The organism is Pseudomonas sp. WS 5079 (genome assembly GCF_012985465.1).
In the GTDB taxonomy this organism is placed as follows: domain Bacteria; phylum Pseudomonadota; class Gammaproteobacteria; order Pseudomonadales; family Pseudomonadaceae; genus Aquipseudomonas.
Window position 1 is genome coordinate 172,012 of sequence record NZ_JAAQWN010000008.1, and the last position, 178,439, is coordinate 350,450.

At 58.5% G+C, this 178,439-nt stretch carries 169 protein-coding genes, 1 tRNA gene and 4 pseudogenes (1 of these 174 running past the window's edge); 113 read left to right on the plus strand and 61 right to left on the minus strand.

Going from position 1 to position 178,439, the window contains the following annotated elements; all coding sequences use genetic code 11:
* The 3 genes from mupP to HBO05_RS21540 form a co-directional block, all read left to right on the plus strand.
* Window positions 1–651, plus strand: the 3' portion of a protein-coding gene (gene mupP, locus HBO05_RS21530) for an N-acetylmuramic acid 6-phosphate phosphatase MupP (protein WP_169952756.1). 21 nt of this gene lie to the left of the window's left edge; only the last 651 of its 672 coding nucleotides appear in the window; its start codon lies off the left edge, out of view; the stop codon is at window positions 649–651.
* Window positions 652–788: 137 nt separating this feature from the next.
* Complete coding sequence (locus HBO05_RS21535; RefSeq protein ID WP_032863166.1) at window positions 789–1,529, plus strand: YciK family oxidoreductase; 741 nt, start codon at window positions 789–791, stop codon at window positions 1,527–1,529.
* A gap of 358 nt (window positions 1,530–1,887) precedes the next feature.
* Window positions 1,888–2,814, plus strand: coding sequence for a GGDEF domain-containing protein (locus tag HBO05_RS21540; protein WP_169952758.1), 927 nt, complete (start codon window positions 1,888–1,890; stop codon window positions 2,812–2,814).
* A 22-nt stretch (window positions 2,815–2,836) separates the two neighbouring features.
* Here the strand turns inward: HBO05_RS21540 and HBO05_RS21545 are convergent, their stop codons facing one another.
* From HBO05_RS21545 to HBO05_RS21575, 7 genes are all read right to left on the minus strand, one after another.
* Entirely contained in the window at window positions 2,837–3,628 is a 792-nt protein-coding gene (locus tag HBO05_RS21545; protein ID WP_169952760.1) for an iron-containing redox enzyme family protein, read from the minus strand.
* 46 nt (window positions 3,629–3,674) lie between these two features.
* Complete coding sequence (locus HBO05_RS21550; protein WP_172314001.1) at window positions 3,675–6,137, minus strand: EAL domain-containing protein; 2,463 nt, start codon at window positions 6,135–6,137, stop codon at window positions 3,675–3,677.
* A gap of 95 nt (window positions 6,138–6,232) precedes the next feature.
* Window positions 6,233–8,038, minus strand: a complete 1,806-nt coding sequence (locus tag HBO05_RS21555; protein WP_169952763.1) for an ABC transporter ATP-binding protein — start codon at window positions 8,036–8,038, stop codon at window positions 6,233–6,235.
* Complete coding sequence (locus HBO05_RS21560; protein WP_169952869.1) at window positions 8,031–8,633, minus strand: DsbA family protein; 603 nt, start codon at window positions 8,631–8,633, stop codon at window positions 8,031–8,033. Before HBO05_RS21560 ends, HBO05_RS21555 begins: the two co-directional genes overlap by 8 nt.
* Window positions 8,634–8,669: 36 nt before the next feature.
* Window positions 8,670–9,611 carry a rhodanese-related sulfurtransferase gene (locus tag HBO05_RS21565; RefSeq protein WP_170057031.1) on the minus strand — a complete coding sequence of 314 codons (942 nt, stop codon included), beginning with the start codon at window positions 9,609–9,611 and terminating at the stop codon, window positions 8,670–8,672.
* A 119-nt stretch (window positions 9,612–9,730) separates the two neighbouring features.
* Window positions 9,731–10,030: a BolA family protein gene (locus HBO05_RS21570; protein WP_115127821.1), complete on the minus strand. Its 300-nt coding sequence runs from the start codon at window positions 10,028–10,030 to the stop codon at window positions 9,731–9,733.
* 3 nt (window positions 10,031–10,033) lie between these two features.
* On the minus strand, window positions 10,034–10,549 hold the full coding sequence (locus HBO05_RS21575) for a DUF2059 domain-containing protein (RefSeq protein WP_115127820.1): 516 nt from the start codon (window positions 10,547–10,549) through the stop codon (window positions 10,034–10,036).
* A 194-nt stretch (window positions 10,550–10,743) separates the two neighbouring features.
* Between HBO05_RS21575 and HBO05_RS21580 the strand changes: the two genes are divergently transcribed.
* Complete coding sequence (locus HBO05_RS21580; protein ID WP_169952765.1) at window positions 10,744–12,132, plus strand: class II fumarate hydratase; 1,389 nt, start codon at window positions 10,744–10,746, stop codon at window positions 12,130–12,132.
* A 105-nt stretch (window positions 12,133–12,237) separates the two neighbouring features.
* Here HBO05_RS21580 and HBO05_RS21585 read toward each other — a convergent pair whose 3' ends face one another.
* From HBO05_RS21585 to HBO05_RS21600, 4 genes are all read right to left on the minus strand, one after another.
* Complete coding sequence (locus HBO05_RS21585; RefSeq protein WP_172314003.1) at window positions 12,238–13,200, minus strand: DMT family transporter; 963 nt, start codon at window positions 13,198–13,200, stop codon at window positions 12,238–12,240.
* A 268-nt stretch (window positions 13,201–13,468) separates the two neighbouring features.
* Window positions 13,469–14,653 carry a thiolase family protein gene (locus HBO05_RS21590; protein ID WP_172314005.1) on the minus strand — a complete coding sequence of 395 codons (1,185 nt, stop codon included), beginning with the start codon at window positions 14,651–14,653 and terminating at the stop codon, window positions 13,469–13,471.
* A gap of 101 nt (window positions 14,654–14,754) precedes the next feature.
* Window positions 14,755–16,272 carry a polyphosphate:AMP phosphotransferase gene (gene pap / locus HBO05_RS21595; protein ID WP_172314007.1) on the minus strand — a complete coding sequence of 506 codons (1,518 nt, stop codon included), beginning with the start codon at window positions 16,270–16,272 and terminating at the stop codon, window positions 14,755–14,757.
* Between the two features lie 90 nt (window positions 16,273–16,362).
* The gene (locus HBO05_RS21600) at window positions 16,363–21,153 is read right to left on the minus strand and encodes an NEL-type E3 ubiquitin ligase domain-containing protein (protein WP_172314009.1); all 4,791 of its coding nucleotides are present in this window, start codon (window positions 21,151–21,153) and stop codon (window positions 16,363–16,365) included.
* A gap of 194 nt (window positions 21,154–21,347) precedes the next feature.
* On the opposite strand from HBO05_RS21600, the gene mnmC reads away from it, so the two are divergent.
* From mnmC to HBO05_RS21625, 5 genes are all read left to right on the plus strand, one after another.
* A complete protein-coding gene (gene mnmC / locus HBO05_RS21605) occupies window positions 21,348–23,345 on the plus strand; it encodes a bifunctional tRNA (5-methylaminomethyl-2-thiouridine)(34)-methyltransferase MnmD/FAD-dependent 5-carboxymethylaminomethyl-2-thiouridine(34) oxidoreductase MnmC (protein WP_172314012.1) in 1,998 nt (665 codons plus the stop codon).
* Between the two features lie 510 nt (window positions 23,346–23,855).
* Complete coding sequence (locus HBO05_RS21610) at window positions 23,856–25,628, plus strand: N-acetylglutaminylglutamine amidotransferase (protein ID WP_172314014.1); 1,773 nt, start codon at window positions 23,856–23,858, stop codon at window positions 25,626–25,628.
* A gap of 3 nt (window positions 25,629–25,631) precedes the next feature.
* Entirely contained in the window at window positions 25,632–27,377 is a 1,746-nt protein-coding gene (gene ngg, locus HBO05_RS21615) for an N-acetylglutaminylglutamine synthetase (protein ID WP_172314016.1), read from the plus strand.
* 170 nt (window positions 27,378–27,547) lie between these two features.
* Window positions 27,548–28,732: an osmoprotectant NAGGN system M42 family peptidase gene (locus HBO05_RS21620; protein ID WP_115127811.1), complete on the plus strand. Its 1,185-nt coding sequence runs from the start codon at window positions 27,548–27,550 to the stop codon at window positions 28,730–28,732.
* A gap of 59 nt (window positions 28,733–28,791) precedes the next feature.
* Window positions 28,792–29,019: a YheU family protein gene (locus HBO05_RS21625; protein ID WP_172314019.1), complete on the plus strand. Its 228-nt coding sequence runs from the start codon at window positions 28,792–28,794 to the stop codon at window positions 29,017–29,019.
* Here HBO05_RS21625 and csrA read toward each other — a convergent pair.
* Window positions 29,016–29,210, minus strand: coding sequence for a carbon storage regulator CsrA (csrA, locus tag HBO05_RS21630; RefSeq protein ID WP_170057027.1), 195 nt, complete (start codon window positions 29,208–29,210; stop codon window positions 29,016–29,018). The two genes, HBO05_RS21625 and csrA, sit on opposite strands and share 4 nt — an antisense overlap.
* Before the next feature lie 174 nt (window positions 29,211–29,384).
* A complete protein-coding gene (locus HBO05_RS21635; protein WP_172314021.1) occupies window positions 29,385–30,200 on the minus strand; it encodes an SDR family oxidoreductase in 816 nt (271 codons plus the stop codon).
* 329 nt (window positions 30,201–30,529) lie between these two features.
* Between HBO05_RS21635 and HBO05_RS21640 the strand changes: the two genes are divergently transcribed.
* A complete protein-coding gene (locus HBO05_RS21640; RefSeq protein ID WP_032863216.1) occupies window positions 30,530–30,682 on the plus strand; it encodes a DUF3309 family protein in 153 nt (50 codons plus the stop codon).
* A 68-nt stretch (window positions 30,683–30,750) separates the two neighbouring features.
* Here the strand turns inward: HBO05_RS21640 and HBO05_RS21645 are convergent, their stop codons facing one another.
* The 5 genes from HBO05_RS21645 to HBO05_RS21665 form a co-directional block, all read right to left on the minus strand.
* Window positions 30,751–32,838, minus strand: a complete 2,088-nt coding sequence (locus HBO05_RS21645; protein WP_170057025.1) for an LTA synthase family protein — start codon at window positions 32,836–32,838, stop codon at window positions 30,751–30,753.
* A 394-nt stretch (window positions 32,839–33,232) separates the two neighbouring features.
* Window positions 33,233–33,424, minus strand: coding sequence for a PLDc N-terminal domain-containing protein (locus HBO05_RS21650; protein ID WP_003172956.1), 192 nt, complete (start codon window positions 33,422–33,424; stop codon window positions 33,233–33,235).
* A gap of 67 nt (window positions 33,425–33,491) precedes the next feature.
* Window positions 33,492–34,022: a hypothetical protein gene (locus HBO05_RS21655; protein WP_170057024.1), complete on the minus strand. Its 531-nt coding sequence runs from the start codon at window positions 34,020–34,022 to the stop codon at window positions 33,492–33,494.
* 41 nt (window positions 34,023–34,063) lie between these two features.
* Complete coding sequence (locus HBO05_RS21660) at window positions 34,064–34,579, minus strand: ankyrin repeat domain-containing protein (RefSeq protein ID WP_170057023.1); 516 nt, start codon at window positions 34,577–34,579, stop codon at window positions 34,064–34,066.
* A 109-nt stretch (window positions 34,580–34,688) separates the two neighbouring features.
* The gene (locus HBO05_RS21665; RefSeq protein WP_172314023.1) at window positions 34,689–36,515 is read right to left on the minus strand and encodes a long-chain-acyl-CoA synthetase; all 1,827 of its coding nucleotides are present in this window, start codon (window positions 36,513–36,515) and stop codon (window positions 34,689–34,691) included.
* Between the two features lie 350 nt (window positions 36,516–36,865).
* On the opposite strand from HBO05_RS21665, the gene HBO05_RS21670 reads away from it, so the two are divergent.
* Window positions 36,866–37,144 (plus strand): DUF3509 domain-containing protein, encoded by a 279-nt coding sequence (locus HBO05_RS21670; protein ID WP_038447301.1) that lies wholly within the window; start codon window positions 36,866–36,868, stop codon window positions 37,142–37,144.
* 53 nt (window positions 37,145–37,197) lie between these two features.
* Here HBO05_RS21670 and HBO05_RS21675 read toward each other — a convergent pair whose 3' ends face one another.
* The 4 genes from HBO05_RS21675 to aroC form a co-directional block, all read right to left on the minus strand.
* The gene (locus HBO05_RS21675) at window positions 37,198–37,500 is read right to left on the minus strand and encodes a helix-turn-helix transcriptional regulator (RefSeq protein WP_169952788.1); all 303 of its coding nucleotides are present in this window, start codon (window positions 37,498–37,500) and stop codon (window positions 37,198–37,200) included.
* Window positions 37,501–37,714: 214 nt separating this feature from the next.
* Window positions 37,715–38,260, minus strand: coding sequence for an acireductone dioxygenase (locus tag HBO05_RS21680; protein WP_172314025.1), 546 nt, complete (start codon window positions 38,258–38,260; stop codon window positions 37,715–37,717).
* Between the two features lie 46 nt (window positions 38,261–38,306).
* Window positions 38,307–39,455, minus strand: coding sequence for an MFS transporter (locus HBO05_RS21685; protein ID WP_169952792.1), 1,149 nt, complete (start codon window positions 39,453–39,455; stop codon window positions 38,307–38,309).
* 10 nt (window positions 39,456–39,465) lie between these two features.
* Entirely contained in the window at window positions 39,466–40,557 is a 1,092-nt protein-coding gene (gene aroC, locus HBO05_RS21690; RefSeq protein WP_170042763.1) for a chorismate synthase, read from the minus strand.
* A gap of 142 nt (window positions 40,558–40,699) precedes the next feature.
* Between aroC and HBO05_RS21695 the strand changes: the two genes are divergently transcribed.
* Window positions 40,700–41,662, plus strand: a complete 963-nt coding sequence (locus tag HBO05_RS21695) for an alpha/beta fold hydrolase (protein WP_169952796.1) — start codon at window positions 40,700–40,702, stop codon at window positions 41,660–41,662.
* A 100-nt stretch (window positions 41,663–41,762) separates the two neighbouring features.
* Window positions 41,763–42,566: a hypothetical protein gene (locus HBO05_RS21700; protein ID WP_169952798.1), complete on the plus strand. Its 804-nt coding sequence runs from the start codon at window positions 41,763–41,765 to the stop codon at window positions 42,564–42,566.
* Window positions 42,567–42,689: 123 nt separating this feature from the next.
* Here the strand turns inward: HBO05_RS21700 and prmB are convergent, their stop codons facing one another.
* The gene (gene prmB, locus HBO05_RS21705) at window positions 42,690–43,598 is read right to left on the minus strand and encodes a 50S ribosomal protein L3 N(5)-glutamine methyltransferase (protein WP_169952800.1); all 909 of its coding nucleotides are present in this window, start codon (window positions 43,596–43,598) and stop codon (window positions 42,690–42,692) included.
* A 239-nt stretch (window positions 43,599–43,837) separates the two neighbouring features.
* Here prmB and HBO05_RS21710 point away from each other — a divergent pair, with 239 nt between their 5' ends.
* The 5 genes from HBO05_RS21710 to HBO05_RS21730 all read left to right on the plus strand — a co-directional run bounded on the left by HBO05_RS21710 (window position 43,838) and on the right by HBO05_RS21730 (window position 46,612).
* The gene (locus HBO05_RS21710; RefSeq protein WP_172314028.1) at window positions 43,838–44,428 is read left to right on the plus strand and encodes a cysteine hydrolase family protein; all 591 of its coding nucleotides are present in this window, start codon (window positions 43,838–43,840) and stop codon (window positions 44,426–44,428) included.
* A gap of 142 nt (window positions 44,429–44,570) precedes the next feature.
* On the plus strand, window positions 44,571–44,891 hold the full coding sequence (locus HBO05_RS21715; protein ID WP_169952804.1) for a hypothetical protein: 321 nt from the start codon (window positions 44,571–44,573) through the stop codon (window positions 44,889–44,891).
* A gap of 76 nt (window positions 44,892–44,967) precedes the next feature.
* Window positions 44,968–45,525, plus strand: coding sequence for a Smr/MutS family protein (locus HBO05_RS21720; RefSeq protein WP_169952807.1), 558 nt, complete (start codon window positions 44,968–44,970; stop codon window positions 45,523–45,525).
* A 67-nt stretch (window positions 45,526–45,592) separates the two neighbouring features.
* Entirely contained in the window at window positions 45,593–46,138 is a 546-nt protein-coding gene (folE, locus tag HBO05_RS21725; RefSeq protein ID WP_057440723.1) for a GTP cyclohydrolase I FolE, read from the plus strand.
* Between the two features lie 102 nt (window positions 46,139–46,240).
* Window positions 46,241–46,612 carry a glutathione S-transferase N-terminal domain-containing protein gene (locus tag HBO05_RS21730; RefSeq protein ID WP_029300369.1) on the plus strand — a complete coding sequence of 124 codons (372 nt, stop codon included), beginning with the start codon at window positions 46,241–46,243 and terminating at the stop codon, window positions 46,610–46,612.
* Window positions 46,613–46,734: 122 nt separating this feature from the next.
* Here HBO05_RS21730 and HBO05_RS21735 read toward each other — a convergent pair whose 3' ends face one another.
* Together HBO05_RS21735 and HBO05_RS21740 are read right to left on the minus strand one after the other, a co-directional pair.
* Window positions 46,735–47,337, minus strand: a complete 603-nt coding sequence (locus HBO05_RS21735; protein WP_038447277.1) for a glutathione S-transferase family protein — start codon at window positions 47,335–47,337, stop codon at window positions 46,735–46,737.
* A 10-nt stretch (window positions 47,338–47,347) separates the two neighbouring features.
* A complete protein-coding gene (locus HBO05_RS21740) occupies window positions 47,348–48,514 on the minus strand; it encodes a PLP-dependent aminotransferase family protein (RefSeq protein ID WP_172314030.1) in 1,167 nt (388 codons plus the stop codon).
* 81 nt (window positions 48,515–48,595) lie between these two features.
* Between HBO05_RS21740 and HBO05_RS21745 the strand changes: the two genes are divergently transcribed.
* The 3 genes from HBO05_RS21745 (at window position 48,596) to HBO05_RS21755 (ending at window position 51,271) form a co-directional block, all read left to right on the plus strand.
* Complete coding sequence (locus HBO05_RS21745) at window positions 48,596–49,027, plus strand: MarR family transcriptional regulator (RefSeq protein ID WP_169952812.1); 432 nt, start codon at window positions 48,596–48,598, stop codon at window positions 49,025–49,027.
* 222 nt (window positions 49,028–49,249) lie between these two features.
* Window positions 49,250–50,581, plus strand: coding sequence for an NCS2 family permease (locus tag HBO05_RS21750; RefSeq protein WP_178123767.1), 1,332 nt, complete (start codon window positions 49,250–49,252; stop codon window positions 50,579–50,581).
* 63 nt (window positions 50,582–50,644) lie between these two features.
* On the plus strand, window positions 50,645–51,271 hold the full coding sequence (locus HBO05_RS21755) for a LysE family translocator (protein WP_169952818.1): 627 nt from the start codon (window positions 50,645–50,647) through the stop codon (window positions 51,269–51,271).
* Window positions 51,272–51,427: 156 nt separating this feature from the next.
* On the opposite strand, the gene uraH is transcribed toward HBO05_RS21755, so the two are convergent.
* Window positions 51,428–51,781: a hydroxyisourate hydrolase gene (gene uraH / locus HBO05_RS21760; protein ID WP_057440709.1), complete on the minus strand. Its 354-nt coding sequence runs from the start codon at window positions 51,779–51,781 to the stop codon at window positions 51,428–51,430.
* A gap of 407 nt (window positions 51,782–52,188) precedes the next feature.
* On the opposite strand from uraH, the gene puuE reads away from it, so the two are divergent.
* The 8 genes from puuE (at window position 52,189) to HBO05_RS21800 (ending at window position 59,429) form a co-directional block, all read left to right on the plus strand.
* Window positions 52,189–53,115: an allantoinase PuuE gene (gene puuE, locus HBO05_RS21765; protein WP_170042684.1), complete on the plus strand. Its 927-nt coding sequence runs from the start codon at window positions 52,189–52,191 to the stop codon at window positions 53,113–53,115.
* The gene (gene uraD, locus HBO05_RS21770; protein WP_169952822.1) at window positions 53,112–53,627 is read left to right on the plus strand and encodes a 2-oxo-4-hydroxy-4-carboxy-5-ureidoimidazoline decarboxylase; all 516 of its coding nucleotides are present in this window, start codon (window positions 53,112–53,114) and stop codon (window positions 53,625–53,627) included. Before puuE ends, uraD begins: the two co-directional genes overlap by 4 nt.
* 81 nt (window positions 53,628–53,708) lie before the next feature.
* Window positions 53,709–54,704, plus strand: a complete 996-nt coding sequence (gene alc, locus HBO05_RS21775; protein WP_170042683.1) for an allantoicase — start codon at window positions 53,709–53,711, stop codon at window positions 54,702–54,704.
* A gap of 120 nt (window positions 54,705–54,824) precedes the next feature.
* Window positions 54,825–55,328, plus strand: coding sequence for an ureidoglycolate lyase (locus HBO05_RS21780; RefSeq protein WP_099168728.1), 504 nt, complete (start codon window positions 54,825–54,827; stop codon window positions 55,326–55,328).
* 51 nt (window positions 55,329–55,379) lie between these two features.
* Window positions 55,380–56,678, plus strand: a complete 1,299-nt coding sequence (locus tag HBO05_RS21785; protein WP_170057016.1) for a urate hydroxylase PuuD — start codon at window positions 55,380–55,382, stop codon at window positions 56,676–56,678.
* A 198-nt stretch (window positions 56,679–56,876) separates the two neighbouring features.
* Entirely contained in the window at window positions 56,877–58,220 is a 1,344-nt protein-coding gene (locus HBO05_RS21790) for a nucleobase:cation symporter-2 family protein (RefSeq protein WP_172314034.1), read from the plus strand.
* A 31-nt stretch (window positions 58,221–58,251) separates the two neighbouring features.
* Window positions 58,252–58,620, plus strand: coding sequence for a hypothetical protein (locus tag HBO05_RS21795; protein WP_169952826.1), 369 nt, complete (start codon window positions 58,252–58,254; stop codon window positions 58,618–58,620).
* Window positions 58,621–58,643: 23 nt separating this feature from the next.
* Complete coding sequence (locus tag HBO05_RS21800; RefSeq protein WP_169952827.1) at window positions 58,644–59,429, plus strand: outer membrane protein OmpK; 786 nt, start codon at window positions 58,644–58,646, stop codon at window positions 59,427–59,429.
* A 61-nt stretch (window positions 59,430–59,490) separates the two neighbouring features.
* Here HBO05_RS21800 and HBO05_RS21805 read toward each other — a convergent pair whose 3' ends face one another.
* Together HBO05_RS21805 and HBO05_RS21810 are read right to left on the minus strand one after the other, a co-directional pair.
* Window positions 59,491–60,645: a patatin-like phospholipase family protein gene (locus tag HBO05_RS21805; protein ID WP_169952830.1), complete on the minus strand. Its 1,155-nt coding sequence runs from the start codon at window positions 60,643–60,645 to the stop codon at window positions 59,491–59,493.
* 36 nt (window positions 60,646–60,681) lie between these two features.
* Window positions 60,682–61,614: a lipid A biosynthesis lauroyl acyltransferase gene (locus tag HBO05_RS21810; RefSeq protein WP_169952832.1), complete on the minus strand. Its 933-nt coding sequence runs from the start codon at window positions 61,612–61,614 to the stop codon at window positions 60,682–60,684.
* 117 nt (window positions 61,615–61,731) lie between these two features.
* Between HBO05_RS21810 and minC the strand changes: the two genes are divergently transcribed.
* From minC to HBO05_RS21845, 7 genes are all read left to right on the plus strand, one after another.
* On the plus strand, window positions 61,732–62,469 hold the full coding sequence (minC, locus tag HBO05_RS21815; protein WP_038447253.1) for a septum site-determining protein MinC: 738 nt from the start codon (window positions 61,732–61,734) through the stop codon (window positions 62,467–62,469).
* 201 nt (window positions 62,470–62,670) lie between these two features.
* Entirely contained in the window at window positions 62,671–63,483 is an 813-nt protein-coding gene (gene minD / locus HBO05_RS21820) for a septum site-determining protein MinD (protein ID WP_169952835.1), read from the plus strand.
* 3 nt (window positions 63,484–63,486) lie between these two features.
* Window positions 63,487–63,741 carry a cell division topological specificity factor MinE gene (gene minE / locus HBO05_RS21825; protein WP_169952837.1) on the plus strand — a complete coding sequence of 85 codons (255 nt, stop codon included), beginning with the start codon at window positions 63,487–63,489 and terminating at the stop codon, window positions 63,739–63,741.
* Between the two features lie 96 nt (window positions 63,742–63,837).
* Complete coding sequence (locus tag HBO05_RS21830) at window positions 63,838–64,473, plus strand: RluA family pseudouridine synthase (protein WP_169952839.1); 636 nt, start codon at window positions 63,838–63,840, stop codon at window positions 64,471–64,473.
* Window positions 64,474–64,644: 171 nt separating this feature from the next.
* The gene (locus tag HBO05_RS21835) at window positions 64,645–65,934 is read left to right on the plus strand and encodes a M18 family aminopeptidase (protein WP_029300406.1); all 1,290 of its coding nucleotides are present in this window, start codon (window positions 64,645–64,647) and stop codon (window positions 65,932–65,934) included.
* A 293-nt stretch (window positions 65,935–66,227) separates the two neighbouring features.
* Window positions 66,228–66,404, plus strand: coding sequence for a hypothetical protein (locus HBO05_RS21840; protein ID WP_166647837.1), 177 nt, complete (start codon window positions 66,228–66,230; stop codon window positions 66,402–66,404).
* Window positions 66,405–66,476: 72 nt separating this feature from the next.
* Entirely contained in the window at window positions 66,477–68,654 is a 2,178-nt protein-coding gene (locus tag HBO05_RS21845; protein WP_172314036.1) for a mechanosensitive ion channel family protein, read from the plus strand.
* Here the strand turns inward: HBO05_RS21845 and HBO05_RS21850 are convergent.
* Entirely contained in the window at window positions 68,630–69,343 is a 714-nt protein-coding gene (locus HBO05_RS21850; protein ID WP_172314038.1) for a UTRA domain-containing protein, read from the minus strand. The genes HBO05_RS21845 and HBO05_RS21850 overlap by 25 nt on opposite strands.
* A gap of 349 nt (window positions 69,344–69,692) precedes the next feature.
* Between HBO05_RS21850 and HBO05_RS21855 the strand changes: the two genes are divergently transcribed.
* From HBO05_RS21855 to HBO05_RS21880, 6 genes are all read left to right on the plus strand, one after another.
* On the plus strand, window positions 69,693–70,760 hold the full coding sequence (locus HBO05_RS21855; protein ID WP_172314040.1) for an ABC transporter substrate-binding protein: 1,068 nt from the start codon (window positions 69,693–69,695) through the stop codon (window positions 70,758–70,760).
* Window positions 70,761–70,954: 194 nt separating this feature from the next.
* Window positions 70,955–71,761, plus strand: a complete 807-nt coding sequence (locus HBO05_RS21860; RefSeq protein ID WP_169952847.1) for an alkaline phosphatase family protein — start codon at window positions 70,955–70,957, stop codon at window positions 71,759–71,761.
* Window positions 71,758–72,603 carry an ABC transporter permease subunit gene (locus HBO05_RS21865; protein ID WP_057959030.1) on the plus strand — a complete coding sequence of 282 codons (846 nt, stop codon included), beginning with the start codon at window positions 71,758–71,760 and terminating at the stop codon, window positions 72,601–72,603. Before HBO05_RS21860 ends, HBO05_RS21865 begins: the two co-directional genes overlap by 4 nt.
* A complete protein-coding gene (locus tag HBO05_RS21870) occupies window positions 72,590–73,390 on the plus strand; it encodes an ABC transporter permease (protein WP_029292823.1) in 801 nt (266 codons plus the stop codon). Before HBO05_RS21865 ends, HBO05_RS21870 begins: the two co-directional genes overlap by 14 nt.
* Window positions 73,387–74,376 carry an ABC transporter ATP-binding protein gene (locus HBO05_RS21875; protein WP_169952851.1) on the plus strand — a complete coding sequence of 330 codons (990 nt, stop codon included), beginning with the start codon at window positions 73,387–73,389 and terminating at the stop codon, window positions 74,374–74,376. Before HBO05_RS21870 ends, HBO05_RS21875 begins: the two co-directional genes overlap by 4 nt.
* A 31-nt stretch (window positions 74,377–74,407) precedes the next feature.
* Window positions 74,408–75,061, plus strand: coding sequence for an HAD family hydrolase (locus HBO05_RS21880; protein ID WP_169952853.1), 654 nt, complete (start codon window positions 74,408–74,410; stop codon window positions 75,059–75,061).
* Between the two features lie 162 nt (window positions 75,062–75,223).
* On the opposite strand, the gene HBO05_RS21885 is transcribed toward HBO05_RS21880, so the two are convergent.
* Entirely contained in the window at window positions 75,224–76,186 is a 963-nt protein-coding gene (locus HBO05_RS21885) for a zinc-binding dehydrogenase (protein WP_172314042.1), read from the minus strand.
* A gap of 138 nt (window positions 76,187–76,324) precedes the next feature.
* On the opposite strand from HBO05_RS21885, the gene HBO05_RS21890 reads away from it, so the two are divergent.
* Window positions 76,325–78,406: a carboxy terminal-processing peptidase gene (locus HBO05_RS21890; RefSeq protein ID WP_170042679.1), complete on the plus strand. Its 2,082-nt coding sequence runs from the start codon at window positions 76,325–76,327 to the stop codon at window positions 78,404–78,406.
* 117 nt (window positions 78,407–78,523) lie between these two features.
* Complete coding sequence (locus tag HBO05_RS21895) at window positions 78,524–80,281, plus strand: bifunctional diguanylate cyclase/phosphodiesterase (RefSeq protein ID WP_172314044.1); 1,758 nt, start codon at window positions 78,524–78,526, stop codon at window positions 80,279–80,281.
* 17 nt (window positions 80,282–80,298) lie between these two features.
* Here HBO05_RS21895 and HBO05_RS21900 read toward each other — a convergent pair whose 3' ends face one another.
* From HBO05_RS21900 to HBO05_RS21920, 5 genes are all read right to left on the minus strand, one after another.
* On the minus strand, window positions 80,299–80,685 hold the full coding sequence (locus tag HBO05_RS21900; protein ID WP_170042678.1) for an SEL1-like repeat protein: 387 nt from the start codon (window positions 80,683–80,685) through the stop codon (window positions 80,299–80,301).
* Window positions 80,686–81,057, minus strand: coding sequence for a hypothetical protein (locus HBO05_RS21905; RefSeq protein ID WP_057440671.1), 372 nt, complete (start codon window positions 81,055–81,057; stop codon window positions 80,686–80,688).
* Window positions 81,054–81,392 carry a helix-turn-helix transcriptional regulator gene (locus HBO05_RS21910; RefSeq protein WP_169957198.1) on the minus strand — a complete coding sequence of 113 codons (339 nt, stop codon included), beginning with the start codon at window positions 81,390–81,392 and terminating at the stop codon, window positions 81,054–81,056. The genes HBO05_RS21905 and HBO05_RS21910 overlap by 4 nt, the downstream gene beginning before the upstream one ends.
* A gap of 97 nt (window positions 81,393–81,489) precedes the next feature.
* Complete coding sequence (locus tag HBO05_RS21915) at window positions 81,490–81,945, minus strand: DUF1232 domain-containing protein (RefSeq protein ID WP_169957200.1); 456 nt, start codon at window positions 81,943–81,945, stop codon at window positions 81,490–81,492.
* A 327-nt stretch (window positions 81,946–82,272) separates the two neighbouring features.
* Window positions 82,273–83,001, minus strand: coding sequence for an FKBP-type peptidyl-prolyl cis-trans isomerase (locus HBO05_RS21920; RefSeq protein WP_029292800.1), 729 nt, complete (start codon window positions 82,999–83,001; stop codon window positions 82,273–82,275).
* A 258-nt stretch (window positions 83,002–83,259) separates the two neighbouring features.
* Here HBO05_RS21920 and HBO05_RS21925 point away from each other — a divergent pair, with 258 nt between their 5' ends.
* Together HBO05_RS21925 and HBO05_RS21930 are read left to right on the plus strand one after the other, a co-directional pair.
* On the plus strand, window positions 83,260–85,068 hold the full coding sequence (locus HBO05_RS21925; protein WP_172314046.1) for a di-heme-cytochrome C peroxidase: 1,809 nt from the start codon (window positions 83,260–83,262) through the stop codon (window positions 85,066–85,068).
* A gap of 29 nt (window positions 85,069–85,097) precedes the next feature.
* On the plus strand, window positions 85,098–86,231 hold the full coding sequence (locus tag HBO05_RS21930) for a catalase family protein (protein WP_169957203.1): 1,134 nt from the start codon (window positions 85,098–85,100) through the stop codon (window positions 86,229–86,231).
* Between the two features lie 64 nt (window positions 86,232–86,295).
* Here HBO05_RS21930 and HBO05_RS21935 read toward each other — a convergent pair whose 3' ends face one another.
* Genes HBO05_RS21935 through HBO05_RS21945 form a run of 3 tightly spaced genes read right to left on the minus strand, consistent with a single transcriptional unit; the run spans window position 86,296 to window position 90,935 of the window.
* Window positions 86,296–87,264 (minus strand): LysR substrate-binding domain-containing protein, encoded by a 969-nt coding sequence (locus HBO05_RS21935; RefSeq protein ID WP_172314048.1) that lies wholly within the window; start codon window positions 87,262–87,264, stop codon window positions 86,296–86,298.
* A 50-nt stretch (window positions 87,265–87,314) separates the two neighbouring features.
* On the minus strand, window positions 87,315–89,324 hold the full coding sequence (locus tag HBO05_RS21940; protein ID WP_172314050.1) for a CocE/NonD family hydrolase: 2,010 nt from the start codon (window positions 89,322–89,324) through the stop codon (window positions 87,315–87,317).
* A 27-nt stretch (window positions 89,325–89,351) separates the two neighbouring features.
* A complete protein-coding gene (locus tag HBO05_RS21945; RefSeq protein ID WP_170042675.1) occupies window positions 89,352–90,935 on the minus strand; it encodes a BCCT family transporter in 1,584 nt (527 codons plus the stop codon).
* A gap of 638 nt (window positions 90,936–91,573) precedes the next feature.
* Here HBO05_RS21945 and kdpF point away from each other — a divergent pair.
* The 19 genes from kdpF to HBO05_RS22040 all read left to right on the plus strand — a co-directional run bounded on the left by kdpF (window position 91,574) and on the right by HBO05_RS22040 (window position 113,834).
* Entirely contained in the window at window positions 91,574–91,672 is a 99-nt protein-coding gene (kdpF, locus tag HBO05_RS21950; RefSeq protein WP_074851717.1) for a K(+)-transporting ATPase subunit F, read from the plus strand.
* 107 nt (window positions 91,673–91,779) lie between these two features.
* Window positions 91,780–93,486, plus strand: a complete 1,707-nt coding sequence (gene kdpA, locus HBO05_RS21955; RefSeq protein ID WP_172314052.1) for a potassium-transporting ATPase subunit KdpA — start codon at window positions 91,780–91,782, stop codon at window positions 93,484–93,486.
* Between the two features lie 10 nt (window positions 93,487–93,496).
* Window positions 93,497–94,150 carry a K(+)-transporting ATPase subunit C gene (gene kdpC / locus HBO05_RS21960; RefSeq protein ID WP_169957211.1) on the plus strand — a complete coding sequence of 218 codons (654 nt, stop codon included), beginning with the start codon at window positions 93,497–93,499 and terminating at the stop codon, window positions 94,148–94,150.
* A 12-nt stretch (window positions 94,151–94,162) separates the two neighbouring features.
* Window positions 94,163–96,232 (plus strand): potassium-transporting ATPase subunit KdpB, encoded by a 2,070-nt coding sequence (kdpB, locus tag HBO05_RS21965; protein WP_169957213.1) that lies wholly within the window; start codon window positions 94,163–94,165, stop codon window positions 96,230–96,232.
* A 261-nt stretch (window positions 96,233–96,493) separates the two neighbouring features.
* Window positions 96,494–99,145: a sensor histidine kinase KdpD gene (locus HBO05_RS21970; RefSeq protein WP_172314055.1), complete on the plus strand. Its 2,652-nt coding sequence runs from the start codon at window positions 96,494–96,496 to the stop codon at window positions 99,143–99,145.
* Window positions 99,142–99,834, plus strand: a complete 693-nt coding sequence (locus tag HBO05_RS21975; protein WP_169957394.1) for a response regulator — start codon at window positions 99,142–99,144, stop codon at window positions 99,832–99,834. Before HBO05_RS21970 ends, HBO05_RS21975 begins: the two co-directional genes overlap by 4 nt.
* Before the next feature lie 889 nt (window positions 99,835–100,723).
* Window positions 100,724–101,572, plus strand: a complete 849-nt coding sequence (locus tag HBO05_RS21980; protein WP_042558395.1) for a transporter substrate-binding domain-containing protein — start codon at window positions 100,724–100,726, stop codon at window positions 101,570–101,572.
* Window positions 101,573–101,579: 7 nt separating this feature from the next.
* The gene (locus HBO05_RS21985) at window positions 101,580–102,239 is read left to right on the plus strand and encodes an amino acid ABC transporter permease (protein WP_131672230.1); all 660 of its coding nucleotides are present in this window, start codon (window positions 101,580–101,582) and stop codon (window positions 102,237–102,239) included.
* Window positions 102,239–102,886: an amino acid ABC transporter permease gene (locus HBO05_RS21990; RefSeq protein ID WP_042558394.1), complete on the plus strand. Its 648-nt coding sequence runs from the start codon at window positions 102,239–102,241 to the stop codon at window positions 102,884–102,886. The genes HBO05_RS21985 and HBO05_RS21990 overlap by 1 nt, the downstream gene beginning before the upstream one ends.
* A gap of 4 nt (window positions 102,887–102,890) precedes the next feature.
* Window positions 102,891–103,697 carry an amino acid ABC transporter ATP-binding protein gene (locus HBO05_RS21995; RefSeq protein ID WP_042558393.1) on the plus strand — a complete coding sequence of 269 codons (807 nt, stop codon included), beginning with the start codon at window positions 102,891–102,893 and terminating at the stop codon, window positions 103,695–103,697.
* The gene (locus tag HBO05_RS22000) at window positions 103,694–104,926 is read left to right on the plus strand and encodes a M20 family metallo-hydrolase (protein ID WP_042558392.1); all 1,233 of its coding nucleotides are present in this window, start codon (window positions 103,694–103,696) and stop codon (window positions 104,924–104,926) included. The genes HBO05_RS21995 and HBO05_RS22000 overlap by 4 nt, the downstream gene beginning before the upstream one ends.
* A gap of 16 nt (window positions 104,927–104,942) precedes the next feature.
* On the plus strand, window positions 104,943–105,653 hold the full coding sequence (locus tag HBO05_RS22005) for an urea carboxylase-associated family protein (protein ID WP_042558391.1): 711 nt from the start codon (window positions 104,943–104,945) through the stop codon (window positions 105,651–105,653).
* An 82-nt stretch (window positions 105,654–105,735) separates the two neighbouring features.
* Entirely contained in the window at window positions 105,736–106,341 is a 606-nt protein-coding gene (locus tag HBO05_RS22010; protein WP_042558390.1) for a cupin domain-containing protein, read from the plus strand.
* Between the two features lie 496 nt (window positions 106,342–106,837).
* A complete protein-coding gene (locus HBO05_RS22015; RefSeq protein ID WP_162184574.1) occupies window positions 106,838–107,845 on the plus strand; it encodes a BMP family protein in 1,008 nt (335 codons plus the stop codon).
* Window positions 107,845–109,362, plus strand: coding sequence for an ABC transporter ATP-binding protein (locus HBO05_RS22020; RefSeq protein ID WP_042558389.1), 1,518 nt, complete (start codon window positions 107,845–107,847; stop codon window positions 109,360–109,362). Before HBO05_RS22015 ends, HBO05_RS22020 begins: the two co-directional genes overlap by 1 nt.
* Window positions 109,359–110,459: an ABC transporter permease gene (locus HBO05_RS22025; RefSeq protein WP_042558388.1), complete on the plus strand. Its 1,101-nt coding sequence runs from the start codon at window positions 109,359–109,361 to the stop codon at window positions 110,457–110,459. Before HBO05_RS22020 ends, HBO05_RS22025 begins: the two co-directional genes overlap by 4 nt.
* A complete protein-coding gene (locus tag HBO05_RS22030) occupies window positions 110,449–111,375 on the plus strand; it encodes an ABC transporter permease (protein ID WP_042558387.1) in 927 nt (308 codons plus the stop codon). Before HBO05_RS22025 ends, HBO05_RS22030 begins: the two co-directional genes overlap by 11 nt.
* A 38-nt stretch (window positions 111,376–111,413) precedes the next feature.
* Window positions 111,414–112,328, plus strand: a complete 915-nt coding sequence (locus HBO05_RS22035) for a polysaccharide deacetylase (RefSeq protein ID WP_223816864.1) — start codon at window positions 111,414–111,416, stop codon at window positions 112,326–112,328.
* Between the two features lie 486 nt (window positions 112,329–112,814).
* The gene (locus HBO05_RS22040; protein ID WP_169864294.1) at window positions 112,815–113,834 is read left to right on the plus strand and encodes a GlxA family transcriptional regulator; all 1,020 of its coding nucleotides are present in this window, start codon (window positions 112,815–112,817) and stop codon (window positions 113,832–113,834) included.
* Between the two features lie 89 nt (window positions 113,835–113,923).
* On the opposite strand, the gene HBO05_RS22045 is transcribed toward HBO05_RS22040, so the two are convergent.
* The 7 genes from HBO05_RS22045 to HBO05_RS22075 form a co-directional block, all read right to left on the minus strand.
* Window positions 113,924–115,264 carry an MFS transporter gene (locus tag HBO05_RS22045; RefSeq protein ID WP_042558386.1) on the minus strand — a complete coding sequence of 447 codons (1,341 nt, stop codon included), beginning with the start codon at window positions 115,262–115,264 and terminating at the stop codon, window positions 113,924–113,926.
* A 297-nt stretch (window positions 115,265–115,561) separates the two neighbouring features.
* Window positions 115,562–116,773 (minus strand): M24 family metallopeptidase, encoded by a 1,212-nt coding sequence (locus tag HBO05_RS22050; protein ID WP_042558385.1) that lies wholly within the window; start codon window positions 116,771–116,773, stop codon window positions 115,562–115,564.
* A gap of 999 nt (window positions 116,774–117,772) precedes the next feature.
* On the minus strand, window positions 117,773–118,381 hold the full coding sequence (locus HBO05_RS22055) for a hypothetical protein (RefSeq protein WP_052491505.1): 609 nt from the start codon (window positions 118,379–118,381) through the stop codon (window positions 117,773–117,775).
* A gap of 151 nt (window positions 118,382–118,532) precedes the next feature.
* The gene (locus HBO05_RS22060; RefSeq protein WP_042558384.1) at window positions 118,533–119,330 is read right to left on the minus strand and encodes an amino acid ABC transporter ATP-binding protein; all 798 of its coding nucleotides are present in this window, start codon (window positions 119,328–119,330) and stop codon (window positions 118,533–118,535) included.
* A gap of 8 nt (window positions 119,331–119,338) precedes the next feature.
* Window positions 119,339–119,998: an amino acid ABC transporter permease gene (locus HBO05_RS22065; protein ID WP_172314057.1), complete on the minus strand. Its 660-nt coding sequence runs from the start codon at window positions 119,996–119,998 to the stop codon at window positions 119,339–119,341.
* A gap of 9 nt (window positions 119,999–120,007) precedes the next feature.
* Complete coding sequence (locus HBO05_RS22070; RefSeq protein ID WP_042558382.1) at window positions 120,008–120,658, minus strand: amino acid ABC transporter permease; 651 nt, start codon at window positions 120,656–120,658, stop codon at window positions 120,008–120,010.
* 30 nt (window positions 120,659–120,688) lie between these two features.
* Window positions 120,689–121,540, minus strand: a complete 852-nt coding sequence (locus HBO05_RS22075; protein ID WP_042558381.1) for a transporter substrate-binding domain-containing protein — start codon at window positions 121,538–121,540, stop codon at window positions 120,689–120,691.
* A gap of 178 nt (window positions 121,541–121,718) precedes the next feature.
* On the opposite strand from HBO05_RS22075, the gene HBO05_RS22080 reads away from it, so the two are divergent.
* The 20 genes and pseudogenes from HBO05_RS22080 to HBO05_RS29365 form a co-directional block, all read left to right on the plus strand.
* Window positions 121,719–122,645, plus strand: coding sequence for a LysR substrate-binding domain-containing protein (locus HBO05_RS22080; protein ID WP_042558380.1), 927 nt, complete (start codon window positions 121,719–121,721; stop codon window positions 122,643–122,645).
* Window positions 122,646–122,759: 114 nt separating this feature from the next.
* A complete protein-coding gene (locus HBO05_RS22085; protein ID WP_042558379.1) occupies window positions 122,760–123,974 on the plus strand; it encodes an aminopeptidase P family protein in 1,215 nt (404 codons plus the stop codon).
* Between the two features lie 320 nt (window positions 123,975–124,294).
* On the plus strand, window positions 124,295–125,044 hold the full coding sequence (locus HBO05_RS22090) for a hypothetical protein (protein WP_042558378.1): 750 nt from the start codon (window positions 124,295–124,297) through the stop codon (window positions 125,042–125,044).
* Window positions 125,045–125,159: 115 nt separating this feature from the next.
* The gene (locus tag HBO05_RS22095) at window positions 125,160–125,384 is read left to right on the plus strand and encodes an AlpA family transcriptional regulator (protein WP_042558377.1); all 225 of its coding nucleotides are present in this window, start codon (window positions 125,160–125,162) and stop codon (window positions 125,382–125,384) included.
* A 5-nt stretch (window positions 125,385–125,389) separates the two neighbouring features.
* A complete protein-coding gene (locus HBO05_RS22100) occupies window positions 125,390–126,235 on the plus strand; it encodes a ParA family protein (protein ID WP_042558376.1) in 846 nt (281 codons plus the stop codon).
* A gap of 85 nt (window positions 126,236–126,320) precedes the next feature.
* Entirely contained in the window at window positions 126,321–126,530 is a 210-nt protein-coding gene (locus HBO05_RS29480; protein ID WP_042558375.1) for a hypothetical protein, read from the plus strand.
* A 14-nt stretch (window positions 126,531–126,544) separates the two neighbouring features.
* Window positions 126,545–128,134: a ParB family protein gene (locus tag HBO05_RS22105; protein ID WP_042558374.1), complete on the plus strand. Its 1,590-nt coding sequence runs from the start codon at window positions 126,545–126,547 to the stop codon at window positions 128,132–128,134.
* Window positions 128,131–128,679, plus strand: a complete 549-nt coding sequence (locus HBO05_RS22110; RefSeq protein ID WP_010565142.1) for a DUF2857 domain-containing protein — start codon at window positions 128,131–128,133, stop codon at window positions 128,677–128,679. The genes HBO05_RS22105 and HBO05_RS22110 overlap by 4 nt, the downstream gene beginning before the upstream one ends.
* The gene (locus HBO05_RS22115) at window positions 128,676–129,866 is read left to right on the plus strand and encodes an STY4528 family pathogenicity island replication protein (RefSeq protein WP_131672194.1); all 1,191 of its coding nucleotides are present in this window, start codon (window positions 128,676–128,678) and stop codon (window positions 129,864–129,866) included. The genes HBO05_RS22110 and HBO05_RS22115 overlap by 4 nt, the downstream gene beginning before the upstream one ends.
* A 264-nt stretch (window positions 129,867–130,130) precedes the next feature.
* Window positions 130,131–130,886: a PFL_4669 family integrating conjugative element protein gene (locus tag HBO05_RS22120; RefSeq protein ID WP_042558373.1), complete on the plus strand. Its 756-nt coding sequence runs from the start codon at window positions 130,131–130,133 to the stop codon at window positions 130,884–130,886.
* A complete protein-coding gene (locus tag HBO05_RS22125; protein WP_042558372.1) occupies window positions 130,883–131,401 on the plus strand; it encodes a DUF3158 family protein in 519 nt (172 codons plus the stop codon). Before HBO05_RS22120 ends, HBO05_RS22125 begins: the two co-directional genes overlap by 4 nt.
* Window positions 131,398–131,853 carry a single-stranded DNA-binding protein gene (locus HBO05_RS22130; protein WP_042558371.1) on the plus strand — a complete coding sequence of 152 codons (456 nt, stop codon included), beginning with the start codon at window positions 131,398–131,400 and terminating at the stop codon, window positions 131,851–131,853. The genes HBO05_RS22125 and HBO05_RS22130 overlap by 4 nt, the downstream gene beginning before the upstream one ends.
* Before the next feature lie 228 nt (window positions 131,854–132,081).
* A complete protein-coding gene (locus HBO05_RS22135; protein WP_042558370.1) occupies window positions 132,082–134,049 on the plus strand; it encodes a DNA topoisomerase III in 1,968 nt (655 codons plus the stop codon).
* 897 nt (window positions 134,050–134,946) lie between these two features.
* Window positions 134,947–135,528, plus strand: a complete 582-nt coding sequence (locus tag HBO05_RS22140; RefSeq protein WP_042558369.1) for an STY4534 family ICE replication protein — start codon at window positions 134,947–134,949, stop codon at window positions 135,526–135,528.
* A gap of 71 nt (window positions 135,529–135,599) precedes the next feature.
* The gene (locus tag HBO05_RS22145) at window positions 135,600–135,857 is read left to right on the plus strand and encodes a hypothetical protein (RefSeq protein WP_080896004.1); all 258 of its coding nucleotides are present in this window, start codon (window positions 135,600–135,602) and stop codon (window positions 135,855–135,857) included.
* 100 nt (window positions 135,858–135,957) lie between these two features.
* Window positions 135,958–136,452 carry a DNA repair protein RadC gene (radC, locus tag HBO05_RS22150; protein ID WP_042558368.1) on the plus strand — a complete coding sequence of 165 codons (495 nt, stop codon included), beginning with the start codon at window positions 135,958–135,960 and terminating at the stop codon, window positions 136,450–136,452.
* 52 nt (window positions 136,453–136,504) lie between these two features.
* Window positions 136,505–137,264: pseudogene (locus tag HBO05_RS22155) on the plus strand (ABC transporter substrate-binding protein).
* A gap of 93 nt (window positions 137,265–137,357) precedes the next feature.
* Entirely contained in the window at window positions 137,358–137,900 is a 543-nt protein-coding gene (locus HBO05_RS22160) for a PilL N-terminal domain-containing protein (RefSeq protein ID WP_042558367.1), read from the plus strand.
* Window positions 137,897–138,568, plus strand: a complete 672-nt coding sequence (locus HBO05_RS22165; RefSeq protein WP_042558366.1) for a chemotaxis protein — start codon at window positions 137,897–137,899, stop codon at window positions 138,566–138,568. Before HBO05_RS22160 ends, HBO05_RS22165 begins: the two co-directional genes overlap by 4 nt.
* 9 nt (window positions 138,569–138,577) lie before the next feature.
* A pseudogene (locus HBO05_RS29365) lies at window positions 138,578–138,826 on the plus strand (TIGR03759 family integrating conjugative element protein); the annotation flags it as partial.
* On the opposite strand, the gene HBO05_RS22170 reads toward HBO05_RS29365, so the two are convergent.
* Window positions 138,821–139,674 (minus strand): IS5 family transposase gene (locus HBO05_RS22170; RefSeq protein WP_086005488.1). Its coding sequence is split into 2 segments (ribosomal slippage): window positions 138,821–139,330 and window positions 139,333–139,674, totalling 852 coding nucleotides; the frame shifts between segments, so codons are not numbered across the junction. The pseudogene HBO05_RS29365 and the gene HBO05_RS22170 sit on opposite strands and share 6 nt — an antisense overlap.
* Before the next feature lie 66 nt (window positions 139,675–139,740).
* Between HBO05_RS22170 and HBO05_RS22175 the strand changes: the two are divergent.
* The 5 genes and pseudogenes from HBO05_RS22175 to HBO05_RS22195 all read left to right on the plus strand — a co-directional run.
* Window positions 139,741–140,220 (plus strand): annotated as a pseudogene (locus HBO05_RS22175) (TIGR03759 family integrating conjugative element protein); the annotation flags it as partial.
* Window positions 140,202–140,750 carry a lytic transglycosylase gene (locus HBO05_RS22180; protein WP_042558364.1) on the plus strand — a complete coding sequence of 183 codons (549 nt, stop codon included), beginning with the start codon at window positions 140,202–140,204 and terminating at the stop codon, window positions 140,748–140,750. The pseudogene HBO05_RS22175 and the gene HBO05_RS22180, both read left to right, overlap by 19 nt.
* Window positions 140,747–141,262 carry an integrating conjugative element protein gene (locus HBO05_RS22185; protein WP_042558363.1) on the plus strand — a complete coding sequence of 172 codons (516 nt, stop codon included), beginning with the start codon at window positions 140,747–140,749 and terminating at the stop codon, window positions 141,260–141,262. The genes HBO05_RS22180 and HBO05_RS22185 overlap by 4 nt, the downstream gene beginning before the upstream one ends.
* Window positions 141,263–141,270: 8 nt before the next feature.
* The gene (traD, locus tag HBO05_RS22190; RefSeq protein ID WP_042558362.1) at window positions 141,271–143,376 is read left to right on the plus strand and encodes a type IV conjugative transfer system coupling protein TraD; all 2,106 of its coding nucleotides are present in this window, start codon (window positions 141,271–141,273) and stop codon (window positions 143,374–143,376) included.
* 91 nt (window positions 143,377–143,467) lie between these two features.
* Entirely contained in the window at window positions 143,468–144,199 is a 732-nt protein-coding gene (locus HBO05_RS22195) for a TIGR03747 family integrating conjugative element membrane protein (protein WP_042558361.1), read from the plus strand.
* A gap of 27 nt (window positions 144,200–144,226) precedes the next feature.
* Here HBO05_RS22195 and HBO05_RS22200 read toward each other — a convergent pair whose 3' ends face one another.
* Both HBO05_RS22200 and HBO05_RS22205 read right to left on the minus strand, forming a co-directional pair.
* Window positions 144,227–145,309, minus strand: a complete 1,083-nt coding sequence (locus HBO05_RS22200; protein WP_042558360.1) for a hypothetical protein — start codon at window positions 145,307–145,309, stop codon at window positions 144,227–144,229.
* A 374-nt stretch (window positions 145,310–145,683) separates the two neighbouring features.
* Window positions 145,684–146,664 carry an IS5 family transposase gene (locus HBO05_RS22205; RefSeq protein ID WP_083333486.1) on the minus strand — a complete coding sequence of 327 codons (981 nt, stop codon included), beginning with the start codon at window positions 146,662–146,664 and terminating at the stop codon, window positions 145,684–145,686.
* A 58-nt stretch (window positions 146,665–146,722) separates the two neighbouring features.
* Here HBO05_RS22205 and HBO05_RS22210 point away from each other — a divergent pair, with 58 nt between their 5' ends.
* From HBO05_RS22210 to HBO05_RS22250, 9 genes are read left to right on the plus strand one after another with little or no spacing between them, the layout of a single operon-like run.
* Window positions 146,723–146,950 carry an RAQPRD family integrative conjugative element protein gene (locus tag HBO05_RS22210; RefSeq protein WP_346343163.1) on the plus strand — a complete coding sequence of 76 codons (228 nt, stop codon included), beginning with the start codon at window positions 146,723–146,725 and terminating at the stop codon, window positions 146,948–146,950.
* Entirely contained in the window at window positions 146,947–147,186 is a 240-nt protein-coding gene (locus tag HBO05_RS22215; protein ID WP_042558358.1) for a TIGR03758 family integrating conjugative element protein, read from the plus strand. The genes HBO05_RS22210 and HBO05_RS22215 overlap by 4 nt, the downstream gene beginning before the upstream one ends.
* A gap of 17 nt (window positions 147,187–147,203) precedes the next feature.
* On the plus strand, window positions 147,204–147,575 hold the full coding sequence (locus HBO05_RS22220; protein ID WP_042558357.1) for a TIGR03745 family integrating conjugative element membrane protein: 372 nt from the start codon (window positions 147,204–147,206) through the stop codon (window positions 147,573–147,575).
* Window positions 147,576–147,582: 7 nt separating this feature from the next.
* A complete protein-coding gene (locus HBO05_RS22225) occupies window positions 147,583–147,996 on the plus strand; it encodes a TIGR03750 family conjugal transfer protein (RefSeq protein ID WP_042558356.1) in 414 nt (137 codons plus the stop codon).
* Complete coding sequence (locus HBO05_RS22230) at window positions 147,993–148,634, plus strand: PFL_4703 family integrating conjugative element protein (RefSeq protein ID WP_042558355.1); 642 nt, start codon at window positions 147,993–147,995, stop codon at window positions 148,632–148,634. The genes HBO05_RS22225 and HBO05_RS22230 overlap by 4 nt, the downstream gene beginning before the upstream one ends.
* Complete coding sequence (locus HBO05_RS22235; protein ID WP_042558354.1) at window positions 148,631–149,443, plus strand: TIGR03749 family integrating conjugative element protein; 813 nt, start codon at window positions 148,631–148,633, stop codon at window positions 149,441–149,443. The genes HBO05_RS22230 and HBO05_RS22235 overlap by 4 nt, the downstream gene beginning before the upstream one ends.
* Entirely contained in the window at window positions 149,433–150,950 is a 1,518-nt protein-coding gene (locus HBO05_RS22240; RefSeq protein ID WP_042558353.1) for a TIGR03752 family integrating conjugative element protein, read from the plus strand. Before HBO05_RS22235 ends, HBO05_RS22240 begins: the two co-directional genes overlap by 11 nt.
* Window positions 150,913–151,329 carry a TIGR03751 family conjugal transfer lipoprotein gene (locus tag HBO05_RS22245; RefSeq protein WP_042558352.1) on the plus strand — a complete coding sequence of 139 codons (417 nt, stop codon included), beginning with the start codon at window positions 150,913–150,915 and terminating at the stop codon, window positions 151,327–151,329. The genes HBO05_RS22240 and HBO05_RS22245 overlap by 38 nt, the downstream gene beginning before the upstream one ends.
* Entirely contained in the window at window positions 151,329–154,082 is a 2,754-nt protein-coding gene (locus HBO05_RS22250) for a conjugative transfer ATPase (RefSeq protein WP_042558351.1), read from the plus strand. Before HBO05_RS22245 ends, HBO05_RS22250 begins: the two co-directional genes overlap by 1 nt.
* Before the next feature lie 35 nt (window positions 154,083–154,117).
* Here HBO05_RS22250 and HBO05_RS22255 read toward each other — a convergent pair whose 3' ends face one another.
* On the minus strand, window positions 154,118–154,375 hold the full coding sequence (locus HBO05_RS22255; protein ID WP_042558350.1) for a LasR-specific antiactivator QslA: 258 nt from the start codon (window positions 154,373–154,375) through the stop codon (window positions 154,118–154,120).
* 158 nt (window positions 154,376–154,533) lie between these two features.
* On the opposite strand from HBO05_RS22255, the gene HBO05_RS22260 reads away from it, so the two are divergent.
* From HBO05_RS22260 to HBO05_RS22280, 5 genes are all read left to right on the plus strand, one after another.
* The gene (locus HBO05_RS22260) at window positions 154,534–154,788 is read left to right on the plus strand and encodes a helix-turn-helix transcriptional regulator (protein ID WP_042558349.1); all 255 of its coding nucleotides are present in this window, start codon (window positions 154,534–154,536) and stop codon (window positions 154,786–154,788) included.
* 105 nt (window positions 154,789–154,893) lie between these two features.
* Window positions 154,894–155,850: a TIGR03756 family integrating conjugative element protein gene (locus tag HBO05_RS22265; protein ID WP_042558348.1), complete on the plus strand. Its 957-nt coding sequence runs from the start codon at window positions 154,894–154,896 to the stop codon at window positions 155,848–155,850.
* The gene (locus HBO05_RS22270; protein ID WP_042558347.1) at window positions 155,847–157,229 is read left to right on the plus strand and encodes an integrating conjugative element protein; all 1,383 of its coding nucleotides are present in this window, start codon (window positions 155,847–155,849) and stop codon (window positions 157,227–157,229) included. Before HBO05_RS22265 ends, HBO05_RS22270 begins: the two co-directional genes overlap by 4 nt.
* A gap of 3 nt (window positions 157,230–157,232) precedes the next feature.
* Window positions 157,233–157,541 carry a hypothetical protein gene (locus HBO05_RS22275; protein WP_042558346.1) on the plus strand — a complete coding sequence of 103 codons (309 nt, stop codon included), beginning with the start codon at window positions 157,233–157,235 and terminating at the stop codon, window positions 157,539–157,541.
* Window positions 157,542–157,551: 10 nt separating this feature from the next.
* Window positions 157,552–159,108: a conjugal transfer protein TraG N-terminal domain-containing protein gene (locus HBO05_RS22280; RefSeq protein ID WP_042558345.1), complete on the plus strand. Its 1,557-nt coding sequence runs from the start codon at window positions 157,552–157,554 to the stop codon at window positions 159,106–159,108.
* A gap of 8 nt (window positions 159,109–159,116) precedes the next feature.
* On the opposite strand, the gene HBO05_RS22285 is transcribed toward HBO05_RS22280, so the two are convergent.
* Window positions 159,117–159,482: a DUF3742 family protein gene (locus HBO05_RS22285; protein ID WP_080896003.1), complete on the minus strand. Its 366-nt coding sequence runs from the start codon at window positions 159,480–159,482 to the stop codon at window positions 159,117–159,119.
* Between the two features lie 455 nt (window positions 159,483–159,937).
* On the opposite strand from HBO05_RS22285, the gene HBO05_RS22290 reads away from it, so the two are divergent.
* Both HBO05_RS22290 and HBO05_RS22295 read left to right on the plus strand, forming a co-directional pair.
* The gene (locus HBO05_RS22290; protein WP_042558344.1) at window positions 159,938–160,267 is read left to right on the plus strand and encodes a hypothetical protein; all 330 of its coding nucleotides are present in this window, start codon (window positions 159,938–159,940) and stop codon (window positions 160,265–160,267) included.
* A gap of 130 nt (window positions 160,268–160,397) precedes the next feature.
* Window positions 160,398–161,357, plus strand: coding sequence for a zincin-like metallopeptidase domain-containing protein (locus HBO05_RS22295; protein ID WP_042558343.1), 960 nt, complete (start codon window positions 160,398–160,400; stop codon window positions 161,355–161,357).
* 129 nt (window positions 161,358–161,486) lie between these two features.
* Here HBO05_RS22295 and HBO05_RS22300 read toward each other — a convergent pair whose 3' ends face one another.
* On the minus strand, window positions 161,487–161,684 hold the full coding sequence (locus HBO05_RS22300) for a hypothetical protein (RefSeq protein WP_007901093.1): 198 nt from the start codon (window positions 161,682–161,684) through the stop codon (window positions 161,487–161,489).
* 221 nt (window positions 161,685–161,905) lie between these two features.
* On the opposite strand from HBO05_RS22300, the gene mobH reads away from it, so the two are divergent.
* Window positions 161,906–163,645: a MobH family relaxase gene (gene mobH, locus HBO05_RS22305; RefSeq protein WP_042558342.1), complete on the plus strand. Its 1,740-nt coding sequence runs from the start codon at window positions 161,906–161,908 to the stop codon at window positions 163,643–163,645.
* A 107-nt stretch (window positions 163,646–163,752) separates the two neighbouring features.
* Here the strand turns inward: mobH and HBO05_RS22310 are convergent, their stop codons facing one another.
* The 4 genes from HBO05_RS22310 to HBO05_RS22325 form a co-directional block, all read right to left on the minus strand.
* Window positions 163,753–164,427, minus strand: a complete 675-nt coding sequence (locus HBO05_RS22310; protein ID WP_131672193.1) for a hypothetical protein — start codon at window positions 164,425–164,427, stop codon at window positions 163,753–163,755.
* A 2-nt stretch (window positions 164,428–164,429) separates the two neighbouring features.
* Complete coding sequence (locus HBO05_RS22315; protein ID WP_042558341.1) at window positions 164,430–167,495, minus strand: N-6 DNA methylase; 3,066 nt, start codon at window positions 167,493–167,495, stop codon at window positions 164,430–164,432.
* A 47-nt stretch (window positions 167,496–167,542) separates the two neighbouring features.
* A complete protein-coding gene (locus HBO05_RS22320) occupies window positions 167,543–167,998 on the minus strand; it encodes a hypothetical protein (RefSeq protein ID WP_042561996.1) in 456 nt (151 codons plus the stop codon).
* 476 nt (window positions 167,999–168,474) lie between these two features.
* Window positions 168,475–168,663, minus strand: a tRNA-Pro gene (locus HBO05_RS22325).
* A gap of 137 nt (window positions 168,664–168,800) precedes the next feature.
* On the opposite strand from HBO05_RS22325, the gene HBO05_RS22330 reads away from it, so the two are divergent.
* Together HBO05_RS22330 and HBO05_RS22335 are read left to right on the plus strand one after the other, a co-directional pair.
* Window positions 168,801–170,426 (plus strand): hypothetical protein, encoded by a 1,626-nt coding sequence (locus HBO05_RS22330; RefSeq protein ID WP_169956052.1) that lies wholly within the window; start codon window positions 168,801–168,803, stop codon window positions 170,424–170,426.
* 225 nt (window positions 170,427–170,651) lie between these two features.
* Window positions 170,652–171,791, plus strand: a complete 1,140-nt coding sequence (locus tag HBO05_RS22335; RefSeq protein WP_346343164.1) for an acyltransferase — start codon at window positions 170,652–170,654, stop codon at window positions 171,789–171,791.
* A gap of 84 nt (window positions 171,792–171,875) precedes the next feature.
* Here the strand turns inward: HBO05_RS22335 and HBO05_RS22340 are convergent, their stop codons facing one another.
* A complete protein-coding gene (locus HBO05_RS22340; RefSeq protein ID WP_169956048.1) occupies window positions 171,876–172,070 on the minus strand; it encodes a hypothetical protein in 195 nt (64 codons plus the stop codon).
* Between the two features lie 49 nt (window positions 172,071–172,119).
* Window positions 172,120–172,476, minus strand: a complete 357-nt coding sequence (locus HBO05_RS29370) for a hypothetical protein (RefSeq protein ID WP_169955971.1) — start codon at window positions 172,474–172,476, stop codon at window positions 172,120–172,122.
* Between the two features lie 66 nt (window positions 172,477–172,542).
* Here HBO05_RS29370 and HBO05_RS22350 point away from each other — a divergent pair, with 66 nt between their 5' ends.
* The 4 genes and pseudogenes from HBO05_RS22350 (at window position 172,543) to HBO05_RS22365 (ending at window position 175,837) form a co-directional block, all read left to right on the plus strand.
* Complete coding sequence (locus HBO05_RS22350) at window positions 172,543–172,722, plus strand: hypothetical protein (RefSeq protein ID WP_178123964.1); 180 nt, start codon at window positions 172,543–172,545, stop codon at window positions 172,720–172,722.
* A gap of 41 nt (window positions 172,723–172,763) precedes the next feature.
* Window positions 172,764–173,087, plus strand: a complete 324-nt coding sequence (locus tag HBO05_RS22355; protein WP_169956046.1) for a hypothetical protein — start codon at window positions 172,764–172,766, stop codon at window positions 173,085–173,087.
* 863 nt (window positions 173,088–173,950) lie between these two features.
* A pseudogene (locus HBO05_RS22360) lies at window positions 173,951–175,078 on the plus strand (tyrosine-type recombinase/integrase).
* 384 nt (window positions 175,079–175,462) lie between these two features.
* Window positions 175,463–175,837 (plus strand): hypothetical protein, encoded by a 375-nt coding sequence (locus HBO05_RS22365; RefSeq protein WP_172314061.1) that lies wholly within the window; start codon window positions 175,463–175,465, stop codon window positions 175,835–175,837.
* A 16-nt stretch (window positions 175,838–175,853) separates the two neighbouring features.
* On the opposite strand, the gene HBO05_RS22370 is transcribed toward HBO05_RS22365, so the two are convergent.
* From HBO05_RS22370 to HBO05_RS22385, 4 genes are all read right to left on the minus strand, one after another.
* Complete coding sequence (locus HBO05_RS22370) at window positions 175,854–176,393, minus strand: hypothetical protein (protein WP_172314063.1); 540 nt, start codon at window positions 176,391–176,393, stop codon at window positions 175,854–175,856.
* Window positions 176,390–176,719, minus strand: a complete 330-nt coding sequence (locus tag HBO05_RS22375) for an STAS-like domain-containing protein (RefSeq protein WP_262381442.1) — start codon at window positions 176,717–176,719, stop codon at window positions 176,390–176,392. Before HBO05_RS22375 ends, HBO05_RS22370 begins: the two co-directional genes overlap by 4 nt.
* On the minus strand, window positions 176,716–177,816 hold the full coding sequence (locus tag HBO05_RS22380; RefSeq protein ID WP_172314067.1) for an ATP-binding protein: 1,101 nt from the start codon (window positions 177,814–177,816) through the stop codon (window positions 176,716–176,718). The genes HBO05_RS22375 and HBO05_RS22380 overlap by 4 nt, the downstream gene beginning before the upstream one ends.
* Window positions 177,817–178,054: 238 nt before the next feature.
* The coding region (locus HBO05_RS22385; protein ID WP_172314069.1) for a lysis system i-spanin subunit Rz at window positions 178,055–178,439 on the minus strand (385 nt) is incomplete at its 5' end.

Genomic DNA, 178,439 nt, shown 5'->3' on the forward strand with positions numbered 1-178,439 from the left:
TTCGACATGGACGGTACGCTGCTCGATACCGCGCCGGACTTTATCGCCATCTGCCAGGCCATGCGCACCGAGCGCGGGCTTGCGCCGATCAACGACCAGCATATCCGCGATGAAATTTCCGGCGGTGCCCGGGCCATGGTCGCCGTGACGTTTTCCATGGACCCGCAGTCCCCAGGCTTTGAAGAGCTGCGCCTGGAGTTCCTCGAACGCTACGTCAAGGGCTGCGCAATCCACAGCAAGTTGTTTGATGGCATGGCCGAACTGCTGGAAGACATCGAGCGTTCCAAGCTGATCTGGGGCGTAGTCACCAACAAGCCCCTGCGCTTTGCCGAGCCGATCATGGAACAACTGGGCCTGGCCCAGCGCTCGGCGCTGCTGATATGCCCGGACCACGTAAAGAACAGCAAGCCCGACCCGGAGCCGCTGATCCTGGCCTGCAAGATGCTTGACCTGGACCCGGCCAGCGTACTGTTCGTGGGCGACGACCTGCGGGATATCGAGTCGGGCCGCGACGCCGGCACCCGTACTGCGGCCGTCACCTACGGCTACATCCACCCTGACGACAACGCCCGCAACTGGGGCGCCGACGTCGTGGTCGATCACCCGCTGGAACTGCGCAAGGTGCTCGATAGCGCACTCTGCAGTTGCTGACACTGAAACACTGAGATCAATGTGGGAGCTGGCTTGCCAGCGATAGCAGTGAATCAGTTGCCGATTTATTGACTGACACTGTGCTATCGCGAGCAAGCCCGCCCCACATTCAGACTGAATTTTTGTTGAGGTCGATTATGTTTGATTACTCCGCACGCCCAGAATTGCTCAAGGACCGGGTCATCCTGGTCACCGGTGCCGGTCGCGGGATTGGTGCAGCGGCGGCCAAGACCTATGCCGCCCACGGTGCCACCGTACTGTTGCTGGGCAAGACCGAAGCCAACCTGGCCCAGGTCTACGATGAAATCGAAGCCGCCGGTCACCCGCAACCGGTGGTGATCCCGTTCAACCTGGAAACCGCCCTGCCCCATCAATACGATGAGCTGGCGGCAATGATTGAAAAAGAATTCGGTCATCTCGACGGGCTGCTGCACAACGCCTCGATCATCGGCCCACGCACCCCGATCGAACAGCTGTCGGGCGAGAATTTCATGCGGGTCATGCATATCAACGTCAACGCCATGTTTATGCTGACCGCCACCCTGCTGCCGCTGCTCAAGCTGTCCCAGGACGCTTCGGTGGTGTTCACCTCCAGCAGCGTCGGGCGCAAGGGCCGGGCCTACTGGGGCGCCTATGGTGTGTCGAAATTCGCCACCGAAGGCCTGATGCAAACCCTGGCCGACGAACTCGACACCGTCGCGGCAGTACGTGCCAACAGCATCAACCCCGGCGCCACCCGCACCAGCATGCGCGCCCAGGCCTATCCAGGGGAAAACCCGGCCAACAACCCGCTGCCGGAAGAGATCATGCCGGTGTACCTGTACCTGATGGGCCCGGATAGCTCGGGGATCAATGGGCAGGCGTTCGACGCGCAATAATCTTCGGACATGACACCACGCCATTGTGGGAGCGGGCTTGCCCGCGATGGCGCAGTGTCGGGCTCAATGGGCCTGCGCCAAATTCCCACCGCTCCCTTTCCTCAATAAATCCCATCCCCTTGTTTTATAAGCACTAAAAACTAATTGCACTAACTGGCACGGTTTTCGCTCCAATATGCTTAAGCAGGCAGCGCGACATCAAGACGTGCGGCATGGGATCAGGGGTTATAACCCCCGGCAAAGCGGACTAGACTGTTACCTAAGTTTTACGGAACTGAAGGAACAGTAAGACGCCCGCCAGTGGCCGCTCCCATCGAGCCTGTAAGACAGCATTCTGTGCTTAGAGGCCTGCCCGTTTATGAAAACACCGACCCAGACCAACGCAATTGACTTCGATAGTGCCAAATTGCAACGCCTGGGCTTTGGCCAGCCTTCCCTTATCGCACGGCGCCCCATCAGCCTCGCGCAACTGCGCCAGCAGCTGAACCTGCAATTGCAGACCAGCCTGGAAGCCGAGCGGATCCTTGGCCTGTTCTTTCGCGAAGTGCAGCGCCTGGTGCCCCTGGACGCCCTGCAATACCGCCATGAAGCCAGCGACCTGCGCCTGGAATATGGCCAGCGCGGCCATCACTCCGTGAGCTATAGCCTCAGCCACCAGGGCGAGCATCTGGGAGAGCTGGTGTTTCGCCGCAACCAGCGTTTCAGCGAAGAAGAACAGGGCAACCTGGAGTCGCTGTTGGCCAGCCTGCTCTACCCGATGCGCAACGCCCTGCTGTATCGCACCGCGACCCGCAGCGCCCTGCGTGACCCGCTGACCGAGACCGGCAACCGCATCGCCATGGACCAGACCCTGGGCCGGGAGATCGAGATGGCCAAGCGGCACCTGCATCCGCTGTCCTTGCTGATGCTCGATATCGATCACTTCAAGCGCATCAACGACAGCCACGGCCACGCCACCGGCGACAAGGTGCTCAAGGCCGTCGCAGCCTCGATCAAGGGCCAGTTGCGCAATGTGGACATGGTGTTTCGGTTTGGCGGGGAAGAGTTCCTGATCCTGCTGTCCAACACCGGGCGCGATGCCGCGGCCATGGTGGGCGAACGCCTGCGCCAGGCAGCACAGGCCCAGGACTACTGGGCGGACACCACGCGTATCGAATTGACGGTGAGCCTGGGTTGCGCGACCTTGCTGGCAGGCGAGTCGGCCGAGAGCCTGCTGCGCCGGGCCGACAATGCCTTGTATGTGGCCAAGCGCGAAGGCCGCAACCGCCTGGCAATGGCGGGGTAAACGCTACCCCGCCCTGCCTGGGTCAGGCTTCGCTGGTCGCCAATACCTGGCGCTCGCGGGTCACTGGGGTTTTCTCCAACTGCATGCAGCGTTCCAGGAACAGGTACATGTAGTCGTAGCTCTTGCACACGGCCTGGCGCAACTCCACTTGCAACGCCTTGCTCGGGTTCATCCCCGCTAGGGTGCAGATGATTTCCAGTGCTTCCCACGGGTGGGCATCATCGTACTGGGCATGCATCTTCAGCCACTTCATGGCGCGCTTGCGATCTTCTTCGGGGAACGCTGCGGCATACACGCCCGTCGAACACACCAGCGCAGACCACTCCCCAGTGGCCCCCTCGATGGCGTAGTTGGTGGCCGCAATCGCGACGATCAACGAGTCGGCCGAACTGGTGTGCCAGCACCAATGACTCAGTGCATGCAACTCGGGCGGTACGTTCTGCGCCTGCAACTCTTCCAGGCCAACACCATGGGCGCGCGCCCAATGCACCCAATAATCGGCATGGTTCAGTTCCACGCGAATATTGCGCATCAACCAACGTCGCGCCATATCCTCGCCGGGGTGACGGGCAAACTTGGTCTTGGTCAGGTTTTGTGCCATGTACAACGCGAACTGTTCCACCACTGGCCAGCCACCAATCAGGTAATGGCGCATGGTCTTGGCACTGAGCTTGTTATCGCGCATGCGCTGGTACAGTTCGTGTTCGACAACTCGGCGCTTGCTCTCGCTACAGTCCTGGATCAGTTGCTGAGCCCAGGCGGGGTAACTTGAGGCTTCCATAAGCGGGCCGGTTCTGCTGAATGTGTCGATCACTGTCGGGCTCCTTTTGATGTGTGATGTGTACAGACCAGCAGATGTTTCAGCGGAACGTGCCGGGCGCCCTGAACAACAGAGGCTGCGGGCGCGCAGGTCGACACTGCAAACTATCGAAGGTAAACAATTGCGGGCGTTCAATCAGGTAGCCCTGAGCGTAGTCCACGCCGATCTCGAGCAATGCCTGCTCGATGTGCGGCGTTTCGACAAACTCGGCAATAGTGCGCTTACCCATGACATGGCCGATGTGGTTGATCACTTCGACCATGGCGCGGTTAATCGGGTCGTCCAGCATATCCTTTACGAAACTTCCATCGATCTTCAGGAAGTCTACAGGTAAATGTTTGAGGTAGGCGAATGAGGACATCCCCGCACAAAAGTCATCCAGGGAGAAGCAACAACCCAAGGCCTTGAGCTCATTGATAAAACGAATCGCGCTGCCCAGGTTGGAAATTGCACTGGTTTCAGTGATTTCAAAACAGATCATCCCCGGCGGAATGCCGTAGGCGCTGAACTTCTCCCGCAAAAAGCGCAGGAAGTCGTCATCGCCGATGGTAATGCCCGACAGGTTGATCGCACACATCGCCATGGGCCTGCCCGGTCGCTCGACCATGCAGCGGGCAATCAGCTTGAACACGTTCTCCACCACCCAGCGGTCCAGGGAGGTCATCAACCCATAACGCTCGGCGGCCGGGATAAAGCTGTCGGGCAAGATCATCCGCCCGGCCTCATCGTGCAGGCGCAGCAGAATCTCGATATGCCCGTTGCCCGCCTCGGTGTGGCCCAAGGGGGCGATTTCCTGGGCATACAGGCAAAAACGGTCCTCTTCCAGGGCCATGTGCAAGCGCTGGATCCAGGCCATTTCGCCAAAACGCAGGGACAATTCGGTGTCATCGGCGTGATAGACCTGCACCCGGTTGCGTCCCTTCTCCTTGGCCATGTAGCAGGCCATATCGGCAGCACGCAACGAAGTTTCCAGGGTGGTCGGGGTGTGGGTGATATGCACCAGGCCGATACTGACCGTGGTGACAAACGGTCGGCCTTTCCAGACGAAGTGCAGGTTTTGCACGGTATGACGCAGGCTCTCGGCGATTTTCTCGGCCACCGGCGCCGGGCAGTTCTCCAGCAGAATGCCAAACTCATCGCCGCCCAGGCGGGCCAGGGTATCGCCTTCGCGCAGGTCCGATTGCAGCAGGGCGCAGATATGCCGCAGCAATTCATCGCCTGCCGCATGGCCACAGGTGTCGTTGACCAGTTTGAACTGGTCCAGGTCGAGGAACATCAAGGCATGCCGCGCCGACTGCTGGCGCCCGATGCCGTGTAGCACCTGCTCCAGGCGATACTCAAATTCGCGCCGGTTGGCCAGCCCGGTCAATGCATCATGGGTCGCCTGCCAGGACAGGTTGGCGATGTATTGGCGCTCCTGGGTCATGTCGTGCAACACCAGCACCGCCCCGCTGACCTTGCCAGCACTGCGGATCGGTGCGCCCACCAGGGTCACGGACACGGTACTGCCATCCAGGCGCTGGATCAGCTTGGAGTGCTCGCTGCCGCCACTGAGTTGGCCGTCAAGAATGTGATCGATCAGGGTAAACCCATCGGCCTGGGCGTGTTCATCCAGCAGATTGAACAGCGCGGCCAACGGCAAGCCCTGGGCCTGGGCCGCGTTCCAGTGGGTCAGGGATTCCGCCGCCGGGTTCATATAGGCGATCGCCCCGTCGACATCGGTGGTGATCACCCCATCGCCAATGGACTCCAGGGTGATCTGCGCCCGCTCCCTCTCCAGTTGCAAGGCATCGGCAAACGCGTGCCGCTGGGCCAAGAGCTTGCGGGTGCGCAGCAACGCCAGGGCGATCAGGCCGAGGGCGGTGGCCAGGTTGGTGGTCACCAGCAGGCGCAGAATCATCCTGGAGCCTTCGCCCAGGGCATCGCTGAAGGCCTTGGCCGCCGGTGTCACGCCATCGTTGATGGCGATAATCCGCTCTTTCCAGGCATGGATGTCGGCGCTGCTGACCCGATTGGCAATGATCCCCCTGTGCATCTCCTGCGCCAGGTCATCGAGTTGCACCAGGTAGCCATCACCGATGGTCCACAGCTCGATGGCTTTTTCCAGGTAGCTGAAATGGCGAAAGTTGAGATAGAGCCAGATCAGGCTCGACACATCATCTGGATGGTTACCGCCCTTGAGAATCCCCAGGCGCGCCGCCGCGAGGTCAGGGCTGGGGCGATCAAGGGCAACCCGCAACTCGTGCCCGCCCTGGGGCACCGCAATCGCATTCTGGTATTTGAGAAAGGTCGCCTGGTCGCGGTTGTCGGCGTATAGCGTCAGATAGTAGATGGCGTCTTTCTGGCCCTTGGACCACAGGCTCTCGCCCGCCACATAGCCGCGCACGGCCGACAGCATGTAGAGGCTGACGCAGCCCAGCAGTGCCTGAAACAGGACGACGGCAATAAAGGGCCAGACAATGCCCAGCAACCTTGGTGTTCCGAGAGTTCGCTTCTGCTTCATGAGGTCCCTTGCATCAGCACAGGCGAGTAAAAACTGCTCCTGACAGCACAGCCGAGGCCAAACGCGATCCCTCCAGGATCGGATACGGGATCGATTCAGCGAACTTGTTGCAAGTGTCCATAAAGCTTGGCGTACAAACCGCCATCGGCTATCAGTTGCTGGTGGTCGCCATCTTCGGCAATGTGTCCACCGTCAAACACCAATACCCTATCAGCCTGCTTCACCGCCGACAAACGGTGAGCAATGATCAGTGTAGTACGCCCACTGAGAAACCGCGCCAGCGCCTGGTGCAGGTTGTATTCGGTGGCCGCATCCAGGGCCGAGGTGGCTTCGTCGAGGATCACCACCTTTGGCTCGGCCAGTACCATTCGGGCAATCGCCAGGCGTTGGCGCTGGCCACCGGACAAGCGCACGCCAGAGCGCCCGACAATACTGTCCAGGCCCTGGGGCAACCCTTTGACCGTAGCCTCCAGCTGGGCGATTTCTAGGGCCTGCCAACAGGCCTGGTCGCTGCGTTCGCGGCCCATGGTCAGGTTGGCGCGCACGGTATCGTTGAACAGTGCCGGGTGCTGCAGCACCACCGCGACATGCTCGCGGATGGTTTCCAGGCCAATAGCCTGCTGGGTCGCGCCGCCGAAGCGGATCGTGCCTGCCTGCGGGGTGTAGAGCCCCAACAGCAGTTGCACCAGGGTGCTTTTACCGCCGCCACTGGCGCCGACAATCGCCACCTTCTCGCCGGGAGCGATGGCCAGGTTCAGTTGGTTGAGCACCAGGTCTTCGCCGTAGCCAAAGTCCAGGCCCCGCACCTCGATACCCACGGTTTCGTGCCCGGTAAACGGATCCTCGCCCCCGGCATATTGCGGCTCGTCGGCGCGGGCCAGCAGTTCGTTGATGCGCGTCAGCGCGCCACCGGCAGCGTAGTAGGCGTATTGCAGGTTCAGCAGTTGCTCCACCGGGCCGATCATGAACCACAGGTAGCTGAACACCGCGAGCATCTGGCCGATGGACAGGTCGGAAAACAGCACGGTGAGCATTGCCGCCGCGCGAAAGATGTCGATACCAAACTGGAACAGCAGGCCACTGGCGCGGCTGGAGGCGTCGCTTTTCCATTGGGAGTTGATGGCAAAGTCGCGCACTTCCTGGGCACGCTGCCCCAGGCGCCCGAGGAAAAAGCCCTGGCGATTGCCGGCGCGCACTTCCTGGATCGCATCCAGGGTTTCCGTCAGCGCCTGGGTAAACCGCGAGGTGCTGTCGTTTTCCAGCTTCTTCAGGTGCTTGACCCGCTTGCCCAACTGCACCGTGGCATAGATCACCAACGGGTTGAACAGCAGGATCAACAGCGCCAGCTTCCAGTGCATCCACATCAGGATCCCGGAGGTGCCGACCAGGGTCAACGTGGCCACCAGGAACCGGCTCAAGGTTTCACCGACAAACTTGTCCACCGTGTCCAGGTCGGTGACCAGGTGCGTGGTCACGGTGCCGCCGCCCAGGCTTTCGTATTCGCTCAGGGAGATACGCTTGAGCCGTTCGATCAACCGCACACGGATGCGATAGACAATGTCCTTGGCCAGCCCGGCAAACAGGCGCGCCTGGACCACGTTGAACACCAGCGCCGCGCAACGCAGCACCAGGGTGATCAGCAGCATCAGGCCGATATAGCCGGCGGCCTGCTGCCAGGCTGCTGGCAACGCATGGTTCATCACTTTCAACGCGCCATCGCCATTGCCCAGCAGCACCTCGTCCACCAGCAGAGGCAGGAGCAAGGGAATCGGCACGCTGCACAGGGTCGCCAGAACGGCGACACCATTGGCGATCCACAGGGCTTTTTTATGGCGCAGGGCCAGGCGGCGGATTTCTGCCCAGGTCAGCCGATCAACCCGTGGCGTTGGCTGATCATGCACAGGCAGCTCGCTCCAGCCAGCGACCGAGCAAAGGTGCGAGCTCGGACAGCGGCTGGTAGCCGTTGGTCAACAAGGCCAACTGGCCATTGCGCTCGGCCAGCAAGGTGGGGAAGCCGGCAATGCCCAGATCCTGCACCCAGGTAAAATCGGCGGCCGTGGCTGCATGCTGCTCGGCACGGTCAAAGGCCTCGGCAAACTCGATACGCGGCACCCCGGCGGTCTCGGCCAGTTCCACCAGCACACTGGCGCGGGTCACATCGCGGCCCTCGACATAAAACGCCTGCTGGATCAGCCCGAGCAAGGTCCAGGCGCAATCCGGCGCCAGGCCGCGCGCGGTGACCAGGGCCCGGCAGGCCGGCTCCGTGTCATACACAAAGCCATCAGGCAAGGCGCCCTCCAGGCGGAACGGCTGGCCAGTGGCTTCAGTCACCGCCTGCCAGTGCTCCAGGATATAGCGCCGGGTGGCCGGCTCCAGCGCCGCGCCACTGCCGGTGCGCAAGCCGCCCACCACCAGGTGCAACTCCACGCCCGCTGCCTGGGCCTGCTCAACCAGGGCCTTGGCCACCGGGGCAAAACCCCAGCACCAGGAACACATCGGGTCCATCACATAGAGCAGGCGCGCAGACATGGTTCAAGCCTCGGTGGATGATTGCTTGTAGTTGTAACCAATCGGGTGCGGCATGTTGCGGGCCTTGGCCAGCTCGATCTGCTTCTGACGGTCGATCGCACTGCGACGGGTCTTCTCGGACAGCTTATCCCAGCAGTGCGGGCAACTGATGCCGGCCACGTAATGCTCGGATGCGCGGTCCTCTACGCTAACCGGAGTACGGCAGGCATGACATTGATCGTAGTCACCTTCGCTCAAGTCGTGGCGCACGGTCACGCGGTTATCGAAAACAAAGCAGTCGCCCTGCCACTTGGTCTCTTCCTGGGGCACTTCCTCGAGGTATTTGAGGATGCCGCCCTTGAGGTGATACACCTCATCGAAGCCCTCGCTGAGCATATAGCTCGAGGCTTTTTCACAACGAATGCCGCCGGTGCAGAACATGGCGACTTTCTTGTGCCGGGCCGGGTCGAAGTTGGCTTTGATGTAGTCGGGAAATTCGCGAAAACTCGTAGTCTTCGGGTCGATTGCGCCTTCAAAGGTGCCGATCGACACTTCATAGTCGTTACGGGTATCGATCAACAGCACTTCTGGATCGCTGATTAACGCGTTCCAGTCTTGTGGATCAACGTAGGTCCCGACTTTCTTGTTCGGGTCGACGCCTTCGACGCCCAGGGTCACGATCTCTTTTTTCAGCTTGACCTTGGTGCGGTAGAACGGCTGCTCGTCGCAGTACGACTCTTTGTGATCGATATCGACCATGCGTGGGTCGTTCTTCAGCCAGGCCATCAGGCCATCAATGCCTTCGCGGCTGCCGGAAACGGTACCGTTGATGCCTTCTTCGGCGATCAGCAAGGTGCCCTTGATGCCGTTGTCGACCATGGCCTGCAACAGCGGCTCGCGCAGGGCCACGTAATCTTCGAGGGTGACGAACTTATACAGTGCCGCCACGACGATGGGTTGTGTCATGGGTGTTCTCTCCAGGTGGCTACCCTCGTAAAGGGTGAACCGGATGCAAAAAAAAACGCGCCGACTGAGCGGCGCGTTGCGGATTCTAGCAAAACATAGGCCTTTGTAGCAGCCGGATATCAGTGTTTGCTACCGCCAGCGCAGGTCGGCGAGGCCGGGGCTGCGTCGGTTTTTGCCCATTCTTCAGGCGTGTAGGTGTGCAGCGCCAGCGCATGGAACTCGCTCATCAGGTCACCCAACGTGGCGTAGACCTTCTGATGGCGCTTGACCCGGTTGAGCCCCTCGAACTGCTGGCTGACCAGCACGGCCTTGAAATGCGTCTGCAATCCACGGCTGTGCATATGGCTTTCGTCCAGCACACTCAGGTGTTCCGGGCTCAGGGCGGCAAGTGCCGATTCGATACGCTGCTGCATGGTCATTGCTTACTTCTTCTTGGCGGGTGCGGCTTTGGGGGTCAGCTCGTTGGTCATGTCTTCCAACAGCTTGTTCACGACAGGTACCGCGCTTTCCAGCTTGGCCTGGGTCAGTTGGGCCGATTGCTGGGTCAGTTGCGGCATTTTCTCCAAAACTTTCTTGCCCAGTGGCGACTTGTAGAAGGCAACCAGGTCTTTGAGTTCGGACTCGCTGAAGTTGCTGGTGTACAGCTTGACCATGTCCGGCTTGAGCTTGTTCCAGCCAATGGCCTGGTCCAGGGCGGCGTTGGCCTTGGCCTGGTAGGTGTCCAGAACGGTTTGCTTGGCGGCAGGCGCCTTGGTCTGCTCGAAGCGCTGGGCGAACATTTGTTGCACTTGCATGTACACCGGGGTGCCCAGCTTGTCTGCGTGAGCCAGGGTCAGGAAGGCTTCGGCACTGGCGTTGTGGCTGGCGGTATCGGCAAGAACCTGGCCGCTGGCACAGACCAGAGCAACCGCGGTACAGATGGCACGAAGACGAGTCATCGAGTTTCCTTTTCTAGCAGGCGAGGTAAGACCCCAAGGGCGACCATTCTGCGCCTAAAAAACGCCGGCACTCAACCCCACGCCTTGTAGGGCCTGGTTTTGCGAGGGTTTGCCCGATGAAATGGCTTTTATGGAACCCAAACGTGCCGCCAGGGCCTAAACTGCGCAAACCGACTACAAGGAGAGTCCCTGCGATGAGCCGTATCGAAACCGACAGCCTGGGCGAAGTACAAGTCCCGGATGACGCTTACTGGGGCGCACAGACCCAGCGTTCACTGGTCAATTTCGCCATCGGCGAGCAACGCATGCCACTGGCGGTACTCCACGCCCTGGTCCTGATCAAGAAAGCTGCAGCGCGGGTCAACGACCGCAACGGCGACCTGCCCGCCGACATCGCCCGGCTGATCGAACAGGCCGCTGACGAAGTGCTCGACGGCAAGCATGATGACCAGTTCCCGCTGGTGGTCTGGCAGACCGGCAGTGGCACCCAGAGCAACATGAACGCCAACGAGGTCATCGCCGGCCGCGCCAACGAGCTGTCTGGCAAGGCCCGTGGCGGCAAGAGCCCGGTGCACCCCAACGATCACGTCAACCGCTCCCAAAGCTCCAACGACTGCTTCCCCACCGCCATGAGCATCGCCACCGTGCAGGCGGTGCACGAGCAATTGCTGCCGGCGCTGCGTGAGCTGTCCGGTGGGCTGGCGGAGTTGTCGGCGCGCCATATGAAGCTGGTCAAGACCGGTCGCACCCATATGATGGATGCCACGCCCATCACCTTTGGCCAGGAGGTCTCGGCGTTTATCGCGCAACTGGATTATGCCGAGCGCGCCATTCGCAGCGCCCTGCCCGCCGTCTACGAACTGGCCCAGGGCGGCACGGCGGTCGGCACCGGCCTGAACTCGCCCCATGGCTTTGGCGAGGCGATTGCCGCAGAAATCGCCGCGTTGTCCGGGTTGCCGTTTGTCACCGCGCCCAACAAGTTCGCCGCACTGTCGGGCCATGAGCCGCTGACCACCCTGTCTGGCGCCCTGAAGACCCTGGCCGTGGCCTTGATGAAAATCGCCAACGACCTGCGCCTGCTGGGCTCGGGCCCACGTGCGGGGCTGGCCGAAGTGCGCTTGCCGGCCAATGAGCCGGGCAGCTCGATCATGCCCGGCAAGGTCAACCCGACCCAGTGCGAAGCGCTGTCGATGCTGGCCTGCCAGGTGCTGGGCAACGACGTGACCATCGGCATTGCCGCCAGCCAAGGGCATTTGCAGTTGAACGTGTACAAGCCGGTGATTATCCACAACCTGCTGGAGTCGATCCGTTTGCTGGCCGACGGCTGCCGCAACTTCCAGGAGCATTGCATCGCAGGCCTTGAGCCCGACGCCGAGCAAATGGCCGCGCACCTGGAGCGTGGCTTGATGCTGGTGACGGCGTTGAACCCGCATATCGGCTATGACAAGTCGGCGCAGATTGCCAAGAAGGCCTATACCGAAGGGCTGACACTGCGCGAAGCCGCGCTGGAGCTGGGCTACCTCACCGATGCCGAGTTCGACCAGTGGGTACGCCCGGAAAACATGCTCGAAGCCGGGCACTGACCCCCTCTCCTGTAGGAGCCGGCTTGCCGGCGAAAAACGTCAACGATAACGCGGGGTGACTGATGCCCCGCGTTGCCCTTGGGTTTTTCGCCGGCAAGCCGGCTCCTACAGAGGTTGTATCAACCTTGCGCGCCAGGCCTTGAGCCCGGCGATCAAGGACGGCGCCAACGCCACCGACGCCGATCCCAGCACCACCAGCACCGCACCGCCGTAACCCAGGCCATTGATCTGCTCGGCATGCACATAGTCAGGCCACAACCAGGCCGCAATCGCCACCGCCACAAAGGTCACCAGCGGTGTGATCGCCAACGTCGCACTGACCCGCGACGCCTCCCAGTGGGCCAGGGCCTCGGCAAATGCGCCATAGGCAATCAGCGTATTGAAGCAGCACGCCAGCAACAGCCAGCCTTGCAATGGGCTCAGTTGCAGCGCCTCCATGGGATGCACCCACGGCAACAGGAGAAACGCGCAACACAGGTAAATCACCATCATCACCTGCAACGAATTCCACACCGTCAGCAACTGCTTCTGGCCCAGGGCGTAGAACACCCAGATGGTGGTCGCCAGCAGAATCGTCAGCACCCCGGCGGTGTAGGTGCCCAGGGACGTCAACAGCTCCGCCAGGCGCTGGTTGAAGAACAGCCCAAAGCCAATGATCAATACCAGCAAGCCAACGCCCTGCCCCAGGCTGAAACGCTCCTTGAACAGGAACACACTGGCAATCATCAAGAAGATCGGCCCCATCTGCACCACCAGTTGCGCCGTGCCGGGGCTCAACATCTTCAGCCCGACCAGGTAGAGCACGTAGTTGCCCACCAGGCCGCACACCGCCATCGCCACCAGCCAGCCACCGCGCTTGCCCAGGACTTTCGGGCTGGGCAGGCGCTTGACCGCGGCCAGGTAGACGAACAGGCAACTGCCGGACACCATCAGGCGAAACCAGGTCACGGTGATCGGGTCCATCACCTGCAGTACCTGTTTGAGCTTGATCGGCAAAATGCCCCAGAGCAGCGCGGTCAGCAGGGTCAGGGATAAGCCGTAGACCCAGCGGCCGGAAGAGATGTGCATGAGTGCCCCAGGAGCCAGAGGTAGAGGAACCCGCATTCTAGGGGGATGTGGGTAAACCTTGGCGAAGTTTTTTATCAGGCACACCACAAACCAACTGTGGGAGCGGGCTTGTCGGATCGCCGTATCGCTGCGAAGACGTCGGCCCAGTAAACATTGATGTTGACTGACCCACTGCTTTCGCGAGCAAGCCCGCTCCCACAGGGGATCTGCGCTTAACTGACTGGCATTAAGGCAAGCCCCCCACATTTGATCTGCGGTGTTTAATAGATCAGCGCACGGCTTCAAACAACCCGGTCGCCCCCATCCCGCCGCCGACGCACATGGTGACGATGCCATAGCGCAAATTGCGCCGTTGCAGCTCCCGTACCAGATGCCCCACCTGCCGCGAGCCGGTCATGCCGAACGGATGGCCGATGGAGATCGAGCCGCCGTTGACGTTGTACCGGGCATTGTCGATCTCCAGGCGATTGCGCGCATACAGGCACTGCGAAGCAAACGCCTCGTTGAGTTCCCACAGGTCGATGTCCGCCACTTGCAGGCCACGGGCCTTGAGCAATTTGGGCACCGAGAACACCGGGCCGATGCCCATCTCGTCCGGCTCACAACCGGCAACGGTAAAGCCACGGAAAAACGCCTTGGGCTTGAGCCCCAGTTCCAGGGCTTTTTCCAGGCTCATCACCAGGGTCATCGACGCGCCATCGGACAATTGCGACGAGTTTCCCGCTGTCACCGAGCCGTCCTCGGCAAACACTGGCTTGAGCCCGCTCAGGCTGGCCAGGGTGGTGTCCGGGCGGTTGCAGTCGTCGCGGTCGACCACGCCATCGAGAATCTGCACCTGGCCGGTGTTCTTATCCTCGACCTTGTACTTGACCGCCATGGCCACGATTTCATCGTCAAACAACCCGTCGGCCTGGGCCTGGGCGGTGCGTTGCTGGCTTTGCAAGGCGTACAGGTCCTGCTCCTCGCGGCTGACGTTATAGCGGCGAGCGACAATCTCGGCGGTCTGGCCCATGGGGAAATAGATGCCCGGCACCTGCTCCTTGAGCAAAGGGTTGATCAGGTTGTCGGTATTCACGCTCTTCATGGTCAGGCTGATGGACTCGACGCCACCGGCGACAATGATGTCGCTGCACCCCGAGGCAATCTGGTTGGCCGCAATGGCAATCGCCTGTAGCCCCGAGGAGCAGAAACGGTTGAGGGTCATGCCGGCGGTGCCGGTGCCCAGGCGCGACAGCACCGCCACGTTGCGACCGATGTTGTAGCCCTGGGCACCTTCGTTGGAGCCGGCACCGACAATGCAATCCTCGACACTGGCCGGGTCGATGCCGGTGCGGCTCAGCAGCGCATTGACGCAATGCGCGGCCATGTCATCGGGGCGGGTCTGGTTGAACTTGCCGCGAAAGGACTTGGCCAGGCCGGTTCGCACGCTGTCGACGATCACTACTTCACGCATGGGCTACCTCAATCTTGTCGTTGTTGGGAGACAGATCGAGGATAGATCCAGCGCCGGGTGATCGCGACGATCATTCACCTGGCGTATGCAAAAGCATGGCGCTATTTGTGCTTCTTCTTTTTGTCGTGCTTGTCGGACTTGGCGAACGCCTCTTCCAGCGCCAGGTTGATGGTGCGCAACACCTTGACCCGTGCCCAGCGCTTGTCATTGGCTTCCACCAGGGTCCAGGGCGCGATCTCGGTGCTGGTGCGATCCACCATGTCGCCCACCGCCGCCCGGTAGGCATCCCACTTGTCGCGGTTGCGCCAGTCGTCTTCGGTGATCTTGAAGCGTTTGAACGGAATTTCTTCCCGGGCCTGGAAGCGCTCCAGTTGGGTCTGTTTATCGATGGCCAGCCAGAACTTGACCACGATCACCCCGGAATCGCGCAGTTGCTCCTCGAAATCGTTGATCTCGGCGTAGGCGCGCATCCAGTCGGCCGTGGTGCAAAAGCCTTCGATGCGCTCTACCAGCACGCGGCCGTACCAGGAGCGGTCAAACACCGTGAACATGCCCCGCGCCGGGATCTGCCGCCAGAAGCGCCACAAATATGGCTGGGCGCGTTCGTCTTCAGTAGGCGCGGCAATCGGCACGATGCGGTACTGGCGTGGGTCCAGCGCCGCCGCGACCCGGCGGATCGCCCCGCCCTTGCCCGCCGCGTCGTTCCCTTCAAAAACCGTGACCAGCGCGTGCTTACGCATGCGCTTGTCACGCATCAGGCCCGAGAGCCGCGCCTGTTCGGTAATCAGTTGCTCTTCGTAGTCGTCCTTTTCCAGGCGCTGGGTCATGTCCAGGCTGTCGAGCAGGCTCATCTGGTCCACCGACGACGGCAATGGCGCCGGCTGGATCCCGCTGGCCCTGGCCTTGGGCACCTTGAGGGCATTTTGCAGGCTCTCCAGGAGGATCTTGCCCACGGTCAGGCCGCGGTAATTGGCGTCCACACCTTCGATCACATGCCAGGGCGCATAGTCACGGCTGGTGCGGCGCAGCACGCGCTCACCGAAATGCACGAACTTGTCGTAGGTCTCGGACTGCTGCCAGTCCAGCGGGCTGATGCGCCAGCTGTGCAGCGGGTCGTCCTGCAGGGCCTTGAGCCGCGCCTTCATTTGTTTCTTGGACAGGTGGAACCAGAACTTGAAGATCAGCGCCCCTTCATCGCAGAGCATCTGCTCCAGGCGTTCGGCCCCGGCAATGGCCTGGTCCAGGCGCGCATCCTTGATCTGGCCGTGGACCCGCGCCTGCAACATCTGGCTGTACCAGTTGCCGAAAAACACCCCCATGCGCCCCTTGGCCGGCAATTGCCGCCAGTAGCGCCAGGCCGGTGGGCGGGCCAGTTCTTCGTCGGTCTGCTGGTCGAAGGTGCGCACCTCGATCAGGCGCGGGTCCATCCACTCATTGAGCAGCTTGACGGTTTCACCCTTGCCGGCGCCCTCGATGCCATTGATCAGCACGATGACCGGGAAGCGCCCCTGCTGGTGCAACTCGAACTGCGCCTCCAGCAAAGCTTCCCGCAAGGCCGGGACTTCAGCGTCGTAAGTGTCCTTATCGACGGCGTGACCGATTTCGGCAGATTCAAACATGGGCGACTCCCTTCCAAGATGGATCAAGACTAGCGGATTGGGCAGCGTGGCGGGCAAGGAATTCCAGGCCACTTGCCGTGGATCAATGGCTCAGCCCTCGGGCACATGGCAGATGCCCAGGTCCTGGTGTTTCAGCATCTGTAGGGTCAGGCGCTCTACCACCTCGGCGATGGCCTGCCGGCGAGGGGCCTGCAGGTCTTGCATTTGCCTGAGGTAGTCGCCGTCGGTGAGGTTCTGGCTGTTCTCGAAGAGCAGTTGCTGCTGTACATCAAAAGGTTCAGTCGCGGCCTGGAAGGTGCTGGGAAATTGCTGCTTGAGATGGGTTTTCCAGAACGACAGTTGCGTCAAAAACTGCAGGAGTGCCGGTGACAGCTCGGCCGTGCGCACCTGGGAATGGGCGAGTGCCAGCCCTTCGGGGGTCACATTGGCAATCGACACATACTGCGCGTATTTGGGTTGCCTCGGCAGTTCCAACTCCTTGGCCAACCCCATGCGAAACGCCAGGCTGACCTCCAGAGGATCCTCGCTGGCATGCTCGGCCGCATAGCCCAGGGCAATTTTTTCCAACTCGCCCAGGCGAAACAGGCGCCGGCCCAGGCTCAGGAATCCGCCGGGGCTGCCCTGCCTGCGCCCGGCCTGTAGCATCGCCTGCTCGACCTCCATCAAGACTTCGATCTGGCTGAAAATATCAGCGGCGCCATCGCCACAATTCACCGGATGCGCCGCCAGCTGAAACACCCGCTCGCGCAGCTCGATACTGTCATGGCTCGACTGCAAGACGTCCCACACCCGCCGGCTCAAATCCTCGCGCACATGCCGGCTGTCAGCGGTCCTGGACAATTGCGCAAGCAACTCGAACAGCGGCGCGCAGTCCGGGTCATCGCGCAGGTTGGCCCAGATGCCGCGCTTGATCGCATTGCGATTGGCCACTTCATCCGGCAGCCACAACGCCCGGGCTTTCAACTCGGTGAAGCGCGATTGATCGTCATCGACATAGCCCATGCCAATACCCACCGCCTCGCGGTAGCGCGTGAGCGCTGTCACCGCCGAGGTGGACAACGGGTTGCCCGCCAGGTTGAGTGCCTGGCTGAAACTGCGGGTGGCGCTAAACAGCCATTCGGGCAGCAGGGTGATCCAGTTGTCGCGCAGGTCCACCTGGTCCAGATAGGCCAGGCGCCCGAGCCCGGAGGGCACGTCGACGATGCGGGTGTCCTGTAGCAACAGCGTATGCAAGCCGCGCATGGCGCTGACATCCAAGTGCCCTTCCACCGGGTTGTGGCTCAGGTCCAACAGCTGCAACGTGCTCATATCGGCGAGCTTGCGCCGGGTGTATTCGGTCAACGCCAACTGATTGTGGGACAACGACAGGCTGCCCAGATCAGGCATGCGCGACAGATATTCCGGCAACCGGGTCAGGCGGTTACGGTCCAGGTCCAGGCGGCGCAGCCCCTTGAAGCACTTGAGGAAATAAGCCACGTCATCACCCAGGCGCATATTGCGCAGTGACAGGCGCTGCACATGGTCGAAGCGAATTTCAGGCGGCAGGTTCGGCAACGAGCCCACGCGCATCCCGTCCAGGGACAGGCCAGCAACGGGCAGCTCGCGCTCATTGGGCATAAAGCTCTGCTGGCGCCAGAAGGCCTCGATACGCTCGGCCACTTGCTGGCGGCTCTGGCGGATGTTCCTCAGGCCCGGTTGCTGCTCCAAGCCGCCGATGTCGTTTTTCCAGTGTTTGAGTACCGCACGCAGGCGCCCAAGCTCGGCGCGCAGACGCTCTACCGCATGGGCACGAGCAAGTTCGTCGGCCCCCAGGCCCTGCAGCAACGCAGAGGCTTGAGCCTGCGTGAACAGCGGATAAAGCCACTGCAACTTGCGCACCAGGGGCGAGTTTTGGGTAAAAGAGCCGGTGGGTGAATCCGCCACACGGCAAGGTGCTTGCACTGCCTGGGGCTCCAGTGCCCCATCGGAAAACGCCTCGGCGGCGCGATCACGCTCACTCTGGGCCCTGGCGGCAATCAAGCGGCGCAACCGCCATCCATGCTCGGCCTGCGCCTGGGGCCTGCCCAGGGTGCTTGCGTCTTCAATGGCCTCAAATAGCCCGTCCACTCCAGAACGCACACTCCCCAGGCTCAGGCCACTGGCATCGAACGCCTGGAACCCTGCAGCCGTACGCACCACCACCAGCCGCACACTGGCACCTTCGACGGCGCCCACGGCCAGTAACGCCCCCTGGGGTGAATCTGCGCGCATCTCCAGGTGCAGCCGGGGATCCCAACCCTCGATGCGCGGCAGCGTGCGCACCGCCACGCACTGGGTGTCGAGGCCGGCCAATTCCGGCTGTTCGAAACCGGCCAAGGCGCGGTCCAGGCGTTGTTCGGCCAGCGCAGCACGCACCGCCTCTGCCAGGCCCATGGGCACTCGCTGCTGCTCGCGCAGCAACTCGAGCTCCACCGACGAGGCGCGCGCCATCAACTCGCGCATCACCCTGGACGGCAATTGCGCATAGGTGCTGCGCAGTACCGCCCACTCCTCGGGCACTGGCCCGTCGTAGGCCTGGTACATCTGCTCAAACAGCGGCTTGCGATCCGCCTTGAGGTGCGCCAGTAAGCGCCGCGCCAACACCCCATGTTGCTGGTCGGCAGCAACGTCCTCCCCCAACAGGGCGAGTTTTTGCGATTCGTCGAGCTCCGACAGCAGCACATCAAACACTTGCCCTTCAGCCACTGCGTGCTGCGTGATTGGCAGCCGATGAGTGCCACTAGCGGGGTAACGCGCCGTCACCGCGCCCTGCCCATCCACCACCTCGAAATAGCGTCCCTCGGGCCAACCCGGCAACAGCGCCAAGGCCTGCATCTGCGCGGTCGCGTGTTCAGCGTTGAGGTACACACCACGCTCCAGCAGCCAGATCAGGTCGCGAATCGATTGCTCCACCCGGAACCGCTCATACACATCACGAAAGCGCGCGGGAAAGGGCAAGCACTCGCGAGCCAGGTGGTACGCCCAGGGGGGCTGCATATCCAGGATGTCGCTGACCAGGCGCAGCTTGCGCGAATCCAGGTGGGGGTGACGACTGCCGGGCTCCAGGCGCGAGAACAGGTAATTCTGGTCCTCCCAGCGTTCAGGCTGTTCGAATGCAAAGCGCCAGGCGCCCTCGCCGTTGTGCAGGAGCGCAGGGCGATAGGCATCCTGGCGTGTCGGATGGAGGGCGTGCCATTGGCCCAGCTTGGCGTCAAAGGCAATCCGATGAACGAAACCGACCACTTTGACGTAGCAATGGCCGCCAATCCGGTAGATGCCTTCTGCGTCCGCCATCACGTTCTCGGGCAACTGCTGACGGTGCGCGTACCGGGCAATATCGGGCCGCCAGAGCCGCAGATGTCCATCGGTCGAGCGCACCGCTTCCAGCTCCGCAAAAAAGCGCCCCATGCTCAACTGCGCACGCTTCAACACGTTGCCCACCACTTTGGCGCCGGCTGCGAACACCACCATCGAGGTGATACTTTGCGCCACCGCGCCCAGTTGCCTGAGCGCCTCGCCCTTGTCCCCCCGCCGCCAGTCCTCGATGCCGTCATACACCTCGCCGAGCAGTTGCCCCACCGCCACGCCCGTCATCAGCAGGGCCAAGGCCGGGACGACAAAACCGGCGAGGTTGAGCAAGGTCAATCCAGCCTCCAGATACTCCATCAGGCGCTGCTTGCGCACCTCTTCGTCCACGTCCGCCACGGGCACCGCCAGCGTGCGCGCATCGATCTGCAACTTGCCCACGTAAGTACTGAAAAAGTGCCTGGCCAGGCTCACCATGACGGGCCGGGCCTCCAGCACGCCAAGGCTGCGGTGCTCGTCGAATCGCGAGAAAAACCCCACCCGGTCAACCTCCCCCAGGTAGCCGGTAAAGAAGCGCCGATAGCTGCTCACTTCCAGCTTCAGTTCCAGGTAAACCTTGAAGTCGTTGAGGGATGGGTACTCGAAAAACGGCCGCTGCGGTTCATTGGGCATGTAGACCACACAAGGCTGCTGGGGGTATTCGCCAATCGGGCGGGCCGAAAACACCAGCACGCTCCACAGGCAGCAATCGCGTGCATTGAGGCCTTGCCAGAGCACCGGGCGCCCTTGGTACAGCTGGCTCTTCGCCGCGGCCGGGCTGAGGTCCTGCTCCAGCAATGCACACAACATGGCGTAGGTTTCGCGGCTGATATCGCCGCGCATCAGGGCGATATGGGCATCGATCTTTACGTCCAGGGTTTTCATCCGGCCGATCGACAGCGCCACGTCACTGGCAACGCCCTCGTCGCGATCGAGGTGGAACACCTCATTGATGTGCTGCTGGTACCGACGCCCGAGGTCGAGCGCCCGGCAACCTTCGGCAAACTCATGGGGCGCAACGCCGATAACGCTGCGGTCTTGCGCTTGCAGCCGCGACTCGAGGGGATATCGCTCGGCAAGGGCCTCATCCGCCGAAAAGTTCTGCATGGCCCTATGCAACAGGCTCTGTTTTTCCAGGCGCACGGTGCGCTCATACTCGCGCGGCAACACATCTGCCTGATACTCGTAGAAGGCCCGGATAAACAGGTCCTTTTTTGGCTCCAGCGTGACCTGCCACTGCGCCTGGCCGTAGACCTGCAACTGCTCGCTGCAAAACTCGTCCAGACTGCGCAATGCCTGCAAGTGCTGCGTGACGCCCGCCTTGGCCTCTTCAACATACGCCGCGTCCCGCTCCAGCGCCTCCAGCAACCCTGGCGGGGAATTGATCATCCAGCTCGGCAGACGCTGTTGCAGGACCTGGGCCTTGGCCAGGTCGCCAGTCATCTCCAGCAAGGCAGCTTGCAACTGCTGCCGGGTCAATTGAGTGAATGTGTGGGTCAAATCAGCCTGTGCCTGCATGCGCAATGTTCCTTATTGCCATGGATCAAAACACCACGATACCCGCTGCGCCATGCTCGATTAACGCTGATTCCTGATCGCTTGCGCGCCATTGCAGAGGTTTTTTGCATGGATCAAATAGCCGGCTAACACCCGCGCCAACCCTGGCCCCCGTGATCGACTAGAATGGCCGCCTTGCCTTTGCCGAGTTGCCCATGAACCCCGTACAGCCCAATGCCCAGCTCGACTGGGACGACCAGGGACGCCCGCGCTCGCGGGTGTTCGACGACGTGTATTTTTCCGACCAGTCGGGCCTGGAAGAAACCCGCTACGTGTTCCTTGAACAGAACCGCCTGCAAGAGCGCTTTGCCGCGCTGCCGGTGGGTGGGCGCCTGGTGATCGGGGAAACGGGGTTTGGCACCGGGTTGAATTTTCTGTGTGCCTGGCAACTGTTTGCACAGCACGCGACGCCGGGGGCGCGCCTGCATTTTGTCAGTGTGGAAAAGTACCCGCTGAGCCACGCCGACCTGCAACGCGCCCTCGCCCTCTGGCCAGAGCTCAAACCGTTGGCCGAGCAATTGCTGGCGCAGTACATCGCCATCCACCCGGGTTTCCAGCGCCTGGTCCTGGATAACGGGCGGGTGACGCTGACGCTGCTGATCGGCGATGCCCTGGAGCAACTGCCGCAGCTCGACGCCCAGATCGACGCCTGGTTCCTCGATGGTTTTGCCCCGGCGAAAAACCCCGAGATGTGGACCGCCGAGCTGTTCGCCGAACTGGCGCGCCTGGCTGCCCCCGGCTCGACCATCAGCACCTTCACCAGCACCGGCTGGGTGCGGCGCCTGCTCAATGGCGCCGGGTTCAAGATGAAACGCACGCCGGGCATCGGCCATAAGTGGGAAATCCTGCGCGGTGAGTTTCTTGGCTGGCCGGCCGACGCGGCGCCAGTTGCGGCGATCAAGCCGTGGTTCGCCAGGCCACCGGCCCCCAAAGGCGAACGGCGGGCCCTGGTGATCGGCGGCGGCATGGCCGGTTGCGCCAGCGCGGCCAGCCTCGCCGCACGGGGCTGGCAAGTCAGCCTGCTGGAACGGCATGCCGGCCTGGCCCAAGAGGCCTCGGGCAATCCGCAAGGGGTGCTCTACCTCAAGCTGTCGGCCCATGGCACGGCCCTTTCGCAGATGATTGTCAGCGGGTTCGGGCATACCCGGCGCCTGCTGGAACACTTGCAACGGGGGGTGGATTGGGACGGTTGTGGCGTGCTGCAACTGGCGTTCAATGCCAAGGAGGCCGAACGCCAGGCGCAACTGGCCCAGGCATTTGCCCCTGACTTGCTGCACCTGCTGGACCGGGATCAGGCCCAGGCCCGCGCCGGGATTGGCCTGGAGCATGGCGGGCTGTTTTTCCCCGAGGGCGGCTGGGTGCATCCGCCGGCGTTGTGCCAGTGGCAGGCGAGTCAGCCCGGGATCACGGTGCATGTACATCATCAAGTGTTGGCGCTGCGCAAAGTCAACGATCAATGGCAGGCCTGGGACGGCGACCGGTTGCTGGCCAGCGCCCCCGTGGTGGTGCTGGCCGGGGCGGCCGAGGTCAAGCAGTTTGCCGCCAGCGCCGAGCTGCCCCTCAAGCGCATTCGCGGGCAGATCACCCGCTTGCCACAGACTGCCGCCAGCCAGGCGTTGGCAACCGTGGTCTGCGCCGAAGGCTATGTGGCACCGGCCCGCCTGGGCGAACATACCCTGGGCGCCAGCTTTGATTTCAAGAGCGATGACCTGACCCCCACCGTCGCCGAGCACGCGGGGAACCTGGAACTGTTGCAGGAAATCTCCCCCGACCTGGCCCAGCGCCTGCGCACCGCCACGCTCGACCCGCACACCCTGAAGGGCCGCGCGGCGTTTCGCTGCACCAGCCCGGACTATCTGCCGATTGTCGGGCCACTGGCCGATCCCCAAGCCTTCGCCCTGGCCTTTGCCGCCCTGCGCAAGGACGCCCGCCACACACCGGACACCGCCTGCCCATGGTTGGACGGCCTGTACGTCAACAGCGGCCACGGTTCACGGGGCCTGATCACCGCGCCGCTGTCGAGTGAACTGCTGGCGGCATGGCTGGACAACGAACCGCTGCCCCTGCCCCGCAGCGTGGCCGAGGCCTGTCATCCCAACCGTTTTGCGCTGCGGGCGTTGATTCGCAGCAACGTGGCAAAAACACCTGGCTAAGCTCGCGGCCCGCCACTTTCGGCATACGCCTGCTCAATGGCCAGGAGCACCTGGGAATCGGCCTTGACCAGCCAGGTCGGCAGCCGGTCTTACAAGACCTGCGCCTTGTCCAGGTCACCGGTGAGATCCAGCAGCGTTGCCATCAATTCGTCCTGAGTCACAGGTTCGACAACCTGGCTCAAATGACCTGTTTGCGTCATTCACAACGTTCCTTCATTGCATTGTTCAATGACGCCAGACGATAAGCCCACGCTCGCCTTGAAAAGGTTCAAATAGCTGGGGAGTTGCCTGGCGAAACACCCCATTATTTGCATCTGAGCTTGACCTGTTTACCCCCCGTTTCACCCACGCCCCGCAGGCCGCGGCGTGGCCCGCGACACAAGCAGGCCGTTTGCCATATAACTTATTGATCTAAAACTCCACCTATAGCCACGGGTCAGTCCTTGGGTACCCGCCGTTTTGGCGCGTGCATGTTTGCCCCTCCCCAACGGAAAAACCGGTAAGGACTTTATGTGCGGATTAGCTGGAGAACTGCGTTTGGATCATCAACCTGCCGACCTGGCAGCGGTGGAACGAATCACCCATCACTTGGCGCCACGCGGACCTGACGCGTGGGGCTTCCATGCCCAAGGGCCAATTGCCCTGGGCCATCGTCGCCTGAAAATCATGGACCTGTCGGACGGCTCGGCCCAACCGATGGTCGACGCCCAACTGGGCCTGTCCCTGGCGTTCAATGGCGCGATCTACAACTTCCCGGAGTTGCGCACCGAGCTTGAAGCCCTGGGCTACGCCTTCTATTCGGGCGGTGACACCGAAGTGCTGCTCAAGGGCTATCACGCCTGGGGCGAAGCCTTGCTGCCCAAGCTCAACGGCATGTTTGCCTTTGCCATCTGGGAGCGCGACAGCCAGCGCCTGTTCATCGCCCGCGACCGCCTGGGCGTCAAGCCGTTGTACCTGTCGCGCACCGGCCAGCGCTTGCGCTTTGCCTCGGCGTTGCCGGCGTTGCTCAAGGGCGGTGATATCAACCCGATCCTCGACCCGGTGGCGCTCAATCACTACCTGAATTTCCACGCCGTGGTGCCGGCACCGCGCACCTTGCTGGCGGGCATCGAAAAACTGCCGCCGGCCACCTGGATGCGTATCGAGGCCAACGGTGCCACCGAGCAGAAAACCTGGTGGACCCTGCCCTACGGCCCCCATGACGATGAAAAACACCTGACCCTGGAAGACTGGACCGACCGCGTGCTCGACAGCACCCGCGAAGCCGTGGCCATTCGCCAACGGGCGGCGGTGGATGTGGGCGTGTTGCTGTCAGGCGGTGTGGATTCGAGCCTGCTGGTGGGCCTGCTGCGTGAAGTCGGGGTGCAGGAGCTGTCGACCTTCTCCATCGGTTTTGAAGATGCCGGCGGCGAGCGTGGCGATGAGTTCCAGTACTCCGACCTGATCGCCAAGCATTACGGCACCCGACACCACCAACTGCGCATCGCCGAAAGCGAGATCATCGAGCAGTTGCCGGCCGCGTTCCGTGCCATGAGCGAGCCGATGGTCAGCCATGACTGCATTGCCTTCTACCTGCTGTCGCGGGAAGTGGCCAAGCATTGCAAGGTGGTGCAAAGCGGCCAGGGCGCCGATGAACTGTTCGCCGGTTACCACTGGTACCCGCAGGTGGACGGCGCCAGCGACCCTTACGCGGCTTACCGCGAGGCCTTCTTCGACCGCAGCTACGACGACTACGCGGCCACCGTCGCCCCGCAATGGCTGACCGCCAATGACGCCGCCGGCGACTTCGTGCGCGAGCATTTCGCCCAACCTGGCGCCGAGGCGCCTGTGGATAAGGCCCTGCGCCTGGACAGCACGGTGATGCTGGTGGATGACCCGGTCAAGCGTGTGGATAACATGACCATGGCCTGGGGCCTGGAAGCGCGCACGCCGTTTCTCGACTACCGCCTGGTGGAGTTGTCGGCGCGGGTGCCGGGCCGATTCAAGCTGCCGGACGGCGGCAAGCAAGTGCTCAAGGAAGCCGCGCGCCGGGTCATCCCCAGCGCGGTGATCGACCGCAAGAAGGGCTACTTCCCGGTGCCCGGCCTCAAGCACTTGCAGGGCGATACCTTGAACTGGGTGCGTGACCTGCTGCTGGATCCGAGCCAGGACCGGGGCCTGTTCAACCCGGCGATGCTCGACCGCCTGCTCACCGACCCCCAAGGGCAACTGACGCCGCTGCGCGGCTCCAAGCTGTGGCAATTGGCAGCGCTGAACCTGTGGCTCAGCGAACAAGGAATCTGATTGATGAAACCTCACGCCACGGCCTACAGCCAACGCCTGCTGCGCGGCCAGGCGCCGTCCTACGAACGCCTGCAAGCGCGCCTGGCCGAAGACGGCAGCGAACCGAGCGCGCAACCGATTGCCGTGCATTGCGGGTGGGGCCGGCTGTTGATCGGCCATACCTTCCCCGACCCGGCGAGCCTGGCCCTGGAGCTGCTCAACGAACAGCCGGGAGAACGGGATATCGCCCTGTATGTGGCCGCGCCCCAGCAGATCCTGGGGATCGATCCGCAACAGTTGTTCCTCGACCCCTCCGACACCTTGCGCCTGTGGTTCACCGACTACCGCCCGGCCACCCGGGTGTTTCGCGGCTTTCGCATTCGCCGCGTCCAGAGCGAAGCCGACTGGCAGGCGGTCAATCGCCTGTACCAGGGGCGCGGTATGTTGCCGGTGGATGCCAACCTGCTGACCCCGCGCCACCAGGGTGGCCCGGTGTACTGGCTGGCCGAGGATGAAGACAGCGGCGCAGTGATCGGCAGCGTCATGGGCCTCAATCATCAAAAGGCCTTCCATGATCCGGAAAGCGGCAGCAGCCTCTGGTGCCTGGCCGTGGACCCGCAATGCTCGCGGCCTGGCGTCGGCGAAGTGCTGGTGCGCCACCTGATCGAGCACTTTATGAGCCGCGGCCTGAGTTACCTGGACCTGTCGGTATTACACGACAATCGCCAGGCAAAAAGCCTGTACGCCAAGCTCGGCTTTCGTGCGCTCACCACGTTTGCCATCAAGCGCAAGAACGGCATCAACCAGCCGCTGTTCCTCGGGCCGGGGCCGCAGGCGGGGTTCAACCCCTATGCGCGCATCATTGTCGAAGAAGCGCACCGACGCGGGATTGATGTGCAGGTGGACGATGCCGCAGCCGGGTTGTTCACCCTCAGTCATGGCGGGCGCCGGGTGCGCTGCCGTGAGTCGTTGAGCGACCTGACCAGTGCGATCAGCATGACCCTGTGCCAGGACAAAAGCCTGACCCATAAAGTATTGAGCGCCGCCGGCTTGAAATTGCCAGCGCAACAACTGGCGGCCAGCGCCGACGATAACCTGGAGTTTCTCGACGAACACCAGCGCATCGTCGTCAAGCCCCTGGACGGTGAACAGGGCCAAGGCGTGGCCGTGGACTTGCAGACCATCGAAGAAGTGCAAGGCGCCATCGAGGCGGCGCGCCAGTTTGACTCGCGGGTATTGCTCGAGAGTTTCCACGAAGGCCTGGACCTGCGCATCCTGGTGATCGGCTTTGAAGTGGTGGCCGCCGCGATCCGCCGCCCGGCCCAGGTGATCGGTGACGGCAAGCATAGCGTCGGCGCCTTGATCGAGGCGCAAAGCCGCCGACGCCAGGCGGCCACCGATGGCGAAAGCCGGATCCCCCTGGACGACGAAACCCTGCGCACCTTAAAGGCAGCGGGTTACGACTACGACAGCATCCTGCCTGCGGGCGAAGTGCTGGCGGTGCGGCGTACCGCCAACCTGCACACCGGGGGTTGCCTGGAAGATGTCACGGCGACGCTGCATCCGACGCTGGTGGATGCAGCGGTGCGTGCGGCGCGCGCCCTGGATATTGCGGTGGTCGGCCTGGACCTTATGGTGCCGGCCGCTGACCAGCCGGAGTACGTATTTATCGAAGCCAACGAACGCGCAGGATTGGCCAACCATGAACCGCAACCGACTGCGGAGAAATTCGTGGATCTGTTGTTTCCCCACAGCCAAACCACGGCTTGAGACATGAGCTGTCTGGACGGGCCTCATCGCGGGCAAGCCCGCTCCCACAGGTTGATGTGTGAACACATTTAAAGGTGGGAGCTGGCTTGCCTGCGATGGGGCCGGCCCAGGCAACACATACCCAGCCCCTCATCGAAACCATCGATGCCCTCAACTCATCAGGAGTTTCCATGACCCGAACCATCCCCGAACCGGATCTCAACTACCTGCAGAAAGTGCTGCTGGAAATGCTCGCCATCCCCAGCCCCACCGGGTTTACCGACACCATCGTGCGCTACGTCGCCGAGCGCCTGGAAGAACTGGGCATCCCCTTTGAGATGACCCGGCGCGGCACCATCCGCGCCACCCTCAAGGGCCAGAAAAACAGCCCGGACCGCGCGGTTTCCGCGCACCTGGACACCATCGGCGCCGCCGTGCGGGCGATCAAGGACAATGGCCGCCTGACCCTGGCCCCGGTGGGCTGCTGGTCCAGCCGTTTTGCCGAGGGTAGCCGCGTCAGCCTGTTCACCGACAATGGCGTGATCCGTGGCAGCGTCCTGCCACTGATGGCCTCCGGGCACGCGTTCAATACCGCGGTGGATGAAATGCCAATCAGTTGGGACCATATCGAACTGCGCCTGGACGCCTACTGCGCCACCCGCGCCGATTGCGATTCCCTGGGGATCAGCGTCGGTGATTTCGTGGCCTTCGACCCGCTGCCGGAATTTACCGAAAGCGGCCATATCAGCGCCCGCCACCTGGATGACAAAGCCGGCGTCGCAGCCTTGCTCGCGGCCCTCAAGGCCATCGTCGACAGTGGCGAACCGTTGCTGATCGACTGTCACCCGCTGTTCACCATCACCGAAGAAACCGGCAGTGGCGCGGCCGCCGCCTTACCCTGGGATGTCAGCGAATTCGTCGGCATCGACATTGCCCCGGTCGCCCCCGGCCAGCATTCCAGCGAGCATGCAGTAAGCGTGGCGATGCAGGACTCTGGCGGCCCCTACGACTATCACCTGTCCCGGCACTTGCTGCACCTGGCGGCGGAAAACGACCTGCCGGTACGCCGTGACCTGTTTCGCTATTACTTCAGCGACGCGCACTCGGCGGTCACCGCCGGCCACGATATCCGCACCGCGTTGCTGGCCTTTGGCTGCGATGCGACCCACGGCTACGAGCGCACCCATATCGACAGCCTCGCCGCCTTGAGCCGCCTGCTGGGCGCCTACATCCTCAGCCCGCCGGTATTTGCCAGCGATGCGCAACCGGCCCAGGGCTCCCTGGACCGCTTCAGTCATCAACTGGAACATGAAACACAAATGGAGAGCGACACCCGTGTGCCCTCGGTGGACAGCCTGGTCGGACAGAAATCCTGAGGCTGGCAACTATGATCCCGGCACAGTAGGATCGCCGGGATCCACCATTTGAGGCTTGTATGCTGATTCCCTACGATGCACTTGAAGTCGACACCCTGACCCACCTCATCGAAGACTTCGTGACCCGCGACGGCACCGACAACGGCGACGACACGCCCCTGGAAACCCGCGTACTGCGCGTACGCCAGGCGTTGACCAAGGGCCAGGCGCTGATCGTTTTCGATCCGGAGAGTGAACAGTGCCAGTTGATGCTCAAGCACGACGTGCCCAAGCACCTGTTCGACTAAGGGTTGGCCACGGGCACCGGGTGCCCCTGTAGGCTGCGGATCTTTTCGTAGACCTCCGCCCGATGCACATTGACCCCTGCCGGCGCTTCCACGCCGAGTTTCACCTGGAGGTTGTTGACCTCCAGGATCCGCAGGGTGATGTGATCGCCGATGGAAATGATTTCGCCTACCGCGCGGCTAAGTACCAGCATGGCGTTTGTCCTTTGGAAAGTTACCGGACCGCGACCATGCGCCCTCCCCTACGAGCCATCAATAACCTGCTAGATAAACAGATCCACCCTACAAACCATGGTTGTCTTTACTGACAGACGAATATCAAACAGCCCAGTAAGCCCGCAAAAACATAAACCCATTGTTTATATCTTTCAGCCTTTGGCCGACTGCGCCTTGGCGCGCATTTTTTCCGACATGTTGGTCATTTCGTCATACAGCAACTGCGGATTTTTCTGCTTCAGTGCCCAGGCCATCCGCCCCTGTTCGTGAGGCAGGATCATGAATTCACCGACGGCCACACGCTGGTAGATGTAATCGGCAATGTCTGCTGCAGTGATGGGCGAACTTTCCAGCAATTTGCCGACCTGGGCCTTCATCGCCGGGGTCGGGCCGCGGAATGAGTCCAGCAGGTTGGTCTGGAAGAACGACGGGCACACCACATGCACCCCGACCTCCTGCTGCTTGAGTTCCACCAGCAGGCTTTCCGAGAGCGCCACCACACCGGCCTTGGCCACGTTGTAGTTGCTCATGGCCGGGCCTTGCATCAGGGCCGCCATGGAGGCGATGTTGATGATTCGGCCCTTGCTCTTTTCCAGCAGCGGCAGGAAGGCCTTGCAGCCCTTGACCACGCCCATCAGGTTGATTGCGATCTGCCAATCCCAATCCTCCAGGGACAGCTCGCTGAAGAACCCACCGGAGGCGACCCCGGCGTTGTTGACGATCACATCAATGCCGCCCAGCTTGACCTCACAGGCCTGGGCAAAGGCCGTGAGCTGGCTGTAGTCACGCACGTCACAGCGCTGGATAAACCCGTCGCCACCGGCCTGGCGCACCAGCGCGAGGGTTTCCTGCAAGCCCGGCTCGCTGACATCCGACAAGGCCAGTTGCCAGCCTTCGCGGGCCCAGCGCAGAGCGATTTCGCGACCCATGCCGGATCCGGCGCCGGTGATCATCATGCGATTTTGCATAGGAAGTAGCCTTGTGGTTCAGGGAGGAAGTAAGCGCCAGTGTAGCGAAGGTTATTCACCGGCCCATGCACCATCAAGTTGCTGAATGCCCGGGGCAAACCAAAAGCCCGGTCGGATGCCGGGGCCTGGGGTAAGTTCAATCTTTTTAAACTAAGTGCGACACAGCACAACAATTAAAAAGGAAATAAGCCAGCGGCCAAATCGCATTAAAAAAACAGGGAATTTTCTGCAAAGTGCAGGAGTCGGATCAGTTAAGGCAGCCGTTTTAGATGTTCGGCTCTGGTATTAACAATCAGGTCTTTTCAGAAGACGAATAAGGAAAACACACTATGAGCCTCATTCTTATCATTGTTCTGATCCTCCTGCTGGTCGGCGGTCTGCCGGTGTTCCCGCACTCGCGCAACTGGGGTTATGGGCCATCGGGTATTCTCGGCACGGTGCTGGTGGTGCTGTTGATTCTGTTGCTGCTGGGCAAGATATAACCCCCCAGCGTTAAAAAAATGCAAAAAAAAGAGGCCTTGTAAAAGGCCTCTTTTTTATTGCCGGGCGATTAGTCCGGCTTGCCGTCCACTACGCCTGCGGTGTTATCCAGCAGGCTCTTGGTGGCGGTTTGCAGGAATGACTCAAGTTTCTGCTTGAGTTGCGCCTCATCCGCCGATTCAGGGATCACCTTGCCACTTGGGTTAGCGCCCAGTTCGTATTGCCACAGCTTGGGTGGCATTTCCTTGGGCAGAACCAACACGCGGTCAGCGGTGAGCAAGGCCACGGTCTGGTCGCTGCCCGAGGGCTTGATCACGCCAAAGCCCTTGTCGCCTTCCGGCAGGTTGAGCAGGTCACGGCCCCAGCACTGGTGGCGGGTTTCCCCGCCCAGGCGGCCCATGATGGTCGGCACGATATCGATCTGCGTGCCCACGGTGTGGTCACGCACACCGAACTTGTCCTGCACGCCCGGTGCGATCAGCAGCAGCGGCACGTTGAAGCGGCCCAGGTCCATTTCGGTGATCTGTTGCTCGTTACCAAAACCATGGTCGCCGACGATCACAAACAGGGTGTCCTTGAAGTACGGCTCCTTGCGGGCCTTCTCGAAGAACTGGCCCAGGGCCCAGTCGGAGTAGCGCATGGCCGTCAAATGCTCGTTGAGGCGGCCACGGTCAGTCACCGCCTCGACCGGCAACGGCGTCGGCAAGGCGTACGGCGTATGGTTGGACAGGGTTTGCAGCAGAGCGTAGAACGGCTTGCCGCCTTCACGTGCCTTCAACTCCTGCAGGCCACGATTGAACATGTCCTGGTCGGACACGCCCCAGGTCGGATCGGAGAACACCGGGTCGACGAAGTCATTGCGGCCAATGAAGTTGGTCATGCCCTGGTTGCTGAAGAAGCCCGACTGGTTGTCCCAGGCGAAGTCGCCGTTGTAGACATACACGTCGTCGAAATCACGGGCACTGAGCAATTGCGGCAGGCCCGACAGCTTGTGGCTGCCTTCGGGGGTCTGCATCAGGTATTCGAAGCCTGGCAGGTTCGGGAAGCAGGCCATGGTGGCGAACATGCCCTGGTGGGTATGGGTGCCATTGGAGAAGAAGCGGTCGAACAGCAGGCCTTCCTTGGTCAACTCGTCGAAGTACGGCGTGATCTTGCCGCCACTGCCCAGGGCGCCCACTGAGTGACCGGCGAAGCTTTCCATCAGGATCACCACGACGTTCTTGATCGGCAGGGTCTTCTCGGCCGGCGGCGTGAAGTCACGGCGCACGGCGGCGGTGTCGGTATCCACCAGTTTTTCGTCAGGCAGCACCAGCATGTCGCGCACGGTCTGGGTGGCCAGCGGCTGCTCCAGGGTGGCTTTCCAGACGTTCTCGCGGTGCTCGGAGAACCGCGCCTTGGCCGCCCCGATCAGCGACAACGTACCGTTGAGGCCCAGGTGGTTGGCGAAGTTCGAGTCGGTGGTGTACACGTCACCCCAACGCAGCGGCGGGCCCTGGCGCAGGGTGCCGCGCGCGGCGACCACGGCAATCAGCAGGCACACCACGAACACCGCGATGCGGCTGTACCACGGCGCGACCTGGCGGGTGCCGACGGTGCCACCGCTGAACGGGCCACGGGGGCGCGTTGCGCGGTCGGCGCCCTTGAAGGCGATGCTCAGGATAAACGTACCCACGGCCCAGCCCAGCAGGTAGCGCACCACCGGGAAACCGTACCAGAGCATGCTCATCACGGTTTTCGGATCTTCCTTGACGTACTGGAAGACCAGGCCGTTGAGGCGCTGGTGGAACTCGCGGTAGAAGTCCATCTCCATCAGGCCGAGGAACAGCGCAATGCTGGAGACCACGGTCAGCCACAGCCGGAAGAACCCGCGGGCGGCCATGGCGCGCACGCTGAACAGGGCCAGGATCAGCGGGATGCTCAGGTACACCACCAGGCGCAAGTCCAGGCGCAGGCCATTGGCGAACGCTTCCAGGAAGGTCGCGGCCGGGGTGTCGAGCATCATGTCGCGGTTGTACACCAACAGTCCCAGGCGCAGCAGGGAAAGCATCACCATCATGACCAGGGCGCAGAGCAGCGTGTAGGCCAGGTGGGATTTGACGGTCGGTTGCAGCAGGCGACTAGCAGCTCGCTGCTGATTCAGGGCGTCCGGGTTTGCCATGTTGTTTGAGGACCCATTGGAAGTTTAAGTTGCGAAATAATGCAGCGGCGTCCTGCCCCGCCAATAAAGGCGCAGGGTCCAGGGTATTACGCGGTGGGCAGATGGTGCCCGATCAACGTCGGCAACGCTATTGATTACTCATTGCGCAGGGCTCCTGGCGGCACAGACGGACCGTGGCAGGAAAATAAAGCGGGGGAATTGTCTTGGATGAAGTGTGAAAATTTTGTGCAGCGAATATCTCGAAACACAAATCTACAGAACACAGCGTAATTAAAGGTGGGAGCGGGCTTGCTCGCGATAGCGGTGTATCAGTACCAGATTGATTGGCTGACACACCGTTATCGCGAGCAAGCCCGCTCCCACATTATTTATATCTGCTTGTACCCGCTGAGGGTCAGATCCGCACATTGCCCCGTGGCCCGGCGATGGCCCAGATAATCAGGCCCAGTACCGGCAACAGCAGGATCAACAGGATCCACAACACTTTGGCCCCGGTGCTGGCGCCGCTTTTGAACACGTTGATGATCGCCCAGATATCCAGCGCCAGGATGATCAACCCGATCAGACCATTAAATGTGGAACCCATGGTGTCGCTCCTAAGTGAGGGTTTGCCTGTTTAGGATAGCCAGCCCTGACGAGGGTTCCGTTTTATTTCAGACATGCACTGCGATGCGCAGGGCTTCCAGGGACGGTTCGCCCTTGATCCCGAGTTCGGCACACAACGCCAGCACCCGTGACACGTCGTTGCCATATACCAACACCGCCTGGATCTCGTCATCGAGCAACTGGCTGAAGTTCATCAGGGTATAGCCGCCGTTTTCCGGGTTCATGGCGTCGAGCTGGATCTGGATGCGATTGAGCGCCGTCAGGGCTTCGGTCTTGGCCAGTTGCTTGGGCTTGAGGTTGAACGCTACGTCGGGGCCAAAGGAGGCGACGATCTGGGCGAACAGGTCCTGGTAGGTATCGGCCTGGAACAGCACCGTCTCCGGCAGGCTGCCCACCACAATCCACTCGCCCAGGGGGATGGGGAAGCTGTCGTCGTAGTTGATATCGGGGTTGGCCGCCAGGAATCCATCGGCATCGGCGTAGGCCTGACTGGCCTCATCGGCGATCCGCACGATCTCGGCGTCGCCCAGGCAACCGGAACTGATTTTAGTGATGAGTTCGACGAGCGCGGTGTTCATGGGCGAATCCTGTGGCGAGGCTGATTTTGAGGGCGCAAAGCCTACACCAGTTTTTGCAACTGCGCCGTCGTATCCGCTGCTCCCATGGCCTGGGCCGCACCCAGCGCGGTCACACCCTGGGCATCCGTGGCCTTGGGGTTGGCCCCGACGCTGAGCAGGTACTCGACCATCTCGGTACGGTTGAACATCGCCGCCATCATCAGCGCCGTGCGGCCATCGGCAGAAGCGCCGTCAACCGGGCTGCCGCCCTCGATCAACGCCTTGACCACCGCCAGGTTGCCCTTGAATGCCGCGCCGGCAATCGGCAGTTGGTTCTTATCGTTGGCGATCTGCGGGTCGGCCTTGAACTCCAGCAGCACCTTCACCGCCTCGGCGTGCCCGTGGTAGGCGGACAACATCAACAAGGTGTCGCCATTGTGGTTACGCAGATTGACCGGCAAGCCCTTGGCCAGCAGCGCGGCCAGCATGGCGGCATCGCCTCGACGGGCGACGTCGAAGACCTGCTCGGCAAATTCGGCGGCTTCTTCTTCGGTCATTTGTTTGGCTTGATCTGACATCTGCGGCTCCCTGGAGGGTGTGGCGTAAGGCCGTCAGTTTCCCGAGCAGCGCCACGCCTGTCACCCCTTTTCTATCGAAAGCTTCGATAGCCAGACTCTATCAAGTGCCTTAGTAGCGATACTTTCCGCCCTGGATATCCGCCAGCACCTGGCCGGTTACCGGTACGTAGGCATCCGTACCCGGCAGCCAGGCATACAGTGGATCGTCGCCGACCCGGGCCGGGTCGAACGCCTCTTCCTTGAGCCGCACCTTCTGGTACTTGAAGGTGCCGGTGGTTTCCATCTTCACCTTGATCCGCAGGAACAGCGGCACCGCATAGGCTGGCATCTGGCTCTGGGCGAACTGCAGCAACGCCTGCATATCCAGGGTGGCCAGGGATTCGGACGGGGTAATCGCGGCCATTCCGGCACGACCGTTGGTGTTGGCGATCTCCACCCCGTAGGCCACCGCCTCAGTGATCTGCGGGTGCTGCATAAAGATGTTCTCCACTTCGGTGGTGGAGACGTTCTCGCCCTTCCAGCGATAGGTGTCGCCCAGGCGGTCGACGAACTGCGCATGGCCAAAGCCGATACTGCGCAACAGATCGCCGGTGTTGAAATAGCGATCGCCCTTCTCGAACACATCACTCAACACCACCTTGCGGTTCTTTTCCGGGTCGGTGTAGCCATCGAACGGCGCTTTGTCGTCGATCCTGGCCAGCAGCAGGCCCTGGCCGCCCTTCTGCACTTCACGCATAAACCCATTGCTGCCACGGATCGGCTCGCAGGTGTCGTGGGCGTAGTCCACCAGCGCCCAGTGCATCAGGGAAAAGCCGATGGTGTTGTCGAAATTCAGCACGTTGGTGAAGCCGATATTGCCGTCGCTGGCCGCGTACAGCTCGCAGATATGATCGACGCCAAAGCGCTCCTTGAACGGCCCCCAAACACCGGGACGCAAGCCGTTGCCGATCATCTTCACCACGCGGTTGTCGCGGTCGCGCTCGCTGGGCGGCTGGTCGATCAGGTAGCGGCACAACTCGCCGACGTAACCCAGGGTAGTTGCGTTGAATTTGCGCACATCGTCCCAGAACTGGCTGGCGCTGAACTTGCGGCGGATGGCAAACCCCGACGCGCCGGCAATCGCCGAGCCCCAGCACACACACAGCCCGGTGGCGTGGTACAGCGGCAGGGTGCAATAGACGACGTCTTCAGGACCCATGTCCAGGGCAATGGTGCCGAAGCTGGCCGAGGACTTCATCCAGCGGCCATGCTTGAAGATGCCGGCCTTGGGCAAGCCCGTGGTGCCGGAGGTGTAGATATAGAAGCAGGGGTCGTTGAAGTAGATCTGTTGGCTGCTGGCCGGGTTATCCGTCGAGCAGTCCGCGCTGGCGGCCATCAGGTCGATATAGCCCTGGGGCACCGGCGCCGCCTGCTGATCGGCGACATACCAGGTACGCAGCGGATCAATCGCCACCTGCCCCCGCACCGCGTCGAAGGCCTCGACCAATTCGGCGCCGACTACAATCGCCACGGGGTTGACCAGGGTCAGGCTATGCACCAGCACCGCCTGGGTTTGCGCGGTGTTGAGCATGGCGCAGATACCGCCGATCTTGGCCACCGCCAGTACAGTCAGCAACAGCTCAGGGCGGTTTTCGATAAATAGGGCGACCACATCGCCCTTGCCAATGCCTTGGGCCTGCAAGTGATGGGCGATGCGATTGGCGTGCTGGTTGGCCTGGCGGTAACTGAGCACCTGGTCGCCATATAACAGCGCGGCGCCCTCGGGGTTGCGCTGGGTAGCCTGCTCGAAGGTCCAGCCCAGCCCGCAGGGCTGGTCGGGGTCAGTGATGTTGGCGACGCGGATCCCGCGCACCAACCGTGGCAGGGCCCTGACAATGGTCGGCACCTTACGCAACATCATGCCGAGGGTGATCATCTCGCTGTTCGGATTGCTCATGCACAGAAGTCCTTTTTCTTATTGTTGGTAGGGTGCGCGGGCCTTCATGCGGCGTAGGACCGTTCCTGAATGCCTTGCAGGAAAATACGCCAGCCGTTCCTTGGCTGTACACGCAGGATTTGCAATGTTTTGTATCCCGCCCAGAGGTGAACGCCAGCACCGCTCGTCAGCGGCCAATAGCGCAAAATGCAGGATGCACGATGGCCATTCATGCATATTGCACGAATCTGAAAATTTCGAATTTTTATAAGATGCTGATTTATATGATGTTTTTATAAATAGCGATACTGGCACAATCACTGCACCTATCACTCCATGCCGCACAACACGAGCCAATGGAGCCGATAGACATGAGCCTGATCCAAGACAAATTCGCTTCTGTATTCTCCAACTACGACGTCACCACCCAGCCACGTCCCGACGGTGGCATCCTGCTGACCCTGCGCAACACCGAGGGCAAGCAGATCAAGCGCTCGATCTCGTACCAGCAACTGCACACCGCCGACCAACTGACCTGGGTCATTAGCGCAATCCGCCGTGACCTGGCAGAACAGGCCAGCGAGTTGCCACAGATTTCGATGCTGCAAAGCCAGCATCGCTTTGCCCTGCCGACCTACCACTCGGCCTGAGTACCAGCTTGTTTCCCAGGGCCGTGAAGCCGTTGCGCTTCACGGCCCTTTTTTTACCCGCATAAACCGCGCCGGATCGCTTCGCTTGCCGCCTGGACCCGGTTATTGACGTGCAACTTGCTGTAGATATTGCGCAAATGAAACTTCACCGTGGCCTGTGAGACACAGCGGATCCGGCTGATTTCCCACACTGTCTTGCCCTCCGTGGCCCAGCGCAGTATTTCCAACTCCTTGGCGGTCAACGGTTTATCCGGCAACGCCAGTTGCGCGCCGCCGGCCTGGCCGTCGCATGCCTGTACACAGGCTTCGTCTGCCGCAGGCTCCACGGATGGGGTTGGCTCCTCTGGGCTGCTCATACATACCTCTCCGTCTCTTATTGATTTGCACTGTCAATAATCGGATTCCTCCTATTGACAGACGAAATACACAGCGACGGGAGAGTTACATAAAGCCTGGGATTAACACATCGACCCACAGACAAATAGCTAGAACTTACAAACTATAGAGCCCATTCCCACAAACTTTTCCAACTTAGGTGTATTGAATAAGTTTTCGGAGAGTGAACTAACGTCAATCATCCAACCCAGGGAAATGTTGCGCGATGTCACTGCCGCTTACTTGCGCAACGGCCCCGGACGCCGTCTGGAACAGGCTGATCGCGACCACGCGCGGCTCTTCCCCCAAGTCGAACCAGCGCGGCATGCCGGCAGGGATGCGCAGCAGGTCGTGTTTTTCGCAGAGCACCGTGTACACGTAATCGTCGATGTGCAAGCCGAGCAACCCACGCCCGGCGGCAAACAGACGGATTTCGTCGGCATCATGGCGATACTCGTCGCGCAAACCTGTAGCCACGGCATCCTTTTGCGGATGCTCACGACTCACGCTCAACACCTGCACCTGCGCATAACCGTGTGCCGTCATGCAGGTGTCGATTTGCGCCTGGTACGCTGCGCTCACCTCGGCCGCACTGGCGCCGGCCTCGACACGGGTACTCGCCTGCCAGCGCTCGAAACCCACGCCCTGCTCGGCCAGGGTCGAGGCAATGTCGTCAGCGTGGGTCAGGACCTTGTTCGGGGTGTCCGGGGTAGAAACGTGATAAACGCAAAGAATGCTCATAAAAAGGGTCCTCGGGCGGTAAGAGTCTGCAGATGATGGGCCGGGCTCACGGCCGCTCCTCGGGCAAGCGCTGCGCCATGATCAACGCAGCGGCCAGGGCTGCGAGGCTGGCGATACTGAAGGTCAGGGTCGGCCCCAACTGGTTCCAGCTATACCCGGAATACAAGGCGCCCAGCGCGCCGCCGGTACCGGCCAGCGCGGCGTAAAGGGCCTGGCCCTGGCCTTGTTGGCGCGCACCGAAGCTGCGCTGCACAAATTGGATGGCCGCTGCATGAAAGCTGCCAAAGGTTGCGGCATGCAGCAATTGGGCAAATAGCAGCACCCACAGGAACTCGGCGAACGCGCCCAGCAACAACCAGCGCAACGCCGCCAACAGGAAACTGGCCACCAGCACCCGGCGCACCGAGAAGCGCGAGAGGATCCGGCTCATGGCCATGAACATCAGCACTTCCGCCACGACGCCCAGGGCCCACAACAGACCAATCACGCCACGGCTGTAACCGAGGCTTTCCAGGTGCAGGGTGAGGAAGGTGTAGTACGGGCCGTGGCTCATTTGCATCAAGGCGACACAAGCATAAAACGCCAGCACACCTGGGCTGCGCAGTTGCCGCAGGAAGCCGTCGCCGGCACCGCGCTCGCCCGTGGCAGCCGGCTGGGCATTGGGCACCCACCAGCTGGCACCGATGATACCGGCCATGATCAATACGATCGCCACCGGGTAGATATCCAGGCTCAGGGCCTCGAACAGCCGCCCCAGGGCGACGACGGCGAGGATGAACCCCACCGAACCCCACAGGCGGACCTGGCTGTAGCGCGAGGTCTGGCCTTGCAGGTGCGCCAGGGTGATGACCTCGAACTGCGGCAATACCGCGTGCCAGAAGAACGCATGCAGGGCCATCACCAGCGCCAGCCAGGCGTAGCTCTGGCTGACAAAGATCAGCGAAAAACTGAGCAGCGTACACACCGCGCCAAAACGCACGATGGCCAGGCGCCGACCGGTGTAGTCCCCCAGCCAGCCCCAGATATTGGGGGCCACGCAGCGCATCAGCATCGGGATTGCAACCAACTCGCCAATACGCGCGCTGGAGAACCCCAGATGATGGAAGTACAGCGCCAGGAACGGCGCCGTCGCCCCCAGCAGGGCGAAATAGAACAGATAGAAGCTGGAAAGTCGCCAGTACGGGAGTGCGGTCACGGTCAGACCGTCACAGCTGGCCCAGTACCGGGGTACTTACACGCACATCGGCATTCTGCCCACGGTGCCGCAGCAGGTGATCCATCAGCACAATGGCCATCATTGCCTCGGCAATCGGCGTGGCGCGGATGCCAACGCACGGGTCATGGCGGCCCTTGGTGATCACGTCCACCGGGTTGCCATGCACATCAATGGAGCGCCCCGGCGTGGTGATGCTCGACGTCGGCTTGAGCGCCAGGTGCGCCACAATCGGCTGGCCGGACGAGATGCCGCCAAGAATGCCGCCCGCATTGTTGCTGACAAAACCTTCTGGGGTCAGCTCATCGCGGTGCTCGGTGCCGCGCTGGGCCACGCAGGCGAAACCGGCGCCGATTTCCACGCCCTTGACCGCGTTGATGCTCATCAGCGCGTGGGCCAGTTCAGCGTCCAGGCGGTCGAAAATCGGCTCGCCCAGGCCCGGCATCACCCCTTCGGCGACCACGGTGATCTTTGCACCCACCGAATCCTGGTCACGGCGCAGCTGGTCCATATAGGCCTCCAGCTCCGGCACCTTGTCCGGGTCGGGGCTGAAGAAGGCGTTGTCTTGCACGCTGTCCCAGCTCTTGAACGGGATTTCGATCGGGCCCAACTGGCTCATGTAGCCACGGATCACAATGCCCTGGGTTGCCAGGTACTTCTTGGCAATGGCCCCGGCGGCCACGCGCATTGCGGTTTCCCGCGCCGAACTGCGGCCACCGCCACGGTAGTCGCGCTCGCCGTATTTATGGTGGTAGGTGTAGTCGGCGTGGGCCGGGCGGAACAGATCCTTGATTGCCGAGTAGTCCTTGGACTTCTGGTCGGTGTTGCGGATCAGCAGGCCAATGGCGCAGCCGGTGGTGCGGCCTTCGAACACGCCGGAGAGGATTTCGACTTCGTCGGGCTCCTGGCGCTGGGTGGTGTGGCGGCTGGTGCCAGGCTTGCGGCGGTCGAGGTCGCGCTGCAGGTCGTCCAGGGACAGCTCAAGGCCGGGCGGGCAGCCGTCGACAATGGCGACCAACGCCGGGCCATGGCTTTCGCCCGCGGTGGTGACAGTGAACAGCTTGCCGTAGGTATTGCCGGACATGCAGAGCGCTCCGTGAAATCAGTTGAATCAACTCAACCGTGATAACTAAGCGCGCCAGTATACGCAGGCTCACCCAGTAGTTCATCCTCGAAACCTTCCCGGTAGACGTTGGTCCAACCGGCACCTTCCTCATGATGGCGCGATGATGCTGCGAGTTTTGCTGTTCACCCTCACCCTGTTCTGTACCGTCGCCCACGCCGCCAGCCCTGTGGTGCTGCAACGCCCCATCAGCCTGGACACCGGCAGCGGCGAGTTGTTTGGCTCTCTGTTGCTACCCCAATCTGACAAACCGGTGCCCGTGGTGCTGATCATCGCCGGCTCCGGCCCCACCGACCGCAACGGCAACAGCGCCGAAGGCGCACGCAACGACAGCCTCAAGCGCCTGGCCTTGGTCCTGGCCCGGCATAACATTGCCAGCGTGCGCTACGACAAACGCGGCGTGGCCGCCAGCCTCAAGGCCACACCCGACGAGCGCAACCTGACCCTGGACGCCTATGTCGCCGACGCGGTGGCCTGGGGCCAATTGCTCAAGGCCGATCCACGTTTCGGGCCCCTGGTGGTACTGGGCCACAGTGAGGGCGCCTTGGTGGCTGCCCTCGCCGCCCCTGAACTCGAGCCTGCCGGGGTGATCTCCCTGTCCGGCAGTGCCCGCCCGGTAGACCAGGTGATTCGCCAGCAACTGGCAGATCACATGCCGCCGGCCCTGCTGCTGCGCAGCAACCAAATCCTTGATCGACTCAAGGCCGGCCAGGTGGATGCCGATGTGCCAGGCCCGCTGCAAGGGATTTTCCGTCCCAGCGTGCAGCCATACCTGATCAGCCTGTTTCGTGCCGACCCCGCAGCGGCGTTCGCCCGCTTGACGATGCCGGCCCTGATCGTCCAGGGCACCACCGACCTGCAAGTGGGAGTGGCCGATGCCGAAAGGCTCAAGCAGGCCAAACCCGACGCAGAACTGGCGGTGATCCCCGGCATGAATCACGTGATGCGCATCGTACCCAACGATGTGAAACAGCAATTGAGCTCCTACAACGACCCGCAGTTGCCCCTCGCCGATGCGCTGGGCAGGCGCCTGGTTGGCTTTATCGACGGACTTCGCCCCCGATAAGCGACTATTGCCCCTCCAGTCCTGGAGAAAACGGCCGATAAGCACAGGGTCGACAGCAAAAAGCCTGTCGACTTGCTGGGCTTGGACAGGATCGCGCCGAATGACGAACACCGAAGCAGTACCACAACCTCCCGCCGAAACCACCGCCGACACCGAAGCGGCGGCTGCGGCTGCGCTGCCGTGGGCAGAGGTTGAGGCCGAACACTTCAAGATGCTGCGCCTGGCACCCTTGGCCACCGACCGCGCCACCGGCGCCCGACCGTTGCGCTTTGTGCAATTTGGCTATGCCGAGCGCAACAACAAGGACCACAGCCTGCTGCGCATGGTCATCCAATTACCCGCCCAACGGGTGCGACGCGAACAGAATCACCTGGACGTGTGGGTCGACCACGCCACCCACCGCGTGCATTTTGGCCCGGGCAACAGCCTGGAAATCGAGCCGGCCAACCGAGGCCTGGGCCGCTTCCTGGTGGCCCAGGGTGCCGCATGGGCGAAAAAGAAGTGGTCGCACTATCGCGTCGACGGCGTGGACCTGGCGAACAAGGATGCATTGAACGAAGCCACCCGCCTGCGCCGCGACCACTTTTTGCGGATCCAGGGATTTGATGTGGCCTATGCCGATGTCCAGCATCTGAAGGGGCATGTGCAGCCGGGCAAGGTCAGCGAAGTGCTGGACAGCTGGAACACCGAGAAGGTGCAGTTCGTGGAAATCCTCGAAGCCGCGCAGATGCTGCAACAGGCTGAGCAGAACCTGGCGGAGCAGGAAGTGAAGCTGCGCCACGAAGAAGAAAAGGTCATCAAGTTCAAGCGCGAGGACAGCGGCCTGCGTTTCACCATCACCTGCCTGGTGGCGTTCACCGTGTTCCAGGCGGGGCTGTTGATCTGGATTGCGACGCACCGCTGACAACACGCTTTAACTGATCAAACCAAATGTAGGAGCTGGCTTGCCTGCGATGCGGACGACTCGGTGTATCAGCCACACCGAGTTGATGCCATCGCTGGCAAGCCAGCTCCTACATGGACCGGGTTAGACCCTGGAGGCAAACACCGCCTGATGCTCCCGGCACTGCTGCGCCGTCAGCATGAACACGCCATGGCCACCGTTCTGGAACTCCAGCCAGGCAAAATCCACTTCCGGGTACAGCGCTTCAACGTGCACCTGGCTGTTGCCCACCTCGACAATCAGCAAACCCTTCTCGCTCAGATGGTCGGCCGCCTCGGCCAACATCCGGCGCACCAGGTTCAAGCCGTCGTCACCGCAGGCCAGGCCCAACTCGGGCTCGTGCTGGTATTCGTCGGGCATGTCGGCAAAGTCTTCGGCATCGACATACGGCGGGTTGGACACAATCAGGTCGAAGCGCTGGCCGGGCAAACCGTCGAAGCCGTCACCCTGCACGGTGTACACGCGCTCGTCGACGCCATGGCGCTCGATGTTCTGGTTGGCCACTTCCAGCGCTTCGAAGGACAAGTCCCCCAGCACCACTTCGGCTTCCTGGAACTCGTAGGCACAGGCGATGCCGATGCAACCGGAACCGGTGCACAAGTCGAGGATGCGCGCCGGTGGCTGGGCCAGCCAGGGTTCGAAACGGTTTTCGATCAACTCGCCAATCGGGGAGCGCGGGATCAGCACACGCTCGTCGACAATAAACGACATGCCGCAGAACCAGGCCTCTTTCAACAGGTAGGCGGTGGGCACACGCTCGTGGATACGCCGATGCAGCAGGCGCTGTACGTGGGAAATCTCTTCTTCTTCGAGGTTACAGTCCAGATAGCTGTCGGCAATTTCCCAAGGCAGGTGCAGCGCACCCAACACCAATTGCCGGGCTTCGTCCCAGGCATTGTCGGTACCATGGCCAAAAAACAGGTCTTCCCCATGGAAACGGCTGACAGCCCAACGGATATGGTCGCGCAAGGTGCGCAGGCGGGAAGTGATCACGGGGGCAAGCTCCAGGAAAAAACGACTGGCAATTCTAACAGCCTTAAGCTGTACGGACGATGTATGAAAAACCTTTGCGACACGTCGGATTTAACCTGATTCAAGGTTTTTCTGTTACACCGCAGTCCCTCTTGACATGGCTGTAGGCCAACAACGGCGCACCTTACGTTAGTAGCGATTCACAGAACCGCTCAGCCAGAGGACAATGTCGCAAAAGCCCCACTCACAGGAGCCCCAGAATGTCCGTTCCAAAGACGATGTTTCAACTCAGCGGTCGCGGTTACGCACCGGCCAATTTGAGCCACGCGACCCTTGTGATCATCGATGCCCAGAAAGAATATTTGAGCGGCCCGCTCGCCCTGTCAGGCATGGACGCCGCCGTAGAAAATATCAAGCAACTGAGCGCTGCCGCACGCAGGGCCGGGCGGCCCATCGTGCATGTCCGCCACTTGGGCACCGTTGGTGGCCTGTTCGACCCCCAGGGCGAGCGCGGCGAGTTCATCCCCGGCCTGGAGCCGCAAGCTGACGAAACCATCATCGGCAAGCTGCTGCCCAGCGCTTTCCACGGCACGCTCCTGGAAAAAACCCTGCAGGACCTGGGCTCCCTGGACCTGATCGTCTGCGGCTTCATGAGCCACTCCAGCGTCAGCACCACCGTGCGCGCGGCGAAGAACCTGGGCTTTCGCTGCACCCTGGTCGAAGACGCCTGCGCCACCCGTGACCTGCCTTACAAAGGCGGCATCCTCAGCGCCGAACATGTCCAGCAGACCGAAATGGCCATCATGGCCGACAACTTCGCCACCCTCGCCCTGACCCAAGATCTGATCTGATCGCCCTGTCGATGAGCGGCGCGGCCACCGCAACGGCCCCGCTCATCCGCTAAAGCCTGTCATTTACCGCAATTGCCTCCCAGCCCGGAACAAGTTGTTTATCTTCCGGTCGAAGGGCCGATACCCTGGAGGAAAGGTCGGAATGAAGATATCCGATGGTTTTGACGCTCGTCGCTTGCGCCCCAAGGGCCCGAGCAACTGGCGTCTGCGCCTGGGCGTGGCATTTGCCGCGTTGCTCGCGTTGTTTGGCTTACTGCTTGCGTTGGCCGGTGGTGCCGGCCTGTTGGGCCACTCGCCCGCGCTGGGCGAACTGAATGCCAGCCCGGGCGGTGCCGCCGTGCTGCTGGGCAGCGGGCTGTTGATCCTGTGGCTGGGTGTCTGGTTGTGGCGCCGTTGCCGACGCCGTATGCGCCAGCCCCTGGCACTGAACATTGCTTCGCACCTGATGAAAAAGCACGATTGAGGGAACACTGATAGCGTTTTGTCCCGCATCAACCGCCTCGATTTGGGTAAACTGCCCGCCCTGCGCGGAGGCTGACATGCAAGACGACGATTTTTCCCTGTTCAAGAACGAGCTGCGCGGCGTCAAGCCGATCAAGCACGACCGCGCCGACACCGGCAAACCCAAGGCCGACCGCGCGCAGATCGCCAAGCTGCGCCAGGCGGCCACGGTGCGCACTGACGCCACCACGGTGGACGGTCTGTCGGACCAGTTCGTGATTGACGTAGGCCCCGAAGACGATTTGATGTGGTCCCGCGATGGGGTCCAGGAAAGCCAGGTGCGCAAGCTCAAGGCCGGGCAGATCCCCTTCGAGGGCAGCCTCGACCTGCACGGCATGACCGTGGAAAAGGCCCGGGAAACCCTGTGGGCCTTCCTCGCCGAAGCCACCAAATTCGAAATCCGCTGCGTGCGCGTGACCCACGGCAAAGCCGTGCGCCTGGACGGCAAGCGCCCGATGATCAAGAGCCACGTCAATACCTGGTTGCGCCAGCATCCCCAGGTGCTCGGCTTCACCTCCTGCCAACCACGCCACGGCGGTGCCGGGGCGGTGTATGTGATGCTCAAGCGCACGATGCTCGAAGGGCGTGACGAGTAACCCAAGCTTGCAGCGATCTGCCGGCCACCGTACCCTTGCACTTTGCGAAAATCCCACAGGTAGTTTCATGTCCCTGGAACAGAATTACACAGCGATCCTCGGCCAAATCGGCGAGGACGTTTCCCGCGAGGGCCTGCTCGACACGCCAAAACGTGCCGCCAAGGCCATGCAGTACCTTTGCCGCGGCTATGAGCAGACACTGGAAGAGGTCACCAACGGTGCCCTGTTCAGCTCCGACAACAGTGAAATGGTGCTGGTCAAGGACATCGAGTTGTACTCGCTGTGCGAACACCACCTGCTGCCGTTCATCGGCAAGGCCCATGTCGCCTATATCCCCAGCGGCAAGGTCCTGGGCCTGTCGAAGGTCGCGCGGATCGTCGATATGTATGCCCGTCGCCTGCAGATCCAGGAAAACCTCAGCCGCCAGATCGCCGAAGCGGTCCAGCAGGTGACCGGTGCCCTGGGCGTTGCGGTGGTGATCGAGGCCAAGCACATGTGCATGATGATGCGCGGTGTGGAGAAACAGAATTCGTCGATGATCACCTCGGTGATGCTGGGCGAGTTCCGCGAAAACGCGGCGACCCGCAGCGAGTTCCTCAGCCTGATCAAGTAACAGGCTGCGTCAGAAAAAACCGGCATTCATCGCCGGTTTTTTTTCGCCTATAGAAATCAGGTAAGCTGCGGCCCCTTCTGTCATGGGCAAGAGGTTTCAGCCATGTTCGTCAAAGCACTTCGAGTGGGCCTCGGCCACGTCATCATCGCGGGCGACTTCCTTACCCGCCCGCGGAAAAAACAGCGCCCCGCCGAGCAACAGGCGCAGGTCAATGAAGCGGCCAAGGGCCTGACCCTGTATCAATTCCATGCCTGCCCGTTCTGCGTGAAGACCCGCCGCACCCTGCACCGCCTCAATGTGCCGGTGGCGCTCAAGGATGCGAAGAACAACGAGCAAGACCGCCAGACGCTGCTTACCCAAGGCGGCAAGATCAAGGTGCCGTGCCTGCGTATCGAAGAAAACGGCCAGACCACCTGGATGTATGACTCCAAGGTGATCATCGATTACCTGGACAAGCGCTTCGCCGCGATCTGACAGCAAACACAGTCCAAATGTGGGAACGGGCTTGCTCGCGAAAGCGGTGTATCAGCCAGTTATTCATCAACTGAGCCTGCGCTATCGCGGGCAAGCCCGCTCCTACATTTAGATCGCGCCTATCAGTCGAGCATCGGCACATGCCGCGGATGGCTGGCCACGCGGGCAAGCCAGGCTTGTACGGCCGGATAAGGGCTCAGGTCAAAACCACCCTCATGGGCCACGTGGGTGTAGGCATATAGCGCAATATCGGCGATCGAATACTGGTCGCCCACCAGGTATGGCGTGGCCTGCAGCTGTTTTTCCATGACCCGCAGGGCCTTGTAGCCGCCTTTGTGGGTGGTCTTGTATTCCTCCAGCCGATCTTCCGGCAGCCCCAGGTAAAACTGGATAAACCGTGCCACCGCGATGTACGGCTCGTGGCTGTACTGCTCGAAAAACTGCCACTGCAACACTTGGGTACGCAGGCGCGGTTCGCTGGGCAGGAATTCGCTGCCGTCGGCGAGGAAGTTGAGGATCGCGTTGGATTCCCATAGGCAGGTGCCGTCTTCGAGCTCCAGGACCGGGATCTTGCCGTTGGGGTTCTTCGCCAGGAACTCGGCGGTCTGTGTGTCGCCGTTCAAGATATCGACATTCACCCACTCATACGCGATGCCGAGCAGGTTGAGCATCAACTTGACCTTGTAGCAGTTGCCCGAGCGGTAATCGCCATAAACCTTGTACATGAAGCTCCCCTTATGCCGCTTGCGCGCGCTGTGCTTGACGGATCACCGCCGCGAGACGCTTGAGACCTTCGTCCAGGCGCGCCGGGTCGATGTGGCTGAAATTGAGCCGCAGGTGCCCGTGGTGCTGGTCCGGCTCGGCAAAGAACGGTTCACCGGGCATGAACGCCACGTCCTGGTCCAGCGCTTGTGCCAACAAGGTGCGGGTATCCAGGGGCTGTTTCAAGGTCAGCCAGAAGAATAATCCACCCTGGGGCACTTGCCAGTCGGCCAAGTCCTGGAAATGCCGGGTCAGCGCCAGTTGGAACCCATCGCGGCGCTCACGATAAAAACTGCGCAGTTGCCCCATGTGCTGCTGGTAGCGCTCGGTGCCGATCCACTGCATGGCCTGCCACTGGCCAACGCGGTTGGTGTGCAGGTCCGCCGACTGCTTGAGCTTGAGCAGAGGGGGGAACAGGTCGGGGCTGGCGATCAGATAGCCGACCCGCAATCCCGGGAGCAGGGTTTTGGACACGGTGCCGGTGTAGATCCAGCTGGCCTTGCGCAACTGGCTGACAATCGGCCGCGCACTGCCACCGTCGAAGGTCAGCTCGCGATAGGGCTCGTCTTCGATCAGGGTCACGCCGAACTCATCGAGCAGCGCCGCCACCGCATCGCGCTTGGCTTGGCTATAGCGCACGGCCGAGGGGTTCTGGAAGGTCGGGATCAGGTAGATGAACGCCGGGCGATGACGTTCCAGGCTGCTGCGCAGCGCCGCCAGGTTCGGGCCGTCGGCTTCCAGTTCCACGCTCAGGCAATGGGCACCGAACAGTTGGAAGATCTGCAAGGCGGCCAGGTAGGTCGGGCCTTCCAGAAGGATCTGCGTGCCTCGGTCGATATACAGCTTGGCCGCCAGGTCCAGGGTTTGCTGCGAACCGCTGACCACCAGGACCTGGCTGGCATCACAGGCCACCCCCAGCGCCCGCGCCTCGGCCGCCAGCAATTCGCGCAATTGCGGCTCGCCTTCGCTCATGCCGTACTGGCCCATGGCAGGCGGCATGCCTTGCCAATCCAGCGCCGGCAGCATGGCTTCGGCTGGCAGGCCACCGGCAAATGACATCACCTGCGGGCGTTGGGCCGCCGCGAGGATCTCACGGATCAAGGAGCTTTTAAGGCGCGAAACACGTTCAGAGAAAGCCATAAGGTCACCGGTAGCAAAGGCTGGGGAAAATACGTCAAACTGGTTGACCGAAATTACGACGCCCCAGGTAGATACGTCAATATGCTTGACCTTAAAAACCAGACCTCGCAGCAAGCCGCCATGGAAGCGTTCTTCTTCGGCTACCAGGCCTTTACCGCCAAGGCCGACGAAATGCTCGAACGCCGGGGCTTGAGCCGGGTGCATCAGCGCATCGTGTTTTTTATCGCCCGCTACCCCGCCTTGAGCGTCAAGCAACTGTTGGAGTTGCTGGGGGTAAGCAAGCAAGCGCTGAATATGCCGCTGCGCCAATTGCAGGAAATGCACCTGGTCGACAGCACGGCCTCGACCACCGACAAACGTAAGCGCCTGCTGCACTTGACCGAAGAGGGCCAGCGCTTCGAACACGCCCTGCGTCGTGAGCAAGTCAAGCTGCTGCAGCGCGCCTTTGCCGAGGCCGGCGAGGACGCCGTGAATGGCTGGCTGGCGGTGAACAAGGCCCTGACCCTGCCCTGAAATTGGCCTTTCATCTTTTTTGCACACATAATCGCAAACATTATTTGCTTTCTTTGTATACAAAAGCATAATTCGCTTCGTGCGAGTTCCTGACCTACTGGTCAACAAAGCCCGCTGGTACCTCAAAGCGCCGCTGCCCACTCATGTGTCCGGCGCTGGAAATAACAATAAAACTCTTGAGGAGTACTTGCTGTGGAAAGCCATAAATCCGACGCCCCGACCCTGGACCTCAGTCCGCCCGACCTTTCAACCACCAAACAGGGCTGGCTGGAGCGCCTGTTCAAACTCAGCTTGCATGGCACCACAGTGAAGACCGAATTGATCGCCGGCCTCACCACATTCATCACCATGGCCTACATCATCTTCGTCAACCCCAACATCATGGCCGACGCCGGCATCGACCACGGCGCCGCCTTTGTCGCGACCTGTATCGCCGCAGCCCTCGGCTGCCTGTTGATGGGCCTGTATGCCAACTGGCCTGTAGGCCTGGCGCCGGGCATGGGTTTGAATGCGTTCTTTACCTACACCGTGGTCGGCACCATGGGCTACACCTGGGAGACCGCGCTGGGTGCGGTATTTATCTCCGGCGTGCTGTTCATGATCCTGACGCTGTCGCGCATCCGCGAATGGCTGCTCAATAGCATTCCGGTGAGCCTGCGCCACGCCATGGGCGCGGGGGTAGGCCTGTTCCTGGGGGTGATCGGCCTGAAAACCGCCGGCATCATCGTTGCCAGCCCCGCAACCCTGATCAAGCTCGGCTCCCTGCATGAACCGGCCCCGCTGTTGGCGGCCGTGTGCTTCCTGCTGATCGCGATCCTCAGCTATCACCGGGTGTTCGGCGCCATCCTGATCAGCATCATCACCGTCACCCTGGCCGGCTGGGGCCTGGGCCTGGTGCATTACCAGGGCATCGTTGCCGCCCCGCCGAGCCTGGCGCCGACCTGGATGGCGATGGACGTGATGGGCGTGTTCAACGTCAGCATGATCAGCGTGGTGTTCGCCTTCCTGTTTGTGCACATGTTCGACACCGCCGGCACCCTGATGGGCGTCGCCCAGCGCGCAGGCCTGGTGAATGCCGACGGCAAGATCGAAAACCTCTCCCGGGCCTTGAAAGCCGACAGCGCCTCCAGTGTGTTTGGCGCAGTGGTCGGTGTGCCCCCCGTCACCAGTTATGTGGAAAGCGCCGCCGGCGTGGCGGCCGGCGGGCGCACCGGGTTGACGGCCGTGACCGTGGGCGTGCTGTTTGTGGCGGCGATGTTTTTCGCCCCGCTGGCGGGCATGATTCCTGCGTATGCCACGGCCGGTGCGTTGATTTATGTGGCGATGCTGATGATGAGCGGCATGGCCCATATCGAGTGGGACGACGCCACCGACAGCATTCCGGCGATTGTCACGGCAATCATGATGCCTCTGACCTTCTCGGTTGCCGACGGCATCGCCCTGGGCTTTATCACCTACGTGGCGCTCAAGGCCGGCACGGGCAAGTATCAGCAGATTTCTATCAGCCTGTGGGTGCTGTGCGCGATTTTTATCGCCAAGTTTGTGTTCCTGTAACGCGCAAGCTGGCGAAAACCGCCTCACCTGCGGGTGGGGCTTTTGCATGTATGGAGGAATGTAATGAGCGTGGAAACCTGGCTGCTGTTCAGCGGCGCTGCTTTGATCGTGATCCTGATTCCGGGGCCGCTGTCGCTGCTGATGATCAGCAACAGCCTGAACTACGGCCTGCGCCGTTCGTATCCGGCGTTTCTGGGTGGGGTGTTTGCCTCGATCTGCCTGTTGAGCGCCTCGGCCCTGGGCCTGGGCGCACTGTTGCTGGCGTCGGAGCAGTTGTTCAGCGCGCTGAAGATCGTCGGTGCGCTGTACCTGTTCTACCTTGCCTGGCAGAGCTGGCAGCAATCGCGCCTGCCGTCCCAGGGCGCCGTGGTGCCGGAGGCAGCGCCCGTGCCACGTTTTCGTGCACTGTTTGGCCGGGCGTTTGTGCTGGGCGCCAGCAATCCCAAGGACATTCTGTTTTTTGCGGCCTTCCTGCCGCAGTTTCTCAGCAGCCAACAGCCGTTCCTGCCACAACTGCTGATCATGATCGCCACCTGGACCGTGCTGGACCTGCTGTGCAAGCTGGCCTATGGCCTGGGTGCCCATGGTGCCGCGCGCTACCTGCGCACCGGTAAGGGCCAGAGCTGGTTCAATCGCTTCAGTGCCGGGCTGTTTGGCAGCGCCGGGGCAGCGTCGCTGCTCAAGGGCTAACACATAACCCTGTGGGAACTGTCGAGCTCCCACAATGGCTCCTCTTGTTCGCTGGCATTGGCTCATGACCCGCCTTTTTGCGGGCAAAAAAAAGCCCGCAGTGTGAGCGGGCGAAACCAACGAAGAGCATTTGGGGGTGTGAAGCCAGGTGACGACTCAGCTACCGCGATAGGTGGAGTAGCTGTAGGGCGAAATCAGCAAGGGCACGTGGTAGTGATCCTGTTCGGCGCTGATGCCAAAACGCAGCACCACCACATCCAGGAACGCCGGCTGGGGCAATTGCACGCCACGGGCGCGGTAGTAATCCCCGGCGCTGAATTGCAGCTGATAGACGCCACTGCGGTAGTCATCACCTTGCAGCAGCGGCGCGTCGCAACGGCCATCGCTGTTGGTCAAGGTGCTGGCAACCAGTTCCAGCTGCGCGCCTTCGACGCGGTACAGTTCAACCTTGATGGCGCTGCCTGGGCAGCCGTGCGCGGCGTCCAGTACGTGTGTGGTCAGTCGTCCCATGGATCGGAGCTCCCGTGTCATCGATTAATAAGAGGCCGCACCTTTGTGGGGCACTGAAAAAGCCGGCAATGGCTGATTAAGACACTTTTCAAAAAAATTGTACACAATAAATTCAACAACCACCCTCTCCCCCTGCCGGAGCCGGCTTGCCGACGATGACGGTATATCAGCCGCAGATAGGGCAGCAGCAAGAATGCAATCGCTGGCAAGACGCATCCTACAGGTGAGTTCGCATATTTTAGTTGACCAGTCGGGCAAGTTTCTTGCAAGGATAGGCCGGTGCGACCGTCTGGAAAAAATGCAGAAATACAGGCTTACAAAGTGCCCATTAAGTTGTATACAATCAGCCCATCGCTGTGACGCAACAGCCGCCACACCATCGATCACGAACAAGAAGGAAGACTGCAGTGAGCGCTGACTACCCACGCGACCTGATCGGTTACGGCAGTAACCCTGTGCATCCACACTGGCCAGGCAAGGCGCGTATCGCCCTGTCGTTCGTACTCAATTACGAAGAAGGCGGTGAGCGCAATATCCTGCACGGCGACAAAGAGTCGGAAGCCTTCCTCTCGGAAATGGTCTCGGCCCAGCCGCTGCAAGGCGCACGCAACATGAGCATGGAGTCGCTGTACGAATACGGCAGCCGTGCGGGCGTGTGGCGCATCCTCAAGCTGTTCAAGGAATTCGACATTCCGCTGACCATCTTCGCCGTGGCCATGGCCGCCCAGCGCCACCCCGACGTGATCCGTTCGATGGTCGCCGCCGGCCACGAGATCTGCAGCCACGGCTACCGCTGGATCGACTACCAATACATGGACGAGGCCCAGGAGCGCGAGCATATGCTCGAAGCCATCCGCATCCTCACCGAGCTGACCGGCGAGCGCCCACTGGGCTGGTACACCGGGCGCACCGGCCCCAATACGCGGCGGCTGGTGATGGAGGAAGGTGGCTTTCTGTATGACTGCGACACCTATGACGACGACCTGCCCTACTGGGAACCCAACAACCCGACCGGCAAGCCGCACCTGGTGATCCCCTACACCCTGGACACCAACGACATGCGCTTCACCCAGGTCCAGGGTTTCAACAAGGGCGACGACTTTTTCGAGTACCTCAAGGACGCCTTCGATGTGTTGTATGCCGAAGGGGCCGAGGCGCCGAAGATGCTCTCCATCGGCCTGCATTGCCGCTTGATCGGCCGCCCGGCGCGCCTGGCTGCCCTCAAGCGCTTTATCGAATACGCCAAGGGTCATGACCAGGTGTGGTTCGCCCGCCGTGTCGACATTGCCCGCCACTGGCACGACGTCCACCCTTTCCAGGGAGCCGCCAAATGACTGCTTTCCAGACCTTGAAACCGTCGACCCTGAGCCGCGACGAATTCGTCGCAGCCTTCGCCGACATCTACGAACATTCGCCATGGGTGGCCGAAAAGGCCTTCGACCTGGGCCAGGACGCCTCGATCGACCAGATCGAAACCCTGCACCAGCGCATGAGCGACATCCTGTTGAGTGCTGATCATCCAAGCCAACTGGCCCTGATCAACGCTCACCCGGACCTGGCAGGCCGTGCGGCCGTCCAGGGCCAACTCACCCAAGCCAGCACCGATGAGCAAGCTGGCGCGGGGATTCACCAATGCACGGCCGAAGAGTTCTCACGCTTCACCGAGCTGAACGATGCCTACAAGGCCAAGTTCAAGTTTCCCTTCATCATGGCGGTAAAAGGCAGCAACCGGCATCAGATCCTCAAAGCGTTTGAAACGCGCATCCACCACCCGGTCGACACCGAGTTCAAGTGCGCGCTGGCAGAGATCAACAAGATCGCGTTGTTCCGATTACTGACCCTTTAGCAAACCTGGCCCGAGCGTATCGATCAACGCCCAGGGCCTGGCAAGCATCCCAAGCCACTCTATCTAAGGCAGACAAGAAGAATGAAAGCTTACGCCGTACCTTTCGAAAAGTTCGTCAACCTGGCCGACGCCCGCCTGGGCACCAAGATCATCTCAGTGACCGATGACTGGTTCGCCGACGCCAACCGACTGTTCCAGCCGACCCCGGCCGTATGGAAGGAGGGCGTTTTCGATGATAACGGCAAGTGGATGGACGGCTGGGAGTCACGCCGCAAGCGCTTCGAAGGCTTCGACAGCGCGGTGATCCGCCTGGGCGTACCGGGCTCGATCAAGGGCGTGGACATCGACACTTCATTCTTCACCGGCAACTTCCCGCCATCGGCGTCCCTGGAAGGCTGCTTCCTGGCTGCGGGCGAACCCGATGCCAACACCCAGTGGGTCGAAGTACTGTCTGCCGTGGAATTGCAGGGCAATAGCCATCACTTCCACGAGATCAATAACGACCAGGCGTTCAGCCACCTGCGCTTCAACATCTACCCGGATGGTGGCGTGGCCCGTCTGCGCGTGTACGGCATTCCGTTCCGCGACTGGTCGGCCGTGGGCGACAACGAACAAGTGGACCTGGCCTCCTCCCTCAATGGCGGGCGTGCGCTGGCCTGTTCCGACGAACACTTCGGGCGCATGGGCAACATCCTCAACCCGGGCCGTGGCATCAACATGGGCGATGGCTGGGAAACTGCCCGTCGTCGCACGCCAGGCAACGATTGGGTGATCGTCGCGCTGGGGCATGCCGGCGAGATCGACAAAGTGGTGGTCGACACCCTGCACTTCAAAGGCAACTACCCGGACACCTGCTCGATCCAGGGCGCGTTCGTCAAGGGCGGTACCGACAGCCAGATCGAGACCCAGTCGCTGTTCTGGCGTGAATTGCTGCCAGCACAGAAGCTGGAAATGCACGCCGAACACACCTTTGCCGAGCAGATCAAGGCACTGGGCCCGATCACCCACATCCGCCTCAACGTATTCCCGGATGGTGGTGTGAGCCGCCTGCGGGTGTTCGGCAAGGTCGCTAAGTAAGCGGTGAACCCAATCGCGGGCAAACCCGCTCCCACATTTGCAATGCATTCCCCTGTGGGAGCGGGCTCGCCCGCGATAGCAATAGACCAGACAACACAGAACTCGGATAAGAAGACAGCCATGCGCACACTGATGATCGAACCCTTGACCAAAGAAGCCTTCGCCCCCTTCGGAGACGTTATCGAAACCGACGGCAGCGATCACTTCATGATCAACAACGGCTCGACCATGCGCTTTCATAAACTGGCGACGGTAGAAACCGCCACGCCAGAAGACCACGCCATCATCAGCATCTTCCGCGCCGACGCGCAGGACATGCCGCTGACCGTGTGCATGCTGGAGAGACACCCGCTGGGCAGCCAGGCCTTTATCCCGCTGCTCGGCAACCCCTTTCTGATCGTGGTCGCGCCCGTTGGCGATGCACCTGTATCAGGCTTGGTCCGCGCCTTCGTCACCAACGGCAGGCAGGGCATTAATTACCATCGCGGCGTCTGGCACCACCCGGTGCTGACGATCGAAAAGCGGGATGACTTCCTGGTGGTTGATCGCAGTGGCACAGGCAATAACTGCGATGAGCATTTTTTCAAAGAGGATGAGCGGTTGATCCTCGCCCCCCACCAATAAGAGAAGGTCCGATCACCCGACAACAAGGGTGACGGGCGAGAGGTAAAGACTGTGGAAGCACATCTGTTGGAATGGCTGAACCTTAGCGTGCGCTGGGTTCATATGATCACTGGCGTGGCCTGGATCGGTGCGTCTTTCTATTTTGTATGGCTGGAAAACAACCTCAACCGCGTCAACCCCAAAAACGGCCTGGCTGGCGATTTATGGGCGATCCACGGTGGCGGTATCTACCACCTGGAAAAATACAAACTGGCCCCGCCGACCATGCCGGACAACCTGCACTGGTTCAAATGGGAAGCCTATTTCACCTGGATGTCAGGCGTCGCGCTGCTCTGCGTGGTGTTCTATCTCAACCCGACGCTCTACCTGCTGGCTCCCGGCAGCAGCCTGAGCGGCACCGAAGGCGTGTTGCTGGGCATTGGCTCACTGTTCGCTGGCTGGTTCATCTACTCCTTTCTCTGCGACTCGGCCCTGGGCAAACGCCCTGCCCTGCTCGGTTTTATCCTGTTCATCCTGTTGATCGGCGCGGCCTACGGCTTCAGCAAGGTGTTCAGCGGGCGCGGTGCGTACCTGCATGTGGGGGCGATCATCGGCACCATCATGGTCGGTAACGTGTTCCGCATCATCATGCCGGCCCAGCGCGCGCTGGTGGCAGCAATTGCAGAAAACCGCACGCCAGACCCGGCACTGCCGGCCAAGGGCCTGCTGCGTTCACGACACAACAACTACTTCACCCTGCCCGTGCTGTTCATCATGATCAGCAACCACTTCCCCAGCACCTACGGCAGCCAGTACAACTGGTTGATCCTGGCCGGGATCGCGGTGGCGGCGGTGTTGGTGCGGCACTACTTCAACACCCGTCACGACAGCCAGAAATACGCGTGGACCCTGCCGGTCGGCGCCCTGGCGATGATCTGCCTGGCCTATGTCACAGGTCCAAAACCCGTGGCTACCGCACCGGACGTGGCCAAGGCGCCAGCGGCCATCGAGTACCAGCCATTGCCGGAAACGGCGCTGGGTGGCGGCCTCAAGCCAGCAGCCCCCGCCGCGCCAGCACCGGCGGCAGAAGCGGCGCCGGCCCAGGCCTCGACGGATTTCGGCAAGGTCCACAGCGTGATTGAACAACGTTGCACCGTATGCCATTCGGCCAAGCCCACCAGCCCGCTGTTCAGTGCCGCGCCGGCCGGGGTGATGTTCGATACCCCGGCGCAGATCCAGCAGCAGGCGGCGCGCATCCAGGCGCAGGCGGTTGCCAGCCAGATCATGCCGCTGGGCAACATCACCCAGATGACCCAGCAGGAGCGGGAGTTGATTGGTAGTTGGATCAATCAAGGAGCCCGTACCAATTAACTGATTAGCGCAGATCAAACTGTAGGAGCTGGCTTGCCTGCGATAGCGGTGCATCACGCACCGGAAGGGGTGAATGAACCACCGCTATCGCAGGCAAGCCAGCTCCCACATTTGCAATGTGCAGTGTTTTGAAGATTGGGTTTCACCTGGCAATTGACTGCCAAACAACACAAAAATAAAAAAGATCCGAGGTGTTGCATGTCCCAGTTAGAACCGCAGATTCCTGCCGTACCCGCCATGGTGCGGCTGCCCCTTTTGCAACTGATCCTGGTAGGCCTGCAACATGTACTGCTGATGTACGGCGGCGCCGTGGCCGTGCCTCTGATCATCGGGCAAGCCGCAGGCTTGAGCCGTGAAGAAATCGCCTTTCTGATCAACGCCGACCTGCTGGTGGCGGGGATCGCCACCATGGTCCAGTCCTCTGGCATCGGCCCGCTGGGCATCCGCATGCCGGTGATGATGGGCGCCAGTTTTGCCGCCGTCGGCAGCATGGTCGCCATGGCGGGCATGCCGGGTATCGGCCTGCAAGGGATCTTCGGCGCGACCATCGCCGCCGGGTTCTTTGGCATGCTCATCGCGCCCTTCATGTCCAAGGTGGTGCGCTTCTTCCCACCGTTGGTGACCGGTACCGTGATCACGGCCATCGGTCTTTCGTTGTTTCCAGTAGCCGTGAACTGGGCAGGCGGCGGCGCCACTGCCGTGCAGTTCGGCTCGCCGATCTACCTGGCCATCGCCGGCCTGGTACTCGCCACCATCTTGCTGATCAACCGGTTCATGCGCGGCTTCTGGGTCAATATCTCGGTATTGATCGGCATGGCCCTGGGCTACGCCTTGTGTGGATTGCTCGGCATGGTCGACCTCGGCGGCCTGGAACAGGCGCCGTGGCTGCAAGTGGTCACGCCTTTGCACTTCGGCATGCCCACGTTCGAATTGGCGCCAATCCTGTCGATGTGCCTGGTGGTGGTGATTATCTTTGTCGAGTCCACCGGCATGTTCCTCGCGCTGGGCAAGATCACCGGCCAGGAAGTCACCCCGAAGATGCTGCGTCGCGGCCTGCTGTGCGATGCCGGCGCGTCGTTCTTTGCCGGGTTCTTCAATACCTTCACCCACTCCTCGTTCGCCCAGAACATCGGCCTGGTGCAAATGACCGGTGTGCGCTGCCGTTCGGTGACGATCATGGCCGGGGCCTTTTTGATTGTCCTGAGCTTGCTGCCCAAGGCGGCGTTTCTGGTGGCATCGATTCCTCCTGCGGTGCTGGGCGGCGCAGCCATCGCGATGTTCGGCATGGTGGCAGCGACCGGGATCAAGATCCTGCAGGAAGCCGACATTGCCGACCGTCGTAACCAGTTGCTGGTGGCGGTCAGCATCGGCATGGGCCTGATCCCGGTGGTACGCCCGGAGTTCTTCGCCCAGTTGCCCCTGTGGATGAGCCCGATTACCCATAGCGGCATCGCCATGGCCACGCTTAGTGCGTTGTCGCTGAATGTGTTGTTCAACATTCTGGGCGGCTCAGAACGCCCCGCAGTCGCCCATACGCATTGATTCCTTCGTTACTCGAACAGGGAATATCAACATGCACACCACAGACTTGGGGCCGGCCACACGCTGTGCCCCATTCTCGCCCCCTGCGCTCTTTTACAGCGCACTTGAGCACAGGCTCTGGAGCCAGTATTCTCCGCGCCCGCTCGAATCGACTCAAAAAAAAACAGCGAATGTAAAAGCTGACTTAAAGGCCAACTTATCCCGGCCTTATGTCTGCTGCCAAAGTGCGCAAAAGTCCTCTGAACCCGACTGCATCCCATGTAGCCGGCGGGGATTTTTTGGCTTTTCAAACACTTTGGCGCAGCTCTTGCTAAAAGCATTAAAGCTGACCGAACAGACGATTTTTGCAGCGAACCAAAAGGCGCCACACCAGAGCGCCTGCGTAGAAGAAAAACCATAAAACTTTAGCTCGGGAGCAACCGAATGAAACGTACCGTGAACAGCCTGATGTTGGCCGGATCCCTGCTGGCCGGGGGCCAGGCAATGGCGGGTGACCTGCTGCAGTGGCAGAACAACAGCCTGACTTACCTGTGGGGCAAGAACTTCAAAGTCAACCCAGAGATCCAGCAAACCGTCACCTTTGAACATGCCGATGCGTGGAAGTACGGCGACAACTTCTTCTTCCTCGACCGTATCTTTTACAACGGCAAGGAAGACGGCAACGTCGGCCCTAATACTTACTACGGCGAGTTCAGCCCACGGCTGTCGTTTGGCAAGATCTTCGATAAAGACTTGTCCTTCGGACCGATCAAAGATGTATTACTGGCGTTCACCTACGAGTTCGGCGAAGGCGACAACGAGTCCTACCTGGTAGGCCCGGCATTCGACCTGAACATCCCGGGCTTCGACTACTTCCAGTTGAACTTCTACCAGCGCCAGACCGAAGGCAATCGCCCCGGTGACGGTGTATGGCAGATCACGCCGGTATGGTCGTACACCATTCCCGTGGGCAACTCCGACGTGCTGATCGACGGCTTCATGGACTGGGTGGTGGATAACGACAAAAACGCCCGTGGCACTTATCACGCCAACTTGCACTTCAACCCGCAGGTCAAATATGACTTGGGCAAGGCCATGAACTGGGGCGCCAAGCAGTTGTATGTCGGTTTTGAATACGACTACTGGAAGAACAAGTACGGGATCCAGGACAGCGGCGCGTTCGAGACCAACCAGGATACGGCCAGCCTGCTGGTCAAGTACCACTTCTAAGGCCCAACACGCCCCCTGTGGGAGCGGGCTTGCCCGCTCCCACACAAGCCCGCTCCCAGATTCAGTTCGGGGTCAGGCCCAGGAACCGTTGCAACTCCTCGCGCTTGGCCAACGCATCCCGTCGCCCCAACTCGATCAACTCGCTGCAATACCCCGCCTCGAACAACAGATAGCTGAGCACCCCCGCCCCGCTGGTCTTGGTCGCCCCTGGCCCACGCAAAAACAAACGCAGTGCCGCCGGCAGCTCCTGGCGATGGCGGGCGGCGATCTCGTCGATGGGCTGGCTCGGTGCAATCACCAACACTTCGACCGGCGAAAGCCCGCGCGCGGCGCTGTCGGCCGGTTGCAGATGGGCGAACTGGTTGAGGCGCTCCAGCAACTCGATATCACTCTCAAGGCTGTCAATGAACGTGCTGTTGAGCATATGCCCACCGATCTGCGCCAGGGTCGGCTCCTGGCCGGTATAGGTGCGTTGCTGCGGCGCCGAAGGGTCGATGGAGCGCGGGTTGCCACTGACCCCCACCACCAGCACCCGGCTGGCCCCCAGGTGCAACGCCGGGCTGATGGGCGCCGATTGCCGGACGGCGCCATCGCCAAAATATTCCTGGTCGAGTTTGACCGGTGCGAACAGCAACGGGATCGCCGAACTGGCCAGCAGGTGCTCCACGGTCAACTGCGTGGGCAGGCCAATGCGCCGGTGGCGCAGCCAGGCGTCGATGGTGCCGCCGCCCTGATAGAACGTCACCGCTTGCCCCGACTCATAGCCAAACGCCGTTACCGCGACGGCATGCAGGTGTTTGTTGCGGATGGCCTCGTTGATGCCTTCGAAGTGCAGCTTCTCTTGCAGCAATTCGCGCAAAGGCGAACTGTCGAGCAGCGCCACCGGCACCGGTGCCCCCAGCCCCAGCAGGCTGCGGGCCAGGAAGCGAGTGGCCTGGTGAATCACCCCCGGCCAATCGCTGCGCAACACCAAGTGGCTGCGAAAGCCCTGCCAGAACGCCGTAAGGCGGGCGATGGCGGCGCCAAAATCCATGGCGCCACTGGCCAGGCTCACCGCATTGATCGCCCCGGCCGAGGTGCCGACAATCACCGGAAAAGGATTGGCAGCCCCCGGCGGCAACAATTCGGCAATCGCCGCCAGTACCCCCACCTGATACGCCGCACGCGCCCCACCGCCGGAAAGAATCAAGCCTGTGACCGGTTCAGTTGGGCGCATTGCATAACTCCATGGGCTGCGGGGAAATCCGTTTGTTCAGCGGCGTTTTTCGTACAACTTGGGTTCGCCCGGTGGCCGGCTCTTGAAGCGGCGATGGGCCCACAGGTATTGCTCGGGGCACTCGCGTACCGCGGTTTCCACCCATTGGTTGATGCGCAGGCAATCGACTTCGTCGGATTCGCCGGGGAAGTCGCGCAACGGCGGATGAATCACCATGCGGTAGCCGCTGCCATCGGCCAGGCGCTGCTGGGTAAATGGCACCACCAACGCCTTGCCCAGGCGCGCGAACTTGCTGGTGGCGGTAACGGTAGCGGCCTGGATGCCGAACAACGGCACGAAAATGCTCTGCTTGGCGCCGTAGTCCTGGTCCGGCGCGTACCAGATCGCCCGGCCGGCGCGCAGCAGCTTGAGCATGCCGCGCACGTCTTCGCGCTCGACCGCCAGGGAATCAAGGTTGTGGCGCTCGCGGCCCCGGCGCTGGATAAAGTCGAACAACGGGTTGCCGTGCTCACGGTACATGCCATCGATGGTGTGCTTTTGGCCCAGCAAGGCCGCGCCGATCTCCAGGGTGGTGAAATGCAGGGCCATGAGGATCACGCCCTTGCCTTCCAGTTGCGCCTGCTTGAGGTGCTCCAGCCCTTCGACGTGGGCCAGGCGCGCCAGGCGCTGTTTGGACCACCACCAGCTCATGGCCATCTCAAAGAAGGCGATGCCAGTGGAGGCAAAGTTTTCCTTGAGCAAATGTTTACGCTCCTGGGCAGACAGGTGCGGGAAGCACAGTTCCAGGTTTCGCGCAGCAATGCGCCGGCGCTCACCGGCCACCCGGTACATAAACGCACCCAGCACACGACCAATTCCCAGCAGCACCCGGTATGGCAACTGAGTGATCAGCCATAGCAGGCCGAGCCCCAGCCACAGGAGCCAGAAACGCGGGTGAAAAAATACAGCTCGAAAACGCGGGCGATCCATTACAGATTCCGGTAAAGACAGGGCCGCGCATTCTACAACGGTTCGACCCGGCTTGCGGCTAGCGGTTGTTCTCGTTATAAGTCTCGACACTTTTCGTGACAAGCCGCTTTGCCGACCATGAGCCAAACCGAATCGCTAGACCAAGATCCCGTCTTCCAGCTCAAAGGCAGCATGCTCGCCATTACTGTGCTGGAACTGGCCCGTAACGACCTTGATGCCCTGGACCGCCAGCTCGCTGCCAAGGTTGCCCTGGCCCCGAATTTCTTCAACAACGCGCCGCTGGTGCTGGCCCTGGACAAATTGCCGGCCGGCCAGGGCGCGGTTGACCTGCCCGGGCTGATGCGCGTTTGCCGCCAGCATGGCCTGCGCACCCTGGCCATTCGCGCCAGCCGTATCGAAGACATTGCGGCAGCCATCGCCATTGAACTGCCAGTACTGCCACCGTCCGGCGCCCGCGAGCGTGTGCTCGACCCGGTGGAAGGCGAAGTGAAGAAAAAACCGGAAAAACCGCCAGAGCCGACGATCAAGCCTACAAGGATCATCACCTCCCCCGTACGCGGCGGGCAGCAGATTTACGCCCAGGGCGGCGACCTGGTAGTGGTCGCCCCGGTCAGTCCCGGCGCGGAACTTCTCGCCGATGGCAACATCCATGTATACGGCCCCATGCGCGGTCGGGCACTGGCTGGGGTCAAGGGCGATACCAAGGCAAGGATTTTCTGCCAGCAATTGAGCGCTGAGCTGGTATCCATCGCCGGCCAGTACAAGGTTTCGGAAGATTTGCGCCGTGATCCGCTGTGGGGGGCCGGGGTACAAGTCAGCCTGTCGGGCGATGTGTTGAACATCATCCGTCTTTAACGGATACTGCCGCATTTTCCAAGCATCTCTGGACTCTGATAGCACAGCGAAACCGGCAAGACTTGCGTAGGAATAATTGAAAGTTGGCGTTTCCCTTACGGGAGGCACATCTTTTTCCTACGAAGGCTGTCCGCCTGCAGCGAGTTTCAAGAGATGTTTTTCAGGGACTGAGAGGTCCTTTTTCCTTAGGGGTGAAACACCTTGGCCAAGATTCTCGTGGTTACATCCGGCAAGGGTGGTGTGGGTAAGACCACCACCAGCGCCGCTATCGGTACCGGCCTCGCTCTGCGCGGCCACAAGACAGTCATCGTCGACTTCGACGTCGGTTTGCGTAACCTCGACCTGATCATGGGCTGCGAACGCCGCGTGGTGTACGACTTCGTCAACGTGGTCAACGGCGAAGCAACCCTGCAACAAGCACTGATCAAGGACAAGCGCCTGGAGAACCTTTATGTTCTCGCCGCTAGCCAAACCCGGGACAAGGACGCCTTGACCCTGGAAGGCGTTGAAAAAGTCCTGATGGACCTCAAAGAGCAATTTGAGTTTGTTATCTGCGACTCTCCAGCAGGTATCGAGAAAGGCGCCCAACTGGCCATGCACTTCGCCGATGAAGCGATTGTGGTGACCAATCCCGAGGTGTCGTCGGTACGCGACTCCGACCGCATGATCGGCCTGCTGTCGAGCAAGTCTCGCCGCGCCGAAAAAGGCGAAGACGCAATCAAGGAACACCTGCTCCTGACCCGCTACAACCCCGAGCGCGTCCAGAGCGGCGAAATGCTTGGCGTTGAGGACGTCGAGGAAATCCTCGCCATTCGCTTGCTGGGGGTGATTCCTGAGTCTCAAGCGGTACTGAAAGCTTCAAACCAAGGCGTACCGGTCATTCTTGATGACCAAAGTGATGCCGGCCAAGCCTATAGCGATGCAGTCGATCGCTTGCTGGGCAAAGAAGTTGCCCATCGGTTCCTTGCTGTCGAGAAGAAAGGATTCTTGGCACGCCTGTTTGGAGGCAATTGAACAATGAGTATTTTTGACTTCTTTCGCTCAACCAAAAAACCTAGCACGGCGTCGGTAGCGAAAGAGCGTCTACAGATCATCGTGGCGCACGAACGCGGCCAACGCAGCACCCCGGACTACCTGCCAGCCTTGCAGAAGGAACTGGTGGAGGTGATCCGCAAGTACGTCAATATCGGCAACGATGACGTGCATGTCGCCCTGGAAAACGACGGCAGCTGCTCGATTCTGGAACTCAATATCACCCTGCCTGATCGTTGATCGAACAGGCGGTCGCCACGGCGGCTCCGTCACCTTGATCCCCTTTGGGGAACCGGGTGGCCGAGCCGCCGTTGGCGTTTGTTACGAGGCTGTTTAATGCCGTTGTCCAATATCCATATCCTTCACCAGGATGACGCTGTCCTGGTGGTGAACAAGCCTACCCTGTTGCTGTCGGTGCCAGGTCGCGCCGACGACAACAAGGACTGCCTGATCACCCGCCTGCAGGAAAACGGTTACCCAGAGGCGCGTATCGTTCATCGCCTGGACTGGGAAACGTCGGGAATCATCCTGCTGGCCAGGGATGCCGACAGCCACCGCGAACTGTCGCGCCAGTTTCACGACCGCGAAACCGAAAAGGCCTACACCGCCTTGTGCTGGGGCCAGCCGGAACTGGACAGCGGCAGCATCGACCTGCCGCTGCGCTATGACCCACCGACCAAGCCGCGGCATGTGGTGGACCACGAGTTCGGCAAGCATGCGCTGACTTTCTGGAAAGTCTTGGAGCGTTGCGGGGATTGGTGCCGGGTGGAACTGACGCCGATTACCGGGCGCTCGCACCAACTGCGGGTGCATATGCTGTCCATCGGCCACCCGCTGCTCGGTGATGGCCTGTATGCCCACGAACAGGCCCTCGCCGCCTGGCCACGGCTGTGCCTGCACGCGAGCATGTTGAGCTTCACCCACCCGCAAAGCGGCGAGCGCCTGCGGTTCGAGTGCCCTGCGCCGTTCTAATCGGTAAACGCAATTAAAATGTGGGAGCCGGCTTGCTCGCGAATGGGGTGGATCAGTTAGCTTATTGCGCGACTGCCACACCGCATTCGCGAGCAAGCCCGCTCCCACATTTGTTCTGTGCACTTATCACATCGGACGGTAAACTCGCGCCATTGCTGTCTGGAGCTACTTATGCGCGAAGCGTTGAACCAAGGCCTGATCGACTTCCTCAAGGCCTCTCCCACCCCCTTTCATGCCACTGCGGCCCTGGCCCAACGCCTGGAAGCCGCCGGTTTCCAGCGCCTCGACGAACGCGAGACCTGGACCACCGAGGCCAACGGTCGCTACTACGTGACCCGCAACGACTCCTCGATCATCGCCTTCAAGATGGGCCGCCAGTCGCCCCTGCACGACGGCATCCGCCTGGTCGGCGCCCATACCGACAGCCCGTGCCTGCGGGTCAAGCCGCAACCTGAGCTGCAACGCCAGGGCTTCTGGCAACTGGGCGTGGAAGTCTACGGCGGCGCGCTGCTGGCACCGTGGTTCGACCGTGACCTGTCCCTGGCCGGCCGCGTGACGTTTCGGCGTGACGGCAAGGTCGAAAGTCAGTTGATCGATTTCAAGCTGCCGATTGCCATCATCCCCAACCTGGCCATCCACCTGAACCGTGAAGCCAATCAAGGCTGGGCGATCAATGCCCAGACCGAGCTGCCGCCGATCCTCGCGCAGTTTGCCGGCGATGAGCGCGTGGACTTCCGCGCCGTACTCACCGACCAACTGGCCCGCGAACATGGGTTGAATGCTGATGTGGTGCTCGACTACGAGCTGAGTTTCTACGACACCCAAGGCGCAGCGGTGATTGGCCTGCATGGCGACTTTATCGCCGGCGCCCGCCTGGACAACCTGCTGTCTTGCTACGCCGGCCTGCAAGCCCTGCTCACCAGTGAAACCGACGAAACCTGCGTGCTGGTGTGTACCGACCACGAAGAAGTCGGCTCCTGTTCGGCCTGTGGTGCCGACGGGCCGATGCTGGAGCAGACCCTGCGTCGTCTGCTGCCTGAAGGTGACGAGTTCGTACGGGCCATTCAGAAGTCGCTGCTGGTGTCTGCCGACAATGCCCACGGCATCCACCCCAACTACGCCGACAAGCACGACGCCAACCATGGCCCGAAACTCAATGCCGGCCCGGTGATCAAGGTCAACAGCAACCAGCGCTACGCCACCAACAGCGAAACCGCCGGATTCTTCCGCCACCTGTGCATGGCCGAAGAAGTGCCGGTACAGAGCTTCGTGGTGCGCAGTGACATGGGCTGTGGCTCGACCATCGGCCCGATCACCGCCAGCCACCTGGGCGTGCGCACCGTAGATATCGGCCTGCCGACATTCGCCATGCATTCGATTCGTGAACTGTGCGGCAGCCACGATTTGGCGCATCTGGTGAAGGTGCTGAGTGCGTTTTATGCGAGCCGCGACCTGCCCTGAGCAGGGCGGCGCTTGCCCTAATGCCGATCAGTTCTCAAAGCAGCGAAGATCAAATGTGGGAGCGGGCTTGCTCGCGAAGACGTCCGCCCAGCAAACATTGATGTTGACTGACCCACCGCTTTCGCGAGCAAGCCCGCTCCCACCGGGGATCTGCGCTTAACTGAACGGCATTAGGGCTTGCCCGCGATGGCGATTCCCAGCGCACTGCGGCGCTATCTGACACACATCAAGGCACCCCGCGCCAATCCAGCCTAGACTGACCATCATCCCTCAACGACAAGGCCGTCCCCACCATGATCCCGATGTCCGCCTTCCACGCCATGCTTATCCCCATCCTCACTGGCATGATCCTGCTGGCCGTTGGCTTCAACTTCCGCGACAAGAACCTTGGTGTGTTTGGCATGTGGGTCGGCATGCTGCTGATCCTCGGCACCATCGTCTACCGGATCCTCGCGAAACTGGCCGAATAACAAATGCACTCGCATTGGGCATAGCGCCCTCGTACACTCGGTCGATCTGTCGTTTCCAAGGTTGACCGCCTCGTGCTTGCCCGTCTGTTTGCCCTGCCATACTGCCTGCTCCTTTGCCTGCTGATCCTGTTGCCCATCGCCCCTGCCCAGGCGGTCGGCCTGCCAGGCATCCTGGGCAGTACCAGCAAAGCCCAGCCACAAGCCGACGTACCGCTGGGGCAGTCCCTGGACGAGGTGATCAAGAACCTGGAAAACGACCAGCAGCGCGCCAAGCTGCTGGCCGACCTGAAAAAACTGCGCGAAGCCACGAAAAAAGCCCAGCCGGCGGCCGAGCAAGGGGTGCTGGGCTTGATCGGTGGCACCCTGGCCAGCCTCGAACAACAACTGTCCGGCGCCGACAGCCCGCTCAACCGCTGGTCCATCGAGTTCGACCAGGCCAAGGCCGAGCTGGGCGCATTGATGCTGCCCGCCAGCGAATGGCTGCCGATCATCTTTGGCTTTGCCGTAGTGCTGATGCTCTGGAGCCTGTTGGCCGCCGCGCTGATCTGGCTCAGCCACCGGGTGCGCCTGCGCTTTGGCCTCAGTGAAGAATTGCCGCAACATCCCAAGACCTGGGACATGCTGCGTTTTGCCCTGCGCAAACTTGGGCCCTGGCTGATCGCCCTGGTGATCACCGTCTACCTCAGTTACGCCCTGCCCTCGTCCCTGGGCAAGTCCCTGGCGATGGTGCTGGCGTACGCGCTGGTGGTCGGCACGTGCTTTTCGGCGATCTGCGTCATTGCCTTTTCCGTGCTCGACGGCCCCCACCGCCATCGGGCGCTATATATCCTGCGCCACCAGGCATTTCGGCCGCTGTGGCTGATCGGCAGCTTCGCCGCCTTCGGCGAGGCCTTGAGCGATCCGCGCCTGACCGAAGCCCTGGGCACCCACCTGGCGCACAGCGCCGCGACCATCGCCAATGTGCTGGCTGCGCTGTCTACCGGCGTGTTTATCCTGCGCTTTCGCCGGCCCATCGCACATCTGATCCGCAACCAGCCACTGTCCCGGCGCCTGACCCGCCGCGCGTTGAGCGACACCATCGAGATCATCGGCACCTTCTGGTACCTGCCTGCGCTGCTGCTCGTGGGTATCTCGCTGTTTGCCACCTTCGTGTCGGCCGGCGATACCAGCACCGCCTTGCGCCAGTCACTGCTGTGCACGGTGTTGCTGGTGCTGTGCATGGTGATCAACGGCCTGGTACGCCGCCATGCCCTCAAGCCCCAACGCGGGCACAAGCGCCATGCGCTGTATTCCGAACGCCTGAAAAGCTTCGTCTATACCCTCGCCCACCTGGTGGTGTGGCTGGTGTTCATCGAACTGGGCCTGCGGGTCTGGGGCTGGTCGCTGATCCGCTTTACCGAAGGCGACGGGCATGAAATCAGCGTCAAGCTGTTCGGCCTCGCGGGCACCCTACTATTCGCCTGGCTGATCTGGATCCTTAGCGATACCGCGATCCACCACGCCCTCACCCGCTCGCGCAAAGGCCTGGCCAATGCGCGGGCGCAAACCATGATGCCGTTGATCCGCAACGTGCTGTTCGTGACGATCTTTATCATCGCCGCCATCGTCGCCCTGGCGAACATGGGCATGAACGTCACGCCGCTGCTGGCCGGTGCCGGTGTGATCGGCCTGGCTATCGGTTTTGGCGCGCAGTCGCTGGTGGCGGACTTGATCACCGGCCTGTTCATCATCATCGAAGACTCCCTGGCCATCGATGACTACGTGGACGTCGGCGGCCACCTCGGTACCGTCGAAGGCCTGACCATCCGCACCGTGCGCCTGCGCGATATCGACGGCATCGTGCACACCATCCCGTTCAGCGAGATCAAGAGCATCAAGAACTACTCGCGGGAATTCGGCTATGCGATTTTCCGCGTCGCGGTGCCCGCCAGCATGGACATCGACACCGCGATCAAGCTGATGCGCGACGTCGGTCAAAAGATGCGCGCCGACCCGCTGCAACGCCGCAATATCTGGTCGCCCCTGGAGTTCCAGGGTGTGGAGAGCTTCGAGTCCGGCAACGCCATCCTGCGCGCGCGCTTCAAGACTGCGCCGATCAAACAGTGGGAAGTGTCACGGGCGTTCAACCTGTCGCTCAAGCGCCACCTGGATGAGGCCGGAATGGACCTGGCAATGCCGCGCTTGAGTGTGCAGGTGGTGACGGCGGCGAGTGGGCCGCAGGACGCTCAGGTCACATCGACCCCGACGTGAATCGCATCATGGCGCCAGAACTCCAGGTCGCAATCGATCAGGCGCTGATGCTGATCGTAATTGACCCGGGCGATCCGCAGCCCGGGGCTGCCTGCCGAGACCTTCAGGGCCGCTGCCGCTTCCACCTGCAATGAGGTCGGCACAATTTCGAAGCGTACGCGCCCGTAATGCAGGTCGTATTTGCGGGCGTACAACTCGGTCATCGACTCGTTCAGGTCACACGCCAGGATCCCTGGAAAATACTGGGGGTTGAGGTAGTGCTCGACATACAACACCAACCGCCCATCGATACGCCGCCGGCGGCAGATCTGGATCACACTGGACAGCGCCGGCAGTTGTAGCCATGCGCAAACGGCGGCCGAAGCCGGTTGCAGGCGCGCGGAAATAACTTCGGTAGAAGGCTCCCGCCCCTGGGCGCTGACCATGGCGTGGAAGTGGCTGCGCTGCATCAGGTTGTAGGCCAGCCGGGGCGGCGAGACGAACCAGCCACGGCGTTCCTCGCGGTAGATCTGGCCCTGGGCCTCCAGTTGCAACAAGGCTTCGCGCACGGTAATGCGGGTGGTACCAAACAACTCACTGAGTTTGCGCTCGGCCGGCAATTTGCTCGCCGGGCTGAGCAAACCGTGGCTGATCTGCTCTTGCAGCGCCAGGCCGATGGCTGTCACCGCTTTGGTTGCCTCATCACGCATCAACGTTACCTATCTGGACTAGGCCAGCACTGTTTGGGTGCGCCAAATGCCCCTGGAATGGGCGGCGGCTATAGCGTGCAAGCCTAGGCATCACACATGACCGACAGATGACAGCGCCTTGCGCCGCTGCCTCACACACCCTGCAATACGCCGGCCAAGTCCAGGTATTACGGGGGCCAGGCCTTGGTCTACGCTTACCCGGCAGGCGCCTGCCCAGGTGCCTTGAAAACGACATCGACATGAAACTGTCATCCAGCGCGCCTAAATTGGCTCGTGTATTGCTGACCTAGACCAAACCAACCGCGCCATCAAAAAATCCCAGCGTTGAAAACGCCCAAAGGAGCTTCGGATGAAACAGCTTTTCCTGGCATCACTGTTAGGCTCGACCATTGCCATGTGCACCGCCGCCATGGCCGCTGACACCGATTTGAAAACCCTGGAAGCTGCCGCCAAGGCAGAAGGCGCTGTGAACAGCGTCGGCATGCCCAATGACTGGGCCAACTGGAGAGGCACCTGGGAAGACCTGGCGGCCAAGTACGGCCTCAAGCACATTGACACCGACATGAGCTCGGCCCAGGAAATCGCCAAGTTCGCCGCAGAAAAAGACAACGCCAGCGCCGATATCGGTGACGTGGGCGCCGCCTTCGGGCCGATTGCGGTCAAGCAGGGCGTGACCCAACCCTACAAGCCCAGCACCTGGGAGCAGATCCCGGATTGGGCCAAGGACAAGGATGGCAACTGGGCACTGGCCTACACCGGCACCATCGCGTTTATCGTCAACAAAAAGCTGCTGCACGGCTCCGAAGTCCCGACCAAGTGGTCTGACCTGAAAACCGGCAAGTACAAGGTCTCGATTGGTGACGTGAGCACCGCCGCCCAGGCCGCCAATGGCGTGCTGGCGGCAGCCCTGGCCAATGGTGGCGACGAGAAGAACATCCAGCCGGCGTTGCTGATGTTCGCCGAGATCGCCAAGCAGGGGCGTATCTCCCTGGCCAACCCGACCATTGCCACCATGGAAAAAGGCGAAGTGGAAGTGGGCGTGGTCTGGGACTTCAACGGCCTGAGCTACAAGGCCAAGATGGCCAACCCGGATGACTACGTGGTGCTGATCCCATCGGATGGCTCGGTGATTTCCGGCTACACCACCATCATCAACAAATACGCCAAGCACCCCAACGCCGCCAAGCTGACCCGCGAGTACATCTTCAGCGATGCCGGGCAGATCAACCTGGCCAAGGGCAATGCACGGCCGATTCGTGCCGAGCACCTGACCCTACCCGCCGAAGTACAGGCCAAGCTGCTGCCTAACGAACAGTACAAAGGCGTGACCCCGATCAAAGACGCCGATGCCTGGGAGAAGACCTCCAAGGGCTTGCCGCAGAAGTGGCAGGAAGAAGTCATCATCAACATGCAATAAGCCCAACACCCACATTGGAAATCCACCGGAGATCCAATGTGGCAGCGGGCTTGTGTGGGAGCGGGCTTGCTCGCGATAGCGGTGTGTCAGCCAACACATCTGTTACTGATAGACCGCTATCGCGAGCAAGCCCGCTCCCACAATTTTGACCCTGTTCCTCCAGACATATCGCTGTTTACTGTTGCGGAGCAACTATGAAGCACAACGTCATCCTTGTGGTGCTCGACGGCCTCAACTACGAGGTTGCCCGGCATGCCATGGGGCACCTGCAGGCCTACGTCGGCGCCGAGCGTGCAGCGCTGTACAAGCTGGAATGCGAATTGCCCGCCCTCTCGCGCCCGCTGTACGAATGCATCCTCACTGGAGTGCCGCCGATCGACAGCGGTATCGTCCACAACCACGTCTCGCGCCTGTCCAACCAGCGCAGCATTTTCCATTACGCCACCGACGCGGGCTTGACCACTGCGGCGGCGGCCTACCATTGGGTCAGCGAGCTGTACAACCGCTCGCCGTTCATCGCCGCCCGCGACCGGCATACCGACGACCCGGCACTGGCGATCCAGCACGGGCACTTCTACTGGAGCGATCATTACCCCGACGCCCACCTGTTTGCCGATGCCGAAAGCCTGCGCCTCAAGCACGCGCCGAACTTTTTGCTGGTACACCCGATGAATATCGACGACGCCGGCCACAAGTACGGCCTCGACACCGCGCAATACCGTAACAGCGCCCGCTCGGCGGACATTATCCTCGCCGACTATCTGCAAGGCTGGCTCGACACCGGCTACCAGGTGCTGGTCACCGCCGACCACGGCATGAACAACGACCGCTCCCACAACGGCCTGCTGCCGGAGGAGCGCGAAGTACCGCTGTTCGTTTTCGGGGATGCCTTCAGCCTCGAGCCCGAGGCCCAGCCCAGGCAAACCGATATCTGCGGCACCGTCTGCGCCCTGCTTGGCGTTGCCCACGACAAACCTGTCTGCCAGGAGCTGTTGAAGTGAGTTCAGTGATCCGTGGTAAATGGCTGGCCGCCTTGTGCCTGGTGCCTTTCGCCCTGTTTTTTATCGTGTTCCAGATCGCGCCGCTGTTCTGGGTGATGGTCAACAGCCTGCAATCGGAAGAGTTCGGCTGGGGCCTGGCCAACTTCAGCAAGATCTTCAGTTCGAAGTTCTACCTGCAGGCAATCCAGTACAGCCTGGAGCTGAGTTTCTATTCCAGCGTCTTCGGCATCATCATCGCCGTGCTGGGCAGCTACTCGTTGCGCAAGGTGGATTCGCCGCTGCGCAACTTCGTCACCGCCTTCGCCAACATGACCAGCAACTTCTCCGGTGTGCCCCTGGCCTTTGCCTTCATCATCCTGCTGGGGTTCAACGGCAGCATCACCATCATGCTCAAGCAGGCCGGGATCATTCAGGACTTCAACCTGTACTCCAAGACCGGCCTGATCATCCTGTACACCTATTTCCAGATCCCCCTGGGCGTGTTGCTGCTGTACCCGGCCTTCGATGCCCTGCGTGAAGACTGGCGCGAGTCCGCAGCACTGCTGGGGGCCAATGGCTGGCAGTACTGGCGGCACATCGGCCTGCCGGTGCTGACGCCGGCGCTGCTGGGCACCTTCGTGATCCTCGTGGCCAATGCCCTGGGCGCCTATGCCACGGTGTATGCGTTGACTACCGGCAACTTCAACGTACTGCCGATCCGCATCGCGGCGATGGTTTCCGGTGATATTTCCCTGGACCCGAACATGGCCAGCGCCCTGGCCGTGATCCTGGTGGCGCTGATGACCGTGGTCACCGTGGTCCATCAACTGCTGCTCAAGAGGAGCTACCATGTCTCGCGCTGAAGCCAGCCCCGTCGCCCTCTATCATCGCGTAGTGGTGTACCTGCTGTTCGCGATCCTCGTGCTGCCGCTGATTGGCACCCTGGTGTACTCCCTCGCCAGCAGTTGGTCGGCCACCATCCTGCCCGCCGGCTTTACCTTCAAGTGGTATGTGCAGTTGTGGAGCGACCCGCGCTTTTTGCATGCCTTTGGCCAATCGCTGCTGGTATGCGTCGGCGCGCTGATCCTGTCGGTGGTGCTGATCCTGCCGCTGCTGTTCGTGGTGCATTACCACTTCCCCAGGCTCGATGCGCTGATGAACATCCTGATCCTGCTGCCCTTCGCGGTGCCGCCAGTGGTGTCATCGGTAGGCCTGTTGCAATTGTATGGCTCGGGGCCGCTGGCGATGGTCGGCACGCCGTGGATCCTGATCGGCTGCTACTTCACCGTGGCGCTGCCGTTCATGTACCGCGCGATCACCAACAACCTGCAGGCGATCAACCTGCGGGACCTGATGGACGCCGCCCAGTTGCTTGGCGCCAGCACCTGGCAGGCGGCAATCCTGGTGGTGCTGCCCAACCTGCGCAAGGGCCTGATGGTCGCGTTGCTGCTGTCGTTCTCGTTCCTGTTCGGCGAGTTTGTGTTCGCCAATATCCTCGTCGGTACGCGCTACGAGACCTTGCAGGTCTACCTCAACAACATGCGCAACAGCAGCGGGCATTTCACCAGCGCCGTGGTCATTTCCTATTTCCTTTTCGTGCTGCTGCTCACCTGGGCCGCCAACCTCTTGAACAAGGACAAAAGCCAATGAGCTTCGTCAGCGTCCAGCACCTGCAAAAAAGCTACGCCGCCACCCCGGTGTTCAGTGATATCAATTGCCAGATCGCCAAGGGCGAATTCGTCACCCTTCTGGGCCCGTCCGGTTGCGGCAAGTCCACGCTGCTGCGCTGCATCGCCGGCCTGACGCCGGTGGACAGCGGGCAGATCCTGCTGGACGGCCAGGATATCGTGCCGCTGAGCCCGCAGAAGCGTCACATCGGCATGGTGTTCCAGAGCTACGCGCTGTTCCCCAACATGACTGTGGAACAGAACGTCGCCTTCGGCCTGCGCATGCAGAAGGTCAACGCCGATGACAGCCACAAGCGCGTCCAGGAGGTGCTGCAACTGGTCGAACTCAAGGACCTGGCCGGGCGCTATCCGCACCAGATGTCTGGCGGCCAGTGCCAGCGCGTAGCCCTCGCCCGCTCCCTGGTCACCCGGCCGCGCCTGCTGCTGCTCGATGAGCCGCTGTCGGCACTGGATGCGCGGATTCGCAAACACCTGCGCGAACAGATCCGCCAGATCCAGCGAGAATTGGGCCTGACCACGATTTTTGTGACCCATGACCAGGAGGAAGCCCTGGTCATGTCCGACCGCATCTTCCTGATGAACCAGGGCAAGATCGTGCAGAGCGGCGACGCCGAAACCCTCTACACCGCCCCCGTGGACGCCTTCGCTGCCGGTTTTATCGGCAACTACAACCTGCTGGACGCCGAGCAGGCCAGCACGCTGTTGCAACGTCCGGTCAGCAGCCGTATTGCGATCCGTCCTGAGTCCATCGAACTGAACCACAGCGGCGAGCTTGATGCGCTGGTACGCAGCCACAGCCTGTTGGGCAATGTGATTCGCTATCGCGTCGAAGCCCGGGGCATCGAATTGGTGGTGGACGTACTCAACCGCTCGGCCCAGGATCTGCACCCAGACGGGCAACGCCTGGCACTTTCCATCGATCCCAGTGCGCTGTGTGAGGTAGCCTGAGGATGCAGTGTTTATTAAGGAAGCATGACTGATGGCTTTGGTAATTTTTGATCTGGACGACACCCTGATCCACGGCGATTGCGCCACCTTGTGGAGCGAGCAGATGGGCCGCCTGGGCTGGGTGGACCGCGAATCGTTCATGGGCAAGAACCACGAACTGATGTCCGCCTACAGCCGCGGCGAGTTGGCCATGGAAGAGTTCATGGACTTCAGCCTGGAACCGATGATCGGGCGCACTCCGGAAGAAGTCGCGCACCTGGTGGAGCCGTGGGTGGAAGATGTTATCGAGCCGCTGATCTACAGCGACGCGACCAAGACCATCGCCCGCCACCGCCAGAACGGTGACCGGATCCTGGTGATCTCGGCCTCGGGCACGCACCTGGTCACGCCGATTGCGGCGCGCATTGGCATCGATGAAGTACTGGGGATTGAACTGGACGTGGCCCACGGGGTGTACAGCGGCAAGACCGTGGGTGTACTGACGTACCGCGAAGGCAAGATCACCCGCTTGATGCAATGGCTTGAACAGGAAGGTGAAAGCCTGGAAGGGGCGTACTTCTACTCGGATTCGCGTAATGACCTGCCGCTGCTGAGCAAGGTCGATTTCCCGCAGGTGGTAAACCCCGATCCGGTGTTGCGCGCCCATGCCGAACAGGCCGGCTGGCCGATCCACCAGTGGACCTGAAGGCCCACTTTTGGCGTTGAAACCCAATCCAATGGGGGAGCTAATGTGGGAGCTGGCTTGCCTGCGATAGCGGAGTATCAGGTTAAGGTCTGTTACTGACACACCGCTATCGCAAGCAAGCCCCGCTCCCACCTTGGGCTGCATTTCAACCCTGGATTGGCCTCAAGCCAGGCTTTCGTCGATCACCAGCACCAGCTTCCCGGAAATCTGGTTGGTCGAAAGCTGCGCAAACGCCGCTTCCGCGTCCTTGATCGGGAAGGTCTTGGCCAACTGCGGGCTCAGTCGCCCTTCGCCAAACAACGGCCATACCTGCTGGCCCAGGTCGCTCAAAAGGTCTGCCTTGAACTGGTCATCGCGGCTGCGCAAGGTCGAGCCCAGCACTTGCACACGCTTGGCCAGCACCTGCGCCAGGTCCAACTGGGCTTCACGCCCGCCCATCAAGCCGATCAATACCCAGCGACCGTCGCGGGCCAGCAGCTTGAGGTTAATGGCTGCATAGTTGCCGCCCACCGGGTCGAGAATCACGTCGAACGGGCCAAAATCCCCCAGGCTCTCGATGCCGTCGGTACGTACCACACCGCCCTGGGCGCCGAGGTCTTCGCAGTAGGCCAGGCGGTCCACCGAGCCGACGCTGACCCAGCACGGGCTGCCAAAGGCTTTACACAGCTGGATCGCTGCCGAACCGACGCCACTGGCGCCCGCATGCAACAGCACCTTTTCCCCGGGCTTGAGCGCCGCCAGTTGGAACAGGTTGAGCCAGGCAGTGCTGTACACCTCGGGCAACGCAGCGGCTTCGGCCAGGGACAAACCTTCTGGTACCGGCAGCACGTGGCGCGCGTCCACCACCACTTCCTGCGCCATGCCACCGCCCGCCAACAGCGCACAGACCCGATCCCCCACTTGCCAGGACGAGCCAGCGCCGACTTCGCTGATCACCCCGGAACACTCCAGGCCCAGCACTTCGCTGGCCCCGGGCGGTGGAGGATAGAGCCCTGCACGCTGTAATAAATCCGCTCGATTGAGGCCGGCTGCTGCCACCCGAATGCGAACTTGCCCTACATCGCACGTAGGACTTGGGGTCTCAACCCACTCCACATGACCTTCAACGCCTTGCAATGCTTTCACAGTGCCTCCATAGTGAGTCTGGACTGAGCCCGTTGCTGTAGCGCCGGGCTTTTTGCATTATGCGACCGGCCCAAATGGAACCGGCGACTTCAAAGACGGCCTAATATGCGTTATCAATTGCCCCCGCGTCGAATCAGCATGAAGCATTTGTTCCCCAGCACCGCCCTCGCTCTTTTCATTGGTCTCGGCCTGTTGCCGCTGTCGACCAATACGTTCGCAGCCAACAGCTGGGACAAACTTCAGCCTGATCGCGATGAGGTGATTGCCAGCCTTAACGTCGTCGAGTTGCTCAAGCGCCACCATTACAGCAAGCCGCCGCTGGACGATGCGCGCTCGGTGATCATCTATGACAGCTATCTCAAGCTGCTGGATCCCTCGCGCAGCTACTTCCTGGCCAGCGATATCGCTGAGTTCGACAAATGGAAGACCCAGTTCGACGACTTTCTCAAGAGTGGCGACCTGCAACCTGGCTTCACCATCTACAAGCGTTACCTGGACCGTGTCAAAGCGCGTCTGGACTTCGCCCTCGGTGAGTTGAACAAAGGCGTCGACAAGCTCGACTTCACCCAGAAGGAAACCCTGCTGGTGGATCGCAAGGAGGCCCCGTGGCTGACCAGCACCGCCGCCCTGGATGACCTGTGGCGCAAACGCGTCAAGGATGAAGTCCTGCGCCTGAAGATCGCCGGCAAAGAGCCCAAGGCGATCCAGGAATTGCTGACCAAGCGCTACAAGAACCAATTGAGCCGCCTGGAACAGACCCGCGCCGAAGATATCTTCCAGGCCTACATCAACACCTTCGCGATGTCCTACGATCCGCACACCAATTATCTGTCGCCAGATAACGCGGAAAATTTTGATATCAACATGAGTCTGTCCCTCGAAGGGATCGGTGCCGTGCTGCAGAGCGACAACGACCAGGTCAAGATCGTACGCCTGGTGCCAGCGGGTCCTGCGGACAAGACCAAGCAGGTCGCTCCGGCCGACAAGATCATTGGCGTGGCCCAGGCCGACAAAGAGATGGTCGACGTGGTCGGCTGGCGCCTGGACGAAGTGGTCAAGCTGATCCGTGGGCCCAAGGGCAGCGTGGTGCGCCTGGAAGTGATTCCGCACACCAACGCGCCGAACGACCAGACCAGCAAGATCGTGTCGATCACCCGCGAAGCGGTGAAGCTCGAAGACCAGGCCGTGCAGAAGAAAGTCCTCAACCTCAAGCAGGATGGCAAGGACTACAAGCTGGGCGTCATTGAGATCCCGGCGTTCTACCTGGACTTCAAGGCCTTCCGTGCTGGCGATCCGGACTACAAGAGCACCACCCGCGACGTGAAGAAAATCCTCACCGAGCTGACCAAAGAGAAAGTCGACGGCGTGGTCATCGACCTGCGCAACAACGGTGGCGGCTCGTTGCAGGAGGCCACCGAGCTGACCAGCCTGTTTATCGACAAGGGCCCGACCGTGTTGGTGCGCAACGCTGACGGCCGCGTGGATGTGCTGGAAGACGAAAACCCGGGCGCCTTCTACAAAGGCCCGATGGCATTGCTGGTCAACCGTCTCTCGGCTTCGGCCTCGGAGATTTTTGCCGGTGCGATGCAGGACTACCACCGCGCGTTGATCATCGGTGGCCAGACCTTCGGCAAAGGCACGGTGCAGACGATCCAGCCACTCAACCATGGCGAGCTGAAGCTGACCCTGGCCAAGTTCTACCGGGTTTCCGGGCAGAGCACCCAGCACCAGGGCGTACTCCCGGACATCGATTTCCCGTCGCTCATCGACACCAAGGAAATCGGCGAAAGCGCCCTGCCAGAAGCCATGCCGTGGGACACCATCCGCCCGGCCATCAAGCCTGCATCGGACCCGTTCAAGCCCTACCTGGCCCAGCTCAAGACCGAACATGACCTGCGCTCCGCCAAGGACGCCGAGTTCGTGTTTATCCGCGACAAGCTGGCCCTGGCCAAGAAGCTGATGGCCGAGAAGACCGTGAGCCTCAATGAAGTGGACCGCCGCGCGCAGCACACCGATATCGAGAACCAGCAACTTGCCCTGGAAAACATCCGCCGCAAGGCCAAGGGTGAAGACCCGCTCAAGGAGCTGAAGAAAGAAGACGAAGACGCACTGCCGACCGAACCTGAAAAGACCAAGCCGGAAGATGATGCCTACCTGAGCGAAACCGGGCGGATTCTGCTGGACTACCTGAAAATCAGTAAGACGGTGGCCAAGCAGTAAATGATGGCGATTTAATGTTGCCGCTCCACTGAGCGTCATCAAACAGACATCATTCTGTCGTGAAATGAAGGACCGGGCGCCCCAGGCACCCGGTCCTTTTTTTCGACCGAGATCATCATGACCATGACCGAACAGCTGAATGCCCTGGCCTCCATCCTGGCCCAGGGCAGTTTGCACAGCCTGTTCCAACCCATCGTCAGCCTCTGCGAACGTCGCATCCTCGGCTATGAAGCCCTGAGCCGCGGCCCCTCCAACAGCCCGCTGCACTCGCCCCTCGCCTTGTTTGGCGTGGCGCGCCAGGCCGGGCGCCTGAATGAGCTGGAGATGGCCTGCCGGCAAAGTGCCTGTAGGCGCTTCAGCGAGCAGAAGCTGCCGGGCAAGCTGTTTCTCAACGTCTCGCCCGAGTCCCTGCTGGAAACCACCCACCAACCGGGCCGCACCCTGCATATGCTGCGCGAGTATGGAATCGCGCCCAGCCAGATCGTGATCGAACTCACGGAGCAAGCGCCGACCGACGACTTCCAGCTGTTGCAAACCGCCCTGCACCATTACCGTGACATGGGTTTTTCGATTGCCCTGGATGACTTGGGCGCCGGTTATTCCAGCTTGCGCCTGTGGTCAGAATTGCGCCCGGACTACGTGAAGATCGACCGGCATTTTATCGATGGCATTCACCAGGATGCGCTCAAGCGCGAGTTTGTCGGTTCGATCCTGCAGATCGCCAGGGCTTCGCGCGCGCAGGTGATTGCCGAAGGCATCGAGCTGCCGGAAGAGTTGGCGGTGCTCACGGAAATGGGCGTGGACCTGATCCAGGGCTACCTGCTGTGCCGTCCCCAGGAGCATCCACCGACCGAAGCCCGGTTGATGCTGGCCAAGCCCGACAGCACCAGCGTTTCGCTCAACGAGGACGCCAGTGACCTCAGCGCCCTGCTCAACGAACAACCGGCCGTGGCCCAGGACACCGCCACGACCAAAGTGCTGGAAGCGTTTCGCAGCCAGGCCAATCTCAACTCCCTGGCGGTCCTGGATGGGCGCGGCCAGCCGATTGGTATCGTGCATCGGCACTCGTTGTCCGACGTCCTGCTCAAGCCGTTTGCCACCGATCTGTTTGCGCGCAAGCCTATCAGCCGCCTGATGAGCGATGACTTCCTGGCCGTGGAACTGAGCCAGTCGTTGCAACAGGTCAGCCGCCTGCTGACCAGCCGCGCGCGGCAGCGTATCGAAGAAGATTTCATCATCACCCAGAATGGCAACTACCTGGGATTGGGCCGGGTAATCGACGTGCTCAAGCTGATTACCGAACTGAAAATCCAACAGGCGCGCTACGCCAACCCGCTGACCCTGCTGCCGGGCAATGTGCCGATCCAGCAGTGCCTGACACGGCTGTTGCAGCAGCAGCGCGAATCGGTGATTTGCTATGTGGATATCGACAGCTTCAAGCCATTCAACGATATCTACGGCTATGGCCGTGGCGATGAAGTATTGCTGTGCCTGGCGCAATGCTTGAACGACCGGGTAGACCCCAGCCGTGATTTTGTCGGGCATATTGGCGGCGATGATTTTTTACTGGTGCTGGGCGCCCAGGACTGGCGCAAGCGTCTCAACCAACTGGTGGATGATTTCCAGACCCAGTGCCGGCGCTTCTACCGCAGTGAACACTTGGATGCGGGCTGTTTTATCGCCCTGAATCGCCAGGGGGTGCGCCAGGAGTTTGCCTTGCTGTCGCTGTCCATCGGTGTGGTGCATCTGCATCCATTGAGCTGTGGGCACCTGGATGCCAGCCAGTTGGCGGAACTGGCCTCCCAGGCCAAGCATCACGCCAAGGACGTGGCCGGCTACAGCATCCACCTCATCGATAGCCGCGAAATCCTGTAAGGCCGACAAGTCGGTCCTTACAACTGCTCCAGGCGTATCTGCGCCAGCGGATGCCCGGCCTTGGCGGCGATAGTCCACCAGCGTGCCGCTTCTACAGGGTCCGGAGCCTTGCCCAGGCTGCCTGCCAGGCTCAGCACGCCCACTTGATAGGCCGCCTTGCCATCCCCCGCCTGACCCGCCAGGCGCAGCAAGCGCACGCCCTCCTCCCGCGCGCCAATGCCCAGGCCGCGAAAGGTCAGGATATGCCCATAGAAACTTTGGGCCTCGACATTGCCCAGGTTGGCCATGCGTGCAAACTGACCCTCCAGCCAGTGCCAGCCGCGGGGCTGACGCACAAACCATGACCAATGAAACAATCTGCGTGCCAGCCAATAACTGGCGTACACTTTGAGCTTCCAGAACACTCAGGCCTCCGCTGACTCAGGATATTCGTACTCGAACACACGGACCACTTCCGAGGCATGCCACGATGCTGCAGCAACGCCATCGGACGGTCCGCAAAAGCGCCCGAGGCGCTCGACACATTCAAAAAAACCGGTGCGCGGCAAGCGGCTTGCGCCCTGGCTGATTACCAGGGAGCTGCGCAGTGGCTGATCCGCCTTGGCATCCAGGGCCGCCAGGTGTTCCAACGCGGCGGTCAGGGTTTGCATCGCCGGCGTCGGGAACTGCAGACGCTCGAGCAACGCACGGTAGGTCAATAGATGTCGCTGGCGACGGGCCTGGTCGAGCTCATTGAGCAACCCATCCCAATGTTGACGGCTGATGCGCACACTCACATTTCATCCCTCCAACCGGCAATCCCCAATTCCCAGGCCAGGCTGCGACGGATCGCGGCATCCGGCTGGCGCTCGCCACTTTCGATCAACCCCAGGTAGGACGGGCTGATGCCGACGGTGCGGGCCAATGTCTCGATCGCCAGGCCCTTGGCTTCGCGCAGGCTGCGCAATTGCGCCAGGGGGCGTAGGTCCTGCTCGGTAGCGACGGGAGGGATCTGTGCAGCAGGAGTGACTGGTTGCTGCAGGCCGGCGGCTGTTAACAGCGCCTGGTACTGAGCCCATGGCAGAACCGCGTACTCGGGTTCGCCATCCCGTGAAATGATTTGTATATCCATGACTGCCCCGTAGGATCACAACACTTACGAAGTAAGTACTTTCCTTAGGAGTGTAATCCTAACAGCCACAAAGAGCGCAGGGGGATAATCCGCGTGTTCAGTTTTTTTTCGGGTTTTCCTGCTCCAGTAGTTGCGGCGTGGCGGGCAGGCGTTCAACCACCACCAACTTCTCCGGGCGCTGGCGGTCACGCCAGGCGCGGAAGGCACTCAACTCACCGTCCAGGCTCTTCATGACCCAGGCCAGTACCGCGATGTCATCGAGCATGCCGAACATCGGCAGGAAGTCCGGGATCGCGTCAATCGGGCTGAGGAAGTACATCAGCCCCGCCACCACCGAGATCAGCGCCTTGGGGCTGATAGCCCGGTACTCGCCGCGCCAGTAGGCCAGGCACAGCGCCTGGAGCAGCTTGAGGTCGTCCTTGAGCTTGCCCAGGCGATTGCCCTGGCTGGAGCCTTTGGCAGCGACCGCGAACAACAGCGTCGGCAGGCGTCCACGCCCGATCAGCCGTGCGGCCAACGGCAGGAAGCGGGTGAAATTCCAGGGTGCTTTCATCGTCACTCCAGTTCCAGGCGAGATAAAAGGTTATCCACACAACTTGTGGATAACCTTGTGAACAGAGCCCATTTTTGCGGCTGAAAGCCACGTAATACAAGGCCTACAGTCAGATCGGGCGTTTTTTGCGCACATAAAAAAATCCCAAGATTTCATTGACTTGGGGGGCATCTGCGGCTACCCGTGCCGAGGTATAGCATCAGACTGCTCTAAGTCGCAGGTGTTCGTTCTGATTTTCCCACACCCCTCCACGACCTCGGTCAACAGCTGCCACACCAGAAACAACAACGCCCCGTATAAACGGGGCGTTGTGTGTTCAGCAGCGGCTTACTTGGCAGCCGGTGCCTCAGGAGCGTCGGCCTTGGCCGGGTCCTTGATTGCCAGCAGCTCCAGGTCGAAGACCAGTACGGAGTTGGCTGGAATCGCCGGGCTCGGGCTCTGGGCGCCGTAGGCAAGGTCGGACGGGATGTACAACTCGACCTTCTCGCCCACGTGCATCAGTTGCAGGCCTTCGACCCAACCTGGGATCACGCCGCTGACCGGCAGGTCAATCGGGCTGCCGCGATCCACGGAGCTGTCAAAGGTGGTGCCGTTGGTCAACTTGCCGGTGTAGTGCACAGTCACTACGTCGGTAGGCTTGGGCTGGGCGCCTTCGGCTTTCTTCACGATCTTGTACTGCAGGCCGGAAGCGGTGGTGACTACGCCGTCTTTCTTGGCGTTGTCTTCAAGGTATTTCTTGCCGGCGGCTGCCGACTCTTCACTCATCTTGGTCATGCGCTCTTCAGCACGCTTTTGCAGTGCGGAAAACGCTTCGACCAGTTCTTCGTCCTTCAGCTTCTGTTCTTTCTTGCCGACGGCATCTTCGATGCCTTGGGCAACTGCCTTGGAGTCCAGGTCATCCATACCTTCCTGAGCCAGGCTTTTGCCCATGTTCAGGCCGATACCGTAGGAAGCTTTCTGCGCCGGGGTTTTCAGCTCTACGCTGGTTTGCGAATCACAACCCGCAAGTACCAGGCTAACCAGGGCCACCGCCGCCGCCAACCGATGCTGTTTCATGCTATTTCCTTGTTCATGCGCCAAAAGGGCATTCGAATAAAGTCGCGAGCTTATCAGGCGGCCACGACCAATGGCTACCGGCATGTGAGCAGGAAACTTCTGATAAGTTCACGTGTTTAAAAGCATTTTCATCTGCCCCAAAGCCCGGCGAAGGACAGCCGGCGTAGCGAAAACCGCCTGCGTAGACGGATCATGGCTACTTGCCGCCTACCGCGCTCAGTGGCATAAGGGCACAACAACTCGACAAGGATAGTTATCTTGCGCATTTTTTCCCGTGTTTTACTCCTGATCCTGTCATTTATGGGACTGCTGCTGGCGGTGGTCCTTTATTACGTGATCAACCCCAGGCTCCCGGATTACGTGGCGGTGCAGCAGGTGCACTACCAGGACCAATGGAGCGCCGCCGACCGCCAGGCCTACTACTTCACGCCCCAGGGCACCCAGGTAAAAGGCCTGCACTATAACTGGTTCACCGCGCTGGAGCTGCCGTTTTCCGAGCAGCGTTTTGCCGAGCCGGCCAACCTGGCACGCTTCGGTTTCCTGGTGGACCCGCGACAACAGGCCACACCCCAGAACCCCGGCAACCTGCCCGTAGGCTTCGCCCGGCACAAGAATGCCGGCAGCAACGACGAATTTCTCGATATCACCTGCGCCGCCTGCCATACCGGCGAGTTGCATTTCAATGGCCAGGCCCTGCGCATCGATGGCGGCTCTGCACAACATGTGCTGCCCTCCAGCGTGCCAACCTTGCGCGGCGGCAGCTTTGGCCAGGCCCTGGTGGCCAGCCTCGCCTCTACCTATTACAACCCGTTGAAGTTCAGGCGCTTTGCCCACAGCGTGCTGGGGGATCAATACGACGCCCAGTACGATCAGTTGCGCCAGGACTTCAAAAAGTCCCTGGACAACTTCCTCAAGGTGGCCTGGAACGATACCCACCGCGGCCTCTACCCCACCGAAGAAGGCCCGGGGCGCACCGACGCCTTCGGCCGCATCGCCAATGCCAGCTTTGGCGACGCCATTTCCCCGGACAACTACCGTATCGCCAACGCGCCAGTGGACTACCCGCAGCTGTGGGACATGTGGACCTTCGACTGGGTGCAATGGAACGGCTCGGCCCAGCAACCCATGGCGCGCAACATCGGCGAGGCGTTGGGCGTGGGCGCGACCCTGGCGTTCTTCGACAGCGCTGGCCAGCCCCTCAAGGGCGATGCGCGCTACCCGTCCAGCGTGCGCGTGCGTGACCTGAACCTGATCGAAGAAACCCTGCAACGGCTCAAGCCACCGGTTTGGCCTGAAGCGCTGTTCGGCGCCATCGACAAACCCCTGGCCGCCCGAGGACGTGCGCTGTTCGCGGAAAACTGCGCGGCCTGCCATGTGCCCAGCGTGAGCGAAGTCAACGGGCGCCCGGTGCAGCAGTTGAAGATGCTGCCAGTGGACTACATCGGCACCGACCCGGGCACCGCCAGCAACATTGCCGACCAGCGCTACGACCTCAGCGCCCTGCAATGGGACCCGGCCGAATTGGCGCAGTTGAATGTCGAACTGCACCCCACGCCGACCGAACCGCTGGACCTGCGCAGCCTGTCCGTGGCCAAGGGCCTGGCCTATGTCACCGCGTTTGTCGAAGAGCACGCCTACCGCGCCGCCGGCATCACAGCGGCCGAACGCCCGCGCCTGGACGGCTACGGCCTGCCCATCGGCGTGCGCGAACTGCGCGCCTACAAGGCCCGCCCACTGGCGGGTGTGTGGGCCACGCCGCCGTTCCTGCACAACGGTTCGGTGCCGACGATCTACCAGTTGCTTTCGCCCCAGTACGAGCGCAGCCGCACCTTCTATAAAGGCACCTTCGACTACAACCCGCGTCACTTGGGTTATCGCACCGAGGCGTTTAAAAATGCATTCCTGTTCGACACCAACATCACTGGCAACCACAACAGTGGCCACGAGTTTCGCGCGGGCAAGCGTGGCAATGGGGTGATCGGCCGCGGCCTTGAGCCTGAGGAGCGCTGGGCGCTGCTGGAATACCTGAAAGTACTGGGCGGCCCCCTGGAGCAACAACTGCCATGACTTCCCCATTTCGATACAAGGACCGTTCCATGCTCGCTCGACTGTGGCTGCGCCTCGGCGCGTTTCTCGGCAAGACGCTGTTATGGCTGGTAGGCCTGGGCCTGCTCGGCTGGTTGTTGTCGACCCTGTGGTTCGCCTGGCACCACAGCGGCCCGGTGTCGGCCGAGGAACAGATTCCGCCCGGCGAAGCGGCCATGACCCAAGGCATCATTCAGACGGCGGTGCGCATTGTCGACCAGCATCGCGAAGGCACCCGTTACCTGCGCGATGCCCATGCCAAGGCCCACGGCTGCGTAAAAGCCGAAGTCAGCGTGCTGCCAAACCTTGACCCGGCGCTGCGCCAGGGCGTGTTCGCCGAGCCGGGCAAGACCTGGCAGGCGATGATGCGCCTGTCCAACGGCAACGCTTATCCACAGTTCGACAGCATCCGCGACGCCCGCGGCATGGCGATCAAGCTGCTGGACGTGCCGGGCAAGCAACTGCTGGCCGACCAGCAGGCACGCGGCGAGCAGGACTTCGTGATGTTCAGCCACCCCAACTTCTTTGTCAGCGATGTGGCGGAATATGCGCAGAACGTCGGGGCCCAGGCCGATGGCAAGAAAGTCATGGCATTTTTCCCCAGCCTCGACCCGCGCAGTTGGCAGGTGCGCCATCTGTTTATTGCCCTGGCGACATTGGCGCCGGCACCGGCCAGCCCGACCGAGACCACGTACTTTTCGGTATCGCCCTACAAGTTCGGCAGCGCCAACGCCAAGTTTCGCGTCGCCCCAGACCCGCAAAGCTGCCCGCAATACCATCTGCCCAAGCAGAACCAGGACTTGCCGAACTTCCTGCGCAGCGCCTTGAGCCAGCAGTTGTCCACCGACCGCATCGACGCTTGTTTTGTGTTGCAGATCCAGCGCCAGAACCCGCAGAAATACATGCCCATCGAAGACACCAGCATCGAATGGAAGGAAAGCGACGCGCCCTACGAGAGCGTGGCGAAAATTCGCATTCCGGCGCAGGACTTCGATACACAGGCCTTGAACCTGGCCTGTGACAACCAGTCGTTCAACCCATGGTTTGGCGTGGAGGAACACCGGCCGATTGGGGGGATCAATCGGCTGCGCAAGGCGGTGTATGAGGCGGTGAGTGATTATCGGCATAGCCGCAACGCCCCCTGAATAATGCCTGTGGGAGCGGGCTTGCTCGCGCTGACGTCAGCAAGAACGCCTCACCGCGTCATCGTTAACGATCATCGCGGGCAAGCCCGCTCCCACAGAAAAGCCCCTGCGGCATTATATCGGACGCCGTCAGCAACCATTGCTGAAAACTGCGCGCCGCCGAGGGTGGGTTGCGATGCTGCGGTTGCATCAGTTGCAGGCGGCCACGACTGTGCATGTGATGGGGCAAGGCCAATTGCAGGCGTCCGGCAGCCAGCTCGCCTTCAAGCAGGCACTTCCAGCCCAGGGCTACGCCATGCCCCATCACTGCCGACTGCATCAGCAACTGATAGCTGTTGGTGCGCAAGGCGTGACGAGGCGTGTGGTACTGCGCACCGATGTCGGCGAACCAGTCGGTCCAGGTCAACCAGTCGTGATAGTGGTCTTCTACGATCAACAGGGTATGGCTGCGCAGCAGGTGCTCGGCGTCGCGGATCGCGCCATGGCGCTCGATGTAGCCGGGGCTGCATACGGCGATGACCTGCTCACTGGCAAACACCGGGGTCAGTTCCAGGCCAAGGGGCGCTGGCAGTTCGTCGAGGTGATAGAACAGGCCCAGGTCATATTCGCTGACATCCAGGTGACTCGGGCTTTCACTGCACAGGATGCGGATATCCAGCTCCGGGTGCTCATCCTGGAAGGCCGGCAGCAGCGCGGCGAGCCAGATGGAACTGATGGTCGGCGTGCTGGCCAGGGTCAGCTGGCGATCGGCACCGCGTCGACGCAGCTCCGCCGATTCGCGATCAAGCTCGCGCAGCAGGCGCTGGATAGTGCGAAAGTAACGCACGCCAGCCGGGGTCAGACTCAGCCCCAACGCCAACCGATAAAACAGCGGTCGCGCCAGGTCTTCCTCCAGGCGCTTGATCTGCCGGCTCACTGCGCTTTGGGTCAGGTTCAGTTCGTGGGCCGCCTGGGTAAAGCTCAAATGCCGGGCGGCGGCCTCAAACGTCTGCAAACAATTGAGCGGTGGAAGGTCGACGTTTCGGCGCGACATGCAGGGATCCGTGGCTGGTCAGATGAGCAAGCATCCTGCCACTTGCCCGCTCACAACGCGACCCGCGCGACCCGTCTGCTCCAGCTTCGCTGATGCACCTGCACCCCGTTTTCCCGCGCCTGCTGGTGCGCCTCGATGTAGAACCACTGGGCGTCGGCGTGCACCTGCAAGTGGCTGTCGACCGCCACCGACCACTGCGCGCGCTCGACACGGTACTGCCAGTGGATATCGGCCTGGGCCGACAACGGGTCCCAGGGCATGGTGCGATATTGCTCGGTGCACCGCTGGTCCACCGCCAGGCCATGCTCGGTGAAGCGCACGGCGCCCAGGTCGTCCTCGATGTTTACGCACACTTCGCCACTGCCTACGTCCTCGATCAAGGTACGTTTCGGCGCAGCCGCCCGCAGCACCTCCAGCGCCGCCGGGGTAGCCGCTTGCGGGGCCTCGAACGGGCATGGCACGGCCGCGCCGCTGAAAATCGGCAATTGCACACGTTGCACGGCGGGCAGCACGGTCAGGGTGGTCAGCTCGCGGCTGGGCCACAGCAGCGGGAAGCTCGCGGTGCTCAGGGCCAGCCGCAGGCGGTAGCCGGCCGGCACCCGCGTGCCGACATGATCCAGGCTCAGTTGCACATCCAGCGGTTCGCCTGGCACAGGTGGCGTCAGACGGGAGAAGTCTTCACGTAAGGCAAGGTTGAGCACGCCGTAGGTGATCTGCGTGACTTGCCCGTCGGGCGCCACCGCATTCAGGCGCGCCACCAGTTGCCCGCAAGAGGTATCGCTGGCCAGGCGCAGTTGCAAGCGCACATCCCCCAGCAGCGCCAGGGGTTCGGCCAGTGGCTGAGAGTCGAAGCACAAAGACTGCGCATCGTCGCGGCGCTGATCGGTCGGGCCGTCGGGGCCGAACCAGATGGCGCAGTACTCGCCCTGGTGCAGGCCGGTGGTCAGTGGCGAACAGATACTGCGCGGGCCGCCCAGCGCCTGCTGGCCCGGGCGCAGGCCATGGTCGGTCAGGCTGTAGTCGGTCCATTGCACCTGGGGATCGGGCCAGCCCGAGGTCTGCACCCAGATGCCTGGGCGTTCGGCATAACTGCCCTTGGGCGCCAACACATCCTGTAGGTAAAAGGTGCAGGCCGCGTCGTCCATCACCCAATTGTCGATACCTTTGAGCCAGTGGTCCCACCAGCGCTTGGCCTCCTGCAGGAAGCCAATGGCCGGGTTGGGCACGGCGAAATGCGGGTACTTGTGAATCCACGGGCCGATCACGGCTTTTTTCGGCCCCGGCAGGTTTTCCATCAGGCGTGGCACCGCATTCTTGTAGGCATCGCCCCAACCGCCGACGGCGTACACCGCCGCCTTGATCGCCGAGTAGTCCTCGCAGACCGAGCCGTGACGCCAGTAGGCATCGCGGGTCTGGTGTTGCAGCCAGGTCTCGGCCAGCAGCGGCATGGCGTCGAGGCGTTGCTGCCACAGGGTTTTCCAGGCATCGCCAACCAGCAGCGGGTCGGGCACTGCCGCGCTGAAGTTGAGCATGGTCGCGGCCCAGCCGAAATTCTCCAGCAGCAGGTTGCCGCCCTTGTAATGGATGTCATCGGCAAAGCGGTCATCGGTGGAGCACAGGGTGATGATCGCCTTCAATGCTTCGGGCTGGCGCGCGGCGACTTGCAGGCTGTTGAAGCCGCCCCAGGAGATGCCCATCATCCCCACATTGCCGTCGCACCAGGGCTGCTGGCACAGCCAGTCGATCACTTCGAGGGCGTCATCCTGCTCCTGCAACAGGTACTCATCGGCCATCAAGCCTTGGGATTCGCCATTGCCGCGCATATCGACCCGCACGCAGGCATAGCCCTGCCCCGCCATCCATGCGTGGGTCAGGGCATCGCGCACCGCCGTGCCATCGCGCTTGCGATAGGGCAGGTATTCGAGGATCGCCGGGAAGGCCTGCGCGCCGGCGGTGTCAGGCAGCCAGATACGCGCTGCCAGTTGTGTGCCATCGCTCATGGGGATCAGGCAGTGCTCGATCTCGCGAACCTTGTAGGCAAATTCGGTGACGATTTCCATGGGTAACTCCAACAACAAAGAGGCAAGTCAGCGGGCAAAATCCGTCACCGGGCTGGCACCACGCAGGCCAGGTTCGACATGGACCGCGGGGATCTTGACGTCCAGCAGCGCGGGGTTTTTCAACCAGTAAAGCAACGACGTGCTGGCCAGCAGCACCAGAATCATTCCCGGCAGGCCGCCGAGGTTGGAGAGCATCTTCACCCCGTCGATGCCGACAAAGGCCACCATGACCCAGGACACCGTGCCGATGATCACGCCCCAGACAATCTTCAGCAGCGGGTTGCCATCCAGGTCCGAATCGGCGGTGACGCCCTTGCTGCACAGGTTGGCGATCACGTCGGTACTGGAGTCGGCGGCGGTGACGAACGAGATAAACGCGACAAACAGCAAAAACGCGATCATCAGGCCGCTGGCCGGCAACTGCTGGAACATCTGGTACAGCACATGCTCCACGCCTTGCTCGTTGAGCACGCGGTTCAAGCTGCCATCGCCCAGGGCATCGAAATACAGGCTGCTGCCGGAGAAGATGCAAATCCACAACGCGGTAAACAGCGCCGGGTACAGCATGTTGATCTGGATAAATTCGCGCACCCGGTAGCCCCGGCCGATCTTGCCGAGGAACAACGCACTCACCGGCGCCCAGGCGAACCATACCGACCAGTAGAACACCGTCCAGCTCTGCGGCCAGCTGTCGCCACTGGCGGCGCCGGTGGACAGGCTGCGGCTGAAGAAGGTGTCGAGGTAGACCCCCAGGGACTCGACGCCCAGGCTGAAGATGTACAGGGTTGGCCCGCACAACCATACAAACGCGCCCAGGGCCAACATGATCCAGGTGTTGAACGACGACAGCATGACGATGCCACGCTGCAAGCCACTGGCGGCCGAGGCGACAAAGGTGAACACGATCACCGCGATGATCAGGGCCAGGCGCAAGGGCGTGGTCTCGCCGCCAATGTACTGGCTCAGGCCGCCGGACAGGGTCAGTGCGCCGGTGCCCAGGGACGACGCCATGCCCGCCACCAGGGCGAACATCGCCAGGGTGTCGATCAACCCGGCATACCGCTTGACCCGCCGGGCGCCGAGCAAGGGTTGCAACATGGCGCCAATCGAGAAGTTGCTGCGCAGGTTGTAGAACACCAGGGCAAAGACCAGGGAGGGCACCAGGTAAATCGCGTAGGGCGTGAGGGTCCAGTGCAGGAACATCGTCGACAGGGCAAAGCTCTTGGCCGCCGCGCTGCCCGCCTCGATCGGCAGGCTGGAGGGTGGCGAGTACAGGTGGTAGAGCGGCTCGGCCGTGGTCCAGAACAGCACGCCCACCGCCAGGGTGGTACACAGCGCGACCATGAACCAGCGCCATTTGCTCAACAGCGGCGTAGCACCCTCCCCGCCGATACGCACGTTGCCCAGGGGCGAAAAATACACAATGGCCGTGAGCACCACCATGGCGAAAGAGCCGGCACTGAACAGCCAGGAGAAGTTTTGCAGGATCACGGTGTTGAGCTGTTTGCTCACGGCAAGGAATGCGGTGAGGTCGACGTAGCTGGCGATTACCGCCGCCAACAGAATCAGAAAGGTTGGCCAGAAGACCAAAGGACGCAATGGGTATTTCATCTCGTGCGCTTCCCCAGACAGACTATTTTTATTGCCTTTGCAGGCCATTGTTAGAAGCGGGCACTGTGCCGCCTTGAAGTCTTCGCGTGGCTATAGATAAGCGTGAGTGCCGGTTGCGGTGCAATCGACCAATGGGTATGGGGGTATTCCGCCAGGTCATAGCCAATCCGGGGAACAACCGGGATCGTCGAGACCACCACCGCGTAAAGAGTTCATATAGTTCGCCCATTCGCCATAACGTTTACGTCGCCGCTATTGAGTAACTAAGTGCAAACGCCCTACCGTCACTTCCTACCCAAACACCCGTAGGAAGTCATCGTGGAAAGTTCAACTTTAGGCATGCTCGTCCTGTCAATGATTGCGCTCTTCGGCACTGCCGCGTTTTGCTTCGAACACCTCGCTACCCGCAGCGAGAAGAAAAACAAAACCAAATAAGCGGGTCGTTAGCATCAGCAGAACCCCAGTGTTTAAAGGGATACCCGGGCGGCGGGCGATCCCTTTTTTTCGTGCGCCCGGCCGAACTTTTTCTATATACCGTCTTAATACCGCTAACGCTAATCAGTGCCCGAACTTGATACCCCAAAGATTAACCTCCCCGCGTCCGCAGTTGCGGCTTATTCAATCAGGGGAGTTACACCGTGCTCACACTCACGTTCATTTATATCGCCAGCGGCTTATGTGCCGTGGGGCTGTTCGCTTACTTGGGCTACGCCCTTATTCGCGCAGAAAAATTCTAGGGAGCTGGCCATGTACGACCTGATGTTTATCAGCCTTTCCCTGGTGTTTTTTGTTGCGACTGCCATGGCCATTGTCGCCATGGGCAAGATTTGAACGGAGCCACGACATGTTAAGCACGCTGCTGGAATTTACGCTGGTCCTGGGGGTAATGACGGGGCTCGCCGTACTGATGGGTAAATGGCTGACCCGGGTCTTCACCGGGACCCACCATGCCTTGCCGGAACGCTATACCTATCGCCTGCTGGGCATCGACCCACAAGAAACCATGGGCTGGGCCCGTTTCGGTACGGCGCTGTTGTTGTCGAACGCGGCAATGATGCTGCTGGGCTACCTGGTCCTGCGCCTGCAGGCGGTCATGCCGATCAACCCGCTGGGGCTCGCCGCGCAATCGCCGGACCTGGCGTTCAACACCGCCGCGTCCTTTATTACCAATACCAACTGGCAGGCGTACTCGGGCGAGACCAGCCTGTCGAACTTCAGCCAGATGGCGGTCATCACCTTTCTGATGTGCGTCGGCGCCACCTCCGGCGTGGTCGCGGCGGCCGGTTTCATTCGCGGCTTGAGCCGTTCCAATTCGGGCGATCTCGGTAACTTCTGGGTCGACTTCACCCGCACGCTGTACCGCGTGATGCTGCCGCTGTGCGTGGGCATGGCGCTGGTGTACGTCTGGCAGGGCATGCCGCAGACCTTCGCCTCCCAGGCCCTGGTCACCACCCTGGAAGGGGCGCAGCAACAGTTGATTGTCGGTGCGGTGGCCAGCTTTGAATCGATCAAGCACATCGGCACCAACGGCGGCGGGTTCTTCAGCATGAACGCCGCGCACCCGTTCGAAAACCCGACGCCGCTGACCAACATCCTGCATATCCTCAGCATGTTGCTGATCCCCTCGGCACTGACCTACACCTTCGGCAGCATGCTGATGCAACGTCGCCAGGGCTGGGTGTTTTTCGGCACCTTCCTGGTGATGTTCATCGGCTTCCTCGCCCTGGTCTACGGCGCCGAGCAAAGCGGCAACCCGCTGCTGACCCAGGCCGGCGCCAACCAGACCCTGTCGCAGGAGCACAGCGGCGGCAACATGGAAGGCAAGGAGCTGCGCTTCGGCATCGCCGACAGCAGCCTGTTCATTGCCACCACCACGGCGGCGACCACCGGTTCAGTCAACACCATGCACGACTCGCTGACCCCCATGGGCGGCTTCGTGCCCCTGGCGCAGATGATGCTCAACTGCGTGTTCGGCGGCGACGGCGTGGGCTTTATCAACCTGATCCAGTACGCCCTGCTGACGGTGTTCCTGGTGGGCATGATGATCGGCCGCAGCCCGGAGTTCCTCGGCAAGAAAATCGAGGCGCGGGAGATCAAGCTGGTGATGCTCTCGGTGCTCGCGCACCCCATCAGCATCCTGGGTTTTACCGCCCTCGCCGCCCTGTGGCCCGACACCATGGCCAGCCTCAACAACATCGGCCCCCATGGGTTCAGCGAGGTGTTGTACGCCTACACCTCAGGCACCGCCAACAACGGCTCGGCCTTTGCGGGCTTGAACGCCAACACGCCGTTTTTCAACACCACCATTGGCCTGGCGATGTTGATCGGGCGCTTCTTCACCATGCTGCCGATGCTGGCCGTGGCCGGCTCCCTGGCGATGAAAAAAACCGTGCCGGCCGGTGCCGGGACCATTCCCACCGCGACCCCGCTGTTCATGCTGCTGGTGGTGTTCGTGGTGCTGGTGGTCGGCGGCCTGACCTTTTTGCCGGCGCTCGCGCTCGGCCCGCTGGTGGAGCAACTGCAGTTGCTGTCCGGCCAGACGTACAACTGAGGACACGTAGATGACAACCCAATCGATATTCAAGGGGCTGTTGCGCCCGGTGCTGGTTTCGGCGGTGTTTTTCATGCTGTTGACGGGGCTCGCCTACCCGGCGTTCACCACCGTGGCCGCACAGCTGATGTTCCCGTTCCAGGCCCGCGGCTCGCTGATTGAACGCGATGGCCTGGTCATGGGCTCGACCCTGATCGGCCAGCACTTCACCCGGGCGCAATACTTCCATGGCCGCCCGAGCATGACCCTGGGCGCCGACCCGCAAGACCCAGGCAAAAGCGTATCGCAGCCTTATAACGCCGGTTCCAGCGGCGCCAGCAACCTGGGCCCAACCAGCCAGAAACTGGTGGACCAGGTGGCCGCCCGCGTGCAGGCCTATCGCCTGGCCAACGGCCTGGCCGCCGACGCCCAGGTGCCGGTGGACGCGGTCACCGCTTCCGCCTCGGGCCTCGACCCGCATATTTCGGTGGCCAATGCGCGCCTGCAACTGCCACGGGTCGCGCGCCTGCGGCAGATCCCCGAAGCCGAACTGCTGCAACTGGTCAGCCAGCACACCAGCGCACGCACCCTCGGCCTGCTCGGCGAGCCACGGGTCAATGTGCTGCAACTCAACCTTGCGCTGGATGCCCGCCAGCCATCGCCGCCTATTGCGACCAGTGAGTAAGAGATTGCCCTCATGAAAAATGCTCGTTTACCTCTGTTTGATCGCGCCATCGTGCTCACCGCGTGTGGGGATGCGCTGAAGAAACTGCTCCCCCAGGCGCAATGGAAAAACCCGGTGATGTTCGTGGTCTACCTGGGCAGCATCCTCACCACCCTGCTGTGGTTCCAGTCCCTGGGCGGCCAGGGTGAAGCGCCCAGCGGTTTTATCCTCAGCATCACCTTGTGGCTGTGGTTCACCGTACTGTTCGCCAACTTCGCCGAAGCCCTGGCCGAGGGCCGCAGCCGCGCCCAGGCCGCCAGCCTGCGCGGGATGAAACGCCAGACATTGGCCAAGTTGCTGCAACAGCCCAAGCACGGCGCCGCGTGGCTGCCGACCGAAGCGTCGCTGCTGCGCAAGGACCAGGTGGTGCTGATCGAAGCCGGCGACCTGGTGCCGCTCGATGGCATCGTGATCGAGGGCGTGGCGTCGGTGGATGAAAGCGCGATCACCGGCGAATCGGCGCCGGTAATTCGCGAGTCCGGTGGCGATTTTTCCTCGGTCACCGGCGGCACGCGCGTGCTGTCGGACTGGTTGGTAGTGCGCATCAGCGTCAACCCCGGCGAGTCGTTCCTGGACCGCATGATCTCGATGGTCGAATCGGCCAAGCGCCAGAAAACCCCGAACGAAGTGGCCCTGACCATCCTGCTGGTGGGCCTGACGCTGTTGTTCCTGCTGGTGATCGCCACGCTGAGCCCTTACTCGATCTTCGCCGTGGCCATGAGCGGCAGCGGCAGCGTGGTCAGCGCCACGGTGCTGGTGGCGTTGCTGGTGTGCCTGATCCCCACCACCATCGGCGGCCTGCTCTCGGCCATCGGCGTGGCGGGCATGAGCCGGATGATGTCGGCCAATGTCATCGCCACCTCCGGGCGGGCGGTCGAGGCGGCGGGTGACGTCGACGTGTTGCTGCTGGACAAGACCGGCACCATCACCCTGGGCAATCGCCAGGCCAGCAGCTTTTTGCCGGCGCCGGGCATCCAGGAAGCGGACTTGGCGGATGCCGCGCAATTGGCCTCCCTGGCCGACGAAACTCCGGAAGGCCGCAGTATCGTGGTGCTGGCCAAGCAGAAGTTCGACATCCGCGCGCGGGACATCAACCAACTGGGTGCAAGCTTTGTGCACTTCACCGCGCAAACCCGCATGAGCGGGGTCGACCTGCCCGCAGGCCGGGCGATTCGCAAGGGCGCAGCCGACGCGATCCGCAGCCATATCGAAGCCTTGGGCGGCAGTTTTCCGTCAGCCTTGCAGGCCAGGGTCGATGAAGTCTCGCGGCGCGGCAGCACCCCGCTGGTGGTCAGCGACGGCGCCACGGCGCTAGGTGTGGTGGAGCTCAAGGACGTGGTCAAGAGCGGCATCAAGGAGCGCTTTGCCGAACTGCGACGCATGGGCATCAAGACCGTGATGATCACCGGCGACAACCGCCTGACCGCCGCCGCCATTGCGGTGGAGGCCGGGGTGGATGACTTCCTCGCCGAGGCCCGCCCGGAAGACAAGCTGCAATTGATCCGCGACTACCAGGCCAAGGGCAAGCTCGTGGCCATGACCGGCGATGGCACCAACGACGCGCCGGCGCTAGCCCAGGCCGACGTGGCGGTGGCGATGAACAGCGGCACCCAGGCTGCCAAGGAGGCCGGCAACATGGTCGACCTCGACAGCAACCCGACCAAGCTGATCGAAGTGGTCGAGGTGGGTAAACAGATGCTGATGACCCGCGGCGCCCTCACCACCTTCAGCGTGGCGAATGACGTGGCGAAGTACTTTGCAATCATCCCGGCGGCGTTTGTCGCGACCTATCCGCAGCTCGGCGCGTTGAACGTGATGCAACTGAGCAGCCCCAACTCGGCGATTCTCAGCGCGGTGATTTTCAACGCGCTGATCATCGTCGCGCTGATTCCCCTGGCCCTGCGCGGCGTGACTTACCGCGCAATCGGTGCGGCGGCGCTGCTCAACCGCAACCTGCTGGTCTATGGCCTGGGCGGGGTGTTGGTGCCGTTTGCCGGGATCAAGCTGATCGACATGCTCTTGACCGCAGTGGGCTTGGTGTAACGACTCACCCCCATGTGGGAGCGGGCTTGCCCTAATGCCAATCAGTTAAGCGAACGCAATGCTCAAAGCGGTGAAGATCAAATGTGGGAGCGGGCTTGTCGGATCGCCGCATCGCCGCGAAGACGTCGGCCCAGCAGACATTGATGTTGACTGACCCACTGCTTTCGCGAGCAAGCCCGCTCCCACAGGGGATCTGCGCTTGACTGACTGCCATTAAGGCAAGCCCGCTCCCACACTTGAACCGCATTGACCAGGAATGACATGCCCGCCTTAAACAACGCACGCCCCGACCCCGACGCCCTGCTCGCTCGGGTCCAACAAGAAGAACAGGCCGCCTTGCGCGGCAAATTGCGTATCTACTTTGGCTCCAACGCCGGGGTCGGCAAGACCTGTGCGATGCTCGAAGCGGCGCGCCGCGAAACTGGCCGTGGCCGTGACGTACTGGCCGGCGTGGTGGAAACCCACGGCCGCCAGGACACCGCCGAGCTGCTCCACGGCCTCGAACAACTGCCTCGCGCCCAGCACCTGCACCGTGAATTCGCCCTCAGCGAATTTGACCTCGACGCCGCCCTCTTGCGCCATCCTGGCGTGTTACTGGTGGACGAACTGGCCCACAGCAACGTGCCCGGCTCACGCCACCCCAAACGCTGGCAAGACGTGGAAGAACTGCTCAGCGCCGGCATCGACGTGTGGACCACCCTCAATGTGCAGCACCTGGAAAGCCTGAATGACCTGGTCAGCGGGATCATCGGCATACGTGTGCGTGAAACGGTGCCCGACCATGTGTTCGATAACGCCCACGAAGTGGTGGTGATCGACCTGCCGCCCGACGATCTGCTGCAACGCCTCAAGGACGGCAAGGTGTACCTGGGCCCGGCGGCGGCACGCGCGTCTGAGCATTTTTTCCGCAAGGGCAACCTGTTGGCGCTGCGCGAGCTGGCCCTGCGGCGCACGGCCGACCGGGTCGACACGCAGATGCGCGTGTACCGCCGCGAACAGTCGATCAAGACCCTGTGGCCGGCCCGCGAACGGCTGTTGGTCGGCGTGGCCGGGGATGCCGGCGATGAACGCCTGGTGCGTGAAGCGGCGCGCCTGGCGCAAAAACTGGAGGCCGACTGGATTGTCGTGCACGTGGCCTCGGCCCAGGCGCGCGGCGCCAGGCGCTACTCGAGCGCGATGAAAACCCTGGCCCTGGCCGAAGAGTTCGGCGCCGATACCGCCACGCTGCCGGGCATGGACGTCGCCGAAGCGCTGGTGGCCTGTGCCCGTGAGCACAACGCCAGTCGCCTGGTACTCGGCCATCATCCGCGCCGCCGGTGGCAGTTCTGGCATCAGTCGGTCAGCGATCGGATCAGCCGCCACCACCCGCAAATCGACCAGATCGTGATGGCCCACGGCCTGCTGCCGGGCACGCCTGCCGTGCCCGAAAAAACAGCAACATTGCCCGGTACGCGATTGGCCTATCTCTGGGCCAGCCTGGCCTGTTTCGCGGCCAGCGCCGTGGCCGCACTGCTGTTGCAAGTGTTCGACCTGGCCAACGTGGTCATGCTGTTTTTGCTCACGGTGGTGCTGGTAGCGCTGCGCTTTGGACGCGGCCCCGGCGTGTGGGCAGCGATGCTCGCGGTGCTGTGTTTTGACTTCTTTTTCGTCCAGCCACGCTACTCATTCACGGTCAACGACACCCAGTACTTCTTCACCTTTGCCTTGATGCTCGGCATCGCCCTGATCACCGGCCAACTCACCGCGCGCCTGCGCCACGAAGCGCGCACCGCCGCCGCACGGGAACGCCGCGCGACCTCCCTGGCGCGCCTGGCCCGCGACCTGTCGGCGGCGCTGACGGTGGAGCAAATCAGTGAAGTCGCGCTGCGCACCTTCAGTGGCGTCTTCGAAGCACGGGTCGGCCTGGCCCTGCCCGACGCCGCCAATGGCGTCCACAGCGTGAGCGCCGCTGGGCTGCCGATCGACGACAGCATCGCGCAATGGGCATACGACCACGGCCACCCCGCTGGCCACGGCACCGACACTTTGTCGGCGGCCAAGGGCTGTTACTGGCCACTCAAGGCGCCGATGCGCGTGCGCGGCGTGCTGGTGCTGGAACTGGCCCAACGCGATCGCTTGAACGACCCGCAAGAACGTCGCCTGCTGGAAGCCTGCATGAGCCAACTGGCGATTGCCCTGGAGCGCGTGCATTTCGTTGAAGTGGCACAAAGCACCCTGGTGCAGATGGAAGGCGAGAAAATGCGCAACACCCTGCTCGCGGCAATCTCCCATGACCTGCGCACGCCGCTGACCACCCTGATCGGCGCCGCCGAGACCGCCCTGCCCCACGCCCCGGCGGGGCCACTGAACGAGCTGCTGCATGGCATCCACGAACAGGCCATATCCATGCAGCGCCTGATCGAAAACCTGTTGGACATGGCGCGCCTGCAAGAGCGCGGTGTGCGCCTGAACCGCCAATGGCACTCCCTGGAAGAAATCGTCGGCAGCGCCCTGCGCCAATTGCGTGAACCACTGGCGCACCACCGCGTACACACCACGCTCGACGCACAGTTGCCGCTGGTGGAAGTCGATGGGCTGCTGATCGAGCGGGTGCTGGTCAACCTGCTGGACAACGCCGCCAAGTACACCCCGCCGGGCACCACCATCAGCGTGGCCGCCAGCCAGGCCGGCGAGCAGATTGTGCTTGAGGTCAGCGACACCGGCCCCGGTCGCGCGCCGACCAATCTGTTCGAGCCCTTCACGCGCGGCCAGCAGGAATCGTCGGTGGCCGGCATCGGCCTGGGCCTGGCGCTGGTCAAGCGCATCGTCGAGGCCCACGGCGGGCGCATCCAGGCCAACCCCGGCCGCACGGGCGGCATGCATTTCACCATCACGCTACCCGCAGGCACCCCGCCTGCCATGGAACCCTTATGAGCACTGCACGCATCCTGATTGTTGAAGACGAGGCCAATATCCGCCGCTTTGTGCGCATTGCCCTGCAAGACGAAGGCTTTCAGGTGTTCGAGGCCGACAGCGTCAAACGTGGGCTGATTCATGCCGCCAGCCGTCAGCCGGACCTGGTGATTGTCGACCTTGGCTTGCCGGACAGCGATGGCAAGCAACTGATCAGCGAACTGCGCGGCTGGCTGGCGGTGCCGATCCTGGTGCTGTCGGCGCGTGACCGTGAAGAAGAAAAAGTCGCCGCCCTGGACGCGGGCGCCGATGACTACCTGACCAAGCCGTTTGGCGTGCCCGAGTTGCTCGCGCGTATCCGCGCCCAACTGCGCCGGCACGGGCACACCGGCACGGTGGTAGCCACCAGCAAGGTGGCGTTTGGCGAGATTGCAGTGGACCTGGCGACCCACCAAGTGTGGCGCTCAGGCCAACCGGTGCACTTGACGCCCATCGAGTACCGCCTGCTCTGCGCCATGGTTCGCGGCCAGAACCGCGTACTGACGCACCGGCAACTGCTGCTGGAAGTGTGGGGCCTGGATTACGTCGACCGCGCCCACTATCTGCGGGTGCATATGGCGCATCTGCGGCAAAAGCTGGAGGTGGATCCGGCACAGCCGCAGTACTTCATTACCGAACTGCAGGTGGGCTACCGGTTGGTGGGGTTGTAGAACCGCAAATCCCGGGCACAAAAAAGCCCGCTCATTGAGCGGGCTTTGCGGGGTGACCTGGCGTTCAGCATTCCAGGTAACCGAATATGGCGCAGCGGACGGGATCATAACTCATCCTCTAAATCATTGAAAGCTTCAGCTTTCTGTCGCTCAGCATACCGCTGATGGACTTGATTATGTACTCATTATTTTAAGTTGGGAATTACGATGCTCAGCGACTCTCTGAATGGCCCGAATAGATTACTTTGGACCAGCTTGACGTTCGCGAGCACCTGATACGTCTTGGTAACGTCAAAACCTCGGAGCCGGAACCCAGTCGCTATGTAGTGGTCGACTGATCCCAGCCAGATGTAGCATTGCCCATTACCGTTGCTGCGGCTCTACGTAAAGCAGTTGACTAAAGCCAGAAATCGGCCAATTGCGGACATTCCGTGCTAATCACTGTAGGTCAATGATCATGCGTTCGGTTTCAATCGAATGCCTCGCAATCGTAGCCTGCCGTCTCAGAGTTCAAACTTCCGGCTCTCGCCAACCCTGCAAAGCGTGCCAAGGCGTTCAAGCTGACCAAAGCTGCCATTAGTGACCGACTGCTTTCGAGCTCTGAATAGTTACTCGTTAGGACATATGTAAGCACTGCGTTTTTTCCCCCGCCCCACGAACAAGCACCCGAGCAGCGTCGGCACATCCAAGCACTACAGACACCACCCACACACTGCGCACCACATCAATGCGTAACACCTGCTATCGCACGCAATTAGCGCACCTCTCCCGACTTCCCATCCTCTCCTACGCCCCTATTCGCGCAAGCTACCTCCTGGCACGCTTCATGCTCTTGTATTAATATTCAAGTTACTTGAATAACAATTTGAGGAATTCAAGGGGAATACCAATGACGCGTTTCACTCTAAAAGCACTCTCGCTGTCGCTCGTCACGCTGTGCAGTATTTCTCTAGCGCACGCAGACGATTTGCTGCAGCGCATCAAGCAGAAAAACGAGATAGTCGTTGCCACCGAGGCGCGTTTCGCGCCGTTCGAGTCGGTAGAAAATGGCAAGATTGTCGGCTATGGCGCAGACCTGATGCATTACGTACTGGATGCTGACTTGCCCGGCGTTAAGGTGCGCCAGCTCGATCTACCGTTCCAGGGGATTTTGCCAGGCTTGGATACCCGTAAATTCGACTTCGTCGTGACATCAGTGACAGTCAATAAAGCGCGTTTTGAGCAATTCGCCTTTACCGTCCCCATTGCCGAGTCCACCGTTGCATTGCTCAAGCGCGCCGACGATAACAATATCAAGGCATTGACCGACTTGAACGGTCGGGTGATTGGCTCTCAGGCAGGTTCCGGCCAGCTGGCAGTGCTACAAGCACTGGACACCAAGCTCAAAGCTGAAGGCCAACCGGGCCTCAAGCGGATCAAAGAGTATGTGAGCTTCGATGAAGCTTATGCGGATCTGGCCAATGGTCGTCTCGATGGCGTGGCACAGTCGCTTTCCAACCTAGGCCCATTGATGAAAGCTCGTCCGGGGCTTTTCACAACGCTGCCGGAGATGGTGGGTCCAGTGACGTATTTCGGCTGGGTCGGTCGCAAGGATGCTGACAGCGCAAGCCTGGTGAAGCTATTTAGCGAGGGCATTGCCCGTGCAGGAAAAGATGGCACCTTAAAGACGCTGCAAGATAAGTGGTTTGGTTTCACCATGGACTTGCCTGCTGATGCCATGCCAGTACCGAGCATCTGAGCCGCTGATGATGAATGATTTCAGCAGCCGTCTCGCGCTCTATTGGCCTGCCTTGATCGACGGTGCAACAACCACATTGTGGTTGTGCGCCATCGGCATGCTGCTGGGTTTCATTCTCGGCGTAGTAATTCATCTGATTGCCAATGGTCGCAGCCCTGCCGGCAGAGCATTCACCCGGGTGTATGTCAGTTTCTTTCGTGGCACGCCCATGCTGGCGCAGCTGCTGCTTCTGTTCTATCTCCCATCAGCCCTGGGCCTGGATGTGCCACCCATGGTGGCTGCTGCTGTAGCCCTAGCGCTGAACACGGCGGCTTATCAGTCGCAGATTCTGAGCAGCGGTTTCGCCGCAATCCCCAAGGGCCAGATGGAAGCGGCGGCCGTGTTTGCCATCGGCAAATACAACACGCTTTTTCATATCCAACTGCCACAAGTGTTGCGCCTCACCTCACCCGCGCTGATCTCCGAGTTGATCGATGTGATCAAGGTTTCAGCCGTGGTTTCGGTCATTTCCATCACTGATTTGATGCGCGTCAGCCAGCAGCTGGTTTCGCAGACTTACCGCCCGCTTGAGGTGTATCTGGTGGCGGGCTTGTTTTATCTCGTGCTGACAAGCCTGTTGAGCGTGCTCGGCAGCCTGCTGGAACGTCGCTGGAAGGAGCTCAAGTGATGCAAGAATTATTGAGTTATCTCCCGGATTTCGCCAATGCACTGCTTGTCACGCTGGGTATTAGCCTGACTGCCGCTGCCATGGGCTTACTGCTGGGATTCGGGATCAACGCCTTGCGCATGGCGGCCCCAGGATTTGTAGCGATCTATCGCGTTTACGTGTGGCTTATTCGCGGAACACCTTTTCTCGCCCAACTCGCGATTATTTATTTCGGGCTGCCAGTCATCGGTCTACGGCTGGAAGCCGTCGAGGCAAGCATCCTCTCGCTGGCCTTATACAGCGCTGCTTATTTTGCTGAGCTGTTCCGCTCTGCCTGGGCCAGTGTGCCCAACGGTCAAGTAGAAGCAGCGCGGGTGCATGGCATTTCGCGCAGCCGGGTGTTCTGGCACATACAAGCGCCGCAAGCGCTGGCATTCGCCCTCCCGCTATTGGGCAATCAGGTGATCCTGACCATCAAGGAAAGCGCCGTCACCTCGATTATTACCGTGCCAGAACTGACCATGACTGCCGGACGCATCGTATCCACCACCTTTTCCTACGTATTGCCGTATGCCCTGCTGGTGTTGAGCTACTGGCTGCTGACCTCGTCGGTCGCAGCTGTAGCCAGCGCACTGGGGCGGCGCATGACACGCCATCTACGAGGCTGAACAGATGAATACCCTTCCGCTTCTCAACTTGCGTGGCGTTGGCAAATCCTATGGCTCGCACCGTGTGCTCAGTGAGTTTGACCTGAGCGTACAAGCCGGTGAAATCGTGTCTTTGATCGGGCCTTCAGGATCAGGAAAAACCACCGCCCTGCGCTGTATGAATTTCCTTGAGCGCTATGACGAGGGAGAGATATGGATCGATGGTCAACTGCTGGGCTATAGCGGACCGGGCAGACGTGAAGCCGACCGCGACAGCGAAGCCAAGATCGATGAGGTGCGCAACCCGCTGTCCATGGTGTTCCAGCAATTCAATCTGTGGCCGCACATGACCGTGCGCGACAACGTCATGGCGCCTTTGGTACTCGGCAAGAAAATCGCCAAGGCCGAGGCGCGCAACCTGGCTGATCAGGCACTGGCACGGGTCGGCCTGAGCGCCAAGGCGGATGCGTACCCCGCTCGCCTCTCCGGCGGACAGCAGCAACGCGTCGGCATTGCCCGGGCACTGGCAGTAAAACCGCGGTTGATGCTGCTCGACGAACCGACCTCGGCGCTGGACCCGGAATTGGTCGAGGAAGTACTGCAGGTCATTCGCAGCCTTGCGAACGATGGCATGACCATGGTGATGGTGACCCATGAAATGAGCTTCGCTGCACAGATATCCAGTCAGGTAGTGTTTATGGAAGCAGGAAAAATTATTGAAACCGGTACTCCGCAGGCACTGTTTCAGGCACCAAAGACGGAACGCTTACAGCAGTTTCTCAGCCCCTGGTTTAACCGCAGCCTCACTCCACGCGTGCAGGTGACCCCATGATTGCCGATCAAGTGATGCAGGCCGTTTCATCGGAACGACTGCAGCGTTTGTTGGAGACCCTGGCAACCTTCGGGCCCGGCATCGATGGCGGAATGAACCGTCAGGCGTTGTCCGAAGAAGACTTCCTGGCCCGCGCCTGGCTGATTGAAGAAGCCCGAAAACTGGACTGCAAAGTGTGGACCGACGCCAGCGCCAACCTGTTCATACGCCGCGAAGGCCGTGAGGACTTAACGCCAGTGATGACCGGGAGCCACGTCGACACCCAACCCACAGGCGGGAAGCTTGACGGCTGTTACGGGGTGATGGCCGGGCTTGAATGTCTGTATGCGTTGGCAGAACTCAACGTCAGCACCCGTCGCCCGATCGAAGTGGTGGTCTGGACTAACGAAGAAGGCAGCCGCTTCAGTCCAGGAGCGATGGGCTCCAGCGCCTACGTAGACCCGGCGCGACTGGAGACTTATCGAAACAACCTTGACGCTGCGGGTATCTCGGTAGGAGAGGCACTGGACGCTCACGCCCTGCGCTTTGCCGAACTGCCACAGCGCGAAAAAATCGCCACACACGCCTTTGTCGAGTTGCACATTGAGCAAGGCCCGATATTGGAGCAAGCCAATGTCCCGCTGGGAGTGGTTTCGGGTATTCAGGGCGTGCGCTGGTATCAAGTGCGCTGCAAGGGTGCTTCGGCACACGCAGGAACCACGCCGACGCACATGCGGCGCGATGCGTTGTTGCTCGCCATGGAATCCCTCGGCCGCATCGACGCGCTGGCCGAACAACTTGCCGGTGACGACAAGCGCCTGACATTCGGACGCTGGAACGTCTCGCCCAATGCAATCAACACGATTGCCGGTGAAGCAACCTTCAGCATCGACTTCCGCCACGCCGATCCGGCTGTACTCGAAGCCTTCGATAATGCCCTCAGTGCCTGCCTGCCTGCCGACGCCGAACTGACCAGCCTGTTCAGCCACAGCCCGACCGCGTTCGATCATCAGGTCATCAATGTGTTGGAGAACGCCTGCGACGCCACAGGACTGACTTGGCAATCGATACGTTCTGGCGCCTTCCACGACGCCATGTATCTGGCCGGGCACTGTCCGACAGCAATGCTTTTTGTACCCAGCCGGGACGGCATAAGCCACAACCCGAAGGAATTCACAGATCCCGCGCAATTGAAAGCAGGCGCCCAGGCATTGGCCTGGAGCCTGGTTGCACTTGCAGAACAACCCTGAACCCATAGGAACTCATATGACCAATATTACCCATAGCCACGACTATCCGGCCTGCTGCCAGCCCGACAATGGCTCCTCGCTGGGCATCAACGCCACGTTGAAAGAACCGATCTCGGCCGATGGCACTCCAGTCCTGGGCGAAAGTTACACAGTGCCTGCCCGTTGTGGCCGCGCCGTCCGCCTGAAAGCTGGCCAGGTCATCAAAATCGTCAACACTCACGGCACCCAGGTATGTGACACCTGGTTGTTCAACAGCGAAGACATGAGCGAATTCCTATCGATGGAACATGCTCGCGCGCATTGCAACAGCATCATTCCCAAGACTGGCGACGCGCTGTTCAGTAACCGCCGCCGCACGATCGGTACCTTGTTGACCGACACCTCACCCGGCATTCACGACACCTTGATGGCTGCGTGTGACCTGCACCGCTACACCAACCTGGGAGTCGAGGGTTATCACGACAGCTGCGCGGATAACATGCGTCTGGCCTTGCAGGCTATTGGTCTGCGCTCCCATGAAGTTCCGCAGCCTTTCAATCTGTGGATGAACATTCCGGTCAAGCCTGATTACACTGTTGAATGGCTGCCGCCGGTATCCACAGCCGGGGACTACGTTGAAATCCGTGCAGACATGGACGTTATCGTGGTGATGTCAGCCTGCCCTCAGGACATTGTGCCTATCAATGACCTTAACCCGGTGGAAGTTACCTTCTCGGTTCACGGCTGATCTTCAGTACCCCAGTAGACGACAGGCTCCCGTAACCCTAGGATGCCTGTCGCTCACTTCGTACAAACTTTTCGAGGGATGCATGTCCACACCCAGCAAAACGCCAGTAGCCAAATCCCAGCATTCCGATGCCCTGCCGAGTTTGAGCGTTCGCCTTCGCCATGCGCGTAAGGTGGCAGGCTTAACTCTCAAGCAAGTTGCCCAGGCTGCCAACTGCTCCGAAAGCCTAATTTCCAAGCTGGAAAACGACGCCGCATCGCCTTCACTGGCCATGCTGCACCGCCTGGCACTCGCGCTAGGCAGCAACGTGTCCGAGCTGACATCCGAAGACTGGGAGTCTGAAGAGCCCGTGCTGCGCGCCGGCGGTCGACAAGTGAGTCGTTTCGCACAAGGCACCGCCAAGGGCTATATCGATCTGGAACGCATCACCCATCTGCAAAAAGGCGGGCTGCTGCAAGGCGATATTCATATCGTTTCCCCTGGCATGGTCAGCGACATGATCGAGCATGCTGGTGAAGAGATGGGTTACGTGATCGAGGGAAGCCTCGACCTGACTCTCGGCGAGACCACCTACACGCTGAATGCTGGCGACTCCTTTCACTTCCCCAGCAACGTACCCCATGGCTATCGCAACTCGACCAAGAGTGTCGTTCGCATACTTTGGATCAACACGCCCGCTACCTTCTAACAAACTGCTTTCGGTACTTGGCAACGTCCGCCTCGTCGACACCGCCGCTGACAGCAGCGCCCACCACCCCGCAACATGCGCCGCTCTGATTTGAAATGCATATCTGCAGAGAAAATCGGGAGCGCAGCCTTTTTGGCAAAGTAGTGTCAGCACGCCGCCTCGCAACGCCGTTGGCTCATACAGGTGTTGCATTTGCGGTGCTGTAGGCGATGTCAGGATCGGTGACAAATCATCCGGCCACAACGCCCTCAACGCGCCTTTAACGTCAGAACCAACAATATTCATCAAGCACCTTGAATAAATATCCTGCCACCGTCTTCTATTAGTGCAGCCTACGCCCAGACGCCTCAATCCGGCGCAATTCAGGTTGGCGAAAGACCTTGGTTTTGTGGTGCTACAGGGCAATAGATCGTGCCTCCGAATCAGGCATGAACATTGCTTTCACATTATTCAAGTAACTTGAATTAAATGTAAGCCACTATAATCAGGGGACCGTATGACCCAATCCAGCGTCACGACTCGCTTCACTTTGCTCGCTCGCATTGCAGCGATAACCACCCTCTCCTTCTCGTGTGCCTACGCGGGGACAGTGGCTGCGGATCCGTTGAAAGTTGCCATTGTGCTAGCCGGCAACATCACCGACCGTTCCTTCAACCAGTCCGGTTATGAGGGTGTAATTCAGGCACGCGACGCACTGAAGATAGATGTGGCCTACAGCGAAAAGGTCCCGCAACCAGACCAGGCTCAAGCCTTGGCAGACTACGCCCGACGCGGCTATGACGTGGTGATTGGTTATGGGGGCGAGTTTCAGGATTCAGTGGACCGGGTTGCCAAACGCAACAGCAAGACCCAGTTCCTGGTGGTAAACGGCACCAAAAGCGGCGGCAATGTCTCGACGCTGGCGTTCGATATGAAGGACATGGGTTATGTCATTGGCTACATCGGCGGCAAAACGTCGTTGAGCGGAGTGGGTGGTTTTGTCGGTGCGCAAAAAATCAAAGCGTACTCCGACCTCAACGACGGTTTCGTCGAAGGCTTCAAGGCCGCCCGACCACAGGGCCAGGTCCTGAGTGCATGGACCAACGACTGGGATGACCTGGCCAAAGGCAAAGAAGCGGCCTTGAATCTAATTGGGCAGAAAGCCGATGTGGTGTTCCCAACCATGGATAACGCTGTACTTGGCAGTCTGCAAGCAGTCCGTCAGGAGAACAAACAGGGGTTCGGAATTTACTACGATGCGTTGAGTGACTGGCCGGATAACCTGCTGCAATCAGCCGTGCTAGATATGCGCGGTGCGCTGCTGACGGTGCTTACTCAGGCGCAAAGCTCGTCGCTGGGCGGCAAGTCTTATGTGTACGGCTTTGAAACGCCCAAAGCCTTCCGCCTCGGTAGCTACGGCAAAGCAGTATCCGAGCAGACCAGGACCGATGCCGCGGCATTGATCGAGACCATCAAGCAGCGCAATGCCAGCCAGCCAGCAGTCGCGGCGGCGGTAAAACCCTGATGAGCTATTTACAACTGGAGGGAATCGGCAAGCGATTCGGCGACTTCACGGCCCTGAAGGACGTCACTCTGGGAGTAAGCAAAGGCAGTATCCATGCGCTGTTGGGTGAGAATGGTGCGGGTAAAACCACACTGATGAACATCCTCTACGGCTTTTACCAACCGGACTCCGGTGTGGTTCGCCTTGATGGTAGGGAGCTGTCAATCGACTCGCCCCGTCAGGCCCTGTCCGATGGTATTGGCATGATCCACCAGCATTTCATGCTGGTGGATAACCTGAGCGTTCTGGAGAACGTCGTCCTCGGCCTGCCGGGCGGCCTGCGGCTGAAACTCACTGATCACCGTCGCAAGCTGATAGAACTGAGCGCTCAGGTCGGCCTGAATGTCGATCCTGATCGCCTGATCTGGCAACTTCCGATAGGCATGCGTCAGCGGGTGGAAATCCTCAAGGCGCTGTATCGGGACGTGGAAGTGCTGATTCTGGATGAACCCACCAGCGTTCTGGCCCCTACCGAGATCGACGCATTTCTACAAATTCTGGATAACCTGCGCTCGATGGGCAAAACCATGTTGTTCATCACGCACAAGCTCGATGAGGTGTTTCGGGTTTGTGATCGGGTGACGGTACTGCGCCGGGGCAATGTCGTCGGACACGCTCAGGTCAGTGAAAGCACGCCACAGGAAATTTCCCGGTTGATGGTCGGCCGTGAATTGGCCCAGCCCGTTGAGCTTCCCATGGTTGTACAGGGCCCGGTTGTGCTCAAGGTACGAGCTTTGTCGGCCAATAATGATCGCGGCATTCAGGCGTTGAATTCTGTCAGCTTCGAGATTCGAGCGGGGGAAGTGCTGGGTATTGTCGGCGTTGACGGCAACGGCCAGGCGGAGCTTGCGGATACGATCGCCGGAATGCGCCATGCGCAATCCGGGGAAGTCTACATGCGCGGCCAGTCGATGCTTGGCCACGATGTCGCCAGCCGCCGTAAACGGTTCAGGGTCGGCTATGTTCCCGAAGATCGCCACAGCACCGGGCTGGTACTGGATTTCACGCTGTGGGAAAACGCCATGCTGCGCGATCACCGACGCTCACCGTTTTCGCGTTTCGCCCTGCTCAAAACAAAACGCGCGCGGGAGATCACCAAAGACTGGTGCTCCCGATACGACGTGCGCATGCACTCGGTTGACCAGCAAGTACGGTTCCTCTCAGGAGGCAACCAGCAAAAGCTGATTTTTGCCCGGGAAGTCGAATGCGACCCTGATCTGCTAATCGTCATGCAGCCGTGCAAAGGCTTGGATGTCGGTGCTATCGAAGCCGTGCAAGGGGTCGTGCGCGAACAGCGGCAAGCGGGCAAAGCGGTGCTTTACATATCGACGGAGCTGGAAGAAGTCATGGCGATTTCTGATCGTATTGGCGTGATGTGCGCAGGTCATCTGACGGGTGTACTGAATCGCGCCGACGCCACAGCGGACCTGATTGGTTCACTGATGACCAGCACGGCTTCACAAGAGGTTTTGTCATGAATGAAGTCTGGCGCTGGCTGCATCGCCTGCGAATGGTCTGGGCGGTGCTTGCAGCCTTTGCCCTGGGTTCGCTGCTCATCGTAGCGGCTGGCAAAAATCCCATGGCTGCTTATCAAGCGTTGTTTAAAGGAGCCTTTTTCGACTATCACGGCCTGGCCGATACCCTGGTCAAAATGTGCCCGATGCTGCTCGCCGGGCTTGCGGTGATCATTCCCATGCGTTGCGGGCTGCTCAATGTCGGTGCCGAGGGGCAGATCTATATCGGTGGACTGGCAGCGGCAGCCGTCGCGCTGTATCTGCCGCAGATGCCTGCGATGCTGCATGTGCTGCTGTGCCTGCTGGCAGGCATGCTGGGCGGTGGCCTGTGGGGCTCGATTCCAGGGTATCTAAGGGCAAAACGCGGCATCAATGAAGTCATCGTGACGCTGCTGATGAACTACGTGGCGATCAATATCGTCAGCTATTTCGCAGGCGGTCCAATGATGCAGGAAGGCGCGCCCTACCCTTACTCAGCAGAAATCAGCGAAGACTTATGGCTGCCTCTGCTGCTGTCGGACACTGACACTCACATCGGTGTGCTGATTGCGGCGCTCTTGAGCTTGATGACCTTTGTCGTCTTCAAATACACCACCATCGGCTTTTCAATGACGGCGGTAGGCAAAAGCCCGCAAGCCGCGCGCTACGCTGGTATGTCCGTGAACCGCAACCTGATCGGCAGCATGATCGCAGGTGGCGCCATCGCTGGCTTGGCGGGGGCGATAGAAGTACTCGGGGTCAAATACCGGTTGTATCACCTGTTCAGCCCCGGCTATGGCTACGACGGCATCGTGGTTGCCTTTATGGCCAGCCTGAATCCTTTGCTGGCGACATTTTCGGCGTTTTTCCTGGCAGGCCTGAGCACTGGCGCGCAGTACATGCAACGCGCCATCGGCCTAGATGTGACAGCGATAGAAGCATTGCGCGGGCTGATCGTGATCTTTGTCGCCGCCGGGCTGATCTGGAAATTAAACCTGCAAAAGCGGAATAACCCGTTGGCGAAAACGGCCAGCATCCCGAACCAGCAAAACACAGCGGAGGGTTTGACCGATGGACGCTAGTTATCTGGATATTCTTGCCACCGGACTGCGCCTCGCCGTCCCGCTAATTTTCGCGGCATTGGGCGGCATCTGGTGTGAACGTGCCGGGGTGTTCAACCTGGCGCTGGAGGGCAGCGTCCTGGGCGGCGCGTTCGGTGCGGCTCTAGGTGCGTTTTTCCTGCAAAGCGTGTGGGGAGGTTTGCTGGGTGGATTACTTGCGGCGGGACTGGTCGGACTGCTATTGGCAACCATGACGGTGCGCCTGGCAATCAACCAAATGGTTGCGGGTATCGCCATCAACATGCTGGTCATTGGCATGACCTCTTTCTTCGCACGCATGGCGTTCAGCGAGCAAGCTGCTTCAGCATTGTTGCCGGGCTTCACGACATTGCCTGTTCCGGGGCTGGCGTCGATCCCGGTGATCGGCGATATTCTGTTCCAGCAGAATTTACTTGTCTATCTGCTATACGGCCTGGTGCCACTTGCCTGGTGGCTTCTATTCCGCACTTCGTGGGGCCTGAACCTGCGCGCCACCGGTGAGTATCCAAGAGCCGCCGATAGCGCCGGATTGAACGTATTCCGGATTCGTTTTTTAAGCGTTGTGGGCTCTTGTGTGATCGCCGGACTGGGTGGCTGCTATTTGGTGCTGTCACAAGTCTTCATGTTTACCGAGCACATGAGCGCGGGCAAAGGCTTCATTGCCCTGGCGGCATTGATTCTAGGTCGATGGAATCCAGTGGGCGCACTAGCTGCCTGTCTGTTGTTCGGCCTGGCCGATGCACTGCAACTGCGTTTGCAATTTGGTCATCCGGATGTGCCCTATCAGCTGTTCGTGGTGCTGCCTTATGTCGCATCCATTGCCGCACTGGTGATCTTCGCCGGAAAGATCAGGCCTCCGGCCGCCGCAGGTGAATACTTCAAGCGCGGTGGCAAATAGCATTTCGCCTCGACTTTCAGTTTTTAACAGGTACCGACATGAGCAAACCTGCAAGCATGATCAACAACCCTATTCCGTGGCCTGGCGGCGCGCGATGCGCCGTGGCGATCACCTTCGACATGGACGCCGACAGCTTCCTGCACCTGCATCGCCCCGCAGACAGCCATAAGCGGGTCAGCACCATTTCAACCCTGCAATACGGACCGAAAGTCGGCGTACCGCGAATCCTGCAATCCTACCGGGACCTGGGTCTGAAACAGACATTCTTCGTTCCTGCCTGGTGCATTGAGCAATATCCGGCCGCGGTCGAAGCGATGGTCAAGGACGGTCATGAAATCGGACACCATGGCTACATCCATGAGCACGTCAACGAAATCAGCGAAGAGGAAGAGCTGTTCTGGCTGCGTAAATCTATCGATATCATCGAACGCCACACAGGCCAGAAACCCCGAGGTTTCCGCGCCCCGCTATACAACTTCTCGCCCGCTACCACAGACCTGTTGATTGCCGAAGGCTTCAAGTACGACGCCTCGTTGATGGGCGACGATATCCCGTACATCCTGCAAGGCAAAACCGGCCAACTGGTAGAGCTACCGACCCATTGGGCGATGGATGACTGGCCGCCGTACGTGCACATGAGCGACATCGACTACAGCATGCCGATCCGTTCGCCTCAGGAAGCCATCTCCGTTTACAAGGCCGAGTTTGATGCGATGTGGGAGCACGGAGGGCTTCTGGTTGCAGTCTGGCATCCGTTCGTAAGCGGCCGCCTCGCCCGCTGGCATGAGGCGGTGCGCTTCATTGAATACATGCAGGCCAAAGGTGGAGTGTGGTTCGCCACGCTGGAAGAAATCGCCGCGCATGTAAGTCAAGTACATGACCAAGGGTCGGCAAATCTGCGGGTGGAGCGTATGCCGCCGTACGACGGCCCCGTCAAGTTTGACAAATATTAGCCAAAACGCTGATTAGCGGTCGCCATCAGGCGACTGCCTGACCACCACAGGCAATTCCTTAAACCTATAAAAATACACAGTCAACTCACTTACCCACATGTCCATTTCGGCGACGAGTCGTTAACTACAACTGACAGAATTCGCAATTGACTAAAATGCCCGCGCGTCGAATTCACAGCAGCGCACTTCAACGTCGAGTATTAGAGGGTTACCTAGACAAAGCTGCTATTACGCCCAGCGATTTAACAAGTGGCCATTACGGAGCACCACCCCAATCACATTTTCTGGTACGGACGCCATGGCAGATGGGTAACAAAATGGACGCTCCATGCCCAAAATAAAAAAGCAAAAAGGCCGTTACGCATAGGCCCGACATGCAGGGTAAGATCAAGAGCCAAAACCTGCTAACAATCCCAGAACCAGATGATGCCGAATGTCGGCAGATTGCTGCAGAACGCGTCACTTATACCTTGAGGAGCGCTATCGATGGCGAAACTCCACGCGTCCCTCCACCCTGTCGCAGGGCGTTCGGTTGATGAACATCGGCCATTGAAAACCGTTGGTTTTTTGGTCATACCAAATTTCACCACTATCGGCTTCGCTTCCGCTGTGGAAACCTTGCGCATAGCCAATATGGCGGCGCGTCAAACGATGTTCCGCACGGTTATCATCGCTGCCAACATGGAGCCGGTCATGGCCAGCAACGGCATGCGCCTGCTGCCCGACTACACCATCACCGATGCACCAAAGCTGGATATGCTGTTCGTTGTCGGATCAAACCCTATCGTCTCTAATCACAGCAGCCTACCGCTACTCAACTGGCTCCGTAAGCTGGCGCATGATCAAGTGCCCCTAGGCGGGATTTGCACTGGAAGCCACTTATTGGCGCGCGCAAACTTACTTAAGGGTTATCGCTGCACTATTCACTGGGAAGACATCGAAGCTTTGAAGGAGCGTTTCCCGGGCATCATTATTTCCAATCAGTTGTTTGAGCTTGATCGCGATCGCTACACGTGCTCAGGCGGCGTGGCCTCTATGGACATGACACTGCAGTTGATAGCGCGCGAACCCGGTGGTCGCGAAATTGCAGCCCATGCAGCCGAGTTGCTACTGTGTGATCGGGTCCGGGGCGCGCAGGAACAGCAGCGTGTGCCATTACGACAGAAACTGGGCACCTCTCAACCTAAGCTCAGCCAGATGGTGGCAATCATGGAGGCCAATCTTGAGGAGCCGTTGGGCCTTGAGGAGCTCGCGCGATTGAACGAAGTGTCGGTACGGCACCTAGAGCGGTTGTTTCACAAGCACCTACAACGCACGCCGAGTCAGTATTACCTGGAACTGCGCCTGTCGCGAGCGAGACAATTGCTACTGCGCAGCGAGTCGCAAGTTCGTGATATCGCCCTCGCTTGCGGCTTTATCTCCCCTGCGCACTTCTCCAAATGCTACAGCCGTTTCTTCGGGATATCACCCCTCGGCGAACGCAAGCAAGTGGCTGCGATGCATTAATTTATAGGGCGTATCCTCATCGCAATGGCGACCGCGAGGACTCCACTGAACAGGCTATGCCCCCTATATATTGGGTTGTGACGTTCGGGTCAGTCTTGCAAAGCTTTATGCGCAGTCTCGCGGCTCGCCAGCATGGCAATTAACGCTACAGCGGCGGCCGCCAGCAGATACCAGGCTGGTGCCATTTTATTACCGGTCAGCTGAATCAGCCAAGTCGCAATAAATGGCGCCGTACCGCCGAACACCGCATTGGCGATATTGAAGCTGAAGGCAAAACCACTGAAGCGCACGCGGGTCGGGAATATCTCGGCGAGGAAGCACGGCAAGGTGCCGTCGTTCATCGCCAGGATCGCGCCGAAGGCTATCTGGATCATCAGGATGACGATCAGCGGCTGGTTGTTCAACATGCCGAACAGCGGCCATGTAAGCGCCAGAAACAGCACCGATGCGGTCAGCAACATGGCCTTGCGTCCGAACAGATCCGACAGCTTGCCCATCAGGAAAATCAGCCCGATGTAGGTCGCCAACGACACAGTCGACGCCATGAACGAATCGCTCTCGCTCATGCCCATCTCGGTAGACAGGTAGGTCGGCATATAACTGAGCAACAGGTAGAACGCTACCGCATTCAAGCATGTCACACCGATGCCGATAATCACGCTACGCCGGTGTAAGGTCAAAAGTTCGCGAACCGGAGCGTGGGTCGCGCATTCCTTGGCCTCGAGGCGTTTTTCCATCTCTAGAAATTTGGGTGTGTCTTGCAAACTCATACGGATGTAACGCCCGACTAGACCGAACGGCGCCGCCAGCAGGAAGGGCAAACGCCAGCCCCAACTGTGCAGATCCTCAACGCTCATCCACGAATGCAAACCGGCCACGAACACTGCGCCGAACAACAAGCCGGCAGCAGTACTCGCCGGCACGATGCTGGTATACAAACCGCGTTTACCCTCAGGGGCATACTCGGCCAGAAAGGCTGATGCCCCAGCGTACTCTCCGGAAGCGGAAAAGCCCTGAAACAAGCGGATTAGTAACAACAGAGCGGGTGCCCACAGACCAATATGGTTGTAAGTCGGCAGGATACCGATGCAGAAGGTCGAGATTGACATGATCAGAATCGACCAGGACAACGCGCTGCGCCGCCCGTACTTGTCTCCGAAGTGACCCCAGACTAGCCCTCCCAGCGGGCGAACGAAAAACGACAGCGCAAACACCGCGAAGGTTGCCAGCAGCCCGGTCGCCTTGTCGGTCTGCGGAAAAAACGTCAGTGCAATCACGGTTGCCAAATAGCCGTAGGCCGCGTAGTCGAACCATTCGACGAAGTTGCCCATGAAGCTGGCACTGGCCGCGCGCCGCAGTGCCTTGCGCTCGGAAATCCGTTCAAGCTGCTGTTCCAGGATCGGCGTCAGACTTGCGTTTTGGGTGCTCATTGCGCACCTCCGGGGGTAGAGGTGCTGTTATCGGAATGAAGAGGCAACGCTGTATCGCTACCAGAAGCGGTATGGAAATTGAACTGCTTCGAGCCCGTGGCCGGAATCGTGACGTAGTACATGACAAATACCCTCTATTGTTTTACTTGGCAGGGTTAAGGGTCAGTAAATGATGCGCGATATTATCGTGCACGCGTTGGTTTTTCCGGTTTAACTCAGCCGCCGGGACGGTATTTCCTATACTTTTACTATTAACAAAAGAAAACGCCGCACAGGTTCACTGTGCGGCGCCTAATCTCACTTCTTGATGATGTTATGTTCCGGGCCATACGGGAATTTGGTGATGTTTTCCCCGCCCTGCTCGTTGACGATCAATATGTCATGTTCGCGGTAACCGCCCGCGCCCGGAAGGCCTTCAGGCAGCATGATCATCGGTTCAATGGAAACCACCATCCCCGGCTCCAGTACCGTGTCAATGTCTTCGCGCAGTTCCAACCCAGCTTCGCGGCCGTAGTAATGGCTCAGTGTACCGAAGGAGTGGCCGTAGCCGAAGGTGCGGTATTGCAGCAGATCGTGCTCAAGGAAAATCTCGTTGAGTTGCAGAGCGATATCGCAGCAGCGCATGCCCGGCTTGATTAGTTTCAGGCCGGCCTCGTGCACTTTAACGTTCACTTCCCACAAACGGAGATGCTCGTCGGAGCAATGGTCCAGGAACATTGTGCGTTCCAGCGCAGTGTAATAACCAGCGATCATCGGGAAGCAATTGAGGCTCAGGATGTCGCCCTTGTTAACCTTGCGCGAGGTCACCGGGTTATGAGCACCGTCGGTGTTGATGCCAGACTGGAACCAGGTCCAAGTGTCCATCAGTTCGGAGTCCGGGAAGGTGCGGGCAATTTCGCGCACCATCGCCTGGGTAGCGTGCAAGGCGACTTCATACTCCGGCACCTGATCACGCAAGGCTTCCACGACTGCTGCGCCACCGATGTCTGCCACGCGGGCACCATGACGGATGATTTCATGCTCTTCGGCGGATTTGATCATGCGCATACGCATGCAAGGTGCACCGATATCCACCAGTTCGGCCTGCGGGTAACGACTGGCAAGTTTGTCGCGATTGAGCAGGTTCAGATGGTCAAATTCGATGCCAATGCGTCCAGCTTTCGGCAAAGCTTGCTGAATCGCGACGAAATAATTATCGCGCTGCCAGTCTGTGTAAATGATGTTCTCAGTGCCCACGGTGCGGCGCCAAGGCTGACCGCCATCGATGTTGGCGCTGATGGTAACGGCACTGTCTTGGGTAACGACCAGCGCGTACGGGCGACCGAAAGAGCAAAACAGGAAATCGCTGTAGTAGTTGATGTTGTGATAGGACGTGAATACTGCCGCATCAATATTGTTTTGCGCTAGATACGCTCGCAATTTGGCCTGTCGATTGGCGTACTCCTGAACCGAAAACGTCGATTTTACTTTTTCGCCGTTCTTGATCTGGATCGTTTTAGGCATTTGCATGTCATTTATCCTTGTCGTTGATTGAGCGACATAAGACGCCACTCTGGCTGGCCGCTGAACATCATTCGAACAGATGCGAACTAGGATTTTTTGTGCGAATCCGACCTGTAATTGGCCAGACCCGCTATTTTCGAAGGCGAACTCAGGCCTAATCAAAAAAAGTGCTCCACAGCGCGACGTTTTGGATGGCATACGTCCATCAACACTCAGCACGTCGCGCGTGAGGCTGCGACGGACAGGTTGTGCGGGCTATTCGACGCCAGGGGACGCCAGTCAAATCTCAGGCAACTACGTCATCATCTCGATACGTCGAGCTAGCTTGGAAAAGGCAAAATGTCTGGAGGTCGGTAATTGAACGTCGCCGATTTGTGACGTCAGCTTGGCTGATTTCGCGTGCGCCTTGATTAGTGAATTGCAACATCATCAGCCGCACTGACGCCAGATATAGATAGCACTACTTCCAGCAGACAGGCCTATCGGAGTTATGCGCGCCCAGCTGCCCACCATCATGACTTTGCCTTGTGGAGTAACATCAGACTACAGATTATTACGTAGGCGCCTGGAGCGGACAGGATCAAACATTAGCAGGCCGCCTGACCGCTAGCCTGTAGGGGTCTGCCAAGTGCAGCGTATTTGCGCTGTTATCGGTGATCAGAGCGAAAAAGCGCTTGAGTTCCGAGTAGCCCAACACATCTCAGATGTGCAGACCGGCTTCCAGAATGGGCGATGGATGCGATTCATTAGCGGATATCATGATATTAACGATAACATCCTTGCCGAGGCAGATCTTCATGCTAGCCCGATCAATCTCAGGATAAGGGTATGGCCACGGTGGTAGAGAGATTACCGAAACAAGCTTGGCGATGGATAATTTCGGTCTAGAAGTAAATAACATTGATATGCGAACGGTTGAGCACTTTCGAATCGGCCACACAAAACACCCAGGGCTCTGTCTCTTAAATCTACATCGATAAGCCACTTCATAACGGTTATCTGGAATTAAGTTCGGACCTGAGGGATCGTACCACTTGCGCCTAGTTTAACTGCCAGATTCTTTTCAACTTCTAACATCATGTATCCCCCATACTCTTGTGCTAGAAATTCGCACATGAGCCCTTGAACAGCTTGGCGGCCAATACATGTTAGGCGTCCACGGTCGACACAGAATGGCGCGGTGACAAACTTGATGTCTTTGTAAATACCGAGGTGCTGGGAGTATCCTATTTCAGGAAGGCTGCAACGAAAACCATTTAGCGCGCCACTCATTGCCAACAACCAGCCCGCACCGCCGAAGGCCCCCAGATCAACAGGCTCGGTGCTCCAATGGTCCAGCCGCTGCCTGATATCATCGTAATCCGTATCGGAATGTATATTCTCGGCGGTACACAGGATCAACACATTAAATAACTGCGCATGGTCCAGCCGAGTAGTTTCAGTAGCTATGCCGCTGCTTGCGTTAAGCGTGCCCCCTTCTAAACTGAGAATTTGCCATTCACAAAGCTGAAAGCCTGCTACATGATTAGCGGATCGTAGTGGCTGTATAGCATTCGCTAATGAATATAGGTCAAACCCCTCAGTGAGCAAGAACCCAACTTTCACAATATCCAAGTCACCTCCAGGAAATCTAGGCACTTTTCTGCATCCTCGGAACCATGCTCAAACGCGACACCGCACAATATAACATTTAGCAACTAATATTTCTGGAAAGAGATCAGACGATAGCTTGATCACAAAGTAAGACCATTGATGTAAATGCAATTCAATTTACACTGCCACCATTCTGCCGCTCATTCCATGACGTAAGGAACTGAAGTAAGCGAGGGCTGGTAGGAGCCCCAAATATCTGGCTAGGAGGTCCCTGTTCCTCTACGCGACCATCAGCGAGAAAGACGACTTTATCCGATACCTTTGCCGCGAATCCCATCTCATGCGTCACGATGACTAATGTCATACCTTCACTCGCCACGTCCTTAATGACATTGAGCACCTCTCCTACTAATTCGGGGTCTAAAGCTGAGGTAGGCTCGTCAAAGAGCATAATGCTGGGTTCCATCGCCAACGCTCTGGCTATTGCCACCCGTTGCTGTTGACCTCCGGAGAGTTGACTCGGGTAGCTTGAAGCCTTATGAGCGAGACCGACCTTTTCAAGCTGGGCCTCCGCCATCGCATATGCCGCAAGTTTCGGCATTTTTTTTACAAGCCTCAAGGGGGTGGCAATATTATCAAGAACACGCATATGTGGCCATAGATTGAACTGTTGAAAAACCATGCACACCTTGCGAAGCGAACTCTGGATTATGTTTTCGGGCAATTGGTACAAACCTCCAGTAACAGAGCTTCCGTAACCAATAAGGCGGTTATTTACCAGTACCTCACCACCGTCATATTCTTCAAGAAAATTTATACATCTCAGCAACGTTGATTTACCAGATCCAGAACCTCCGATGATGCTAACCACCTCGCCTTTCGCGACGGTGAGTGAAATGCCTTTGAGCACTTCATGTTGACCATAGCTTTTTTGCAAATCACGAATTTCTATAGCGTATGAATTGGACATGCATAACCTCAGCGCTGCAGATAATTTTTAAAATACCGCTCAGCTCTGGAACCAATGCCAGCTAGTACAATGGCAATAGCCCAATACGTCAACGCCAATATCGTATATGGCTCCAGCATGGAGTAGCTCTGAACAGCAATTGTCATCGCCACGTTAGTTAACTCAGCGACTGTTATAATCGACAAAACAGACGACTCCTTTAGTAGAATTATCGTCTGCCCGACGACTGCTGGTACGCACCGAGCCATCATCTGCGGCCACAGCACAACGCGAAATACCTGGGTACCTGTCAGTCCCAGATCTCTTGCAGCTTCGAGTTGACCTTGTGGAATTGACTCACGTCCGGCACGAAATATCTCTGCAAAATAGGCTGCACCATACAACCCTAGACCTATCAATCCTACGGTTTCTGCAGTCCATTCAATACCTATGTATGGTCCCCCATAGAAAACCAAAAATAATTGTAGAAGAAGCGGCGTACCCCGAAAAACATTTAAATACAGCTGGTATAAAAAGGCAAATGGCTTGTTATCAGGCTTGTATAAACTCTGTAACACCAAGCCCAAAACCATCCCCAGCGCAATTCCCCCGATACTCATTTTCAGCGTAACGCAAATCCCAGCTAGGATTGAGCCACCGTACTCGTCAAACAGACCAATGCCGATCAAAGGCACCTCCTACGCAATTTTTAGCCTAGCTTCCAGCCAGTTACCCACCCGTCCAGTCGCCATTGTTAGAGCCAAGTAAAGCAGCCCGGTCACGATAAAGAATTCGATGGGGCGGTAGGTAGTTGAGGCAAGGGTTTGAGCTGTCCTCATAAGCTCATGTACAGCGACAGCAGAAATCAATGAGGAATTTTTAATGATATCGATAGTTTCGTTTACAAGAGCAGGCAACATGGCCTTCAACACTTGAGGTGTTTTAATATAAATCAATGCTTGCCAGCGCGACAGACCAAGATCTCTGGCCGCCTCAGTTTGACCGTATGGCAGAAGCTGGAAACCGGAGCGCAATATTTCACCTTGGAAGGCTCCACTGTTCAAAGTTAATGCGACAATCGCGGCCGCCAGTGGAGGTAAACTTATTCCGATAGAAGGTAGTGCATAAAACACTAGAACAAGCTGTACCAACAAAGGCGTGCCTCGAAAGAAGCTTACATAAACAGCGCAAAACATCCGGAGCCACCTACGCTCACTCATCAGACCAAGACAAACAGCCCAGCCCATCACCAGCCCTAACGCAATAGCGGTCAAAGATACCCATAGTGTGGTAAATAGGCCTGCCAAAAGCTGTGGCAAATAGTGGGCTGTAGCTGTTAAATCAAACATACCTAATTTTCCCGATTAGCATTACTGCATTCAGTTTATCGGTGCTGGAACAGCATCAGTAGGTAGAGGCATTTCGAAGCCGAACCATTTGCGCTGAAGTTTGGCTAACTCACCGCTTGCGTTCAGCTTTGCAATACCGTCACTAAAGAATTTAACAAGAGAGGCGCTGTCAGCATCTTTACGACCGGCCCACGCATAGTATGTCGGCGGTCCGAAGGGAGGCTGTACAATTTCAAATACATCTCCACGCTCCTTGATTAAAGGCGCGAGATTGGGTAGGGATTGAACGACTGCATCGACACGACGGGAGGCCAAAGCCGCATAAGCCTCATTATAGTCCATAAATGCCTTGATTTCTTTCACGCCCGAGTTCTTCGTCGGCTGTAGTACAGTCCGCTCATACTCCTTGAGCACGTCGATTTGTGGTGCCCCGGCTTGACTTCCTACTACCATGCCAATCAAATCTTCGGCACTATTGATCCGGGCGTCTCCTTTACGCTTCAATACTGCCACACTAGCAGTGGAGAAAGGCAAGGTAAAAGCAAAACTTTCTGCGCGCGCCTTAGTTATAGTAAGTGACGTGGCTACGAAGTCGAATCTTTTGCTGGATAATCCAGGAAGTATGCCCTGAAATGGAACATCTAATTGTTTAAGTTTAACCCCGGGCAAATCAAGCATAATCGCGTCGAGTAAGTCTTTCCCGTACCCGACAATTTTACCGTCCTCGATCATCTCAAAAGGCGCATAACGTGCTTCGGTTGCGACGACAATCTCGCCACGCCCCTTGATGTCAGAAAGTAAATCAGCCTTAGCCTCAACAGCTGCAAAGGACACTAAAGTGCCAACTAACAATGGGGTCAGCAGCGAGTACAGTGGTCTCATGACGCGATCCTTTCGATGAGTTACGAGTAGAAGTGGGCGAACCGGTTGGCGTTCACACAGCATGTCCACAACCGAAATCATGAACAAACGGCTATTTTTAACGTCGACTCATTAGGTTTACTAATGTCGGCATGACTCATGCTTGTACCGGTAAAATCCCAACAGCTGGAGCCTCGTCATGTCTCGTGCCCTACCTTCTCTTGAGGGATTGCGCTACTTCGATGCTGCTGCACGGCACTTGAGCTTCACTCGCGCATCAAAAGACCTGTTCCTTACACAAAGCGCTGTAAGCCAGAAGATTCAAGCGCTTGAGCAGGAACTGGGCTATGAGCTTTTTTATCGCCTGCCTCGGGGTTTGAGGCTTACGCAACGCGGTGAACGCTTGCACGTCGGAGTCGACCAAGCGTTGAGGCTTTTAGGAATGACTTTGCACCAAATTGGAGATGAAGAGCTAAGTGGCACGCTAAAAGTGCGCGTTATGCCCTCCTTCGCTAGCAAGTGGTTGCTGCCGCGGATGCCATCCTTCAATCAAGCCTACCCTGGCATACAGTTGGAGGTAGAAGCGGATCTGAGTACCCCTAATTTCAATAGCGACGGCGTCGACTTGGCAATCAGCTGCGCTTGGACTGACAATGCCAAACTCTCTCAGCTACACCTATTCGATGACCTCGTTTATCCAGTAGCCAGCGCGGATTTGTTGGCACGAGTAGAAATCAAAGATTATGGTGATTTGTGCCAGACAATCTTGTTACATGACTCTATGCCTCACGCTGCCTACAGCACCAACTGGGACGCTTTTTTCTCCCGGCACAGCCGCTACGATATCAATACCCGTGGAGGCTGCTCATTTTCACGGGCAGACCTTGTGTTGCAGGCGGCTTGTGATGGTCAGGGGGTCGCGTTAATGCGGCATTCGCTGTGTGCAAAAGAGATAGCAAACGGTACCTTGGTCAGGCCGTTCCCTGAGGTAATGCAAGATGGCCAAGTATGGCTAGTGCACCCCAGCATTCATGAAGACCGCCCTCGGGTTCAGGCGCTAAAGAAGTGGATCAAGAGCGAGGTGGAGCAGCATCTGTCGCAGCGGCGCTTGAACCTGGGCAGCTAGATATCTGTCTCAGCCATAAGCTCTGCTAATAGTACGGAATTAAAAATCGTCATTTGTTCCTATTGGGCGTGAAGGAGATGCTACGCGCTGCCTTCACTAGACAGGAACCTCGGCATGAGCATGCCTAATTACATTACACTTCAAAATGGACCTAAAACACGGTCTACTTTCAGTGTGAAGGAAATGTCCCGACGCCTTCAGCTGTTACGTCAGCATATGACCAGCACCAGTTTGGACGCCATTGTATTGAGTTCAATACACAACATAAACTATTTTGGCGACTTCCTCTTCTGCGAGTTTGGGCGTAGCTACGCATTAGTAGTAACGCACGATAGCTCCATTCTTATCACAACCAATATTGATGGAGGCCAAGGTTATCGCCGCAGCTGGGGAGATAATCTTGTCTATACAGACTGGGAGCGTGATAACTATTTCGTTGCTCTACGTAAAGCAATCCCATTAAAATCTCGCCGTATAGGCGTAGAGTTCGATCATCTATCCCTCGATAAATTTCGCAAGATCGAAGCCGCTCTTGATAATGCGGAACTGGTTGACATCGCGCCTGGCACCAACCGTATTCGTATGTTCAAGTCAATCGAAGAAATCCAGCTGATTCGTATTGGTGCAGCGGTAGCGGACGTAGGAGGTGCGGCTTGTTTAGACGCGATATCTGAAGGTGTGCCTGAGTACGAGGTAGCCATTGCGGGGACGTCTGCAATGACTAGGGAAATTGCTAGGCGTATGCCTTACTGCGAGTTACGCGACACGTGGACGTGGTTTCAATCCGGTCTGAACACCGATGGTGCACATAATCCCGTTACCAGTCGTCGAGTTAAATCCGGGGATATACTTTCAGTTAACTGTTTTCCGATGATCGCAGGCTATTTTTCTTCATTAGAACGAACGGCTTTTTTGGGTGAGCCAAATGCCCAGCAGCGTCGCATATGGGAAATCAACTGCAAAGTACACCAACGCGGGCAGGAGATAATCAGACCAGGGGTTCGTTGCTGCGATATTGCGGCAGAGCTAAATGAAATCTATCTACAAGCGGATCTGCTCAAATATCGCACATTTGGTTACGGTCACTCAAATGGAGTCCTTTGCCACTATTACGGACGGGAGGCTGGGCTCGAATTGCGCGAAGATATCGAGACGGTGCTAGAACCGGGCATGGTGGTATCGATGACACCAATGGTAATGCTACCGGAAGGTACGCCAGGTGCTGGGGGATATCGAGAGGGCAGCGTGCTCATTGTAAATGACAGGGGTGCGGAAAATATTACGAAATTAGGCTCTGGGCCTGAGCACAATATAATCAATCTTCCCTAGCAATTAACGTCCAGAGCGGTTCAATTGATCAAGAAGTTCCAAACATCAAGAATCTGCATCATTGATTAATGATATCTGCACCTCTGGGTCATGTGGAGGATACCTAATCAGAACCCGAATTTTTGGTTAAGAGACCGAGATTGTGGCTCTGGATTGCGTAAAAACATCGATTGCTACTCGGGTATTGCTTTCTGGTAGCACTCGAAATTAAATGACCTCACCGATTTGGTCGATGGAGGAAACAGCTAGCATGAATCGCTAGTTTGAATATTGATAGTCGGTGAGAGGCCTATCCATTAGGAATGGAGGTCCGTCACGCTATGGCTATTAATGTTTTTAATTCGCATAGCAAAAGCTTCTATCGCCCTATAGATGCCGCATTGCGCTGGTGCAATCTCACTCGCTACGAAGCCCAAATTATGCAGGCGGATTGGTCTCGTCCTGAGAACCTTGCAACCCTCTTTCCCCAATGGCCCAATCTTCACATCGCTGTCGAAAGGATTTTAGACGCCATACGCAATGGAGAACTGCCGTACGGCTGCCTCGGCGTTTCTGTTCCTTTGGGAAGCTACGTAGAGCCCTATCAGCTGACCATACGCCATTCAGACTTACGCCGCTGGATGGAAATTCATTATCCCGACCATAAGCCCAGCTTTTTATTCGAGTCCGGTGAGGATACATCTGCAAAGGTCAGTCTCGGAACGTTTCTTTCAGTGAAAGCAGATCGAGACGAGTTATCGAGAGCGTTGAAAGCGCAACAGCAACACATTCAAGAAATCTTGGGAGAACTCCAGTCGATTGGACTTGAAAGAGATGATCTCAAAGCCTTGGCCAAAACGAATGGTCAACTCAGCGAGCGTAGTGAACTGACCTATCACAATATGATCGGGGCATTGGTCAGCCTTCTTTTGGACCATTCGCCCGCCGGAAAACCTCTTTCGGTATTCACGAATCAAGCAGCCATCGTCGACGCCATTGTCGCCCGTCACAAAGATGTGCCCGGCCTCAGCAAGCGGACGCTGGATGAAAAGTTTGCCGTGGCCAATCGTAGCCTCAAGAAAAACAACTGATCCAGTCAATTGCGTTGCAATGGGCTTGATTGCAGTGCAATGACTCAGCCGCGCTAGTGCGATTCAATCCAAGTCACTTCCCACCACGCGCCAACAGGCGCCAGGAGTGACTAGCATGTCCAACCCATCGGTACCCGCACTCGAAGCACCTCAACCCCAACGCCACATCATGCGACGTGACGAGGTTGAACTAAAAACCGGCTTCAAACGTGCGCATATTTACAACCTGATGAAGGAAGGCAAGTTCCCGCGGGCGAAGCGTATCGGGCTGCGCGCAGTCGGCTGGGACTCTCTGGAAATCGAACACTGGATTGCAGAACGCCTTTCACAACAGGAGTGAGGGTGATGCACGTGGTCTCGGTGGTTTCCACCAAGGGTGGTGTAGGCAAAACTACAGTAGCGGCGAACCTCGGCGGCCTGTTGGCCGATGCTGGTCTCCGTGTTCTGCTCTTGGATCTGGATAGCCAACCCACCCTCTCCAGTTATTATTCATTGAGCCAGAAAGCGCAGGCAGGTGCGTACGAGCTCATTGCACTCAATCTAACAATACCTGAACGAATAATTTCTAGGACTGCAGTCGTCGGTCTCGACCTGATTTTCTCTAATGACGATCAAGGTCGACTGAGCACTTTGTTGCTACATGCCCCTGACGGACGACTACGCCTACACAATTTGCTCAACGATTTGCATCTCAATTATGACCTGCTTTTGATTGATACTCAGGGAGCCCGCGGTGTGCTGTTGGAAATGGCCATCTTGGCCTCCGATCTCGCCCTCTCTCCCATCACGCCGGAAATGCTCGCTGCCCGCGAAATGCGTCGGGGCACCTTAAAACTACTGAGTGAGCTCGAACCGTTTCGTCATCTAGGCATCGACCCGCCGCCGTTGCGGCTCTTACTGAACCAAGTGAACGTCAATCGAGTGGACACCCGGATGATCATCCGAAGCCTGCGCGAGAATTTCGCAGAGGCTACCAATATCTCGGTTCTAGACACCGTAATCCCGGACCGGGTGGCGTACCTCAATGCCGCCTCCCTCGGCTTACCGGCCCACCGAATAGATGCTCGCCCGTCGAGTAAACGCCGACGCTCGCAGTCTGCGCTAGAAGTAATGCAAGCGCTGGCAATCGAATTATTCCCGGAATGGCGCGAAGCGGTCTCATCGGTAATGAGGTGTGCGGAGTCTCGATAAACCAAATCGCCCAATTAGCTTTTTCACCGAATTATTTTTGTTTGATCGACCTTGAAGCCATCAGGGCTTGGTAAGGAGTTTTCTAATGTTGGATCAGTTTCCTATCGTTGTTCAGCCTTCCATTCGACCACACGACGCGGCTTGCGGGGAGTGCTGCACTTTAGTTTTTCGTTTGCAAGGGGGGCGCTCGGCCATGTTGTGGTTCCTCGCAGAACTCTCCCAACATTTCGAAGGTTCAGGGACTGCCGAAATCGTGAAATTCGAGGTCGGTGACCATTTGCGTAGCCGGCGTTAACCGAGGCGGTTCAGATGAAGAAGCTCAGTCAGGAGGAAATTACCGACAAGCTGCACCAGGACCACTTCACTCAAGGTCCTGGACTGGAGCGACTGTCCGATCCCGTCATCGACACTCCCATGCTGGTCACTCTGGAACAGTTACGTCCCTACGAACACAACCCACGCTTCATTCGTAACCCGCTTTATGACGATATCAAGGCGTCGATCCGTGAACGCGGGCTGGATCAACCGCCACCGATAACCCGCCGCCCGGGTGAAACCTCTTTCATCATCCGCAACGGCGGTAATACGCGCTTAGCCATTCTCGGCGAACTGTGGCAGGAAACTCGCGACGAGCGTTTCTTTCGGATCCACTGCCTGTTCCGACCTTGGGGCAATGAAATCACCGCCCTACTCGGCCATTTGGCGGAAAGCGACCTGCACGGTCAACTCACGTTCATCGAACGGGCGCTGGCAGTAGCCAAACTCAAAACCATGCTTGAGTCCGATGGCGCAGATCTATCACAACGGGAGCTGGCTCGACGTCTTGCCGCTGGAGGCTATCCGATTTCGCAGTCGCATATCAGCCGTATGCTGGACACCCTCGAACACTTATTGCCCGCCATTCCACAAACTCTGTATGCCGGATTGGGTAAGCCTCAGATAGAGCGCCTGATCGGTCTACGTAGTCAGGCTGAGCGAACCTGGAATCGTTATCCAACCGCTGCCGTTTCATTTGCAGAGTTCTGGCTAGAAACCATGGGCTACTTCGATGGCGATCCTGAATCTTTTGATCTTGAGCAGATCCAGGACGAATTGCTCGAACGCATGAGCCACCTGCTTGGACAGTCCTACCGTATGCTGGCCCTGGAGCTGAGCGATACCCAACGGGTCGTCGCCACGCCTGGGGCTGTCACCACCACGCCTCCAGAAAACAGCCATCGGCCAAGCGTGCATGAAACTGCGGCAGAGTCGCCCTCCTCCGACGCTAATCCCGAATCAACTGATGCCCAGAGCAAGATAGAACCAATTTCAGAAGAACGGCTCACAGCCCCCGAAAAAAATACTTCACCTGCGGTCAGTCATCTATCACGCGTTCAACAGATTCGTGAGCAAATCGATCGCGAGATCTCCACCGAGCCGACGTCTCCAGTCGAAACCTGCCCAATCGACGACCTTTGGATCATCACACCACAGCTGGATACACCTGAACAACTGCGTTTAGCCATTGCTGGACTGGCTCGAGAAATGGCGGCCTATGCCGGAGATGCCGAGAGCATCATTGATCAAAAGCGTGGCTTGGGCTTCGCCCTGAACATTGAGCGACTCGATCTTTCAGCGCCTCGCTCGACGGGCGTTCACCTAATGCTCCTGGCCCTGTTACGGGCTCAAGACGAGGTGAACTGGGAGGATCGCAAGCAAATCCCCTCCGCACTGTTCGGGCAGTTGTTGCTGGGGGTCTATCAACTCCCTCTACCAGATAGACCAGTCACGGACGTGGGCCTGGAGCGACTGCCTGACAGTATGCTAATCAAACTGTTTCGCCTGATCCGCTTGGCCCGGCGCCTAATCGACTTAACACTCATCTTTGAAGACAAAAACTCACCGGAGGAGCTGAGATGAATTTGTCCTTCAATATGCTCAATCAAGCCATGCTAACCCAGGTACTGCACGAACTACGCCTGGGCAACCTGCAACGCTGCAAGGCACTTGGACTGAGTGAGGATGACATCTTCATGCTGCAATCCTTACCACCGACCACGTTATCGCGCCTGGCCCATGCCACTGTCCCTTGGCTTGAGGTCAAGATTGACTCGCCGGTGCTGCATCGTTTGATCGAACAAGCTGAACGTGATGAACAGAACGAACGGTTGATCAACCGAGCGCTCAAACTCGGCGCCAGCAGCACCATTATGTACCAGTGTTTTGGCTTGGCGCATTCGGAAACAGCCATGCGTCGGCGTCTACTCAAGATAGAAACTCGTAAAGGCCGCCCCCAACATTTAAGCGAAGCGCAGGAGCATGCGTTGTGGCAACGTTGGTGCCAAATACGAACAGAGGACGGCACCGAGGATAAACTCGACGCTATGATGATGCTTGCCGAAGAACAGCAGATCAGCTTGACCATCGTTTGGCAGCAAATCGACCAGTACAGCAACAAAACATGAATGCTGTTCCTGCCAGTCGCTGGCAACGTGTCCTGCAGCAATGCACACAGCAGCTGCATGAGCGCTGGCCAGCCCGCCCTGCCACTGAACAGCCCTCCAATCAGGCTCTACAGGCTGGCTTTCTGTTCAGTGGCCAATCACACGAAGTCGTGCCGCGTCGCCTGCTGTTGGATAGTCGGCTGACGCCACTGGAACGTAATGCCTGGCAAGTGTTTCGACTCATGCTGCAAGGCCAGGGCGTGGTCACGCCGCGCTATGAGGATCTGCAGCCTTACTTATCGAGTGTGCCCTACGGCGCCTTAGCCTCCCGTGAAACCATTGCTCGGGTGTTGACGATGCTCAGGTTGACGCGCTGGCTCAGTTTGGTGAGTCGCGGACGCGATCAGCTCAGCGGACGTCTCCAAGGTTCTCTGTATGTCCTGCACGATGAGCCGTTAACCCCCGCCGAAGCCTTGGAACTGGATCAGGATTACCTGGCGCTGGTCGGACATGCCCTCGGTCATGCCACCAAGGCGGTGCGTATTGTCGCCCAGCACGTTGTGGAGGAAGTCCGCCAAGACACGAATATCGATCAGGATCGGTTACCGACGCGGCTCGACAGTTGGGGCGAACTTTGGGCGCAGCAAGGATTGGATCCGGCAACCGATGCCACTCTGCACGATTCCGAACGGAGGGAAGATGCCCTCGTTCGGAATCGTGCAGGCCCTCGTTCGGATTCCGAACCGAGTCTGAACGCCAGTGTTTCCCGCACCGTTCGGAATCCGAACGCCGCCTGTACTGTATTAAAAGAAAGTATTTGTACAGTACCGCGCGCGACCCCAGCGGTGGTTAACCTGCACTGGCCTGCTGCGCTGCACCTGAGCCCAAACGAGCGTCAGGCCATCGCCGTGGCGCTGAACAAGCTCAAGCCCGCGGATCGGCAGGCGGTGCTCAACGAAGCGGGAGCACGCTGTACGGCCGGCGGTATCCGCAAGCCAGCGGCGTATCTGATGGGTCTGATCCAGCGTGCGCTGAAAGGTGACTTTCGTCCTTGGGCAGGTCAGGCCGAACCGTCACCCATTGCAGAACCGCCCCCACCCGCCCCCTCGCGGCCATCTCGACAACAGGGCGAACCCGCGTCTGCCCTTGCCCAAGCGTGCCTGAATGAGCTGCGCCAACTGCGTGGCAAACGCGGTGGACGTCAGTAGATTTGATGCCAGTGGCATCAAATCCAGGGAGTTCCACTCTACGAACACATCGGACCATACCATGAAATTTTTAGGAAAAAGCCGGGGCATCTCCTCCCATGAACGTAGACGTCAATGGATTTGATGCCACTGGCATCAAATCCACTGACGTCTCCATAGTTAACCCTCTTAAACCAAACCGAACAGACCGCATTCAGCTTTTTGGCTGTCCTTCACCTTCATCTGTCGCAACGTTCCTGTCCAAGCGAATGCGAGGACACCACCGTGGCCGATCACTATCAACTCAATCTGGGTTCATTGCGCAGCAGCATCACCCTGACCCTGCACACCCACCATGCCGCCCGTATCTGGCAAGGTCGAGCCGCACGCGAAGGCGTCCACTCGATCATGGGTATGGCCGGCTACATCAGTGTCACCAACCTGATCAAACAAACCGCGGCCCAGGACGATCCCTATGCCGATTGGGCCATCGTGCAACTCGAAGAAAAACTGATGCAGGCCAAGGCTGGGATGCGGGAACTGACCCAACAGCTGGATCGGATCAGACAGGACCTGCCGACACAGATCGACATGGGGGACAACCTCAACATCCACCCCGTCACCTTGCCGTTGTACATCGGCAGCCAGCTGGGTTTTCTCGCGGTCTACCTGCTGACCGACTACGACACCCTGGTGCGTCGTACCCTGTTGGCCCATCACACCGCCCTGATCGGCCGTATCGACATGGAAGCCTGGATCGACGACGGCGCCCATCTGCTGCGTAGCCTGTTCAGTCAGGCACAGCGCTATCGGCATGCCGGCGTCACGCGTGATGACATGGCGGCGAACAACGCCCGGGCCATTGCGGCCATTGAGAAACTGGGTTTGCCCCCGATGGACATTCTTGAGGGTCATCGCCGCTCCCAGTTTGCACCGCCAATCACTCGCCGTGGTGCGGTGGCAGTGGATGATGCCGACGCGTTGGCAGAGGACGCGGGAGAGCCCTCTGCGACAGTGGATGAGCCGGAGGACGAAGCATGAATCCGATGATCCCGGCTCAACCAATGCCCTTCGAAGCGTTAACACCGGATGCCTATCGACAGCTCGAACACGCAGCCTCCCTAAAAGGCCTTTTAAAACCTTTTAAGGGTAAGGGGGAGTTGGAGCACCTGGCGCAGGTGGCGAGGGAAATCGAGGCGCAGTTATGTCACCTGATGGAGGCTGTGGTGCAGCAAGCCGGACAGCCCCCTTACTCGCTGCTGGACATTCGTTTAGTGCTGCAGAACACCAGCGCAGGCAGCACCTTTTTGCGTTGGCGCACCCGTGACTTCGCCCGTATGGGGGTTGCGGTCTGGGAACGCCAGATCTGCAACAACGCCCTGCCGCAGGCCGTACGCGAGAGATTGCACCGCTTCGAATGCGATCGCATTGCACTGAACCTGCAGATGAGCGTGGTGCATTCGCTCTACCGCCAGGCCACGACCTGCGCGATCAACATGGCCAGTGCCGAACGGCTGCTGCGCCAGTTCACACCCGCAGTGGAGGTATCACGATGAGTACTTTTTTCGTTGGCGAAGGCAATATCGGCAGTGCGCCAGAATTCCAGGAGTTCGCCTCTGGCAATGACGAGCCGCGGCGTTTGCTACGGCTGAATGTGTACTTTGACAACCCCATCCCACGCGAGGGCAGCTATGAAGATCGGGGCGGCTATTGGGCGCCGGTTGAGCTCTGGCACCGTGAGGCTGAACACTGGAGCACCCTGTACCAGAAAGGCATGCGCGTACTGGTCGAAGGTCGTACGGTGCGCGATGAGTGGGAGGACAGCGAAGACAATGCGCGGGTGACCTTCAAGATCGAGGCCCGTCGAGTCGGCATCCTGCCTCACCGGGTGCACAGCGTGGTCATGCGGGAACGCTCCAGTGAACCGACGACCGCTCAAAATACTGAGCAGGCCAGCTCGCCGACCTCGAAACCCAGGAAACACAGAGGGCAATCACCTAAGGCCTGAACGACTTCAGGCATAAAAATTGCGCCTTTGCGCGAAGTTCCTGGCCTGTCATTGCTCGCGGCTCATGAAGCCCCCCACCCAGTTACAAACGCTCCAATAAGGTAGCAGCTTCAGCCCATTCAAAGCCGCCCTCACCGACTAATATGAGGAACCTGCCATTCGGGTTTCTCATATCTCGCACCTGCTACTTCGAACAACGCTGCTCCGAACTCAATCCGGAGTAGTTATATGCGCCTCTTCCTCTGCGAAAAACCTTCCCAGGGTCGTGACATCGCCAAGGTTCTCGGAGCCACTCGGCGTGGTGATGGTTGCCTAATCGGCCCCGAGACAACTGTCACCTGGTGTATCGGCCACCTACTGGAGACGGCCCCGCCTGAAACCTACGGCATTCAGTACAAAAACTGGTCGTTGGATCATCTACCTATCATTCCCGTGCAGTGGCAGGTCGAGGTCAAACCCAAGACTGCCGCGCAGTTCAAAATCATCAAACGCCTGCTCAGCGAAACCACCACCGTTGTCATCGCAACCGACGCCGACCGAGAAGGTGAGATGATTGCCCGCGAGTTGCTGGAGCTCTGCAAGTATCCAGGCTCCGTTCAGCGCCTCTGGTTGTCCGCCCTCAACGAGGCGTCGATTCGCAAAGCCCTCTCCTCGCTGAAGTCTGGTCAGGAGACCTTCCCGCTCTATCACTCGGCCCTCGCCCGCAGCCGTGCCGACTGGCTGATCGGCATGAACCTCAGTCGTTTGTTTACCCTTCTTGGTCGGCGGGCAGGCTACGACGGCGTTTTGTCAGTGGGGCGCGTCCAGACACCCACCTTACGTCTGGTGGTCGATCGGGATCGTGCGATTGCCGGCTTCGTCCCGGTACCTTACTGGAACATTGAGGTACACCTATCGTCGATGGGCCAGCGATTCATCGCGGCGTGGTTACCGCCATGCTCAGGACGGGACGAGTCGGGGCGTTGCCTACAACAAGTGCTTGCCCATCACGCGGTCCAAACAATCACCGACGAGAAGTCCGCCACGGTAATCTCGTTACATACTGAGCACTTCCGAGAACCGCCGCCCCTGCCCTTCGACCTAAGCACGTTGCAGGAAGTCTGCTCGCGTAAGCTGGGGCTCGGCGTCCAGGAAACCCTGAACATCGCCCAAGCCCTGTATGAAACCCACAAAGCCACCACCTACCCGCGCAGCGATTGCCGCTATTTGCCAGAGAATATGTTCAACGAGGCTCCCGCGGTACTAGACGCCCTGCTCAAAACGGATCCTGCACTCAGACCTGCATTCGAGGACCTCGATCAATCATTGCGCTCCCGCGCATGGAACAATGCCAAGGTCACTGCGCACCACGGCATCATCCCCACCATCGAACCGGCAAACCTGGTGCGGATGTCCGAACAAGAACGCCATGTCTACGAACTGATCCGTAGCCACTACCTAGTGCAGTTTCTTCCGCATCATGAGTTTGATCGGACCCAGGTCGAACTGGCGTGTGGCGAAGAACGATTGACCGCTGTGGGCAAACTGATCTTGGTCCAGGGCTGGAAAAGCTTACTCTCCGAAAACACCGAGGAGGATGAGCCCAGTCACAAATCCCAAGTCTTACCCATCTTGCAAAAGGGAGCGCAGTGCGCAGTGGACAATGCCGAACTCAAATCCATGCAAACGGCCGCTCCTAAACCTCTCACCGAGGGTGATCTGATCAAGGCGATGAAAAACGTCGCCAAGCTTGTCAACGACCCACGCCTGAAACAGAAACTTCGGGACACCACCGGTATCGGAACCGAAGCCACACGAGCCGGCATTATCAAAGGGTTAATTGATCGCGGTTATTTGCTGAAGAAAAAACGCGCCTTGATGGCCACCGCCGCGGCCCATACCCTGATCGAGGCGGTACCAGCAGCAGTCGCAGATCCGGGTATGACCGCAATCTGGGAACAGGCGTTGGACGAAATCGAAGCGGGACGCCTGACCCTAGATGCGTTCGTTGCCAAGCAGGCGAACTGGATTGCGCAGTTGATCGCACACTGCCGCTCGCTCACGTTGGCAATAGCGCTCGAAACGAACCCAGGCTGTCCCATGTGCAACGCCTCAATGCTCAAACGAAAGGGCAAATCAGGACCGTTCTGGTCATGCTCCCGATATCCGGATTGCAAAGGCACTGTGTCAATCAGTAAAGATACGCGTCGCTCATAATGTTCCATGGGGCGATAACCATGAAAATGGTGCGTTCTCCGCCTTGACCTAGTCCCATCCTCTCTGCTGTAGTGGCTCAGGGTAATCGCCAACGGCAACCCAAGGCCGATTAGCTCCGGGCAGTTCGGTCAAACTCTTCGAGTTCGGAGTCTCCTCTTCTGCGGGATCTCGTTCCCGTTTTGTGCTCGACCTGATTGTGGTGGCGGATGACCACTGTTGCCTCTACCCGGCAATAGCGGTCATCCGCTTCGGCGATCGTATTCAGTCCCGGAGCCCACCGGGGAAACAAGGGGCACCCTTTGTGCGCGGATGCGTGCCAGCATGTTCCGACCCAGGCCACGACAAGGATCGGTTGACGAATCATTGCGCAGTTCAACCAAGTTTTGCGAGGAGCTTGTCGACTGCGTAAGACCGTCAAAGGTGGCTTTTCTGTTCCTTGCCTGACACTCCGTCAGGCCCACTCTTCATTTTGTTCATGCCAGTGAATACCACTCTAATCCAGGCGTAAAAAATCGGGTTGCAGCGTCTTGACGCTCCCCTTTGACAGGCTTATACAAAGGGCGTGGTTCGCTGTCGTTGACAGCCCAGCCCAGGTGGCCAGAACCTTCAAGGCTACGCCACGTTCGTGGTGGTTTACCCAAGTGCGATTAGCGTTCGGAAGCTCGCGCGGTTGCCGCTTCAGCGGTGATGAATGCCGACTAGTCCATGCCTGTGGATTACCACCGCAAACGCTCCTCTACTGCACAGCTATTCCTTCAGAAGCATCATTCTGATGGTCATCGGTTTGCCGGTGACGAGTCGTTCATCGCTCGACTTCATCTTACCCACCCTGACGGGGGCTCACTTTCCCGTCAGGGGCTGTGCGTCGCCGTTTTCCCTTGAAACAGGAGAACCACCATGGCCTACGCCAACCAATCCCAAGAAGCGACCTCTTACTTCAACCTGCACACCGTCGGTATCGGCTACCTCAACCGTGTTCGTGAAGTACAGGTCCGCCGCGGTCAGCCATTCATGGCCTGCGATATCGCAGCCTTGCATGGTGCCACTGATGCAGTGGAGTACACCCGCTTTGATTGCAAAGTCGCTGGTGGCGAAGCTGACCGTTTGATTCGTCTCTATATGGACGCCGTCAAGGCCGAGAAAAAGGTCTTGCTGTCGTTCCGTATTGGTGACCTGTGGATCGACCCATTTCTCTATGAGAAAGGCGATAAACAAGGCCAACCTGGCGCCAGCCTGAAAGGTCGTTTGCTGTTCATCGACTGGATCAAGGTCAATGGCAAGTTCGAATACAAAGCGCCCGCCAGGCAGGAAGCAACAGCACCTGCTGAGCAAGCGCCAAACCGTGAGCCGTCCCCAACTTCGGCTGATGCCGAAGTTGAGGATACCGACAACCCTACAGACTCCAGGATTGAACCGGAATCTCCAACCACTCCCCGCACGGCCCGCCGTGTCGCCACACGTGCTGTTCAGTCCGTCTGAACAATCCATGATGTTTTACATCAAGGCGCTCAATCGAGCGCCTTTTCTTCAACCAGCACAGGAGAACCAATATGGAATCCTTCTGGCTTTGCGACGACTGCCTGTTCGGTGCGGCTTACGAGGACTACAGCACGTTATCGCTGTATTACTCGCCAGATGAGACCGAACAACGTATCGCCGCGATACACCGGGGGCTGGTTCGCTTATTGCCCATCAGTGCCGACTTCGATCCCGAAACCGGCTGGGGAATAAGATCCTTTTCTCCATTGCCTTGCGACGGTTGTGGTTCACCTCTGCACGGTCAACGCCACCGATACACTCGGCTGTAAACCCTACATCACCTGCAAACGCCTGCAACTCCACACCCACCCTGGGGAAACCACTCCCCTCGGGCGTGTACCCCTGATTATTCCCTTCGGAGGTAGCGCCATGAACACCCCACTCACACTGATTGAGACCTCGGATTTCGAGGCTGATCGCATTATCCAAGAAAACCAGCTGATCGACGAAGCGCTGCATATTCTGGATCGTCGACTGTTCAACCGCGGTCCTAAACTGACGTCACCTGAAACCGTGACCTCTTACCTAAAACTGCAGCTTACACAACAAGAACATGAAGTCTTTGGTGTGATTTTTTTTGACGCCCAGCACCGGGTGCTGGCGTTTGAAATCCTCTTTCACGGCAGCATTGATAGCGCCAGCGTTTACCCCCGCCAAGTCGTTAAGCGTTCCCTCGCGCATAACGCTGCAGCCGTCATTTTTGTTCACAACCACCCCTCAGGGTGTACAGAGCCCAGCCAGGCGGACCGTGTTTTGACCGTACGGCTGAAAGAGGCCTTGGCCTTGATCGACGTGTGCGTACTGGATCACTTTATCGTGGGTGAAGGTCGCCCGCTCTCCCTTGCCGAATACGGATGGCTTTAAACCTCACAGGCGCCTACGGGCGCCTCGTTTATTTTCATTCTGGAGCACGCTCATGAACCCCACACACCAAGCCCCCACCCTGCTGATCGCCTCAAATCCATTTACTCGGGGCTACGACAAACTTTATATCGAACGGTTGTTACTGATCTTCTACGAGGATGGCTGTCCTCCCTGCTTTCGGCCTATGCACGACTCCCAGGAGCATCTGTCCGACGATACGTTGCAACTGGTCCCCTGCATCTTCAATGATGATTTCGCCTTGATCAGCGAAGGCCAATCCATTCTGAATGAATTGGATGGTTGCTGCCCGTCCAACGGACTGGTGCACCAGGTGGTCTATGCCGTAATAGGCTAAGTGTTCAACGAGCAGTGCCACGTCGCGGACTTTGACTCCTTGGAAGAAGCCAAGTCCGTGGTCCATCGTTTGAGTTTCGAGACTGGACGCTACAGCCGAGCTTGGGAGATCAGTACCGCACACCTCACTGAAGAAGCATTGCGCTACTTGGAACGCGGGGCGGACTATTTCGACTCTAGCCCAACCGGGCTGCTGTTCGAACCCTTTGTCCTGAAGGACTGCAATGGCAGTCGGGTGTAAGCTGATCGGCACGCCCTGGACAGACGATAACCTGATAAAAATCGAGGGCTGTTCTTACTCATCGCTGAGGCAAGAGCAACTCGATGCTAGTACGCCGGCAGCCTTGGTCAACGTACTGTATATGGCGGCATTGGCGGATGTGCGATTGTTGATCTTCGACCCCGACGCTGATGTCTTGGATGGACTAGCTATCTATGATGCAGAGCAAAGTATTTAGCGTTAACACGACCTGCCATAAATCGGATTTCTCACTGAATCGATCCTTCACCTCATGTCAGGTTCTGTACTGAATCTGACATGAGGTTTTTTCATGGAGCGTTTTTTTACGCCTGTCTGCCTGCTGTTTTTTTTGAGTGCCTGCAGCGCGCAAATTTCCACCCCATTGCCGACTAATCCAAAGATCGACAGTGGCTCCAATCGGACCCAATTATCAAGGAGCCCGGCCGAAGCAAACCATCCGGCGGAGATCCGTTATGGTCGCTATACCCTGGTGAGCACAGAGCCCACTACGGAGCAACGTGATCTTCTCGCTCAAATAATTGATGTGAGCATACCGTCCAACCTTAATCCCTCGGTAGAGGAGGCGATGCATTACGTGCTGCAGCGCTCGGGTTATTCGCTCTGCCCTACCACCGAACCAGTAAAGACACTTTTCACTCGGCCTCTGCCTGCAGCCCATTACCGACTCGGCCCGATTGCGTTACGCAGCGCACTACAGGTACTGGCTGGCTCCGCCTGGCAACTCACGACCGATGAGGTCAGCCGTTCGGTCTGCTTCGAACAGCAGAAAGCTGATGTCGGCATCGTGCGGGCTACACCAGACTCGTCCCATCAGGCGGAGGCACGTCCATGAAAGCCTCGACGTTTCAAACCATAATTGTTGGCTTACTTTGCCTGGCAGTCGCCGGGCTGAGCGGCGGTTTGTTTAACCAGTATCAGCGCATGGCCGAGCTACAGAGTACGAACACCCAGCGCTTCCAAACTTTGGACACCTTGCAACGTGATTTAAGCGCGCTCAGGGACGCACAGGAGAAACTGCAGTACTCGCTGAAAGACCTGAAGCAGATGGTCGATACAGGTGAGCAACAGGCCAATACCCTCGATCCGATGCTGGATCAGTGGGCGCAAGAGATACAGGAGATGCGCGACGGTCTGGCAGAGCGCGCCACCGTGAAAGATCTGACAGCTCTAAGCGGACGCTTTGAGCACGTCGAACAGCAGCTACTGGAGCTCAAGACTCAGCCTTCCCTACCACCGCCAACCTCTTCCGCGAACAAGCCGAAAAAGACGGCTCCCCCAAAACCCGTCCCGCTATCGCCACCGTTCTCGGTGTTGGGTGTCGAGTCCCGCGGAGGTGAGCGCTTTTTGGCAGTCGCACCTCATGACAGTAGCTCTCTCATAGATGTTCGGCTGCTGCATGCCGGCGAGCAGTTCGGAGCCTGGCACCTGAAAGTGCTGGAGCCGCACTCAGCCATCTTCTCGGTGGTCGCTCAGCCAGACCAGACCGTGCAACTCCCTTGAGAAGCGATCATGAACAGAGCGCCACTACTCCCCGTCGTCTGTCTCGCGTCGCTGCTGGCCATAGGCGCTGCGATGGGCACGCCTGTCACGACACCGTCGCGGATCCAGGACACACAATCCATTCCGCTGGGACGCTTGCACGCTGAACAGGCTGCAAGCTGGGGTCTGACGGAGCAGGAGTGGACGCGCTTCGAGCAGATCCAAACCGGCCCACGTGGTTTCTGGAGCCCGAAGCTCGATCCCTTGACCGCCCTAGGCTCTGTACGTAAAGTATTGTCGCAAGCACCGCATAGCGCAGGCCAATGAGACCATCGCCGCAAAACTTGTTGCGAGCTTGTCGAAGCGCGTCACGATGCGACGGTTCTCCTTCAGCCAGCCAAACATGCGTTCGATGATGTTGCGCTGCCGATATTTGGGGCGATCAAAAAGTCGAGGCAATCCTGGCTTGGTTTTGCGCTTCATGCTTCGCAACGGAATGACTGGCTGCATGCGATAACGATCACAATACTGGCGCAGCGCTTCAGCGTCGTAACCCTTGTCAGCCAGCAACCAGCGGCAACGCTTGCGTGGGCGACCGCGCAGGCTGGGTATGCAAGCCTGATCGAGTAGCGGTTGGGCATAGGCTATATCGCTGGCTTGTCCGCCTGACAACAGGAAACGCAGAGGCACACCATTGGCGTCGCACAGCATGTGAATCTTGGTCGTCAGGCCACCCCGGCTGCGCCCGAGCGCGTGGTCTTGCGGTTCTTCAAATCCCCTTTTTTCCCGGCACCTGATGAGGCCCGGGTTGCTCGTACGGCAGTGGAGTCGATCATCCATGTTTCCAAGTCAATCAAACCCTGCTCATTCAATCGGATATGAAGACGCTTGAGCATCTGATCAAAAGCTCCGCAATCACGCCATCCCCGGAACCGTTGATAGATCGTTGACCAAGGGCCGAATCGTTCGGGCATGTCTCGCCAGGCTGCGCCAGAGCAAAGCACCCAGAGAATACCGTTTAGCATCAGGCGATCATCGGCCCGAGGGCGCCCGGTGCGCTGATTTTTGGTGAAGATATCTGCAACCAGATCCCAGGCTGCGTCGGGGAGTTCATACCGCTTTGCCATCTTGGCCTCCTGGCTTTAATGGCGGTGTATTTTACAGAAAATCGTATTTCTTGGGTTTACGTACAGAGCCTAGGGGTTGAGGCCCAGACCGACCAAGAGCGCCAGCGCTATGCTGAATTACAGGTAGCACTGGAAGCCAAACGCGCCGAGCGTGAATTGGCCTACCAAAACGCTTACACCGCGGCCTGGACCAAGCTGTTTCCTGGTCAGCTACCGATCCAGGGCATGGCATCTTCTTCCCCTACCAGCTCATCAGTCGCCCCGCGCCCAGCCCTTTTTGTAGAGGACCACTGCCCTGCATGCACCGCTGAAGCACAACGTTTGCAGAACAGTGACACGGCGTTCGATATCTACCTAGTGGGCAGCCAAGGCCAAGATGAACGCGTCCGCAGTTGGGCTCGGCAAGCGGACATCGATCCGGCTAAGGTTCAACGCGGGCAGATCACCCTGAACCATGACCGTGGTCGATGGTTCAGCCTGGGGGCTCCGGGGCCATTGCCCGCCACATTTCAACAGGTGAATGGACAATGGCAACGTCTCGATTGATTGCTATTGCGCTCCTGCTGACGGTGCACACGGTTCGGGCTAACGAACTTCCGCCTCCGGCTTATCAACTGGCGGCGCATGACGCCAACATCCCTTCTACGGTGTTGTTCGCGATTGCCTTACAGGAGAGCGGTATTCGCGTCCGTGGTCGACTGCTGCCGTGGCCTTGGACCCTAAATATCGCCGGAACACCCTACCGTTTCCCCACTCGCCAGGCCGCATGTCACGCCTTGCTCCAGGCGCTCACACAATATGACGCTAAACGGGTCGACGCCGGACTTGGGCAAACCAACCTGGGTTATCACGGACAACGTTTTTCCAGTCCCTGCGAAGCTCTCGAACCCTACCGCAATCTAGCTGTGACTGCCGCCCTGCTGCAAGAGCATCACGCCGTCACCGGTGACTGGGTTTCAGCCGCTGGGCGTTATCACCGACCTGCGGGAGGTTTACCCGCCGCGCGCTACCGCGATGGATTCTCCCGGCAACTCGCACGGCTACAGGCTTCCGCTGAACAAGGCACACCACCATGAAACGAATTCCTACTGCCTATTACTTCTCCCTGCTCTTGGCTGCTTTCGCCCAGTCGAAACAATCCGTTGCAGAGGACCAGTTTGGCGGCTTCACCCGTCCCCATCTTCAAGTTGCTAGGCCGCCCATAAACAACAATCTCCAGCCTGGTCGCGCCATGCATACGGACTTGTCCACATTTGCCGATGAAACCTGGATATTACCCGTTCGCAGCTCCCTCTTGAGCCCCGGCCAAATCACGTCTCGCGCCCTAAACATGCCGGGCTTACGGCCATTTTTCCTGGTGGGTGAGGATACCCAATCACTGGCTTGGTTGCGTCAACGCGCGACTGAGCTGCAGGAAATCGGCGCGGCTGGCCTTGCCGTCGAAGTGGCCGATACCGGAGCCTTGGCTCGGATCCGAGCAGCCGCTCCTAGTGTCACCATCCTACCGGTCAACGGTAACGACATCGCCACCCGCCTGCAGATTGAGCATTACCCTGTCTTGATCACTGCCACATCATTGGAGCAGTGAGTAAGGTCATGGCCGAGCATGCGATGGAGTCCAAGCTCCGTCCCGCGGTGGAGCTTTACACGGTAGCAATTTGCATCGCTGCCGCAGTACTGTGCGTGTACTCGCCCTGGGCTGTGGCCCTGTCACCCGAGATCGGGCTGGTTGCGGCGCTGGCCTATACCCTATTCGGCCTGATCCGCCTGCGACAAGCATGGGAGGTGTTGCGCTATCGGCGCAATATCCGTCGGCTATCCCGCTACGAGCTGACCAGTCGGCAGATTCCGGTCAGTTGTAAGCGTCTGTTCATGGGCCGCGGGTTTCGCTGGACCCGCCTGCATACCCAGCGCTTGGTCGAGGCTCAGGATCCAGCGGTCGCACATTATGTCGACCAACCGACCTGCTATCGCCTGGCCCGTGGACTCGAACGGTCCCTTGAGCATGCACCGTTTCCGCTATCGACATTGGCTCGTGTCACCGCCTGGGACAGTGCCGTCAATCCGTTGCGCCCTTTACCACCGGTAGGAGGCTCGCCATTGCTGCATGGGGTCGAGCCCGATGAGACGCAAGTCAGTCTGCCACTGGGCGAACGGGTCGGTCACACGCTGGTGCTGGGCACAACCCGCGTCGGCAAGACGCGACTCGCTGAGGTGTACATCACCCAGGACATTCATCGCATTGAACATGAGGTAGTGATTGTCTTCGACCCGAAGGGCGATGCCGACTTGCTCAAGCGCATGTACGTCGAAGCCAAACGCGCCGGCCGGGAGAAAGAGTTTTATGTCTTCCATCTGGGCTGGCCAGAAATCTCCGCCCGCTACAACGCGGTGGGACGTTTCGGACGTATTTCTGAAGTGGCATCTCGCATCGCTGGGCAGCTCAGTGGTGAAGGTAACTCTGCGGCCTTCCGTGAGTTCGCATGGCGTTTCGTCAACATCATTGCCCGGGCTTTGATCGAATTGGGCCGGCGTCCGGACTACCTGCAGATCCAGCGGCATGTGGTCAACATCGATGCGCTGTTCATCGAATACGCCCAGCAGTTTTTCGCCAAGACCGACCCGAAGGCGTGGGAAGTGATCGTCCAGCTCGAAGGTAAGCTCACAGAGAAGAACATTCCCCGGCATATGATAGGACGCGAAAAGCGGGTGGTGGCCATCGAGCAATACCTGGCGGTGAAGCGTGTATTTGATCCCGTAATGGACGGACTGCGTTCAGCGGTGCGCTACGACCGCACTTACTTCGACAAAATCGTGGCCTCGCTACTGCCGCTGCTGGAGAAACTCACTACCGGCAAGACCGCTCAGTTACTGGCTCCCAACTACACCGACCTGGATGACCCGCGGCCGATATTCGACTGGATGCAGATCATCCGAAAACGCGGCATCGTCTACGTTGGCCTGGATGCGCTGACTGATGCCGAAGTGGCCGCCGCCGTGGGCAATTCAATGTTCGCCGACTTGGTCTCGGTAGCGGGACATATCTACAAACATGGCATTGACCATGGGCTGCCTCAATCTGGCAACGCTGGTGACAAACTGCCAATCAACCTACATGCCGATGAGTTCAACGAGTTGATGGGCGATGAGTTCATTCCGCTGATCAACAAGGGGGGCGGTGCCGGTATCCAGGTAACCGCCTATACCCAAACCCTCAGCGATATCGAAGCACGTATAGGCAACCGCGCCAAGGCCGGCCAGGTGGTGGGCAATTTCAACACCCTACAGATGCTGCGGGTGCGCGAAACCGCAACCGCGGAACTACTCACCCAGCAGTTGCCCAAGGTTAATGTGCTGACCAAAACATTGGTCTCGGGTGCGACCGACACCTCCGATCCGGAGGCCAATACGGACTTCACCTCGTCCTCACAGGACCGTGTCAGCAGCACCAGCGTTCCGCTGATCGAGCCTGCTCACATCGTCAGTTTGCCCAAGGGGCAAATGTTCTCCTTCCAGGCCGGTGGTCAGCTCTGGAAAGTCCGCATGCCGTTGCCAAAACCCTCCAACGACGATGCCATGCCCAAAGACCTGCAGGAACTAACTCAACGGATGCGAGCGGCCTACAACGCGCAGGCGGGACAATGGTGGAGCGCCAGTGGTGGCGGCCCAACTACCAACTTCGATTTAGATCAGGTGGGATAGCCCGGCCCCACCACAGGTTTCGATCAACCGAATACGCACTCGGCAGGAGTCATGCCTAAATCAAAATCTGCAGAGCGTAATGGAGTGAACGATGGCGACTTTCGCCCACAAACAGCCACCACAACCGATCCACCGCCCGGGGTTGATTATCTCGGCAATCAGCCTAGTCCTGCGCATCATCGGTGCGCTAATGGCGTCGTTGGTGTTTTCGATCCTCATCGAGTTCGCCGGCCTGCTGCTGGTCTGGGGCGATCAGGGTTGGCATCACAGCCAGGCAATGTTGAATAGTGAATTGGGATGGCTCAGCGAGCACTTCAAAGATTCACTCATCCTCCAACAACCTGGACAGACGATTGGCCGGTGGCTGGATTTCCTCAATCAGTGGCTTCTGGTCAAAGCTGGCTTTGCGGATTTTACCCAGCAGGCGCGAGTGTCAAGCCAAGGCAACGGCCCTTGGGGCTGGATCAACCAGCTTTACGTGAGCATTGAGGATTTCGTGCTGGCCGCAGTTTACGTGACCTTTACCTTCGTGGTACGCCTGACCATTCTGGTCCTGGCCGCCCCACTGTTTCTAATGACCACGTTTACTGGTTTTGTCGATGGGTTGATGCGACGCGACCTGCGCAAGTTTGGGGCAGGTCGCGAAAGCAGTTTTGTCTACCATCGTGCTAAACGAGCCGTGACAACAGTGCTGCTCGTGCCCTGGATCATTTATCTGTCTCTCCCCTTTTCGCTCAATCCACTCGCTATTTTTTTACCGTGCGCCGCAATGTTGGGGATAACAACGGCGATCACCGCCGCAACATTCAAGAAATATCTTTAAAATTTGACGCCCCTTTTTTTCAAAGCATTAGATATGACTGGAGTTCGTACTCGCTTTTTTGCAGGCCGTGACGATTGCACTCATAAAATCCTGGTACTTAGGCTGAATCCAGTCACCTCGCTTCTGATGTTCAGAGAAGGGTTTCGAAAACATGAAATTAACCATGCCTTTGATTTGATGCTCCGTATCAGCTGTCCCAAACTCCACCCCCGCACTCTCGACATATGAATGTCGATGCCGCAGGACATCAGAGAGCGTATCGTCCAGCGTTTGCCCTACTAAAACATAACCGGCTTTCTGCTTATATTGCCGGGAACCGTCACATACCTGCAACATATCGACATCCCCTAGGCCTAACAAAGTCCCCTTCTTATTGAAGTTATTAAGATCCGCTAGAGCATCCGCCATTGGACCACTCCCAATCGGAAGGGCATCAGGGTTATGCTGTGACTGCTTAATTATCGCGCGCTCAACTCGACTAGTGAGCACAAACTTAACATACCAGGGATCAAAATATTTCAATGGCAAGTCATCAGGTATTTCCCGATATGCAATACCTAGAGGAATTAGCACACCAAAAGGAGCCTCGAGATCTTTTTTCCAACTCAGCTCTTCTATTCTTTTAAAATATTGAGTGAGGTATACATCGTCATCATGCACCGCCTCCAGAACGCTCACCAAATGCTCAATCGACTTAAAGCCGATCCAAGTCATACGCAGACCTGTATCAGCGAAAAACAACCGAAGCTCTTCGAGGGCACTTAATGCGTCAGCAGATTTAATATTTCCACGACGCCCCATATGCTCATATAAGGCTACAGGAGTCACAGCCAAGTAGGTTTCTCGGTCGCTCCAGCCTGTTACAAATCTGGTGAACGCAGTATATGATAACGCCTGCAAATCACGATTCGGCTTAGTTGCTCTATGTTTAAAAGACTGAATTATGCTGTTATCAAGAACCAAATGCATTGGTCCTTCTAGCTCGTAACTGACAGCGTATTTTCTTGCGAATTTCTCAGTCGATATATAAAACTCAAGAATTTCGTGGTCAGTGCGGCCACGCAGACACTCTGCGACCTCAACTATCAATTTTTCTTTAACTCCTTCCACCACTATCATCCTTAACGACAACTGAATAAAAACCGATCGTAGCCAGCTCGATTAATTTGCTGACGTTCACTCTTCCCTCGGAGATCTTAATTCCAGACCAACGTCGGGACCACCACAATGTCCGTTTTTCCTATTCGTGTTCTCATGCTCACTGTGATCGCATTTCACAGCGACTGCTTTGCTGCGGGCGAGCATGAGCAGCAACTCAGTCTACTCATCCGACAGCTAGGGATGGTCTGAAGTAGGCCGCTATTTTTCGACTGCTGAGCCATAGGCGCTTTCAAAAAACGGCAGCCGTTCAAAATCGATCAAGTCTGCCGCCTATTCCATCCATTTTTGCCGCTGCACGCGCCTCGCAGCAGCTATTTCACTCATTACGGACGCACCTCTCCTACGCTGGAGAGCAAATATCGACGCGCCATCCACAGGTTTGACAGGGCGAACAGCGTCACCATCTGAGCAGTGTTCTTCACCAAGCCTCGGAAGCGCACTTTCGTATAACCAAACTGGCGCTTGATCACCCGAAATGGATGCTCAACCTTGGCGCGAAACTGGGCCTTGGCTTTCTCGATCTTGCGCATCGCTTTGTACAACGCGCTGCGTTTACCGTGTTTTTTGTAGGTACTGCGCCGGGCTGCAATCTGCCAGATGACGTGGCGTCCCGCATGCTCTTCGCGCTTCTCGACACCGGTATAGCCTGCATCGGCGCAGACCACGTTCTCAGCACCGTGTAGCAATTTGTCGACTTGGGTTATATCCGCGACGTTGGCCGCAGTGACCACCACGCTGTGCACCAGCCCTGACTCATCGTCGACACCAATGTGAGCTTTGGCACCGAAGTAATACTGGTTACCTTTCTTTGTCTGGTGCATTTCCGGGTCGCGTTTGCCGTCCTTGTTCTTGGTCGAACTGGGCGCATGAATCAGCGTGGCATCGACGATGGTGCCTTGTCGCAGTGACAAGCCACGGTCGCCCAGATAGCCATTGATCACGCCGAGAATACCAGCGGCCAACTCGTGCTTTTCCAGCAGGCGACGGAAGTTGAGGATGGTAGTTTCATCTGGGATCCGCTCCAGGCTCAGACCGGAAAACTGGCGCAAGATCGTCGTCTCGTACAGAGCTTCCTCCATCGCAGGATCGCTGTAACCGAACCAGTTCTGCATGAGATGAACCCGCAGCATCGCCATCAAAGGATAGGCAGGACGACCACCTTCGCCCTTCGGGTAATGAGGCTCGATCAGGGCAATCAAACCCTTCCAGGGTACGACACGATCCATCTCGATCAGGAACAATTCCTTGCGGGTCTGCTTGCGCTTACCGGCGTACTCGGCATCGGCGAAGGTCATCTGCTTCATTGAAAAGCTCGGCGATTGGTGTCCGGGGATTTTGCCAAATCAGGAAGTCTTTTTCAGGATTTCCCTAGATACTCTCGACACGTTGGTACTACGGGTCTCGCGTGACGAAGCACCAGAGTCAAATACACGTTACCGCTTTGACTATCCCCGCCTAACTCAAGACATCCAGCGCATCCGCCAGGGTGTGCAGGACTATCTCTCCCCCTCTCGCGCTCAACCCCGCGACTCCACTGAGTTGGTCGGAGAATACCGTCTCGACACCCCATCCGCAGAGTCCTCGCCGTGAGCATGACTGACGCCCAGACCGCCGCCTTTCAAAACGCTTCCGGCTTCTCGGCACAGAGCAGCTCGAAACTGTGGCTGTCCTTGGTTCTCGTCCTGGCTTTGCTGTGGTGTGCCTGGGTGATGTGGACGGCTTACCGGGGCTGGGCGACAGGAAGCATGCGCTTTGGTGCCTTTGGCGGCAGTGCTGCGCGCGTACTGCTCGCCTTGCTGATTTTGATGTTCTTCACCCTGTCCTAATATCGGAGATCGCGATCATGCTCAAGTGCCTTGTCCCTATCAAAAACAACCTGCGTGATCGTACAAGCCAACGCTTGATCGGTCTGCTGCTGGTCCTTGGTCCAGGCCTAGCTTTTGCCGAACTACCGACCATGGAGGCGCCTTCCCGAGGCGAAGGTTCCGGGCTGATCGAGACGATCAAAAACTACGCCTACGACGGCGGCATTTTGCTCGGTCTACTGATTGCCCTGCTCGCGTTTCTCGGCGTGGCCTGGCACTCCCTGACCGTATTCGCCGATGTCCAAAACCAGCGCAAGACCTGGAAAGACCTTGGCGCGGTAGTTGGTATCGGCGCCCTGTTGGTAGTGATCATCATCTGGTTCCTCACCAAAGCTGCCGCGATTCTGTGAGGTTGGCATGAACGACACTATCGAACGCCTTGCCGACGGCACTTTGGTCTTTCTGCCAGAGCGACTCAATCGTGATCCAGCCGTATTGCGCGGTTTAACCAATGATGAAATGTGGGTAGCCCTAGGCTCCGGCGCCGTCATTGGCCTGCTGGTGGGCATTCCTCTGGCGATCGTCACCGCCTCGATTGCCGTGGCGCCGACCAGCATGATCGCAGGCATGACAGTGGTCTTATTGATCGGGGGCACGCTACTGCGTCGGGCCAAACGGGCTCGTCCGGAGACCTGGTTGTACCGCAAGCTCGAATGGATACTCGCCAGCCGTTGGCGCCTGGGGCGTGGAAGTTTGATTCTCCACTCCGGTGCCTGGACGGTTCGCCGTTCACGTCGACTGCGCCCTGCCCTGTCCCGGTGGCAGCCATGAGTCGATTTCGAAACAAGGTCGATGCCCAACAGGCCCATATCTTCAGCCTGCGTCTGGCGATAGTGATGCTCGCCCTGCTCAGCGCCGGACTATGGTATGGCTGGCGCTCAGCACCAACCGATCTGACCGTGCACGTCCCCCCTGATCTGCGCTCGGGCAGCACGCGCAAGTGGTGGGATGTTCCCCCAGAGAATGTGTATGCCTTTGCCCTTTACATCTTTGGCCAACTCAACCGCTGGCCCTCGGATGGCGAGCAGGATTATCGCCGCGCCATCTATGGCTTGCAGTCCTACCTGACACCCGCCTGCAAGGCCTTCCTCGACGGCGACTACGAGTATCGCAAGGCCGCCGGCGAACTGCGTCAACGGGTGCGTGGCGTCTACGAAATTCTAGGCCGAGGCTACAGTGAAGATCCGGAACTGCGGGTCAAGCAACTCGATCGCGACAGTTGGTTGGTCACACTCGACCTTAACGCTGATGAGTATTACGCCGCCGAACCGGTGAAACGGGTGGTCGTGCGTTATCCGTTACGGGTGGTGCGTTTCGATCTGGACCCCGAACGCAATAAGTGGGGCCTTGCACTGGATTGCTATCAGGGTACGCCGCAAAAAATCTCACTGCCTGAAGGTGATCCATGAAGCGGATTTCTACCCTGGGACTCACCCTCACACTGATGCTATCGGGCGCTGCAGCGCAGGCCGTCGAACTGATGCACTGGGAACGCCTACCGCTCGCGGTCCCACTGGTGATCAATCAGGAACGAGTGGTCTTTGTCGATGAAGCTGTTCGTGTCGGCGTGCCTCCCACTCTGAAGGATAAACTGCGCGTGCAATCAACCGGAGGCACGCTGTACCTGCGCGCGTCGGAAGCCATTGCACCGACACGACTGCAACTGCAATCGGTCAAGACGGGCGAGATCATCCTCTTGGATATCGCGGCCACGCCTGGCGATCAACCCCTGGAGCCCGTGCGTATTCTCAAGAATGCTCCGATGCAAGCTATCGAGTCTGAATCGAGCACCGTCCCTGTTCCAGAACGTACGCCGATCCCGGCCGCTTTGACGCGCTACGCCGCGCAAAGCCTGTACGGCCCGCTGCGCACCGTGGAGTCCCTGCCCGGCGTACGCCGCGTCCCGCTCAAGCTGCGCACCGAACTGCCGACCCTGCTGCCGAGCGAAAACGTTTCCAGCACACCCATCGCCGCCTGGCGGCTCGGTGACTATTGGGTGACGGCCGTGAAGTTGCGCAATCGAGGTACAGCGACGGTGCAACTAGATCCGCGTCAGCTTCAGGCAAAGCTGTTCGCCGCGACCTTCCAGCATGCTTTCCTCGGGCCGGTCGGCAGTGCGGAAGACACCACGATTGCGTACCTCATCACTCGCGGTGCCGGCCTCGAACACGCCGTGATGCTTCCGCCCGTTGCGCGAGGTGCTTACGATGAAGGCTAACGCCTTGCTCAAATGGCTGGTACCGGCTGCGCTGCTGGGCGTGGTGCTGATCATCATGAAAAGCTGGGTCGCGGGAGGCAGCACACCTTCTCCAGAGCACCCAGTTGATCAGGGCGATATTCAATTATCTGCCGAGCAAGCCAAGTCGCTCGGCATTGCGGGCGATACCCCACGCGATACCGTCGCCACCCTGGTCGGCCAGGTGAAGGCCATGCGCAGCGACATGCTCGGTTTGAAGAAGCATAACGATTCACTACAAACAGAGAACAACCGCCTGCGCGAACGGGAAAACAGTGTCGATTCGCGTATCCAGACGGCGCTTGGCAGCGTGACACAGCAGGTCGACGAAGGCCGTCGACAAGCCAACGAGGCCCGACTTAAAGCAGAACTAGACAGTCGTCAGGCTCGCGGTCTACTAACGCAATTGCAGGAGCAGTTGTCGGGGCTGGCCGGCAAAGGCAAGGACATGCCGATCGGATTGGGGCTTGAGCCGGGCGATGGGGACCAGTTCGAAGGGCTGCATTCTGCCAACGATGCGCTGCAGTGGATTGAACCTTCGGATGCTCCCTCCACCGAAGCCCGAGGCAAAACCAAGACCTCCTCCGCACCGAGTCTGCCTACTGCCTTCAACTCACTGGAGGGTTTGAAGGACAATGCCATCGACCGCAGCCAGAAGCAGTTACGCGAGGTCACCAAGGGTGAGCGTGACCTGACGCGATCCGGTGATCGTACCGAAGGTGCGAAGCCGGTCTACACCATTCCCGAAAATGCGACATTAATGGGCTCGGTCGCCATGACCGCGCTGATTGGCCGAGTCCCGGTGGATGGCACCGTGAATGATCCCTATCCCTTCAAGGTGCTGGTCGGTCCGGAGAACCTGACGGCCAACGGCATCGACCTGCCAGACGTCGCGGGTGCTGTGATGAGCGGCACGGCGTCCGGTGACTGGACCCTGTCTTGCGTACGCGGACAGGTCGAGTCGATCACTTTTGTATTTACCGATGGCACCATCCGCACGGTGCCTCAGCCGAAAGCGGTAGCCAGCCGCAATGCCTCCACCACCCAGAGCTCAAACACCGACAAGATCCGCGGCGGACTCGGTTACCTGTCCGATCCGTATGGCATTCCCTGCATCGTCGGCGAGCGCCGCTCGAACGCCCAGCAGTACCTCGGTAGCCAGAGCCTGATCACTGCTGCCGGCGCGGGCGTCGCTGCATTGCTCGGGAATGAGCAAAACAACAGCAGCGTGATCAGCTCGGGCGGCAGTGCCTTCGGGGTCACCAGCAGCAGTGGCAATAGCGCACTGAATTCAATTCTCAGTGGTGGGGTCAGCGACATCCGAGAGTGGGTCAACAAACTGTATGGCGAAGCCTTTGCGGCCGTGTACGTGCCACCGGCAGCAGAAGTAGCACTGCACCTCGACCATGAGATCACCATCGACTACGAGCCTAAGGGCCGGAGCGTTCGCCATGAAAAAGATCCTACCTCTCTATCTGACCTGGATTAGCTTGCTCTGCTGGGTCCTGACGGGGTGTTCCACAGACAAGGACACACTTTTGCCGCATGGCGAGCAAACCATGCTGGACATCTGGAACGGTGCCGGCTCACAGGGTACTCAACAGCTACTGTTGGATGCTCGGCAACAGTTGCGCCGCCCGTTGGCTCAAACAGATCTCTCCGCTGCGCTCCAGGAACCGTATACGCGTACAGCAGTGAATGAAATTCGCAACCTGTTCCCTCGTCTACCCAATCCTGATTTGGTGATGTACGTGTATCCGCATCTGAGTGGTACCGAGCAAGCACCAGTGCCGGGGTACTCGACCGTCTTTCCATTCTATCAACGGGTGCAGTACGCAATGCCGGGTGAACGCCAGGAAGATCTGTAATGTGTAGCGACGATGCGGGAAACCGCTCTTCTGCATGGAAAGCCTGGCGCAACCCATTGCGCCCACGCGCCACATTTGCCGATGAAGCTGCGTTATATGCGCACAACCCCAGCTTCACCGATCATCTGCCGTGGGTCGAATACCTCGACACCGAGCAGTGTTTTCTACTAGATGACAATCAATCTGTGGGGGCGGTGTTCGAGTTACTGCCCATCGGCACAGAAGGGCGCGAACCCGATTGGCTAATGGCAACCCGCGATGCCATAGAAGATGCCCTGCAGGATAGCTTTGACGAGCTGGATCAAGCGCCATGGGTGGCGCAGTTTTTCTGCCAGGACGACAACGACTTCACCCCCTACCTGACCAGGCTCACCGACTATATTCAGGACAACGCCCGGGGCACGGTTTTCACCGAAGCGTACCTAGAACTAATTCACAGACATCTGAAAGCCATCTCCAAGCCCGGCGGCCTGTTCGAGGATAAGGCAGTCACGCGCCTGCCCTGGCGAGGAAACAGCCGTCGGGTGCGATTAGTGATCTATCGCTGGCTTGAGTCTGAGGGTGAGGAGGCGGGACTCAACCCAGTGCAATCGCTACAACAAACTTGCGAACGTGTCGCTGTTTCGTTGCAGGCGTGCGGGGTGCAATCGACGCGAGTCGATGGCCGAGGTTTGTATGCATGGTTGCTGCCCTGGTTCAATCCAGCCCCCAAGCTCACAGATGAATCGCCCGAACATTTCTACCGCCGCGTGGCCTATCCGGAGTCTGGCGAGAGCGAGTCGCTGGAACTGCCCTTCGATCACGACTTTGCCGAACGGTTGTTCTTCAACGAACCGCGTTCGGACGTGCAGCATGGACTCTGGTTTTTTGATGATCAGCCCCACCGGGTCATGGTGGTAGATAAACTGCGCCGGGCGCCATTGATTGGTCAACTCACTGGCGAAATCCGCAAGGGAGACGCGGTGAATGCCCTGTTCGACCAGTTACCCGAGGGCACGGTGATGAGTCTGACCTTGGTGGTCAAACCGCAGGATGTACTCGAGGATCAGTTGAACCGTCTAGCCCGCAAAGCGATCGGTGAGAACCTTGCCTCGACCCAGGCCCGTCAGGATGTTGAAGAGGCTCGTGCGATCATCGGCCGTCAGCACAAGCTTTACCGTGGCACGATGGCGTTTTACGTGCGCGGTCACGATGAACAGCAGTTGCACCAACGCTCAGTCGGCCTAACGAACGCGCTGCTGGGTGCGGGGCTACAACCGGTGCGTGAGGGCGATGAAGTCGCCGCCTGCAACAGCTACCTGCGTTGGTTACCGATGGCTTACAGCCCAGCCCGCGACACACGTAACTGGTACACACGCCTGATGTTCGCCCAACACCTGGCAAACCTCGTTCCAGTCTGGGGCCGCAGCATTGGCACCGGCCACCCGGGTATCACGCTGTTTAATCGTGGTGGGTCGCCTCTGAGCTTTGATCCGTTGTCACGTTTAGACCGGGCAATGAACGGCCATCTGCTGTTATTCGGCCCCACCGGCGCCGGCAAGTCAGCGACCCTAGTCACCTTGTTGATGCAGATCATGGCTATATACCGCCCTCGCCTATTTATCGTAGAGGCTGGCAACTCGTTCGGCCTGCAGGGTGACTACTTCGCCACACAGGGCTTGTCGATCAACAAGGTCCAATTAAAACCTGGCGCCCCGGTCAGTCTTGCCCCATTCGGCGATGCCTGGCGCTTGGTCGAACAACCAGATCAGGTGGCGAGCCTTTCCATTGATGAGTGGGACGATGAAGCAGTAGCCAGTCGCGAGGACCAGCGCGATGTGCTCGGCGAGTTGGAAATCACCGCTCGCCTGATGATCACCGGTGGCGAGGCTAAGGAAGAGGCGCGACTGAGTCGAGCTGATCGCAGCTTGATCCGCGAGTGTATTCTCGATGCGGCGCAAATCTGTGTCGCAACGAACCGTCAGGTACTGACCCGCGATGTGCGCAACGCTTTACTGCGCGTCGCCACAGACTCGCGCTTACCGGAAAAACGTCGCGAACGTGCACAGGAAATGGGCGAGTCCATCGATCTCTTTTGCCAGGGCTTCGAGGGTGAGCTCTTCGACCGTGAAGGCACCCCGTGGCCGGAAAGCGATGTGACCATCGTCGACCTCGCCACTTACGCTCGCGAAGGCTATGAGGCTCAGATGTCCATTAGCTACATCAGCCTGATGAACACCGTAAACAACCTCGCCGAGCGCGACCAGTACTTGGGCCGACCAATCATCATGGTCACCGACGAGGGGCACATCATTACCAAGAACCCGCTGCTGGCGCCCTTCGTGGTCAAGGGCACGAAGATGTGGCGCAAGCTCGGCGCCTGGTTCTGGCTGGCGACGCAAAACCTTGCCGACTTTCCAACGGCTGCGCAGACCATGCTCAACATGATCGAATGGTGGATTTGCTTGAATATGCCGCCCGCGGAGATTGAGGAAATCGCACGGTTCAAAAAGCTCACGTCTGCGCAAAAAGCCTTGCTGCTGTCCGCTGGCAAGGAGCCGGGGAAGTACACCGAAGGGGTCGTGCTATCGAAAAAAATTGAGACGCTGTTTCGGGCCGTACCACCCAGTCTTTATCTCGCCCTGGCCATGACTGAGCCCGAGGAAAAAGCCGAGCGCTGGACATTGATGCAGGAGAACGTCTGCTCCGAGCTGGAAGCGGCATTTCGGGTAGCGGAACGAATCGATAGAGCGCGAGGAATAGACCCTGTATAGGTAAATCTATTCAGCGCTCTAAAACGAGATAACGGTTATTGCCGTACTCCCCGGAGACGCTGCTGAACCCTCAACAAAAATCCGGCTTCAAAGGCATCCTGACAGTCACCGACAGGGAAGGACTTGCGGGTTTGCGCCAGCTCCCACCACAGCGGAATTTCGCCAGGCGCATCAAGCCAAGCCTGGGCGCATTGCACGCCACGCTCAATCATTGAGGAAAATTCGCTACCCCACGGCGTCAAAAGACTTGGACAACCATCCGCCGGCGGAATTGAAATGTAGTTTTCGTCCATATACACCCTAAATTTCTGATTTATTTTCAGACGCAAAGGCCAGCTTCGAAAACATATAGGCTCTAGGTACCAGCCATAAGCATTCAAATCGCATAGAGCAATGCTAATGCAGACTATATCCCGTGGATTGAGAGTCCCTCAAGGCGCAATTTGCGCGCATGACTCAAGACTACGAACAGCTTCGTCTGCGGCTGGCGGAAAATATCCGCTTGATGCGACGCGTGAAAAACCTTAGCCAGGAGCAGCTCGCGCTCATGGCCGAGGTGGATCGCACCTACGTCAGTCAAATCGAACGATGCACGGGCAATCCGTCGCTGTTGGTTCTGTGCAAGCTCGCCAATATTTTGGAAATTACGGCAGATCAGTTACTTGTGGAACCCGACATCCTGCGCAGCTTCCTTCACGTCAAATAATAGTCTCACGTCTCGCAAACCCGATACACCCGCTTCCATAATTTCCGCTGACAATCTCCAGCCCCTCACCGAATCTGCCCAGGCCATACATATTGAGCCTGGATTATGACTGCCGTCTGCTCGTCAATATCTCCCGCAAAGCTAAGACCCTTGGCACTGAGCATCCTGCTGGCATGCGGTCCAAGCATGGCGCTGGACACCGGAAGCATCACGTCCTCCGTGCTTTCGCCAGACTGCCTCGAATACAGGGTCGTCGGCATTTGCTTCTGGCTGCTCTGCACACCGTTCGGCTGCACAGTCAAAACCTCGACCAAGGTTCGTCATTTCATTCCTGAACTGGTGGTCTCAAGCTACACCGCCACGGGCAATAACCCCTGGATCGAGATGGCCACCCTTTCCTCTCCCGTCAGCGGTGCGGAAGGTGGCGGCAACCTTATCACCCCGAACCCCCACCGCAACAACCTGCCCCGGTTCAAAAACGTCGATGGTATAGGCCACCCTGGCGGATGGGCAGCCACGCAACTGGCTTCACAATCCGGCTACGCCTGCGCCAGCGGCGCAACTGCATTCATGCCCTACTATTTGAGTACCTTGGACTCACTGGCCTGGCGCCATGGCATCCCGGAAAATTTCTACCCCGAGTCACTTGTGCCAGGGGTCCGCGAAGTCGGTAGTCAAGTTTTAGGAAACATGTGGGGCAACGTTTATCCCCGGCAGGGTTTTCTGGTACAGCCCGACGATTTCAAGGCAGCCGCAGTCATGGCACAACGGGCCGGTGATGTAGTTACCCGAAACTGGCAGCCGCATGTGTACTTACCACTCACACCAGCCAGACACGACGGCTACTGGCCACCTGGCCCGATCGTCGAAAACGACGCTTCGACCCACAAATGGCAATTGCTCTCCCCCCAAATTCAGCCCACGTGCGCCATCTTCCCCAGCAATCCAGTCCAGAGCGCGGATGGCGGATACGCCTGGTCGCTTTGGCGTCCCTATAGCTGCTGCAAACGTGAGGGGCAGACCTTTCTGTTCAGTATCGACTTCGAAGGAGGTGCTTCATGAGCCGGCTTCTCGCACGACCATGGTTGGGCGCGATGAGTCTGTTGTTCTGTGGACTGCTTGCCATGGCCACGCATGCCCACTCCGCCGAAGACGATTACCGCCTGGGCACTCAAGGCGAAGTGCTCGATGACCGCGTGATGTACACCATTGGTGGCGGCTCGGCAGTCGGTTCACCGAGTTCGCTCTATCGACCCAGTGGTCTCGGTGTCGGTGGTTCTTGGCGAGCGAACATGATGTGCGGAAACATGAGCCTCACCAACACCCTGCAAAACCAGCTGAACGGCGTCACCGAAGGTTTTCAGCAGATCATGGGTAGCGTCGTGCAGAACGCGACCCAAGCGGTGATGTCGCTGCCGGCGTTGATCATCCAGCGCGCCAATCCAGGACTCTATGAGTTGCTCAGCAACGGAGTGATGCAAGGTCGTATCGACTTCGACCGTTCCAAGCTGACCTGTCAGGCCATGGCCGAAAAGATGGCGGACAAAGTAGGTCAAGCCGGCTGGGGTGCACTGGCCAAGAACCAAGAAATGCAAGGCAACCTGGAGCAAACCGGCGGCGATGCAGTGGCCGCGGTGAAAAATACCGAGGCCCATAACGGCAACAATGGAGTGACCTGGGTCGGCGGTTCGAAGGCTGGTGGTGATGGGCAGACGCCCATTCGGGTGACCTCCGACGTGGTGCGTGCGGGCTACAACTTGCTGCATAACCGGACGGTGGACGACAGTGCCTCGATCAGTAGCAGCGATTGCCTGGGTGGCGCTATTTGCCAGACATGGACCTCGCCCCAAGAGGAATCCGAATGGGCCGTTCGAGTGTTGGGTGAGAGCGAAGTCGCGACCTGCGATAGCTGCGAAACCCTGCGTGCGACCGCAGGCAGTGGACTGACGCCGCTGATCCAGGAGGCCTATAACGAGCGCCTTAAGGCCTTGCAAGGGCTGTTGTCTGGCTCTCTGCCCCCTATCCCTGACAACCTGGCGAAAGCCTCCAGCCCGATGCTGCCGGTGAGCCGTGGTGTGATCGAAGCCCTGCGCGACGATCCCGATCAGGATCTGCTGGCACGACGCCTGGCTAGTGAGACGGCCCTGTCCAGCGTCCTGGACAAGGCACTGCTGCTACTGCGCACACTACTGGCAGGCAGTCACGAACCCAACATCGCCTCCGCCGAGCCGGCCCAGACCGCCTTGACGAAAAACATCGACGCTTTGGAGCGTGAAATACGCCTGCTGCAGACCGAACTGCAGGTTCGACAAATGCTGGCTACCAACACCGCCAGCCTCGTGCTCGATCGACATGCGGGTGGTGCCGAGGCTTCGCGCACCGTCGAGCAAGGTGACCCTGAGCCGGGTCGACTCAATGATGCTGACGCCAGGCGCAAGTGAGCCATGAAACGCTCACCGCTATTCACTTTGCTTTCAAGTCTGGGGATTGTTGCGGTGATGATCTTGACCGCCTCACTGGCCGCCTGGATCGGTCGTACCGCGCTGGGTAGTTTCGACGCCTGGCAGCAGGCATTCGAATCCGCACAGCCTTATCTGCGGTGGTGGCGTGCGCTGCTTTACGGCGCTCTCTTTGCACTCTGGTGGGACCTGCTTCGGCGCTACCAACATCGACCACAGGATCGACGGCGCATAAAACGCATCGGGACATTAGGACTCCTGCTCTTTATCTGCGTCGAGCTCACCCGACTGTGAGGTCATTACCATGCTCATGAGCACCAACAGTTACTTGGAGTTTTACCTCTCTCTCCTGGCCTGGATCATCAACAACGGCCTCTGGAGTGTCCTGTCCGACACAGGACTGTTCGCCGCGCCCTTTGGTGCAATCATCTTGCAGGAATGGTTATCTGCCCGTCAGCAAGGCGCGGACGAAGGCAACAAGGGGCTGCTCTCGGTGCCACGGATCGAGAACCGGTTGTGGCTGGCCTACATCGTCGTCTTGTTCGGTTGCGCGCCTGTCTTTCCGTTGAGTCTCGCCTCTATGGCGTTCGATGATGCGGCGAGTCAGCGCTGCGGCGTAAGTGTGGCCAAACCAGCAGAAACCGCCTGGGGGACGACCTTCAATACCATCGGCGGGCGCTCCGCCAATGTGCCGATCTGGTGGTTTCTGGTGCATGCTTTGAGCAAAGGCGTGACTGCGGCAGCCACCGCCTCCATCCCTTGCGCACCGGATATCCGACAAATGCGCATGGAGATCGACAGCTCGCGCATCGATAATCAGGTCCTACTGCAGGAAGTCGCCGACTTCACCCGCGACTGCTACGGCTATTCCCGTTCTCGGCTGTTCACCAACCGTCCGCAGTTGGACAAAGCACAAAGTCACGACGCAGCGTGGATCGGGTCAAGCTTTTTTCTCGACACACCCGGCTACTACGATACGGATCGCTCACGTACACCGAGAGTCAGCTGGCCGTATGACGACAACCGCGATGTTTCCTTACCGCGGCTGGAGAATGGCGCGGGCTACCCCACCTGTAAACAGTGGTGGAGCGACAGCGGTGTCGGTCTACGCGAACGCTTGATCGAGCAGGTTAATCCCTCGTTGCTGACTCAGTTGAAAGGTTGGTTGACTGGGCGTTCGAGCAACGAGATCGAAGATGCCACCCTTCGCGAGCTGGTTAGTCCGCGCCAGCAATCGATGTCCATGTCGCCCGGACAGGTGTATCAGGACTACGGCTCCAGCGCTCGTGGCGGTTCGATCAATCAGGGGCTCAATAACCTGGCCACCAATACCGGGTTGGCCCTCGGTTCCTTCAGCAACTTCCCGGCAATGAATGCACTACGCGCAGCCTTGCCGATGGTGCAGGCATTCCTGATCATGGGCGTCATCATCAGCTTGCCGCTGATCCTGCTGGTCAGTACCTACCAGCTGAAGACCGTCATGACGGTGACGTTTGCCATGTTCACCTTACACATGCTGAGCTTCTGGTGGGAACTGGCGCGCTGGGTCGACTCCAGCATGCTCGATACGTTGTACAACCAAGTGTCAGCGTCAAATCAGGTGCTGTTGTCGCTGCCCACATCAGGCCTCATGGATGGAACCGTCACGGCGCAGGTGATCGAGTATGTAATGGGGGCGATGTTCATCGTGCTACCGATGCTTTTTCTCGGGGCAATGAGTTGGGCCGGATATAGCGTAGGTTCAGGCGTAGAAGGAATGCTCAGCAGGGGAACCCACGCAGCACAGACAGCGAGCTCTAACGGGACCTCTCAGTTGATGAGCGGTGCAAGAATTGTTTCGGGTAAATCGAGCTCAAAGTAACCAAGAGCCTACTTCAGAGAACCCCATTTATCGTAACGCTCAGGCCAAGAAGTTCTATGCATTGGATCATCGAGATCGTCACTATCTGGAGTGTCTGACCCCTGAAATGGGACAGCTGCAAATACGACAATTGTGCACATCAGCACAAACAACCAGAAGCTGACAAAAAGAAATGCTCCGAACAGAGCGAACTTAGCAGTCAGAAAACTCCCGCGAACAAGAAATTTACCTGCGGGCACACCTGCGGTCTCGGCACGCTCAACCACGCGGGATTCAAAAGTTTTCAACCTACGGTAGCTACGCTTCACCGACAGACCACAGGCATACGCCCAGCGGTGGGCACGTGAATTCTGAACAGGTTGCTGAGTCGGCATGGTCTCGTCCTCTTCTGAGCGTTTTCATGGTTGAGCCTGGAGGAATAGGCTACTACTGAAAACGGCCCATACCTGACCGTTTATCAGTTTCCCCGGCCGAAAAATCCTCATTGGAAGCCAGAAGACAAGCTCTGCGAAACATCGTCTCTACAGCGATTGACCCAGATAAATCGTCCGGCTAAATACAAGGTGCGGATCGCTGTTATCGACAGCACTTTCCCAGGTAGCCAGAACCTTCAAGGCTACGTCACTTCGATGGTGGTTCCCCCCAAGTGCGATTAGCGTTCGGTGGCTCGCACGATGACCGTTTCTACGGTAATGAACGCCTACTGCTCTTATGAGCGCCTTTCGAGCTCTGCCCGTGAGGTAAGCCCTCTTGATTTTCTTCAACCCACTGCGGGGAAATCTTTCTCCGCACGGGAAAGGTTTCTTCGCGTTCTCAACGGAGACATACCATGCCCGACTCACTTACACCGGAAACACTGAACACCCTCCGGTTGCCCATCGTGTTCACCCCTGGCGCGTGGCAGCACGCAGTAATGCTCGAGCAATCCGATCACGCTGAGAAGCTGCAGGTCGATCGGTTGAGCCACGTATTGCGCGCAGCCTTCGAAGCCCACCTGGCCTATCCACAAAAGCCCTATGTGCTGTTCGAGGTAGTCCACATTGAACCAACCGATCAATTCGACCACGACCCGTTGCTGCAGTTGAGTCTCAGCCTACTCCAAGAACCGGGTCAGCCTGGCGCCTTACTGATAGCGCTTGCAGGAGAACACCAGCGCTAAGCGCAATGGGCGGCGCCCACCTCCACATTCGGATGGTATGCAGGCCTGCATCAATCCAGCCCATCACCCACCGGGGAACCCTCCCCCGGCGGGCAAGGCGTTCCTCCATTTTTCTCTCGAGGAAATTGCCATGCGCGATATCTACCAAGACGTGACAGACAAGATCGTTACCGCGTTAGACCAAGGCGTTGCTCCCTGGATCAAACCCTGGTCCTCAAGTGGCTCCGCTTACATCGGCCATCAACCCTACCCCATCAATGCCATCACGCGACGTCCGTATTCGGGCATCAATTTACCGCTGCTCTGGGCCGAGGCCAGATTGCAGGGGTTCACTCAAGATCGTTGGCTGACCTTCAACCAAGCTAAAAAGGCCGGTGGGCACATCCGTAAGGGTGAACACAGCACTCTGGCTGTGCTCTACAAGCCTAGGGAGCGCGAGGAACAGACTGAGTCAGGCCAACCCGTACTCGATGAAAACGGTCAGCCTAAGGTCGCTCACTTCGGCATTCTCAGGACACATTTTCTGTTCAACATCGAGCAAACGGAAGGGCTCGAAATGCTCAATGGCACCCTGCTCGAGACGGAACAGAGTGATCCCTTCCAGCCCAACAGCGCCGCGGAAAATCTGCTTTTAAGTTCAGGTGCACGCATCGTTCATCGGCCTGCCGACGAAGCCTTTTACCATCCGATCAGGGATCTCATCCAACTGCCGACAAAGGCACAATTTCACGATGAAAGCGGGTACTACGCCACGGCACTTCATGAGCTGACGCACTGGACCGGGCATCACTCTCGGTTGCAGCGCGAAGGCGTGACGTCAGCCTGTCCGTTCGGCTCGCCAGGCTACGCGTTTGAGGAGTTGATCGCCGAGATGGGCGCAGCTTTTTTATGTGCCTACGCCGGTATACAGGGAGAGCTACGGCACGAGGGCTACATCGACTCCTGGCTCGGCCTGCTCAAGGCTGACAAACGCGCGATCTTTCGCGCCAGTGGTCAGGCCCGAAGCGCCTCGGAGTATGTACTCAACCTGGAGCAGCAACTGAAGCAGATGGTAATGGATGACTCACGATGCATGAACGATGGAGTTTGAGCGTTAACTCACCGTTGCAATCGCATCACAGGGCCCAACGCGAGTTGGGCCCTGTGATGCGCCCAGAAAAATCCCATGCCGCGGTGCTCTAATGCAAAGAGTCAGGGATGGGCACACACTCGCAGCCTGTCATTCCGCATCCAGGTTCTGCGCCAGAAAATCCACCAGCTCGAGCGGACTTCGGCTATCGATTACCTTGTAGATCAGATCACGTTTACTGCGCGGCAACTTCTTGACCACGCTCTTCGCCGAGGCCCGGACGGCTTCGTCGGTCCCATGGATACGTGCCGCGAGCAGCAGCACAAGCGTGGCGTCAGTGAGGTTCATGGCAAGACCTAAAAAATATGCACCGCAGTGTATCGATTCTTTTCTTTTCCGTACTAGCCCCAAAAAATGATGCCTAGGAGAATCCATATTCCGATTGCCGCACAAAGGGACACGAGCCAAAAAGGACGGGTAAGGGTTGGAAGGGAATGGGCACTCAAGGGTAAGAGCGCTATCCGAAAAGGCTAAAAGGCCACTGACCCAGCCACTTCCCGGAGGTCACGATGCTCAGTCTGTTTCGCCACAAAAGTCAGAAGCCCCCTCCGCCACCGACACAGAGCGCCACCGAAGGTTACCTGCCCATCGAGTCGGCCCACAGCTTGTTAGCCGCGGAGCACCGCCGCCAGTTGCTCGATCGCATCTGGCAGTACACCGCCCTCTCCCACGCGCAGTTCATCCAGCTTTATTTAAATCCGATTCATCGCTACGCCGAGCAGGTCCAGCAACTCCCGGCCAGCGAGACGCACCACCATGCGTATCTCGGTGGCATGCTTGACCATGGCCTGGAGCTGGTAGCTTGCAGTTTGAAACTGCGTCAGTCGTATCTACTTCCCACCGGCGCCGCGCCCGAAGACCAAGCCGCCCAGACCGATGCCTGGTCGGCTGGCATCGCCTATGGCGCCCTGCTGCATGACATCGGCAAGATCGCCGTGGACCTGCTGGTCGAACGCCAGGATGGCCGTGTTTGGCATCCTTGGCAGGGCTCCCTGGATCAGCCCTACCGTTTTCGTTACATCAAGGGTCGTGACTACCACCTGCACGGCGCCGCCGCAGGCTTGCTCTACACCCAAATTCTCGACCGCCCAATCCTCGATTGGCTCAGTGGATTTCCGCCACTGTGGGCCAGTCTGCTGTATGTCCTGGCGGGCCAGTACGAACGTGCCGGCGTGCTCGGTGAGTTGGTGATGCAGGCCGACCGTGTTTCCACCGCACAGAACATCGGTGGTAACCCGAGCAAGGCGCTGCAAGCACCGATTCATTCGCTGCAACATCACTTGATCAGCGGACTACGTCATCTGGTTCAGCACGAGCTGAAACTTAATCAGCCGGGGGCCGCGGGTTGGTTGACTCAGGACGCGCTGTGGCTGGTCAGCAAGACGGTCACCGACAAGCTGCGAGCTTATCTGCTGTCGCAAGCGATAGAAGGCATTCCCTCCTCCAACCTCGCGGTGTTCGACGAACTCCAGTCACATGGGTTGGTTGAGTCCACCCCAGAAGGCAAAGCCATCTGGACCGCGCTTGTCGCACAGGGAAGCTGGGAGCAGACCTTTACATTTCTTCGCCTTCAACCGGCGTTGATTTGGGGGAGCGAAGACCGCCCCGAAACTTTTAGCGGAACGGTGAGCGTGGCAGTCGATGACCACCCGACTGACGCTCCGGCATCACCAGCAGCGCCGGAGACCGTCAGTGCAGGATCGCGTCAAAGCCCATCGCAGCCCGATCCAATGACGATGGAAAATGCCGACTATCTCGGCACGTTGTTGGATATGTTCGAGCTGGAAGAGTCTGAGGTCAGCAATGTATCGTCAGCAGGCACCCTCGAAATCTCAAATCCTTCATCGGACAACCCTGGTCAGACATTCCTGAATTGGGTCAAGGAAGGGATCCTCAGCCATAAGCTGATCATCAATGACAGCAAGGCCAAAATCCACACGGTGAGTGGTACTGTATTTCTGGTAACTCCTGGTCTCTTCCAACGTTATGTCCAGGAGTTTCCTGGCATAGCCAAGAGGGTCGATCAAGAGATTGAAGAATGGCGTTGGGTACAGAAGCAGTTCGAGAATCTGAAGGTCCACAGGAAGCGAGACAACGGCCTGAACATCTGGGCATGCCAAGTGCAGGGCCCTAGGAAGAGAACCACTCTGAAGGGGTATGTGATTGAGGAACCAAAGCTATTTTTTGAACTGACTCCCCCAGATAACCCCTTTCTAAAAATCGACGATATTGCCTCCACGGGTCACTAACAACAATCCTCCTTCTGCCCAACAAATATATACAACTTTAAACATATATTTATGCATTAGTGAAACGCCACCAACCAGCAACAACACTTTCGCTCAGCACATAAAATCTAAACAACTGGGCAAGGGAGCAACGTATGTAGAATAACTATAGGAAGAGACGGATTCTGCGTTATTCTAAAATGACTGGTATCAAAATGTACCTGCCCTCCCATCATAGAAGGGGAAACAGCTACATCCCCGTTGGGAGCTGGAATGCAATTCAGCCTTTTTGGATAATCGGCGCTAGCAATATATCGGGCCAAATCACCTGCCTCCTTTATCAAATCCAATGGACTAAAAGCGCACATAATTCCATATTCATGACCGACAGCATATTTTCCGTCAATAAAACGATTCAAACCGTCAAAGCAATATTTCCATTTACTACTTGCTGAACCATCTAGTTTTTTGAATTCAAGAACTAAGTGCGGAGTACCTGGAGCGCCTAAAATTACGCGAATATCTGCCCTGGCGATTCGAGAGACATCACCATTGGCGGCGCGGCGCAACTCCCAAGTTTCAGCCTGGAAGTCACAATCCATTCCCCAATCGAAACGACGGTCTTCGTCGCTTAGGGCCTCGCATAGATTATCAGTTAACGTCGGCTCATCTTTCTCAAATGAAATTGCTGATGGCGAGGTTTGCAATAGAGAAGACCAAGTATCACTCATATAAACGAGGACATCAGGTATCTTCGGCCCAGGAAATAGGCGAAACCAAGCTGCTGAGATTGAGGAACTCATAACTAATTGCGCCCCCAAGCTGCGGCCTGAACTGTCTGAACAATCAAGTCAGCATCAGCAAGAGCGGTTCTAGCAAGCCAAAACCGACGCCTTAACGGCTTTACAAAGTAAAATGCTTCTCCTGCAGCAACCAAAATATTGGGGACATTGAATAATTTGCCCTCGGACTCTACCGAATGGTTAGCTTCTAGCCCTGCATAGAGATCACCGATCAGTCGTTGATAAGCAGAATCGGCAACATTAAGCCCACCGGTGCTGGACTCCCCAACAGAAACTCTAACTGCCCCAAAAAAGCCCTTAGCTCCATCTATAACAGCTTCCACTGTCAGCTCTCCCGCGCCTCTGCTACGACTGCGCCAAAGCGCAAGCTCTGTTTTAAAAACAGTTAAATAACGATCAATCTCATCGTTCGACGGTCTATCAAGCAAAGGGGTCGTAAGACCTTGATAGTTTGAAGGTTGAATTGAAGAAGCAATAACGTCGACAGTGTCGGTTATTAGTACACGCTCAGCCTCAGCAAGCATGAAATAATCAAAAACCAAATTATCAAGCTGAACTTTTACTGCATCATATGCTGATTCACGATGCAACTCAGACTCCGCCGAAATCTTATCCAGCAGCTGACAGGACTTAAATATTATTTCCTTTGCAAGCTCTGGTTTTTTGTGCGCCTCCGGCGAGCAAAATGGAAAACGCTCAACATCATCAATCGCAACACGAGGACGCTCACCGATCACCGAGTAACCTGTCATTATCAACATATACGTCGCTATCGGAGATCTAAGATAAATCATAAGAAACTTAAGAAGATTAGCATCAACTGATGCCCCGCCTATTGCCCCAATAGATGAGGTAAAAGCAAAGGGGACTTCTGAATAGATCGCCCTAATAACATAAGATTCAGACAAGCCATCTGGAAATATTACTCTAGGCCCCGAGTAAAGCTTCGCATTTTTTCCACCAGGACTTGCAACTATAGGATAAAAATCTGCAAGCCGAGCAAGTTGCGCATCAGCAGAAACTATTGGATAGACTCTAGGCAATCTATCTGCCGGCATCAACGAGAGATCAGCTAGCACACCTAGTTCGCGATCTCGATTACTGTGATTGGCAGCATGAAATCCTTTTCCAGAAAGCCAAGGACTTTCACGTGACTCCATAGTTTCTTTGACACTCCCAAAACGCTGAAGCCGTCGAAGTAATTTTTGATCGCGCTTTTCCCCCCAATAACTTGAAATAAGCAAGTAGTTATCTTGATATATTTCTTTGGCTGAAATTATCTTTTTATCGGCCTCGTGTAATGCCAGCCGCCCCAACGCCAGTGTTACATCGGTCTTAGGGGCCCAATACTCGACGTACTCACTTCCAAGTGAGATGATTTCGTCTTCAAAGCTTCTCGGCCGAGCCCGGACGACAGCGCATGGATGTTTAGCTGCCGGAAAAAGTAGCCGCCTCACATCAGCAAAGTTTATTATCCTTTCGATTCTTACATCTTCTAGCCAACGCCGTCTAAAATCACCTGATTGATCACTAGCACCAATTACAAGATTTAAAGGCATGATCAAAACAATAACACTATTTACTTTAACGCAACTCGTGGCTTTAAAAGCGTATCCAGCTGCAATTTGACGACGCCCAACTGGGTAAGGAGGTACATGTTTACGACACCACTCCTCCCAGACTGGCTTTTCACTATTATCAGACTCACGCCAAGGCGGATTAGATAAAAGAATATCAAACTTACGCTTACCTGAAAATGGATTATCTTCCGAGAAAAAATCTCCGTACAGCTCTCCTTTTTGAATATTTAGACCAGAGCCAACTAGACGAGGAAGTTTTAAGCTATTATCTGTCTGAAGGCGCATTACCTCTTCAGAATCTAAGCCTTCAAGTAGAGAAAGGTATAAACTGAACGCAGTTATCCAGCAAGCCGTTTCATCTATGTCGTTTCCGAAAAGATTTGATTCCATCAGAGCTACGCGTTCTGAAAATGTAAGTCGTCTCCCTCCACTTACTTCCGCATGCCTGAGCATCTTCCTAAATGCACTTGTTAGAAGAATACCAGAACCACATGCTCCGTCATATACGGTGCAACCAGCCGGATTATCAAAGCTCTCAAATGCTTGCTCAGTAACTAGGCTAGCCAAGTGCCGAGGAGTATAATAAGCTCCTAGCGCTCCCTGTCGATCTTTCAACAGCGTCTCATATATACCTGAAATAAGCTCAACTGGAATATGACTAAAATCATACTGCCAGAACGCCCCCTGCCCAGTTTCAAAATCTACAGCCTCTAAGAAGCGCTTTATACATCTGAAACATTGCTCATTGAGCACAACCCAATCTGGGGCGCCACCATCTCTAGAGCTGAGAAAGTCACCATTGAAATCAAATTTTAGTTGGCGTAACAGACTGTCAACACCCTCACCATCTGACTTAGCCACATAATCTTCTAACCTTTCAAGATTATGAGTTGCACGATATCCCTCACCAACAATACCTCTTTGTTCGAGGTAACATAAGAAAATGACTTGAGCCATTAATGCTTCTGCTTGACTACTACCAAGTCCTTCTTTTGCCAACTGCTTGACAACTTGTCTTAAATTAGCAAGCAAACGTTGATCTACCCTTTCCTCCGGCAAAAACCAATGCGAGAGGCGATCCTTAATAAATCCAGACTGCACTTCGTAGGCCGACCAATACCCTTGGGCAACAACAGCCTCACGTGATAGAACCTCGGGCTCAGCTTCTCTATCGTTTACCGAATACGCCACCAACCCATCAGGATCAAGAACAAGAACCACCGATGCTAAGTTCTGATTCCAGACCCGCTGACATATTTGCTCGACTCTTTTCTGACGCGGCAGCTGTAATGTTTGGGAGTCTATAAAGCAAACTGTAGGTACTTCCCCTACACAGAAGACTGCAGACGCGGAAATTCCTCCGCCAATCTCCAGCATTTCCTCAATTTCAGATGCGTAGGGCCTAGTTCCAATACTGTCGCCGGCCCGGTACAGCTCGTGCGGGAACTTTATATAGGCTAGATCGCTAAGCCATTGCTCAAGCAGCATGATTGTTGTCCATAGACCAAAATAGCAATATCCCACTCATGTCGTATCTACTTAACTGCAATGGCTGGAAAAAGATGAAATTGGTGCGACTCATCTGAAGGCTCAAACTCAGATGAAAGGATTTCTAAATGTGGATTCATATTAATTACTAATGCATCACCGTTAAAACTTGAATATTCTCGATACTGATACAGTGTAAATTCACCGCCAGGCTTAATCACAAGCACCGAGTCATATAAAGCGGGGAAGGAATGATTTTTGAGCTTTTGCGCCAGTCCCAGAAACAAATTTTTCTGAGATGTCAGCTCAACATGGAACTTTTCTCTCAACACAACTGCCAGTCGAAGCAAAAGCACTGTCTGCCATGAATACAATGCGCGAGAACCTGGTCCAGACGGCTTCTCATCGGGCACGATAAGGTGTCGACGAGATGTCCACTCCCTCAGCTGGTCTGATGTCAGCCCTGTGAGCGCTTGAACTGCAGCCGCCTTGATGAGTCGCATCAGTTGCCCCTTCGCTCCGCCATACATCCAAGCGGGCATCATACCCACTTAAATTACTGTTATCTATGCTTACCTCGTAGACAAGGCAAGAAACAGTCTGCTGACCTAGATACGCTAAGCACTATTCAACAGCCACTCCAGCCCCCCACCTGCAATCCTGCGCTGTGTACTCGGCAACCCGATGGGCTATCCCAGACGCAACCTCCAATTGAAGGCCAGTCATCATCCGGAGTGCACCCGCATACCAAAAACCAGGTTTCAACTCCCAGGGGCGGGATAAAGGATCGATGTTGGTGTCTCCCAGCACGCGCGCAACTTCCCTCCACACACACCTCGTTGACGCTGCCTACCTGAGTCCACGTACAATATGCATCACAAAAAATGACCAAAAAAATTTGTGGGAGTAAATGCGGGAGTAATTTTTCAGACATGAAAAAGCCCAACCTTCGCAGATTGGGCTAAGTCATTGAAAAATATGGTCGGGACGGAGTGATTCGAACACTCGACCCCTAGCACCCCATGCTGGCGGGAGTCCTGAAAATCCTTAAATAGCAACGCCTTAGGTGGACGCCCACTGCAATCGACGTCTAACAAGGTAGGGCAAGGCTTCATAAATCCCCGCCAAACTCCCTACTGACTTTCAGTCAGAAAGTCCCTACGCCCCGGCGTTCTGCCGAACTATCCCCCCCCCTAAATCGTATCAACCCTGACATCCCTATCGTTCGCTTGTAGAATCCGCCGAAATCAAAATCGAAGCCCTGGCAGCCAATCAAGGGACTTTCTTCACAACATGGAGCCATAAATGCAGAGCCGCTACAGAGACTTAATTTCCAGCACCAGGGCAGTATCAATCCTTGGCGTTATCGCCATGCTCGTTGTTGCAGGGCTGGTCCTGACGCTCAGGAACCTTGAGCCGCTGACAAACAACATCGCCTACACAGAGGATGGGGTATGGCTCGGGACGGCCATGACCAAGGGCTGGTGGTACACCATAGTCAATGCCAAAACAGACTACTTTGTCTGGGGCAACCTGCTGTTCGTTTACCTGGCGACCCTGGCATCTGATGTTTTCTGTGGTGACAAGCTGGCCTGCTACCCACAAGCACTATCCTTCTGGTCTTACTTTTTCTACGCCTCAGTAAGCGTCCTTTGCTACTACGTCACGAAAGGGTTTCTGCCGACAGCAATCCGTTGGGTGGTGTTTCTCGCCACGCTGATGATCCCGCTGGGGGATTCTTCGGGCGAGGTGTTCGGAAAGATATCGAACATTGGGTTCTACTTTGTGTTCATCACTACGCTGCTGATGTTCGCAAAAAGCAGAAGCACCAAAGCGACCCCAATTACAGATATAGCACTGCTGCTCTGCGCCTCGACGAACCCGGTGTGCCTGGTGCTGACCCTGGCGTTTTCTGTTTTCACGCTGATTGATCGTGATATCAAGAAGTGGATCAAGAAGTATGGCGCTGTAACGGCTGGCTGCCTTGTCATTGGCGCTCTCATCTTTTTTAGAATGATTGCCTCACCAGCCAAAGGCGTTATCGGCAACTTTAGATTTGAAAGCCTGATCGAGGTCAGCCTTGCGCGGTCTTTCATATATCCGTTCGTGTTTCCTTTCTACAACCAGCTCACCGACACCATCGTTGTGATTTTGTCGTTGCTGCTACTAGCGTTGTTCGCCGTCTTGCTGACAAAGGAAAAGTCCAGAGAGGTCAAAAGCCTCATTTCCATGTGTGCAATTGCATACGTGATTTATGCATTCTTCACCGTGTATATGCGCAAAAACCTGACAGAAGTTCTTGGGGGTTACGCGGGAACATTCCCAGACCGCTACTTCATGGGGCTGAACATAATCGTTACCTTCTCCTTCCTGGTGCTCGCCGGCTCGGCTCTGCGCGGCAGCAAGGCAGTTCGTGTTCTGGGCGCACTGTGCCTGGCTTCGTTCGCCGCGCTGTACCTGGCCAACATCGGCTGGTTGTTTGAAGGCAAGACGACCCGCACATCAATCGCTGGTGCAGAGAGCTTTCAGGATCAGCTTTGCTCGGCATCGCTGCTGCCTGCGGATGCTGCGGGGAATGTCACCGTTGCTCTGTACCCGATAGGCTGGGCTGCATTGTTTCCGAAAGACATGGTGACGGCCTCGGCGGGAACGGTCACATGTATGCAAGAAGACACGTCCTACTATGTCACCGACCCTAACTGGGCAAACGGCATTGCAAGGCGGTGGCCGGGGTTCTTCCTGCACAACACGCCTGAAAATGCTGCTGCCTACAAGATCGGGAACACCGTTCAGTTCGCCGACAAGACGACACGCAAAATCACAAACACATCAATCACCGATGACCGGCTAAACGTGTTCGTGGAAGGCGAAATACTGCAAGCAAAAAATACCGGGTTCCCATTCAGGTTCACGGTAATAGAGAAAGAATAAAGCCCCGCAAAAAAGGGCCCAGGCATTTCAGCCTGGGCCCTTCGCATTATCCCTCTTCATCCCGTTCGCGCCTTGCTAAAACGCTACCCAAGAAACGCGTCCCCCCTGACACAGGATAGTATTCGCTTGGAGAATTCGGCTCGATATCAATTTGCCCCCGGTTACGCCGGAGAAAGGGAAGTCATGTAAACCAAAAATACAGGCTTCAGGTCTGACATAAGCGGCCTGCGCGCCATAGCGGTCATTGCCGTGGTCCTATACCACTTTGGTGTTAAGGGCTTTTCTGGCGGGTTCGCCGGGGTAGATATCTTCTTCGTGATATCCGGCTTCCTCATGACCGGTATTATCTTCCGGCAGACCGACGCTGGGAAATTTCGCCTTATCGGCTTTTACCTGTCGCGCGCCAAGCGGATCATCCCCGCCCTAGCCGTGCTGTGCCTGGCACTACTAGTTGGCGGATGGTTCCTGCTGATCCCGAGCGACTATAAAGAGCTGGGCAAGCACGGGGCATCGAGCATCGCCTTTCTATCGAACATGGTTTACTGGAAGGATGCCGGCTACTTCGATACGGCGTCACATGAGAAATGGTTGCTTCATACCTGGTCACTGTCCGTTGAATGGCAGTTCTACATGGTATACCCACTGATCATCCTTGCAGCCCGCAAGACGTTCAACTTCAACACCACCAGGATCCTACTGGTTGCGCTCGGCGTGGGCTCATTCGCACTTTGCCTATACGCAAGCACGCACTACCCGAACACGGCTTTCTATACCCTCCCTGCCCGCGCCTGGGAAATGATCGTTGGTGGCCTTGTCTACTTGTTCCCTGTGCAAATGAAGCAATCTCACAAGCAGTCGGCCAGCATCTTTGGCCTGATCATGATCGCGGCCAGTGTCTGGTTTTTCACAGCGGCAGATGTTTGGCCCGGCTGGCTGGCGCTACTCCCGGTGCAGGGTACCGCCCTGATGGTCCGCGCGGCAGATCAAACCTCGATCGTCACCAACAACAAAATAGCAGGCTGGATCAGTGAAGCATCGTATTCAATCTACCTTTGGCATTGGCCGGTTGTGGTTTTAATCGGCTACTACGGCATGGCGAACAACGCCCCAGTCGTAGCCGCGGGGATTGCTGCGTCTGTGATTCTTGGTTTTGCGTCTCTGTACCTGGTGGAAAAGCCTTCTCGGACCATCAAGGTACCGCTCTCTCAATTGCCGCACCTCGCCTGCTACGCGGCCCTGGTTCTTATAGTTGGCGCCTCGGCCTCGCTTGTATTCGTCAAGCGCGGGGTTGAATCCCGGGTCAGCGACACGGTTGCGGCAGCGGATCGAGAGCGAACCAACCCTCGGGACTTGTCAATTGAATGATGTTTGTCATGATTCGTCTCGCTGAGGTGCTGTAGAAAAAGCCACCCTCGTCCGGTAGTTTTTTTGTGCCTGGAATTTGGTGTTTCAGTGCTTCTTGCGGAACGCTTGAATCGTTCCTGTCATGGCTCTTGGTCTGGTCCGTCTGGTCAGCTCCTGCTGGATTCCAAGCTGTGCCAGCTCTGCGGGGTTCATTCCCCGTTTCGCCGCCTCGGCTTCCAACAGTCGAATCTCATCTGGATCAAGTAACTCCCCAAGCTCCATGCCTTTTTCTTCTGGCATATCGCCTCCAGTCCCTACGCGATCCCTACTGAGTACCTACGGTTTCGCTTCAAGCTGCGCGGTCGTCGCGGATAGAATTACCAACAAGGTCAAGCAGCCAGGACTTCAAGACCTCACACGCCAGCACGGATTTTTTCGTGCCGTGGATCTGCGCGGCGTAGTCCAGAAGGCCGAGATACTTTTCATCCAGCAGGACTTTCATCTGGTTGACGTGTTTTTCGTTTAAGCGATCTTCATCTGCCATTGGTAATGGCTCCTTGACGTATTGGGTTTCGCCTGTGTACTCGGTGCGCGGCAATGCGTCGGCAACAAGCCACTTGTAGATAGCGCGCGGAGTTTTCCCGCAGGCCAAGGCCACAGACGGAACACCACCAGCATCGTCAATCGATTTCTTGAGCGGCCGCATAAGGCCTCCGCGCCAAATATGAACTTGCGGTACACTTTGTGCCAGAACTGAAAGTACATACTCGCCATGCAGAGCCAGTCAAAAGGAACGATCGTTAAGCGCTTGGTTAAGTCTGATTTTGATGGATGGATCATCCGTAGCGACAACCCCGACAAGACGCGCTATGGCGATGAAACGCTGCGCGATGGCGAAATAAACGAAGTACGTATCATTGGGCGGGTTGTTTGGCGAGGCGGTATGCTATGAGCCATCTTCGTGCCGCATGGAATGCTGTTTAAGGAATTTTGATGATCAATCGCACCAACCAGTCTGGAGCAAGTCGCGTTTCGGGGGCGGCTATCAGCCAGTCGCCGGGCCAGGGTAAAAAACCGAAATGGCTCTTGGGGATCGTCGCGACCGTCGCCCTTTTTGGTGTCATTTTTGCGGTCGCATGGATTTCTGGACCAATGTCCGATCAAGAACATGCGCAGCACGAGATAGAGCTTTGCTGGGGAGACCGCGATGCTAATCCAGTACCGGCGGTTAGGGACAATATCCAGTGGACGTGCCTGGACATGCTCTATAAGTACGAATCCAAATACGGGAAATTAGCAGGCGCGAGACGCGGCTGACCCACCACACAGCATAAGCAAGCCCGCCACTGAGCGGGCTTTTTTGTGCCTACGATAAAACATGTACTTTTGATACTTGACCGATATGAACCATTGGCACGTATTCACTCCATCGCAGCGCTTCAGGGGCTGCGATGGGCCTCACAAGACCCGCCGCTCTTTAACAGCACGGGAACCTCGCAGATCGATCCCCAGTAATGGGCATAGCACTCGCGACTTGCCGGACTAAACCCGCTACTTCATTCCAGTAGGCACTCATGGAATCTCTCCTTTACCTGCTGACAAATGAACAAACAAGCAGCGAGGCGCCAAGCCCAAGCAGGGTTGGCCATGTGAACAACAAACCAAGAACCAAAGCAGGTACACCAACCCAAAACCATGGATCTACAAAAAAACTTAGCAACTTCATCAACGCACTCCGTAGCGATCGATGAAGTTTACTAAACGATCGGCACAGACTTAAAGAAAGTTAGCCGGTTTTCAATTCCCGATGGACTCTGGCGCCAGCTATCTGCACAGCCGAGCCCCCCCCAACTCAACACCTAACCACTCACAACAGCACCAGCCGGCGACGGCCTGGCGAGGTATTTCTATGGCCAACACAAAGCTGGCGACGGTGCTAGAGACCGCGCCGCGTTTCATCCGCGCTTCGGCAGCACCCGCATATCTCGGCTGTGCCGAGAGGTTTTCAAAAACACCGTCCGCCCTCACGTCCGTGAATTCCCCATTGGAAAACAGGCCGCTGGCTTTGACCGCCACGAGCTGGACCAGTGGGCAGACGCCTACGTCGAAGCCATGGCGATTGAAAAACAGGCCGATCAGGACAACAATCCGCCCCGCAGTGGGCGCCAAGGAGCAAAACAATGGCGCGAAAAACAATGTCGGGCCTCTACGAGAGGAACGGGATTTGGCACATCGACAGAGTCGTCAGAGGTTGCCGACTTCAAGAAAGCACTGGAACAAGTGAGAGGGAAGAAGCCGAGCAGTACTTGATCCATCGGCTGGAAAAGCTGCGCCAGGAGAAGGTTTACGGCGTGCGCGAGGTTCGTACCTGGCGCGCAGCCACAACCCGATTCCTAGTTGAGTACAAAGATCAGGCATCGATTGCGCTATCCATATCGCACATTGAACAGCTCGCCCCGTACATCGGCGATCTGCCGACCAGGACAGCACAGGGAAAGGTCAAGCCAGGCGTATCGAACAGGACGGTGAACATCGCCCTACAACGAGTCGTCAGGATCTTGAACCTATGCCACCGCAAGTAGCGGGATGCAGAAAAGCGGCCGTGGCTGGAAAGCGTGCCGATGATATCGATGATGGAAGAAAAGAAGTTCAGCAGGAAACCTTACCCGCTGTCATGGGATGAGCAGTCAATGCTGTTCGCCGAGCTGCCGGACCACCTTTTGAGGATAGCCCTCTACAAAGTGAACACCGGGGAAGTCTGCAAATTGCGGTGGGATTGGGAGATACGCGTGCCGGCGCTGAACACCAGCGTGTTTCTGATACCTGCCGGGTTCGGCGGGCGGAGTGAGAAAGCTGGAGTGGAGAATGGCGATGACCGCCTGGTGATTCTGAACAAGGTGGCCATGTCGATCATCGACAAGCAGCGCGGCCTGCACAAAGACCTGGTGTTCCCGAACGGGCAACCAGATCAGTCCGGGCCAACGGCAATGCATCGCATGAATGACTCGGCCTGGAAGAAAGCCAGGGTGCGCGCAGCGGACAAGTGGGAAAAGAACCACCAGGCGCCAGCACACCCTGGGTTCAGATCGATCAGGATGCACGACTTGAAACACACCTTTGGCAGAAGGCTACGTGCAGCAAGCATGACAGAGGAAGATCGCAAAGCGTTGTTGGGGCATAAGAACGGCAGCATTACGAGCCACTATTCTACCCCGGAGCTGCAGCATCTGATTGAAGCTGCGAACAAAGTATCTGCAACCGACTCTCGCGGGCCGGCGCTGACAATCTTGAGGAGAAAAACGGGATGATCCCCCGCAAAAGTCCCTACGCATGAAAAAGCCCAACTCGCTAAAGTTGGGCTAAGTCATTGAAAAATATGGTCGGGACGGAGTGATTCGAACACTCGACCCCTAGCACCCCATGCTTGGCCCTGTACGGACGTAAGCCATTGTAAAATATAGAATTATGCACTTATACACGGCACCAAATAACCGCATTTCCTGTGCTTATGCAAACGATAAACCGTGGCCTGTAGCGAAGGTTTTGCGCAACTTACATCGCTCAGCACACCCTTCCCCGGCGTCCTGCCGACCGAACACCAAACCAAAATCCCCTACAGCTCGTCGCCTCACATCGCACAACCCGCAAACCTCGATTACTGTATGCACATACAGCGTTCGGATTACCCCACAATGAACATCGACGAAGACACCTCGACGTGGCTTGGATGCCCTACGCCTCTGGAAATGTACAAGCACCAGTGCGCGCTACTCGAGGACGAGCTCACAACCGCCTATCGCCTGCTGAGCAAGGCGCGGGCGAACGTTGCGGGCCTGGTCCAAATGAATGACCTGCTGACGACTGGAAAGGCCGAGGCAGAAGGAAAGCTCGCCGAGGCGCTTGAAAAGATAAGTATGCTGGAACAGCAGTACTCGTTTGCCTCGGTGCAAAGCGTGAAGATTGTTACCCAGCAGCGCGACTATTTACACAGGGAGAATCAACGGCTGCTGGAAGAGCTGCGCAGGCTGAGCGAACTATACCCTGAACTCAGCAACTCTTTAATTTGAATGCTGAGGCAGAAACTCATCCAAAAGACAAATTACTAAAAGTCCAAATCAATAAAGTAAAAATAAGAATTGATAACAACCCAAAAGCTACTCCACTCAGCTCACACGCGAACCTATTAACGCGACTTAGCAGTGAGCGGCTAAAATATAATTCATCACACCCGACTTCGATCCTTTCAACTATCTGGGATGTTAGAGCTCTAGCTTTATAGCTGAGCTCCTCTCTGCCCGACGCCTCGAAAAAATCTAACCCCCTTAACGCCCCGACCATAGCAATGTCTATTATAGGTGTGCGCACATGGCCATTAAACTGATTCACGCGCAACTCGAGCTCAAGCATAAGACCAGTATATGCCTCTTCCGCTCGACTTGCGTTGAAACTTTCTTTTCCAACTTCATCCTCCACCCAAGACAACAAGCTATCCAACCTATCAATAATTTTATCCTTCCTCTTAAGAGCCTCTGATCTTCGGTTCGCGTTATACTGAAGATAAACAGTAAACATCCAACCAACCAGTAAAACTATAAGCTGCCCGGGAAGGTTTTGAAAGTTCATTTACCCTTACCACCTGCAGCATCAATTCGATCTTTAATTAGAGCCTCAATACTTTTAACTAGCTCGTGAGAATAAGTCAGCTTGTTTTGCAGCTCATCCCAAGTGAACCCTTCTTCGCGAATCAATCCGCCAAAAGCCTCGTCCAAAAAAGAACGACCATATCGATTATAACCATCAAGTTCCACGTGAACTTTATCGTACTCTCGCAACTTCGGCGCAAGTAGCCTTTCCCGAAAGTATTGACCACAGCCGTCACCGTCGTCAGGATATCTACCGTATGGACGCTTACTAAAATCTTTCACGACACTGATTGTATATTGGCTCATAACTCTATATTCCATTGGACCAAGGTACCAGGGAACTTATTCTTCAACCTAGACGCACCTGGTTGCTGTCCGTCCTCATTGAATGTATAAAGACCATTATTACTAAATACCCATAATACGCCACCATCGGTATCGTTAACCAGCGCTTTGATGCTCTTACTACCTTGACCATGTTTTTCTTGACGGGTCCCAGTAACATCATTCTGCATCGAAAAATAAATTAATCTTTCATCAGAAACTCTGGTAGGAATACCACCGAAAATCTTAACACCCGAGTTCTCGAAATCTGGTATATCTTTAGTCATATCTTCGTAAAGCTTAGGATCAGTAAATTTCAGTAGAGGAAAGAACCAAGGTTGCTCCACTACAGTTTTAGGTATCCCTACCCCGCAATCATAAATAGCCAAGTATAGCTGCTTACCAAAAGTACTGCACATAAGCCACCAACGTTTATTTTCGTTAGGCTCTCCGGGATACGCGTGCAACCTGACATTATTAATAGTTTCTGATACTGCATCGCCGTACACATGCTCTTGCGTCGGACTCATCTTGCCGTCGTAGATTCTACGCTGAATAAAATCGACGACCTCATCCATTTGCTCTCTGCCAACACTCGATACGATCGGCATATTTCTGGAGCTCGTAAGAGCATATTTAATTTCAAGCCCATTGATAAGCTTATGCAAATTACTAGATTTTAATGCAATGTTAACCGCAGGAGACTTAAGAGATAGAGAAACGCTAGCCTTACCTAATCGACCGCTCCCAGCGAGCTCAATTGCGGCATATACCACAACCAATGCCGCCGCAGAGATTTTCTCTGTTTGAGAAAAGTCAACTACGCAGTCACGACACCGATATTTTTTCCTGATCTGGTGAAGAAACTCCATTGTTTCGTTGTATGGGCTAACTCTGCCTTCAAATTCATAAATAGATATGTACTTTGGAGCAATAAAGATATCCCTATCAATCAAAGCGCGTATGGGCGCAACTTTCCCAGGGATATAAATTTTATTCTTTCGGCGCAGTCGTGTGAGCCATCGGGCTTCCCCTGCAGCCTGCTTCATTTCCCTATGTTCTGCGCTGATTCGCTTCATCTTTATTCCGAATTGGTCAAAACTTCCTTGCTGCGCTACCTTTCGGCAACTGGCCAAGGTAGTAGATTGCCTACCATCATCCAGTCCTTGGCATATGACAGCACCGCACATTATCAAAAGCCGGTCTGAAGGTCACTCATCGGTTCCCACAATAGCTCATGCCGCCAACGCTAGATTCCGCGCTATCAAAATGGCGACTGGACAGCGCGGCAAGCAATTTTGAAATTTTTCCGCTCCGTCAATCAGGCTCCGAAACTTTCCGGGCATACGCCTGACACGCCCGCAGCGCGATCAATCCTCTATCGCCGCCATCGGTGATGGCGACAATTCGTTGAGCATGCGCTGGGTCAAGTTGGGCTCGACGGGCTGCATGAACCACGCCGACGGCGCCGGGGGCGATAGGCACGTTGCAGCCACCGGCTGAATCCGTGGCGTCGAGAAGGACTGACAGCCGCAAATCAGTAGTAGCAAGGCGGTCACGCAGCAGAGCCTGGTAGCGTTGAGCATCGGAAAGTTCTCGGGTGTGTTGTTGATCGGAGGTGGCCAGCGTCTTCTCCAGGCCCAGGCGCCTGTCCTGCTCGTCGCGCACTTGCTTGATGGCCACCGCGCTGATTCTGTCCAGC

Coding starts and splice junctions, on each gene's coding strand:
- HBO05_RS21535 (WP_032863166.1), top strand. CDS start 789: ATGTTTGATTACTCCGCACGCCCAGAATTGCTCAAGGACCGGGTCATC.
- HBO05_RS21540 (WP_169952758.1), top strand. CDS start 1,888: ATGAAAACACCGACCCAGACCAACGCAATTGACTTCGATAGTGCCAAA.
- HBO05_RS21550 (WP_172314001.1), bottom strand. CDS start 6,137: ATGAAGCAGAAGCGAACTCTCGGAACACCAAGGTTGCTGGGCATTGTC.
- HBO05_RS21560 (WP_169952869.1), bottom strand. CDS start 8,633: ATGTGTTCCTGGTGCTGGGGTTTTGCCCCGGTGGCCAAGGCCCTGGTT.
- HBO05_RS21565 (WP_170057031.1), bottom strand. CDS start 9,611: ATGACACAACCCATCGTCGTGGCGGCACTGTATAAGTTCGTCACCCTC.
- HBO05_RS21570 (WP_115127821.1), bottom strand. CDS start 10,030: ATGACCATGCAGCAGCGTATCGAATCGGCACTTGCCGCCCTGAGCCCG.
- HBO05_RS21575 (WP_115127820.1), bottom strand. CDS start 10,549: ATGACTCGTCTTCGTGCCATCTGTACCGCGGTTGCTCTGGTCTGTGCC.
- HBO05_RS21580 (WP_169952765.1), top strand. CDS start 10,744: ATGAGCCGTATCGAAACCGACAGCCTGGGCGAAGTACAAGTCCCGGAT.
- HBO05_RS21585 (WP_172314003.1), bottom strand. CDS start 13,200: ATGCACATCTCTTCCGGCCGCTGGGTCTACGGCTTATCCCTGACCCTG.
- HBO05_RS21590 (WP_172314005.1), bottom strand. CDS start 14,653: ATGCGTGAAGTAGTGATCGTCGACAGCGTGCGAACCGGCCTGGCCAAG.
- pap (WP_172314007.1), bottom strand. CDS start 16,272: ATGTTTGAATCTGCCGAAATCGGTCACGCCGTCGATAAGGACACTTAC.
- HBO05_RS21600 (WP_172314009.1), bottom strand. CDS start 21,153: ATGCAGGCACAGGCTGATTTGACCCACACATTCACTCAATTGACCCGG.
- mnmC (WP_172314012.1), top strand. CDS start 21,348: ATGAACCCCGTACAGCCCAATGCCCAGCTCGACTGGGACGACCAGGGA.
- HBO05_RS21610 (WP_172314014.1), top strand. CDS start 23,856: ATGTGCGGATTAGCTGGAGAACTGCGTTTGGATCATCAACCTGCCGAC.
- ngg (WP_172314016.1), top strand. CDS start 25,632: ATGAAACCTCACGCCACGGCCTACAGCCAACGCCTGCTGCGCGGCCAG.
- HBO05_RS21620 (WP_115127811.1), top strand. CDS start 27,548: ATGACCCGAACCATCCCCGAACCGGATCTCAACTACCTGCAGAAAGTG.
- HBO05_RS21625 (WP_172314019.1), top strand. CDS start 28,792: ATGCTGATTCCCTACGATGCACTTGAAGTCGACACCCTGACCCACCTC.
- csrA (WP_170057027.1), bottom strand. CDS start 29,210: ATGCTGGTACTTAGCCGCGCGGTAGGCGAAATCATTTCCATCGGCGAT.
- HBO05_RS21635 (WP_172314021.1), bottom strand. CDS start 30,200: ATGCAAAATCGCATGATGATCACCGGCGCCGGATCCGGCATGGGTCGC.
- HBO05_RS21640 (WP_032863216.1), top strand. CDS start 30,530: ATGAGCCTCATTCTTATCATTGTTCTGATCCTCCTGCTGGTCGGCGGT.
- HBO05_RS21645 (WP_170057025.1), bottom strand. CDS start 32,838: ATGGCAAACCCGGACGCCCTGAATCAGCAGCGAGCTGCTAGTCGCCTG.
- HBO05_RS21650 (WP_003172956.1), bottom strand. CDS start 33,424: ATGGGTTCCACATTTAATGGTCTGATCGGGTTGATCATCCTGGCGCTG.
- HBO05_RS21655 (WP_170057024.1), bottom strand. CDS start 34,022: ATGAACACCGCGCTCGTCGAACTCATCACTAAAATCAGTTCCGGTTGC.
- HBO05_RS21660 (WP_170057023.1), bottom strand. CDS start 34,579: ATGTCAGATCAAGCCAAACAAATGACCGAAGAAGAAGCCGCCGAATTT.
- HBO05_RS21665 (WP_172314023.1), bottom strand. CDS start 36,515: ATGAGCAATCCGAACAGCGAGATGATCACCCTCGGCATGATGTTGCGT.
- HBO05_RS21670 (WP_038447301.1), top strand. CDS start 36,866: ATGAGCCTGATCCAAGACAAATTCGCTTCTGTATTCTCCAACTACGAC.
- HBO05_RS21675 (WP_169952788.1), bottom strand. CDS start 37,500: ATGAGCAGCCCAGAGGAGCCAACCCCATCCGTGGAGCCTGCGGCAGAC.
- HBO05_RS21680 (WP_172314025.1), bottom strand. CDS start 38,260: ATGAGCATTCTTTGCGTTTATCACGTTTCTACCCCGGACACCCCGAAC.
- aroC (WP_170042763.1), bottom strand. CDS start 40,557: ATGTCCGGCAATACCTACGGCAAGCTGTTCACTGTCACCACCGCGGGC.
- HBO05_RS21695 (WP_169952796.1), top strand. CDS start 40,700: ATGATGCTGCGAGTTTTGCTGTTCACCCTCACCCTGTTCTGTACCGTC.
- HBO05_RS21700 (WP_169952798.1), top strand. CDS start 41,763: ATGACGAACACCGAAGCAGTACCACAACCTCCCGCCGAAACCACCGCC.
- HBO05_RS21710 (WP_172314028.1), top strand. CDS start 43,838: ATGTCCGTTCCAAAGACGATGTTTCAACTCAGCGGTCGCGGTTACGCA.
- HBO05_RS21715 (WP_169952804.1), top strand. CDS start 44,571: ATGAAGATATCCGATGGTTTTGACGCTCGTCGCTTGCGCCCCAAGGGC.
- HBO05_RS21720 (WP_169952807.1), top strand. CDS start 44,968: ATGCAAGACGACGATTTTTCCCTGTTCAAGAACGAGCTGCGCGGCGTC.
- folE (WP_057440723.1), top strand. CDS start 45,593: ATGTCCCTGGAACAGAATTACACAGCGATCCTCGGCCAAATCGGCGAG.
- HBO05_RS21730 (WP_029300369.1), top strand. CDS start 46,241: ATGTTCGTCAAAGCACTTCGAGTGGGCCTCGGCCACGTCATCATCGCG.
- HBO05_RS21735 (WP_038447277.1), bottom strand. CDS start 47,337: ATGTACAAGGTTTATGGCGATTACCGCTCGGGCAACTGCTACAAGGTC.
- HBO05_RS21740 (WP_172314030.1), bottom strand. CDS start 48,514: ATGGCTTTCTCTGAACGTGTTTCGCGCCTTAAAAGCTCCTTGATCCGT.
- HBO05_RS21745 (WP_169952812.1), top strand. CDS start 48,596: ATGCTTGACCTTAAAAACCAGACCTCGCAGCAAGCCGCCATGGAAGCG.
- HBO05_RS21755 (WP_169952818.1), top strand. CDS start 50,645: ATGAGCGTGGAAACCTGGCTGCTGTTCAGCGGCGCTGCTTTGATCGTG.
- uraH (WP_057440709.1), bottom strand. CDS start 51,781: ATGGGACGACTGACCACACACGTACTGGACGCCGCGCACGGCTGCCCA.
- uraD (WP_169952822.1), top strand. CDS start 53,112: ATGACTGCTTTCCAGACCTTGAAACCGTCGACCCTGAGCCGCGACGAA.
- alc (WP_170042683.1), top strand. CDS start 53,709: ATGAAAGCTTACGCCGTACCTTTCGAAAAGTTCGTCAACCTGGCCGAC.
- HBO05_RS21780 (WP_099168728.1), top strand. CDS start 54,825: ATGCGCACACTGATGATCGAACCCTTGACCAAAGAAGCCTTCGCCCCC.
- HBO05_RS21790 (WP_172314034.1), top strand. CDS start 56,877: ATGTCCCAGTTAGAACCGCAGATTCCTGCCGTACCCGCCATGGTGCGG.
- HBO05_RS21795 (WP_169952826.1), top strand. CDS start 58,252: ATGCACACCACAGACTTGGGGCCGGCCACACGCTGTGCCCCATTCTCG.
- HBO05_RS21800 (WP_169952827.1), top strand. CDS start 58,644: ATGAAACGTACCGTGAACAGCCTGATGTTGGCCGGATCCCTGCTGGCC.
- HBO05_RS21805 (WP_169952830.1), bottom strand. CDS start 60,645: ATGCGCCCAACTGAACCGGTCACAGGCTTGATTCTTTCCGGCGGTGGG.
- HBO05_RS21810 (WP_169952832.1), bottom strand. CDS start 61,614: ATGGATCGCCCGCGTTTTCGAGCTGTATTTTTTCACCCGCGTTTCTGG.
- minC (WP_038447253.1), top strand. CDS start 61,732: ATGAGCCAAACCGAATCGCTAGACCAAGATCCCGTCTTCCAGCTCAAA.
- minE (WP_169952837.1), top strand. CDS start 63,487: ATGAGTATTTTTGACTTCTTTCGCTCAACCAAAAAACCTAGCACGGCG.
- HBO05_RS21830 (WP_169952839.1), top strand. CDS start 63,838: ATGCCGTTGTCCAATATCCATATCCTTCACCAGGATGACGCTGTCCTG.
- HBO05_RS21835 (WP_029300406.1), top strand. CDS start 64,645: ATGCGCGAAGCGTTGAACCAAGGCCTGATCGACTTCCTCAAGGCCTCT.
- HBO05_RS21840 (WP_166647837.1), top strand. CDS start 66,228: ATGATCCCGATGTCCGCCTTCCACGCCATGCTTATCCCCATCCTCACT.
- HBO05_RS21850 (WP_172314038.1), bottom strand. CDS start 69,343: ATGCGTGATGAGGCAACCAAAGCGGTGACAGCCATCGGCCTGGCGCTG.
- HBO05_RS21855 (WP_172314040.1), top strand. CDS start 69,693: ATGAAACAGCTTTTCCTGGCATCACTGTTAGGCTCGACCATTGCCATG.
- HBO05_RS21860 (WP_169952847.1), top strand. CDS start 70,955: ATGAAGCACAACGTCATCCTTGTGGTGCTCGACGGCCTCAACTACGAG.
- HBO05_RS21870 (WP_029292823.1), top strand. CDS start 72,590: ATGTCTCGCGCTGAAGCCAGCCCCGTCGCCCTCTATCATCGCGTAGTG.
- HBO05_RS21875 (WP_169952851.1), top strand. CDS start 73,387: ATGAGCTTCGTCAGCGTCCAGCACCTGCAAAAAAGCTACGCCGCCACC.
- HBO05_RS21880 (WP_169952853.1), top strand. CDS start 74,408: ATGGCTTTGGTAATTTTTGATCTGGACGACACCCTGATCCACGGCGAT.
- HBO05_RS21890 (WP_170042679.1), top strand. CDS start 76,325: ATGAAGCATTTGTTCCCCAGCACCGCCCTCGCTCTTTTCATTGGTCTC.
- HBO05_RS21895 (WP_172314044.1), top strand. CDS start 78,524: ATGACCATGACCGAACAGCTGAATGCCCTGGCCTCCATCCTGGCCCAG.
- HBO05_RS21910 (WP_169957198.1), bottom strand. CDS start 81,392: ATGGATATACAAATCATTTCACGGGATGGCGAACCCGAGTACGCGGTT.
- HBO05_RS21915 (WP_169957200.1), bottom strand. CDS start 81,945: ATGAAAGCACCCTGGAATTTCACCCGCTTCCTGCCGTTGGCCGCACGG.
- HBO05_RS21920 (WP_029292800.1), bottom strand. CDS start 83,001: ATGAAACAGCATCGGTTGGCGGCGGCGGTGGCCCTGGTTAGCCTGGTA.
- HBO05_RS21930 (WP_169957203.1), top strand. CDS start 85,098: ATGCTCGCTCGACTGTGGCTGCGCCTCGGCGCGTTTCTCGGCAAGACG.
- HBO05_RS21935 (WP_172314048.1), bottom strand. CDS start 87,264: ATGTCGCGCCGAAACGTCGACCTTCCACCGCTCAATTGTTTGCAGACG.
- HBO05_RS21940 (WP_172314050.1), bottom strand. CDS start 89,324: ATGGAAATCGTCACCGAATTTGCCTACAAGGTTCGCGAGATCGAGCAC.
- HBO05_RS21945 (WP_170042675.1), bottom strand. CDS start 90,935: ATGAAATACCCATTGCGTCCTTTGGTCTTCTGGCCAACCTTTCTGATT.
- kdpA (WP_172314052.1), top strand. CDS start 91,780: ATGTTAAGCACGCTGCTGGAATTTACGCTGGTCCTGGGGGTAATGACG.
- kdpC (WP_169957211.1), top strand. CDS start 93,497: ATGACAACCCAATCGATATTCAAGGGGCTGTTGCGCCCGGTGCTGGTT.
- kdpB (WP_169957213.1), top strand. CDS start 94,163: ATGAAAAATGCTCGTTTACCTCTGTTTGATCGCGCCATCGTGCTCACC.
- HBO05_RS21970 (WP_172314055.1), top strand. CDS start 96,494: ATGCCCGCCTTAAACAACGCACGCCCCGACCCCGACGCCCTGCTCGCT.
- HBO05_RS21975 (WP_169957394.1), top strand. CDS start 99,142: ATGAGCACTGCACGCATCCTGATTGTTGAAGACGAGGCCAATATCCGC.
- HBO05_RS21980 (WP_042558395.1), top strand. CDS start 100,724: ATGACGCGTTTCACTCTAAAAGCACTCTCGCTGTCGCTCGTCACGCTG.
- HBO05_RS21985 (WP_131672230.1), top strand. CDS start 101,580: ATGATGAATGATTTCAGCAGCCGTCTCGCGCTCTATTGGCCTGCCTTG.
- HBO05_RS21990 (WP_042558394.1), top strand. CDS start 102,239: ATGCAAGAATTATTGAGTTATCTCCCGGATTTCGCCAATGCACTGCTT.
- HBO05_RS21995 (WP_042558393.1), top strand. CDS start 102,891: ATGAATACCCTTCCGCTTCTCAACTTGCGTGGCGTTGGCAAATCCTAT.
- HBO05_RS22000 (WP_042558392.1), top strand. CDS start 103,694: ATGATTGCCGATCAAGTGATGCAGGCCGTTTCATCGGAACGACTGCAG.
- HBO05_RS22005 (WP_042558391.1), top strand. CDS start 104,943: ATGACCAATATTACCCATAGCCACGACTATCCGGCCTGCTGCCAGCCC.
- HBO05_RS22010 (WP_042558390.1), top strand. CDS start 105,736: ATGTCCACACCCAGCAAAACGCCAGTAGCCAAATCCCAGCATTCCGAT.
- HBO05_RS22015 (WP_162184574.1), top strand. CDS start 106,838: ATGACCCAATCCAGCGTCACGACTCGCTTCACTTTGCTCGCTCGCATT.
- HBO05_RS22020 (WP_042558389.1), top strand. CDS start 107,845: ATGAGCTATTTACAACTGGAGGGAATCGGCAAGCGATTCGGCGACTTC.
- HBO05_RS22025 (WP_042558388.1), top strand. CDS start 109,359: ATGAATGAAGTCTGGCGCTGGCTGCATCGCCTGCGAATGGTCTGGGCG.
- HBO05_RS22030 (WP_042558387.1), top strand. CDS start 110,449: ATGGACGCTAGTTATCTGGATATTCTTGCCACCGGACTGCGCCTCGCC.
- HBO05_RS22035 (WP_223816864.1), top strand. CDS start 111,414: ATGAGCAAACCTGCAAGCATGATCAACAACCCTATTCCGTGGCCTGGC.
- HBO05_RS22040 (WP_169864294.1), top strand. CDS start 112,815: ATGGCGAAACTCCACGCGTCCCTCCACCCTGTCGCAGGGCGTTCGGTT.
- HBO05_RS22045 (WP_042558386.1), bottom strand. CDS start 115,264: ATGAGCACCCAAAACGCAAGTCTGACGCCGATCCTGGAACAGCAGCTT.
- HBO05_RS22050 (WP_042558385.1), bottom strand. CDS start 116,773: ATGCAAATGCCTAAAACGATCCAGATCAAGAACGGCGAAAAAGTAAAA.
- HBO05_RS22060 (WP_042558384.1), bottom strand. CDS start 119,330: ATGTCCAATTCATACGCTATAGAAATTCGTGATTTGCAAAAAAGCTAT.
- HBO05_RS22070 (WP_042558382.1), bottom strand. CDS start 120,658: ATGTTTGATTTAACAGCTACAGCCCACTATTTGCCACAGCTTTTGGCA.
- HBO05_RS22075 (WP_042558381.1), bottom strand. CDS start 121,540: ATGAGACCACTGTACTCGCTGCTGACCCCATTGTTAGTTGGCACTTTA.
- HBO05_RS22080 (WP_042558380.1), top strand. CDS start 121,719: ATGTCTCGTGCCCTACCTTCTCTTGAGGGATTGCGCTACTTCGATGCT.
- HBO05_RS22085 (WP_042558379.1), top strand. CDS start 122,760: ATGAGCATGCCTAATTACATTACACTTCAAAATGGACCTAAAACACGG.
- HBO05_RS22090 (WP_042558378.1), top strand. CDS start 124,295: ATGGCTATTAATGTTTTTAATTCGCATAGCAAAAGCTTCTATCGCCCT.
- HBO05_RS22095 (WP_042558377.1), top strand. CDS start 125,160: ATGTCCAACCCATCGGTACCCGCACTCGAAGCACCTCAACCCCAACGC.
- HBO05_RS22100 (WP_042558376.1), top strand. CDS start 125,390: ATGCACGTGGTCTCGGTGGTTTCCACCAAGGGTGGTGTAGGCAAAACT.
- HBO05_RS29480 (WP_042558375.1), top strand. CDS start 126,321: ATGTTGGATCAGTTTCCTATCGTTGTTCAGCCTTCCATTCGACCACAC.
- HBO05_RS22105 (WP_042558374.1), top strand. CDS start 126,545: ATGAAGAAGCTCAGTCAGGAGGAAATTACCGACAAGCTGCACCAGGAC.
- HBO05_RS22110 (WP_010565142.1), top strand. CDS start 128,131: ATGAATTTGTCCTTCAATATGCTCAATCAAGCCATGCTAACCCAGGTA.
- HBO05_RS22115 (WP_131672194.1), top strand. CDS start 128,676: ATGAATGCTGTTCCTGCCAGTCGCTGGCAACGTGTCCTGCAGCAATGC.
- HBO05_RS22125 (WP_042558372.1), top strand. CDS start 130,883: ATGAATCCGATGATCCCGGCTCAACCAATGCCCTTCGAAGCGTTAACA.
- HBO05_RS22130 (WP_042558371.1), top strand. CDS start 131,398: ATGAGTACTTTTTTCGTTGGCGAAGGCAATATCGGCAGTGCGCCAGAA.
- HBO05_RS22135 (WP_042558370.1), top strand. CDS start 132,082: ATGCGCCTCTTCCTCTGCGAAAAACCTTCCCAGGGTCGTGACATCGCC.
- HBO05_RS22140 (WP_042558369.1), top strand. CDS start 134,947: ATGGCCTACGCCAACCAATCCCAAGAAGCGACCTCTTACTTCAACCTG.
- HBO05_RS22145 (WP_080896004.1), top strand. CDS start 135,600: ATGGAATCCTTCTGGCTTTGCGACGACTGCCTGTTCGGTGCGGCTTAC.
- radC (WP_042558368.1), top strand. CDS start 135,958: ATGAACACCCCACTCACACTGATTGAGACCTCGGATTTCGAGGCTGAT.
- HBO05_RS22160 (WP_042558367.1), top strand. CDS start 137,358: ATGGAGCGTTTTTTTACGCCTGTCTGCCTGCTGTTTTTTTTGAGTGCC.
- HBO05_RS22165 (WP_042558366.1), top strand. CDS start 137,897: ATGAAAGCCTCGACGTTTCAAACCATAATTGTTGGCTTACTTTGCCTG.
- HBO05_RS22180 (WP_042558364.1), top strand. CDS start 140,202: ATGGCAACGTCTCGATTGATTGCTATTGCGCTCCTGCTGACGGTGCAC.
- HBO05_RS22185 (WP_042558363.1), top strand. CDS start 140,747: ATGAAACGAATTCCTACTGCCTATTACTTCTCCCTGCTCTTGGCTGCT.
- traD (WP_042558362.1), top strand. CDS start 141,271: ATGGCCGAGCATGCGATGGAGTCCAAGCTCCGTCCCGCGGTGGAGCTT.
- HBO05_RS22195 (WP_042558361.1), top strand. CDS start 143,468: ATGGCGACTTTCGCCCACAAACAGCCACCACAACCGATCCACCGCCCG.
- HBO05_RS22205 (WP_083333486.1), bottom strand. CDS start 146,664: ATGAAGCAGATGACCTTCGCCGATGCCGAGTACGCCGGTAAGCGCAAG.
- HBO05_RS22220 (WP_042558357.1), top strand. CDS start 147,204: ATGCTCAAGTGCCTTGTCCCTATCAAAAACAACCTGCGTGATCGTACA.
- HBO05_RS22225 (WP_042558356.1), top strand. CDS start 147,583: ATGAACGACACTATCGAACGCCTTGCCGACGGCACTTTGGTCTTTCTG.
- HBO05_RS22230 (WP_042558355.1), top strand. CDS start 147,993: ATGAGTCGATTTCGAAACAAGGTCGATGCCCAACAGGCCCATATCTTC.
- HBO05_RS22235 (WP_042558354.1), top strand. CDS start 148,631: ATGAAGCGGATTTCTACCCTGGGACTCACCCTCACACTGATGCTATCG.
- HBO05_RS22240 (WP_042558353.1), top strand. CDS start 149,433: ATGAAGGCTAACGCCTTGCTCAAATGGCTGGTACCGGCTGCGCTGCTG.
- HBO05_RS22245 (WP_042558352.1), top strand. CDS start 150,913: ATGAAAAAGATCCTACCTCTCTATCTGACCTGGATTAGCTTGCTCTGC.
- HBO05_RS22250 (WP_042558351.1), top strand. CDS start 151,329: ATGTGTAGCGACGATGCGGGAAACCGCTCTTCTGCATGGAAAGCCTGG.
- HBO05_RS22255 (WP_042558350.1), bottom strand. CDS start 154,375: ATGGACGAAAACTACATTTCAATTCCGCCGGCGGATGGTTGTCCAAGT.
- HBO05_RS22260 (WP_042558349.1), top strand. CDS start 154,534: ATGACTCAAGACTACGAACAGCTTCGTCTGCGGCTGGCGGAAAATATC.
- HBO05_RS22265 (WP_042558348.1), top strand. CDS start 154,894: ATGACTGCCGTCTGCTCGTCAATATCTCCCGCAAAGCTAAGACCCTTG.
- HBO05_RS22270 (WP_042558347.1), top strand. CDS start 155,847: ATGAGCCGGCTTCTCGCACGACCATGGTTGGGCGCGATGAGTCTGTTG.
- HBO05_RS22275 (WP_042558346.1), top strand. CDS start 157,233: ATGAAACGCTCACCGCTATTCACTTTGCTTTCAAGTCTGGGGATTGTT.
- HBO05_RS22280 (WP_042558345.1), top strand. CDS start 157,552: ATGCTCATGAGCACCAACAGTTACTTGGAGTTTTACCTCTCTCTCCTG.
- HBO05_RS22285 (WP_080896003.1), bottom strand. CDS start 159,482: ATGCCGACTCAGCAACCTGTTCAGAATTCACGTGCCCACCGCTGGGCG.
- HBO05_RS22290 (WP_042558344.1), top strand. CDS start 159,938: ATGCCCGACTCACTTACACCGGAAACACTGAACACCCTCCGGTTGCCC.
- HBO05_RS22295 (WP_042558343.1), top strand. CDS start 160,398: ATGCGCGATATCTACCAAGACGTGACAGACAAGATCGTTACCGCGTTA.
- HBO05_RS22300 (WP_007901093.1), bottom strand. CDS start 161,684: ATGAACCTCACTGACGCCACGCTTGTGCTGCTGCTCGCGGCACGTATC.
- mobH (WP_042558342.1), top strand. CDS start 161,906: ATGCTCAGTCTGTTTCGCCACAAAAGTCAGAAGCCCCCTCCGCCACCG.
- HBO05_RS22310 (WP_131672193.1), bottom strand. CDS start 164,427: ATGAGTTCCTCAATCTCAGCAGCTTGGTTTCGCCTATTTCCTGGGCCG.
- HBO05_RS22315 (WP_042558341.1), bottom strand. CDS start 167,495: ATGCTGCTTGAGCAATGGCTTAGCGATCTAGCCTATATAAAGTTCCCG.
- HBO05_RS22320 (WP_042561996.1), bottom strand. CDS start 167,998: ATGCGACTCATCAAGGCGGCTGCAGTTCAAGCGCTCACAGGGCTGACA.
- HBO05_RS22330 (WP_169956052.1), top strand. CDS start 168,801: ATGCAGAGCCGCTACAGAGACTTAATTTCCAGCACCAGGGCAGTATCA.
- HBO05_RS22340 (WP_169956048.1), bottom strand. CDS start 172,070: ATGCCAGAAGAAAAAGGCATGGAGCTTGGGGAGTTACTTGATCCAGAT.
- HBO05_RS29370 (WP_169955971.1), bottom strand. CDS start 172,476: ATGCGGCCGCTCAAGAAATCGATTGACGATGCTGGTGGTGTTCCGTCT.
- HBO05_RS22350 (WP_178123964.1), top strand. CDS start 172,543: ATGCAGAGCCAGTCAAAAGGAACGATCGTTAAGCGCTTGGTTAAGTCT.
- HBO05_RS22355 (WP_169956046.1), top strand. CDS start 172,764: ATGATCAATCGCACCAACCAGTCTGGAGCAAGTCGCGTTTCGGGGGCG.
- HBO05_RS22365 (WP_172314061.1), top strand. CDS start 175,463: ATGAACATCGACGAAGACACCTCGACGTGGCTTGGATGCCCTACGCCT.
- HBO05_RS22370 (WP_172314063.1), bottom strand. CDS start 176,393: ATGAACTTTCAAAACCTTCCCGGGCAGCTTATAGTTTTACTGGTTGGT.
- HBO05_RS22375 (WP_262381442.1), bottom strand. CDS start 176,719: ATGAGCCAATATACAATCAGTGTCGTGAAAGATTTTAGTAAGCGTCCA.
- HBO05_RS22380 (WP_172314067.1), bottom strand. CDS start 177,816: ATGAAGCGAATCAGCGCAGAACATAGGGAAATGAAGCAGGCTGCAGGG.